At 42.0% G+C, this 230686-nt stretch carries 231 protein-coding genes, 6 tRNA genes, 2 pseudogenes and 1 riboswitch (2 of these 240 running past the window's edge); of the genes and pseudogenes, 146 read left to right on the forward strand and 93 right to left on the reverse strand.

Annotation, left to right across the window (positions count from 1 at the left end; genetic code table 11):
* Nucleotides 1-263 carry the 3' portion of an MAPEG family protein gene (locus AC4CU0_RS01055; protein WP_078189470.1) on the forward strand. 136 nt of this gene lie to the left of the window's left edge, so only the last 263 of its 399 coding nucleotides appear in the window; its start codon lies beyond the left edge, outside the window; its stop codon occupies nucleotides 261-263.
* 115 nt (nucleotides 264-378) lie between these two features.
* A complete protein-coding gene (gene ppa, locus AC4CU0_RS01060; RefSeq protein ID WP_078189469.1) occupies nucleotides 379-915 on the forward strand; it encodes an inorganic diphosphatase in 537 nt (178 codons plus the stop codon).
* A gap of 102 nt (nucleotides 916-1017) precedes the next feature.
* Here ppa and AC4CU0_RS01065 read toward each other — a convergent pair whose 3' ends face one another.
* A complete protein-coding gene (locus AC4CU0_RS01065) occupies nucleotides 1018-2337 on the reverse strand; it encodes an OprD family outer membrane porin (RefSeq protein ID WP_180026517.1) in 1320 nt (439 codons plus the stop codon).
* Between the two features lie 716 nt (nucleotides 2338-3053).
* On the opposite strand from AC4CU0_RS01065, the gene AC4CU0_RS01070 reads away from it, so the two are divergent.
* Together AC4CU0_RS01070 and AC4CU0_RS01075 are read left to right on the forward strand one after the other, a co-directional pair.
* Entirely contained in the window at nucleotides 3054-3830 is a 777-nt protein-coding gene (locus AC4CU0_RS01070; protein ID WP_180039913.1) for a TorF family putative porin, read from the forward strand.
* Between the two features lie 396 nt (nucleotides 3831-4226).
* Nucleotides 4227-4964 (forward strand): TorF family putative porin, encoded by a 738-nt coding sequence (locus AC4CU0_RS01075; protein ID WP_180008086.1) that lies wholly within the window; start codon nucleotides 4227-4229, stop codon nucleotides 4962-4964.
* 43 nt (nucleotides 4965-5007) lie between these two features.
* On the opposite strand, the gene AC4CU0_RS01080 is transcribed toward AC4CU0_RS01075, so the two are convergent.
* Together AC4CU0_RS01080 and AC4CU0_RS01085 are read right to left on the reverse strand one after the other, a co-directional pair.
* Entirely contained in the window at nucleotides 5008-6498 is a 1491-nt protein-coding gene (locus AC4CU0_RS01080; RefSeq protein WP_490742261.1) for a YifB family Mg chelatase-like AAA ATPase, read from the reverse strand.
* 66 nt (nucleotides 6499-6564) lie between these two features.
* Nucleotides 6565-6792, reverse strand: a complete 228-nt coding sequence (locus AC4CU0_RS01085; RefSeq protein ID WP_078189551.1) for an accessory factor UbiK family protein — start codon at nucleotides 6790-6792, stop codon at nucleotides 6565-6567.
* Between the two features lie 278 nt (nucleotides 6793-7070).
* Between AC4CU0_RS01085 and glnK the strand changes: the two genes are divergently transcribed.
* From glnK to AC4CU0_RS01120, 7 genes are all read left to right on the forward strand, one after another.
* Entirely contained in the window at nucleotides 7071-7409 is a 339-nt protein-coding gene (glnK, locus tag AC4CU0_RS01090) for a P-II family nitrogen regulator (RefSeq protein WP_067763174.1), read from the forward strand.
* 61 nt (nucleotides 7410-7470) lie between these two features.
* Entirely contained in the window at nucleotides 7471-8877 is a 1407-nt protein-coding gene (locus AC4CU0_RS01095; protein ID WP_180008071.1) for an ammonium transporter, read from the forward strand.
* 138 nt (nucleotides 8878-9015) lie between these two features.
* Entirely contained in the window at nucleotides 9016-9474 is a 459-nt protein-coding gene (nrdR, locus tag AC4CU0_RS01100) for a transcriptional regulator NrdR (RefSeq protein ID WP_067763170.1), read from the forward strand.
* A 36-nt stretch (nucleotides 9475-9510) separates the two neighbouring features.
* On the forward strand, nucleotides 9511-10614 hold the full coding sequence (gene ribD, locus AC4CU0_RS01105; RefSeq protein ID WP_490742262.1) for a bifunctional diaminohydroxyphosphoribosylaminopyrimidine deaminase/5-amino-6-(5-phosphoribosylamino)uracil reductase RibD: 1104 nt from the start codon (nucleotides 9511-9513) through the stop codon (nucleotides 10612-10614).
* Nucleotides 10611-11903 (forward strand): DNA adenine methylase, encoded by a 1293-nt coding sequence (locus AC4CU0_RS01110; protein ID WP_078189462.1) that lies wholly within the window; start codon nucleotides 10611-10613, stop codon nucleotides 11901-11903. The genes ribD and AC4CU0_RS01110 overlap by 4 nt, the downstream gene beginning before the upstream one ends.
* A gap of 33 nt (nucleotides 11904-11936) precedes the next feature.
* Entirely contained in the window at nucleotides 11937-12596 is a 660-nt protein-coding gene (locus tag AC4CU0_RS01115) for a riboflavin synthase (RefSeq protein ID WP_078192598.1), read from the forward strand.
* A 112-nt stretch (nucleotides 12597-12708) separates the two neighbouring features.
* The gene (locus tag AC4CU0_RS01120; RefSeq protein ID WP_078189460.1) at nucleotides 12709-13254 is read left to right on the forward strand and encodes a VTT domain-containing protein; all 546 of its coding nucleotides are present in this window, start codon (nucleotides 12709-12711) and stop codon (nucleotides 13252-13254) included.
* 62 nt (nucleotides 13255-13316) lie between these two features.
* Here AC4CU0_RS01120 and AC4CU0_RS01125 read toward each other — a convergent pair whose 3' ends face one another.
* The 4 genes from AC4CU0_RS01125 to AC4CU0_RS01140 all read right to left on the reverse strand — a co-directional run bounded on the left by AC4CU0_RS01125 (nucleotide 13317) and on the right by AC4CU0_RS01140 (nucleotide 16204).
* Nucleotides 13317-13535 (reverse strand): hypothetical protein, encoded by a 219-nt coding sequence (locus AC4CU0_RS01125; protein ID WP_180035948.1) that lies wholly within the window; start codon nucleotides 13533-13535, stop codon nucleotides 13317-13319.
* Nucleotides 13536-13677: 142 nt separating this feature from the next.
* On the reverse strand, nucleotides 13678-14316 hold the full coding sequence (gene blhA, locus AC4CU0_RS01130; RefSeq protein WP_078189458.1) for a cell division protein BlhA: 639 nt from the start codon (nucleotides 14314-14316) through the stop codon (nucleotides 13678-13680).
* 39 nt (nucleotides 14317-14355) lie between these two features.
* The gene (locus AC4CU0_RS01135) at nucleotides 14356-14763 is read right to left on the reverse strand and encodes a DNA polymerase III subunit chi (protein WP_078189457.1); all 408 of its coding nucleotides are present in this window, start codon (nucleotides 14761-14763) and stop codon (nucleotides 14356-14358) included.
* Nucleotides 14756-16204 (reverse strand): leucyl aminopeptidase, encoded by a 1449-nt coding sequence (locus AC4CU0_RS01140; protein WP_490742263.1) that lies wholly within the window; start codon nucleotides 16202-16204, stop codon nucleotides 14756-14758. Before AC4CU0_RS01140 ends, AC4CU0_RS01135 begins: the two co-directional genes overlap by 8 nt.
* A gap of 159 nt (nucleotides 16205-16363) precedes the next feature.
* On the opposite strand from AC4CU0_RS01140, the gene lptF reads away from it, so the two are divergent.
* The 4 genes from lptF (at nucleotide 16364) to AC4CU0_RS01160 (ending at nucleotide 21417) form a co-directional block, all read left to right on the forward strand.
* Nucleotides 16364-17464, forward strand: a complete 1101-nt coding sequence (lptF, locus tag AC4CU0_RS01145) for an LPS export ABC transporter permease LptF (RefSeq protein WP_490742264.1) — start codon at nucleotides 16364-16366, stop codon at nucleotides 17462-17464.
* A gap of 1 nt (nucleotide 17465) precedes the next feature.
* Nucleotides 17466-18536 (forward strand): LPS export ABC transporter permease LptG, encoded by a 1071-nt coding sequence (lptG, locus tag AC4CU0_RS01150; RefSeq protein WP_490742265.1) that lies wholly within the window; start codon nucleotides 17466-17468, stop codon nucleotides 18534-18536.
* Nucleotides 18537-18681: 145 nt separating this feature from the next.
* Complete coding sequence (gene gpmI / locus AC4CU0_RS01155) at nucleotides 18682-20229, forward strand: 2,3-bisphosphoglycerate-independent phosphoglycerate mutase (protein ID WP_490742267.1); 1548 nt, start codon at nucleotides 18682-18684, stop codon at nucleotides 20227-20229.
* An 18-nt stretch (nucleotides 20230-20247) separates the two neighbouring features.
* Nucleotides 20248-21417, forward strand: a complete 1170-nt coding sequence (locus tag AC4CU0_RS01160) for a S41 family peptidase (protein ID WP_490742268.1) — start codon at nucleotides 20248-20250, stop codon at nucleotides 21415-21417.
* 49 nt (nucleotides 21418-21466) lie between these two features.
* Here AC4CU0_RS01160 and AC4CU0_RS01165 read toward each other — a convergent pair whose 3' ends face one another.
* From AC4CU0_RS01165 to gacA, 3 genes are read right to left on the reverse strand one after another with little or no spacing between them, the layout of a single operon-like run.
* Entirely contained in the window at nucleotides 21467-22891 is a 1425-nt protein-coding gene (locus AC4CU0_RS01165; protein WP_490742269.1) for a sigma-54-dependent transcriptional regulator, read from the reverse strand.
* Between the two features lie 19 nt (nucleotides 22892-22910).
* Nucleotides 22911-24476, reverse strand: a complete 1566-nt coding sequence (locus AC4CU0_RS01170; protein ID WP_490742270.1) for a sensor histidine kinase — start codon at nucleotides 24474-24476, stop codon at nucleotides 22911-22913.
* 22 nt (nucleotides 24477-24498) lie between these two features.
* The gene (gacA, locus tag AC4CU0_RS01175; protein WP_490742271.1) at nucleotides 24499-25134 is read right to left on the reverse strand and encodes a response regulator transcription factor GacA; all 636 of its coding nucleotides are present in this window, start codon (nucleotides 25132-25134) and stop codon (nucleotides 24499-24501) included.
* A gap of 212 nt (nucleotides 25135-25346) precedes the next feature.
* Here gacA and AC4CU0_RS01180 point away from each other — a divergent pair, with 212 nt between their 5' ends.
* Nucleotides 25347-26396: a serine hydrolase family protein gene (locus tag AC4CU0_RS01180; RefSeq protein ID WP_180004717.1), complete on the forward strand. Its 1050-nt coding sequence runs from the start codon at nucleotides 25347-25349 to the stop codon at nucleotides 26394-26396.
* 125 nt (nucleotides 26397-26521) lie between these two features.
* Here AC4CU0_RS01180 and thrC read toward each other — a convergent pair whose 3' ends face one another.
* The 4 genes from thrC to xerD form a co-directional block, all read right to left on the reverse strand.
* Entirely contained in the window at nucleotides 26522-27661 is a 1140-nt protein-coding gene (gene thrC / locus AC4CU0_RS01185) for a threonine synthase (RefSeq protein ID WP_078192584.1), read from the reverse strand.
* A gap of 62 nt (nucleotides 27662-27723) precedes the next feature.
* Entirely contained in the window at nucleotides 27724-29028 is a 1305-nt protein-coding gene (locus tag AC4CU0_RS01190) for a homoserine dehydrogenase (protein ID WP_078192857.1), read from the reverse strand.
* A 130-nt stretch (nucleotides 29029-29158) separates the two neighbouring features.
* Nucleotides 29159-29971, reverse strand: coding sequence for a DsbC family protein (locus tag AC4CU0_RS01195; protein WP_078189446.1), 813 nt, complete (start codon nucleotides 29969-29971; stop codon nucleotides 29159-29161).
* Nucleotides 29972-30067: 96 nt separating this feature from the next.
* Complete coding sequence (gene xerD, locus AC4CU0_RS01200; RefSeq protein ID WP_490742272.1) at nucleotides 30068-30985, reverse strand: site-specific tyrosine recombinase XerD; 918 nt, start codon at nucleotides 30983-30985, stop codon at nucleotides 30068-30070.
* Between the two features lie 172 nt (nucleotides 30986-31157).
* Between xerD and AC4CU0_RS01205 the strand changes: the two genes are divergently transcribed.
* The 5 genes from AC4CU0_RS01205 (at nucleotide 31158) to ftsW (ending at nucleotide 36295) form a co-directional block, all read left to right on the forward strand.
* Nucleotides 31158-31421 (forward strand): FeoA family protein, encoded by a 264-nt coding sequence (locus AC4CU0_RS01205; protein ID WP_078189444.1) that lies wholly within the window; start codon nucleotides 31158-31160, stop codon nucleotides 31419-31421.
* On the forward strand, nucleotides 31418-33280 hold the full coding sequence (gene feoB / locus AC4CU0_RS01210; RefSeq protein WP_490742273.1) for a ferrous iron transport protein B: 1863 nt from the start codon (nucleotides 31418-31420) through the stop codon (nucleotides 33278-33280). The genes AC4CU0_RS01205 and feoB overlap by 4 nt, the downstream gene beginning before the upstream one ends.
* A gap of 39 nt (nucleotides 33281-33319) precedes the next feature.
* Complete coding sequence (locus AC4CU0_RS01215) at nucleotides 33320-33571, forward strand: DUF6587 family protein (RefSeq protein WP_180039944.1); 252 nt, start codon at nucleotides 33320-33322, stop codon at nucleotides 33569-33571.
* Between the two features lie 159 nt (nucleotides 33572-33730).
* Complete coding sequence (gene murD / locus AC4CU0_RS01220; RefSeq protein ID WP_490742274.1) at nucleotides 33731-35077, forward strand: UDP-N-acetylmuramoyl-L-alanine--D-glutamate ligase; 1347 nt, start codon at nucleotides 33731-33733, stop codon at nucleotides 35075-35077.
* A gap of 21 nt (nucleotides 35078-35098) precedes the next feature.
* Nucleotides 35099-36295, forward strand: coding sequence for a putative lipid II flippase FtsW (ftsW, locus tag AC4CU0_RS01225; RefSeq protein ID WP_180004691.1), 1197 nt, complete (start codon nucleotides 35099-35101; stop codon nucleotides 36293-36295).
* On the opposite strand, the gene AC4CU0_RS01230 is transcribed toward ftsW, so the two are convergent.
* From AC4CU0_RS01230 to AC4CU0_RS01260, 7 genes are all read right to left on the reverse strand, one after another.
* A complete protein-coding gene (locus AC4CU0_RS01230) occupies nucleotides 36284-36544 on the reverse strand; it encodes a zinc-ribbon domain-containing protein (protein ID WP_490742275.1) in 261 nt (86 codons plus the stop codon). The two genes, ftsW and AC4CU0_RS01230, sit on opposite strands and share 12 nt — an antisense overlap.
* An 85-nt stretch (nucleotides 36545-36629) precedes the next feature.
* Nucleotides 36630-37547, reverse strand: a complete 918-nt coding sequence (gene gluQRS / locus AC4CU0_RS01235; protein ID WP_490742276.1) for a tRNA glutamyl-Q(34) synthetase GluQRS — start codon at nucleotides 37545-37547, stop codon at nucleotides 36630-36632.
* A gap of 4 nt (nucleotides 37548-37551) precedes the next feature.
* Nucleotides 37552-38079, reverse strand: a complete 528-nt coding sequence (dksA, locus tag AC4CU0_RS01240; protein ID WP_078189438.1) for an RNA polymerase-binding protein DksA — start codon at nucleotides 38077-38079, stop codon at nucleotides 37552-37554.
* 209 nt (nucleotides 38080-38288) lie between these two features.
* The gene (gene cpdA / locus AC4CU0_RS01245; RefSeq protein ID WP_180164333.1) at nucleotides 38289-39092 is read right to left on the reverse strand and encodes a 3',5'-cyclic-AMP phosphodiesterase; all 804 of its coding nucleotides are present in this window, start codon (nucleotides 39090-39092) and stop codon (nucleotides 38289-38291) included.
* Between the two features lie 10 nt (nucleotides 39093-39102).
* Nucleotides 39103-39723, reverse strand: a complete 621-nt coding sequence (locus tag AC4CU0_RS01250; protein WP_111884865.1) for an NUDIX domain-containing protein — start codon at nucleotides 39721-39723, stop codon at nucleotides 39103-39105.
* 76 nt (nucleotides 39724-39799) lie between these two features.
* Nucleotides 39800-41695, reverse strand: coding sequence for a phosphomethylpyrimidine synthase ThiC (gene thiC, locus AC4CU0_RS01255; protein WP_490742277.1), 1896 nt, complete (start codon nucleotides 41693-41695; stop codon nucleotides 39800-39802).
* 116 nt (nucleotides 41696-41811) lie between these two features.
* Nucleotides 41812-41938: riboswitch (TPP riboswitch) on the reverse strand.
* 102 nt (nucleotides 41939-42040) lie between these two features.
* Entirely contained in the window at nucleotides 42041-43009 is a 969-nt protein-coding gene (locus AC4CU0_RS01260) for a hypothetical protein (protein WP_490742278.1), read from the reverse strand.
* Nucleotides 43010-43341: 332 nt separating this feature from the next.
* On the opposite strand from AC4CU0_RS01260, the gene abuO reads away from it, so the two are divergent.
* Both abuO and phoU read left to right on the forward strand, forming a co-directional pair.
* Nucleotides 43342-44697: a multidrug efflux outer membrane protein AbuO gene (gene abuO, locus AC4CU0_RS01265; RefSeq protein WP_168378215.1), complete on the forward strand. Its 1356-nt coding sequence runs from the start codon at nucleotides 43342-43344 to the stop codon at nucleotides 44695-44697.
* A gap of 83 nt (nucleotides 44698-44780) precedes the next feature.
* Nucleotides 44781-45497 (forward strand): phosphate signaling complex protein PhoU, encoded by a 717-nt coding sequence (phoU, locus tag AC4CU0_RS01270; protein WP_078189433.1) that lies wholly within the window; start codon nucleotides 44781-44783, stop codon nucleotides 45495-45497.
* A 58-nt stretch (nucleotides 45498-45555) separates the two neighbouring features.
* Here phoU and AC4CU0_RS01275 read toward each other — a convergent pair whose 3' ends face one another.
* Nucleotides 45556-47352, reverse strand: coding sequence for an ABC transporter ATP-binding protein (locus tag AC4CU0_RS01275; RefSeq protein WP_078189432.1), 1797 nt, complete (start codon nucleotides 47350-47352; stop codon nucleotides 45556-45558).
* A 171-nt stretch (nucleotides 47353-47523) separates the two neighbouring features.
* Here AC4CU0_RS01275 and AC4CU0_RS01280 point away from each other — a divergent pair, with 171 nt between their 5' ends.
* Nucleotides 47524-48150, forward strand: a complete 627-nt coding sequence (locus AC4CU0_RS01280; protein WP_180110456.1) for an alpha-ketoglutarate-dependent dioxygenase AlkB family protein — start codon at nucleotides 47524-47526, stop codon at nucleotides 48148-48150.
* Between the two features lie 230 nt (nucleotides 48151-48380).
* Here the strand turns inward: AC4CU0_RS01280 and AC4CU0_RS01285 are convergent, their stop codons facing one another.
* Nucleotides 48381-49157 carry an IclR family transcriptional regulator gene (locus AC4CU0_RS01285; protein ID WP_168378212.1) on the reverse strand — a complete coding sequence of 259 codons (777 nt, stop codon included), beginning with the start codon at nucleotides 49155-49157 and terminating at the stop codon, nucleotides 48381-48383.
* A 464-nt stretch (nucleotides 49158-49621) separates the two neighbouring features.
* On the opposite strand from AC4CU0_RS01285, the gene AC4CU0_RS01290 reads away from it, so the two are divergent.
* From AC4CU0_RS01290 to AC4CU0_RS01300, 3 genes are read left to right on the forward strand one after another with little or no spacing between them, the layout of a single operon-like run.
* Nucleotides 49622-51721, forward strand: coding sequence for an FUSC family protein (locus AC4CU0_RS01290; protein WP_490742279.1), 2100 nt, complete (start codon nucleotides 49622-49624; stop codon nucleotides 51719-51721).
* Entirely contained in the window at nucleotides 51714-51920 is a 207-nt protein-coding gene (locus AC4CU0_RS01295; protein ID WP_180004682.1) for a DUF1656 domain-containing protein, read from the forward strand. Before AC4CU0_RS01290 ends, AC4CU0_RS01295 begins: the two co-directional genes overlap by 8 nt.
* Before the next feature lie 33 nt (nucleotides 51921-51953).
* Nucleotides 51954-52958 (forward strand): HlyD family secretion protein, encoded by a 1005-nt coding sequence (locus tag AC4CU0_RS01300; RefSeq protein ID WP_490742280.1) that lies wholly within the window; start codon nucleotides 51954-51956, stop codon nucleotides 52956-52958.
* 105 nt (nucleotides 52959-53063) lie between these two features.
* On the opposite strand, the gene ruvX is transcribed toward AC4CU0_RS01300, so the two are convergent.
* Nucleotides 53064-53507 carry a Holliday junction resolvase RuvX gene (gene ruvX / locus AC4CU0_RS01305; protein ID WP_180074133.1) on the reverse strand — a complete coding sequence of 148 codons (444 nt, stop codon included), beginning with the start codon at nucleotides 53505-53507 and terminating at the stop codon, nucleotides 53064-53066.
* Nucleotides 53500-54054, reverse strand: a complete 555-nt coding sequence (locus AC4CU0_RS01310) for a YqgE/AlgH family protein (RefSeq protein ID WP_490742281.1) — start codon at nucleotides 54052-54054, stop codon at nucleotides 53500-53502. The genes ruvX and AC4CU0_RS01310 overlap by 8 nt, the downstream gene beginning before the upstream one ends.
* A gap of 308 nt (nucleotides 54055-54362) precedes the next feature.
* Here AC4CU0_RS01310 and AC4CU0_RS01315 point away from each other — a divergent pair, with 308 nt between their 5' ends.
* Complete coding sequence (locus AC4CU0_RS01315) at nucleotides 54363-55088, forward strand: hypothetical protein (protein WP_490742282.1); 726 nt, start codon at nucleotides 54363-54365, stop codon at nucleotides 55086-55088.
* A 94-nt stretch (nucleotides 55089-55182) separates the two neighbouring features.
* Here the strand turns inward: AC4CU0_RS01315 and recN are convergent, their stop codons facing one another.
* Nucleotides 55183-56844: a DNA repair protein RecN gene (recN, locus tag AC4CU0_RS01320; RefSeq protein ID WP_490742283.1), complete on the reverse strand. Its 1662-nt coding sequence runs from the start codon at nucleotides 56842-56844 to the stop codon at nucleotides 55183-55185.
* A gap of 601 nt (nucleotides 56845-57445) precedes the next feature.
* Here recN and ppnP point away from each other — a divergent pair.
* The 3 genes from ppnP (at nucleotide 57446) to AC4CU0_RS01335 (ending at nucleotide 59634) form a co-directional block, all read left to right on the forward strand.
* A complete protein-coding gene (ppnP, locus tag AC4CU0_RS01325) occupies nucleotides 57446-57769 on the forward strand; it encodes a pyrimidine/purine nucleoside phosphorylase (RefSeq protein ID WP_067763086.1) in 324 nt (107 codons plus the stop codon).
* Between the two features lie 177 nt (nucleotides 57770-57946).
* Entirely contained in the window at nucleotides 57947-58705 is a 759-nt protein-coding gene (gene rlmB, locus AC4CU0_RS01330) for a 23S rRNA (guanosine(2251)-2'-O)-methyltransferase RlmB (protein WP_168378207.1), read from the forward strand.
* Between the two features lie 8 nt (nucleotides 58706-58713).
* A complete protein-coding gene (locus AC4CU0_RS01335; protein ID WP_168378261.1) occupies nucleotides 58714-59634 on the forward strand; it encodes a DMT family transporter in 921 nt (306 codons plus the stop codon).
* Nucleotides 59635-59648: 14 nt separating this feature from the next.
* On the opposite strand, the gene coaE is transcribed toward AC4CU0_RS01335, so the two are convergent.
* From coaE to pilB, 4 genes are read right to left on the reverse strand one after another with little or no spacing between them, the layout of a single operon-like run.
* On the reverse strand, nucleotides 59649-60251 hold the full coding sequence (gene coaE / locus AC4CU0_RS01340) for a dephospho-CoA kinase (RefSeq protein ID WP_168378206.1): 603 nt from the start codon (nucleotides 60249-60251) through the stop codon (nucleotides 59649-59651).
* A 9-nt stretch (nucleotides 60252-60260) separates the two neighbouring features.
* The gene (locus tag AC4CU0_RS01345; protein ID WP_180039972.1) at nucleotides 60261-61121 is read right to left on the reverse strand and encodes a prepilin peptidase; all 861 of its coding nucleotides are present in this window, start codon (nucleotides 61119-61121) and stop codon (nucleotides 60261-60263) included.
* The gene (locus AC4CU0_RS01350; protein WP_168378204.1) at nucleotides 61121-62347 is read right to left on the reverse strand and encodes a type II secretion system F family protein; all 1227 of its coding nucleotides are present in this window, start codon (nucleotides 62345-62347) and stop codon (nucleotides 61121-61123) included. The genes AC4CU0_RS01345 and AC4CU0_RS01350 overlap by 1 nt, the downstream gene beginning before the upstream one ends.
* A gap of 32 nt (nucleotides 62348-62379) precedes the next feature.
* Nucleotides 62380-64089, reverse strand: coding sequence for a type IV-A pilus assembly ATPase PilB (gene pilB / locus AC4CU0_RS01355; RefSeq protein ID WP_490742284.1), 1710 nt, complete (start codon nucleotides 64087-64089; stop codon nucleotides 62380-62382).
* A 275-nt stretch (nucleotides 64090-64364) separates the two neighbouring features.
* Here pilB and tpiA point away from each other — a divergent pair, with 275 nt between their 5' ends.
* The 13 genes from tpiA (at nucleotide 64365) to AC4CU0_RS01420 (ending at nucleotide 72466) form a co-directional block, all read left to right on the forward strand.
* Complete coding sequence (gene tpiA / locus AC4CU0_RS01360) at nucleotides 64365-65156, forward strand: triose-phosphate isomerase (protein WP_180145503.1); 792 nt, start codon at nucleotides 64365-64367, stop codon at nucleotides 65154-65156.
* Between the two features lie 13 nt (nucleotides 65157-65169).
* Nucleotides 65170-65499, forward strand: coding sequence for a preprotein translocase subunit SecG (secG, locus tag AC4CU0_RS01365; protein ID WP_078192560.1), 330 nt, complete (start codon nucleotides 65170-65172; stop codon nucleotides 65497-65499).
* Nucleotides 65500-65551: 52 nt separating this feature from the next.
* Nucleotides 65552-65636, forward strand: a tRNA-Leu gene (locus tag AC4CU0_RS01370).
* A 48-nt stretch (nucleotides 65637-65684) separates the two neighbouring features.
* Nucleotides 65685-65761, forward strand: a tRNA-Met gene (locus tag AC4CU0_RS01375).
* 73 nt (nucleotides 65762-65834) lie between these two features.
* Nucleotides 65835-65911 (forward strand) — tRNA-Met (locus tag AC4CU0_RS01380).
* 58 nt (nucleotides 65912-65969) lie between these two features.
* Nucleotides 65970-66046: transfer RNA gene (locus tag AC4CU0_RS01385), tRNA-Met, on the forward strand.
* Between the two features lie 90 nt (nucleotides 66047-66136).
* Nucleotides 66137-66213: transfer RNA gene (locus tag AC4CU0_RS01390), tRNA-Met, on the forward strand.
* Nucleotides 66214-66429: 216 nt separating this feature from the next.
* Entirely contained in the window at nucleotides 66430-66954 is a 525-nt protein-coding gene (gene rimP, locus AC4CU0_RS01395; protein WP_490742285.1) for a ribosome maturation factor RimP, read from the forward strand.
* 35 nt (nucleotides 66955-66989) lie between these two features.
* On the forward strand, nucleotides 66990-68474 hold the full coding sequence (nusA, locus tag AC4CU0_RS01400; RefSeq protein WP_078192558.1) for a transcription termination factor NusA: 1485 nt from the start codon (nucleotides 66990-66992) through the stop codon (nucleotides 68472-68474).
* 10 nt (nucleotides 68475-68484) lie between these two features.
* Nucleotides 68485-71178 (forward strand): translation initiation factor IF-2, encoded by a 2694-nt coding sequence (gene infB / locus AC4CU0_RS01405; protein ID WP_490742286.1) that lies wholly within the window; start codon nucleotides 68485-68487, stop codon nucleotides 71176-71178.
* Nucleotides 71178-71585, forward strand: coding sequence for a ribosome-binding factor A (locus tag AC4CU0_RS01410; protein ID WP_078189413.1), 408 nt, complete (start codon nucleotides 71178-71180; stop codon nucleotides 71583-71585). Before infB ends, AC4CU0_RS01410 begins: the two co-directional genes overlap by 1 nt.
* A 168-nt stretch (nucleotides 71586-71753) precedes the next feature.
* Nucleotides 71754-72179 (forward strand): tetratricopeptide repeat protein, encoded by a 426-nt coding sequence (locus AC4CU0_RS01415; RefSeq protein WP_490742288.1) that lies wholly within the window; start codon nucleotides 71754-71756, stop codon nucleotides 72177-72179.
* Entirely contained in the window at nucleotides 72176-72466 is a 291-nt protein-coding gene (locus tag AC4CU0_RS01420; protein ID WP_490742290.1) for a hypothetical protein, read from the forward strand. The genes AC4CU0_RS01415 and AC4CU0_RS01420 overlap by 4 nt, the downstream gene beginning before the upstream one ends.
* 141 nt (nucleotides 72467-72607) lie before the next feature.
* Here the strand turns inward: AC4CU0_RS01420 and AC4CU0_RS01425 are convergent, their stop codons facing one another.
* The 12 genes from AC4CU0_RS01425 to AC4CU0_RS01480 form a co-directional block, all read right to left on the reverse strand.
* A complete protein-coding gene (locus AC4CU0_RS01425; RefSeq protein ID WP_180024269.1) occupies nucleotides 72608-73009 on the reverse strand; it encodes a Na+/H+ antiporter subunit G in 402 nt (133 codons plus the stop codon).
* A gap of 12 nt (nucleotides 73010-73021) precedes the next feature.
* On the reverse strand, nucleotides 73022-73297 hold the full coding sequence (locus AC4CU0_RS01430) for a monovalent cation/H+ antiporter subunit F (RefSeq protein ID WP_078189410.1): 276 nt from the start codon (nucleotides 73295-73297) through the stop codon (nucleotides 73022-73024).
* A complete protein-coding gene (locus AC4CU0_RS01435; RefSeq protein WP_180012108.1) occupies nucleotides 73294-73815 on the reverse strand; it encodes a Na+/H+ antiporter subunit E in 522 nt (173 codons plus the stop codon). Before AC4CU0_RS01435 ends, AC4CU0_RS01430 begins: the two co-directional genes overlap by 4 nt.
* Nucleotide 73816: 1 nt before the next feature.
* Nucleotides 73817-75625: a monovalent cation/H+ antiporter subunit D gene (locus AC4CU0_RS01440; protein ID WP_490742293.1), complete on the reverse strand. Its 1809-nt coding sequence runs from the start codon at nucleotides 75623-75625 to the stop codon at nucleotides 73817-73819.
* On the reverse strand, nucleotides 75625-75990 hold the full coding sequence (locus tag AC4CU0_RS01445) for a Na+/H+ antiporter subunit C (RefSeq protein WP_078189407.1): 366 nt from the start codon (nucleotides 75988-75990) through the stop codon (nucleotides 75625-75627). The genes AC4CU0_RS01440 and AC4CU0_RS01445 overlap by 1 nt, the downstream gene beginning before the upstream one ends.
* Before the next feature lies 1 nt (nucleotide 75991).
* Nucleotides 75992-78832: a monovalent cation/H+ antiporter subunit A gene (locus AC4CU0_RS01450; protein WP_180175663.1), complete on the reverse strand. Its 2841-nt coding sequence runs from the start codon at nucleotides 78830-78832 to the stop codon at nucleotides 75992-75994.
* A 344-nt stretch (nucleotides 78833-79176) separates the two neighbouring features.
* A complete protein-coding gene (locus AC4CU0_RS01455) occupies nucleotides 79177-80580 on the reverse strand; it encodes an ATP-binding protein (RefSeq protein ID WP_490742295.1) in 1404 nt (467 codons plus the stop codon).
* 46 nt (nucleotides 80581-80626) lie between these two features.
* Entirely contained in the window at nucleotides 80627-82129 is a 1503-nt protein-coding gene (locus AC4CU0_RS01460; RefSeq protein ID WP_111884125.1) for a UvrD-helicase domain-containing protein, read from the reverse strand.
* Between the two features lie 9 nt (nucleotides 82130-82138).
* Entirely contained in the window at nucleotides 82139-82921 is a 783-nt protein-coding gene (gene hisIE, locus AC4CU0_RS01465; protein ID WP_180026546.1) for a bifunctional phosphoribosyl-AMP cyclohydrolase/phosphoribosyl-ATP diphosphatase HisIE, read from the reverse strand.
* Nucleotides 82922-83017: 96 nt separating this feature from the next.
* Nucleotides 83018-84319, reverse strand: a complete 1302-nt coding sequence (locus AC4CU0_RS01470; RefSeq protein ID WP_490742297.1) for an FAD-dependent oxidoreductase — start codon at nucleotides 84317-84319, stop codon at nucleotides 83018-83020.
* A 103-nt stretch (nucleotides 84320-84422) separates the two neighbouring features.
* Nucleotides 84423-85310: an SDR family NAD(P)-dependent oxidoreductase gene (locus AC4CU0_RS01475; RefSeq protein ID WP_490742299.1), complete on the reverse strand. Its 888-nt coding sequence runs from the start codon at nucleotides 85308-85310 to the stop codon at nucleotides 84423-84425.
* A 401-nt stretch (nucleotides 85311-85711) separates the two neighbouring features.
* On the reverse strand, nucleotides 85712-86989 hold the full coding sequence (locus AC4CU0_RS01480) for an O-acetylhomoserine aminocarboxypropyltransferase/cysteine synthase family protein (protein ID WP_490742300.1): 1278 nt from the start codon (nucleotides 86987-86989) through the stop codon (nucleotides 85712-85714).
* A gap of 318 nt (nucleotides 86990-87307) precedes the next feature.
* Here AC4CU0_RS01480 and ettA point away from each other — a divergent pair, with 318 nt between their 5' ends.
* Nucleotides 87308-88969: an energy-dependent translational throttle protein EttA gene (gene ettA / locus AC4CU0_RS01485; protein ID WP_180042172.1), complete on the forward strand. Its 1662-nt coding sequence runs from the start codon at nucleotides 87308-87310 to the stop codon at nucleotides 88967-88969.
* Between the two features lie 63 nt (nucleotides 88970-89032).
* Here ettA and AC4CU0_RS01490 read toward each other — a convergent pair whose 3' ends face one another.
* A complete protein-coding gene (locus AC4CU0_RS01490) occupies nucleotides 89033-89443 on the reverse strand; it encodes an SEL1-like repeat protein (RefSeq protein WP_180024277.1) in 411 nt (136 codons plus the stop codon).
* Between the two features lie 353 nt (nucleotides 89444-89796).
* Between AC4CU0_RS01490 and AC4CU0_RS01495 the strand changes: the two genes are divergently transcribed.
* Nucleotides 89797-90768: a cation diffusion facilitator family transporter gene (locus AC4CU0_RS01495; protein WP_490742302.1), complete on the forward strand. Its 972-nt coding sequence runs from the start codon at nucleotides 89797-89799 to the stop codon at nucleotides 90766-90768.
* Between the two features lie 25 nt (nucleotides 90769-90793).
* Here the strand turns inward: AC4CU0_RS01495 and AC4CU0_RS01500 are convergent, their stop codons facing one another.
* From AC4CU0_RS01500 to AC4CU0_RS01515, 4 genes are all read right to left on the reverse strand, one after another.
* Complete coding sequence (locus tag AC4CU0_RS01500) at nucleotides 90794-91135, reverse strand: zinc-ribbon domain-containing protein (protein WP_078189395.1); 342 nt, start codon at nucleotides 91133-91135, stop codon at nucleotides 90794-90796.
* A gap of 154 nt (nucleotides 91136-91289) precedes the next feature.
* A tRNA-Glu gene (locus AC4CU0_RS01505) sits at nucleotides 91290-91365 on the reverse strand.
* Nucleotides 91366-91456: 91 nt separating this feature from the next.
* Entirely contained in the window at nucleotides 91457-92965 is a 1509-nt protein-coding gene (gene gltX, locus AC4CU0_RS01510) for a glutamate--tRNA ligase (RefSeq protein WP_168378189.1), read from the reverse strand.
* Between the two features lie 169 nt (nucleotides 92966-93134).
* A complete protein-coding gene (locus tag AC4CU0_RS01515) occupies nucleotides 93135-93428 on the reverse strand; it encodes a hypothetical protein (protein ID WP_180021495.1) in 294 nt (97 codons plus the stop codon).
* A 381-nt stretch (nucleotides 93429-93809) separates the two neighbouring features.
* Here AC4CU0_RS01515 and AC4CU0_RS01520 point away from each other — a divergent pair, with 381 nt between their 5' ends.
* The 9 genes from AC4CU0_RS01520 to AC4CU0_RS01560 all read left to right on the forward strand — a co-directional run bounded on the left by AC4CU0_RS01520 (nucleotide 93810) and on the right by AC4CU0_RS01560 (nucleotide 104284).
* Nucleotides 93810-94817, forward strand: a complete 1008-nt coding sequence (locus AC4CU0_RS01520; RefSeq protein ID WP_490742303.1) for a sulfate ABC transporter substrate-binding protein — start codon at nucleotides 93810-93812, stop codon at nucleotides 94815-94817.
* Between the two features lie 247 nt (nucleotides 94818-95064).
* Entirely contained in the window at nucleotides 95065-96081 is a 1017-nt protein-coding gene (locus tag AC4CU0_RS01525; RefSeq protein WP_490742304.1) for a sulfate ABC transporter substrate-binding protein, read from the forward strand.
* Nucleotides 96082-96266: 185 nt separating this feature from the next.
* A complete protein-coding gene (gene rsmH / locus AC4CU0_RS01530; protein WP_180008673.1) occupies nucleotides 96267-97178 on the forward strand; it encodes a 16S rRNA (cytosine(1402)-N(4))-methyltransferase RsmH in 912 nt (303 codons plus the stop codon).
* A 10-nt stretch (nucleotides 97179-97188) separates the two neighbouring features.
* A complete protein-coding gene (ftsL, locus tag AC4CU0_RS01535) occupies nucleotides 97189-97521 on the forward strand; it encodes a cell division protein FtsL (protein ID WP_078189390.1) in 333 nt (110 codons plus the stop codon).
* Between the two features lie 12 nt (nucleotides 97522-97533).
* Entirely contained in the window at nucleotides 97534-99360 is a 1827-nt protein-coding gene (ftsI, locus tag AC4CU0_RS01540; protein WP_490742305.1) for a penicillin-binding protein PBP3, read from the forward strand.
* 10 nt (nucleotides 99361-99370) lie between these two features.
* Nucleotides 99371-100867, forward strand: coding sequence for a UDP-N-acetylmuramoyl-L-alanyl-D-glutamate--2,6-diaminopimelate ligase (locus AC4CU0_RS01545; protein WP_490742306.1), 1497 nt, complete (start codon nucleotides 99371-99373; stop codon nucleotides 100865-100867).
* Between the two features lie 9 nt (nucleotides 100868-100876).
* Nucleotides 100877-102286, forward strand: a complete 1410-nt coding sequence (locus AC4CU0_RS01550; protein WP_490742307.1) for a UDP-N-acetylmuramoyl-tripeptide--D-alanyl-D-alanine ligase — start codon at nucleotides 100877-100879, stop codon at nucleotides 102284-102286.
* Complete coding sequence (gene mraY, locus AC4CU0_RS01555; RefSeq protein WP_490747052.1) at nucleotides 102286-103404, forward strand: phospho-N-acetylmuramoyl-pentapeptide-transferase; 1119 nt, start codon at nucleotides 102286-102288, stop codon at nucleotides 103402-103404. The genes AC4CU0_RS01550 and mraY overlap by 1 nt, the downstream gene beginning before the upstream one ends.
* Before the next feature lie 76 nt (nucleotides 103405-103480).
* Nucleotides 103481-104284, forward strand: coding sequence for a putative RNA methyltransferase (locus AC4CU0_RS01560; RefSeq protein ID WP_490747053.1), 804 nt, complete (start codon nucleotides 103481-103483; stop codon nucleotides 104282-104284).
* 40 nt (nucleotides 104285-104324) lie between these two features.
* On the opposite strand, the gene ponA is transcribed toward AC4CU0_RS01560, so the two are convergent.
* On the reverse strand, nucleotides 104325-106868 hold the full coding sequence (gene ponA / locus AC4CU0_RS01565; RefSeq protein WP_490747054.1) for a penicillin-binding protein PBP1a: 2544 nt from the start codon (nucleotides 106866-106868) through the stop codon (nucleotides 104325-104327).
* A 165-nt stretch (nucleotides 106869-107033) separates the two neighbouring features.
* Between ponA and AC4CU0_RS01570 the strand changes: the two genes are divergently transcribed.
* The 18 genes from AC4CU0_RS01570 to tfpZ all read left to right on the forward strand — a co-directional run bounded on the left by AC4CU0_RS01570 (nucleotide 107034) and on the right by tfpZ (nucleotide 128015).
* Entirely contained in the window at nucleotides 107034-108092 is a 1059-nt protein-coding gene (locus AC4CU0_RS01570) for a pilus assembly protein PilM (RefSeq protein WP_078189383.1), read from the forward strand.
* Nucleotides 108092-108778, forward strand: coding sequence for a PilN domain-containing protein (locus AC4CU0_RS01575; protein ID WP_180117247.1), 687 nt, complete (start codon nucleotides 108092-108094; stop codon nucleotides 108776-108778). Before AC4CU0_RS01570 ends, AC4CU0_RS01575 begins: the two co-directional genes overlap by 1 nt.
* Nucleotides 108775-109497, forward strand: coding sequence for a type IV pilus inner membrane component PilO (locus tag AC4CU0_RS01580; protein ID WP_490742309.1), 723 nt, complete (start codon nucleotides 108775-108777; stop codon nucleotides 109495-109497). The genes AC4CU0_RS01575 and AC4CU0_RS01580 overlap by 4 nt, the downstream gene beginning before the upstream one ends.
* A complete protein-coding gene (locus AC4CU0_RS01585; protein ID WP_180056232.1) occupies nucleotides 109494-110021 on the forward strand; it encodes a pilus assembly protein PilP in 528 nt (175 codons plus the stop codon). Before AC4CU0_RS01580 ends, AC4CU0_RS01585 begins: the two co-directional genes overlap by 4 nt.
* A 61-nt stretch (nucleotides 110022-110082) precedes the next feature.
* Nucleotides 110083-112224, forward strand: coding sequence for a type IV pilus secretin PilQ (locus AC4CU0_RS01590; protein ID WP_490742310.1), 2142 nt, complete (start codon nucleotides 110083-110085; stop codon nucleotides 112222-112224).
* A gap of 36 nt (nucleotides 112225-112260) precedes the next feature.
* Nucleotides 112261-112803, forward strand: a complete 543-nt coding sequence (gene aroK / locus AC4CU0_RS01595; protein ID WP_067763002.1) for a shikimate kinase AroK — start codon at nucleotides 112261-112263, stop codon at nucleotides 112801-112803.
* Between the two features lie 18 nt (nucleotides 112804-112821).
* Complete coding sequence (gene aroB, locus AC4CU0_RS01600) at nucleotides 112822-113901, forward strand: 3-dehydroquinate synthase (protein WP_490742311.1); 1080 nt, start codon at nucleotides 112822-112824, stop codon at nucleotides 113899-113901.
* An 11-nt stretch (nucleotides 113902-113912) separates the two neighbouring features.
* Entirely contained in the window at nucleotides 113913-114758 is an 846-nt protein-coding gene (locus tag AC4CU0_RS01605) for a hypothetical protein (protein WP_490742312.1), read from the forward strand.
* 469 nt (nucleotides 114759-115227) lie between these two features.
* Entirely contained in the window at nucleotides 115228-119703 is a 4476-nt protein-coding gene (gene gltB, locus AC4CU0_RS01610; protein ID WP_490742313.1) for a glutamate synthase large subunit, read from the forward strand.
* Between the two features lie 73 nt (nucleotides 119704-119776).
* A complete protein-coding gene (locus AC4CU0_RS01615; protein WP_490742314.1) occupies nucleotides 119777-121198 on the forward strand; it encodes an FAD-dependent oxidoreductase in 1422 nt (473 codons plus the stop codon).
* 228 nt (nucleotides 121199-121426) lie between these two features.
* Nucleotides 121427-122311 (forward strand): metal-dependent hydrolase, encoded by an 885-nt coding sequence (locus tag AC4CU0_RS01620; protein WP_490747055.1) that lies wholly within the window; start codon nucleotides 121427-121429, stop codon nucleotides 122309-122311.
* 147 nt (nucleotides 122312-122458) lie between these two features.
* Nucleotides 122459-123049 (forward strand): LemA family protein, encoded by a 591-nt coding sequence (locus tag AC4CU0_RS01625; RefSeq protein WP_067762997.1) that lies wholly within the window; start codon nucleotides 122459-122461, stop codon nucleotides 123047-123049.
* Nucleotides 123050-123078: 29 nt separating this feature from the next.
* Nucleotides 123079-124146 carry a TPM domain-containing protein gene (locus tag AC4CU0_RS01630; RefSeq protein ID WP_490747056.1) on the forward strand — a complete coding sequence of 356 codons (1068 nt, stop codon included), beginning with the start codon at nucleotides 123079-123081 and terminating at the stop codon, nucleotides 124144-124146.
* Nucleotides 124140-124700: a TPM domain-containing protein gene (locus AC4CU0_RS01635; protein ID WP_490747057.1), complete on the forward strand. Its 561-nt coding sequence runs from the start codon at nucleotides 124140-124142 to the stop codon at nucleotides 124698-124700. The genes AC4CU0_RS01630 and AC4CU0_RS01635 overlap by 7 nt, the downstream gene beginning before the upstream one ends.
* Before the next feature lie 204 nt (nucleotides 124701-124904).
* Nucleotides 124905-125390 (forward strand): pilin, encoded by a 486-nt coding sequence (locus tag AC4CU0_RS01640; protein WP_490747058.1) that lies wholly within the window; start codon nucleotides 124905-124907, stop codon nucleotides 125388-125390.
* Between the two features lie 60 nt (nucleotides 125391-125450).
* Entirely contained in the window at nucleotides 125451-126647 is a 1197-nt protein-coding gene (locus AC4CU0_RS01645) for a serine hydrolase domain-containing protein (RefSeq protein ID WP_490747059.1), read from the forward strand.
* A gap of 191 nt (nucleotides 126648-126838) precedes the next feature.
* Nucleotides 126839-127237, forward strand: coding sequence for a pilin (locus AC4CU0_RS01650; RefSeq protein WP_490747060.1), 399 nt, complete (start codon nucleotides 126839-126841; stop codon nucleotides 127235-127237).
* A 43-nt stretch (nucleotides 127238-127280) separates the two neighbouring features.
* Complete coding sequence (gene tfpZ, locus AC4CU0_RS01655; protein WP_490747061.1) at nucleotides 127281-128015, forward strand: TfpX/TfpZ family type IV pilin accessory protein; 735 nt, start codon at nucleotides 127281-127283, stop codon at nucleotides 128013-128015.
* Nucleotides 128016-128063: 48 nt separating this feature from the next.
* Here the strand turns inward: tfpZ and bfr are convergent, their stop codons facing one another.
* The 6 genes from bfr to gmk all read right to left on the reverse strand — a co-directional run bounded on the left by bfr (nucleotide 128064) and on the right by gmk (nucleotide 132943).
* Nucleotides 128064-128528 (reverse strand): heteropolymeric bacterioferritin subunit Bfr, encoded by a 465-nt coding sequence (bfr, locus tag AC4CU0_RS01660; protein ID WP_490747062.1) that lies wholly within the window; start codon nucleotides 128526-128528, stop codon nucleotides 128064-128066.
* A 260-nt stretch (nucleotides 128529-128788) separates the two neighbouring features.
* Nucleotides 128789-128983 carry a bacterioferritin-associated ferredoxin gene (locus tag AC4CU0_RS01665; protein WP_078192519.1) on the reverse strand — a complete coding sequence of 65 codons (195 nt, stop codon included), beginning with the start codon at nucleotides 128981-128983 and terminating at the stop codon, nucleotides 128789-128791.
* A 216-nt stretch (nucleotides 128984-129199) separates the two neighbouring features.
* A complete protein-coding gene (locus AC4CU0_RS01670) occupies nucleotides 129200-129583 on the reverse strand; it encodes a RidA family protein (protein ID WP_078189365.1) in 384 nt (127 codons plus the stop codon).
* A gap of 54 nt (nucleotides 129584-129637) precedes the next feature.
* Nucleotides 129638-131743, reverse strand: coding sequence for a RelA/SpoT family protein (locus AC4CU0_RS01675; protein WP_490742320.1), 2106 nt, complete (start codon nucleotides 131741-131743; stop codon nucleotides 129638-129640).
* A 218-nt stretch (nucleotides 131744-131961) separates the two neighbouring features.
* Nucleotides 131962-132243, reverse strand: coding sequence for a DNA-directed RNA polymerase subunit omega (gene rpoZ, locus AC4CU0_RS01680; protein WP_067762989.1), 282 nt, complete (start codon nucleotides 132241-132243; stop codon nucleotides 131962-131964).
* Between the two features lie 76 nt (nucleotides 132244-132319).
* Nucleotides 132320-132943 (reverse strand): guanylate kinase, encoded by a 624-nt coding sequence (gene gmk / locus AC4CU0_RS01685; RefSeq protein ID WP_313042617.1) that lies wholly within the window; start codon nucleotides 132941-132943, stop codon nucleotides 132320-132322.
* Nucleotides 132944-133077: 134 nt separating this feature from the next.
* On the opposite strand from gmk, the gene ispH reads away from it, so the two are divergent.
* The 12 genes from ispH to rplS all read left to right on the forward strand — a co-directional run bounded on the left by ispH (nucleotide 133078) and on the right by rplS (nucleotide 143476).
* Nucleotides 133078-134028, forward strand: a complete 951-nt coding sequence (gene ispH, locus AC4CU0_RS01690; RefSeq protein WP_490742321.1) for a 4-hydroxy-3-methylbut-2-enyl diphosphate reductase — start codon at nucleotides 133078-133080, stop codon at nucleotides 134026-134028.
* Nucleotides 134029-134192: 164 nt separating this feature from the next.
* Entirely contained in the window at nucleotides 134193-134624 is a 432-nt protein-coding gene (locus AC4CU0_RS01695; protein WP_490742322.1) for a pilus assembly FimT family protein, read from the forward strand.
* A gap of 4 nt (nucleotides 134625-134628) precedes the next feature.
* Nucleotides 134629-135072 (forward strand): prepilin-type N-terminal cleavage/methylation domain-containing protein, encoded by a 444-nt coding sequence (locus AC4CU0_RS01700; protein ID WP_099338140.1) that lies wholly within the window; start codon nucleotides 134629-134631, stop codon nucleotides 135070-135072.
* Nucleotides 135069-135914, forward strand: a complete 846-nt coding sequence (locus AC4CU0_RS01705) for a PilW family protein (protein ID WP_490742323.1) — start codon at nucleotides 135069-135071, stop codon at nucleotides 135912-135914. The genes AC4CU0_RS01700 and AC4CU0_RS01705 overlap by 4 nt, the downstream gene beginning before the upstream one ends.
* Nucleotides 135911-136702 carry a hypothetical protein gene (locus tag AC4CU0_RS01710; protein ID WP_490742324.1) on the forward strand — a complete coding sequence of 264 codons (792 nt, stop codon included), beginning with the start codon at nucleotides 135911-135913 and terminating at the stop codon, nucleotides 136700-136702. Before AC4CU0_RS01705 ends, AC4CU0_RS01710 begins: the two co-directional genes overlap by 4 nt.
* Nucleotides 136703-136712: 10 nt before the next feature.
* On the forward strand, nucleotides 136713-140315 hold the full coding sequence (locus AC4CU0_RS01715; protein WP_490742325.1) for a pilus assembly protein: 3603 nt from the start codon (nucleotides 136713-136715) through the stop codon (nucleotides 140313-140315).
* Nucleotides 140316-140317: 2 nt separating this feature from the next.
* Entirely contained in the window at nucleotides 140318-140722 is a 405-nt protein-coding gene (locus tag AC4CU0_RS01720; protein ID WP_490742326.1) for a type IV pilin protein, read from the forward strand.
* An 11-nt stretch (nucleotides 140723-140733) separates the two neighbouring features.
* The gene (locus tag AC4CU0_RS01725) at nucleotides 140734-141150 is read left to right on the forward strand and encodes a type IV pilin protein (protein WP_490742327.1); all 417 of its coding nucleotides are present in this window, start codon (nucleotides 140734-140736) and stop codon (nucleotides 141148-141150) included.
* A gap of 139 nt (nucleotides 141151-141289) precedes the next feature.
* Nucleotides 141290-141547 carry a 30S ribosomal protein S16 gene (rpsP, locus tag AC4CU0_RS01730; protein WP_005013161.1) on the forward strand — a complete coding sequence of 86 codons (258 nt, stop codon included), beginning with the start codon at nucleotides 141290-141292 and terminating at the stop codon, nucleotides 141545-141547.
* A gap of 18 nt (nucleotides 141548-141565) precedes the next feature.
* A complete protein-coding gene (gene rimM / locus AC4CU0_RS01735; protein WP_067762981.1) occupies nucleotides 141566-142114 on the forward strand; it encodes a ribosome maturation factor RimM in 549 nt (182 codons plus the stop codon).
* Nucleotides 142115-142156: 42 nt separating this feature from the next.
* Nucleotides 142157-142903, forward strand: a complete 747-nt coding sequence (trmD, locus tag AC4CU0_RS01740) for a tRNA (guanosine(37)-N1)-methyltransferase TrmD (RefSeq protein ID WP_490742328.1) — start codon at nucleotides 142157-142159, stop codon at nucleotides 142901-142903.
* Nucleotides 142904-143101: 198 nt separating this feature from the next.
* Nucleotides 143102-143476: a 50S ribosomal protein L19 gene (gene rplS, locus AC4CU0_RS01745; protein ID WP_067762979.1), complete on the forward strand. Its 375-nt coding sequence runs from the start codon at nucleotides 143102-143104 to the stop codon at nucleotides 143474-143476.
* A 64-nt stretch (nucleotides 143477-143540) separates the two neighbouring features.
* Here rplS and AC4CU0_RS01750 read toward each other — a convergent pair whose 3' ends face one another.
* The 5 genes from AC4CU0_RS01750 to AC4CU0_RS01770 form a co-directional block, all read right to left on the reverse strand.
* On the reverse strand, nucleotides 143541-144500 hold the full coding sequence (locus AC4CU0_RS01750; protein WP_490742329.1) for an esterase/lipase family protein: 960 nt from the start codon (nucleotides 144498-144500) through the stop codon (nucleotides 143541-143543).
* A gap of 224 nt (nucleotides 144501-144724) precedes the next feature.
* Nucleotides 144725-145690 (reverse strand): esterase/lipase family protein, encoded by a 966-nt coding sequence (locus AC4CU0_RS01755; RefSeq protein ID WP_490742330.1) that lies wholly within the window; start codon nucleotides 145688-145690, stop codon nucleotides 144725-144727.
* A gap of 202 nt (nucleotides 145691-145892) precedes the next feature.
* A complete protein-coding gene (locus tag AC4CU0_RS01760; RefSeq protein WP_180024310.1) occupies nucleotides 145893-146903 on the reverse strand; it encodes a lipase family alpha/beta hydrolase in 1011 nt (336 codons plus the stop codon).
* 366 nt (nucleotides 146904-147269) lie between these two features.
* Nucleotides 147270-148250, reverse strand: coding sequence for a lipase family alpha/beta hydrolase (locus tag AC4CU0_RS01765; RefSeq protein ID WP_373686027.1), 981 nt, complete (start codon nucleotides 148248-148250; stop codon nucleotides 147270-147272).
* Nucleotides 148251-148292: 42 nt separating this feature from the next.
* Entirely contained in the window at nucleotides 148293-149321 is a 1029-nt protein-coding gene (locus tag AC4CU0_RS01770) for a lipase secretion chaperone (RefSeq protein WP_490742331.1), read from the reverse strand.
* Between the two features lie 153 nt (nucleotides 149322-149474).
* Between AC4CU0_RS01770 and truB the strand changes: the two genes are divergently transcribed.
* The 3 genes from truB (at nucleotide 149475) to AC4CU0_RS01785 (ending at nucleotide 151778) form a co-directional block, all read left to right on the forward strand.
* Nucleotides 149475-150383, forward strand: coding sequence for a tRNA pseudouridine(55) synthase TruB (truB, locus tag AC4CU0_RS01775; RefSeq protein ID WP_490743445.1), 909 nt, complete (start codon nucleotides 149475-149477; stop codon nucleotides 150381-150383).
* Between the two features lie 24 nt (nucleotides 150384-150407).
* Entirely contained in the window at nucleotides 150408-151181 is a 774-nt protein-coding gene (locus tag AC4CU0_RS01780) for a sulfite exporter TauE/SafE family protein (protein ID WP_180059151.1), read from the forward strand.
* Between the two features lie 135 nt (nucleotides 151182-151316).
* Nucleotides 151317-151778: a hemerythrin domain-containing protein gene (locus tag AC4CU0_RS01785; protein WP_078192502.1), complete on the forward strand. Its 462-nt coding sequence runs from the start codon at nucleotides 151317-151319 to the stop codon at nucleotides 151776-151778.
* Between the two features lie 82 nt (nucleotides 151779-151860).
* On the opposite strand, the gene AC4CU0_RS01790 is transcribed toward AC4CU0_RS01785, so the two are convergent.
* The 3 genes from AC4CU0_RS01790 to serA form a co-directional block, all read right to left on the reverse strand.
* Nucleotides 151861-152739, reverse strand: coding sequence for an EamA family transporter (locus AC4CU0_RS01790; protein WP_180021550.1), 879 nt, complete (start codon nucleotides 152737-152739; stop codon nucleotides 151861-151863).
* A 117-nt stretch (nucleotides 152740-152856) separates the two neighbouring features.
* The gene (locus AC4CU0_RS01795; protein ID WP_490742332.1) at nucleotides 152857-153726 is read right to left on the reverse strand and encodes an EamA family transporter; all 870 of its coding nucleotides are present in this window, start codon (nucleotides 153724-153726) and stop codon (nucleotides 152857-152859) included.
* 116 nt (nucleotides 153727-153842) lie between these two features.
* The gene (gene serA, locus AC4CU0_RS01800) at nucleotides 153843-155075 is read right to left on the reverse strand and encodes a phosphoglycerate dehydrogenase (RefSeq protein WP_078192852.1); all 1233 of its coding nucleotides are present in this window, start codon (nucleotides 155073-155075) and stop codon (nucleotides 153843-153845) included.
* A 374-nt stretch (nucleotides 155076-155449) separates the two neighbouring features.
* On the opposite strand from serA, the gene AC4CU0_RS01805 reads away from it, so the two are divergent.
* The 4 genes from AC4CU0_RS01805 (at nucleotide 155450) to craA (ending at nucleotide 160129) form a co-directional block, all read left to right on the forward strand.
* Nucleotides 155450-156859: an FAD-binding oxidoreductase gene (locus tag AC4CU0_RS01805; RefSeq protein WP_078189543.1), complete on the forward strand. Its 1410-nt coding sequence runs from the start codon at nucleotides 155450-155452 to the stop codon at nucleotides 156857-156859.
* Between the two features lie 192 nt (nucleotides 156860-157051).
* Nucleotides 157052-157423 (forward strand): hypothetical protein, encoded by a 372-nt coding sequence (locus AC4CU0_RS01810; protein ID WP_180004761.1) that lies wholly within the window; start codon nucleotides 157052-157054, stop codon nucleotides 157421-157423.
* A gap of 344 nt (nucleotides 157424-157767) precedes the next feature.
* Nucleotides 157768-158649, forward strand: a complete 882-nt coding sequence (locus AC4CU0_RS01815; protein WP_490743446.1) for a pirin family protein — start codon at nucleotides 157768-157770, stop codon at nucleotides 158647-158649.
* 250 nt (nucleotides 158650-158899) lie between these two features.
* Nucleotides 158900-160129, forward strand: a complete 1230-nt coding sequence (gene craA, locus AC4CU0_RS01820) for a chloramphenicol efflux MFS transporter CraA (protein ID WP_490742333.1) — start codon at nucleotides 158900-158902, stop codon at nucleotides 160127-160129.
* An 85-nt stretch (nucleotides 160130-160214) separates the two neighbouring features.
* Here the strand turns inward: craA and AC4CU0_RS01825 are convergent, their stop codons facing one another.
* The 6 genes from AC4CU0_RS01825 to AC4CU0_RS01850 all read right to left on the reverse strand — a co-directional run bounded on the left by AC4CU0_RS01825 (nucleotide 160215) and on the right by AC4CU0_RS01850 (nucleotide 166092).
* Nucleotides 160215-160508, reverse strand: a complete 294-nt coding sequence (locus AC4CU0_RS01825; RefSeq protein WP_490742334.1) for a DUF3817 domain-containing protein — start codon at nucleotides 160506-160508, stop codon at nucleotides 160215-160217.
* Between the two features lie 142 nt (nucleotides 160509-160650).
* A complete protein-coding gene (locus AC4CU0_RS01830) occupies nucleotides 160651-161220 on the reverse strand; it encodes a hypothetical protein (protein ID WP_490742335.1) in 570 nt (189 codons plus the stop codon).
* Between the two features lie 15 nt (nucleotides 161221-161235).
* Nucleotides 161236-163386 carry a YccS family putative transporter gene (yccS, locus tag AC4CU0_RS01835; RefSeq protein ID WP_490742336.1) on the reverse strand — a complete coding sequence of 717 codons (2151 nt, stop codon included), beginning with the start codon at nucleotides 163384-163386 and terminating at the stop codon, nucleotides 161236-161238.
* A 124-nt stretch (nucleotides 163387-163510) separates the two neighbouring features.
* Complete coding sequence (gene sodC / locus AC4CU0_RS01840; protein WP_490742337.1) at nucleotides 163511-164059, reverse strand: superoxide dismutase [Cu-Zn] SodC; 549 nt, start codon at nucleotides 164057-164059, stop codon at nucleotides 163511-163513.
* A 116-nt stretch (nucleotides 164060-164175) separates the two neighbouring features.
* On the reverse strand, nucleotides 164176-165297 hold the full coding sequence (locus AC4CU0_RS01845; RefSeq protein WP_490743447.1) for an AI-2E family transporter: 1122 nt from the start codon (nucleotides 165295-165297) through the stop codon (nucleotides 164176-164178).
* A 150-nt stretch (nucleotides 165298-165447) separates the two neighbouring features.
* Nucleotides 165448-166092, reverse strand: a complete 645-nt coding sequence (locus AC4CU0_RS01850; protein WP_490742338.1) for a ParA family protein — start codon at nucleotides 166090-166092, stop codon at nucleotides 165448-165450.
* A 132-nt stretch (nucleotides 166093-166224) separates the two neighbouring features.
* Here AC4CU0_RS01850 and AC4CU0_RS01855 point away from each other — a divergent pair, with 132 nt between their 5' ends.
* Both AC4CU0_RS01855 and AC4CU0_RS01860 read left to right on the forward strand, forming a co-directional pair.
* Nucleotides 166225-166695, forward strand: a complete 471-nt coding sequence (locus AC4CU0_RS01855) for a Holliday junction resolvase-like protein (protein WP_078192492.1) — start codon at nucleotides 166225-166227, stop codon at nucleotides 166693-166695.
* A gap of 55 nt (nucleotides 166696-166750) precedes the next feature.
* Nucleotides 166751-167344 carry a hypothetical protein gene (locus AC4CU0_RS01860; RefSeq protein WP_490742339.1) on the forward strand — a complete coding sequence of 198 codons (594 nt, stop codon included), beginning with the start codon at nucleotides 166751-166753 and terminating at the stop codon, nucleotides 167342-167344.
* Between the two features lie 47 nt (nucleotides 167345-167391).
* Here AC4CU0_RS01860 and AC4CU0_RS01865 read toward each other — a convergent pair whose 3' ends face one another.
* Nucleotides 167392-168018: a class I SAM-dependent methyltransferase gene (locus tag AC4CU0_RS01865; protein ID WP_168378146.1), complete on the reverse strand. Its 627-nt coding sequence runs from the start codon at nucleotides 168016-168018 to the stop codon at nucleotides 167392-167394.
* A 304-nt stretch (nucleotides 168019-168322) separates the two neighbouring features.
* Here AC4CU0_RS01865 and AC4CU0_RS01870 point away from each other — a divergent pair, with 304 nt between their 5' ends.
* Together AC4CU0_RS01870 and AC4CU0_RS01875 are read left to right on the forward strand one after the other, a co-directional pair.
* Entirely contained in the window at nucleotides 168323-168883 is a 561-nt protein-coding gene (locus AC4CU0_RS01870; protein WP_078189325.1) for a hypothetical protein, read from the forward strand.
* Between the two features lie 72 nt (nucleotides 168884-168955).
* On the forward strand, nucleotides 168956-169387 hold the full coding sequence (locus AC4CU0_RS01875) for a protease inhibitor I42 family protein (protein ID WP_490742340.1): 432 nt from the start codon (nucleotides 168956-168958) through the stop codon (nucleotides 169385-169387).
* Between the two features lie 87 nt (nucleotides 169388-169474).
* Here AC4CU0_RS01875 and AC4CU0_RS01880 read toward each other — a convergent pair whose 3' ends face one another.
* Entirely contained in the window at nucleotides 169475-169807 is a 333-nt protein-coding gene (locus AC4CU0_RS01880) for a HopJ type III effector protein (protein WP_078192490.1), read from the reverse strand.
* Between the two features lie 168 nt (nucleotides 169808-169975).
* Here AC4CU0_RS01880 and crcB point away from each other — a divergent pair, with 168 nt between their 5' ends.
* Complete coding sequence (gene crcB / locus AC4CU0_RS01885; RefSeq protein ID WP_078189322.1) at nucleotides 169976-170359, forward strand: fluoride efflux transporter CrcB; 384 nt, start codon at nucleotides 169976-169978, stop codon at nucleotides 170357-170359.
* Nucleotides 170360-170479: 120 nt separating this feature from the next.
* On the opposite strand, the gene AC4CU0_RS01890 is transcribed toward crcB, so the two are convergent.
* Together AC4CU0_RS01890 and AC4CU0_RS01895 are read right to left on the reverse strand one after the other, a co-directional pair.
* Nucleotides 170480-170734, reverse strand: a complete 255-nt coding sequence (locus AC4CU0_RS01890; protein WP_078189321.1) for a type B 50S ribosomal protein L31 — start codon at nucleotides 170732-170734, stop codon at nucleotides 170480-170482.
* 104 nt (nucleotides 170735-170838) lie between these two features.
* Nucleotides 170839-172137 (reverse strand): ABC1 kinase family protein, encoded by a 1299-nt coding sequence (locus AC4CU0_RS01895; RefSeq protein ID WP_490742341.1) that lies wholly within the window; start codon nucleotides 172135-172137, stop codon nucleotides 170839-170841.
* A gap of 201 nt (nucleotides 172138-172338) precedes the next feature.
* On the opposite strand from AC4CU0_RS01895, the gene AC4CU0_RS01900 reads away from it, so the two are divergent.
* Nucleotides 172339-172551 carry a DUF1737 domain-containing protein gene (locus AC4CU0_RS01900; RefSeq protein ID WP_078189319.1) on the forward strand — a complete coding sequence of 71 codons (213 nt, stop codon included), beginning with the start codon at nucleotides 172339-172341 and terminating at the stop codon, nucleotides 172549-172551.
* Nucleotides 172552-172912: 361 nt separating this feature from the next.
* Here AC4CU0_RS01900 and AC4CU0_RS01905 read toward each other — a convergent pair whose 3' ends face one another.
* The 3 genes from AC4CU0_RS01905 to AC4CU0_RS01915 all read right to left on the reverse strand — a co-directional run bounded on the left by AC4CU0_RS01905 (nucleotide 172913) and on the right by AC4CU0_RS01915 (nucleotide 175321).
* On the reverse strand, nucleotides 172913-173338 hold the full coding sequence (locus tag AC4CU0_RS01905) for a hypothetical protein (protein WP_490742342.1): 426 nt from the start codon (nucleotides 173336-173338) through the stop codon (nucleotides 172913-172915).
* A gap of 124 nt (nucleotides 173339-173462) precedes the next feature.
* Nucleotides 173463-174821: an MATE family efflux transporter gene (locus AC4CU0_RS01910; protein WP_490742343.1), complete on the reverse strand. Its 1359-nt coding sequence runs from the start codon at nucleotides 174819-174821 to the stop codon at nucleotides 173463-173465.
* A 41-nt stretch (nucleotides 174822-174862) separates the two neighbouring features.
* Nucleotides 174863-175321 carry a DMT family transporter gene (locus AC4CU0_RS01915; RefSeq protein WP_180093033.1) on the reverse strand — a complete coding sequence of 153 codons (459 nt, stop codon included), beginning with the start codon at nucleotides 175319-175321 and terminating at the stop codon, nucleotides 174863-174865.
* A gap of 125 nt (nucleotides 175322-175446) precedes the next feature.
* On the opposite strand from AC4CU0_RS01915, the gene hemW reads away from it, so the two are divergent.
* Together hemW and AC4CU0_RS01925 are read left to right on the forward strand one after the other, a co-directional pair.
* On the forward strand, nucleotides 175447-176601 hold the full coding sequence (gene hemW / locus AC4CU0_RS01920; RefSeq protein WP_490742344.1) for a radical SAM family heme chaperone HemW: 1155 nt from the start codon (nucleotides 175447-175449) through the stop codon (nucleotides 176599-176601).
* Nucleotides 176602-176734: 133 nt separating this feature from the next.
* Nucleotides 176735-177142: a hypothetical protein gene (locus AC4CU0_RS01925; protein WP_111884191.1), complete on the forward strand. Its 408-nt coding sequence runs from the start codon at nucleotides 176735-176737 to the stop codon at nucleotides 177140-177142.
* 42 nt (nucleotides 177143-177184) lie between these two features.
* On the opposite strand, the gene AC4CU0_RS01930 is transcribed toward AC4CU0_RS01925, so the two are convergent.
* Complete coding sequence (locus tag AC4CU0_RS01930; protein ID WP_490742345.1) at nucleotides 177185-177487, reverse strand: hypothetical protein; 303 nt, start codon at nucleotides 177485-177487, stop codon at nucleotides 177185-177187.
* Nucleotides 177488-177804: 317 nt separating this feature from the next.
* Nucleotides 177805-179628, reverse strand: coding sequence for an acyl-CoA dehydrogenase C-terminal domain-containing protein (locus AC4CU0_RS01935; protein ID WP_078192481.1), 1824 nt, complete (start codon nucleotides 179626-179628; stop codon nucleotides 177805-177807).
* Between the two features lie 230 nt (nucleotides 179629-179858).
* Here AC4CU0_RS01935 and AC4CU0_RS01940 point away from each other — a divergent pair, with 230 nt between their 5' ends.
* Complete coding sequence (locus AC4CU0_RS01940; protein WP_490742346.1) at nucleotides 179859-182369, forward strand: hypothetical protein; 2511 nt, start codon at nucleotides 179859-179861, stop codon at nucleotides 182367-182369.
* Nucleotides 182370-182455: 86 nt separating this feature from the next.
* Here AC4CU0_RS01940 and aroE read toward each other — a convergent pair whose 3' ends face one another.
* From aroE to hemF, 3 genes are all read right to left on the reverse strand, one after another.
* Nucleotides 182456-183244, reverse strand: a complete 789-nt coding sequence (gene aroE, locus AC4CU0_RS01945; RefSeq protein WP_490742347.1) for a shikimate dehydrogenase — start codon at nucleotides 183242-183244, stop codon at nucleotides 182456-182458.
* Nucleotides 183245-183346: 102 nt separating this feature from the next.
* On the reverse strand, nucleotides 183347-183568 hold the full coding sequence (locus tag AC4CU0_RS01950; protein ID WP_078189308.1) for a hypothetical protein: 222 nt from the start codon (nucleotides 183566-183568) through the stop codon (nucleotides 183347-183349).
* Between the two features lie 229 nt (nucleotides 183569-183797).
* Nucleotides 183798-184739 (reverse strand): oxygen-dependent coproporphyrinogen oxidase, encoded by a 942-nt coding sequence (gene hemF, locus AC4CU0_RS01955; RefSeq protein ID WP_490742348.1) that lies wholly within the window; start codon nucleotides 184737-184739, stop codon nucleotides 183798-183800.
* A 277-nt stretch (nucleotides 184740-185016) separates the two neighbouring features.
* Between hemF and hemN the strand changes: the two genes are divergently transcribed.
* A complete protein-coding gene (gene hemN / locus AC4CU0_RS01960) occupies nucleotides 185017-186390 on the forward strand; it encodes an oxygen-independent coproporphyrinogen III oxidase (RefSeq protein ID WP_180126859.1) in 1374 nt (457 codons plus the stop codon).
* A 94-nt stretch (nucleotides 186391-186484) separates the two neighbouring features.
* Here hemN and ribA read toward each other — a convergent pair whose 3' ends face one another.
* On the reverse strand, nucleotides 186485-187087 hold the full coding sequence (ribA, locus tag AC4CU0_RS01965; protein ID WP_168379100.1) for a GTP cyclohydrolase II: 603 nt from the start codon (nucleotides 187085-187087) through the stop codon (nucleotides 186485-186487).
* Nucleotides 187088-187398: 311 nt separating this feature from the next.
* On the opposite strand from ribA, the gene dxs reads away from it, so the two are divergent.
* From dxs to AC4CU0_RS02005, 8 genes are all read left to right on the forward strand, one after another.
* Nucleotides 187399-189309 carry a 1-deoxy-D-xylulose-5-phosphate synthase gene (gene dxs / locus AC4CU0_RS01970; protein WP_490742349.1) on the forward strand — a complete coding sequence of 637 codons (1911 nt, stop codon included), beginning with the start codon at nucleotides 187399-187401 and terminating at the stop codon, nucleotides 189307-189309.
* Between the two features lie 112 nt (nucleotides 189310-189421).
* A complete protein-coding gene (locus AC4CU0_RS01975; RefSeq protein WP_078189303.1) occupies nucleotides 189422-190252 on the forward strand; it encodes an inositol monophosphatase family protein in 831 nt (276 codons plus the stop codon).
* A gap of 457 nt (nucleotides 190253-190709) precedes the next feature.
* Nucleotides 190710-192521 carry a DEAD/DEAH box helicase gene (locus AC4CU0_RS01980; RefSeq protein ID WP_078189302.1) on the forward strand — a complete coding sequence of 604 codons (1812 nt, stop codon included), beginning with the start codon at nucleotides 190710-190712 and terminating at the stop codon, nucleotides 192519-192521.
* Between the two features lie 407 nt (nucleotides 192522-192928).
* On the forward strand, nucleotides 192929-193747 hold the full coding sequence (locus tag AC4CU0_RS01985) for an ABC transporter ATP-binding protein (protein WP_490742350.1): 819 nt from the start codon (nucleotides 192929-192931) through the stop codon (nucleotides 193745-193747).
* Nucleotides 193744-194523 carry a lipid asymmetry maintenance ABC transporter permease subunit MlaE gene (gene mlaE / locus AC4CU0_RS01990; RefSeq protein ID WP_078189301.1) on the forward strand — a complete coding sequence of 260 codons (780 nt, stop codon included), beginning with the start codon at nucleotides 193744-193746 and terminating at the stop codon, nucleotides 194521-194523. Before AC4CU0_RS01985 ends, mlaE begins: the two co-directional genes overlap by 4 nt.
* Nucleotides 194523-195203 (forward strand): outer membrane lipid asymmetry maintenance protein MlaD, encoded by a 681-nt coding sequence (gene mlaD, locus AC4CU0_RS01995; RefSeq protein WP_168379104.1) that lies wholly within the window; start codon nucleotides 194523-194525, stop codon nucleotides 195201-195203. Before mlaE ends, mlaD begins: the two co-directional genes overlap by 1 nt.
* Nucleotides 195204-195220: 17 nt before the next feature.
* A complete protein-coding gene (locus AC4CU0_RS02000; RefSeq protein WP_180003433.1) occupies nucleotides 195221-195856 on the forward strand; it encodes an MlaC/ttg2D family ABC transporter substrate-binding protein in 636 nt (211 codons plus the stop codon).
* Between the two features lie 12 nt (nucleotides 195857-195868).
* The gene (locus AC4CU0_RS02005) at nucleotides 195869-196156 is read left to right on the forward strand and encodes an STAS domain-containing protein (RefSeq protein ID WP_180003434.1); all 288 of its coding nucleotides are present in this window, start codon (nucleotides 195869-195871) and stop codon (nucleotides 196154-196156) included.
* A gap of 78 nt (nucleotides 196157-196234) precedes the next feature.
* Here the strand turns inward: AC4CU0_RS02005 and AC4CU0_RS02010 are convergent, their stop codons facing one another.
* The gene (locus AC4CU0_RS02010) at nucleotides 196235-197248 is read right to left on the reverse strand and encodes a CorA family divalent cation transporter (protein WP_490742351.1); all 1014 of its coding nucleotides are present in this window, start codon (nucleotides 197246-197248) and stop codon (nucleotides 196235-196237) included.
* 155 nt (nucleotides 197249-197403) lie between these two features.
* Between AC4CU0_RS02010 and AC4CU0_RS02015 the strand changes: the two genes are divergently transcribed.
* Both AC4CU0_RS02015 and AC4CU0_RS02020 read left to right on the forward strand, forming a co-directional pair.
* Nucleotides 197404-198009, forward strand: a complete 606-nt coding sequence (locus AC4CU0_RS02015; protein WP_180112982.1) for an LOG family protein — start codon at nucleotides 197404-197406, stop codon at nucleotides 198007-198009.
* Nucleotides 198009-198416 carry an NUDIX hydrolase gene (locus AC4CU0_RS02020; protein WP_490742352.1) on the forward strand — a complete coding sequence of 136 codons (408 nt, stop codon included), beginning with the start codon at nucleotides 198009-198011 and terminating at the stop codon, nucleotides 198414-198416. Before AC4CU0_RS02015 ends, AC4CU0_RS02020 begins: the two co-directional genes overlap by 1 nt.
* A 46-nt stretch (nucleotides 198417-198462) precedes the next feature.
* On the opposite strand, the gene AC4CU0_RS02025 is transcribed toward AC4CU0_RS02020, so the two are convergent.
* Together AC4CU0_RS02025 and recG are read right to left on the reverse strand one after the other, a co-directional pair.
* Complete coding sequence (locus tag AC4CU0_RS02025) at nucleotides 198463-199095, reverse strand: ComF family protein (protein ID WP_490742353.1); 633 nt, start codon at nucleotides 199093-199095, stop codon at nucleotides 198463-198465.
* Nucleotides 199096-199241: 146 nt separating this feature from the next.
* A complete protein-coding gene (gene recG / locus AC4CU0_RS02030) occupies nucleotides 199242-201287 on the reverse strand; it encodes an ATP-dependent DNA helicase RecG (RefSeq protein WP_249734081.1) in 2046 nt (681 codons plus the stop codon).
* Nucleotides 201288-201346: 59 nt separating this feature from the next.
* On the opposite strand from recG, the gene AC4CU0_RS02035 reads away from it, so the two are divergent.
* Together AC4CU0_RS02035 and AC4CU0_RS02040 are read left to right on the forward strand one after the other, a co-directional pair.
* Nucleotides 201347-202126: an NAD-dependent epimerase/dehydratase family protein gene (locus AC4CU0_RS02035; protein ID WP_490742354.1), complete on the forward strand. Its 780-nt coding sequence runs from the start codon at nucleotides 201347-201349 to the stop codon at nucleotides 202124-202126.
* Nucleotides 202127-202277: 151 nt separating this feature from the next.
* Nucleotides 202278-202874, forward strand: coding sequence for a methyltransferase domain-containing protein (locus tag AC4CU0_RS02040; RefSeq protein WP_490742355.1), 597 nt, complete (start codon nucleotides 202278-202280; stop codon nucleotides 202872-202874).
* Nucleotides 202875-202960: 86 nt separating this feature from the next.
* Here the strand turns inward: AC4CU0_RS02040 and plsB are convergent, their stop codons facing one another.
* Nucleotides 202961-205534 (reverse strand): glycerol-3-phosphate 1-O-acyltransferase PlsB, encoded by a 2574-nt coding sequence (plsB, locus tag AC4CU0_RS02045; protein WP_490742356.1) that lies wholly within the window; start codon nucleotides 205532-205534, stop codon nucleotides 202961-202963.
* Nucleotides 205535-205821: 287 nt separating this feature from the next.
* Here plsB and AC4CU0_RS02050 point away from each other — a divergent pair, with 287 nt between their 5' ends.
* Nucleotides 205822-206694: an acyl-CoA thioesterase gene (locus AC4CU0_RS02050; RefSeq protein ID WP_180026061.1), complete on the forward strand. Its 873-nt coding sequence runs from the start codon at nucleotides 205822-205824 to the stop codon at nucleotides 206692-206694.
* 246 nt (nucleotides 206695-206940) lie between these two features.
* Nucleotides 206941-208200 carry a dicarboxylate/amino acid:cation symporter gene (locus AC4CU0_RS02055; protein WP_490742357.1) on the forward strand — a complete coding sequence of 420 codons (1260 nt, stop codon included), beginning with the start codon at nucleotides 206941-206943 and terminating at the stop codon, nucleotides 208198-208200.
* Here the strand turns inward: AC4CU0_RS02055 and AC4CU0_RS02060 are convergent.
* The 8 genes and pseudogenes from AC4CU0_RS02060 to AC4CU0_RS02095 all read right to left on the reverse strand — a co-directional run bounded on the left by AC4CU0_RS02060 (nucleotide 208197) and on the right by AC4CU0_RS02095 (nucleotide 215550).
* On the reverse strand, nucleotides 208197-208622 hold the full coding sequence (locus AC4CU0_RS02060; protein WP_490743448.1) for a VOC family protein: 426 nt from the start codon (nucleotides 208620-208622) through the stop codon (nucleotides 208197-208199). The two genes, AC4CU0_RS02055 and AC4CU0_RS02060, sit on opposite strands and share 4 nt — an antisense overlap.
* Before the next feature lie 223 nt (nucleotides 208623-208845).
* Complete coding sequence (locus tag AC4CU0_RS02065) at nucleotides 208846-209790, reverse strand: metal-dependent hydrolase (RefSeq protein ID WP_490742358.1); 945 nt, start codon at nucleotides 209788-209790, stop codon at nucleotides 208846-208848.
* Nucleotides 209791-209947: 157 nt separating this feature from the next.
* Nucleotides 209948-210808 (reverse strand): ribosome biogenesis GTP-binding protein YihA/YsxC, encoded by an 861-nt coding sequence (gene yihA, locus AC4CU0_RS02070; RefSeq protein WP_180010522.1) that lies wholly within the window; start codon nucleotides 210806-210808, stop codon nucleotides 209948-209950.
* An 85-nt stretch (nucleotides 210809-210893) separates the two neighbouring features.
* Nucleotides 210894-211337, reverse strand: a complete 444-nt coding sequence (locus AC4CU0_RS02075; RefSeq protein ID WP_490742359.1) for an RrF2 family transcriptional regulator — start codon at nucleotides 211335-211337, stop codon at nucleotides 210894-210896.
* A gap of 86 nt (nucleotides 211338-211423) precedes the next feature.
* Nucleotides 211424-212632 carry an NO-inducible flavohemoprotein gene (gene hmpA, locus AC4CU0_RS02080; protein WP_078192460.1) on the reverse strand — a complete coding sequence of 403 codons (1209 nt, stop codon included), beginning with the start codon at nucleotides 212630-212632 and terminating at the stop codon, nucleotides 211424-211426.
* A 23-nt stretch (nucleotides 212633-212655) separates the two neighbouring features.
* A pseudogene (locus AC4CU0_RS02085) lies at nucleotides 212656-212742 on the reverse strand (hypothetical protein); the annotation flags it as partial.
* A 40-nt stretch (nucleotides 212743-212782) separates the two neighbouring features.
* Entirely contained in the window at nucleotides 212783-214333 is a 1551-nt protein-coding gene (locus tag AC4CU0_RS02090) for a helicase HerA-like domain-containing protein (RefSeq protein WP_490742360.1), read from the reverse strand.
* A 14-nt stretch (nucleotides 214334-214347) separates the two neighbouring features.
* The gene (locus AC4CU0_RS02095; RefSeq protein ID WP_490742361.1) at nucleotides 214348-215550 is read right to left on the reverse strand and encodes a PLP-dependent transferase; all 1203 of its coding nucleotides are present in this window, start codon (nucleotides 215548-215550) and stop codon (nucleotides 214348-214350) included.
* Between the two features lie 158 nt (nucleotides 215551-215708).
* Between AC4CU0_RS02095 and AC4CU0_RS02100 the strand changes: the two genes are divergently transcribed.
* From AC4CU0_RS02100 to AC4CU0_RS02245, 30 genes and pseudogenes are all read left to right on the forward strand, one after another.
* Nucleotides 215709-216446: a type 1 glutamine amidotransferase gene (locus AC4CU0_RS02100; protein WP_078189281.1), complete on the forward strand. Its 738-nt coding sequence runs from the start codon at nucleotides 215709-215711 to the stop codon at nucleotides 216444-216446.
* Nucleotides 216447-216714: 268 nt separating this feature from the next.
* On the forward strand, nucleotides 216715-217026 hold the full coding sequence (gene rpsJ / locus AC4CU0_RS02105) for a 30S ribosomal protein S10 (RefSeq protein ID WP_000070912.1): 312 nt from the start codon (nucleotides 216715-216717) through the stop codon (nucleotides 217024-217026).
* 59 nt (nucleotides 217027-217085) lie between these two features.
* On the forward strand, nucleotides 217086-217724 hold the full coding sequence (gene rplC / locus AC4CU0_RS02110) for a 50S ribosomal protein L3 (protein WP_078189280.1): 639 nt from the start codon (nucleotides 217086-217088) through the stop codon (nucleotides 217722-217724).
* An 11-nt stretch (nucleotides 217725-217735) separates the two neighbouring features.
* Nucleotides 217736-218338, forward strand: a complete 603-nt coding sequence (gene rplD / locus AC4CU0_RS02115; protein WP_078189279.1) for a 50S ribosomal protein L4 — start codon at nucleotides 217736-217738, stop codon at nucleotides 218336-218338.
* The gene (rplW, locus tag AC4CU0_RS02120) at nucleotides 218335-218655 is read left to right on the forward strand and encodes a 50S ribosomal protein L23 (protein ID WP_005012992.1); all 321 of its coding nucleotides are present in this window, start codon (nucleotides 218335-218337) and stop codon (nucleotides 218653-218655) included. Before rplD ends, rplW begins: the two co-directional genes overlap by 4 nt.
* 11 nt (nucleotides 218656-218666) lie before the next feature.
* Nucleotides 218667-219491 carry a 50S ribosomal protein L2 gene (rplB, locus tag AC4CU0_RS02125; protein WP_078189278.1) on the forward strand — a complete coding sequence of 275 codons (825 nt, stop codon included), beginning with the start codon at nucleotides 218667-218669 and terminating at the stop codon, nucleotides 219489-219491.
* A 19-nt stretch (nucleotides 219492-219510) separates the two neighbouring features.
* Nucleotides 219511-219786, forward strand: coding sequence for a 30S ribosomal protein S19 (gene rpsS, locus AC4CU0_RS02130; RefSeq protein WP_004281508.1), 276 nt, complete (start codon nucleotides 219511-219513; stop codon nucleotides 219784-219786).
* 11 nt (nucleotides 219787-219797) lie between these two features.
* The gene (gene rplV, locus AC4CU0_RS02135) at nucleotides 219798-220127 is read left to right on the forward strand and encodes a 50S ribosomal protein L22 (RefSeq protein WP_035265103.1); all 330 of its coding nucleotides are present in this window, start codon (nucleotides 219798-219800) and stop codon (nucleotides 220125-220127) included.
* Between the two features lies 1 nt (nucleotide 220128).
* Nucleotides 220129-220945 (forward strand): annotated as a pseudogene (gene rpsC / locus AC4CU0_RS02140) (30S ribosomal protein S3).
* Nucleotides 220885-221298 carry a 50S ribosomal protein L16 gene (gene rplP, locus AC4CU0_RS02145; protein ID WP_068909575.1) on the forward strand — a complete coding sequence of 138 codons (414 nt, stop codon included), beginning with the start codon at nucleotides 220885-220887 and terminating at the stop codon, nucleotides 221296-221298. The pseudogene rpsC and the gene rplP overlap by 61 nt, the downstream one beginning before the upstream one ends.
* Complete coding sequence (rpmC, locus tag AC4CU0_RS02150) at nucleotides 221298-221495, forward strand: 50S ribosomal protein L29 (RefSeq protein WP_005012982.1); 198 nt, start codon at nucleotides 221298-221300, stop codon at nucleotides 221493-221495. Before rplP ends, rpmC begins: the two co-directional genes overlap by 1 nt.
* A complete protein-coding gene (rpsQ, locus tag AC4CU0_RS02155) occupies nucleotides 221492-221749 on the forward strand; it encodes a 30S ribosomal protein S17 (protein WP_078189275.1) in 258 nt (85 codons plus the stop codon). The genes rpmC and rpsQ overlap by 4 nt, the downstream gene beginning before the upstream one ends.
* 89 nt (nucleotides 221750-221838) lie before the next feature.
* A complete protein-coding gene (gene rplN / locus AC4CU0_RS02160; RefSeq protein WP_005012978.1) occupies nucleotides 221839-222207 on the forward strand; it encodes a 50S ribosomal protein L14 in 369 nt (122 codons plus the stop codon).
* Nucleotides 222208-222216: 9 nt separating this feature from the next.
* Entirely contained in the window at nucleotides 222217-222534 is a 318-nt protein-coding gene (rplX, locus tag AC4CU0_RS02165; protein WP_490742362.1) for a 50S ribosomal protein L24, read from the forward strand.
* Between the two features lie 15 nt (nucleotides 222535-222549).
* Nucleotides 222550-223086, forward strand: coding sequence for a 50S ribosomal protein L5 (gene rplE / locus AC4CU0_RS02170; RefSeq protein WP_067762907.1), 537 nt, complete (start codon nucleotides 222550-222552; stop codon nucleotides 223084-223086).
* A 9-nt stretch (nucleotides 223087-223095) separates the two neighbouring features.
* Nucleotides 223096-223401 (forward strand): 30S ribosomal protein S14, encoded by a 306-nt coding sequence (gene rpsN, locus AC4CU0_RS02175; RefSeq protein WP_067762906.1) that lies wholly within the window; start codon nucleotides 223096-223098, stop codon nucleotides 223399-223401.
* Between the two features lie 12 nt (nucleotides 223402-223413).
* Nucleotides 223414-223809 carry a 30S ribosomal protein S8 gene (rpsH, locus tag AC4CU0_RS02180; RefSeq protein WP_078189273.1) on the forward strand — a complete coding sequence of 132 codons (396 nt, stop codon included), beginning with the start codon at nucleotides 223414-223416 and terminating at the stop codon, nucleotides 223807-223809.
* Nucleotides 223810-223822: 13 nt separating this feature from the next.
* Nucleotides 223823-224356 carry a 50S ribosomal protein L6 gene (gene rplF, locus AC4CU0_RS02185; protein ID WP_078189272.1) on the forward strand — a complete coding sequence of 178 codons (534 nt, stop codon included), beginning with the start codon at nucleotides 223823-223825 and terminating at the stop codon, nucleotides 224354-224356.
* Between the two features lie 14 nt (nucleotides 224357-224370).
* A complete protein-coding gene (gene rplR / locus AC4CU0_RS02190) occupies nucleotides 224371-224721 on the forward strand; it encodes a 50S ribosomal protein L18 (RefSeq protein ID WP_067762903.1) in 351 nt (116 codons plus the stop codon).
* Nucleotides 224722-224723: 2 nt separating this feature from the next.
* Nucleotides 224724-225221, forward strand: a complete 498-nt coding sequence (gene rpsE / locus AC4CU0_RS02195; protein ID WP_067762902.1) for a 30S ribosomal protein S5 — start codon at nucleotides 224724-224726, stop codon at nucleotides 225219-225221.
* A 6-nt stretch (nucleotides 225222-225227) separates the two neighbouring features.
* Nucleotides 225228-225404 carry a 50S ribosomal protein L30 gene (rpmD, locus tag AC4CU0_RS02200; RefSeq protein ID WP_005012961.1) on the forward strand — a complete coding sequence of 59 codons (177 nt, stop codon included), beginning with the start codon at nucleotides 225228-225230 and terminating at the stop codon, nucleotides 225402-225404.
* Between the two features lie 3 nt (nucleotides 225405-225407).
* Nucleotides 225408-225848: a 50S ribosomal protein L15 gene (gene rplO, locus AC4CU0_RS02205; RefSeq protein WP_078189271.1), complete on the forward strand. Its 441-nt coding sequence runs from the start codon at nucleotides 225408-225410 to the stop codon at nucleotides 225846-225848.
* Nucleotides 225849-225893: 45 nt separating this feature from the next.
* Nucleotides 225894-227213, forward strand: a complete 1320-nt coding sequence (gene secY, locus AC4CU0_RS02210; protein ID WP_171263746.1) for a preprotein translocase subunit SecY — start codon at nucleotides 225894-225896, stop codon at nucleotides 227211-227213.
* Between the two features lie 20 nt (nucleotides 227214-227233).
* Entirely contained in the window at nucleotides 227234-227350 is a 117-nt protein-coding gene (rpmJ, locus tag AC4CU0_RS02215; RefSeq protein WP_000867907.1) for a 50S ribosomal protein L36, read from the forward strand.
* A 107-nt stretch (nucleotides 227351-227457) separates the two neighbouring features.
* A complete protein-coding gene (rpsM, locus tag AC4CU0_RS02220; RefSeq protein ID WP_078189269.1) occupies nucleotides 227458-227814 on the forward strand; it encodes a 30S ribosomal protein S13 in 357 nt (118 codons plus the stop codon).
* Nucleotides 227815-227833: 19 nt separating this feature from the next.
* Nucleotides 227834-228220: a 30S ribosomal protein S11 gene (gene rpsK, locus AC4CU0_RS02225; RefSeq protein WP_001040166.1), complete on the forward strand. Its 387-nt coding sequence runs from the start codon at nucleotides 227834-227836 to the stop codon at nucleotides 228218-228220.
* A 12-nt stretch (nucleotides 228221-228232) separates the two neighbouring features.
* Nucleotides 228233-228859 carry a 30S ribosomal protein S4 gene (gene rpsD / locus AC4CU0_RS02230; RefSeq protein ID WP_078192454.1) on the forward strand — a complete coding sequence of 209 codons (627 nt, stop codon included), beginning with the start codon at nucleotides 228233-228235 and terminating at the stop codon, nucleotides 228857-228859.
* A 17-nt stretch (nucleotides 228860-228876) separates the two neighbouring features.
* Entirely contained in the window at nucleotides 228877-229884 is a 1008-nt protein-coding gene (locus tag AC4CU0_RS02235) for a DNA-directed RNA polymerase subunit alpha (RefSeq protein ID WP_004650465.1), read from the forward strand.
* Nucleotides 229885-229902: 18 nt separating this feature from the next.
* Nucleotides 229903-230268: a 50S ribosomal protein L17 gene (gene rplQ / locus AC4CU0_RS02240; RefSeq protein ID WP_005012953.1), complete on the forward strand. Its 366-nt coding sequence runs from the start codon at nucleotides 229903-229905 to the stop codon at nucleotides 230266-230268.
* A gap of 216 nt (nucleotides 230269-230484) precedes the next feature.
* Nucleotides 230485-230686, forward strand: partial view of a flavin-containing monooxygenase gene (locus AC4CU0_RS02245; protein ID WP_180182987.1) — the 5' end (the start) only. The gene runs 1289 nt beyond the window's last position; the window shows 202 of its 1491 coding nt (coding positions 1-202); it begins with the start codon at nucleotides 230485-230487; its stop codon lies off the right edge, out of view.

Here is a 230686-nt window from a genome sequence, read left to right on the forward strand (position 1 = left end):
CAACAGGGTTGGCGAGCCGCGCACATGCAGTGCAGCAAAATAGTTTTGAAAGTTTACCTTTATTTATTGCGGCTATTCTAATGGCCGAATACATGGTGATTCATCAGCAATACATCATGACCTTTGGGATTGCCTATCTCGTTTTACGCGTTATTTATGGGCTATGTTATTTAGCCAATTGGGCAACTTTACGTTCAATTATTTGGACCTTGTCGATGTTATGCCCAATTTGTCTGATGTTATTGGTCATTAAATTAAGCTAAATGTTCTGCTTGATGATTAAATTATCAGCATGATCGCTAAAATCACAAAAAAAGCGATAAAACCGTTATAATTGTGCCGGATTAAAAGATTTAACTTTGTTTAAAGAGTGATGCTATGAGCTACAGCAATATCCCAGCGGGTAAAGATGCACCAAACGACATCTATGTCATTATTGAAATTCCTGCAAATGCAGCACCAATCAAATACGAAATCGATAAAGATTCTGATGCGTTATTTGTAGACCGTTTCATGGGTACTGCAATGTTCTACCCAGCGAACTATGGTTATGTTCCAAATACATTATCTTTGGATGGTGACCCACTAGACGTACTTGTGGTAACTCCACATCCAGTAGAACCAGGTTCTGTAATTCGTTGCCGTCCTGTTGGTAAATTGAACATGGAAGATGACGGTGGTGTTGACGCAAAACTCGTTGCGGTTCCACACGACAAATTGACTCCGCTTTATAAAGATGTTCAAGAATATACAGATCTTCCTGCGTTATTGATCAATCAAATTGAACATTTCTTCCAACACTACAAAGACTTAGAGCCTGGTAAATGGGTTAAGTTAAGTGGTTGGGAAGGTGCTGATGTTGCGAAACAAGAAGTACTTAGCTCAATTGAAGCTTACAAAGCTGCGAACAAATAATATTGTTTTAAGTTGAGCATCGTTTTTAGATGAAATCGATGCTCATAAAAAAACCTGCACAGTGTGCAGGTTTTTTTTCGCTATCTTAGAGTCGCTGCGAAATTAAAATAATTTCACAGGGATGTCTAACCAAATACGCCATTCATTGGTATCACCAATATAGTTGTTTTGGTAGTTATTACTAGCGCGGTAGTAAGAATGACGAAGGCGTAAGCTTGCATCTTTGGCAAAACCAGATTGAACGGTATATTTCACTTGGTTAAAGAATTCGCGTTCTTCTTCATTGTCGCTAATCATTGTGCCAGCATTATTAGTGGCTTTAATATCCCAACCGTAAACAAATGCTGAAGTCCAAGATAGGCCTGGAACATTTAATGCGCCAAAGTCATAGGTATATTGAAGTTGTACAGACTTTTCATCATTACCAATAAAGTCAGATAGATACGAGTTTGGCATGTAAATAGATTGTTTACCATCACCAACGTTTGTACCTAAGCCATAGTCGTAACCGGTATTACCAAAGTTTTGTTGGTAAGCAACCATGACATTGTGTGGACCACGATTATATGTTGTAGAAAGGGCAGCGATTGAGTTATCGAATGAGTCGTTGCTTTCACCAATTTGAGAATATAAGTATTGATTAGCATCTTTATCCCATTTTGTGTGATAAGCGCTTAAATCATAAGTCAATGAGCTTTTATCAGCTAAACCTTGAGTAAAATTGGCATTGATATAATGACGATCTAAACGATCTTTAATATCTGTACCATAGTAAGCAAGATTTAATTGATCATTTGCTTTATATTTTGCACCCCAAACAATTGCGCGGTCTAACTTAGCACCATCAGAATTAATTTGATTTGATAATTGATTTTCAGTGAATTTACCAGCGATCAGGTTAAGATTATTAATCTCATTACTTTCAACCAAAACACCTGTGTAGTATTCAGGTACTAGTCGTGCAGTATTACTTGCTAAAACAGGGATGTCGAGAAGTTGTGTACCGTAAGTTGCAGTCGTATTTGAAATACGTGCTTTTACATATGCACCGCCACGCGCCCAGTGATCATAAGCATCAACTTTACCATTCGCATCTTTGCTACCATGCGTTGGAATCATATCGTTACCGGTATGAGCATTTTCACCAAGTTTGATTGATGCATCGCCTATGATACCCGCTGCAAAACCAACAGTGCCTTTGGTAAAACCTGAATCAAGATTTACGATAGCAGTTTGCGCAAAAGAGCTAGTATCATCTACGCCATTTTTTTTATCACGATGTAAATAACCTGTACGGAACAATACAGAGCCTTCGGCATCTTCCACAAAGCCTTTAGATTCGCTTTGTTCGCTAGCAAAAGCAGTAGAAATAAGAGCAGCGTTTACTAATACTGCAAGTGTTAGTTGTTGAGCTTTAAGCATTGGGAGAGAGCCTCATGCAAATTTGGTTAATATGTAGTGCGATTGTATATTTTTTCTTAAAAAAATCACTATTTTTAATGCGCTTATTACACTAAAGTTAGAAAACATTCAGATCATCGGTCAATCTGTAATAAGCAAATGTTTCGTATGTTATTGTTGTTTAACAAATAGTTTATTTAAATTGAATATATATTAAGCTAAAGAGAAGTTTCTTCATTGCTTATCATAAAAAAATATAAAAAACGGTAAAAACTTTCATTTAACTTGCTGATTTATCATTACTCTTCGCGACAATTTGTGCTGAATTTAAATTGGTATTTTGATCAAAAAGTATAAAAACTGCTGAGGTGCATGGCATCAATGTTCAGGCTAAGTAAGTACTGTTGGCGTGTTTTTTTGTAAATAGAGAATGACTTTTAGCGAAGTCGTCAGAAATGTTTTCCTTAAAATCTAGCTCAATAAAAGATGATAATAATCGTGATAAATACATATAAATTAAAACATTAAATCATTGTTAAAGACTGGAACACGATAAAAGATATTTTATGAATCAAAAGCTTATTTTTTACTATTTTATATAATCTTACCTTTGTTTTTAAATGATTTAATTGATCAAAATAAGAAAAAAGGGGCTATACAGTGCGGTAAAATCGATTAAAATCGGCGCTAAATTTTACTCAACCCAATCCACGATCGATCCGATGTGGGGACTAAACATGATTCAATTTTATAAAAAAGCAATTTTAAGTATTTTAGTGACCCTAGGTACAGTCCCTGCATTTGCAGAACAAACTGAACAAGCCACAACTGCACAAGGGAATTGGTCTGGAAGTTTGGGCGTGGTAAACAAATATGTGTACCGTGCGAGTGAAGAAAATGATCAAGCTGCATTACAAGCCGGACTTGAATATGCACACAACAGTGGGCTGTTCGCGGGCTATTGGGGTTCTACACTCAACTATGACCCTACGGACGACAGTCAGTCACATGGTTTTGAACATGATTTCTATGTTGGATATGGACGTGAACTGAATGAAGATTGGAGCTATAAGTCACAAGTGATGGCCTATGTCTATCAAGGTGGCGGTTCAGTTTATAACGACGACCGATCTGAAAAGCGTCGCACAACGGGCGTCGAATTTATTCAGGACATAAGTTATAAAGATTTAACTGCAAGCATGGCTGTATTGTTGTCTGATGTTAATTATGGCAACGCAGGTGATGTATATCTGAATGCTACTTATAGCTATGCATTACCTTATGATGTTTCATTAAATTCATCGCTTGGTGTTTCTGTTTTTAATGACAGTCGTGATGACAGCCTATTAACAACCACAGAAGATGTGGTGTTCACTGAAGCACGTTTAGGCTTGAGTAAACCGATTGTAGATACTGGGTTTGAAATTGCTGCTGACTATGTATGGGGCGGTAAAGATCGTGAAGGTGAGCAATTAGACGATAACGTTGTGGTTGGATTAACCTATTCTTTCTAACATTAACGAGTTGATCGTATTCGGTCATATTCTTGAAAGTGCATAATGGTGATTGTGCACTTTTTTTATGCATTTTTGAGATCGGTGTTGAAAAAATATACTCAAAAAAGCGCATTTTTAAAATCCTGTTACATCTATCAACCCGAAGATTTAAATAATCTAAATAGATGAAAATCTGCATTCTAAAATAAATTAAAGAGAAAAAAGGCCAAATAGGATAATTAAAAAATAATAAATAAAAACAGTATCTTGTATGTTTTATTAAAGCCAAAATCGTGACCTTTATAAAAAAAATATGTGTATATTTTTAAACATGGCACAGCGCTTGCTAATACATCATTGAGTTCAACGAAATAACCAAAAAATACGTCGTCGCACGATGTGGGGGAACAAACCATGAAATTTGCACTTAAAGCTTTATCAATCGCTGTACTAGGAGCAGCATCGACGTTTACTTTTGCTGAAGCACCTGCTTCAGAGCATTCTGTATCTGGAAATATCGGCGTACTGTCTAGCTATAATTTACGTGGTATTACCAATGTGCCTGAAAATAAAGATGCGACAATCCAAGGTGGTTTGGATTATAGCCATGCATCAGGCTTCTATGCAGGTTGGTGGGGTTCAACATTAAACTATGGTGATGACCTACCGAATGGTTTTGAAAATGATTTTTATGCGGGCTATAACGGTTCAATTAATGATGATCTTGGTTACACAGCAGGCCTAACTTACTACTATTACTATGATATTGATACAAGTGATGCAAACGGTTTAGAAACAATGCTTGGGCTAAGCTATAAAGATTTTGGCTTAACAGCGCAAACTTTGCTTGAAGATGTTTCATGGGGTAATGCAGGTGATACTTATATCAAAGCATCATATAGCTATGCACTTCCTAAAGACTTCAGTCTAGATACCGCGCTTGGTTTATATGCATATCAAGATTCAGGTGATTTTGAAGATAATTTAGGAACAACAGAAAGCTTTGGTTTCCGTCACTTTGATATTGGTCTAAGCAAGCCTTTAGCAGATACAGGTGTTACCGCAAGCATGAATTACACAGTTGGTGGTTATGACCGTGCAGATGAAAAACAAAAGAATAAAGTCGTATTTGGTTTGAAATACGAATTCTAATTTTAAAGAGCATTAAAAATGGCGACCTTAGGTCGCCATTTTTTTAAGCATTGAGTTGGCTTCGATAGGACAGTGCTTCAGAAACGTGTTGAGCTTGAATGTGTTCACTTTGAGCCAAGTCGGCAATGGTTCTGGCAACACGTAACACCCGATGATAGGCACGCGCAGATAAATTCATTCTCTGCTGGGCTAACTGTAAAATATTCTGTGCAGTAGCATCCAAAACTGCTTGTTGTTCCAATTGCGTCGGCGTCAGTGCCATATTGGATTTTTGCTGGCGATCTATTTGTAATTCATAGGCACGAATGACACGTTGCCTAACCGTACTTGAGCTTTCAACCTCTTGCGAACTTTGTAATTCATGTGCTGCTAGTGGCGGGACATCTATATGTAAATCAATACGATCTAATAATGGACCTGAAATACGGTTTTGATAGCGTTTAATACTTTCAGCACTACATTGACAGCGGCTGTCTTGATTAAAGGCATAGCCACATGGGCAAGGATTCATTGCCGCGATCAATTGAAAATTTGCGGGGAAGGTGATTTGACGAGAAGCCCGTGAAATCACAATTTCTTTGGATTCGAGTGGTTGCCGTAATACCTCCAATACCTTTCGATCAAATTCAGGAAGTTCATCTAAAAATAAAACCCCTAAATGTGCCAAGGTGATTTCACCCGGTTTAGGATTTGATCCTCCACCGACGAGGGCGATCGCAGACGCAGTATGGTGCGGCGCACGAAATGGACGCTGCCCAAAATGATGATTTGCACCTGCAATGGAATAAATACTCGCGACTTGCAAATTTTCTTGCATATCTAAGGGCGGAAGAATGCTGGCCAAACGCGAGGCGAGTAGAGTTTTACCTGTGCCTGGAGGGCCACGAAATAGCAGGGAATGACCGCCAGCCGCCGCAATTTCTAAAGCACGACGTGGTCTCAGTTGACCTTTCACATCAGATAAATCAAAAGGGTAACTGTGTTGATTGGCTGACGATGTCGAGGGATGGCTACTGATTAAGGCTGAACGACTTAAATGTTCACATACATCCTTAAGATGCTGTGCAGGAAAGACTTGGAACTCCGGCAGTTGCGCCGCTTCATCGGCATTGAGTGCCGGTAGAATCAGATGATGCCCGATATGCTGACAGGCAATGGCGATACTTAAGATGCCACTGACAGGTCGTAAATAACCATCAAGTGCCAATTCTCCAATAAATTCAAAACCATCTGCTGCATTTTCAGGAAGTTGTCCCGACGCGATCAGAATCCCTAAAGCAATGGCGAGATCTAAACGTGAACCATCTTTGGGTAAATCTGCGGGTGCTAGATTAATGGTCAGACGTTTGGTCGGAAACTGAAAGCCGCTATTAATAATCGCAGAGCGGACACGGTCTTTACTTTCACGGACGGCGGCCTCAGGTAGGCCCACAATGGTCAATGACGGTAGGCCTTGGCTGACATGAACTTCAACTTCAATTTGGGGTGCATTTAAGCCGAGCAAACCCCGAGTATAGATTTTGGCAAAAGACATATTATTGTTCCGTTATGGTGCATTATTTTTAATCGTTATGCGTCTTTTGTTGCACTAAAAAGGTGCTTATTTTTTGTTCTGAATTTTTTGTTCGAGTTCTTCGACGTGTTTCAACAATTCATTTAAACGTAAATTGGCATTATTCAGTGCAGTACGTTGGCGTTCGATTTCTTCTTTAGATACGAGATCCATTTTGCTCACAGCTTCATTGAGTAAGCTGCGAAGATTATGTTCGACGTCTTTTTTCGGCTGATCGATTTGTTCTAATATCGCTTGTAATAAGGTTTCAATCATTGTTTTGACCATCCTCAGTGAATTGGTGGCAGCAGTTTAACATCGCCACATTCATGACCATAGTGCTTTTATTTAAATATGCGTTTAATCGATCAGTAAAATCGTAATTCTTCTAGTAAAAACGTCTATTTTTATAAGCATACGCAAGATTATCCGTATAAAATAGGTTATAAAGAAATCTCATGCTGGGCTGACTATTTTCCCCCGACTGTAGTCATATTGGCATGAAAATTGAACATAAAACCTTACAGGTGAAATAAGCCGAAGGAAAACAAAACATGAAGCTCGTAACTGCAATTGTAAAACCTTTTAAATTAGATGACGTGCGTGAAGCACTCTCTGAAAATGGTGTTCAAGGGATCACTGTCACTGAAGTTAAAGGCTTCGGTCGCCAGAAAGGTCACACTGAACTTTATCGTGGTGCTGAATATGTGGTTGATTTCTTACCAAAGGTAAAAATCGAAATCGCAATCAGTGATGAAATGGTCGATACCGTAATTGAATCAATTACTCGTGTTGCAAGCACAGGAAAAATTGGCGACGGTAAAATTTTTGTAAGCAATCTGGAACAAGTCATCCGTATCCGTACTGGTGAAACAGGTGCAGATGCCGTTTAAAAAATTGGCATGAAGTTTGCTGAGTAGCTAATAACTCAGAAAATCAGGTCGGGGGATACGAATGAAAAAGATGCTAATTGCACTCGGCTTGTCCAGTGCACTTTTAGGTGGTTCTGTTGCGTGGGCTGAAGAAAGCGCAACAGCACCTACAGAAGAAGTCACAGTAGTTGATACTGCAAATACAACAACGCTAAATACAACAGAAGCTGCAGTTCCAGTTGAAGCAGCGCCAGCACCTGCAGAACCAGCACCTACAGAAGAAGAACCTAAGCTCGATACAGGTGATACAGCATGGATTTTAGTATCCACTGCACTTGTTCTACTTATGACAATTCCCGGTTTAGCATTGTTTTACGGCGGTATGGTCCGTAAGAAAAATGTACTCAGCACCATGGCACACAGTTTTGTTGCTGCGGGTGTCGTGAGTTTAACGTGGGTGATTGTGGGTTATACCTTAGCATTTGGTGAAGGTAATGCCTTTATTGGTAGCTTAGACAAATTTATGTTGTCGGGTATCACTACAGAAGCGTTGACGGGTACGATTCCAGAGATTCTTTTTGTTATTTTCCAAATGACATTTGCCATTATTACCGTTGCCATTATTAGTGGTTCGATTGCAGAACGTATGAAATTCGGTGCTTTTGTTGCGTTCATCGCAATTTGGAGTGTCGTGGTTTATGCACCAATTACTCACTGGGTATGGGGCGGTGGTTGGTTAGGTAACGACGGTGCGCTTGATTTTGCGGGTGGTACAGTAGTTCACATCAACTCGGGTGTTGCGGGTCTCGTTGCAGCGTACATGCTTGGTAAACGTATGGGGCTTGGCCGTGAATCTATGGCACCACATAACCTAACGCTAACTGTCATCGGTGCAAGCCTTGTATGGGTAGGTTGGTTCGGTTTCAACGGTGGTTCTGCACTGGGTGCAAATGGTTCCGCTGGTTATGCATTGGTGGTAACACAAGTTGCAGCAGCGGCAGCAGCAGTGGCATGGTTAATTACTGAAAAAGTAGTTCGTGGTAAAGCGTCTGTCTTGGGTGGTGCTTCTGGTGCGGTAGCAGGTCTTGTGGTGATTACACCTGCGGCTGGTTTTGTAACAGTTGGCGGCGCTCTAGCGATGGGTCTGATTGGTGGTGTCGTTTGCTTCTGGGGTATTACTGCACTGAAACGTGCGTTGAAAGCGGATGACTCTTTGGATGCGTTTGGTCTACATGGTGTCGGTGGTATCGTGGGTGCGATCCTTACAGCATTCTTTGCTAGCGAATTCATCATGGGTGACAATGCACCGAGTAACTTAATGCATCAATTATGGGTTCAAGTCGAAGGTGTACTAGCGACCATCGCTTACTCAGCTGTGATGACATTCATTATCTTGAAAGTGATTGATCTGGTGATTGGCATCCGTGTTGAAGCTGATGACGAACGTATGGGTCTAGACTTAAGTCAACATGGTGAACGTGTAGAATAATAAGATCACAGTAAATCAATATATTGTGTAAAACAGCCCGAAAGGGCTGTTTTTTTTCCATATCTAGCGTAAAGCTCTACAAATTTCAAAATTTTTGCTACACTCTAAATCCATTCGGATTTGTTCAATTTAACCGCTATGCATTGTCCATTTTGCAACGCTGAAGACAGTAAAGTGATTGACTCACGTCTTGCTGCTGAAGGCTGTCAGATACGCCGCCGCCGTGAATGTATTAGTTGCGGTGAACGTTTTACAACTTTTGAAAGCTATGAAGTGGTGATGCCGCGTGTCATCAAGTCGGATTCAAAGAGCGAACCTTTTGATGAGGCCAAGCTCCGCCGCTCGCTGATGCATGCCTTGCAAAAGCGTCCAGTAACGCAAGAGCAAATTGAAACGGTACTCAGTGATATTCAATTGCAAATTCGCCGTTTGGGTGAACGTGACGTGAAATCACGCACCATTGGTGAAATTGTTATGCAGTCTTTGTTTGCTTTAGATCATGTGGCTTATGTACGTTTTGCTTCTGTGTATCAAGACTTTCAAGATGTAGAAGCTTTTCGTCGTCAAATTGAGCAAATGCAGCAGCGTGAGCACTAATGCACATCTGCTTCCATTTTTATCATGAGTGATTACATGTCTGAGTTAGATCAAGTGACTTTGCAGCAGCATCAACAGTGGATGCGGCGTGCAATTGCATTGGCACAGCAGGGGCAATACAGCACTCGTCCCAATCCCAATGTGGGCTGTGTGATTGTCAAAGACGGTCAATTGGTTGGTGAAGGCTTTCATCCCAAAGCGGGGCAGCCGCATGCAGAAGTCTTTGCAATGCGTGATGCAGGTGAGTCCGCACGTGGCGCAACCGCTTATGTGACTTTGGAGCCTTGCGCGCACTATGGACGTACGCCACCTTGTGCCAAAGGTTTGGTAGAAGCAGGTGTTGCTCAAGTCGTTGTGGCCTGTCCCGATCCCAATCCATTGGTTGCGGGTAAAGGTGTACAAATCCTACATGATGCTGGCATTGAAGTGATTACGGGTATTTGTCAAGCAGAAGCGCATCAATTGAACTCGGGCTTTTTAAAAGCCATGGCGACGGGCATGCCTTATGTTCGGCTCAAAGTCGCATCGAGCCTAGATGGGCGTACTGCCATGGCCTCGGGTGAATCTAAATGGATTACGGGTGCAATAGCGCGACAAGATGTACAGCATTGGCGTGCAATCTCCGGTGCCGTAATCACTGGGATTGAAACGGTATTAGCCGACGATTGCTTACTCAATGTACGTCAGCTCGATGACGCTGTTGACATGCGTAACGTGGTTCAGCCGAAACGTATCGTGCTAGATCGTCAAGGCCGCTTGCCATTAAGCGCAAAAATATTGCAGCAACCTGAAACCGTGATGGTCATGGGGCCATATCGTCAGGAACTTGCTGACTTGGGCGTGGTACAATTTGAAATTCAGCCTTTGGCCGATCTGTTAGCAGCATGCGTTCAACAGTTCCAAATTTATGATGTACTTGTGGAAGCCGGTGCGACACTTTCGACCGCTTTCTTACAAGAACATTTGATCGATGAAATGATCAGTTATGTTGCACCGACCTTGTTGGGTCAGTCAGCACGTGCGATGTTTAATGCGGAATTTGACCGCATGGCAGAGCAGCTTCGATTTAAGCTGAAAGATGTCACTCAATTGGGTGATGACATCCGCTTAAGGTTAATCCCTTCTCAAGAGACGCTATGAATTCAGAGTCTACGGTTTATCACAAACGTCGTCATGCGGCTCGTACCACAGACGAATATCTTTTCCATCAGTTGGTTCCTTATTTGGGAAACAAACGCCGTCTATTACATCTGATTTTAGAAGCACTTGAGCAAACGGGAACCTTAAAACGCGAAGATGGTCGTGCGCCGATATTTGCTGACTTTTTTGCAGGTTCGGGTGTAGTGTCACGGTTGGCACGTCAAAACGGCTATCGTGTTATTGCCAATGACTGGGAACCCTACAGCCATGCCTTGAACAGCGCGATTCTCTCTTGTGTTGAAGCACCAGCGTTTAAAGAGTTGGGTGGCTATCAAAAAGCCATCGATTATCTGAACCGTTTGCCAGAAGTTAAAGGTTGGGTGACCCATAACTTGTGTCCACGTAATGATGAAATCTACGATCCTGCACGTGACCGTTTATTCTTTAAACGCCGTAACGGTATGCGTATCGATGCGATTCGTCAGCAAATTGCAACTTGGCAGGCTCAAGGCGCGATTGATGATGTGGAAATGAGTGCTTTGTTGGCACCGTTATTGTATTCAGCAAGTTTTGTCAGCAATACCAGCGGTGTATTTAAAAGTTTCCATCATGGTTGGGGCGGTAAAACCCAAGCGGCCTTGGATCGTATCGGTTCTTTGTTATGGCTGACCCCAAGTCGTTTTTGTGAAATTGGTGATCCGAAAAAACCCGCCGCTGAAATGTGGTGTGTCGACGCACAGCATTTGGCTAATCAAATGAGTGGCTTTGAAGTGGATGTGGCTTATCTCGATCCACCATATAACCAGCACGCTTACAGCAGTAACTACCATGTGTTGAATGCCTTAACGTTATGGGATCAGGTGGATTTACCAACACCAGACACCAAAGGCTTTAAGAGCGGAATCGACCGTGCATGGCGTAAAGAACGTCCAAGTCCGTATAATTCTTCGAAGCATGCGAAAGAAGCTTATGAAAAATTATTAGAAACCATCAATGCACGTTACATCCTGACGAGCTATTCAACCGATGGTAATATCAGCGCCACAGATTTGTTACAAGCCAATTTAAAACGTGGCAGAGTAAGCTTATTGACGCAAGATGTACCACGTTACCGCGTGAGTAAGCAGCGTCAGTCTGAACGTGCACGCGTACTAGAGTTTATTGTCATCACGGATACGCATGCCAAATCAGGTCCACCAATCCGTCAGTTGTTGAGTCAATTGCACCATTTTGCAGAATTAGGTGGTGTCGATACCTCTGGCGTGAGCACGCAACTTGATTTGTGGTAAAAATCATCGCCCCATATTTTTCAGGGATTGAACATGTTTACAGGCATTATTGAAAGTCTAGGTAAAGTTGAAAGCATTCAAAACGTGGGTGGCGATGTCCGCTTGCGTATCCAGACAGATTTAGACATGTCGGATGTGCATTTGGGAGATTCTATTGCCACCAATGGCATTTGCTTAACCGTGATCGACTTTGGCAGTAATTGGTATGCAGCCGATGTTTCACGTGAAAGTTTAAATCGGACCACTTTGGAACACTGGAAAGCAGGGCAGGCGGTGAATGTGGAAAAAGCCATGTTGCCGACCACGCGTTTTGGTGGACATATTGTCAGTGGTCATGTCGATGCAGTAGGTGAAATCACTCAAGTTCGTTCAGATGCGCGTTCTATTTATTTTGAAGTGACCGCACCGAAAGAAATTGCACGCTATTTAGCGGAAAAAGGCTCTGTGACCGTGGATGGTATTAGCCTGACAATTAACCATTTACGTGGCAACGTGCTGAGCTTAAATTTAATTCCGCACACGGCTGAACGAACCAATATCGGTACGTGGAAAGCTGGGGCTAAAGTGAACTTAGAAGTGGATGTTTTAGCACGTTATATTGAGCGTTTATTGCTTGGTGATAAAGCCGCTGAGACCACAGCGCAATCTAAAATTAGCTTAGATTTTCTCGCTGAAAATGGCTTCTTGAAATAAGTTGATACCGAAGAAAACCAAACAGTCTGATTGAAAAATTAGACTGTTTTTTTATTTTTGGTGATAATGCGTCGCGGAATGACATATATGATGAATAATCAGACAGGTGATAATGATTGATTTCTTACTGAATCTGGAACAGTGGTTACCCATGTTATTGGAAAATTATGGTGTGTGGATTTATGCCATTTTATTTCTGGTGATATTTTCAGAAACGGGTTCAGTATTTATGTTCTTCCTGCCGGGAGACAGCCTATTGCTTGCCATCGGCGCATTATGCTCAACGACGGAAGTGGTGCATTTACACACCATGGGGCTGATGTTATTTGTCGCATCGGTCTTGGGCTACTGCGTCAATTACTACACGGGCAGCGTGCTAGGCATTAAGTACTTTAATAAGCACACACGTTACTTTAAGCCCGAATATATGGTCAAAACCAATAAATATTTTATGAAGCATGGTGGTAAAACGATTTTAGTCGCACGCTTTGTACCTTTTGTACGTTCTTTTGCGCCTTTTGCTGCTGGATCTGCACGCATGAGCCTCGGTACATTTATGTTCTATAACGTGCTAGGTGGTTTCATCTGGATTGGATTATTACTTGGTATTGGTTATTTCCTAGGACATACCGTTTCTGCAGTTGCAGATTTGGTCTAAGCCAAACTTAGACTGAGAAAAAGCCCACTGTTGTGGGCTTTTTTTATGGAGTCGATGACCACTTAGTGTTTTGTAACGGTCACCACATCAAGGGTTTGAAAAATCGAGCTGCGGGGCAGTTGCTGAATGCTAAAACCACCTTTTTCTGATTCACGGCTGAGATACACCGAAATACTGTGAAAGTCTGAATGACTCAGCCAAAGATCTTTGGCACGAATGTCCCATTGTTCTCCAGCAGATAGAGAGGATATTTTCTGGGTAATCTGGTGAATGATGTCCATATTGAATTTCCATCTGGATGCATGATTATATCTTTAGGATGCCTGAAGCATTGTGTTTTGAGGGACAATGCTTCAGCCAGATGAACATCATGTTGCAAATACATGTCAGTTTAATGACAGTGACCAGATTTCGATGGACGGCTTAAGATGCTTGGGACGATGTAGATTCTGTCGAAAAATTGGAGTTTTCTAAGATATAGTCAATTTCTTCTTGTGCGGCAGCTTTCAATTTTGCACGAAAATCACTGACTGCCATTTCGATTTGCGTTTCTGCCTCAAGTTCCAAACGCACGCGTACACTTTCAAGTTCTGACAACATTTGTCCTTCGCTCACCGATAAGCTTTGGCTTAATCCCGCTAAACCCGTTTCAGGGTTTTTATGATAGCGAGCAGCATAATGTTGTACTTCACGATCAAGATTATGCTGCATCATGGTGAGCGCTTGCGTTTGTGCAGCAAAGCGTAACTCTTCGTCACGTTTCAGTTGTTCTGCATAGGCCTGTTCAGCTTCACGTTTTTCTTCTAAGGCTTTTTCTAAAGCCAACTGTTTGCGAATACGAGCATCTTCTATCAGCTGTGCTTTCAAATCTGCATAGGCAGACTCAATTTTGTCAAAAGACACTTGCTGCTGCTGTTGGTCATTGACCAGCCATTGTTGAATGTCTGTACTGGGATTGAGGACATCGCAAACGCGACCAAGGTCATCAATAAAGGTCTGACGAATAGCTTCAGGTACTTTTAACCAGCGCTGTTTAAAGTCTGGACCGACATTCAATGCCATGGTGCATCTCCTTGCAAATAGGGTAAAACCAATATCACGTTAAAGTTTATGGGTCTGTGGTTGAACGCCCAAACGTCGATATTGTTTATATTTTTCACGCCCGATAATTTTAGCGGGTTCGTTATTTTCAATAATTTCGATAATGTGACTAAAACTTGCGAACTGTTCAAGTGCTTGATCGTTAAAATTAAACACAATCCAGTCGGCTTGCTCAGGCAATTGGGCAGAAATACAGACCGTTGCCTCGGCTTGATCGATACCATGGGGAATGAAACCTGTGTGATCGAAACTCCACAGGCGTTCATCAAGTTGTTGCTGTAAGTCTGGGTCAGCACAATGTAGCCAAATACGTACAGGCTGACGCAGGATCTTACGGCATAAACGACAAGTGCTTTCGACTTGTCGTTCAGGACTTTTTTCAAATAAATAAAAGCTAACTTTAGCCATTCGCTTGAGCACGATTCGCTAAGAATTGCATTAATAATGGCACAGGACGACCTGTTGCGCCTTTATTTGCACCAGAGTTCCATGCAGTCCCAGCAATGTCTAAATGCGCCCAACGGTATTCACGCGTAAAGCGTTGAAGGAAGCATGCAGCGGTCACAGAGCCTGCTTTTGGACCACCAATGTTGGCAATATCTGCAAATGGAGAATCAAGTTGTTCTTGATAATCTTCAATCACGGGCATACGCCATACGCGGTCAAAGCTGTGTTGACCCGCAGCAGTCAATTCAGCCGCAAGTTCATCATCCGGAGTGAACATACCGGTGAGGACTGAACCCAGTGCTACGACACATGCACCAGTGAGGGTTGCAATATCAATCACCAGTGCAGGGTTAAATCGTTTTACATAGGTCAAGGTATCGCACAGCACCAAACGACCTTCGGCATCGGTATTTAAAATTTCAACGGTTTGACCGCTCATGGTTGTCACGATGTCACCCGGGCGAGTGGCATGACCAGACGGCATGTTTTCTGCAGCAGCAATTGCGCCGACTACATGAATCGGTAATTTCGCTTCACACAGCGCACGGATTGTACCCAAAACTGATGCAGAACCGCACATGTCGAATTTCATTTCGTCCATGCCAGCACCCGGTTTAAGTGAGATACCACCAGTATCAAAAGTCACGCCTTTACCAACAAGCACCACAGGTGCTTCTTCACGGTTTGAAAGGTATTCGATGGTAATAATACGGCCTGGACGGTCAGAACCTTTGCTCACAGCAAGGAAAGCACCCATACCGAGATCAGCCATTTGCTGTTCATCGAGTACAGTCACTTTGAGTTGATCTGGGAATTCAGCTGCAAGTGCTTGAGCTTGTTCGGCTAAATATTCAGGAAAACAGATATTGCCCGGACGGTTACCTAAGTCACGAGTAAAACTTTGACCTGATTGCACTGCAGAAATTAATTCAAGCTGTGCAGTGGTTAATGGGCTTTCAGTAGCGATTAAATGGATCTGCTCCAAAACAAATTCATTTTTCTTAGACTTGTATTCATCAAATGCATAAGCCGCTTGCGTCAGGCTAAGTGCAAATAAATAATGTTGTTCTTGTGGTAGGGCAGAGATATCGACACTGATCTGTTTGAATTTTTTTTGTGACGCTTTAATAATGGTTTGTGCAATTTTTGCAAATTTATTGACCTGTAATTCAGCAACTTTGCCGAGGCCTAAAAGAGCGCTATTGCGACAAGCGGCAATGTTCGCCACCAAAGGCAGGCTTTCATTGAGTGCTGCTTTAAATTGAGTCGCTTCAATTAAATTATCTAAATCATTGATTTGATATGAAGTAGCTGCATTTTTAACGTGCTCAGAATCTACTAATATCAACAAATATTGGCTGGACGCATTCGCTTGGAATGACGTATTAATAGAAAGTTTCATGTGCGGTATTTATGCCTTTTTAAATTTATAAACCATTAAACCATTGAAACATTTATATGAATAGAGTTTCAATGAGCAACAAGGGTATAGGTTTTATATTTTCTACATTCGGGTAAACTAACGCTAGTTTTTATTGGCCCTATTTTTGGAAGAATTAATTTGATTATTCGGCGTTATCTGGTCAAGCAAGTGGTGTCGACATCACTGGTTGTGATTGCCTTATTGACCTTGATCATGATGGGTGGTCGTTTGATCAAGTACTTTGGTGTGGCGGCGCAGGGTCGTTTAGATGCAAGTATTTTATTTAGCATCATTGGCTACCGTTTGCCTGAGTTTTTAACTTTAATTCTTCCGCTCGGTTTCTTTATTGGTCTGATGTTGGTCTTTGGTCGTCTGTATGTCGATCATGAAATGGCTGTGCTCAATGGTAGTGGTGTCAGTCGCAATCAATTGTCACGTTTATTGGTGCCGATGACCGTGGTTTTTATGGCTGTTCAAGCATTTTTGATGCTGTGGGCGTCGCCTTGGGGCATCCTTCAGTTTGAAGCATTAACGACTTCACAAGCTGTACGAACAGGCTTTGACTTGGTTCGACCGAAAGAGTTTATTTCCTCTGGGCCCTATACTATTTATGCAGGCGACTTGTCAGAAGACCGTAAAAACTTAAAAGATATTTTCTTCTATCAACGTGCAGAAAAAGAGGGTAAACCCGATGTCATTATTTTGGCGAAAGAAGCCACGCGTGTTGAAGTGCCCGATGACAATGCCAATGTGGTTGACCTAGTTGAAGGTCGCCGTTACGAAATTTATCCGGGGCAACCGCGTTATTCTCAAGCAGAATTCCAAAGTTATCGTTTACGTTTAGAAAATGATAAAGAAGCAAAATTTGAAAGTACTGAAGTAGAAGCTTTACCAACCTCGAAGTTATGGGATAACCGTCATGATCCTGTGGTTGCCAGTGAACTTGGTTGGCGAATCTTTGTGCCGTTCGCTATTTTGGTGGCGTTATTGCTTGCCACCGCTTTGTCTGAGGTCAGTCCTCGTCAGGGGCGTTATTTAAAACTGTTTCCTGCCTTGTTAATTTTCGCCAGTTTGATTGTGGCGCTCATGGCGGTTAAAACCCGTATCAGCAAACAAGAAATGGGCATGATTGCTTATCCGTTGGTGTTGTTGGCTTATGCGATTGCGGCAGCCTTGTTCTCACGTAAACAAAAACTAGCACCTAAAATTAAGCAGCAAATTCAGCGAGTGAGGTCTTAAGATGTTGGCACGTCGTATAGTTGCAAAACACGTCACCAAGACCACAGCACTGGCGATGTTTGGTGCAACGGCAATTTTGTCTGGTTTGCAGGTGTTGTTTACCTATTTAGGCGAATTGGGTTCACTCAATGAAAACTATAGTGCATGGCAGGCATTGCTGTATGTATTGTGGGGTGCGCCAAATTATCTCTATGAAATTTTGCCGATTTCTGCCCTGATTGGTGCAGTGTTAGGCTTGGGTACGTTGGCATCCAACAGCGAATTGATTGTGATGCGTTCTGCAGGGATTAGCCTGTGGCGTATTGTGGGGTGGGTGATTCGTTCCGCTATGGTATTGGTACTGCTGTCTTTTGTGCTCAGTGAATGGGTGATTCCATACACCAATGAACAAGCCAAAAGTGTTAAAAGTCACCGTAGCGTCGCTGAGCTGGGTGAAGTTCGTGGCTATTGGTCGCGCGAAGGCAATCGTTTTATTTATATTGACTACGCCAATGCCCAAGGGCAGCTCAAAAATGTACAAGTGGTCGATTTTGATGATAATTATCGCTTGCGTGGTACATTGTCTGCAGATCAGGGACAGTTTGTTAAAGATGGCAGTTGGTTGCTCAATCAAACTGAACAGATGGATATTTTGCAGGCGGGTAACGCTACTTTAGCCAAAAATAGCCAGCAAGCACTAGCTTTAGCATTGCAACCGAAATATGTGCACATGGTCACCATCGACCCTGAAGATTTATCCCCAAGTCAATTGGTCAGTTTCATGAGTTATATGCATGAATACAGCCAAGTACCCAAAACCTACCAACTGGCGTTCTGGCAAAAACTTGGTGCACCCTTTGCGCTGATTGCTTTGGTGGTGATTGCTTGCTCCTTTATTTTTGGGCCGTTACGTCAGCAATCTATGGGTTTCCGTTTGGTGATTGCTTTATTTGTCGGCTTAACCTTCTTTTATTTACAGGATTTCTTGGGCTATGCCAGCTTGGTCTATGCACCATCGCCTGCGTGGTTCGTATTTATTCCTATTATTCTGATGTTTGTCATCGGCGGTTACTTACTGCATCGTGCGCGTTAAGTGCGGGCCGATGCTGCTGCTTTTTCCGTATGATTGGGTAAACCTATCTGAATCAGTGGCGGAAACCATCTTCTGAACATAGAGTCTTGACGCAAAATTCGTTAAGATAGCATGATTAATTTGTAGACGAAAAAGAGTATTGATTATGGCGGATGCAACTGCTGGCAAAATCCCTCACGTATTGGTGATTATGGATGGTGTGGGTCATCGCGAAGCGGTCGAAGACAACGCGTTTTTAGCAGCGAAACGACCAAATTTGACTGCTATGCAGGAAAAGCATCCGCATGGTTTGATCTCTGGTTCAGGTGAAGATGTGGGCTTGCCAGATGGTCAAATGGGTAACTCTGAAGTTGGTCACATGAACTTGGGTGCAGGACGTGTGTTGTACCAAGACTTTACCCGTATTACCAAAGACATTCGTACAGGCGCTTTCTTTGAACATGAAGTGTTGGTCGATGCGGTAGAAAAAGCCAAAACAGCAAATCGTGCTGTACATATCATGGGCTTGTTGTCTGAAGGTGGTGTGCATTCACATGAAGATCACATTGCGGCGATGGCTGAATTGGCATTAAAACGCGGTGCAAAAGTTTATCTACATGCCTTTTTAGATGGCCGTGATACGCCACCAAAAAGCGCGCAGCCTTCTTTGGAAAAACTGGACGCATTATTTGCACAATATCCAAATCAAGGTCGTATTGCCACCATGATTGGTCGCTACTTTGCAATGGATCGTGACAACCGTTGGGATCGAGTTGAGCAAGCCTATCGTCTACTTACCGAAGGTGAGGCAGTACGCACTGCGGCAACTGCGGTTGAAGGCTTGGCAGCGGCTTATGCGGCAGATGAAAGCGACGAGTTTGTTAAAGCCACCCGTATTGGTGAAATTGCCAAAATTCAAGATGGCGACAGCGTGGTGTTTATGAACTTCCGTGCTGACCGTGCACGTGAATTGACCAAAGCCTTTGTGGAACAGGATTTTGCTGGTTTTGAACGTAAAGTTGTGCCGCAATTGTCTAAATTTGTGATGCTGACCCGTTATCAAGCCAGCATTGCTGCGCCAGTGGCGTACATGCCAGAAGATTTGAAAAACTCGATTGGTGAATATTTATCAGACTTGGGCAAAACACAATTGCGTATTGCTGAAACTGAAAAATACGCACACGTGACGTTCTTCTTTAGTGGTGGTCGTGAAGATGAATATCCGGGTGAAAAACGTATCCTGATTCCATCGCCAAACGTAGCAACCTACGACTTAAAACCTGAAATGAGCGCTTATGAAGTGACTGATGAACTGGTTGCAGCCATTAATTCAGGTGAATATGATTTGTTGGTGGTGAACTATGCCAATGGCGATATGGTCGGTCATACTGGTGTGTTTGATGCAGCTGTCAAAGCAGTGGAAGCAGTAGATACCTGTTTGGGTCGTGTCTATGAAGCGGTGATGGCGAAACAGGGTCACATGATTATTACTGCTGACCATGGTAATGTTGAACAAATGCAAGACTATGACAGTGGTCAGGTACACACGCAACATACGACTGAATTGGTGCCATTCATTTATGTAGGCCCAACACAGGCGACTATTGCAGAAGGTGGTGTGTTGGCAGACGTTGCGCCAACTCTACTGAATTTGATGCAATTGCCTGTCCCTGCAGACATGCAAGGTCGTAACTTAATTTGCCTACAGGCATAACCCCAGACTGGTGATGGAATGACGGCTCACAAAATTTATGCATTGGCATTGACGACATTGCTGTTGTGGGTTGGTCATTCCCAGACTTGGGCTGCACCTGATGAGTTAGAGCTGGATGGGCCAACACAGGCACAGGATTATGTAGATGTGCCTGTCGAGTCGATTCAGGAGTTTGTACAAATTTATGGCATTGTCAAAGACAACTACGTGACTGAAAAAAGTGACGATGCCTTGTTTCAGCAAGCCATTCGTGGCTTGGTGAGCGGTTTAGACCGTTATTCACGCTATTTAACTGCTGAAGAATATAAACAACTTTTACAATATACCGAAGGCGACTTGGCCTCGGTTGATTTTACTTTGCGCTATGACGCTGCCCAGCAACATTGGGTCATTCAAAATTTAAGTGCCAATGCCGACTCGGCTAAACAAGGGCTGAAGAATGGCGACAGCCTATTTAAAATTGATAACCAAGAACTGAAAAAGCTGAGTGCAGATCAGGTCAATAACCTGCTCACAGGCTCAGTGGGATCGACTGTAAGCGTACAACGTGCAGCCAATCAGCCTGAAATTATGTTGGTACGCAACAAAAAAGTAGAAACCGATATTCAGGCGCAGATGCTTTCTAATCAGGTCTTGTTGTTAAAAGTACGTGTGTTTCAGCAAGACACCGCCAATGAAATTAAACGCTTAATTGAAGAACATAGCACGCCACGCTTAAAAGCCGTATTGATTGATCTGCGTAATAACCCAGGAGGCTTACTGTCTGCTGCGGTGGAATCTGCCGATTTATTTTTAAATCAGGGTGTGATTGTATCGACCAAAAGTCGTTCTGAAGGCGATCAACAATTTCAGGCGTTACCTAGCTTTGAATTTCAAAATTTAAAAGTCGGAGTACTGATTAATCATCGCTCTGCATCTGCGGCAGAAGTCTTTACCGGTGCTTTAAAAGACCATTCACGCGCTTGGGTGATGGGCGAAAAAAGTTATGGCAAGGGGGTGGTGCAAAAGCTGTTCCCACTTAGCGATGGTGCTGCCTTACAAATGACGGTTTCGCATTATTACACCCCACGCGAGCAAATGATTGAAGGGGTTGGGATTCAGCCGAATCAGCAATATATTCAAAGTCCTGAAATGAAAGAAGAGGCTTATCTTGAGCATGTGGCAGATTTACTGCTGAGCCGCCGTTAAGTCTCATCTGAGTAACACGTATTTTTAGACAGTCTTCATTGTTTAGCGTTTACTCATCTTCAGTATCTAATCCAAACTTTTTCAGACGATAGCGCAAAGAACGGAAAGACATGCCCAATTTTTTTGCTGCCAACGTACGGTTCCAGTGGGTGATGTTCAATGCATTCATGAGCACTTCTTTTTCGATATTTTCTAAAAAGAGCTCTAAGCCTTCTTCAGGTAGTTTGCGAGGGACCACACTCTGTTCGTTGCTGTTTGCACCTAGCTGAGCGGATTCATTCGTTGTTGGAGCGGAATTGAACTGAGCACTTGGTTGTCTTAATGGCGCACTTTGCAGATGTTGAAGATCAATCTGATCATCATCGCAGAGGGTCATAGCGCGTTCGATAATATTGCGGAGTTCACGCACATTACCTGGATAATATTGGCTGAGCAGGAAACTCTTCGCACGTTCAGTTAGAGGCTTAGTGGCAATTTCCCATTCATGGCTAATTTTTTGAATAAAATGTTGAGCCAATAAGAGGATATCGTCGCCACGTTCACGTAAGGCAGGCAACACTAAATCCATCACATGGATGCGGAAGAATAAATCTTGGCGGAAGCGACCTTGTTGGACGAGTGCTTCTAAGTCCTGATGGCTGGCGCTGATCACACGGAAATCAACGTCAATTTCACAGTCTGAACCTACAGGACGAATACGTTTTTCCTGTACTGCGCGTAGCAATTTAACTTGCATGGCTAAAGGTAGTTCGGCAATTTCGTCCAGAAATAAGCTACCGCCATGTGCAGATTGAATCAAACCTTGTTTGTCTTGGGTGGCACCACTAAAGCTGCCTTTTTTATGGCCAAAAAGTTCACTTTCCATTAACTCTGTGGGAATTGCCCCACAGTTAATAGCAATAAAGGGCCCTTCATTACGGTTGCTTAAACGGTGAACCAGATTGGCTACGACCTCTTTACCCGTACCAGATTCACCCGTAATAAAAACAGGTGCTTGTGAACGTGCAATTTTCTTTAGAGTTCGACGCAATTGCTGGATTGGAAGCGATTCACCAATCAACATTTTATGTTCTAAAGCATCTTGCGAAGTAATGTCTTCGGCCAATGGCTTATTCAGGGCTTTTTGTAGCAGTTGTTCAAGATGTTTGGGATTGATCGGTTTGCTGACAAAGTCGAAAGCTCCCGCCTTTAATGCGGCAATGGCAATGTCCATGTTGCCATAGGCTGTTAGCACAGCAACTGGAAGGGCAGGACAGTGTTCATTCATCCAATCTAAGAGCTGTAGACCATTACCATCGGGTAAGTTGAGATCGGTTAGGCAGGCATCGTAGCTATAGGTAGACAAGGCTTTTTTAGCTTCGTCGAGGCGATGTGCAACATGCGTTTTAACCCCCATCCTTGATAAAGACATCTGCATCAGCATACATAAGTCTTCTTCGTCATCAACTAACAATACCAGTGGTTGTGAATCCACAGTTTTCCCCTAAAAACAATTAAATAACAGCTTGTAAGCACTCAATCCTAAAGCAAGCTCCCTGTTTTTTTTCTACATAGGAAAGCTGTGCTTGATTCGCTTCACAGAAGCTATGAGCAAGATATAATCCTAAACCAGTTCCAGTAATTTCGGTACTAAAAAATGGTTGAAATAACTGTGCGCGGTTTTGTAAAGCAACCCCATGACCGAAATCTCGGACATCGATCTGGACTTTTTTCTGATCCGTACGCGCCACCACTTCGATATACGACATGTCCGGATTGTTATGGCGAATCGCATTACGAATTAGGTTGATTAAAATTTGTCTGAACTGTGCCTCATCAAAATCGATTAAAGTCTTGGCTTGTACATTGAGCCGAATGTTCTGTTGAATGTCTGCCAGATCTTCTTGCAGGAACAATGGTAAAAATTGCTCTAGATTCAGACGAGTCGGATGGGTTTCCTTATTGCGCACCATATTTAGGGTGTCTTGAATAATTCGGTCAATCCGCACCGCTTGACGTGAAATCATATGATTCAACATGTGCTGTTGTTCGGTATCACTTTGCGGATATAAATCATTGGCATGCACAATTGCGGCTAATGGATTGCGAATTTCATGTGCAATACTGGCGGAGAGTTGCCCTAAAGCGGCTAATTTTAGTTGTTGCACTTGCTGATTGAGTTTTTGTGCATCTTGTAAAATCAGCAAGGTCAGCATTTGATGCGGCACAACGAGTTTTTGTACGAGTACCTGAATGTGGTATTGGCTTTGTTGGGATTCAAATTGGAATTTTTCACCGCTTTTTAAATCTTCAAATTTGAGTAATTCAAATAAATCGGGCTGCGTGGTATACAGTGGATATTGATCATGATGATAAAAATTTGGCATGCCGAGTAAATGGCAAGCAGCAGGATTACTCAGCACCACATGACAGTTTTCATCCAACACCAAATAGCCCGTATCAATCTGCTCCAAGATATAGCGGTTAATGTTTTGTAGTCGATGTAGCTCTAAGGATTGCGAAAAATTCAGATTTTCTAGTAACTGGAAACGTTTCACGGCAATTTGCGCACTGCCATACACCACACAAAATAAAAAAGCCAAAATCGCACTGTTGGTTAAATTTTTGAGTGAGGTAAATTCAAGAATTGAACCTAAAAACAGTTGATATACCACACAGATCACAGCGATGAGGGTGATGACCAAGGCTTTTTGGGCATCTAATAACAGGGATGCTGCAAAAATCGTAATCACAAACAGTAAACTCAAATGTAAATTAGGTCCATCGATGGCTAAGGTCAGTAAGCTCAGCGAAATGACATCTACAATGAATAACAGTAGTAACTGGTTTGGGATCCGGACTTTGAAACGTCCAAGTGACATGAATTGAATGCTGGTAAACAGCAAATAAATCGTCAATACATATAGGTATAAACGTGGGTATTCATAATCTGAAGTGAATTGAGTGTAGGTCAGTAAAAAGACCAGTAACAGACAGGCACTGATGATAAAGCGATAAGCACTGTACCAAAGGCCTAAATGATACTGGTTCAATTCACTATGAATTGAACGCTGTGTCATAAGTAACTGGATGTACGTTGTGTTAAGGTTTGATTAACCCGTAGCGAATCGCCAAGTGAGTTAGTTTGACATCACTATCAATATTCAGTTTTTCAAAAATGCGGTAACGGTAGGTATTCACTGTTTTAACACTAACGAATAATTTATCGGAAATTTCTTGTGCATTAATACAATTGACCACCATCATGGCAACTTGCATTTCACGCTCAGACAGAGCGTCAAAAGGTGATTGTTGTGTATCAGACAAATATGAGCTAGCCAGTTGTTCCGCAATGTCTGCACTGAAATATTTGCCACCTTGCATCACTTTATTAATCGCACGGACCATTTCAGTAACTGGTGCACCTTTGGTGATATAGCCTTTGGCACCTGCTTTTAACAATAAAGACGGGTAGGGTTCTTCAGCAAGTCCACTGACTGCGAGGACTTTTGTATCTGGCGCTGTTTGAAGTAGGCGACGTGTGGTTTCTACACCTCCGATCCCCGGCATATTGACATCTAATAGAACGACATTTGGATGGTGTTGGCGAACAAGTGTAATCGCATCTTCACCCGATTCGGCTTGTCCAATGACTTGGACATCTGCATGGTCTTCGAGCATACGGCAAATACCAGTACGGACTAATTCATGGTCATCTACCACCAAAACTGTGATCACCTACACTCTCCCTCAAATCAAAATCTGTTTTTTTTGTTACATAAAGCAAAATAAGCTTGCAATGAAACGACAAAATTAGCAATCCTATTCTTATATGAAATGAAAAACTTCATACACAATGTGTGAGCAAAAAATGTTCGTAGTTGTGACCAATGTACGGCATATTGCTGGTCTTGCGCAAATGTTTAGTATCCTGAGTTGAGTGAGCAATGGTGAAAAAATTAAATAAATCCTTCATGCACGTTTTGGGCATGTCAATTTTATTCAGTATGAGCAGTTTCAGTTCTGCTGAAATTGTGATGAATAGTGCTGCAAATCAGCAGTCAAATATTAGCTGGTCATCTGAAGATGCAAACCAGTTGCTCAACGGTGACGTGTCTTATAGCGCTGAAGAGCCATCTCCTCAAGGGTCAACGAAAGTGACTACTTCTGTACGTAGTACAGGCGGTGTGGTACAGACAGCACCATCGAAAACGGTCCGTATTATTGATACCAATCAATACGCAGGACAGCCCTCTGTAAATGCGCGTGCAGCACTGGTTATGGATGGTCAAACTGGTGAAGTGCTATATAGCAAAAATAGCAATACCGCTTTACCGATTGCATCAATTACCAAACTCATGACAGCAGTAGTGATTTCAGATGCCCGATTAAACATGTCTGAAAAGATTACCTTACAACAGTCTGATTTCTCATGTTCAGGCTGTAAAAGCTCAAGTTCAACGCTGCGTGCTGGCGACAGTATGAACCGCGCAGAAGCTTTGCTATTTGCTTTGATGAAATCTGAAAACCCAGCGGCTTCGGCATTAGCACGTACTTATCCAGGTGGTCGTTCTGCATTTATTTCAGCGATGAATGCGAAAGCACGCTCATTAGGGATGAACTCGACTCATTATATGGAATCGACTGGCTTGCACCCAGGCAATGTCGCTTCGGCACGTGACTTGGGGATTTTGGTGAATACCGCTTCGCAGTATGGTTTGATTCGTCAATTTTCAACCACACCAAGTTATGACTTTAATTTGGGCTACCGCGTGTTGAAATCAAACAATACTAATGCTTTAGTGCGTAATGGTGGTTGGAATATTAATATTTCAAAAACAGGATTTATTAATGAAGCAGGGCGCTGTGTTGTGATGCATACCACACTGAATAACCGTCCAGCGGTGGTGGTGTTATTGGGTGCGGATTCTTCAGTGGCACGAACCAATGATGCGACTCGTTTAATGAACTGGGCGAGCCAGTTACCAAAACGTATTTAACAAGATTTCAGATTTTTCATTCTTTCAGTATTTAGATTTACTCAACGTTTAAATGCTGAAGTGAATGCAAGATATAAAAAAGCCCTGCAAGAGCAGGGCTTTTTTTTATTCAGTCAGCATATAAATTACATATTTGACAGAATTGAATCACGAACTTGATCCATAGTTGCATCAATCGACAACATTACGGCATCTTGGCATTGCTTGATGGCAGTGTCAGGATCTTTTAAACCGTTACCTGTTACAGTACATACGATTACAGAACCTTCAGCAATTTTACCTGCTTTAATGTCACGAATCGCACCACCGATAGACGCTGCAGAAGCAGGTTCTACGAATACACCTTCGTACATAGACAGTAGACGCTGTGCTTCTAAGATTTCAGCATCTTGCAGTTCGTCAAACCAGCCTTCTGAATCACGGACTACTGCTTTAGCATGGTTCCAGCTTTGTGGGTTACCGATACGGATTGCAGTTGCTACTGTTTCAGGGTTTTCTACAGGTGCGCCGCGTAGGAATGGTGCCGCGCCAGCAGCTTGGTAACCCACCATTGTTGGTAGACCCGCAGGTTTTGGACCTGTGAATTGATCAGTTTCAGGATCATAAACCACTTGTACAAATTCTTCTTTAGGCTGATTCGCCACAGCTTCGGTATAACCCATCCAGTGTGCTGTGATGTTACCCGCATTACCTACAGGTAAGCAGTGGTAATCTGGCGCACGACCTAATTCGTCAACGATTTCGTAAGCAATGGTTTTTTGACCTTGCAGACGATATGGGTTGATTGAATTTACAATCGTAACTGGTGCTTGATCTGCAACTTCTTTTACAAGACGCATACCATCATCGAAGTTACCGTGGATTTGCATTGTTACTGCGCCATACATCATCGCTTGTGCCATTTTACCCATGGCAATTTTGCCTTCTGGGATGAGCACAAATGCTTTAATGCCTGCACGTGCAGCATAAGCAGCCGCTGCAGCAGATGTATTACCTGTAGATGCACAGATAATTGCTTTAGAGCCTTCTTCAACTGCTTTTGTTACAGCCATGGTCATACCACGGTCTTTAAATGAACCAGTCGGGTTTAAGCCCTCGTACTTCACATAAATTTCAACATTTTTGCCAATAATGCGTGGAATGTTCTCAAGCTTAATCAGTGGCGTATTACCTTCGCCCAAAGAAATTGCGCGAGTAGTTGCAGATACGGGTAAACGGTCGCGATAGCGGTCAACTAAACCAGTATAACGATTGGCATTAGACATGATGATGTTCCAATTGTGTGTAGAGCTTGGCGAGAGGAACTGAAATATTCCCCTCGACCCGATTAATTATCAAGCGATTCTAAACGAATTCGTACAATTTCGCCATGAATGACAGGCAATGCTTGAATTTGTTGAAGGGCTTCATCCATTTTAGATTCTTTAACTGGATCAGTCAGAATCACGATAGGAATAAGGTCTTTTAAGCGCGGCTGTTGCATGATCGCATCGATGCTGATTCCTGCACGGCTTAAAATCGTAGTGACATCAGCAAGAACGCCAGTTTGATCTTCGGCATTAATACGGATGTAGTATCCAGTGGTCATTTCTTCACGTGGAAGAATTGGTAAATCAGTTAGGGCTTCAAACGCAAGCTGTGGAATTGTGCCAGCACCATCTTCGGTATATGAGATGTCACGGACAATATCGACAACATCAGCAACCACCGCTGATGCGGTCGGGCCTGCACCTGCGCCTGCGCCATAGTAAAGCGTTGGACCAACGGCATTGGCTTGAACCAACACAGCATTTTTAACGCCATTTACATTGGCGATCAGTTGGTCTTCAGGGATCAGCGTTGGATGCACACGAAGTTCAATACCCGTTGCAGCACGACGTGCAATACCTAAATGTTTAATACGGAAACCGAGGTCTTCTGCATATTTGACATCTTGCGCAGTAACTTTGCTGATGCCTTCAGTGAAGACTTTGTCAAATTGGAGTGGGATACCAAAAGCAATAGAAGCCAGCAATGTTAACTTGTGCGCCGCATCGATTCCTTCGACGTCGAAGGTTGGATCTGCTTCGGCATAACCGAGTTCTTGCGCTTCTTTGAGAACGTCTGCAAAGGCACGACCTTTTTCACGCATTTCAGTCAGGATAAAGTTACCAGTACCGTTAATGATACCTGCAAGCCAGTCAATTTTATTCGCCGCCAAACCTTCACGGAGGACTTTAATAATTGGGATACCACCTGCGACAGCTGCTTCATAAGCAATCTGAACGTGATGATCATCGGCCAATTTAAATAATTCATTGCCGTGTTCAGCTAATAACGCCTTGTTGGCTGTAACCACTTGTTTGCCATGAACGATTGCTTCACGAATCACTTCATAGGCAGGGTGAATGCCGCCCATAACTTCAACCACAACGTCTACATCGGGTTGACGGACGATATCCAATAAATCAGCACTTTGCTTCACTGAAGCAGGCAGTTCTAAATCAGGACGAGGGCGACGCGTGCCCACATGGGTAATTTCAATTTCACGACCGGTGCGACGTTTAATCTCAGCAGCATTTTCTTTTAGTAGTTTAAGGGCACCACCACCCACAGTACCAAGACCGAGGATTGCCAGACGAACTGGTTTCACGTCACACTCCATTTATTTCATCATTGCTTTAAGTGAGTTTAGATCATAGCTAAAAAAACGTTCGGACTCTAGGGTAGAAATCACTTTATTCCTACCCATAAAAAACATTCATTTAGCCTATAAAAATTAGTTATTTAAGCGCACTTTCAAGTTCGGAAGCCGACATGTAAGCACCGATGTGTTTGCCTTCTGCGTTATAGATCGCTGGCGTACCATTCACACCAATATTTAGACCCATTTCATACATGCTGCGCACTGGGTTTTTACATGATGCTGGCTCGATTTGCTCACCGGCAATGGCTTTATCAAATGCGGCACGACGGTCTTTGCTACACCAGATAGTTTCCATCATTGGCATGTGTTGTTCACCACGTGGCCAAGCGATATAACGGACTTCAATGCCACGGGCATTAATATCATCCATTTGTTCATGTAATTTATGGCAATAAGGACAGCTAACATCGGTAAACACATAAACCACGTGTTTGGTTTTACCTTTGGCTTTATAGATCAGTAGGTCTTCAGTTTTTAATTGATCAAATAATTTTTTGTTGGCCTCTGCTTGTAGGGTATCGCCTACATTAAAGAGTTGTTTTTCACCTAAACGAACCACGTCGCCTTGGAAAATGTATTTACCATCAGCTGTAGCATAGACCGCAGGCATGCCTTCAAAGCTTACCCAAAACAAATTAGGAACTTCAGTCGCTTTCACCCCAGTGACTTTGGCATTGATATTGGCTTTTTGCAGATTGGATTGCAAAGTATCAATTAAACGCTGCTGAGCATTACGTTCAGATAAATTCGAAGCTTCACCAGTTGCAGGCGTACTTGCCGTTAATGTCGCATCTTTCTTTTCGTCATTATTTGAATTAGAACAAGCCACTAACGCCATACTGGCAACAAGTGTCGATGCGAGAAAAATTTTTGAACGGGTAAATAACATAAACAACCCTTTTCTTTTAGCTTTATCAAACAGGTGAGTAAGCATAGCAAAAAATATCGGGCACAATAGAACTTCTTGGTCTGATATTTCCTGCCGTTAAGCTCTCGGATGATAGTCTGCATGTAATTTTTGCATACGAACCTGCGCGACATGGGTATAAATTTGCGTGGTAGACAAGTCACTGTGGCCGAGCAGCATCTGCACGACACGTAAGTCGGCACCGTGGTTGAGCAAATGCGTGGCAAAGGCGTGGCGTAAGGTATGTGGTGATAATTCGGCTTGAATGCCTGCAATGAGCGCATAGCGTTTAATCGCGTACCAAAAGTTTTGGCGACTCATCATTCCACCGAGTTGAGTGAGAAATAAAGCATCGGTTGCGCTTTTGTATAAGACGGGGCGTGATTCGGCTAAATATTTCTCGATCCATTCCACCGCCACTTGTCCTAAAGGGACTAAGCGTTCTTTATTGCCTTTACCAGTAATCCGTAAATAGCCTTGTTTCAGATTGATCAGTTCTAATCTTAAATTTAATAACTCAGAGACACGTAAACCACAGGCATACAGCACTTCGAGCATGGCACGATCACGTAGACCCAAAGCGGTGCTGAGGTCTGGGGCATTAATCAGGGCTTCGACATCTGCTTCAGATAAATCCTTTGGTAGGGCACGACCCAATTTGGGTGTTTTGTGGATTGCAACTGGATTGTCGCTGCGTATTTTTTGTTCGCGTAAGAACTTGAAAAATGAACGCAGTGCAGAAAGTGAGCGGGCGATCGAGCGTGGACTTTTTCCTTGTTTCGTCAGGCTGAGCAAGACATCTGAAATGTCGTCACTGCTCCAATCAGTCATGACATGCGTATGACATTCACTGCATTGAATTAAATCAGATAAATATGCATTTCGAGTATGTGGACTGACCGTTTGAGCAATTAAATCATCACGATATCCGTGTAAAAAACTGAGTGTTTCTGGAATTTGGACTGGGGTCGGGATTCGTGGTTTTTTATTTAACATGTGCCGCTCATTTTTGAAATTAAACCAAGAAATCACAATGGTTTAATGCAATGTAATTTAAAAAAATAGTCGTGTCGATGCTAGATTGCTAAATGAGAATTGAAATCGAATCCGATTTGTTAATTATTCTCATTTGTTTGTATAATGTTCAAAATTTTTTAGGGTTAGTTGCGTGCGATTATCTGATTTGAAAGTGAAACAAAGCGCAGTCATTCATAAGGTACATCGTAACCAGAATGGCAACAATGCTCCGGCTGATTTAGTCGCTAGCCGTTTAGAGACTTTGGGTTTTGTTCCCGGAACAAAAGTACAGGTGATTACCAAAGGTATTTTTGGTGGTGACCCGATTTTAATTCAAGTTGGGTTTACTCGTTTTGCACTGCGAAAAGTAGAAGCTGAAAAAGTGGAAATAGCAATGGAAGGGGCATCAGCATGAGTGATGCGTTACGTATTGCCCTCGTTGGTAATCCAAACTGTGGTAAAACTTCATTATTCAATCATTTAACGGGCACACGTCAGAAAGTTGCAAACTATGCTGGGGTAACGGTTGAGCGTAAAGTTGGTCAATTTACGTTGCCATCGGGTAAATCTGTTCGAGTTTTGGATTTGCCGGGAACATATAGCTTAGAAGCGACGAGTCCTGATGAAGCGATTACGCGTGATGTCGTGCAAGGTAAAATTGCAGAAGAAGGGCATCAAGATGTCTTTTTATGTGTAGTTGATGCGACAAACTTAAAATTGCACCTCGGTTTGGTCATGGAAATGGTCGATTTGGGTCGTCCAATTTTACTTGTCCTCAACATGATGGATGAAGCACGTCGTCGTGGCATGCAAATCAATACCCAAAAGCTGTCTCAGCGTTTGGGTGTGCCTGTCGTAGAAACCGTTGCTGTACGTAATGCGGGTATTGAAAACTTAATGGGTGCTTTGGATACTGAAGGTTTCAGAAAACCAGATGCGTCATTAAGTGATACCAATCTTTCTGGGACTAACCACGGAAAAATTGAACAAATTTTAAAAGACGTGGTGGTGTTTGTTGATCATGAAGATAAACGCTCAGACTTCCTCGATAAAATTTTTCTACATCCAGTCTTTGGTTTAATTACCTTAGCGGTGATGATGTTTATTATCTTCCAAGCGGTGTTTGCATGGGCTGCGCCGTTTATGGACGGTATTGAAACCTTCTTCGGTTGGTTCGGTGAATTGGTTGGTGAACACATTTCACATCCACTACTGAACAGCTTGGTGGTTGATGGGATCATTGCGGGTGCAGGTGGTGTGGTGGTGTTCTTGCCGCAGATTTTAATTTTATTCTTCTTTATTTTGGTTTTAGAAGAATCAGGTTATTTACCACGTGCAGCGTTCTTACTAGATAAGCTGATGTTTAAAGCGGGTCTGAGTGGTCGTGCTTTTATTCCTCTGTTATCGAGCTTTGCCTGTGCTGTACCGGGCATTATGGCAACTCGGAGTATTCAAGATCCTCGAGATCGTCTAGTAACGATTTTAGTTGCGCCGTTGATGACCTGTTCGGCACGTTTACCGGTTTATGCTTTGTTGATCTCGGCATTTATTCCAGAGCAAATAGTCTGGGGCGTCTTTAACTTACAAGGCTTGGTACTATTTGCATTATATGCAGCAGGGATTGTGAGTGCCTTAATTGTGGCAACAGTCCTGAAATTCTTCCAAAAAGATAAATCACAGCATGCCTTATTGATGGAACTTCCAAGCTACCGTTTCCCAGATATTAAGAGTGTTTGGATTGGTTTACTGGACCGTGCCAAGATTTTCTTGAAACGTGTCGGTGGCATCATTTTCGCTTTATCGATTTTGTTATGGTTCTTGTGTACTTTCCCGCAACCGCCAGAAGGCGCAACCTTGCCGGATATTGATTATTCATTGGCAGGTATGCTTGGGCATGTATTACAACCGATTTTTGCACCATTAGGGTTTAACTGGCAGATCTGTATTGCCTTAATTCCAGCGATGGCGGCACGTGAAGTCGTTGTGGCGGCATTGGGTACGGTGTATGCCTTGTCTGCAACAGATGAAGATGCCATGTCTCAAGGTCTGGCAAATTTAATTAGTAGTGATGGGTCATTGGGTTGGTCATTGGCAACCGGTTTATCATTATTGGTGTGGTTTATTTATGCGCCACATTGCTTGGCGACACTGGCGACAGTTAAACGTGAAACTGGCTCCTTGAAGACGGTGAGTTTCATGACCATCTATTTATTTGGTTTGGCTTATTTAATGGCATTCATCACGTATCAAATTGCAACACGTTATTTTGGATAGTGAATCTTGAATGGCAAAAGCTGAACAAAGGAGAGAGACATGCTTGAATCAATAATTATTGCGGTATTGGTGATTTGGAGTGCTGTCGTGGTGTTTAAGAAGGTATTTCCAAAAACATCAAACTCAGTCTTCACAACTTTATCTGAGCACTGTGCAAACCGTGGTTGGAACAGTTTAGCCAAATGGTTAAAGCCCAAAATGGTCGCAGGCTGTGCAGGCGGTTGTGGATGTTCAGCTTCGGATAATCCATCTGCAAAAAAAGCTGAAGTACAAGCGGTGAAATGGAAATAAGCTCACCGTCAATTGCTTGAAGAAACCGCCCAAGATGGGCGGTTTTTTTACGAGCGGACACAAAAAAACTGCGAGAAAGTGAAAACATAAAAAGCATTCAAAACAGCAAAGTGCTAACATTTTGTCAGATTTAAAAACCGACCAAAAAATGGGGCGAAAATGTTAATACAGCGTGGTGGATTGAAGGTTGTTGCCGGATTAGGGATTTCTGGTGTTTCCGCAGTGAATTTCTTACATAGCCATGGCTACCGCGTTGCAGTCACCGATTCACGAGCAGTCCCACCGGGTCATGATCAAATTCCAAGTGATGTACAAACCAGTTTTGGTCAGTTGGACCAAGATTTATTACTTCAAGCAGAAGAAATTATTATCAGCCCGGGGCTAGATCCAAAATTACCGCAAATTCAGGCGGCCATTGCAGCCAACATTCCTGTGGTTTCAGAAATTCAAATTTTACGTCGTGCGACAGATAAGCCGATTGTCGCGATTACAGGTTCGAATGCGAAAAGTACCGTAACAACTTTATTTGGTCTTATGGCAGCAGATGCAGGCAAAAAAGTGGCAGTGGGTGGTAACTTGGGTCGTCCAGCTTTGGATCTCACCAAAGATGATCCTGAACTTTATGTTTTAGAGCTTTCAAGTTTTCAATTAGAAACCACGTCGAACTTGGCAGCAGAAGTGGCTGTTGTGTTGAACATGAGTGAAGACCATTTGGACCGTCATGGCGATATGATGGGCTATCACACTGCGAAGCATCGTATTTTCCAAGCGGTGAAAAAAGTGGTGTATAACCGTGATGACTCATTAACACGTCCATTGGTTCCAGATGCTACTCCAATGCAAAGCTTTGGCCTAAATGCTCCAGATATGAATCAGTTTGGTATTTTACGCGATACTGATGGCACAATTTGGTTGGCACGTGGTCGTGAGCGTTTACTGAAAAGTGCAGATATGTATATCCAAGGGACACATAATGTGGCAAACGCCTTGGCATGTTTGGCTTTGGGTGAAGCGATTGGTTTGCCATTAGCAGGCATGTTGGAAACCTTGAAAACCTTTAAAGGCTTAGAACACCGCTGTGAATTTGTCAAAGAAGTGCATGGTGTTCGTTATTATAACGACTCTAAAGGTACCAATATTGGTGCGACTTTGGCTGCGATTGATGGCCTAGGTGCTGCGATTGAAGCCAAAGGCGGTAAAGTGGCGATTATTTTAGGTGGTCAAGGCAAAGGGCAGGACTTTACTGCACTGCGTGATTCACTTTCAAAATATGCCAAAGTTGCAGTGTTGATTGGTGAAGATCGTCCAATTATTGAAAAAGCGATTGAAAGGACAACCACGCTGATTCATGCTGAAAGTTTGAAACAAGCGGTTGAGCTGTGCCAACAAAATGCGGTAGCCAATGATGTGGTGTTATTGTCTCCAGCGTGCGCAAGTTTTGATATGTTTAAAGGCTACAGTGAGCGTGGACACCAATTTGTTGATTGTGTGAATGCACTCGTTTAAAAGAACGATAAGGAAAGTTGTATGGCTGGGTTGGCTCAGACGACCATAAATAGAATAAATGAAGTTGTAGAGCGTTGGATTCCTCGGTTACCTGCCGAGGTCAACGTGCGCAATGTTCTGGTGTTCTGTGTTTTGGCATTGTTGTGTATTGGTTCGATCATGGTGGCATCTGCATCGATGCCTTATGCAGAACGCATGCATGAAAATGCCTTTCATTACATTTCACGACACGGTATTTCGATTGCCGCTGCCGCCGCCGCCGCCTATATCGCCTATAAAGTGCCGTTAAATGTCTGGTTTAACAACACCTTCTTTTTATGGATTATCACGATTATCTTACTGGCTGCTGTATTGGCTGTCGGGACAGAGGTCAATGGTTCTAAACGTTGGATTCGGATCGCTGGTTTCACCTTACAGGCTTCGGAAGTTGCCAAAGTCATGATGGCGATATTTACCGCGGACTATGTGGTACGGCGTGCCGAAGAAGTCCGTAATAATATTAAGGGCTTGGTGCGTTTGGCAGTGATTATGGCTGCAACTGTCGGTTTGGTCATGGCAGAGCCCGATTTAGGGGCGACGGTGGTGATTGCCTTAACCATGCTAGGGGTATTCTTCCTCGCAGGTGCACCGTTGATTCAGTTCGCAATTGCCTTTGGTGCGATCATCATGGCCTTTGTGTTCTTGATTTTATTTGAACCTTATCGTTTAGAACGTTTGATGTCCTTCTCAAATCCATGGAATGATCCATTAGGCGCAGGCTACCAATTGTCGAATGCATTAATGGCTTTTGGTCGCGGTGAATGGTTTGGTGTCGGCTTGGGTCATAGTATTCAAAAAATGTCGTATTTACCTGAGGCTCATACTGACTTCATGTTGGCGGTTTTGGGCGAAGAATTTGGCTTCTTTGGGATTTTGACCGTATTGACGCTGTCATTTGTGATGTTGGTCTGCTGTATTCGCATTGGTCATCGTGCTTTACGTCATCAATACTTGCGTGCAGGCTACTTGGCTTATGGCATCAGTATTATCTTCTTGCTGCAAATTTTGGTGAATGCCGGCATGAACATGGGCATGCTTCCAACCAAGGGTTTGACCTTACCGTTTATTAGTTATGGGGGGTCTTCTCTGATTATCTGTGCGGTTATGGTGAGTCTGATCTTAAAGATCGATGCGACGACCAAAGAAGTGAACCCAAGTAAAGAAGAATCAAGCTTCTAAATTCGTATCTCGTTGCGGATCGGGAGATGCATGGTGGAGTACACTGGCCGGCATCTCCGTTCCACAATGAAGACATTTGACAAAGCTCGCCTTGGCTTTAGAAAGGGAAATCAATGGGATAAAAAATAAAGAAAAATAATTACGTTGCTGTTTTAACTCATACTGAGTTCTGCTTCGGCAGACAGGGCAAGTAAATTGGCTCTTTTCAATGACTTTGGTTTTCGGACCAAATCCAAAAATAAAAAACATTAGGCTCTACAATGGTCGATTGATCACTTTATTAAAGCATAATTCAATTGAAAATCGAGTGATTGGCTTAGATCAATATTTGGGTTTATTGATAGATTTGAGGCAATGCTGTGCCATGGGGAATATGTTGAATATCCCACTGCGCAATCGCCTGTTGCAGCATAATACGCGGCGTGTCTAAGTCGACTGGCGGTTGGTGTAGGGCCTGCAATGCTTGTTGCAATAAAGATGCTGCTTTTTTTAAATCAAGAGCTTGAGCCATATTCTGTTTTGAAAGTTTTTGTCCCTGATCATTCATTGCCAATGGCAAGTGCATGTATTCAAGGCGCGGATAACCCAAAACCTGTCCGAGCCAAATTTGACGTTCGGTATTGTCCAAAAGATCAGCCCCACGTACAACATGGGTCATCCCTTGTAGGTAGTCATCAACCACGACAGCAAGTTGATAATTGATAATGCCATCACGGCGTTTTAAGACAAAGTCACCCAAATCCTGTTGCAGATTGGAGCAATGCATCCCTTGTAAGCGGTCGGTAAAACAAATGTTCTGTGCATCGACTTTAATTCGAATGGCCTGATCCTGAAGAGGAAGGCCAAGATTACGACATGTACCTTGATAGATATGATTCGAACCGAGCATTTTTCGGGTGCATTGACAAGCATAGACCAAGCCTTGTGCATGCAAATGCGCAATGACTTGCTCATAGATTTCGAGGCGGTCTTTTTGGAAAATGATCTCGGCATCTGGTTCGAATTGAAATGCATCAATACAACGTAAGATGTGTTCTTCGCTGCCGGGAAATATACGTGGAATGTCGGTATCTTCGATACGAACCACCCATTGCCCCTGATGGGCACGGGCATCGCAGTAGCTTGCGACTGCTGTAATTAAAGAGCCAAAATGCAAAGGGCCGGTTGGCGATGGCGCAAACCGACCCACGTAATGCTCTGCAGCTTTCCCTCCCTTATCTAAAGGGAGGGCTAGAGAGGAATTACTCAACACAGAATTAACCGTTATTTTGCTTCTCTTTGATCTCTGCAAGTGTTTTGCAGTCGATACATAAAGTTGCTGTTGGACGTGCTTCTAGGCGACGTAAGCCAATTTCGATACCACACGTTTCACAGAAGCCGTAGTCATCATTTTTGATCGCTTCAATTGATTGTTCAATTTTACGGATCAGTTTACGTTCACGGTCACGTGTACGAAGTTCAATCGCAAATTCTTCTTCTTGCGTTGCACGGTCGTTCACATCTGGAAGTGCAGTATTTTCGTCTTGCATAGTATTCAAAGTACGGTCTACTTCAGACATTAACTCAGCTTTCCACGCCAATAAGATGTGACGGAAATGCTCAAGTTGCCCTTCAGACATGTATTCTTCATTCTTTTTAGGCTGATAAGGTTCAATACCAAATAAGCTTGCAGTAGAACCACCTTCAGTCGCCTTTGGCTTTGATTTGCGCACGCGTTTGGTAGACTTTTCGTCTACTACATCAGTTTGTTCGTCTAAGACTTGATTTTGGTTGTCATTCGCCATGTAGGGCATTCCTCATCATATGCATATATCTATACGCAAAAAATATGGTGATATGCAAGTTTTTTATCCACCCAACACAGAGTTTCCTTCTGTGGGGGTCGTCATCATATAGACTTTTTCTGCTTATTGATAGTCTTTGATGTTTGGATTCTAACTATCACTTTTCCTTTAGAAGGCATAAAGTAAAGCAAAAAAATCAAATTGAAAAGTTAATAACCTGAAATTTCAACATTAATTTGAGGTTGTTTCAATTTGACCCGAACAACTTCCGTTTTAAATTCACCATTATCATTCAGATAGAGTGCACGATACCCTGGTAACGCTTCATCTAAGGCAAAATTTTCACTATGTGGTTTGAACTGAACACTGGTCGAAGGTGTCGATAAAAACTGAATATTGTGCCATTGATTAGATGAGTCTTGATGCACGTGTCCGCACAGTACAATTTTGACATTGTCGTGGCGCGAAAGCACATCCATCAGATGTTCAGCATTCTTTAGTTTATGCTGATCTATCCAATGCGATTGCATGGCAAAAGGGTGGTGGTGGCATGCCACAATGATGTGTTGCTGTGGGTGTGCTGTGAGCAACTGATCTAATTGTTCGAGCTGCTGTTGTGATACCCAACCATCGACTTTTCCCTTGACCGCACTGTTCAGTAAAATCAGACACCAATTGCCTAATGCGATGCAGTGTGCCCGATCTTCCTGTTGATGAAATGGGAAGCAAGACGCTTCGTCATGGTTCCCCGGAATCTGATAAAACGGAAACGGCTGCTGTTGCATATATTCGCGATAACGCGCATAGGTGCGCTCTACCGGCACTTGTGCAAGATCGCCAGTATGGACAAGCGTATCGATGTGATGATGGTTCAACTGAATTTGTTGAATCACATCGTGAAAACTCTGCTCTGGATTCATGCGGACAAACTCAAGATCTTCCTGATCCATTAAATGTGTGTCCGAGATCTGGATCAGTGTCCAGTCGTATTGTGGTGTATCCCTTAAAGTCATGTCCTTCCCCTTAGACATTCCTTGTAGTATGTATTTGTTGTTGTAACCATTGCAAGGCCATAATGACAGGTGCGTTTTTTAGCCGACCATTGGTTAATAATTCAGGAATATCAGCATAGTTTAAGATATGCAATTGAATATTTTCTCCTTCATCAGGCATGCCAAAGACTCCACCATGTTCAGGCAGTTCAGCTTCAGCACTATAAAGGTGGAATAATTCCGCGCAGGCACCCGCAGAAGGATAAAAACTAAATAAATGCTGTAGCGCATCTAATTCACAGCCTGATTCTTCCAAACTTTCCCGGCGGATACAGCTTTCAGCGGATTCATCACCATCGAGCACGCCGGCAATAATCTCTAGTTGCCAAGGCGAAGTTTCATCATCAATCGCCCCAATGCGGAATTGTTCAATTAAGGCAAATTTTTGTTGTTGATGGCTATAAATCAGTACACCTGCTGCTTCAGGACGATGAATCAATTCACGCTGAATGGTTGGAATCATGCTGTCTTGATGGAATAAGCGGTGTCGAAGCTGAACTTTTTCAACTTGAATAAAGCCTTTATAAAGATGTTCACGCCCTTCAATGCTGTAATCTTTTTTGTTATATGTGGCCTGTTTAATAATATTCATAAGCGCTAATTAGGATGAAATCTTCCATTTCATCCTAACCGAGATTTTGTTGAATACAAAAGATTTTTTTTAAGCTTTACACTTTGTGGTACAACTTTTGACCATGTTCATGATAGGCCGCTTTCATGCTCTGTAAACCTGTTTCAATTTCAGGATTAGATTCTGAAGAAAGCTGCATATCTTGCTGATTTTTTGCATAATCTCTCACATTTTGTGTGATTTTCATCGAGCAAAATTTAGGTCCACACATCGAACAAAAATGGGCCGATTTATGTGCTTCTTTCGGCATAGTTTCATCATGCATGCTGCGTGCTGTGTCAGGGTCTAAGCTCAGATTAAATTGGTCTTCCCAGCGGAATTCAAAGCGTGCTTTCGACAATGCATTATCACGGGCCTGCGCACCAGGATGACCTTTGGCAAGGTCCGCGGCATGGGCTGCAATTTTGTAGGTGATAATGCCATCTTTGACGTCTTTTTTATCTGGTAGACCAAGATGCTCTTTCGGGGTCACATAACACAGCATGGCGGTGCCATACCAACCAATCATTGCCGCACCAATGGCAGAGGTAATGTGGTCATAGCCCGGGGCAATATCGGTGGTGAGTGGTCCAAGGGTATAGAAAGGTGCTTCTTTGCAAACCGCGAGTTGCAGATCCATATTTTCTTTGATCATGTGCATTGGTACATGGCCTGGGCCTTCAATCATGACTTGTACATCATGCTCCCATGCACGGTGAGTCAATTCACCTAAGGTGCGTAATTCACTAAATTGGGCTTCATCGTTGGCATCTTGAATACATCCCGGACGTAAACCATCACCTAAACTGAATGACACATCATAGGCTTTCATGATTTCGCAGATTTCATCAAAATGCGTATACAGGAAGTTTTCTTCATGATGCGCTAAGCACCACTGCGCCATGATGGATCCGCCACGTGACACAATACCTGTTAAACGGTTGGCGGTGAGTGGAACATAACGAAGCAGTACGCCTGCGTGAATCGTAAAATAATCGACACCTTGCTCGGCTTGTTCAATCAGTGTGTCTTTGAAAATTTCCCAGGTTAAGTCCTCTGCGACACCATCAACTTTTTCTAAAGCTTGGTAAATCGGCACGGTGCCAATCGGTACAGGGGAGTTGCGAATAATCCATTCGCGGGTCTCATGGATATTTTTACCTGTCGATAAATCCATGATGGTGTCAGCACCCCAACGAGTTGCCCAAGTCATTTTTGCCACTTCTTCATCGATGCTTGAACCAAGTGCTGAGTTACCAATGTTGGCATTGATTTTCACCAAGAAGTTACGACCAATAATCATCGGTTCACATTCAGGGTGGTTAATGTTGGCAGGGATAATGGCACGACCTTCAGCCACTTCTTGACGTACAAATTCTGGGTTGATTTCAGTTAAATTGCGTGCGCCAAAATTTTGACCGGCATGTTGGCGCATATCAACACCTTCACGCTGGCGCTGATTTTCACGAATCGCAATGTATTCCATTTCAGGGGTGATGATGCCTTGTTTGGCATAGTGCATTTGAGAGACATTGTGTCCACGACGAGCGCGACGGGGTTTTGAAATATGCGCAAAACGAATCTCTGCAGTACGAATATCTCGAAGACGCTCTTGTCCAAATTTTGAAGTTAAGGTATCGAGTATTTCCGTATCATTTCGTGACTCAATCCAAGATTCACGGACATTGGGTAGACCTTGATTTAGGTCAATTTGAATATTGGGGTCGGTATAAGCACCAGAGGTGTCATAAACCATGATCGGCAGATTTTTTTCTCCACCCAGACCTGTAGGCGTATCTGTAAGACTGATCTCACGCATTGGTACGCGAATATCTGGACGTGAGCCTTGGATATAGACTTTCTTTGACGCAGGGAGAATACGAGTGAGATCTTTAGCATCTTGTTCATGTTGAGCAGCGCGATCTGAAGCGGTGAGATTCGTTAATTGGTTCATTGCAATGATCCTTATGAATGACATCAACGAATCAAGCACGACCAAAAACGTGGCAGTTTATCTGATGGATTCACCTGAAAATAAAGGCGTAAAACCAAGAGATAAGAAGGGCTTAAGTTTTTAGATGGCTTGATTCCTACGCAGGTATTAACCTGATCAGGTTCAACGGTACTCATCCTTAAATTTAGCGAACTAAATTTAGATGATCTCAGCAGGAAATTACCTGCGCTCCGTCAAGCTTTGTGCGGATATTAGCATGAAGGCTGTTTTAAAACAGTGTTATTTTTCATCGATTTTGCAGTGCAGAATTTTGGCTAGGCCCATGTGCAATTGAACTTGCATTGGCTAAGTAGAGGACTGATTTACACAGATGGCGTCACTAAAACAGTCTTTCTTATAATGCGGATCAGGATTGCGGACACCAATTAAATTCAACAGCTGCGCTTCTGATCGCTGATTAGATGCAGCAGTATTTTGATCTAATAATTTTAAAAATAAACGCGCCTGATCTGCCAATTTGGAGTTTTTTAGTTGAGCCAAGCGTTCAATTTCTTCTAAAGAACTGGCTTGAATACTGAGGCGGTCTGAAAAATCATTAGAAACGGGACTATGTGCCGAACCAATAAATAACAATTTGCTATATTGATATAGCAATTGTTGTGCATCTTTTTTGTAGGGGCTATCTGGATATTGTTTGAGATAGTCTTCCCAAAAAATAGCACGTGTCGCAATCTCTTGCGGCTCAATGGCTAAACTTTGTTGCAGCAAGGCAGGTTGTGCGTTTTGTTCAGCCAGTTTTTCAATGAAGACCTGCTCAGATTCTTGCATATAAGGCGCAAAAATTTTGGCTAAATATTCAGGACTGCGGCGATAGCGTAATTGTCCTTCACCGGCATCGAACAATTCCACATAGGCTTGGCCTTTATGTTTCAGTAAATACTGATCTCGGGCGGTGAGCTGTTCATAATGATTTTGTTGAATGGTGGGATGCTGAGCCATATCAAAGGCAAATTGTTCGAACGCCATTTGCTGTTGAGCCGTACGTTCAACATGTAAGAAGTTACGATACATTTGATTGGACAAGCGCAGTAATTTTTTTTGTTCGTCCGCTTTTAATAGCGGTAAGCAGACTTTGAGATCTTGGTTGATTTGTTCTAAAGCGAAAGTTGTGCGTTGATCATCAATTTCCAGCATGTTTTTTTCCAGTTTTTTGCACAGCAAAGACAAATCGACTGCTTCTTTTTGAACAGTCTTATTGTTGGGAAACTCTGGTGCAGGTTGTGGTTCAGGCTGTTGTTGGCATCCACTCAACATGCTGAAACATAAAAATATTGCACTAAACTTTGCAGGCAGCTGAAAAAATTTTGACACAGGAACTCGATGCGCTATAGAAGTGGTATTGTCCGATGGAATGTCGACTATTTTATAGATGAAACACGTGCAATATGTGTACTATTGTACAGTTCTTTGTTATAGCGTTGTGAGTAGTGTCCGAAAACGACTGAAATTATCCGGTTTTGTCGCATTTGATATAAAAAATTAATAAAAATCATACGGAAATTTGCAAGGATATGATTAGTATCTGCTTAGTTTTAGGCTTGAATATTCAATCTCGGGTATTTGAATATTAGGAATTTACAAAAAAAATGAACAAAAAAGTTGTGGTGGGTCTTTGTTTGCTTTTCACGAGTCAATGGGCGTGTGCGCTAGATCTTGTGCAAGCTTATGAACGTGCAAAACAAGAAGACCCCAATTGGCAAGCCAATAAACTACAATATGAAGCGGATAAATTGAATTTGGGGATTGCCAATGGGAACTTACTCCCGACGGTAACAATCTCCGGAAATGTGACCCGAAAAAATCAAAATTCCAACCAAAGTGGCGCTCAAGCCGGGCTGATCATGCCAGACAGCACCACAACAAGACAAATTGCGCTCACTGCCCGTCAGCCCATTTTTCGTTGGGATGCATGGGAAGGGCTGAAGCAAGTCAAGACCTCGATTAATTTAAGTGAAATCAATCTGCGGATTCAAAAACAAGATCATATTTTAAATGTCTCTGAAGCTTATTTTAATGTCCTACGTCAGCAAGCATTGACGGTTGCCAACTTACAAGAAGAACAGGCGCTATCTGAACAGCTACGCATGATGAATGCTAAATTAAAAGAAGGCTTGGTGGCAAAAAGTGATGTCAGCGAAGCCAATGCACAATATCAAAATGCACGGGCAAACCGCATGGCAACCAATGTTCAATTGGTTTTGGCGCAGGAACAATTACAACAGTTGATTGGACCATATCGAGAAAATCTGGCGGTGTTACGTGAAGATTTTCAGTTTGAAAAACCGATTCCAAATAATGTGCAAGCGTGGGAAGAACTGGCTCAGGGGCAGAACCTAGGCATTTTACAAGCGCGTATGCAACAACGTTATGCGGAAGATGGTAAACGCGTCGAAAAGGCCGCCTTATATCCTCAGATTGAAGCGGTAGGGACCTATGGGTATAACAAGCAAAGTCCACAATCCATCATGTCGCAAGATGGTCAATTTGATCAGGTGGGGATTGAAATGAACTGGAATGTGTTTAATGGTGGACGGACACAGAAATCCATTAAGCAAGCAGCGATCAATGTTGAAAAAAGCCAAGCACAGGTGGATGCAGCAATTCGAAAAGCACAAACCGATGTAAAAAAATCTTATATGCAAGTCGAAACGGATCAAAGTAAATTACAGGCACGTAAAGCCGCGATGGATTCTTCCGCGCAAGTGTCTTTGGCCTCACAAGCCCAGTACCAAGAAGGTCTGAAAACTATGGTTGATGTGCTGCTGGCACAGCGTAATGCCTTTTCAGCCCGTCAAGATTATTTAAATTCCAAGTACGATTATTTAATACATGTATTGCAACTCAAAGCCTCTGTTGGGAAATTAACGGAAGCTGATTTAGTGGAAATGAATGCGTGGTTGGTCGATCAGAAAAATCAGCCATCGATCCTACTAAAGAAATAATCCATGGTCATAAAAGTTTCACAATCAATATGCTTTAATATGGCACTAAAATCTGCCGATTCACGTTGTAGTGGAGACTCGCTTTGCCTAATAATCCTGTTTTAAACCATCATATTTCTTCGCAATTCAATGAAGAGTTGCAGGATGTGCATACCAAATTTATGACCATGGGTGGTTTAGTGGAGCAGCAGGTTGCAAATGCCATTCATGCCTTATTGGATACGGATGCAACAATGGCGATTGATGTTCAATTTCAAGACAATACGGTGAACCGTATGGAAACTGAAATTGATGAAGCGCTTACCCTAATTTTGGCGCGTCGTCATCCTGCTGCAATTGATCTACGCATGGTGATTGCGATGTCGAAAGCCAACACCGATTTAGAACGGATTGGTGATGAAGCGGCAAAAATTGCCCGTATTGCACAAAGCTTGTGTGAAGAGGGGGGGTCACCGCGTGGCTATATGGAAACACGTCATATTGGCAACCAAGTCCGCGTGATGATTCATGATGCGCTCGATGCCTTTGCACGTTTGGATGTAGATCAGGCTTTACGTGTCCTTTTGGCCGATGCTGATATTGACCGCGAGTATCAATCGGCAACCCGTACCCTCATGACGTATATGATAGAAGATCCACGCCATATTACTCGGGTGATGAATGTACTTTGGGTGCTGCGTTCACTTGAACGTATTGGTGACCATGCTCGAAATATCTCTGAACAGGTGATTTATATGGTGAAAGGTCTAGATGTCCGTCACACCAGTGTTGAAGAAATTGAGCAAAAAGTTCAGCGTTAATTGAATAAAACAAATATGAACGAAGCCCATCAAACGATGGGCTTTTTTCGGTCTAAAATTAACTATGTGTTTCTTCGTCTTCCTCAAAAGTCCGGGCAATTTTGTCAATATTTAAACTTTTCGCCATCGCATCGAAGATTTGCTTATAGGCACCTTCTTGATGGTACAAATCATGATGCTCCCCGTGTTCTACGATTTGTCCGTCTTTCATCACATAGGTGTAATCGGCATCGATAATTTGCGACAAACTATGTGAAATCATGATGACGGTACGCCCTTGTTTAATTTGATCCAGACTATTTTTAATTTGTTCAGCAGCGATCGCGTCTAAACTAGCCGTCGGTTCGTCCAAGAAAATAATCGGTGGATTTTTCAGGAACATGCGTGCTAAGGCAATGCGCTGTTGTTGTCCACCCGAAAGCAGTAGGGCATCGGCTTCATAGGCATGTGGAAGTTTTAAGATCTGATCATGGATCGAGGCTTTTCGTGCTGCATCAAAGACTTCTTGCTCTGTGGCTGTACTTTTGCCATAGCGAATATTTTCAAAAATTGAACCTGGGAAAATATGATTTTTTTGTAAAACCAAACCAATATTTTCACGTAAATACTGCGTATCAATTTGTTCTAGGTCGATGCCATCGAGTTTGATATTGCCCGCTTGAGGATGATAAAACTTATCTAATAAGCTAATTAATGTCGATTTACCAGCGCCAGATAAACCAACCAATGCGGTGATTTTATTCGGTTGGATGGTCATGTTGATGCGGTGCAATGCCTGAAAACCATTGGGATAGCTAAAGTCGACATTGCTTAATTCAAACTGACCTTGAATCGGAGGTTGAGCAGTGCCACTGGTTTCAATTTCATGATCCGCTTCTAAGATGTTAAAGAAGCTTTCCGAATAAATCATCGCAGAGTTAATTTCATCATAGATACGATGTAGCGAGCGAATCGGGGCAGAGACGTTATTAAATAACAACACGTGATACATAATCATCCCGATACTCATTTGCCCATCCAAAACAAAATAGGCTGTCAGAATGATGATCAGTACCACACCGACCTGTTCAATAAAGGTTTTGAGTCCGTCAAAGATATAACTGGTTTGCCGTGTCTGCATCTGGTTTTCAGTCAGTGACTTTTGCAGATTTAATTGCTTTTTCGATTCGACGGCTTCTTTGTTAAAAGATTTAATGACCGTTATCGAATTGATAATACTCAGAATACCCTGATTTTTCTTTTCAAAATTATCGCGTAGGGCACGGCGTTTGCCTGCCAGTTTTTGTGATTGTTTGAAAGTTAGCCAAAAATAAATCGGCACGATAATTGTGGCCACCACGCCAACCCAAACATTGGCATAATACATTAAGCCCAGTGCAATAATAGCACTGGTAAATAGCGGTAAAATATCAATAAAAAAGATTTGAACCAGTCGTGTGAGCGAGCTGACCCCCCGATCAATTCGAGTTTGGAGTTTGCCTGCTTGGTTGTCTTGTTGATCGAAGAATGCCAATCGATAGGTGATAAATTTTTCAATAATGCCTTGGGACAAATCCTGAGAAATTAAAATACGTAATTTTTCACCAAACGATTTTTGTCCAAATTGCACGATGGCATTGATGACTTCTTTTCCCAGTAAGACTACGGTGATGGTGATTAATATATGCCAACCATTCGCTAGACCGAGGCCTTGTTGTAAAAGCTGATTGATGCTGTCTACAGCATATTTGAGTGTCAGGGCATTCACCTGTGCCGTGAGTGAGCCAATTAAGGTCAAGATCAGCGTCACGACCACCAGCCAGCGGTATGGCTGTACGAATGGGCGTAATTTTTGGAAAAGTTGCCACAGGTTCATAAGCAATTATTTTTATTGTGAATATGAGCTTTAGTCTAAGACTGAAAATTCTATGCGACAAGTAATGACAATGTTTTGATTTGTGACGAGAGTTTTTCGGCTAAGATATTTTTTAATGTGCTCACGACATCAGCATCACGCTGCTGTGCCAAACAGTGTTGAGTTGAACCGATGAATTTTGAATTATTTACGCCTGAACCGCATGCAAATCTGTTGCCCTATGATGGTGAAGTTGAAGATTATGGATTGATCTTCAACGCCGAAGAGAGTGAAAAATATTTACGCTATTTCCTCACGCAGTTGGCTTGGCAGCATGATGAAGTCATTTTGCATGGACAGTATTTTCAAACGGAACGAAAAGTGGTTTGGTATGGAGATGCTCATTATGAGTATCACTATTCAGGCATGCAAAAGCAGGCATTGATCTGGAATCCAGCTTTACTGCGCTTAAAGCAACATATTGAGCAACGGGTGGGTCAGACGTTTAATTCCTGTTTGGCCAATTTATACGAAAATGGTACGCAAGCGGTGGGGTGGCATAGTGATGATGAGCCATCTTTGCTTTCACCCACACAGCAGGTGGTGATCGCATCTTTGAGTTTTGGCGCAAGCCGAAAGTTTTGCTTTAAACATAAAAGCACTCAAGAGAAAGTACAGCTTTTACTGCAAAGTGGACAGTTGATTGTGATGCGTGGGAAAACCCAACGGTATTGGAAACATGCCCTAATGAAGTCGATGAAAGTGACCGAGCCGAGGGTGAATTTAACCTTTCGTTATTTCTATGATCAACAGCCGTAAAAAAAGCCCATATCTAGATGAGCTTTTTTCTTTCTCTGAGGAAGAGTATAGCGACAATCAACTGAAATCATGGAACACATGATTGAGATGACTGCTAAAGAACAATAATCATATTATGATAATATATCTGGAATTTATAATTAATAAATTCAATTAACAATATAAATTTATCAGATTAATTAAATAGCATCTTTACAATATTGCATCAGTTATGCGCAAACAGATCAGGCTTAAATGGCGTCCGATTCTTCCATCATACTGCTGTATTTTTTCTCAATACGCGCTGTACAGTCTTGCAGCATTTCTACAACTTTCTGAAAATTCATAAAATCAAAACGATTTTTAGACGCCAATAGGGTCAAAGCAAGTGGGGGTTCTTTACTGGAGAATTTAATCGGAATCGATAGGCTCGACATATTCGGGTCAACTTCACCATTGGAAAAATAATAACCCTGCTTTTTAATCTTTTTCATTTGCAGCATAAATTCTTCTTCATTATGCGCAAAACCAACTTGAGATAATTCATCTGCAAAACGGTGGTAATAATCTAAAATCCGTTGCTTGGGTAACTGGGACAAAATCACTTTAGATGATGAGCCTTTATACATCGGACGCGGGCTACCTCGACCATAAGCCAAGGCAGTATAGTCTTTGTAAAGTTCATGATGCACATCAATACAAGAGTCGATATTCAGATGCGTCAATAAGCAACAAGACTCTGTGCGTTCCACAATTTCTTTCATGAAGGGAATGCTAATTTGCACCAATGGATCGGTGGTGCGAGAAATAAAATCAAGCACAGCAATCTTGGAACCCAGTGTGTAATCGCCAGAAGTCCCACTGAGGCGCTGCAATAATTCAGCAGAAACCAGTTCTTTTAAATAGCGATAGCTCGTTGGTTTAGATAAGCCTAATTCTTCACTAATAATGTCGACATTGATGATGGGACGAGCAACTGAAAATAAGTCGAGTACGGTGAGAATTTTACCAAAACTGGAAAGCGCCATAAGAACCTGCTTGGTCACAATAAAAAATGAATCGTTAAGTTACTTTATAACAAATTGCTCGGCCTGATGTTGCGATTTTCTACACTGGAAATGAAACAAATCTGAAATATCACAGGGTTTCTTGGGTCATCCTGATAAAAGCATAGTAGAAACCTGAAATAATCATTTAAAATATAGTTGAATTATCAAAATAAGATATTTTTATTGACTTCGGTTTGTTTTTTTAGCAAAATTGCTATGAAAATATCCTATATTGAATAAATATTGCCCATCTGTTCGATGCGCAGGCAATGTTGCACATTACTTTTTGTATTCAAATGGTTTGAAATACGATTTGAATCGCTTCTTTACTTATTGAAATTTCTAGTCATTCCTGTGCCGTGATACAGGTTGTGCTGTCGAATGTTTAAGCATTCGATACGAGGTCGTTTTCACTAAAAAGAAGCAAACCACCGAGATCCATCATGCTGCTGACGAAACAAATACTCGCTTTTCGGCCCAATAAAATGGACTGGATTTTTGCGACCAAAACGTTCATCGCGGGCATGTTGGCATTGTATGTGGCCTTTGTACTGAATTTAGCTTATCCGATTTGGGCGATTGGCACCGTTTTCGTGATCGCGAATCCATATTCAGGGATGACGTCTTCAAAAAGTTTGTATCGTGTATTAGGGACGTTCTTAGGGGCGGCCGTGTCGGTGGTGGCACTGCCACATCTCATCCATATGCCAGTACTGTTTACAGTGTTTTTAGCGGTTTGGGTTGGGTTTTGCCTGTATTTGTCACTGCTAGACCGTACGCCTCGTAGTTATGTTTCCATGTTGGCGGGTTATACCACGGTCATTATCTGTTTTAACGTCGTGTATTTTATTGATACCGCTTCGATCTTCGATATGGCCTTGGGGCGTTTTCTCGAAATTACGGTGGGTGTGGTCTGTAGTGCCATCGTGACCACGACATTATTTCCAATGCATATTGGCCCTGCAGTCGAAACACGGGTGAGTAAAACCTTTGCTGATACCAAAGAAATTTTTGATCAGATTTTATTAGAGCCTGCCGAGCTAAAAAATTATTCTAAAAATCTCGGCAATATTGCACGAGATATCGCCGATATACATGTCATGGCGGTGCATTTGTCTTATGAAAAATCCACCTTAAAAGGCATGACACGTCCGTTGCAGGAAATCTTGCATCAGTTGAGTTTGTTGGTCAGCAACTTGGTGGCCATGTCTGAACGGATGAAACAATTAGATGGTCTAGACACACATTATCGGACGGCACTCAAGCAAGCCCATGAACATATTGCCGCGTTTTTATTAGATCAACATCAGATTGAGGAAAGTGAACTTAATCAATTGCCTGAACAGTTTGAGCAAGATTTTCAACAGATTCAGGCACAGGCATTGCCATCACAGCAGGTGATTTTGGGCAGTCTAAAAATGGATATTCGTCATTTTATTCAGAATATCCGTGCGATTCGCTTGCTTTGGCAGCGGGTACAGCAAGGCGACTCCACTTTACCAGCTACACTGACCGCCTTGTGCAATAGTCATTATCCGACTTTGCATCGAGATGCAGGTGTTGCCATTCGTGGCGGGGTGTCCGCATGTTTGATTATTTTAATTTCTACGGGTTTTTGGATCGTTAGTGGTTGGAAAGCTGGATTTATGATGGCCGAAATGGCTGCAATCAGTGCTTGTATTTTAACTGCAATGGATAACCCTGTTCCTGCATTGAAAATGTTTATTCGCGCCAATATGTATGCGGCTTTCATGGTGTTCATCTACGCCAATGGCATTTTCCCGCATGTGACCGCTTTTTGGCAGTTGATCGTGGTGTTAGCACCGTTTGTGATGTTCTGTCTGATGCTATTTTTACATCCGCCTTTGGTCGGGATCAGCTTGCCGCTTTTGATGGGCACCATCATGGGGCTGAATTTTCAAAACCGCTTTAGCCTTGATCAGGTGTTTTTCTTCGATGCATCGATTGGGACGGTTTTGGGACCCATTATTTCGGTGTTTATTATTCATTTAGTGCGTGCAATGTCACCGGATATGACGGCCCAACGCATACTTTCACAGCATTACAAAGCACTGCGTCAGGCATTATATCTGCCGTATGGCTTACCGTTTCGGGTGCATTTACGCAGTATGTTGGACCGAATCGGCATCCTAAACAGCAAAATGGTGCAATCAGGGAATTTAAAACAACAGATCGAGTGGGCTTTGGTGGAAGCCAGTGCTGTGATTGATTTGACCCGCTTGCAAGAACTCATGAATAAACTCGATCCGAATGAAGCACTGGTCAGCGAACTCGAAGAGTTACAACAAGATTTAGATGACTATTTTCGGGCCATGGAACAAGGGCAAAAGAATGTGTATATGAGCTTGAAACAGCAAATTGTAGAGCGAATTCAACGATTGAATCAGGCTGTTCAGGGTGTGGAAAACGATGATGTTATGTATCGAATTCAGTATTCGCTGAACAATATTCAAAGCAGTTTGTGTCATGTCCTAACACAGCAAACACCAGATAATTTACAGGTCGAGGCACAACATGGGTGAGCTAAATGTATATGGCGTCTATGTGCCCATTCTATTGATTCAAGCGGTATTGGCCTATCTGTTATTGCGGGTCATCATGCGTTTGCTTGACCGATGGATGGCGCCAGATTGGGTGCCGATGCTCAATATTTTTTATTTGGGTGTATTTGTGATGTTGCTTTGGCTGGTGCATGAAATCTTTATTTTCTGCCAGTTCTAAGCCCCTAAAAAATGAAATGATTGAGGTAATCGTATGACCAATTTGAATGTCCGAAAATATGTTCGGCCTGTATTGTTGATAATCGTGCTATGTGGCGCATTACTTGCGCTGAAACATATTTGGGACTATTACAATTCGGAACCATGGACGCGTGATGGACGGGTACGTGGTGACGTGATTCAAGTGTCATCGGATGTTTCAGGTTTGGTCACAGACGTTTTAGTTCAAGACAACCAACAAGTGAAAAAAGGCCAAGTGCTGTTTCGTATAGATGTGGCACGTCAAGCTTTGGATGTTGAGCAAGCCAAATCTGACTTGGCGAAAGCCAAAGCAGGACTGGCAGGGGCTGAAGCGCAGCTTGCTGAAGCTAAAGCCAATCTAGTGAAGTCACAAGCCAATATTAATCTTGCAGATAAAAATGCAAATCGTTATGCAAGTTTGATGGACGGTGCGATTTCAAAACAAGAACAAGATCAAATGTTTGCAGTACGTGATCAATCACATGCAGAGCATGAACAAACTCAGGCCGCGATTGAGCAAGCCAAAGCCAGTGTGGTGCAGCAAAAAGCCCTAATTGAAGCGGCGAATAGCAGTTTGCATTTGGCTGAGTTGAATTTAAAACGTTCGGAAGTGGTTGCACCGACTGATGGAACATTGTCTAACTTTGAACTCAAAGCAGGGAATTACGTCAAAGTCGGCCAAGCCGTAGCAGCCTTAATTGACCGTCAACAATTGTATGTTGTGGGATATTTTGAAGAAACCAAACTGGATAAAATTTATGTTGGCGCACCTGCAACAATCCAACTGATGGGAAGTTCTGAAGTTTATAAAGGCCATGTACAAGGCGTTGCCACAGGGATTGAAGACCGTGAACGTACTTCGACTGATGGCTTACTGGCCAATGTTAATCCAACCTTTAGTTGGGTCCGTTTGGCACAGCGTGTACCAGTGAAAATTGTACTGGATGAAGTACCGCATGATCAGTTGGCTTTTATCGCGGGTCGAACCACCACGATTCATATTGTGGATAAAAACTAAGTTATCCCCAATCATTTCATTCGCGCAGCATTGAGTGATCAATCTTGCGCATAAAAAAGCATCCTCTTTTGGATGCTTTTTTATTTGCCTATTTGTTGAAAGCGCTTAAGGTTTTAGTCCAACTGGATTTCGATACCAACTTTCAATAAACAATGCTGCAGCAAGGCTGTCGGCAGAAAGATTCTTCGCACGGCCTTGGGCTTGATAATGATCTAATTCATCACGCGCTTCACGTGTCGTTAAGCGTTCATCGACCATCAAGGTTTCAATATTGGTTTGGTGGCGAAGGCGTCGTGCAAATTTACGCGCACGTGTGGAGAGTTCAGATTCGCTATCATCCATATTGAGCGGTAGACCCACGATGAACAAATCCGGCTGATACTGTTTCACAATCTTGAGTAGATTATCCCAATTGGGAATGCCATCTTTCATGGGAAAGAGTGGCAGGGGATTTGCACTTTCAATCAGGGCTTGTCCCACAGCCATTCCTGTTTTTTGTGTGCCAAAGTCAAAGGCCATAATCATTTGATATTGTTGTAAATCAGGCATGTCCAATCTCAGATGATAACCACATGCGGTCTACGCCCATTTTTTTATAGGCAGCGTCCCAGCGGTCGTCATAAGGTAAGTTAAATATTAAATCCATGTCTGAGTCACAAATGAGCCAATCACCCCGAGCAATTTCTTCTTCTAATTGGCTTTTACCCCAACTGGCATAGCCTAGAGCCACCTGATAACGACCCACACCTTCATTGTGCGCAATCGCATCTAAAATATCTTTAGACGTGGTAATACAGACATTTTCACCTACAGCAATAGACGAATGCCATGTTGGTTGACCGGTATGAAGAACAAAACCTGCCTCTGGGCGCAAAGGTCCACCTTGCAACACTTCATGAGGATGCACATTATCTGCCTCAATTTCCAAATCATTCAAGAGTTCTTTGATCTGTAAACCTGATGGACGATTAATAATGAGGCCTTGAGCGCCATCTTCATCATGTCGCGCCAAATAAATCACCGTATTGGCAAAGAATTCATCGTTCATTTCGGGTGGAGCAATCAGGCAGCGGTGTGTGAGGTATTGTTTAGTCACCTAATGGCTTCTCCTTATTGGGGTAAGTTTCATTCTTGGGGTGAATTGCATTCGAATAACGTTGTATTTATCAACATACTAGACTCACAAGTTTTCAACAATGAGTTTTTCTGCAAATTCAATATTTGTCATGCTCGACCGGTGAGGGACATGATCAAAATCTTCATCGTAAAGGCAGGTCTACAATGCGGTGAATCGTGAAGCGATGATTGGTGATTTGAACAACAGCAGTACAAAAGCGAGGAGAAGATATACGTGATTGATGACTGAGATTGCTTAAAATAGCAGGATAAACTGAGGGTAAAACAATGACACATTTTTCAAAAATAATAGGGATGGCACTCTGTGCAAGCCTACCTATTTCAGGCTTTGCAGGAAGCGCTGACTTACAAAAACATGAATCTCAGGTGATTAAAAAATATAAAAACTTAAATTTTTATGAGGTCAATGAAGCGATAGAACGTGAAATTGTGGATGTCATTGCGGCAGATCCGAGCAGTTTTCACTACGGATTTACGCAACTCGAAAAGCAAGGTTTTGTTCATGTGCAATATTCACCAGATAAAAAACTTAAATTTTATAGTTTTGATGTGTCTGGCGGAGGCACCATGGGGGAGTGGAGCAGCTATGTGCAATATGCAACGGGAAAAACGCAACATTTAGATCAATTTGACTCAGGCTATATCAATCAAATTTTGCCGGTCAACATCCAAAATAAAACCGTATATTTGGTGAAGAGTTATTATAAAGGTGATAATTGCAGTGGATTACATCATCTAAGAGCTGTTGAAGTTGGACCAAAACAGTTACTTAAATCTTATGTATTTCAAACGAAGCAAAAGAAACTAGATCAAATCTCGGTAGATTATGACTGCCATTATGAAACCGATCGTCGTAGCGGTAATGAATATCTCAAAATCAGTCCGAAACACGTGGATGTTATGTTACTCAATCAACAACATCAGCCGCAGTATAAATATTTACGCTATAGCTTAGGCTCAAAAGGCTTTGTCTATCAAGGAATTATTAAATAGAAGTCGTAATTAAATAGAGGTTGTATCACAAGTGATAAAAAAAGCCTTAGTCAAAGTGAACTAAGGCTTTTTTATTTAAGACATTTACGGTGATTTAGCTGTGCTGAAACTTTAATTGGCGTAAATGTTTGGCATGTTGTAATGTGGTATCGCTAATTTCAACACCACCCGTCATGCGAGCAAGCTCTTGAATTCGATCATCTTCTTCGAGCTCGATAATCGTGCTGCTTGCAGGATCCGTTTGACGTTTTTTCACCAGGAGATGTTGGTCAGATTGAGCAGCGACTTGGGCTTGGTGAGTAATACATAAAATTTGAACATGCTGCGCCAAATCAGCCAACAAACGTCCGACAATTTCTGCTGTTCCGCCACTGATCCCGACATCAATTTCATCAAAGACTAACACTTCGGATTCGGTTTTTTCAGCATTCATCACTTGCATGACTAATGCAATACGTGACAATTCACCCCCCGATGCCACGCGTGCTAGAGGCTGAGCAGGAATCCCTTTGTTTGCGGTGAACAGAAGTTGAATAAAGCTTAAACCTTCACTTGAAGCTTGTTCTAGAGGCTCAAATTTAAATTCAAAATGAGCCTCTGGGAGCGCGAGCTGCTTGACTTGTTCAGTCAACTGCTTCGCCAATGGGGTAGACGCTTCACGACGAATATCATCCAAATGCTGTGCTTTGGCTAAAAAGTCTTGATGAGACACTTCCACTTGTTCAGCTAAGGTTTCAGGATCTTCAAGTTGATGTAATTGCTCAAGCTCAAGTTGCCACGCATCATAATCATTTTTTAAGTCTTCGGGCTGAGTACGATATTTGCGAGCTAGGCGATGAAAAACTTCGAGTTTAGTGTTTAATTCGTCCATACGTTCAGGATCGAAACTTTGACGATCAATAAACTGACGTAAATTTGCTGTCGCGTCTTCAATTTCACTTTGAGCGTTCAGCAGCGACGTATAAATTTCAGAAAGTTGTTCACTACGTCCTGCATGCGATTCAATCCGACGAATGATCGCGCCCATTTCTTGATTGATATTTTGCTCTGCGTCATCGAGGGCATTTAGACCATAGCTACAATCTTGCATGATATGTTCATGATGACTGAGACGGTCAAATTCTTGCTCGATTTCTTTGTAGTCCGTTTGCACAACGTCTTCAAGTTCTTCCAATTGAAGTTCAAGCGTTTCTATCCGTTGCTTACGTGTTGCTTGGGCGTCGAGTGCTGCTTGGTGCTGACGAATGTCCTTTTGCCATTTGCTATAGGCATCACGCACGGCTTGAGCAGGCTGATAAAAATTGTAATAGCGATCTAGCCAATGTTTTGGATAGGGCGGTTCTAAGAGTTGTTGTTGGCTGTGTTGGCTATAGAGTTGAACCAATAAGCGGCCAAGTTCTTTTAACTCGGATAAGCTGCTCGGACGTCCATTAATCCATGCTTTGCTGCGACCTGTTGCAAAAATTACGCGACGTAAATGGATTTCGCCAGACTCATCATCCAATTCGTGTTCTTTGAGCCAAAGCGCTTCAGGACTGTGCTCTTGGTAGCTAAAGGTCGCTGTTACATCGGCTTTGTCTGATCCATAGCGCACATAGTTGGTGTCTGTTCGTTCACCTAAACATGCTGATAATGCGTCTAGAAGTAAAGATTTACCCGCACCCGTTTCACCCGTCAGGACATTAAAGCCTTGTTCAATGTCGATGGCTAAATGGTCGGCTAATGCAAAATTGATCAGAGTTAAATGTGTCAGCATAAACGCATCCGAGCTGCGAAAAGTTCTAGTTAAAGATAATTAAGTTTTGTTTTGGTCACAAGACAAGTTTTATTTTAAGATGACGAAAAACCTCATAATTCTATCTTAAATTTCAGTTTAACAAGAAATAAGTTTCTTATCCGCTGTATCCATGCAGTGTTGTGATGCAAAGAGTAAATGATCTTGCATAACGTGAGCTTAAACCATCCAACATTTTGCTAAGTTCTCACAAAACACGTTTGTATATGTATTCTTGTATTTAATCTAACGTGTTATTGCCTTAAAACGTCATGATTTGGTCTCTTAAATCCGTCCATATAATTCATTATCCATGTATATATCTGTGAAATGATTTTGCAGCGTTTCAATAGACCCTAACTAGGACTTTAGTGGATGAAATAAAAAAAGTATTTTGTACAAAAGTACAGTTTGTTTTAGATTCTCAATGTCAAGATAGTGGGATGGTATTGGGACACATCCACTTCTCAGATTTTTGTAATTATCTATCTCAAAGTTTTCAACACTGATTGATTAGTTTTTGCAGCACAATTAAACTACTTCAATCAAAATATTATAAATATGCTTTATCTGGAGAAAACGCATGTCAGCACAGTTTGATCATGTATCAGTCATCAAAAAATCAAATGTTTATTTTGGCGGTCTATGCATCAGCCATACTGTGCAATTTGAAGATGGAACAAAGAAAACACTGGGTGTGTTGCTTCCAACTGAACAAGCGCTGACTTTTGAAACTCATGTACCTGAACGTATGGAAATTATTTCAGGAGAATGTCGTGTTCAAATTGCAGATAGCGAAGAAAGCGAATTATTCCGTGCGGGTCAATCATTCTACGTGCCAGGTAATAGCCGATTTAAAATTGAAACAGACGAAGTGTTGGATTATGTGTGCCACTTAGAAGGCTAATGATTCAATCAATTTAGGCAAAGTTTTTTAACCTCAAATCGGTTAAACTATGTGTCATAGCATAAATCCTGTAAAGCTTGCTTTGCAGGATTTTTCTTTTTGGCAGCCTATGCTGTGCTCTAGGGATATCATACCCTGTTCAAAAGTTTATCGAAGTTTGCAATTTAGAGGTCGTTCATGGCGAAACCGGAATATTATTATGGCGTTCATTCAGTGGAGTCATTACTGGAACTTGAGCCAGAACGCGTTTTAACTTTATTTGCGTTAAAAGGTCGTGATGATCAGCGTTTAAAACGTATTTTTGAGTTGGCAGAACCGTTTGGTGTCAGCATTCAAAAAGCTAGCCGTGATAGTTTGGAAAAACTTGCGGGACAACCGTTCCATCAAGGTGTAGTCGCGGCTGTACGTCCACATCCAGTCTTAAACGAAAAAGATTTAGAGGCTTTATTGCAAGCCAATCCAAATGCGTTGCTATTGGCTTTAGATCATATTACAGACCCACATAACCTTGGTGCATGTATTCGTACAGCAGCAGCTATGGGCGTTGAAGCTGTGATTGCACCGCGTGATCGTTCAGCGACACTTACCCCAACAGCCCGTAAAGTGGCTGCAGGTGGTGCTGAAAAAGTGAAGTTTATTCAGGTGACGAACTTGGCACGTACATTGGCTCAAATCAAAGAAGACTTTAATGTACGTGTGGTTGGCACTATGCTAGATGAAAAAGCATTGCCGATTCAAAACTTTGACTTCACAGGTACGGGTGTATGTGTGGTGATGGGCGCTGAAGATACAGGTTTACGTCCTATTACGCAGGCGCAATGTGATCAAACTGTTTATATTCCAATGGCTGGAAACTTGCAAAGCTTAAATGTCAGTGTCGCAACAGGTATGGCATTGTATGAAGCATGTCGTCAACGTAATAATGAATTGAAATAGCAGTGATGATGTCTCCCCAAAAGCAAGGTTATTTATATGTTTTCATTACCATGTGTATTTGGGGGGGATTCACCTTAACGGCGCGTTTAAGCGCCAATTGGGGAATCAGTGCTTGGGATATCACGGCGCTCAGGTTTGCTTTGGCATTTTGCATCTTAATGCCAATTTTGATTTATAAAAAAGATACGGCTTTTTTATGGAAGAAAGAGCCTTTTATCCTCGCTATGCTCGGTGGGGTGACCTATTGCTTAACGGCCTATAGCGCATTTCATTATGCTCCTGCGGCCCATGCTGCAATCTTCCTCAATGGTTGTATTCCCTTATGTACGGCCATAGCCGCATTCCTGATCTTCAAACAGCCACTCGATAAGCATACCTGGATCAGTGTGGTGATTATGGTCTCTGCCATTAGCTTAATGAGTTATTTGATGTATGTGGAAACCGGTGTAGCGTTTGGTTTAGGTGATTTGCTGTTTTTTATCAGTGCCATTTGGTGGGGAATATTTACGGTATTGCTTAAGCAATGGAAACTCTCTGCTTGGCATGCCATGGCAGGGGTTGCGATTTGGTCTGCCGTGGTATTTGTGCCAATTTATCTACTATTTTTCCCTAAACATTGGTCCGATCCTGAGCCGCTGCAGCTCATTGGGCAAGTCATCTTTCACGGTATTTTTGTGGTGATTATTGCGACTTTAACGTATGTAGAGGCGATCAAGCGCTTAGGTGCATTTAAAGCCGGAAGTATCGTAACTTTGGCACCTTTTATTGCTGCGATTTTAGCGGTGCCGCTGCTAAATGAACCCTTAAGTTTTGCAATTGTGTGCGGATTGGTCGGGATGGGGATTGGAGCGATTCAACCGTGGAAATGGTTGGGACGAAAGGATAGTCTAGAGCAGCAACTCGAACAACAAAAAAAGCAGTCTGAGTAAGACTGCTTTTTTCTTTAGCTTTTTTCAGCGTGCGCTAAGTACTTGAGATGTAAGGGTCGAAGCTGCGCATAAAGATGATCTAAATGACCATCATTCAGCACGATATCATCTGCAATTTTTTGCTTTTCCTGACGTGACATTTGAACTTGAATAATTTTTTGGATTTGCTCGATATTTTGACCATCACGCTGTGATGCACGCTGAATTTGCAATTGTTCTGTGGCATCAATCAGCAAGGTGTGATTGGCCAATTCATGTTGATTGGTTTCAAATAATAACGGCGAAACCAAGATGACATAGGGGCTAGTGGCTTCGTTTAATTGTTGGATAATGGACTGGCGTATTGCTGGATGGGTAATGGCTTCAAGTGCTTGACGTGCTGTAGGATCTTTAAAGATATGCTCGCGTAATGCACGCCGATTTAACTCACCATTTGCAAGTAAAACCCAATCACCAAATTGTTGCTGAATTTGATTCAGTGCGGGTTGCCCCGGTTCGACAACTTCCCGTGCAACGATATCAGCATCGACGACTTGAATGCCTTGGAGTTCAAACCAATTGCTTGCAGCAGATTTACCGCTACCAATACCACCTGTTAAACCCAAGACAAATGTCATACAACGACCTTACTGACCCAAATAAATTTTCATAATTTGATCACCCCATAAAAAGGCGATCCATCCGGCGATGGCAATATAGGGACCAAATGCAAAAGGTTGGTTTTCTTTACGAACCTTGAGCAAAATAATGCCAATGATTGCACCTACCAGTGAAGAGAGTAATACAATCAGTGGAAGCAGGAAAGGGCCCATCCATGCACCCAAGGCAGCTAAAAGCTTAAAGTCGCCATAGCCCATGCCTTCTTTACCAGTGATGATTTTAAATAAATAGTAAACAATCCATAGGCATAAGAAGCCGATGATATATCCCCAAATGGCTGAGGTTGCAGAGGTATAAATGGCATAGCTATTCACGCCAAGCCCGAGTGCAGCCAAAGGAAGGGTATAACGGTCAGGTAAAAGTTGGGTGTCAAAGTCAATAAATGTTAAGGCAATCAAGACATAAGTCAGCACCAGACCAAACAGCATTTGGATGGTTGGGCCAAAAACTGCAACAACAATCAGCGCACAGATCATGGTGAGTAATTCGATCAGTGGATAACGGCTACTGATCGGGTTTTGGCAACTTCCACATTTTCCGCGTAAAACAATCCAACTGATGACTGGAATGTTTTGATACCAACGTATAGGTGTTTTGCATTTTGGACACGTTGAAGCAGGTGTACTCAGGGTGATCTTTGTTTCATCAATAATCGGTTGGTCTGGATGTAAAAACAGTTGGCAATCCGTGCGCCATTCTTGTTCCATCATCTTTGGCGTACGGTAAATCACCACATTTAAAAAACTACCGATGCAAAGACTAAAAATCCCAACTGCGATATACATCGCAATTGGGGTATTGATTAAATATGTTATTAATTCTTGCATTAAACCACAGAACCCATTTGGAAGATTGGAAGATACATTGCAATCACAAGACCACCAACGAGGACACCCAGTACCGCCATAATTAAGGGTTCCATCATCGAGGTTAAACCATCTACGGCATTATCAACTTCGTTTTCATAATGCGTTGCCACTTTATCTAGCATGGCATCTAAAGCACCTGATTCTTCACCAATAGCCACCATTTGAACCGCCATAGAGGGAAATTTATCGGTGACACGCATGGCGAATTGCAATTGCTGGCCGGTCGCCACATCTTCACGAATTTTTAACACAGCTGTTTCATATACCACGTTGTTGGTTGCACCTGCAGTTGATTCAAGCGCATCAATTAAGGGTACACCGGCTGCAAATGTGGTTGCCAAGGTACGGCTGTAGCGGGCAATAATTGCTTTATAAACCAAATCACCAAAAATCGGTGCTTTCAGTGCAGCTTTGTCCAAGAAGTCACGGAAAGCCTTGCTACGTTTTTTCGCTTCCATGAAACCAGCAATCACAGCTCCAATTCCAATGATGAGGAAGAACCAATATTTTTGCATCCATTCCGACATGTTGACCACCATTTTGGTAAAGGCAGGTAAGTCTGCACCAAATGATGAAAACAAGTCTTGGAATACGGGAACCACTTTTACCATCAAAATAATCGTCACAATAACAGCGACAACGATGACCGCTGCTGGGTATTTCATGGCTTTTTTGATTTTTTGCTTAAGCAATTCACTTTTTTCTTTGTAAATGGCAACACGGTCTAGCATGGTTTCAAGTGCACCCGACTGTTCACCTGATTCAACCAAGGAGCAAAATAGGTTATCGAAATACTGCGGATATTTGCGCAGCGCACCAGCAAAGGTATTACCGCCTTCAACTTCACCTTTGATCCCCAAGACCACTTCACGCATGGCTGGGTTTTCTAGGCCTTCCGCCACGATTTCAAAACCCTGAACGAGCGGTACACCGGCTTTCATCATGGTTGCAAGTTGGCGCGTGAATACCGTGATATCCAAAGTGGATACTTTCTTTTTCATCAAGCCTTCGAGAATATTTTTGCGTTTTTCTCGAATGGTTTTAATGGTGATGCCTTGCTTACGTAAAGTGACTTTGGCTAAAGCCATATTACGCGAAGGCATTTCCCCTTTGATTTTCGCCCCTTTGCGATCCACGCCTTCATAACTGAAGGTTGGCATCATCTGCGCTTTTTTTACAGCCATGAATTTATCCTTATTTTTAAATACTAATTCACTTACTCACTGGTCACACGATTGACTTCTTGAAGTGAAGTCACCCCCTGCATGACCTTAATTAAGCCTGAACGGCGTAAATTGTTAAAACCTGCTTGATTTGAAGCTTCGGCAATTTGTAAAGCATTGCCATCTTCCATAATAATTCTTGAAATTTCAGGCGTCACTTTCATGACTTCGTAAATACCGACACGGCCTTTATAGCCCTCACGGCATTCGGCACAACCCACAGGTTGGTAAATTTGAAATTCTGGTGTATTTAAATCATCTTCGGTAAAACCAAGTTCCAGTAGACTTTGTTTTGGTACCTCTACTGTTTCTTTACATTGTGAACATAGGCGACGTGCAAGTCGCTGCGCAATGACAAGGTTCACGGATGTCGCGATGTTAAATGAAGGTACGCCCATATTACGTAAGCGTGTCAGTGTTTCAGGTGCACTGTTGGTATGTAGTGTAGACATGACCATGTGACCCGTTTGAGCCGCTTTAATTGCAATTTCAGCCGTTTCTAAATCTCGAATCTCACCGACCATCACAATATCAGGGTCTTGACGTAAGAATGATTTTAAGGCTGCAGAGAAGGTGAGGCCGACTTTATTATTTACGTTGACCTGATTGATCCCTTCTAAGTTAATTTCCACAGGATCCTCGGCCGTTGAAATGTTGGTATCTTCACGGTTGAGAATATTTAGACCTGTATATAGAGATACGGTTTTACCGGAACCCGTTGGACCAGTGATGAGCAGCATGCCTTGTGGTTTTTCTAAAGCTTGCATGAACAGTTCTTTTTGATCAGGTTCATAACCCAACGCATCAATCCCTAGCATCGCACTAGATGGATCAAGGATACGTAGAACAAGTTTTTCACCAAACAATGTTGGTAAAGAGTTCACACGGAAGTCGATAGCTTTGTTCTTTGACAGCTTTAACTTGATACGACCGTCTTGAGGTATACGCTTTTCCGAGATGTCCATTTGTGACATGACTTTTAAACGCGAAGCAAGTCGAGTAGCGAGCTGCAAGGGCGGATTTGTAATTGTTCTTAACACGCCATCGACACGGTAGCGGACGCGATAGGTTTTTTCGTAGGGTTCGAAGTGTAAGTCAGATGCACCCATACGAATTGCGTCGACTAGCAGCTTATTGATGTATTTAACAATCGGAGCTTCATCCCCCGTTGCCTCATCTTCATCTTCTTTCGCTGGATCAGGTGTTTCACTATCTAGATCAAGATCAAAGTCATCATCAAAATCGAAAGTACTTTCTTCAGCGAAGTTTTGTTCAATTAACTTTTCAAGTTTGTCATGTTCAACAATAATTGTTTCAGTATTCAGCTTACTACCAAATCGAATGGCATCCACTGCTTCAATATTGGTGGGATTACTGATCGCAACGAATAATAAATTGCCATGTTTAAAAATAGGCAAAATACGATGCTTGGTAATGAGTTTATCTTCAAATTCATCACGTATAATTAAAGACGTATCATAAGTTGAAATATCAAAAACCGGTTCACCGAACTCTATCGAGATGGTTTCTGCGATCAGGCGTGCTGAAAGGTGATATTCCTGAATCAAATGCGGCACGATATCTTGATGAGCCTTTTTTGAATTTTGCAGCGCTGCTTGCATTTTTTCGGCAGACAGATGCCCTTCGTCAACTAAGCGACGAATAAACCCCGTAAATCTTGAAGAACCTTGAACTGCTGTCATGCTTTTACTTGCCTATGCTTCAGTCTGTTTATAATTGGTATAGCAAAATTATACTTTTGTTGCACAAAAATACCATATCTTAAAGTGTTGTCACTAGCTAAGAATTGGTAAAAAGCATGAACCAGTCCTTAAATCTGCTTAATTTTTTTACAGAAAAGTGAAGATCTTGGAATGACTGGTGTGGTTCGAAGATGCAAATGTGTTGAAATTTATCTTCAAAATTATGAATTACGTGTAGAATGTGCCCGATTTCATCTTTGTCATGTGGGATAAATATGTCGGGTTCGACGATTACGCCTTGGGTAGTGGGTAACTGGAAAATGAACCCATTGCAAGCCGATGCTGGCGCACTTCTTAAGAATTTTAAGCAATTATTAAATGAACAAAATATTGCTGAAGCGGCATGCCATATTGGGGTTGCACCAACAGCTATTGCTCTGACCTCGGTGCAAAATGAATTAGCACAAGCAAGCCGTTACATCATGACTGTTGCACAAGACGTTTCTCGCGTCGCAGGTACAGGTGCATACACGGGTGAGCTTAGTGCTGAGCTATTAAAAGATTATGGTATTGAATTTGTACTGATTGGTCATTCAGAACGCCGTGAAATTTTTGCTGATCAACCGCATATCATTAATGAAAAAGTAAAAAATGCATTAAACGCAGGTTTGACTGTGATTTATTGCGTGGGTGAAAGCTTAGAACAACGTGAAAGCGGCCAAGCAGAACAGGTTGTGTTACAACAAATATGTGATATTGCTGCTGTCGTACAAGCAGAGCAGTGGAAACAAATTGTGGTGGCTTATGAGCCAATTTGGGCCATTGGCACAGGTAAAACAGCGTCACCTGAAGATGCGCAAGCGATGCATGCTAAAATTCGTGAAGGTTTAAGCCAAATCACCCCGATGGGACTTCATACTGCAATTCTTTATGGTGGTAGTGTAAAACCAGAAAATGCAGTAGAGTTGGCAGCCTGTCCAGATATCAATGGTGCGCTGGTCGGTGGTGCATCATTAAATGCAGAGTCGTTTTATAAAATTGCTCGAGCATTTGCAAATACAAAATAATTAGGAGTTCAGCATGCATACGTTTGTGCTGGTGGTACATATTATCTTAGCGATTTTAATGATCGTGTTGATTTTAGTTCAGCATGGTAAAGGCGCAGATGCGGGTGCATCTTTTGGTGGCGGCGGTGCTGCAACTGTATTTGGTGCATCTGGTTCGGGTAACTTTATGACCCGTTTGACTGCGATTTTAACGGCTTTGTTCTTTGTTACGAGCTTGACACTTGCTGTGTTTGCAAAGAAACAAACGACAGATGCTTATAGTCTGAATGCGATTTCTTCAGTACCGACTGCGCCAGCAAAATCGGCTGAAACTTCGCCAACTGCACCAAAAAGCGCTGAATAATTTATTTAGCGCTTTCTTTTTTGACGTGTTGCGACTAGAATGCGTCACAGCTGCGGTGGTGGTGGAATTGGTAGACACGCTACCTTGAGGTGGTAGTGCTTTCGGGCGTGGGGGTTCAAGTCCCCCCTTCCGCACCAACTTATAATCCAGAACATAAGTTGGTGTATGCAGCAAAACTCTGTTGATGCGGGATGGAGCAGTCTGGTAGCTCGTCGGGCTCATAACCCGAAGGTCGTTGGTTCAAATCCAGCTCCCGCTACCAATCAATTCTATTTTTAAGATGCAAACTTTTAAATGGACAGCTTTTAAAGCTGAGAGAACTATTTGCATATTGATGCGGGGTGGAGCAGTCTGGTAGCTCGTCGGGCTCATAACCCGAAGGTCGTTGGTTCAAATCCAGCCCCCGCTACCAATCTTATATAGTGCACAAGCTATATAAGCAGTTTATCTGAAAGTCATTGTGATGTTGATGCGGGATGGAGCAGTCTGGTAGCTCGTCGGGCTCATAACCCGAAGGTCGTTGGTTCAAATCCAGCTCCCGCTACCAATCCTCTGAGATGCAACTCAGTAGGGCAATTCTTCAGGTTGTTTTAGATTGAAAATGACCAAGAAATTGTATATAATTTTTGCATGTTGATGCGGGATGGAGCAGTCTGGTAGCTCGTCGGGCTCATAACCCGAAGGTCGTTGGTTCAAATCCAGCTCCCGCTACCAAGTTTCTAAAAGAGGCTCACAACTAGGTGGGCCTTTTTGCACAGTGGACTATGGTTTTCTGTGTAATAATGGGGCGATTTACGCCCTTTTTTATTGGCTATCGTGTAGTGTCGACAGTATTTTGGTCAAACCGTCATGTTTCACTACTACTATAGTTTCGTATTGGTCTGTAGTGGTCATTTCGACCATCGAATCGCACAAATTTGACGAGAGTAAATGAAGCTATCAAATAAAACTCAAGCACTTCAGGACTTAATTGCCCCAGCGGTGCAAGCATGTGATGTAGAACTTTGGGGGATTGATTTCCAACCTCAGGGTAAGCGTTCACTGTTACGTATTTATATCGACCGTGAAGTTGATGAAAATGCAGAACCTGTCATCAATGAAGATGGCGAAGTTGAGCAAGGCCGTGGTATCGGCGTGCAGGACTGTGTTCGTGTCACTCAGCAAGTGGGTGCGATGTTGGATGTACATGATCCAATTTCAGGCGAATATGCATTGGAAGTGTCATCTCCAGGTTGGGATCGTCAGTTCTTTAAATTGGAACAAATGACGGCATACATTGGTCAGCAAGTCGCTTTGCGTTTGATCAGTGCTGTGGATAATCGTCGTAAATTCCAAGCCAAACTTGTAAGCGTACACCTTGAAAGCGAAATGATTCAGGTTGAAGTTGAAAAGCAACAAGTGTTGGATATTGACAGCCACAATATTGATAAAGCAAATCTGGTTTTCCAAGATTAATTTAATAAATAAGAATCTGAACGAATAGGTGACTTATGGCTCGTGAAATTCTTACCGTAGTAGAAACGGTTAGTAACGAAAAAGGTGTAAGTCGTGATGCAATTTTTGAAGCGCTTGAACAAGCTTTAGTTGCAGCGACTAAGAAGAAATTCTACGAGGGAACTCACTCGGAAGAAGCTCGTCTACGTGTAGAAATCGACCGTCGTACTGGTGATTACCGTACTTTCCGTCAATGGGAAGTGGTTGCCGACGAAGATCACGAAATGCCAGCATGCCAAGATGCGATCTCTGATGTAGATCCTGCAAAATGGGCAATTGGGGATATCCGTGAACTTGAAGTTGAATCGATTGATTTCGGTCGTATTGCGGCACAAATTGCGAAACAAGTAATTGTTCAAAAAATTCGTGAAGCAGAGCGAGCGCTAATTGCAGATGCTTACGAATCTAAAGTTGGTGAACTCATCTACGGTGAAGTGAAAAAACAAACCAAAGATGGCTTTATCATTGATTTAGGTGACAATGCAGAAGCATATCTTGCGCGTGAAGAAATGATCGCTAAAGAAATTCTACGTCCTAAACAACGTGTAAACGCGATTTTGTTTAACGTAAACCGTGAAGGCCGTGGTGCTCAGTTATTACTTTCTCGTTCTAAACCAGAAATGCTCATTGCATTGATGAAGAAAGAAATTCCTGAAATTGCTGAAGAAATCATTGAGATTAAGGCTGCTGCACGCCAACCTGGCGTTCGTGCTAAAATCGCTGTGAAAACAAACGATCACCGTATTGATCCTGTAGGTGCATGTATTGGTATGCGTGGTACACGTATCCAAGCAGTTCAATCAGAGTTAAATGGTGAGCGTATTGATGTAGTCGTTTGGTCTGATGACGCGGCACAGTACATTGCAAGTGCTCTAGAGCCTGCTGATGTATCAGGTATCGTGATTGATGAAGAAGAACGTACTGCAGATATTATTTTTGCAACGAGTGATCAGTTAGCACGTGCAATTGGCTCTCAAGGTCAAAACGTACGCTTAGCATCTGAATTGACTGGTTACAAGCTCAATATGATGCTTGAAGAAGAATATCACGCACGCCAACAAAACGAAGCGCAACAATATTTAGATATGTTTGTTACACGTCTAGATATTGATGAAGACTTAGCGATGGCGTTAGTTGAAATGGGTTTCACATCATTAGAAGAAATCGCGTATGTTCCTGCGGAAACATTCGATGAGATCGAACTTGATGCTGAAACTGTTGAAATGCTACAAGGTCGTGCAAAAGAAATTGCATTGGCTGATGCATTGAAGCAACAAGAAAACATCCAAGAGCCAAGCGAAGAGCTTGCTGCAATGGAAGGCGTGACTAAAGAAATCGCATATGCGCTTGCCGCTCGCGGTGTGGTAACTGTAGATGATCTTGCAGATCAAGCCACTGACGATATCTCTGATATCGAAGGTTTAGGTGCTGAAAAAGCAGGTCAACTTATTATGAAAGCGCGCGAATCATGGTTTAACTAGGAGGTAATATATGACGGACAAGTCGATTAAGGAGTTAGCTCTCAGCGTGGGTCGTCCAGTTGAGAAGCTGCTGGAACAGGTTCGTGATGCGGGTTTACCACAAACTAAACCTGACGATATTATCTCCACTGAACAACAAAATGCCCTCGTTAACCATTTGAAAAAAGTTCATGGTCAGGATGCGGGCAATGCAGGACAAATCACGTTGAAACGTAAAACTACCAGTACTGCTAAAGTGGCGAGTACATCGGGCAAGGCAAAAACGATTAATGTAGAAGTTCGTAAGAAACATACATTTGTTAAACCGGATCCTGAGCAAATTAAAGCTGAAGCATTAGCGAAAGCACAAGCTGACCAACAAGCACGTAAACAGGAACCTAAGGTTGAAGCGAAAGCTGAAGAACCGAAGCAACAACCAGTATCTAAAGCGAAACAAGCTTTAGAAGCAATGCGCGCTGCTGCGAAGCAAGAACATGCGAAGCAAGAAACACCGAAAGCTGCGGTTGTTGTAAAACGTAAGTCAAACAACAAGCCAATTACAAAACCTGTTGAAACTCTAGAACAGAAAAAAGCACGTGAAGCTCAAGCAGCACAATTGAAAGCTGTAGAAGAAGCGGCGCGTCGTAAAGCCGCTGAAGAAGCGCAACAACGTACGCTTGAGCAAATGCGTCAAATGGCGTCTAAGTATTCTAACGAAGACACTACTGCGACCATTCGTGTTGTAGATGATTCTCCGCTTGCTGCCGGCCTTGTAGGTCAGGCATATGAAGATTCATTTGCGAAAGAAGACCGTGAAATTAAACGTGGTACCAATACCAACAATTCACGTTCACCTAAAAAAGGTGGTCGTCGTGGCGAAGAGCAATCTTTCCGTGATAACTCACATAAACGTGGTTTAAAAACAAGTCAAGCGAACAAGCATGGCTTTGAAAAACCAGTTAAAAAACAAGTTTATGATGTTGAAATTGGTGAAACAATTGTTGTTGCTGACTTGGCTGCGAAAATGGCGGTTAAAGTTCGCGAAGTTATCAAATCACTCATGAAAATGGGCGAATTGGTTACTCAAAACCAAGCGATTGATCAAGAAATTGCAGCACTTGTTGTTGAAGAAATGGGTCACAATCCAGTACTTGTTTCGGATACACAAGCAGAAGACAACTTACTTGAAGCAGCTGAAGAAGCGCGTGGTGTCCAAACCACTCGTCCGCCAGTTGTGACAATTATGGGTCACGTTGACCATGGTAAAACATCACTTCTTGACCGTATTCGTCGCTCTAAAGTGGCTGCAGGTGAAGCAGGTGGTATCACACAGCATATTGGTGCTTACCATGTGAAAACTGAAAAAGGTATTATTACTTTCTTAGATACACCGGGACACGCAGCATTTACTGCAATGCGTTCACGTGGTGCGAAATCTACAGATATCGTAGTGTTGGTTGTTGCAGCAGATGATGGTGTTATGCCACAAACTGCGGAAGCGATTGACCATGCACGTGCAGCAGGTACGCCAATTATTGTTGCTATCAACAAAATGGATAAAGAGTCTGCTGATCCAGATCGCGTGTTAAATGAATTGACGACTAAAGAAATCGTTCCTGAACAATGGGGCGGTGATGTACCAGTGGCAATGGTTTCAGCACACTCAGGTGCAGGTATCGACGAACTTCTTGACTTGATCTCAATTCAAGCCGAACTTCTAGAGCTGAAAGCGTCTGAAGAAGGTGCAGCACAAGGTGTGGTCATTGAAGCGCGTGTAGACAAAGGTCGCGGTGCAGTAACTTCGATTCTTGTTCAAAACGGTACATTGAAAGTAGGTGATCTTGTTCTTGCAGGTGCATCTTACGGTCGTGTACGTGCAATGACAGATGAAAACGGTCAACGTATCAAGTCAGCAGGTCCTTCGATTCCAGTAGAAATCTTAGGTCTTCCAGAAGCGCCAATGGCAGGTGATGAAGTTCTTGTTGTAAATGACGAGAAAAAAGCACGTGAAGTTGCTGATGCGCGTATGGATCGTGAACGTCAAAAACGTCTTGAGCGTCAATCTGCGATGCGTCTTGAAAATATCATGGCGTCTATGGGTAAGAAAGATGTGCCTATTGTCAACGTGGTATTGAAAACAGACGTACGTGGTACTTTGGAAGCATTACACGTTGCACTTGCTGAACTTGCAACTGATGAAGTGAAAGTACGTATTATTGGTTCAGGTGTTGGTGCGATCACTGAGTCTGACGTAACACTTGCTGAATCATCAGAAGCGGTTCTTCTCGGCTTTAACGTACGTGCTGATAATACTGCACGTCAAAAAGCTGATGCTGATGGTATCGACATTCGTTACTACTCGATCATCTATCAATTAATTGATGATGTGAAAGATGCGATGAGCGGTAAATTAGCGCCTGAACACCGTGAAACAATTCTTGGTGTTGCTGAAGTACGTGAAGTGTTCCACTCAAGTAAATTCGGTGCTGCTGCAGGTTGTATGGTACTTGAAGGTACATTACACCGTAATAAACCGATTCGCGTATTACGTGATGACGTGGTGGTATTCCAAGGTGAGCTTGAATCTCTTCGTCGCTACAAAGATGTGGTTGAAGAAGTTCGTGCCGGTATGGAATGTGGTCTTGCGGTGAAAGGCTATAAAGACATCAAAGCACAAGATAAGATTGAAGTGTACGATGTTCAATTAATTAAACGGAGTCTTTAATGGCGGGTAGTCAACGTCTGAAGCGTATGGCGGATACAGTACAACGTGAGTTGTCAGAACTAATCCGTCAGGAGCTGAAAGATCCACGCTTAGGTGGTCTTGTGACCATCTCTGCCGTGAAGGTGAGCCCAGACTTAGGATATGCCGAAGTTTATGTGACTGTAATGGGGCGTGAGCTAGGCGATGAGCAAAGTGAAGCCGCAAATAAAGAAACTTTAGATGTCTTGAATAAAGCATCTGGTTTCTTGCGTCATGAACTGAGCCGTCGTATCAAAACACGTATTACGCCACGTTTGCGTTTCCATTACGACAAAACAAATGCTTATGGCAACTATATGTTTGGTCTAATTGCGGAAGCGGTCAAGGACTTACCTCCTACTGACGAAGCAAAAAAAGATGATGAATAATTCAGTTCGCTGAATGAAAAAAGCCACCTTCGGGTGGCTTTTTTATGTTTGAATGGTCATTATTTAAAAATACCCAATAACACACAGAATTATAACTAGATGATAAAACTAAGCTTGAAAATGACATTGGATAGTCCAGTCTATACACACAATATAATAAAAAAAATCATGCTATTGAGCAGCATATTACTCATCACTATGCCAAGTTGGGCATGTTTAAATACCTATGTAGAAGATTTTTATACATCTGATTCAGAAAAAGAAAATCAACACGAAGAACATCATGGCGAAAAATTGAAGAACTTTGTCTCAAGGCATCCTAGCCCAATAGACTATCAGGCAGAAAATGATTATGCCGTACATCAGATCTACGCAGGTCGTCACGATTTAGCCATTAAGGTTTTAAGTGAAATTGAAAAAGAGCATCCAGGTTTACCGAAGATGGCAGTGAATTTAGGCACAGCTTATGAGTTGATCGGCAATATTAAACTAGCCAAAAATTGGATTGCAGAAGGTATGAAGCATGATCCATCGATACATCTTAGCAGTGAATGGATTCATCTGAATATTTTAACAGCCAAAGAAAAAGTGTGACAGCAAAATATTTTCATGAATATCTATTGTTGAATGTATATTATGGAACAGGTTATGTACCCGATGCACACTGGAAGAATCAGCGAAAACTCACAACAGCAGAATATGATGCTATACGAGAGCAGGCTAGTTTACAGATTAATGAGCAGAAAAATTTTGTTTCAAGACAGGATGCCGTGATGGTACAGCTGTTTTATGAATTGGCGAATCTTGAGATGAGTCAATATCAGCCTAAATGGTCTGATCATTTTCAAAGTCGTTATGAAACAAATATGCTGATTGATTGAGCTGAAAAATATGGTTTAAAAACGACGCCATATAACCAAAAGCGTTTGCAATATATGGCTCAAAGTAGCGTATTTGAAAAAATGTGGATGCGAATCAAAGATTTTTTTAGCTCGAAGACATAATCAAAACTGGATCTAGATTTAATCCAGATCCTCCGGTTTTGAATGGAGTTTAGAGTGAAATGCACGGCGCCGAGTTCGCTGCCAAGGAAGAGGGCGATTCAGAGCCTCTGGTGCATCACCACTCATCGAGCGCAGTCGTAAATGTAATGCCGCTTGTGCCATGAGGTTTGCAGAAACCGGTGCAGTGATAAAAGCAAAAAGCGTGATTAGGATTTCTGCAAAACCAAAACGGCCTTGAAATGCCGCATAAATAATTGCAGCAATTAGAAAACTTCCTAAGCCTAAAGTGCTCGATTTGGTCGGTGCGTGTAGACGCATAAATAAGTCAGGTAGGCGAACCATGCCAATACCGCCGACCAACATGAAAAAAGCGCCAATAACCAAAAAAATCGAGACCAAAATTTCCATGACTAATTGCATATTAATGGACTCCTAGTCGATCACGTGGCCAGTGGTGAAATAGCGTGCTAAAGCGGCTGTAGACACAAACCCAAGCATGGCAACCAATAATGCCCCCTCAAACATCGATGTACTTGCCCAATAAATACCTAAAATGACAATTAAACAAGTGGCATTTAAAAATAAGGTATCTAAAGCAAGTAGTCGGTCTACGATTGAGGGTCCCATCACTAAGCGGATGAGGCACAGTAACATCGAGATCGTCACCGCAACTAAACAGATGCCAAGCGCATACGGTAAAATTGTCATGTGGATTCTCCTGTATCAGCGCCAAAAATGAGGATGAGAGGGCGTTCATAGCGCTCTTTAATGGTTTGAATTTCCGCTTCAGGGTCATCCGTGCTCAGCGCATGGACCAAAATATCACCACGGTCTTGGTCAATCCCAGCAGACACTGTACCGGGTGTGGTGGTGATGATCATCGCAAGTAAAGAATTGACTTCCTCATGCTGTGTATCGAGAGGAACACGGAACCATTTCGGGTGCAGTTTATGTGTTGGCCCAAGGACTAATTTTGCAACATGGATATTACTGACAATAATATCCCACAGCACCACAAAGAATAATTTACATGCTGCCAGCCAGTTGATATTCGGCGTTCGGTCAATAAAAGGGCGAACCAATCGTGGAATAACAATGGCTAAAACCAAGGCCATGCAGAGTGTGGCCGCATCTAGACTGTGCGCTAACATCACCCAGCTCAGACCAACCATGACTGATACCAATGGATGCGGAAACCAGCGATTTAATACAGATGTTTTCGCCATGTTAAGGTGCCTCCATCGGTTTTAGTTGGGTCTCTTCAGGTAGTTTTTCTTCTTGTTGCTGTCCTTGAATTTGGCGTTGCTTATACTCAGAAATATGCTCGCCATGTAGAGTTTCAGGTGCAATCAATGCAGGAATGAGGTGTGCATTTGGATCGGCTGATTCACCACCATATTTAGTTTCAGGTAAATTTTCAGGATCATAAGGTTGAACACTGATGATTTGACCTTTTTCATCCTTTTTTAGCAGCAATGATTCATATAATGGATTGTCTTGAATTTGCTGCGCAGTTTTGTAGGTATAGTCATAGATCGGTGCAGCAAAAACCATATATCCCACAAGCGCTGTTAACAGCAGATAAATGGTTTTGTCATTACGAAGCGGTGCCTTATTCGGCAAAGCCTGATAACGCTGATATTCTTCAGTATCAATATCATCTTCTGGGCGAGATGAACGCCAGAAAAGCACAAAACCAACTCGAGTGAATGCAATAATACTGAGTAAACTCACCAACAATACGATCAAAATAATCATGATTTGGTAAGGTGAATTGGCCGTTGCTTGTAAGAGAAATACTTTACCCAAAAATCCGCTAAAGGGCGGTAGACCAGCCATCATCAACGCAATGATGAAATAGCAGACAGCAACGGTATTATGCTGTTTCATACGGGGCGCAATTTTAAAATGATCTTTAAATTCGCCACGTTGTGAGGTAATCCAACCCGAGAGAATATAAAAAGCTGCACCAATGATGGTACTGTGAATCAGGTAGTAAAGCCCCGCAGCCCATGCATCCGTATTAAAGAGTGAAATCGCAACCAATATTGTCCCGATAGAAGACAAAATCATAAAACCGACAAAACGACGTAAACGATCGGTTCCGATAGCACCATAAGCACCATAGAGCGAGGTTACTAAGCCGATCGGTAACAACCACTGTTGTAAGATTTCACGGCTAATCCCATCGTCAAACACAGTACCATTGACACGGAGAATGGCATAGATGCCGACCTTAGTCATGATAGTGAATAAGGCTGCGACAGGCGTGGTTGCCACAGCATAGGTCTTCGGTAACCAGAACCCTACAGGCAGCATTGCTGCCTTGATGCCAAAGACGGTAAACAGTAACAATGCACCAGCTACAGCAATACGATGCTGATCCGCTTCAAGCAAAGGCATAAGTCGTGCAACATCAGCCATATTTAAGCTACCTACACTGCCGTAAATCATCCCGAGTCCAATCAGGAAGAGGGCAGAGGCAAATAGGTTAATGGTGACGTAATGAATACCAAGCTGAAAACGTGCTTTGCCTTGACCATGTAAGAGCAAAACATATGATGCCATCAACAGGATTTCAAAGAACACAAACAGGTTAAATAAATCGCCTGTCAGGAACGCACCACACAAACCCATCAGTAAGAAATGGCACATGGCATGGAAATAACGACCACGTTCGTCCCATTCTTTGCTAGCAAACCACATCACTGGCACAGCAAGTCCATAGGTTAGCACCAACATGAAAGCAGAGAGTCGATCTAAGACTAAAACGATGCCGAATGGTGCGGCCCATTCACTCAAGTTATAAACCAAAACTTGACCAGAGCTGGCAATCATCAAATAACTGATAGATGTGATCAGCCCAAGGATGCCAGAAACATAGCTGATTCCACGACGCCAAGGTTGTCGCCAGTCATGTGCCAGCGAGCCAGAGCCGGGGTTGCCCAACAGGACTAAAATAAATGAAGTAATTGCAGGAATTAAAATACTGAAAATCGGGCTATGCGTAGTCCAAAATTGGATGAAATCATGCATTATGGCTCATCCTCCCGCGGGTCAATTTGCGGTATTTCTTCTTTGGAGTCCACATGATCTGTTCCAGTTTCATAGCGGCTACGCAGAGCCAATTGTACGATAAAGGCAGTGGTCGCAAAGCCAATCACAATGGCTGTCAGGACCAAGGCTTGTGGTAAAGGATCGGTCGCTTTGGTGGTTTCAGTTAACACGGCAGGTGCGTTGACATGAATACGCCCCATGACAAATAAAAATAAGTTCACGGCATAGCCAATCATGGCTAAACCCAGTACGACAGGAAAGGTACGTGCCCGCAAAATCAGGTAGACCCCTGTTGCAGTCAGTAAGCCAATGGCTGAAGCGAGTAAAAATTCTAAACTAATCATCTTATTCGCCTCTTGGAACTGGACCAGACATACTCGAGTGACGCGAGTCGCCTAAGACGGAAATCATTAACATCGTCGCGCCCACAACGGTGATGTAGACACCTGTGTCGAAGAGGGCAGCGGAGGCAAGGTGCATTTCACCTAAAATGGGTGGCGATACATAGATATGAGCACTGGTCAGGAATGGACGCCCCCATAGCCAAGCCGCGATACCTGTCAGCCCCGCAATGGTTAAACCAATACCAATCCAAACTTCATATAAGCGACCTGATTTTGCACCAATCAGTTGTTCAGCACGGTCTTGGCCGAGCGCAATATATTGAATCACTAAGGCTAAAGAGGTAATTAAGCCTGCAATAAAGCCACCGCCTGGTAAATTATGACCCCGTAGGAAAATATATAAGCTGATGACGAGTGCTAAAGGCAAAATCCATGATGATGTAATACGGAACATCAGTGGTGACGGATTAAAACGATAGGTCAGACCTTGCGTAATGGTGGTACCATGAGCACGCATACCATCCATCATGCACAGCGTACCAATTGCGGCAATTCCCAGTACGGTAATTTCACCAAAGGTATCGAAGCCACGGAAGTCGACCAAGATCACGTTGACCACATTGGTACCACCACCAAGTGGGATGGATTGCTGCATAAAGAACCATGAGATGGAATTATGATCGCGGGTCATGATCAGCCATGAAATCCATGCGATCCCTAAACCTGCAATAATCGCAATTATTGCATCTCGCCAACGACGAGACACACTCGACTCATAAGGTGTGAGCTGTGGTAATAATGATAAGCTCATGAGTAAGAGCACGGTGGTCACCACGTCAACAGTAATCTGCGTGAGCGCCAAATCTGGAGCGGAGAAACAGATAAACACCATAGTCACAACCAGACCGACTGCACCACTGATGAGGACGGCTTTAATCCGTTCATGGTGGAACCAAAGCATCATCCAACATGCAGAGAATAATAATAGCCACAGAACGATTGCGATGATTGGTGCATGTATCAGTTCACGGCTGCCTGTGCCGATACCTTGCAGCCAAAATGGAACAATGACGATGGCTACACTAAAGATTAAAATCCACAATAAATAGCTTTGTAATTTGCCATTTTCAGTAAAGCGACGGAACTTTCTTGAGCTGAGTAAAAGATGCTTTAAAAATAAGTCGAACAGGATTTTGCCTTGCAAACGGCCCAAAAGAGGATCCAAATCGATACGGCGTAATTTGCCGCCCTTTGCCAATGCGAAATAGAAAACTAAACCACCTAAAAGTGCAATCACACTCATCAAAAGGGGTGCATTTAAACCATGCCAAATCGCTAAATGTGTACCTTCAAACGCAGTATTTTGAATACTCGCACGCGCGGTACTATTGACAATATGCTCAACCAATAACGCAGGGAAGAGTCCAACTAAAATACATAAAGCAGCCAGTAAGGTTGCTGGTGCGCGCATGCCAAACGGTGGTTCATGCGCTTCTTTATTGGGAACATCTTTCCCTAGTGGACCATCAAAAAATACCCCATGAACCAAACGTACCGAATACGCGACAGCAAAGATACCGGCAAAGGTGGCAATGATGGCTGACACGATCATCACTGGCCCAGTCAGGTTGGCCAAAAGTTCAGTAAAGAACATCTCTTTAGAAAGGAAACCATTGGTTAATGGTACACCTGCCATAGAGGCCGCAGTGATCATGGTCAGCGTTGCTGTAAACGGAAGTAATTGCCATAAACCAGAGAGTTTTCGTAAATCACGTGTACCTGATTCGTGGTCAATAATCCCCGCGATCATAAATAGGGCTGCTTTGAAGGTTGCATGGTTAATGATATGGAAAATAGCAGCGGCAACTGCGAGGGGAGAACCGATCCCGAGTAAACAAACGATCAGACCTAAATGGCTGATGGTGGAATAGGCCAACAGCCCTTTTAAATCTTCTTTGAAAATGGCAAAGAAGGCCGCCATACATAAGGTAAACAAACCAATAAAGGTGACCAAGTTGTGATACAACGCCGCGCCTGCAAAGATTGGCAATAAGCGTGCAAGCAAGAAAATTCCGGCTTTCACCATCGTGGCAGAGTGTAGATAAGCCGAGACGGGGGTCGGTGCCGCCATGGCATTTGGCAACCAAAAATGGAAAGGGAACTGTGCACTTTTGGTAAAGGCCCCCATTAAAATCAATAAGAGTGTGGGCACAAAAAGCGAATGCTGCTGAATTTGGCTACTCATCGTCAGGATTTGGTCAATCTGATAGGTGCCTGTGATTTGCGCCAGCAGAACAAAACCACCCAACATACATAGACCACCCATGCCTGTAATGGTCAAAGCCATTCGAGAGCCACGCTGAGCTGCGTCGTAATTGCTCCAATAACCGACCAAAAGGAAAGATGAAATACTGGTGAGTTCCCAAAAAATAAGTAATAAAATTAAATTATTAGACAATGAAATGCCGAGCATGGCAGCCATGAATAGCATCAATAAAACATACAGTTTACTGAGCGAATTCTTTGGACTTAAATAATAGTAGGCATAGATATAAATTAAGGTGCCGATCCCCGTAATGAGCAGGGAAAACAACAAGCCCAGTGCATCGAGACGGAAACTGAAATCAATGCCAACTTGAGTGAGCCACGGCCAAGTTTGAATGATGGTTTTGCCATTAAAGACATCTGGGGCCTGACTCAATAATAAAACTAAACTGCTGAGGCTGACGCCAATCGCCCCTAAAGCTGTTACCCCGCGAGAGAATTGCTTCAACCACGAGACAAGTGTTGTGCCTAGTATTAACGGTAACAATATAATAATCGGTAGCACACTCGTATCCATTGTCATGATTAGGCGGTGAAACCTAGGTGTATTTCATCTTTCAAGGATTACAGGACAGCAAAGAGCAGTCCAAAAATTCAATCTTGAAAGCCATGTGTGTCAAAAAAAAATTAAAAACAAGCTGTGTTGCGCAACTCGTGAAGCGATAGCAATTTCCGATGTTACTATGAAAATTGCAAATAAAACCGATCATATTACATGCGTAAAACAACATCAATCTTTTTTATGAACCACTTACACATTATACGCCTGACGAAACTGTCTAGACATCTATTGCGGCCTTGTTGCTGAATATTTAAACATCGAGTCGGTGTATTATACTCAGCCAATCAGCCTTAGTATTTTTAACTCAGTGGTTGGATTGTAACGTCCTGATCACCTCGCTGTGATAAAGCCCTAACCAATTCTTGTTGCTGTTGCTCGGTCAGTTGTGTCTGAATTAATTGCAACATGTGCTGGATGATATCCGGATTGTTTAGCGGCTCATTTAATTCAGTCTCTTCAGTTTTAGGTGGAAGCGATGGTTTAGATCCGAGTTGCAACTGCTGATAAATTTGATCATAGGTTTCTTGTAGTTTTTCAGGCTGAATTTCACTGAGCTTTTTATTCTGTAATTGTAAGCACTGAAAGCGAGAAGCCTGTTCCATCAGTTCAGGACGGTTGCCGCTGGCAATGATTTGGAGTCGTGGAAACGCTTGATTTAAACGGGTCAAAATCACTTGAGTCATGTTTTGATCGAGTTGGTGGTCTATGGCATCGATCAATAAAATACCGTCACCTTCTTGGCAAGGATATAAGCTATGAGGATTGAGTAGACAGAGGCGACGTACAATATCACCAATTAAGGCCACAAGGTTGCGCACACTATTCGACAGCTGTTGAAATAACATGTCTTTGCCTTGATAGCAGACCATTAACTGTAATTTGGGGTGATATTGCAGATAAATATTGCTCACATCGGGCAACACGGTCTCTAAGGCTTGTTTTAATGATCTGAGTGATGGCGCGTGTAGATCGGCCTGAGCTTGCGCTAGTTTTTGTCCGAAAAGTGGCGTGTCAGATGTGTTGGATGAGTCAGTTGGGTTTTTTGGATGTAATAAATTTTGAATTAATTCGGCACTTTGTGCATTTTCTATATCGGATATTTCTCGAAACCACTCAAAAAAACGAATAAACGTGGTAAAGGGAATGGCCGAGATTTCATAGGCATGTGAAGGCTGAAAAATAGCAGGATTATTTTTATTGAGAATATTCACATCGTTGACGAAACGTTCAGCAGGGTAATAGGCAATGAGTGGCAACCCTTGTAACGGATCAGCTTTGAGGGCTTTTTGATACAGCGCAACCATCGATTCTAATTGCTGTGTTTCGGCCTTACTGAGACCGACGCCTTGACTGTTTAAGGTTTTATACAATTGCCATGAACAGCGCTGAGGGTCTTGGTCTTGCTGATCACTTGAAAGCTGAAATGCACCAATGTCTTCGGGAAAACTGACCTGAATATCAAGTTTCGACTGTAAGCGATTTAACATGATGTCTTGATCAAGCATCACCACACCTGCGGTACGTAAATCTTTATAGCGTGCAGCAAACCAAGTGAGGGCCTGATAACTAAAGCGCAGTAGGGAGGTTTTTCCGGAGCTTTGATCACCCAAGATTAAGGTAATCGGCAGATCGTGATAATTAAAATTGAGGGTGATATCAGTAAAATGAAGAGTGTGCTTGAGTTGAATCGATTGTATTTTCATGGTGCACCTTTTACTGATTTATTGTTTATTCACCTTTGTCATCATACTAGCTGACCGCCTGTGCCAAAGATTTGGGCATTTGACGCTTTAAATGCTGCATCAAGTCATAAATATGATGGATATTTAAACTTACTTTAGCACGTGTGCAAGCCACGTAAAGTAACCGTAACTCTTCGTCACTAATTTTATAATCTTTATCGTTGAGCTTAAATTGGTAGTCATCTTCAATATGTACCCGATCCCATTCTAAACCTTTGGCTTTATGGGCGGTCGAGATGATGTAGTCGGCTTGATCAATTGGGGTGATTTTCGCCAGCGCCTTTTTCAGTGGGTCAGTACCGTGGTCATCGACCAACTTCACTAGCGGTTTAATATCGCTGCCGTCATTGGTTTCACAATATTCATGCACATCATGCCATGAGTTAAACCATGCAAGCTCTGGGACATCGACTACGCGTTTGCCTTGCTTGAGCATGGCTGCAGCATCGACAAAACGATTGAGTCGCGCATGATCTGCTTGCAGGCTAACTTTTTCGCCCTTAACCAAACCCGCCAATAACAGTTCCATCGCACGTGCATTGGTACGACATAAAATGGCATCGCGCATCTTGGTATGTGGTTTATTGACCACTTTAGAGTTGAGCTGCGGATTACCCAATAAAGGCACGGTTTCGTTCAATGCGCCCAGTAGAGCATTGGCGTTCAAGGCAATTTCTTCACCAAAACGGAACGACGTGGTTAAACGGGATTCGGGTAAAGGGAGTTGCTGCATGGCATTGACTGCGCCACGCCATGCATAAATTTGTTGATGCGCATCGCCAACATAGATGACTTGAGTATTCCGCTGTTTCAGTAAAATCCCTAGCATTAGCGGGTCAGCATCTTGAGCTTCATCGAACAGCACATAATCCGCAGGAATATTCGGTTCAGACAAAGCCCAAAGTTTTAAATAAATATCGTGTCCAATCCCTGCTGCATGGTTCGGATCAATCGACTCTAACCAACGACGTTCAATGGCAGGATACAAATGCTTTTGTAAGCTTTCGATATCGTCCGGATGCAGCCAACTCGGTGCTTGTAGATGTCGTGGGGCAGGGTATTGCGAACTGGTCGAACAGAAATAACTGACAGCGTTTGCCACCAGACTTGCCAAACGCGAAGGCATGAGTACATATTTTTCATAACGACCGCCCATCATACGACGTAAGGTGATCGGTTCTAGTCGATATTCTTTGGCAATAAAGCTCGGACTTAAACGTGGTAGACGCAGTTTGTCAGTCACTCCACGTGGAACACTACGATAGGCCAATGAGTGGAAGGTTCGACAGTCGACATTTTGATGAAAACGATTCTGTGCTTCGGTGGCAATGGCTTTGTTAAAGGCCAAGTACATGCCACGCCGCTGAGGCATGGCATCACTGATCATTTGGAGTGTGGTTGTTTTACCTGTGCCAGCATAGGCAATCACTTTAAATGATTTACCAAGACGTGCGTTATCTATGGCGGTGGCCTGCTCATAGGTCGCGGTCGGTTTTTTAAGATCTGGCACGGTTGCGTCTTAGTGCTGACGGTTGGCTTTTTCAACCAAACCGGAAAGGCCTTGACGACGAGCGAGTTCGTTAAGTACCAATTGAGGATCAATATCGAAATAACCCAACATCACAATGGTATGGAACCAAAGGTCTGCTACTTCGTAAATCAAATCGTTTTTGTTGTCTTCATTGGCTTCGATTTTGAAATCTTTAGCGGCAATGATGGTTTCAACACTTTCTTCACCGATTTTTTCTAAAATTTTGTTGAGGCCTTTATGGTAAAGCTTTGCCACATAAGAGGACTCAGGATCAGCTTGTTTGCGTTCAGCCATCATTTTACCTAAGTAGTCGAGTACTTCGACTTGCTCAGATTGCGCATTGGATGCATTCATCGCAAGGGTATGCGGATTTGCTGATTTTACACCATAAATTGCAGCAGGATCTTTCAATTGCGCATCGACAATTTCCCAGCCATTAGCAGTAAGCTTGCGGTAGAAGCATGACTCACGGCCGGTATGGCAGGCAATGCCGCCATGCTGTTCAATTTGTAGCACAATCACGTCAGCATCACAGTCCAAACGGATTTCATGTACGGTTTGGAAATGGCCAGATTCTTCACCTTTGTGCCATAGCTTATTGCGTGAACGTGAAAAGTACACCGCCTGATTTTTTTCTGCAGTTTGCGCCAAGGCTTCACGGTTCATCCATGCCACCATCAATACGCGCCCGCTTTGATGATGCTGTGCAATAGCAGGCACTAAGCCTTGTTCGTTAAATTTTACTTCATCGAGCCATTGCAGGTTGTTCATGAGGATTTCACCAATTCAAAAATCAAAAAATAAATGCCGCAGCATTTGAGCAGCACTATAGTGTAAGCCATCAAGAGAATGATGGGGAGTTAATTCTTAATCAAATTTTAAATTGCGCAGTTCAGCCGCAGAATCATCTGCAGGCTTTCGGGCAATGTCAGCATAATTCATTTGCCCAAATGCACCCGTTTTTAAGCCGGAAATCGTAATCGCCATTTCTTTGCGGAAAAACGGCAGCTGATACATAGCACGAAATGAAAAATCACGGAGCGGTGCTGTCCAGCGATGATGTGATTGATAAAAAGGAGTCAGCAAGCGACTAAAAAATTGGTAAAATCGCACGGAGGACAACCGTAGCTGATGATACTCCTGCCAGAGGTTTTGCAGTGAGGAGTCCTGTTGATATTGAAGCAGAGCTTGACTGATGGCCCATGCATCGAGCAAAGCCATATTGGCGCCTTGTCCAAGCTGTGGACTCATGGCATGAGCAGCATCGCCTAATATGCCGATACGACCTTCACCAAGTTTGCTCAGCACCACATCACGATAATTGGCAGATAGCCATTGCTGCGGATCATCTGGATGTGGAATCACATGCGCTAACCATTCTGCAACACTCGGCCAGCGTTTTGAAACTTCAAGCAACCATTGCTGCTGTGCGTTCTTGGTTTTTAAGAATCCCTCTAAATCTTCTGTAGGCAGACTCCAGAAAATGCTCGAAAGGCGCTGTTCAGGCTGCGTTGGAATTGCTCCCGTTGGCATCACACCCATCATGATATTGGAACGGTCATAGAACTGATGCAAGATCTGCGGATTGAGTACTTCGCATTCAGGCACGATGATCCACTTCGCCCCCCAAGGATAAGCTTGGTTGAGCTTTTCCCACGCTTTAGGACGTAAATGGCTGCGTGCACCATTGGCAATCAGCACGAGATCAAACAGACGTTGAAAGGATTGATCTGCGGTCTGCCCAATTACGTTTATACCCTCACTGGATTCTTGAAGTTCATGCACTTCATGCACCATGCACCATTCAACGTGTTGAGGATATTCACGGACTTTGGATGCGAGGACATGACAGAGTGTGGCACGGTGAATGCCGAGCCCATATGAACGGTCATCGGCTTGACGATAATGACTGTTTATCAGCAAGTCGCCGCCAGCCAGTTGACCTTCAAGACCAGTTACCACAGCGCCAAGGCTTAAGGCATGTTCCAAAATGCCTAAATGTTCGAAAACTGCCAGTCCGGCAGGTTGTAATAATAATCCCGCACCCACAGGTTCAAGTTGTGAGACTTTTTCATATAAGCAGATTTGATGGCCTTGATTAGCAAGCATTGCTGCAGCAGCCAATCCTGCCGTACCTGCACCGATGATGGCAATATTTTGAGTTTTCATTGTTATAAAAGTTGATTTTATCTCAGCCCAATGTAGCAAAGTTGCCGCATAAAACCCAATAAAAAAAGCCCTCAAAAGGGCTTTTTAAAGGGTGAGTCAGGTCTTACCAATGTTCACCAGGGAATAGGCGAGCATATGCTTTTTGTACCCAATTGAGTTTTTCTTGCTTACCAATAGACGCTGAAGAGCTTGGGAACAGGTTATAACCAATCGACATGAGTTTGTTATTAATGTCAGGAGCGATGGAATAGGTGATTGAAGCCAGACGGCCCAAATTGGTCGCCACTTTCTTCGGACGTTTCACGATGGCAAACGCAATCAGGTCTGTCGCTTGTTCTGGAGAAAGGGTTGGAACGTATTTATATATTTTGGTTGGGGCGATCATTGGTGTGCGCACCAATGGCATATATACCGACGTGATGGCAATATTATGCGAGTGAACTTCAGCACTCAGGCAACGGCTAAAAGCATCTAATGCGGCTTTAGACGCAACATATGCAGAGAAGCGTGTTGCATTGGCCAATACACCAATCGAACTGATGTTGATGATATGACCTTCACGACGAATCATCATTTTAGGCAACAGGTTCATCACCAAACGTACCGCGCCAAAATAGTTCAACTGCATAGTACGTTCAAAATCATGGAAACGATCGGTTGATTCATGCACGGCACGACGAATAGAACGGCCAGCGTTATTAATTAAGATATCAATATGATCGACGGAAGCGAGGATTTGTTGTGCCACAGCATCAATGGATTCCATATCATTGAGGTCACATGGGAAAACATCGGCTTTACCGCCAGTGGCTTCAATTTCAGCTTTTACGGCATCAAGAGTTTCTTTGGTACGTGCAACCAGTAGAACATGTGCGCCTGCATTGGCAAGGCGATGCGCTGTGGTTAAGCCAATACCACTCGATGCACCGGTGATTAAAATAGTCTTACCGTTGACACGGTCAACGAAACGTTTCTCAAGTCTTGAATTCACGATGAGGTTCCCTGTTAAATCAGTTTTATTGTATTCATTTATCGGCCCGACAACGCTATGTGCAGGGCTGTTTTAAGTCAGCGGTATGATAGCGTTTTATTTCAAAAAAGCCATATGATAAGTAATTGATAATAAAATAATATTTAGAGTTTTTACTCTAAATTAAAATCCCTATTTACTCAATTTTTAACACATAAATATGTGAAAGAGAAGTGCTTTTATCCACATCGTTGCAACGTAAAAAAGTCGATTTTCAAGATAAATAAAATTGTAAATAAATATAGAAGCAGGGCCATAGATGCCCAAAATTGGAAGGCGGATTATGTGGGGGTGGTTATTTAAATGAAATGGAAATAAAAACAGGCCTTAAAAATAAGACCTGTGGATTGTGCACTTGTGGTTTAAACAGCAGCTAAGGCTTGATCTAAGTCGGCAATCAAGTCATCTGCATGCTCGATCCCAATCGATAAACGAACCATATCAATGCTGACACCGGCTGCTTTGAGTTCATCTTCATTGAGCTGACGATGTGTCGTGGTCGCAGGATGGCAAGCTAAACTTTTGGCATCACCAATATTCACAAGGCGAGTAAATAACTGCAACGAATCGATGAAACGCGTGCCGCCTGCAAGGCCATCTTGAACCCCAAAGGAAAGAATCGCAGATGGTTTGCCTTTGACATATTTTTGCGCCAAAGCATGCTGAGGATGGTCTTTTAGGCCAGCGTAGTTGACCCATTTTACTTTTGGATGCGCTTGTAAATATTCCGCCACTTTTTGCGCATTTTCAGTATGACGCTCCATGCGCAGGCTTAAGGTTTCCAAACCTTGTAAGATCAAAAACACATTGTGCGGGCTGATCGCAGCGCCAGTATTACGTAATGGCACTACACGCGCACGGGCAATGTAGGCTGCTTCACCTAAGGCTTCGACATAATTGACCCCGTGGTAGCTTGGATCAGGGGTGTTGAGTGATTTAAAACGTTCAGGGTATTTGCCCCAAGGGAACTTGCCGCTATCGACAATAATGCCGCCGATCGAATTACCATGACCACCAATATATTTGGTGAGAGAGTGCACCACGATGTCGGCACCAAATTCAAATGATTTTTGCAGGACGGGAGTAGCTACGGTATTGTCCACTACTACAGGTATGCCAAATTCATGCGCAATTTTCGAAATTGCTTCGAGGTCAATAATATTGCCTAATGGGTTACCAATCGATTCGACAAAGACCAGCTTGGTTTTGTCATCGATGAGGCTGCGTAGTGCTTCAGGGTTTTGATAATCAAAGAAGCGAACTTCAATGCCTTGTTTCGGCAAGGTATGGGCAAACAGATTATATGTGCCGCCATATAGGGTTGAAACAGAAGCGATATTGTCGCCCGCTTCAGCAATGGTTTGAATCGCATATGTAATGGCTGCCATGCCTGATGCCAACGCCAGTGCACCTATACCACCTTCGAGCGCTGCAACACGCTGTTCAAGTACCGCCGTGGTTGGATTCATAATGCGGGTATAAATATTACCCTGAACTTTTAAGTCAAATAAATCAGCACCATGCTGCGTGTTATCAAAGGAATATGAGGTGGTTTGATAAATCGGCACCGCAACCGCTTTGGTGGTTGGCTCCGGTGTATACCCCGCGTGAATTGCTAAAGTTTCGTCTTTATAGGTCATGATTACTTCATCTAAGAGAGCTAGTTTTTAAACAGTCTATCAGTTATATATATGAATAAAAGTGCTTTATTTATAAAATTAATATCATAATTATTCATATTATTGAAATATTTTCAGCTAAAGATGAGCGAAATTATGCTTAAAAACGCATGTTTAAATTTTGTTCGCCATTAAACTTGTAACAATGCATTGAAGGCGTGTGCGAAACCTTATTTTTTCACGACTTTATGCGTATAATAGCCGATTATTTTTTCGCTCAATTGAGCAGGGGCAACTTTGTGTTGTTCCGTATATGTTTTGACTATTGAGGAGTCCTAAGTGGCCCAATATATTTACACGATGAACCGTGTGTCGAAGATGGTTCCGCCTAAGCGCGAAATCCTGAAAGACATCTCTTTATCATTTTTCCCAGGCGCAAAAATTGGTGTGCTTGGTCTAAACGGTGCAGGTAAATCTACCTTGCTTCGTATTATGGCGGGCGTAGATAAAGATTTCTCAGGTGAAGCACGTGCTCAACCGGGTATCAAAATTGGTTACCTTGAACAAGAGCCGCCATTGGATGAAAGCAAAGACGTTCGTGGTAACGTTGAAGACGGTTTACGTGAGCCGTTAGATGCTTTGGCGCGTCTTGATGAAGTGTTTGCAGAATATGCAGCAGAAGATGCTGACTTTGATGCACTTGCAAAAGAACAAGAGAAGTTAGAAGCCATTATCCATTCATGGGATGCACATAACATTGTGAACCAAATGGATCAGGCTGCTGCAGCGTTGAACCTTCCAGCTTGGGATGCAGATGTATCTAAGTTGTCTGGTGGTGAGCGCCGTCGTGTTGCACTTTGCCGTTTGTTATTGTCTAAACCAGACATGTTGCTTCTAGATGAACCTACGAACCATTTGGATGCTTCATCAGTATCATGGTTGGAACGTTTCTTGAAAGACTTCCCAGGTACGATCGTTGCGATTACCCATGACCGTTACTTCTTGGATAACGTGGCAGAGTGGATTCTTGAGCTTGACCGCGGCATGGGTATTCCATACCAAGGCAACTACTCTTCTTGGTTAGAGCAGAAAAATGCCCGTTTAGAGCAAGAACAGAAGCAAGAAGAATCTTTTGCTAAAGCATTGAAAAAAGAACTTGAATGGGTTCGTTCAAATGCTAAAGGTCAGCAAAAGAAAAACAAAGCGCGTATGGAGCGTTTTGAAGAGCTTAACTCACGCGAATTCCAACAGCGTAATGAAACGTCTGAAATCTATATTCCACCTGGTCCACGTCTAGGTAATAAAGTTGTAGAAGTTGAAGGTATTAGTAAATCCTTTGGTGACCGTACACTTTATAAAGATTTATCGTTCGTTGTACCACCTGCTGCAATTGTAGGTATCGTGGGCGAAAACGGTGCGGGTAAAACCACATTATTCCGTATGATGACAGGCGAACAACAACCAGATACAGGTACAGTTACACTGGGTGAGTCTGTTAAAGTGGCTTATGTTGGTCAGATTCGTGACACCTTAGATGACAACAAAACTGTTTGGGAAGAAGTTTCTGGCGGTTTAGATATCTTGAAAATTGGTGAATACGAAATCGCATCTCGTGCGTATATCGGTCGCTTTAACTTCAAAGGTCAAGATCAGCAAAAACGTGTAGGTCAATTGTCAGGTGGTGAACGAAACCGTTTACAACTTGCGAAAATCCTGCAAATGGGTGCAAACGTCATCTTACTCGATGAACCGTCAAACGACTTGGATATTGAAACTTTACGTGCGCTTGAAGATGCTATTCTGGTATTCCCAGGTACTGTCATGGTGATCTCGCATGACCGTTGGTTCCTCGACCGTATTGCAACGCACATCTTGTCATTTGAAGGTGAAACCCCTGAATTCTTCACGGGTAACTACCATGAATTTGAAGAATACCGTCGTAAACGTGATGGTGATGACCTTGTTGCAAAGCGTCAAAAATACCGCAAAATTGGTAACTAAGTTCCAGTTTTAAAATAAAAAACCAGCCTGCGGGCTGGTTTTTTATTGCTTAAGATTCAATGACTACACAACAATGTCTTCATAGGCATGATGTAAGACGTAGTCTGCTTGTTCATGGCCTTGTGCAGCCGCTTTACTGAGCCAAAGCTCTGCAAGTTCATAATTGCGGTCTAAGCCGAGTTCTCCACGTAAATAACCGAGACCTAAGCGATATTGGGCATCTTTATGACCTTTTAATGCGGCACTTAAAAAATTCCACATGGCATTGCGATAGTCAGTAGGGGATTGGTCTGCTGAATCCATAGTATGGTGACTGAGAAAGTCTTGATGGTGTTGAGCCGCAAGAATTTCAAAATAAGTCCCTTGGGCGTAATCACCCTCGGCTTCTGGAATCGAAAGGTGCATTCCTTGCAACTTTGGATTCATCTGTTGTGACAACAGTGCATAGATTTTTTTCAGAGCTTGTATCATCATTGTTAAACTCCTTGTTGCTAAATATAACCACTTGATTAATAAAAATATTAATTGCAGTCATTCGTGCGCTGCGATGAATGATTTAATTGTTTTAAACAGATCACACTTAAGATGAAAATTAGCATGCTTGTCATGATATGTGAATAGGTATTGAAAAATATTTATAAGTAATTTCAGTCATCTAGATCGCGAAAAATTAATTTGAATAAATTGAAAGAGGATGCTGAAAAAGCAGTTTTTAAGCTTGAAAGTAAAACGTAATACTGAAGGTTGAATGATGTAATTTTATTACGTTTGCTGCACCTGTTAAGCTCATGACTGAAGAATATATAATTTATAAAGGTCAGAAAATAATGAGCGAGCATCATGGGCATGACCACAGCCATGCCGTTGTCACAGAAGGGAATGTCAAAAAATTAAGTTTTGCCTTAGCACTGACCACGACATTTTTGATTGTTGAAGTCATTGCTGGATTTATGACGCAAAGTTTGGCGCTATTGTCAGATGCGGCACATATGTTCACCGATGCTGCAGCCCTTGCCATAGCATTGGTCGCGATCAAAATTGGCAAGCTTCCCGCTGATAACAAACGTACATTTGGCTATCAGCGTTTTGAAATTTTGGCAGCCTTGTTTAATGCCTTGATGCTATTTGTGGTTGCGATTTATATTTTGTATGAGGCCTATCAGCGCTTTTCAACGCCGCCGGAAATTCAAAGTATGGGCATGATGATTGTGGCCGTCATCGGTCTAATCATTAACTTAATCTCGATGCGTATTTTATTTTCCAGTTCACAAGAAAGCTTGAATGTGAAAGGGGCGTATCTAGAGGTGTTAAGTGATGCCTTAGGTTCGGTCGGTGTGATTATTGGCGCAGCGATTATTTATTTTACCGGCTGGATGTGGGTCGATACGCTTATTGCGGTGCTCATTGGCTTTTGGGTCTTACCAAGGACTTGGATTTTACTCAAACAAAGTATCAATATTTTATTGGAAGGTGTGCCTGAAGAAATTGACATTGAAAAATTACGCAATGATTTATTGGCACTCAAAGGGGTGGAGAGTATTCACCAGTTAAAGGTCTGGGCAATAACATCAAAGAATGTGCATTTGACAGTTCATCTCTTTGCACCTGAAGCCGATCGTAATGCCTTGTATTTTGAGGCGATTGAAATGTTGCAACATGAACATGGAATCACGGAGATGACATTACAAATCGAAGAAGATGAATGTGTGGTACATCAACATACCCAAAAGTCTGATCATGCACATGGGTATCATCAAGATGATCACGCGCATTCTCATGATGAATCACATCAGCACTAATGCTGATGTAATTTAAATGGCCGGCTTAGATTTCCCACTCATGATTACATTCGCGGCATTTCCATTTTTTCTGTGATTGCATAAAACCTTGCATTGAAATTTTGAAATCTGGCAGGTCGCGATAGAACATGAAGCCAGCAATCAAGCAAGCAATAAATACAACAACAGTCGCAGTTTGTAATGTAGTACCTGCACCGTCACCAAAAATCCACATTGCGATGCTGATAATCACCAACAGTAAAAGAATAAATACCGCAGGGATGAGGATAATCAGGCTTTTAGGCACGACAGGACGAGCAACAGGCTGACCTGCTTGCGCAAGGGGCATAATTTTAGGGCTTTGACATTTTGGGCAACGGTATTGCATTGCAACTCCATAATTTTAATCTATGGTTTATTTTAATCAGAATGACGCAGAAAGCAAAAATACCGTAAATTTAAATCAGATAAAATTTAGGCAATAAAAAACCCAAGTCATAATGCTTGGGTTTTTTATAAGATGATTTGCATCACCTTGAATATGGCGTCCCTACGGGGATTCGAACCCCGGTTACCGCCGTGAAAGGGCGATGTCCTAGGCCTCTAGACGATAGGGACAATTTGAGGCAACTTAGAGTTGGTTGACACCATCTCTCGGTATGGGCGCTATATTAGGGGGATAACGCCCATCCGTCAACTAAAAAATCAATTAAGCTTCATCAACTGCATCATTTTTCGGCAGTTTTAGGCTTTCATTGAGTTTTTCCCATGCTTTTGTTTCTTTTTTACTCGGACCGCCCACAATTTCAAGCGCATGACGTAAGCGAGCAAAGGTTAAATCAGGACCAATGGTTACCATCGATTGCATAACCGGTGTCGAAGATGTCGAACCAGCAATAGCAATAAAGAAGGTTGGCATGAAGTCACGAAGTTTAATGTCCATTTGGTTCGCCAAATCCATCAAAGTTTGGCTGACAGTATCATTGTTCCAAGTGAACATGCTTTCTAGACGCCAAATGGCAAATTGAAGGCTTTGACGAACTTGTTCTTCAGTCAATTTTTTGCTTTCAAACTGTTCTTTGCTGAGTGTTGGGAATTGGTTGAAATAAAAACCTGCCCAATTCACTGCTTCAGACAATAAATTAATACGCGGTTGAATCGCAGCAGCAATTTCTTCCAAGGTATTACGATCAGATTTCCAAGCCAGTAGGGTATCGAGCAATTGACCCGGTGTTAAACCTTTAATCCATTGACCATTTAACCAGTTCAACTTTTCAACATCAAAGATTGGACCGCCTAGTGATACACGTTGAATGTCAAAGTGTTCAATCATTTCAGCCAAAGTGAATTTTTCACTTTCATCTGGCATTGACCAACCCATACGGCCTAAGTAGTTCAATAATGCTTCAGGTAAAACGCCGATGTCTTTGTAGTAGTTAATTGAGGTTGGGTTTTTGCGTTTAGACAGTTTTGATTTATCTGGGTTACGTAACAGCGGCATGTGGCAAAGTACAGGCATGTCCCAACCAAAATATTTGTACAATAATTGGTGTTTAGGCGCAGATGGAATCCATTCTTCACCACGAATTACGTGAGTGATTTCCATTAAATGGTCATCAACCACGTTTGCTAAGTGATACGTCGGTAAACCATCGGTTTTCAGTAGAATTTGCATGTCAACTTGCGCCCAAGGAATTTCGACTTCACCACGCAGTAAGTCATTAAATTTACAAATCCCTTCTTCAGGTACTTTCATACGAATGACATGCGGTTCACCAGCAGCCAAACGCTGTGCCACTTCTTCTGCAGTGTGTTTTAAGCCACGACCGTCATAACGCGGTGATTCACCACGCGCTTGTTGTTCCGCACGCATTTGATCGAGTTCTTCTGCTGTTGCGAAGCAGTAGAATGCATGGCCTTTTTCAACCAGTTCCAAAGCATATTGTTTATAAATGTCCATACGTTCAGATTGACGGTATGGCGCATGAGGGCCACCCACATCTGGACCTTCTGACCAGTTCAAACCTAACCAACGCAATGAATCTAAAATCATTTTCTCAGATTCTGGGGTAGAGCGCAGTTGGTCTGTATCTTCAATACGAAGAATAAATTCACCGCCATGTTGCTTCGCAAAACATAAGTTAAACAATGCAATATAAGCAGTCCCAACATGCGGGAAACCAGTAGGAGAAGGTGCGATACGAGTACGAACAGTCATAATCAGCTTTTAATCAGAATGTAAATTGGGATCTATTATAACGAAAAAGCCTGATCACTTAATGCTTAATTCAACATTGAATGATCAGGCATTTTTAAGTATTTTTTAGACGACAGTAGGGGAACTCGTCTAAAACAATAGCTTGGATGACATGAGTATGCTGATGTCGTTATGAGTTGCTACCAGAAAAAATGGCTTGAACAAGACGAGAAAAACTTTGGTTTTGTGATGCAAAGAAACTTTGAGTCGGTGCTGCTTTAATAGACGTAAGTACTTTTAAATTATCGTCTGTACGGCCTTTACCTTCAGATTTTTGCTGATTAATCGCTTTTTCGATCAATGAGGTACGTTCAGCAGGCATCGTAAGTTTATTATTCGATGCGGTGCTGGTTGCAGCACACAAAGCAGTCTGTGCAGTCACACTTAAACTTAAGCCTAGGCATAGTGCGTATGAAAATTTCATGTCCAAATCTCCCCCTAGTTTTGGTGATGGAACTTTTTATTTGCAAAATAGTTTTAATATTTAGACTACGATTTAACCATCTTTCGTAATTAAAAAGTAGAACTACGTCACAATTTTTACAAAAAAACTAAAAAAGTCTGTACTAGGATTACCTAAATAGACTGTTTTCTCCAGATTTTCGGATGTTTTAGCAAACAACTATGAAGATAGCATGGAGATCGCTTCTGATTGTTGCTGTATTAGCAGAATTAAAGCTTTAAATACGTTATTTTTAGATATCTTTAAAAAAGAAATAGATTTGAATTTATATTATAGATAGCTGATTGTTAAAGTTATTTTTGATTTATATAGTGCTCTCAAGATCAATTTGAGTTTGAGCAGATGAAAAAAATAATAGCATCGGGTATTTTCGCTTTATTGGGTGGGGTAGCAGTACAGGTATATGCCGCAAAAGATTTCTTAAATGTCTCATATGATCCAACACGTGAGTTTTATCAGGAATATAACCAAGAATTTGGACAATATTGGAAAAAACGTACAGGACAAGAGATTAATTTTAAACAATCTTACGGTGGTTCTGGCAAACAAGCTCGTGCAGTGGCAACAGGTTTACAAGCAGACGTTGTCACTTTGGCATTGGCCAATGATATTGATGAAATTGTGGCGACTGGACAAATCAATAAAAATTGGCAAAAACAATTTCCACATAATTCTGCACCGTATACCTCAACTATCGTATTTTTGGTGCGTAAGGGCAACCCGAAAAAAATTAAAGATTGGAATGACCTGACCAAACCGGGTGTTGAAATTATTACGCCAAATCCAAAAACAGGTGGGGCACCGCGTTGGATCTATTTATCAGCTTGGGGATATGCCTTAAAACAACCGGGTGGAAATGATGCCAAAGCCAAAGAATTGGTGAAAAAACTTTATAGCAATGTCAAAGTTTTGGATTCTGGCGCGCGTGGTTCACTCACGACCTTTGCTGAGCGTGGCATTGGAGATGTCTTGCTGTCTTGGGAAAATGAGGCACTGTTAGCGACTCAGGGCTTAGGCAAAGATAAATATGACATTGTTTATCCGTCTATTTCGATTTTAGCTGAACCTTCAGTAGCTGTAGTGGATAAAACTGTCGACAAAAATGGTAATCGAAATTTGGCGAAAGGTTATTTGAACTATCTATATTCACCTAAAGGCCAAGAGCTGGCAGGTAAATATTTCTTCCGCCCTCGCGATGCAAAAGCCACTGCAAAGTACGCTGCTCAATTCCCGAAAGTTCAAACTTTTACCATTGATAAAGTGTTTGGCGGTTGGGCTAAAGCGCAAAAAACACATTTTGTGAATGGTGCGATTTTCGATCAAATCTATAGTGAAAAGAATAAAGAGTAAGTCTGTAAATAAAGTTGAGTGGTGTAAAACGGATAATTTAGATTATCCGTTTTTTGCATATATAATGCATAAAAATCTATATATATGGAATAAGTAGATTGTTTTTGTGTATTTTAATATGAAAAACAAACAATTAAATTCGCTACGTTAGCTGTATCAAGCAAAGGGTCTAAACTTGCTGCAATTGCGATTTATGACTTTATTTCATATATTTAGCAGTATTGAATATAACTTTATGCTGGCTGTTATGAAAACTCAATTTAAGGCGTGGTTCAGTGCTGCGTTGCTCGCCACTGGTGTTGCTTTCTCAGCGTCTGCTCAGGCCGCTGATCGTGAATTTTTAAACGTTTCTTATGATGCAACGCGTGAATTTTATGACGAATTTAATAAGTCATTTGGCGCATATTGGAAAGAGCGTACGGGTAAAACGGTCGCATTTAAACAATCACATGGTGGTTCCGGCAAACAAGCCCGTTCCGTGGTTGATGGCTTAAAAGGTGATGTCGTGACTTTGGCGTTGGCCAATGACATCGAAGAAATTGTGAAGTCTGGACAGATTCAGCCGGGTTGGCAAAAAGAGTTTCCACATAACTCAGCGCCATATACGTCAACGATTGTCTTCATGGTGCGTAAGGGCAACCCGAAACATATTAAAGATTGGTCTGATTTAACCAAACCGGGTGTACAAATTATTACCCCGAACCCGAAAACTGGCGGTCTCCCACGTTGGGTTTACTTGTCAGCTTGGGGTTATGCTTTGAAACAACCGGGTGGTAATGAAGCGAAAGCCAAAGATTTCGTGGGTAAAATGTACCATAACGTAAAAGTGATGGACTCTGCGGCACGTGCATCGATGACTACTTTTGCTGAACGAGGCATCGGTGATGTACTGTTAACTTGGGAAAACGAAGCTTTAGTTACTCAAAAAACTTTGGGTAAAAACAAATTTGATATCGTGTATCCATCGATGTCGATTTTGACTGAGCCTTCAGTGGCAATCGTGGACAAAACTGTCGATAAGAATGGTAATAAATGGTTAGCTCAAGGCTATATCAATTATCTTTATTCTCCATTAGGTCAAGAGATGGCAGCTCGTCATTTCTACCGCCCACGTAATGCAGCAGTTTTAGCAAAATATAAATCACAGTTCCCGCCATTAAAAACCTTTACCATTGATGAAGTGTTTGGTGGTTGGGCAAAAGCTCAACAAACACATTTTGTGAATGGTGGGATCTTCGATCAGATCTACAATAACAAGCGCTAATACATCGAAATCTATGATTTGAGATGTTCAAAGACCTCCTTCGGGAGGTTTTTTAATGGATACCAAAAAATAAAAACGGTTTTCTCTATGGAAAGTAATATTTCTGTACAAAAAGACGTTTGGAGCTTTGCTAAAACAAGGTAATAATGTGCAGTTACATTTTTAGCTGTGTTGAACGAACCCTTATGTCGCATATTTCTGTATTACTTCATGAAACTGTTGATGCTTTACTGGCAGATCGCAATACAGGAATTTTCGTAGATGGCACATTTGGGCGTGGCGGTCATACACGTTTATTACTGTCTAAATTAGATGAAAATGCACGTGTTTATGCCTTTGATAAAGACCCGCAAGCATTGGCCGTTGCAGCAGAATTAGAACAAGAAGATGCGCGTTTCAAAATTATTCACGCCAGTTTTGCAGACTTAAAAGAAGAACTGCGTAGTCGTGGTATCGATTTGGTCGACGGTATTATGGCGGATTTGGGTGTGTCATCTCCACAGTTAGACCAAGCAGAGCGTGGCTTTAGCTTTATGAAAGATGGTCCACTTGATATGCGTATGGACAACTCACAAGGCCCAACAGCCGCAGAGTGGTTGGTTGATATTGAAGAAGAAGATTTGGCCAATATTATTTTTAAATATGGTGAAGAACGTTATAGCCGCCGTATTGCCAAAGCAATTAAAGCGGCAGGGTATATTGAAACCACAGCTCAATTGGCTGAAATCGTGAAAGTTGCCCACCCGAAATGGGAAAAAAATAAACATGCAGCGACACGAACTTTCCAAGCAATTCGTATTGCTATTAACAAGGAACTCGACGATATTGATATCTTCTTACCTCAAGCGGTGGATATGCTGAAACCTGAGGGCACTCTTGCAGTGATCAGTTTCCACTCTTTAGAGGATCGTTTAATTAAACAATTTATTCAAAAAGAATCTACACTTGCAGAAGACACCGGCTGGGGTTTACCACAAAAACGCGAAGATACCCGCCGCTTAAAAAAAGTGTCACGAATTAAAGCAAGTGAAGAAGAAGTTAAAGCCAATCCACGATCTCGTAGTGCTTGGCTTCGTGTGGCAGAGCGTTTAGCTTAAAAGGCAAAGAATGAAAACCGAAGCAATCGAAAAAAACTCTGATCAATCGCAGTCGAAGAAAATCATTACATACGGCATTTTATTGCTCTTGGTTTTTGTGAGTGCGATTATGGTGGTCTTTCAAGTCTTTGAATATCGCCAAGATTATCGTCAATTGAGTACCTATATGCGTGAAAGGGATGACCTCAACGCAGAATGGGGACGTTTGCTGATCGAACAACAAACTTTCGGTGCAACAGCCCAAATTGGGACACGTGCAGTTACCCAATTACGCATGTATTCGCCTCCTATTGCACAAACCGTTGTTATTTCATTGCCACAAACTCCAGAACAGAAAAAATAGGCTGCCGGTCACATGGTTGAAAAGAGAAACAAACAAACTCCGCGTAAAAAACAGCAGTCTGTTACTGGTCGTACAGCCATTTCGGTGGAGATGTGGCGCTATCACTTGATGTGGGCGGTGGTTTTACTATGCTTCATTGCATTGGTGGGGCGGGCTTTTTATGTACAAATCATCAATAAAGACTTTTTACAAAATAAAGCCAATGCCAAAATTTTAAGAACTGAAACCTTAAAAGCCATGCGCGGTGTCATCTATGACCGTCACGGTGTGCCTTTAGCGATTAGTACCCCGATCATGAAAATCGTGATCGATCCACGTGATTATTTTGACAATAAAAAACTCTTTGAAGAAACCACGGCTGAATTGGCTAAAGATCCAAACAATCGTAAATTAAAACGTCAATTACCCGATAAAAATCTAAGCTTAGATGAACTTGCTGATGCTGTCGGGATGGATCGTGCTGAACTGAAACGCAAAATGAATGAGCGTCCACGTTCACGTTATTTGGTTTTAAAGAAAGAAGTACCGCCGCAACAAGCTGAATTGATCATGAAACGTGACTTTCAGGGCGTATATACTGAGAAAAACTATAAGCGCTACTATCCACAGCCTCAGCCAAACTCACAAATTATTGGCTTAACCAATAGTGAGGGCATGGGTATTGAAGGCTTGGAAATGCAGCTGAATGAACGTCTTGCAGGCGTAGATGGTGCGCAGCAAATTGTCCGAGATAAAAAAGGCAACCGCGTTAAAGACCCTGAGATCGTGAAAGAGGTTGAGTCGGGTGAAAATATCACGCTGAGTATTGATTCACGTTTGCAATACATTATGTATCGTGAGTTGACTGCAGCCGGCGTAGCCAATAACGCACGTTCTGCAACCGCGATTGCCGTGGATGTCAAAACAGGTGAAATTTTAGCGATGACGTCTTGGCCGTCGTACAACCCGAATGATAAAAAAGGTGTCTTAAATAAAGATGCTATGCGTAACCGTGGTGCGATTGACTCCTTTGAGCCAGGTTCAACCATGAAGCCAATGACCGTGGCAATGGCGTTGGAAAGCGGTAAATACACGGCAAATACGGTGGTAAATACTACACCGGGTTCTATGCGCGTTGGCAATCATACTATTCGAGACACGCATAACTATGGTCCTCTGACTTTGGGCGGCATTATTCAAAAATCGTCTAACGTCGGTGTGGCAAAAATCGCTTTATCTCTCCCTTATGAAACATTACCGACCTTCTATCAACGTCTTGGCTTTGGTCAACGTTCAGCCGTGAAATTCCCCGGCGAAAGTGCTGGTCTGATTTTGCCGAAGAGCAAATGGAATGTGTCTGAAGTAGCAACCATGGCTTATGGTTATGGTTTGAACGCTACAGTGCTCCAACTGGCTGATGCTTATGCCATGATTGCCAACAAAGGCGTCAAAATGCCACTGAGCTTGTACAAGCTTGAGGAAAAGCCGAAAGGTGAGCAGATGATTGACCCTAAAATTGCTGATCAAGTGCTTTTAATGATGGAAGCGGTGACCTTACCGGGTGGTACGGCACGTCAAGCCAATATTCCGGGTTATCGCGTGGCAGGTAAAACTGGTACAGCACATAAATTACGTGCAGACCGTAAAGGTTATTCGACTTCAGAATATCGTGCACTCTTTGCTGGTGTCGCACCAGTGAGTGATCCACGTTTGGCCATGATTGTTGTGGTGGAAAACCCAACAGGTCAGTATTACGGTGGCCTGGTGGCTGCACCCGTTTTTGCTCGTGTAATGCAAGAATCTTTACGTTTAATGAACGTACCTTTAGATAAACCTTTAGACACTCCTAAGATCCAGTAATAGGTGATGAATGAAAATTACGTTTCAAGATCTATACACCGTTGAACAGCCCGCTGAATGGATGTCGCAATCCTTTCAGGGCTTCAATCTGGATAGTCGCAAAATTACAGCAGGGCAAATATTTATTGCCCTGACTTCGTTTTCGCAACCTGAAAAAACAGCACAATTTGCACGTGCAGCGTTAGAGAATGGCGCGTTGGCGGTCATTTCAGAAACTGATTTGGGCTTGGATCAAAGTGTCGTGATCGCGGATGTGCGTCAATTGATGGGGCAGTGGCAAAAGCAATATTTACAGGCGATTCAACCAGCTCAAGCTGCACGAATTTTGGCAGTGACGGGTACCAATGGTAAAACCACGATCTCTCGTTTAATCGCTGAATTACTCATGCTGCAAGGCAAAAAATGTGCAGTGATGGGAACCACTGGTAACGGAATTTTACCGAATTTAGAAGCCTCTTCTCACACCACTTTAGATGCGTTACATATGCAAAATGCGTTGCATACCTATGCACTTGAAGGTGCAGAGTTTGCTGCCATTGAGGCAAGTTCGCATGGCTTAGAACAAGGTCGATTAAATGGCTGTGCAATTGAAATTGCCGCTTATAGCAATTTAAGTCGTGACCATTTGGATTATCATAAAACCCTTGAAGCCTATGCTGAAGCGAAATCACGTTTGTTTCAGTTTCCATCGCTCAAAGTTGCAGTCATCAATCTCGATGATGAACATGCAGAAGTGATGCTGAATGCCACACGCCAAAACCCGGCTCAGCCTAAAATTTTGACTTATTCAACGCGACAGGCTGCGGATTATCAAGTGACGGATATTCAATACAGCTTAACAGGCGCGCAATTTAAATTGCGTACCGCTCAGGCTGAATTTGTGGTGCAAAGTCCATTATTGGGACACTTCAATATTGAAAACATCGTGGCAAGCTTAATTTCAGCGGAACAAGCAGGTTTTGACTTATCTGCCTTGATCGCAACTGCACCCGAGTTAAAAGGTGCGCCGGGTCGTATGCAAGTGATCCGTGATGATGAGCGCCTGTTTGTGGTGGATTATGCACATACACCAGATGCCTTGATTCAAGTGTTACAGACCTTAAAACGTCATGTATCGCAACAGTTATGGGCGGTGTTTGGCTGTGGTGGTGATCGTGACCGTGGTAAGCGTCCATTGATGACACAAGCGGCATTAAACCATGCAGATGTTGCGTTGATTACCTCGGATAATCCACGTACTGAAAACCCAGAACAAATTTTTGCAGATATGACGGCTGGTATTGATTTTACTGGAAAAACTGTCCATGAAATTCATGACCGCCGTGAAGCGATTAAATTCGCAGTCAACCATGCGCAAGCGGGTGATATTGTGGTGATTGCTGGTAAAGGCCATGAAAACTATCAAGAAATTGATGGTGTTCGACATTGGTTTGATGATGTGGTGGAAGTGAAATCAGCAATTGATTCACAGCATCACAACACTGACTCTGCTTATCCAGCGCAATAGGAAACAGATATGCATACTTCAACGACCAGTACGGTTCCGTTAGAACCTTGGACTGCCGAACAGTTGGTTCAAGCGACACAAGGGTACTGGCATAACAATCAAGCGCCGACAGGTCCTGTGAAACGAATTTTGACCGACTCACGTCATGCAGAGCAAGGCGATGCTTTTCTTGCCCTGAAAGGTGAACGCTTTGATGCGCATGACTTCCTTGCTCAAGTGGCTGAAAAGCGTTGTGAAATTGCCATTGTGAGTCATCCGGTCGATGTGGATATTTGTCAGTTGGTGGTTGCAGATACACGTTTGGCGCTTGGACATTTGGGTGCATTTCGTCGTGCCCAAAACCCAGCTTTAAAAGTCATTGCCTTGACAGGAAGCAGTGGTAAAACCACAACCAAAGAGATGCTCGGGAGTATCCTTTCTCGTCTTGCACCAACATTAATTACGCGCGGTAATTTAAATAATGACCTTGGCGTACCGATGATGTTACTTGAGTTGCGTCCAGAACATCAGTATGCCGTGATGGAGCTTGGTGCCAGTCATAAGGGTGAAATTGATTACACCTCAAATTTGGTACAGCCTCAGGTTGCCGGTATTTTAAATATTGGCACTGCTCATATGGGTGAATTTGGTGGGCGTGATGGCATTTGTCGTGCCAAGTCTGAAATTTATGCACATATAGCGAAAACAGGAACTTCGATTGTTCCTGCGGCAGATGATTTTACAGATGCCATTCGTCAAGCGGTGCAAACTGAGCAAGTAATGAGTTTTGGTCAGGGCGGGGATGTCTTTGCGACTGAGACGGAGCTTCAGGCTCAATCTTCACGTTTTATCTTAAATACGCCACAAGGTGCACGTCCTGTTCAACTGCCATTTGCTGGTGAACATAATGTGCAAAATGCCACTGCAGCCGCAGCTTTCGCGTTGTCGATTGGCGTGAGTTTAGATGACATCGTTGTGGGTCTTGAACATGCAACTGGTGCCAAAGGTCGTCTAAACTTTATTCAACACAAAGATTACTTGTTTATTGATGATACTTACAATGCAAATCCAACCTCAATGCGTGCTGCTGCTGATGTACTTGCGCAGCAAGATGGCATCAAAGTCATGGTCATTGGGGATATTGGTGAGTTAGGTTCATCTGCTGCACAGCAGCACTACATGTTGGGACGTGATCTTGTCTCACACTCTGGTCTTCAATTTGTCGTTGCTGTCGGTGAGTTTTCACCTGCTGTGCAAGAAGGCGCGCGCAGTACACAATATGGTAAAAAATTACAGGCCTTTCTTACTCAAGAACAGGCTTTACCGTTATTAATTAGTCTAGTCAAAACACATCAGCCTCAGTCCATGAGTTTCCTGTTTAAAGGTTCTCGTTATACCCACATGGAAACTTTGATGGCTGAATTGATGGAGAAACTTTAATGCTGTTATGGTTATTTGAGCAGCTTGCGGGTTATCACAGCTCGTTTCAGGTTGTTCGTTATTTAACGCTTCGTTCGCTACTCAGTGTCTTAACGGCATTGGCCATTGGTCTGCTGCTTGGACCGGTGATGATTCGCAAATTGCAAGCTCTCAAATATGGTCAAGCAGTCAGTTCATTTGCACCAGAAAACCATGCGAAAAAAATGGGTACGCCGACCATGGGTGGCGTACTGATCCTGCTCTCCATTGGTATTTCAACTTTACTTTGGGCCGATTTATCTAACCCATACGTATGGATTGTACTCGGTGTGATGGTGATCTTCGGTGCTGTCGGCTGGGCAGATGACTGGATTAAAATCCGTTATAAAGACAACGCAGGGCTACCCGCGAAGAAGAAATTCTTCTGGACTTCAGTGGCATCTTTAGGTGCAGGTATTGCTTTGTATGTCATTGCAACGCAACAAGCGAATCCTGTGCATACTGCCAACATGCTGGATTTGTTGATTCCATTCTTTAAAGATATCAGCATTCCACTTTCAATCATTCCTTTGGGTATTGGCTTTATTGTCTTTACTTATTTAGTGATTAACGGTGCGTCTAATGCGGTGAACTTAACCGATGGTTTAGATGGTCTGGCGATTATGCCGATCGTTTTGGTTGCCGCAGGTTTAGGTGTATTTGCTTATCTGGCTGGTGATGTTCGTTTTGCCGATTATTTACATATCCCTTATGTGAAATACGCATCTGAACTTGTCGTGATCTGTGCGGCAATGATCGGTGCTGGTTTGGCATTCTTATGGTTTAACGCGCATCCAGCGCAAGTGTTTATGGGTGATGTCGGTGCCTTATCTCTAGGTGCGATGCTCGGTACGATCGCAGTCATGGTTCGTCAAGAAATCGTTTTTGCCATTATGGGCGGTGTCTTTGTGGTTGAAGCTATTTCTGTTTTCTTGCAAATTGGTTCGCTGCGTATGCGGAACAAGCGTGTATTCTTAATGGCACCGCTGCACCATCACTATGAGAAAAAGGGATGGCGTGAAACTCAGGTGGTGATTCGTTTTTGGATTATCACAATTATGCTGGTAGTTTTGGGTCTAATGACTTTAAAATTACGTTAAGCAAATAAATAAACGAAACCGGCATTTGCTCCCACAGATGCCGGTTTTTTTATTTCAAAATACAGTGGAGTAAATGATGAACCTGTTGATGTGTCCTGTATGCCGTGAAGCATTGAAACTCACAGAGCGGACATGGCGCTGTGAAAATAATCATAGCTATGATGTTGCAAAACAAGGCTATGTCAATTTACATGTGGTTCAACATAAACACAGTAAAAACCCGGGCGATACGCCTGAATCTGTACAGGCGCGTCGTGCGTTTTTGAGTGCAGGTCACTATGCACCTTTGCAACAGGCAGTGGTGGCTTTGATTCAAAAATTACGGGTTGAAAACTTGTTGGATATTGGCTGTGGTGAAGGCTATTACACCGATGCGATGCAAGCTGAAGTACTACAATGTATGGGTGTTGATATTGCTAAAAATGCAGTACAAGTTGCTGCTAAATTGAATAAAGACGTGACTTGGGTGGTGGGTACCGGAGCAACGTTACCGGTGCTCGATCACTCGATTGATTTGTGCACCAGTCTGTTTAGCCCCATTCCAAAAGATGAAATATTACGTGTGTTAAAGCCCGAAGGGTATTTGATAGTGGTAACCCCTGCACCAGAACACTTATATGCGATGCGTGAAGCGTTATTTGAAGAAGTGAAGCCTCATGAACCAAACAAATTTGTGGAGCAACTTGCAGCAGCATTTGATTTGATTCATGAACAAGTTGTAAAAGCTGAGATGGTTTTGCCACAGCAAGATCTGAAAAATTTGATTGCTATGACACCTTATGCGTATAAAGTCAAAGCTGAACGCCGTGAAGCATTGGAGCAGAAAGACCAATTTGCTTTAACTGCACAGTATCAAATTTATTTATTTAAAAAGAAGTAAAAATAGATATGAAAAAGCCCTCGCACGAGGGCTTTTTCATTTATTGAACTTGATCAATCAGGTGGTCAAGTGCATCTGCTTTATGTTCATTATTTTGCGGTTTCGTAGGTTGCATTTGTGGTGGAGCCGAATGCACGGGATTTAAATTGGTTTCCGCCGTGCTTGGTAAATCCTCAAAATCATTTTTAGTGGCTGGTGCTTTAGGTGCAACAGGCGCTGGGCGATATAAAGGTTGTGCCAGAGGCGGTGAAGATGCGCCATCACGCTCAGGTTGAGCTTGATCTACTTTAGCTGCATTACGATTGATCGGATTTTTGGCATGTGTATCAAGGTGTACCCAAGATTCAGGTGTGCCTTTTAACGATTTTGCCATGAAGTCAGACCAAATAGGGAGTGCTGCAACGCCACCATATTCACGGCGCCCAAGTGTTGAAGGTTGATCGAAGCCCACCCACGCAACGGTCACTAATTTCCCGTTAAAACCTGCGAACCATGCATCTTTGGCGTCATTGGTCGTACCTGTTTTACCGCCTAAGTCACCACGGCCAATTTTCAATGCTGCACGGCCTGTACCATGTTGGATCACGTCACGCAAGATGTTCGCCATATCAAAGGCCGAACTCGACTTCAAAATCCGCTGAGCTTGTTTATAGTTTGCTGCTTCAGTATCGGAAATTTTTGTTTCAGAGGGCTTGTTATCCTGATTGGTGACTTCAATCACTTCATCATCAGGCGTGGTCGGATCCGCAGATTCAACTTCGTCCTTTTGATTGATGCATTGAATACATGCATATTCAGGATTGGCTTGATAAATCACTTTGCCATAAGCATCTTCAATACGGCTAATAAAGTGCGGTTGAATGCGATATCCACCATTGGCAAAAGTCGCATAACCTGTCGCCATTTGAATCGGTAACACTTGTGGGGTACCTAAAGCAATGGTGTAGTTACGTGGAATTTGGTTTTCTTGTAAGCCAAAATCCATAAATAATTGACGAGTACGTTCAATCCCGACAACTTGTAATAAACGAACAGAGACCGTGTTACGTGATAAATAGAGGGCGCGGCGTAGAGGAATCATCCCCAAATAGCGACCGTCAGAGTTTTTAGGCGTCCACTTGCCAATGGTAATTGGATTATCATTGACCATGGAGTACGGTGTCATACCACGTTCAAGTGCTAAAGCATAAACAAAAGGTTTAATAGTTGAACCCGGTTGACGCCAACCTTGTAGAGCACGGTTAAATTTAGATTGATAAAAATTATAACCACCGACAATGGCTTCAATACCACCATTGTTAGGATTAAGTGCAATCAATTGACCTTGTGCTTTTGGAATTTGCACTAAAGCCCATGAGCTTTTATCCGCATTCGGACGTAGGCGAATAATATCTTTAACTTTTACAATTTGTGAGGCTTTGCTTGGCGCATTGCCTACACTATTGGCATTGCGATAGGGGCGTGCCCAAGACAGACCTGACCATGGAACTGTCACACTACTGCCGTCTTGCATCAACACTTCGATACTAGTGTTGTTGACTTTAGTCACTTCGGCAGGATAGGTGTTGGCATATGGAATAAAGTTTTTTAACGGCTCATCATGTGCTTCTGCACCACGCCAACCATGTCGTCTATCGTAAGCTTCGAGACCATCTTGTACAGCCTGCTCAGCATAGGCTTGGCGTTGGCTGTTGATGGTGGTGTAGACTTTATAGCCTGAATCAGTCGCCTGTTCACCAAACTTTTCGACTAATTCTGAGCGAACCATTTCGCCTACATAGGGAAATTTATTGCTGACCCCACGGTCAGGCATATCGAGATTAATTGGTTCAGCAATTGCTTCTTGATATTCCGATTGATTGATATAACCCAATTGTAACATACGTCCTAAAATCCAATTACGACGCTCTAAAGCACGTTTTGGATTGGCTACAGGATTATATTTTGATGGTGCTTTGGGTAGGCCTGAAATCATTGCCATTTGAGCCAAGCTCAAATCTTGCAAGCTCTTGTTATAATAAATTTTTGCAGCTGCTGCGATCCCGTATGCATTTTTGCCCAAAAAGATTTTGTTAACATACAGCGTTAAAATTTCTTCCTTACTTAGATTTTGTTCAATTTTTCGAGCAAGGAAAACTTCGGTTAGTTTACGTTTTAAAGTACGCTCTGGAGTCAGATAATAGTTTTTTGCAACCTGCATGGTAATGGTTGAACCACCCGTTTGCACATCTGAGCCTGTAATACTTTCACTGACGGCACGCCCCAATCCTTTGAAACTAATGCCGCTGTGTTCAAAAAACGAAGAATCTTCCGCAGCTAAAAAGCCATGAATGAAATGAGACGGGATTTGGTCGTACTCTACAGGGACCGAAAGTTTGCCACCATATTCTGCAATCAGCTCATTATCAGCACTATAAACCTGTAATGGTTTTAATAATGGAGCCTTTTTTAAGATGGACATTTCAGGCAAAGACGGGGCAATATAGAGATACATGCCATAGAAACCCATTGGAATTGCGACCAAAATAATAATAATGGCCAAAAAAAATGGATGAACAAGGCCTGAACAAGATAGCTTTTTCATAACAAGTAAGTTTTAATAAGAGCTAATGGCAAACTAATTGGTGGTCAGTATATCCTTTCGATATACGGATTGTTAGATGAGTTATTGTATCTGTATAAAATTATAGACCAATGCTAATTAGTGGGTTAATTTTTTTGGGGATAAAAAAATAATAGGAATTATATTGTGCTCAGGTTATATCGTAAGCCAAATAAGGGGTTAATAGGAGTAGATATTAGTTCGACTTCTGTTAAGGTTTTGGAACTTTCTGTAAAGAGTGGGCGGTATTGGGTAGAAAGCTATGCTTTGGTACCATTACCAGAAGGAAGTGTTGTTGAAAAGAACATATTGAATCCGGAAGCTGTCGGTGACTGTTTAGAGCGCGCAATTAATTTGGCCAATACGCAGACCACTAATGCAGCTTTGGCGGTTCCAACGTCGATGGTGATTACAAAAATCATCGAAATGGACGCAGATATGAACGATGATGAACGTGAAATTCAGATTCGTGATGATGCTGAGCAATATATTCCGTTCCCACTTGATGAAGCGAGCCTTGATTTTGAGGTCTTGCCAGATCGTCTGTCCAACCCAAATCGTGTCAATGTTTTGCTTGTCGCTACGCGTATTGAAAATGTTGAAGCGCGTGCGGAAGTCATTCAGCTTGCTGGTCTTACACCAAAAATTGGTGATGTAGAAAGCTTTGCAATTGAAAATGCATTTAAAGTTTTCTCAGATACTTTGCCAATGGGTGTGAATACCGTGGGTATTTTAGATATTGGTCATAGTATGACGACCTTATCTGTCATGCAGAATAACAAAGTGATTTATACCCGTGAGCAAGTGTTTGGTGGCAAACAGTTGACACAGGAAATTCAAAATCGCTATGCATTGTCTTTCGAAGAAGCAGGTCGTGCGAAAAAAACACGTGCTTTGCCAGATGATTATGATGTTGAAGTCTTAGAACCTTTCTTAGAAGCTGTCGTGCAACAAGCAGCGCGTTCTTTACAGTTCTTCTTCTCATCTTCACAGTTCAACGAAATTGACCATATTTTATTGGCAGGGGGGAATGCCAATATTCCGGGGCTTGCAAAACTACTTCAACAAAAATTGGGTTACCGCGTGACCATTGCCAATCCATTCTTACAAATGGGTTTTTCACCTCAAATTGATATTAAAAAAATTGAAAATGATGCCTCATCACTCATGGTGGCATGCGGTCTAGCATTGAGGAGTTTTGATTAATGGCAAAAATTAACTTGCTCCCTTGGCGTGATGAGCTAAGAGAGAAACGAAAAAAAGAATTTATTGCACTTTGTATTGGGGCTTTCTTAATTGGGGTAATTGGGGTTGGTTTGACATGGTTGTATTTTGATCACAAATTAAAAGATCAAGAACAAGCGAACCAATTGATTATCAGTCATAACCAAAATTTAGATGTTCAATTAAAGTCTTTGGATGGTTTACAAGAACAGCGTAATGCCATTATTGAACGCATGAAGTTGATTCAAGGCTTACAAGGTCAACGTCCAATCGCTGTACATCTTGTAGATGAATTGGTTCGTGTGACACCTGCCAATATGTACATCACAAAATTTGAGCGTAATGGCGACAAATTTATGATCGAAGGGCGTGCGGAAAGTCCAAATACTGTTGCAGATTTACTGCGTAATTTGGAAGCGTCACCTTGGTATCGTAATGCCTTCATGAGCTCATTCCTTGTGGCTGAAGAGAAAAAAGACAAAGCGCCGACGTCAGTGGTTCCTCGCGTAGAAGAATCTTATGGTGCATTTACTGTGACTGCTGATTTGGAGCAAATTGCGCAGCCGACCATTAATGATCCAGCAGCAAATGCAGGACAGTCAGCTTCATCGGCGCAAACATCTAACGCACAAACTGCAGCAACACCAACTCCGGAGGCTGCAAAATGAGTCGTGATGAATTTGAACAATTGAATCAAGATGCGGTTGTCATTCCGAAAAAGAAAATGACTTTTGATAAGTTTGTACAGCAGTTCAATACGCTAGATCCAAACAATTATGGTAGTTGGCCAATTTCAGTCAAAATTACCTGCTGGATTTTTATCATTATCCTTGTGGCAATTTTGGGCTATTTCTTGGCGATTAAAGGCAAAATTGAAGCCATTTCAAGTGCCAATGCACAAGAACAAAATTTGTTGAATGAGTTCCGTGAAAAAGATTCAAAATTGCGTAACTTACAACAGTATCAAATCCAATTGCAGGATATGGAAGCGCGTTTTAATCAGCAACTTGAACAATTGCCGAAGGAAACTGAAATTCCTGGTTTGGTTGAAGATATTAACTTAACTGGTGTGAATTCAGGTTTGAAATTTAAGCAAATTAAACTTGAGCCTGAAGTAAAACAAGAGTTCTTTATTGAGCAGCCAATTAGCATTGATGCAACCGGTGATTACCATGCCTTTGGTTCATTTGTTAGTGGTATTGCAGGTCTATCTCGAATTGTGACTTTGCATAATTTCACAATTACAGCGACTGAAAATAAAGAGAAAAATTCTGATATTCCAAAAGTTGATTATCAGTTGAGTGCAAAAACCTATCGCTATGTTGGGAATACGGAAACGACTGCTCAAGCAACTGACACTGCAAATAATCAGGAGGCTCCAAAATGAAAATGAATAAATTGGTTCTTTCTGCATTTGTTGGTTTGCTTTTAGCCGGATGTGAATCACGTATAGATGTTGTCAATCAAGAAATGGCAAATATTCGAAATCAAGAGCCATTACCGATTGAGCCTGCACCTGATTTTGTGCCTGTTGAAACTTTTAATTATGCTGCACATTCATTAAAGAGTCCTTTTTTACCAAGCTCTTTAGCAGCAGAGCTAAAAATTATGGCAGGCAAACGTGTTTATCCAAACTTAAACCGTCAGCCACAGCCTTTAGAAAGTTATGCGCTTGAAACCTTGAATATGAAAGGCAGTATGCGTAATCAATCTGGTCAAACATTGGCATTGATTCAAACACCTGATGGTGAAGTTGAACGCATTCAGCGTGGTAGTTATATGGGGCTCAATCATGGTCGTGTTGTGAATATCACACCAACACAAATTGATTTGATTGAGATTATTCCAGATGGGCGAGAAGGATATGTGGAGCGTCCTAGAAGTCTTATTTTAATTGGACCAGCACCTTAAGCTTAAAGGAATAAAAATGAAGAATAGTGTACAAGATTTTATTTTTGGGGATGGCAATACAATGAATCGTATGTTTCGTCAGTTTTCGATGGGTGCTGTGGCAATGGCGATTATGCAAGTGGCCAATGCACAGGTAAGTGTAACGAATATTGTGCCAATGCAAATTCCTGGGCAAGGCACTGAAATTCGTGTGATGTTTAATGGGTTACCACCGCAGCCTCAGGCGTATCAATTAGATCAGCCTTCACGTTTGGTCTTGGACTTTGATAAAGCACAACAAAATTTAAAGCAAAGTTCAATTCCTGTAGCAACAAATGAAGCTACTTCAGTTGATGTTACTTCAGACGCTCAGCGTGCTCGTTTAACAGTCAATTTAGCAAATGCCGGTGCATTTACGACACGTGTTGAAGGTAATACCTTTATCCTAAAAATTAATTCAGCACAGTTAGCAACTTTGTCTCAACCAGTCGTTCAGCGCCAACAGCAAGGTATTTCAAATATTGGATTCCAACGTGGATCGAATGGTGAAGGTCAAGTTGTTGTGGATTTATTGGGGGGTAACACACCTGTTGATGTGCAACAGCAAGGTAGCAAAATTGTGATTCGTACTTTAGGAAATAAAGTACCTGCACACTTAACGCGTCGTTTAAATGTAAATGATTTTGCAACACCTGTGGCTTCGGTAGATGCACATAATGATGGTGGAAACGGGATCATCACGATTCAATCAACAGGCAGCTATGAATATATGGCATATCAGTCAGACAATAAATTGACTGTTAGTTTAAAACGCCCTGAAGATAAAAATCCTTTACGCCCTAAAGCAGCTAACCATTACACAGGTAAGAAAATTTCTTTAGATTTCCAAGATATTGAAGTGCGTCGAGTACTGCAGTTATTGGCGGATTTCACTGAAATCAATATGGTGGCTGCTGATACCGTACAAGGTAATATTACACTACGCTTAAAAGATGTACCTTGGGATCAAGCATTGGATATCGTGCTTAAGACGAAGAATTTAGATAAACGTCGTAATGGTAATGTGATTTGGATTGCTCCTGTTACAGAGCTGATAAAAGCTGAAGAAGAAGAGGCGAAAGCAATTGCACAAAGTATTAAGCTTGCCCCTCTACAAACTGAATACATTCAACTTAGTTATGCAAAAGCAACAGATGTTGAAAAGCTAATTACTGAAGGACGTAATTCTAAAAACTCAAACTCAAACTCAAACTCAAACTCAAACTCAAATTCGAATAATGTAGATCCATTAGGAGACAGTATTGGTTCATTATTAAGTCCCCGTGGCACGGTATCTGTTGACCCACGTACCAATACTTTAATTCTTAATGATACATCTCAAAAAATAGATCAAATTCGTAAAATGATTGATTTACTTGATGTTTCAGTTAAGCAAGTAATGGTTGAAGCTCGGATTGTTAAAGCGTCTACGGACTTTACCAAAGAAATGGGGGTGAAATGGGGAATTTTATCCCAAGGTATTAATCAGAATGATCATTTATTGGTAGGCGGTAGTGATACAACGCTTTGGGATCTTAAAACACCTGATGATGATGGTAAATATACTATTCAACGTCCAAGTAATTTAAACGTGGACCTTGGTGTAACGACAGCAGGAGCAAGCCGTATTGCCTTCGGCTTAATTAGTTTGTCTGACTTTATGTTGGATCTGGAATTATCAGCATTACAAGCCGATGGTTATGGTGAGGTGATTTCTACGCCAAAAGTACTGACTGCAGATAAGCAGCAAGCAAAAGTGGCTTCTGGACAAGAAATTCCTTATCAAACTACGACGGGTACAGGCTCAAATGCCACGTCTTCTACAGAATTTAAGGAAGCTTTACTCAGTCTAGATGTAACACCAAGTATCACGCCAGACGGCAAGGTGCAGATGAAGCTTAATATTAAGAGTGATTCACCTGCGGGTTATGCACAAAATGGTGAGATCATTTTGAATAAAAATGAGATCGATACTGATGTCCTAGTAAATAATGGTGAAACAGTTGTCTTAGGTGGGATATTTGAACAACAAAATACATTAAGCCAAACGAAAGTGCCATTTTTAGGTGATTTACCTTATGTTGGTCGTTTATTCCGAAAAGATACGAAATCGGACAAAAAGACAGAACTTCTAATTTTTGTTACACCACGAATTGTTAATGACAGTGTTACTAGAAATCATTAATATATTTTCAATTTAACAAAAGAAATAGGTGACTCCTTGCCAAGCAAAGAGTTTGAAACCCTACCAAATATTTATTTGGTAGGGCCAATGGGGGCAGGAAAAACAACCGTAGGGCGACATTTAGCTGAATTGTTAGGTCGAGAATTTCTTGATAGTGATCATGAAATTGAGCGAAAAACAGGGGCAACCATTCCTTGGATATTTGAAAAGGAAGGGGAGTTAGGTTTTAGAAGTCGTGAGACGAATGTTATTGATGAGTTGACGGCTAGATCGCAGTTGGTTTTAGCAACAGGTGGTGGCGCCGTTACTCAGTCCCCAAACCGTGAATTTTTAAAACATCGCGGCATTGTAGTTTATCTTTATACTCCTGTTGAAATTCAGCTTCAACGAACGTATCGCGACAAAAATCGTCCTCTTCTGCAAGTTGAAAATCCAGAGCAAAAGCTCCGTGATTTACTCGCTGCACGTGATCCACTATATCGTGAAGTGGCGCATCATATTATTGAAACCAATCAAGGTGCTGCACGAGATCTCGCACAAAAAATACTTCATCTGATTGTTTCTTCAAATACACCCTAGTCAATAATGGTTAATGTCATGCAAACCCTACATGTTGAACTTGGCGATCGTCGCTATCCTATTTTTATCGGCAGTGAGTTAGATCCACAAGCACTGCTAGAGCCTTATATTCATGGCAAACAAGTCATGGTGGTTTCGAATACCACAGTTGCACCGCTGTATTTGCAGCATTATATAAATGCAATCGAGGCTTTAGGAAAAAAAGTTGCAACCTGTATTTTGCCTGATGGTGAAAAATATAAAGATATTCAACATCTCAATTTGATTTTTGATGCATTACTTGAAGCGGGCTTTAACCGTGATTGTACGGTGTTGGCTTTAGGTGGAGGTGTAATTGGGGATATGACTGGTTTTGCATCTGCTTGTTTCCAGCGCGGTGTTTATTTTATTCAGGTACCAACCACATTATTGTCGCAAGTTGATTCAAGTGTCGGTGGTAAGACAGGCATTAACCATACACTGGGTAAAAATATGATTGGTGCCTTCCAGCAGCCACAAGTGGTGTTGGCGGACATGGCACAATTAAAAACTTTACCGCCACGTGAGCTTTCTGCTGGATTGGCGGAAGTCATTAAATATGCGCTATTAGGCGATGTTGAGTTTTTAACTTGGCTTGAACAGCATATGGAAGTACTGGTTGCTGGGGATGCTACATTGTTGGCAGAAGCAGTATATCGCTCTTGTGCACATAAGGCACGGATTGTAGCGAATGATGAAAAAGAACAAGGTGAGCGTGCACTACTAAATCTTGGTCATACTTTTGGTCATGCGATCGAATCATATTTGGGCTATGGTGAATGGCTACATGGTGAAGCCGTTGCGACAGGTATGGTTATGGCTGCTGATTTATCCCATCGCATGGGATGGATTTCGACCGAAGATTTAGAGCGTACAAAAAAAATCATTTTACGTGCACAATTACCCATTGTTTGCCCTAAAATTCCGCTTGAGGAATTCCTTGCGTATATGTCTCACGATAAGAAAGTGTTAAATGGACAATTACGACTGGTTCTTATGAAATCATTAGGTCAGGCCATTATTACGAAAGAGTTTGATGTGGAACTGATGAAACAAGCAATTTTGGCCAATCAGGCATAAGTAGGTACAACATGGCAGCACGTCAGTCACAGTGGCAAAAGATACATCACTATATTTGGTTGGTGGCTGGTGCTGTATGTCTGTTTGCTGCCTTGGTGTTTTGGGCAATTACCGATACCAAAGAATTGGTAGAGGTTGAAAAAGTTGCAGAAACTGAAGTTGAATTGCAGATTCAACCTGAAAAAGTTGCTGCAATGTCCCATCTTGGTGCATTAAATGAAGAAGTTCGCCCACTAGATATGACCACACGTGTTGTTGCTACAGCACAACATGAACCTGAATTTCGTGGGACAAAATTTATTAGTGACACTTCAAAACAATATGCGATTGAATTATTTCGTGTTTCTAATGAAGATATTTTAAAGAGCTTTCTACGCAAACAAGTTGAACGACATAAATTTGTATATTTACGTCTTTCAGGTGAAGACCATCCTGAGCAATACGTCATTCTTCTTGGCCCATATTCATCACAAAATGATGCGAAAAGTAATTTAGCTGAACTAAATATTGCCTTACCAGCATCTGTAAAGCCTGCTGTTGTTGAGTTGAAGCAGTATCAACCTTATGTCAATGATTTGGGGTCGGATGAAACATCGTCAAATCAAAAGCTATATGCTGTTAAGTTAAAGCCAGCAGCATTACCTAAGATTGATGAAGCGCAATTGGCTGCTCGTAAAGCTTTGGCCGCTGTATCAAATGCGATCTCTCCTCAAGCTAATGCGACCACAAGTACGACCGTAACGCGACGTGATGCTTCAGGTAATGTGGTGGATGTGCAAAAATCTCAGAGTTCTGTAGAGACACCGCGAGCAAAACCAGCACCTGCTGAACAAGAAGTCACAGATCCGTTTAACTAAATCCTTGTCTATTAATATTTGAGTTCTAAAATGGCGCAATGGAATGCGCTAAAGAGATGAAATGCACGATTAGAGTGCAATAAAATCTGAAAAGATAGCTAGAAATAATCTATACATATTAAAAATGCTTGTGAATAGGCAGCTTATAAAAAAATGCATCAAGTTGGCATATTAATTGCTTAATTGGTGCGTAAATTGAACTTTTCTCCCTATTTTGGCGCGAAAATGATTCGATAAAAGTGCGAAGTCATTAATCCAGTCCGAATTCCTGATCTGAACTGCAAAAGCTGAAAATTTGACTTTTATCCATGCATTAAAGATGAAATCAGTTTATCTTAAGGGTGTGAATAAGAAATAATTTTGCTCAACAGAACAATTCATGTGAGAAAGTTAAGACGAATCGCAACAAGAAATTAAGTTTGTTCAGTGCTCGAAAGAGCTGTAAAGAAAAGAAGGGTACGCTATGCACATGCCATCGCCTAATACTGTAGCTCCCGCTCAAGGTTTATACCAACCGGATGAGTTTAAAGATAACTGTGGTTTCGGTTTAATCGCCCATATGCAGGGTGATGCAAGCCATGATCTCGTCAAAACCGCAATGCATAGTTTAAGTTGTATGACCCACCGTGGTGGTATTGCCGCAGATGGCAAAACTGGTGACGGTTGTGGTTTGCTACTGGCTATGCCTAAAGAATTCTTCCGTGAAGAAGCAAAAAAGCTAAGTGACATTACACTGAGTGAAATTTTTGCTGTGGGTACGGTTTTCTTAAACCTTGATCCTGCAATTGCTGCACATGCAAAGCAAGTCTTAACCAAAGAAATTGAAGAAGAAGGCTGTGTTGTATTGGCTTGGCGTGTGGTGCCAACCAATAATGACGCATTGGGTTCGATTGCAATGCAATCTTTACCTGCCTTTGAGCAAATTATTGTGAACTGCCCGATGGGCGTAACCGAAGTTGAGTTCAACCGTAAATTGGTTATGGCACGTCGTCGTGCAGAACAAAAACTTGTCGGTGATTCATCATTTTATGTAACGACTTTATGCTCAACTGTGATTAGCTATAAAGGTTTAATGATGCCAGCAGCAATTGCTGATTTCTATACCGATCTAGCTGATGAGCGTTTAAAGTCACACATTGTTGTATTTCATCAACGTTTCTCGACCAACACTTTACCACGTTGGCCTTTGGCACAGCCGTTCCGTTACTTAGCACATAATGGTGAGATCAATACCATTACTGCCAACCGTAACTGGGCAATGGCACGTACACCTAAATTTGAAACACCATTTCTACCAGGCTTAACTGAACTCAATCCTATCGTTAACCGTACAGGTTCAGACTCTTCAAGCCTTGATAATATGCTTGAAGTGCTTGTAGGTGGTGGTATGGACTTGTTCCGTGCGCTACGTATGTTGGTTCCACCAGCGTGGCAAAACGTTGAAACCATAGATGCTGACTTACGTGCATTCTATGAATTCAACTCGAAACACATGGAAGCTTGGGATGGACCAGCAGGTTTGGTAATTCAAGACGGTCGTCATGCCATCTGTATGCTTGACCGTAATGGTTTACGTCCAGCACGTTGGGTGATTACTAAAAATGGCTACATTACTTTGGCATCTGAAATTGGTGTTTGGGGTTATGAGCCTGAAGATGTTGTGTCTAAAGGCCGTGTAGGTCCTGGTCAAATCTTAGTGATTGATACCTTTACCGGTAAAATGCTAGATACCAATGATATTAGTAACCATTTGAAACGTATGCGTCCATATCGTGAATGGTTACGTGAAAATTCAGTACGTGTTCAAGGTAGTCCTGAGCTTGAAGAATATTTATGTGATCAAGGCTTAAAAGGTGATGACCTAAAAGCTTCACAAAAAATGTTCATGGTGACATTTGAAGAACGTGATCAATTGTTACGTCCAATTGCTGAAAGTGGTCAAGAAGCCGTGGGTTCAATGGGTGATGATACGCCGATGGCGGTATTGTCGCGTCAAGTACGCCACGTATCTGACTTCTTCCGTCAACAGTTTGCACAGGTGACTAACCCACCAATCGATCCTCTACGTGAGTCGATTGTGATGTCTTTAGAAACCTGTTTGGGTCGTGAGCAAAATGTTTTTGAGCAAAGTCCAGAGCATGCAGATCGTTTGATCATTTCAAGCCCTGTACTTTCAAATTCGAAAATGCATCAAATCCGTACGCTTGGCCGTAAAGGATATGAAATTGCAGATATCGATTTGAATTATGCAGAAAATGAAGGCTTAGAAGCTGCGATTACACGTATCTGTGAAGAGTCTGCTCAAGCGATTCGTGATGGCAAAACGCTATTAGTATTGTCAGATAAGAAAATTCGTCAAGGTTTCTTACCTGCGAATGCCTTAATGGCAACGGGTGCAGTGCATCACTATTTAATCAATGCGGGTCTTCGTACAGATGCCAACATTATTGTTGAAACTGGTTTAGCACGTGATGCGCATCAATTTGCAGTAATTCTTGGTTTTGGTGCGACAGCGATCTATCCATACCTTGCGTATGACGTGATCAATGACTTGATTGCAAAAGGTGAGCTATTGGGCGACCCAATCCATGCACAAGCGAACTTCCGTAAAGGGATTGAGAAAGGCCTGTTAAAAGTACTTTCTAAAATGGGTATTTCAACCGTTGCATCATACCGTGGCGGTCAGCTATTCGAAGCTGTTGGTCTATCGGATGAAGTGGTTGCGAAATGCTTCACAGGTGTGCCAAGTCGTATTAAAGGCGCAACTTTTGCTGACCTTGAAAATGACTTGAAAAAATTGGCAGATTTGGCGTGGAAATCACGTAAACCAATTGATCAAGGCGGTATGCTGAAATTCGTGTTCGGTAAGGAATACCATGCATTTAACCCAGACGTGATTAATGCCCTGCATAAATCAGTACGCTCTGGTAATTATGCAGACTTTAAAGAATATGCAGAGCTTGTCAATAATCGTCCAATCGCAACGATTCGTGACTTATTTAAGCTTAAAACTGACAATTCAATTGCGCTAGATCAAGTTGAATCGGTTGAAGAAATTCTGCCACGCTTTGACTCAGCTGGTATGTCTTTGGGTGCACTTTCACCTGAAGCACATGAAGCGATTGCGATTGCGATGAACACAATTGGTGGTCGTTCGAACTCTGGTGAGGGCGGTGAAGACCCAGCGCGTTACGGTACGATTCGTAACTCGAAAATCAAACAAATTGCATCAGGCCGTTTTGGTGTTACTCCTGCATATCTTACATCTGCAGAAGTCCTTCAAATTAAAGTGGCTCAAGGTGCAAAACCAGGTGAAGGTGGTCAGTTGCCGGGCGGTAAAGTGAATGGCTTGATTGCACGTTTACGTTACTCTGTGCCAGGTGTGACTTTAATTTCTCCACCTCCGCATCACGACATCTACTCAATTGAAGATTTATCACAGTTAATCTTCGATTTAAAACAGGTTAACCCACAGGCGATGGTGTCAGTTAAGCTGGTTTCTGAGCCCGGTGTTGGTACGATTGCGGCAGGTGTGGCAAAAGCATACGCAGACTTCATTACCATTTCTGGTTATGACGGTGGTACAGCGGCTTCTCCACTTTCTTCAATTCACCATGCAGGTTCGCCATGGGAGTTAGGGTTAAGTGAGGCACATCAAGCGCTTCGTGTGAATGATCTACGTGGCAAAGTGCGTGTACAAACTGATGGTGGCTTAAAAACAGGTCTAGATGTTGTAAAAGCAGCAATTCTAGGGGCTGAAAGTTTCGGTTTCGGTTCTACACCAATGATTGCATTGGGTTGTAAATACCTGCGTATTTGCCACTTAAACAACTGTGCGACCGGTGTCGCGACTCAGCAAGATCATTTACGTCAGGAACACTATATTGGTGAGCCTGAAATGCTGATCAACTTCTTCCACTTTATTGCAGAAGAAACCCGTGAATGGTTGGCAGCACTTGGTGTTGCAAGCCTGAAAGATTTGATTGGCCGTACAGATTTGTTGGAAATGCTTCCGGGTGAAACAGAGAAGCATGCGCATCTTGACCTGAGTGCATTACTAGAATCTCACCCAGCAGCCAATGGCAAAGCACAGTACTGCGAAGTACAAGGCAATGCACCATTCGATAAAGGCTTATTGGCTGAGAAAATGGTAGCTGAAATGCTGCCAGCGATTGAAGCAGGCACAGGCGGTGAATATAGCTTCACTATTGGTAACTGTGACCGTTCAATTGGCGCGCGTATTTCGGGTGAGATTGCAAAACGTTATGGCAACCTCAGCATGGAAGCGCATCCTGTTAAAGTTAAATTAACAGGGACTGCAGGTCAGTCATTGGGTGTTTGGAACGCAGGTGGTTTACACATCAGCCTAGAAGGCGATGCGAATGATTACGTCGGTAAAGGCATGGCAGGTGGTCGTATCTCGATCTTCCCACCGAAAGGTTCACCGTTCCAAACGCAAAACACTGCGATCATTGGTAACACCTGTTTATATGGTGCAACAGGCGGTAAATTGTTTGCTGCAGGTACAGCAGGTGAGCGTTTTGCAGTACGTAACTCAGGTGCGTTTGCTGTGATTGAAGGTGCAGGCGACCACTGCTGTGAATACATGACGGGTGGTATCGTGACTGTATTGGGTAAAGTGGGTCATAACTTTGGTGCGGGTATGACAGGCGGTTTCGCTTATGTGCTCGACCTCGACAATGACTTTGTAGACCATTACAACCACGAACTGATTGAATTGAACCGTATCTCAACTGAATCGATGGAAGAACACAAAGAGTTCTTGTGCCGTATCTTAGATGAACATATTAAAGAAACAGGTAGTGCTTGGGCGTATAAGATCCGCAACGAGTTTGACTTCTATAGCCGCAAATTCTGGCTTGTAAAACCAAAAGCTGCTAATTTGCAGACTTTGTTGAAAACAACTCAAGCTGATCCACAATAATTCCACTACTGCAGATTTGATAGGCAGGTGTAGCGGATAAATAAACCGACTACACCTACCCACGGAGAGAGACATGGCAGAGCGCCTAAATAATGACTTTCAGTTCCTGGATGTAGCACGCCAAGATCCAGAGAAAAAAGATCTAGTTGTCCGCAAAGCAGAATTTGTGGAAATCTATAAACCGTTTACAGCTGAAGTTGCAAAAAACCAAACTCACCGCTGCCTTGGCTGTGGTAACCCGTATTGTGAATGGAAATGTCCAGTACATAACTACATTCCAAACTGGTTGAAACTGATTGCTGAAGGCCGTATTTTCCAAGCGGCTGAACTGTGCCATCAGACCAATACATTGCCTGAAGTGTGTGGTCGTGTGTGTCCACAAGACCGTTTATGTGAAGGTGCTTGTACCTTAAATGATGGTTTTGGTGCAGTGACCATTGGTAATGCAGAAAAATATATCAACGATACCGCCTTTGCTTTGGGCTGGCGTCCAGATATGTCACACGTGAAATGGACCGATAAAAAAGTTGCCATTATTGGTGCTGGTCCTGCTGGTCTTGGCTGTGCGGATATTTTGGTTCGTAACGGTGTAAAACCCGTTGTATTCGATAAGCGTCCTGAAATTGGTGGTTTGCTGACATTTGGTATTCCAGAATTCAAGATGGAAAAAGACGTAATGAAGCGTCGCCGTGAGATTTTTTCCGGCATGGGTGTCGAGTTCCGTTTAAATACTGAAATTGGTACAGATGTCACCATCGATCAATTGCTTGCAGACTATGATGCTGTGTTCATGGGTATGGGAACCTATACTTATATGAAAGGTGGATTCGCAGGTGAAGATCTCGATGGTGTGGTTGATGCGCTCGATTTCTTAATTGCCAATGTCAACCGTACCCAAGGTTGGGAAAAGGATCCAGCTGAATACATCAGTATGGAAGGCAAAAAAGTGATCGTGCTCGGTGGTGGTGATACAGCAATGGACTGTAACCGTACTTCGATCCGTCAAGGTGCTGAGTCAGTAGTATGTGCATACCGCCGCGATGAAGAGAACATGCCGGGTTCACGTCGTGAAGTAAAAAATGCGCGAGAAGAAGGGGTGGAATTCCAGTTCAACCGTCAGCCAATTGAAGTTGTGGGTGAAAATGGTAAAGTGACAGGCGTTAAATTTGTGACCACTCAGTTGGGTGCGCCAGATAGCCGCGGTCGCCGTAGCCCTGAGCCTGTGCCGGGTTCTGAAGAGGTTTTACCCGCAGATGCTGTACTACTTGCATTCGGTTTCCGTACCAGTCCTGCAGAATGGTTTTCATCGACAAATATTAATGTAGATGGTTCAGGTCGTGTAATTGCAGCCGAGCAACAAGAATTTAAATTCCAGACATCAAATCCAAAAATTTTCGCTGGCGGTGATATGGTTCGTGGTTCTGACTTGGTTGTAACTGCAATTTGGGAAGGTCGTCAAGCGGCTGAAGGCATTTTGGATTATTTAGATATCTAATCTTGTTTTGATACGCCTATATAAAAACCTGCTTCGGCAGGTTTTTTTTTGATCATTCAAATTTCCCTTAATGATATGTGAAAGGGTTCATCTGATAAATTTGAAATAAATGTGTTTAACACAGGCTAAAATTGAGTGAATTTGCAAATCAACTAAGCCATTTTGCCATGTGTAAAATGTGTGCTAAGTCACATACTGCCAGCATGATCATATTTAATGGATATTATAATGACTCAAGTGACGGCACAAAAATCATATCTCAATCGTCCGAAAGCCATTGGTATTACAGTACGTCGCCCACAATTTAATCCAAAGGCGATCAAGCGACATTATTTTGCCAATTCACCGGTCATGTCGCATTTACTGACAGCATTATCATCGACTTTTCCCATCGGTGAACAATTTTTTGTACACAGTGTTCGAAACGTTCGCGATAAAGTGACTGATGAAAAACTGCTAGCGGAAATTGCTGCATTTATTGGACAGGAGGCGATGCACTCAAAAGCACATGCAGAGTTTAATGACGCTTGGCGAAGTGATGGTTATAATTTGGATCGCTTTCAAGCATGGTTGGCTCGAAAAGATCGTTATGTAAAAAATCTACATCCCAAAATACAACTCGCCATTACCTGTGCTTTTGAACATTTTACTGCGCTGTTAGGGGGGTATATTTTAAGACATCCTGAAGTGCTCAGTACTTTGGATGATGATGCAGTGAAACTTTGGGTTTGGCATGCAATTGAAGAAATTGAACACCGTGCAGTAGCCTTTGATGTCTATCAACATGTCTATGGTGATGACAAAATCCGTCGCATGATTATGCGCAGTGTTACCACAGGTTTTGCCAGCTTAACCTTTTATTCTGCCACGAGATTGTTTTTGCAAGATAAGAAAAAAAGCTTACCTAAAGTGGGAGGGAATGTATTCGGTATATATTTATTGGGCAAAATGTTTGTTCAGTTGGTGCCAGAATACTTATCTTATTACAAAGCAGGATTTCATCCCGCTGAAATTGATTACAGTAAAATTGTCGGCTACTGGAAAACTAGACTTGCTGACGACTACCAATTTGAAGGTTTTCAAGATCATCAAACACAGATTTTATATAGTTAAGATTGCAGCCCTCGAAAGAGGGCTTTTCGTTGAATAAAGAGAATAGATGAAAAATGGATCACAAAGAAAATACATAAAAAAGGTAAAAATTCAGGTTAGAATGAATTTATTTAAACAATTACAAATAAATACTTGAGGTTAAGGGATATGAATTTAATGAAAAAAAGCATGCTCACTGTAGCCCTTGTGAGCACACTAACATTAAGCGGTTGTGGCTATAACACTTTACAAGTCAAAGATGAGGCCGTTACAGCAGCATGGTCTGAAGTACAAAACCAATATCAACGTCGTGCAGACTTGGTGCCTAATTTGGTGAATGTCGTAAAAGGCTATGCAAAACATGAAGAGCAAGTGCTAACGGAAGTAACGCAGGCACGTGCCAATGTAGCGGGTCTAAAAGTGGATAAAGAAGTATTGGAAGATCCAGCATTGTTCCAAAAATACCAAGAAGCACAGGCACAAATGACTAGCGCACTTTCACGTTTAATTGCAGTCTCCGAAAATTATCCAGACTTAAAAGCCAATGAGCAATTCCGTGATTTACAAGTTCAGTTAGAAGGCACTGAAAACCGCATCGCTGTCGCACGTAATCGCTACATTACTACGGTACAAGACTTTAACGGCTATGCACGCCAGTTCCCGCAAGTGATGACTGCTAAAGTCATTGGTATGGATACAAAGCCTAACTTTAGCGCAGAGCAAAGTGCACAAACTGCACCGAAAGTTGATTTTAATTAATTGGCGTCACTGGATTGTGAGGTGGGCTGATGGTGGATTTTGAGCTAAAACATACAGGTTTGTTGTGGTTGCAGCGCATGGTTTTAGCATGTCTATTGTGTATGGTGGGTTTCACACATGCAGAAACTGCCACTGCTACAGATGTAGAAGCTGAAACTGTCGTAGTTGGAAAAATTTTAAAAGAGCAGCAGTCAGCTACGCAAAAAGAGACAATAGCACAGCCTGAAATCAAAATTCAGCAACCACAAATTGCTAATGATATGGCAGATGGCGAGTCCATACGTGGACTGCCAACACTGAATGAGCCGGTGGTTGATCAGGCAAATTTACTTTCTGCGGCAGAGAAGCAAGCAATTAGTCAAAAAATTTTACAATTGCATGAGCAAGGCAAAGCTCAAATTGGCGTGGTCATTGTACCGACAACCGGTCAAGAAGATATTTTTGACTATGCCATGCGTGTTGCTGAGAAGTGGCAATTGGGCTCTGCTAAGCGAGACAACGGCATTTTAATGGCGATTGCTGTGAATGATCGTCGTATACAAATATTAACGGGTTATGGGTTAGAAGGAATCATGCCCGATATCATCGTTAGTCGCATTATTCGAAATCAAATTACACCTCTTTTTAAGGAAGCCCAATATGCTCAAGGCATTGATGCTGGCTTAACGGAAATAACCCAAATTTTAAATCAAGACCCTGAAGTTGCAGCTCAAGCAGCCCAAGAGTTAAAAGAACGTCAGGAACAAGCCTTACACGAACAGCAAGCCAAAGAGAAAACTTTTACGACAGTACTTATCATTTTGGTGATTGGTATTTTTGCATCCTTTATTGTGGGTAAGCGCTTAAGTGCGTCAACTGCTGCTGTTGCAGGCACCGTTGCGGGTTTGGTCAATGGTGCAGGTCTACTCACCAGTCTGTTGATGGGTGGAGCAATTTTCTTTTTACTGATTACGGCTATTGCTCAAACCATTTTTCAAATGTTTCTTGCGGGTGGTGGGGGCGGTGGAGGCCGTAGCGGAGGTGGTGGTTTTGGTGGCGGTGGCTATAGCGGAGGCGGTGGTGGCTTCGGCGGCGGGGGAGCATCAGGTTCATGGTAACGAAAACAGAAACAACTGAAATTGTCACTTGTCCTAAAACACAGGAAACACAACAACCAAGTTTTAAACGCTGGTTAAAGCACTTCTTTTATATGCCTGCAGCAAACCGCTTTTTTAATAAGCAAGATCAGCATGCGATTGCACAAGCGGTGACAGATGCGGAACATGGCCATGTGGGTGAAATACAAGTGGTGATCGAAGGGCATATCCCTTCGAACCAAGCCTATTATCAAAATACCCGTGCACGTGCTGAACAGCTCTTTGCTGAACTGGGTGTGTGGGATACAGAATTTAATAGTGGTGTTTTGCTTTATTTAAACTTATGTGAACGTCAGGTTGAAATTGTCATTGATCGTGGGATGAGACAGGCAACCAATGCCCAAGTGTGGCAGGCTATTTGCGCGCGAATTATCCAAAACATGCAAAATAAACAATACCGAACAGCTTTGACAGTAGGTGTAAAAGAGATTGGTGAAGTGATGGATCACTTTTATGCAGGGAAGTCAGTAGATAGAACGAATGAAATCGCAAATGCGCCCATTATTTTGCGCTAAAAAACGGTGATAAAGTGACACAAATCGTCACTTTTAAACACAAAAAGAGACGTAATGATTACAAAAAATAAAAATATTTTTTTAAAGTGCTGTTTTTTCTGTCATTTTCACTATAATAATTCTTGGCACGCTCTGTGCTATTTATAAAACAAGCTACATAGCTTTATTAAATAATTAAATTAAAAAACATTTGTGGAGAATGTTATGAAATCAGTTCAAAAGGGTTTTACTCTTATCGAATTAATGATCGTTGTTGCAATTATCGGTATTCTTGCTGCGATTGCGATTCCTCAATACCAAAACTACATCGCTAAGTCTCAAGTAAGTCGTGTAATGTCTGAAACAGGTTCTTTAAAGACTGTTTTGGAAACATGTATTCTTGATGGTAAAGCGGCGGCAGATTGTAACTTAGGCTGGACAAAAAGTAATTTGCTAACAGGTGGTGCTGATACAGAGACTGAATCGACTGCTGCGTCAACTGGTCAACAAGGTCTTACTATTAGTTATCCTGAAAATGGAACAGCTACTACTACTATTACAGCTGCTTTTGGTGCTAATGCTGCTAAAACTTTAACTGGCTCTAACCTAGTTTGGACACGCACAGCAGCAGGCGCATGGTCATGCGGAACAACAGTTGCAGAAAAATTTGCTCCAGCAGGTTGCCCAGTTACTGAATCTAAAAAAGATTAATATTTTAAAGAAAATTATTCATAAAAGGTGGCTTTGGCCACCTTTTTTATTAATTGATATATGGTAGATTTTGAGAAAATGATTTTTAAAGATCTAAATAAAAAAGATATATATATAGTTTTTGTAATTATACTTCTTGTGACTGGTTTAGCTTATTTAATCACTAACCAGCACCAAAAAATACAACGATGGTTCTATTATATTCAATTTCCGTTTGCTTTAAAATCGATCAAATGCAATGAAGGTGCACCTAATTTTATGTTTGATTTAATGAGTGAAACGATTAAACAGCAAAAATCATTGAATAATCAGTTGGCATATTTTGATGGCAATAAATTGTATCATTGTGAGAGCGGGTGGGAAAATGGATTTTTGGGTAGCCGAGAGATAACAGAGAACTCACGATTTATATATGCTAGCGTTTCTAAGGTGGTTACTTCTGCTTTAGTTCTAGATCTTATTAATGAAAAAAAATTAAGTTTAAATGACAAATTAGTTAATATCCTTGATGTAAAAAAAACTATTGATCATAGGGTTGGCGATATTACAGTGGAAATGCTACTACAGCATAGTGCAGGATTTGATAGATATAAAACAATGGCACCAATGCTAACCATGGGCGAAAAGCCATGGTGCCCAACTCATATCGATAACTTGGAAAATGTAAAACTAGATTTTACTCCCAATACTCAATTTCAATATTCTAATTTGGGGTATTGTCTTTTGGGGGTAATTGTTGAGAGAAAAAGTGGATTAAATTTTAGAAATGCGGCAGAACAAAAGTATAAATTACAGGCGCGTGGTATCAAATTTATTAATAGTGATTATCTTGCTGATGAAGTTAATTATGATTATCGCTATGAAGATTTTTATGAAAAATTTTGGCGCAGTAAATTTGATTTTAAAGATTCATTGTCTGCAGTGGGTGGCTTATCAGGTTCTGCGAAAGCAATGACATTACTAGCTAAGGATATGCTGAGTGCAAAACCGCTCAATATTTTAAGTCGTAATTCTGTACCGTGTTCTATAAACTTAATTTATGGCTGTTATGGATATGCGCTGGATTTTTATCAACCACAGGGTGGATATTATAAAGGTTATAATAAAGCTGGGCATTTTCCTGGTGTTGAAACGGATATTTTTATGACAGAAGATAATAGAATATTAACAATTTTTAGAGGGGCTTCAACGGTTGATCGTTCAAGTTTAGCTGAATACCGGAAAAGCATTTATAGTATGATTTTAAAAGATAAATAATGTTTCTAAAGTGACACTTTTTTTTCATATCAGAAAAAAATGTCACTTATTGCTTATATAATTTTTTTTAAAAATAATAAAAAAATAAGTAATTGATTTTAATGATAAACTTTTGGCATGGATTTTGAAAGAATCTTCTTTTATTGAGTGAGTAATACTCATGCAAAAAAGGTTTTACTCTCATTGAGTTGATGATCGTGGTTGCAATTATTGGTGTACTTGCCGCTATTGCTATTCCGATATATCAAAATTATGTTGCAAAATCGCAAATTACTGCAACAATTGCAGAATTAAACGGAGCAAAGCCACAATATGAATTAATTCTAAATAATGGCTCTGCTTCGGGAGATAGTGGATTTAGCGTACCTAATATGTTTTTTTCAGGTACTCGGTCAAATATTTGTATCTATGCGGTAAATGCACCAAATTTAGCTGGAGAGGCATCTCAGGCATTAGTTTGTCAGTTGCAAAATTCCGCTACAGCAATTAATGGTGAATTTGTATATTTAAATCGTGATTCAAACGGTACATGGCGTTGCAGCACATCGATAGGGATTGAAAATAAATTTAAACCTGTTGACTGTATTTAAAATAGAAGTAAATTACTTATGCAAAAATAAACGAGTTTAATCTGTGTCTAAAAAATTGAATTTTTTTTGTGGTCATTTCTTAATATCACTGATCGTTGCATTATTAATTATCGGCCTTGTTTTCTTTGTTTGGTATCCAGCCCCATTAGCTACGGCTACGGGTGTCACAAATATTTTTTTACTTATGTTAATTATTGATGTAACTTTGGGCCCGCTACTGGGTTTATTAATATATAAGGAGGGTAAAAAAACTTTAAAAATGGATTTAAGTGTAGTGATTTTAATCCAAGTCGCTGCATTATGTTATGGAGTATATACTATTGCTAAAGCACGCCCTGTATGGATTGCATTTAATAGTGATAAGTTTGAACTGGTGCGTAGTAATGAAATTAAAACTAATAAGACTAAGCAAATACAACCACAATATCAAACACCCATATGGCTGCGTGCTAAGTTCGTTGGTGTAGAACAAGCGGATAATCCTGAACAACAGCAAATAGAGCAAATGGGTGCAATGTTGAATGGTATTTCTTTAGCACAATACCCCGAGCGCTATATTCCATTAGAGCAAGTTAAAGCGCAGATTAAAATTAAGGCACATAATTTATCCGAACTTGATCAATGGAATTCACATAAAGATGTTCAACATACACTTAAGTTTTATCCAGAGGCAACAGCATGGTTAGCTTTAGAGACTTATGGTGTACCAATGGTTGTTTTAGTTAATAAAGAAACTGGTGCGGTTATAAAAATCGTTAACCTTCGCCCTTGGAAATAAATTAATGCAATAAAAAACCCGCATTCGCGGGTTTTTTATTGCAAGATTTTAAATCTGGCTCTGAATGTAATTCTCTACACCAATAGATTCAACTAAATCAAGCTGAGTGGTTGTCCAATCTAACCATTCTTCTTCTTTCTCTAAAATTTCCTGAACTAAATCTCGAGTGACATAATCTAACTGTTCTTCTGCTAGCTTAACTGCTACTTGAATGGCTTCGATGTTCTCTTTGACTTTACGCACATCACAATTTAAAACTTCAACGGTATGCTGACCGATATAGAGCTTACCTAGGTGCTGTAAATTTGGTAAACCTTCTAAAAATAGAATACGCTCAATAATTTTATCGGCATGCTTCATTTGACGGATTGATTCTTTATATTCAGCAGAACCAAGTTGCTCAATGCCCCAGTCATTGAACATACGCGAATGTAAAAAATATTGGTTAATTGCAGTTAAATGATGATAAAGCACCTGATTTAACTGATTAATTACATCACGATTGCCTTTCATGTCAGACTCCTTAACTGCAATGCTTAAAGTGAAAACTTTAAATTTAATACTTACTTAGAAATATCTTAAACAACAATAAGCTATTTAGCGAGTTTTTTATAGAACAGCAAATGAAAATCACAATCAAAACAAAGAGTACATGCGTACGAATTGAAAAATAAAAACCCGCCTAGAGTCATAAGCGGGGGAGGAGTAATGATCCAAGGATCATTGATTTTATAATTATGGTTGTTAGAATTTTTAAAACGATCTCAAGTTGATTACGCAGCTATAGCAATACGTGCAGCAATTTGTGCAACTTCATCACTAATAATCATACGTGCTTCAGGTGCACAGCGACCACAACAGGTGCCTAAATCAAGCATATCGCGAACTTCACGATAGCTTTCCGCACCATTGGCAATTGCATCTTTAATGTCTTGATCAGTAATACCACGGCACAAACAAACGTACATGAAATCAAACCAAGTGAATAAATGGGATAAGTAATATTATTGATAATTATTATCGTTTGTCAATAAAAATCATTTGAAAAAACTTTTATGATGATTGATTTTTTAAATAAAAAAATGTATTTAAGCGGAAATCCGAGTGATGCTCAGATTTCCTTATGAGGCTTCTGTTCTTTTAGTATGAGATATTTCGTGAAAGGCTTAAGCGATGTTACTAACTTATTGATTAATAATCACCACACCATCCATTTCAACTAGCGCACCTTTTGGTAGGCTGGCTACACCGAGTGCTGCGCGTGCTGGGTAGGGTTGAGCAAAGTATTCGCCCATAATTTGGTTGACCAATTGGAAGTTAGAAAGGTCAGTGAGGAAAATATTCAGCTTAGCGATATCGGCTAGCGTACCACCTGCAGCTTCACATACTGCTTTTAAGTTGTCGAATACACGGCGAATTTGAGCTTCAATGCCTTCTACCAGCTCCATGCTATATGGATCTAAGCCAATTTGACCTGATAAATACAAAGTGTCGCCCACTAAAATGGCTTGTGAGTAAGTACCAATTGCAGCGGGTGCATTTTCAGTATGGATTACCTGGCGGGACATCTATTTCTCCTATTATCATCACAGACACAGCACATATATATATGCGGTGTCAGGTTAGCTGGCAACTTTCGCAGGCTCAGCAATGGCAACAGGTTGTGCCAAACGACTGATGCGTGGGAAGCCAAAATGCATTCTTAAATTACGGATAATTTCGGCAATTTGTTTACGGTTATGTACAACAATATTCACATAAGTTTTTTCTTCATGTGAGCGGACAGTTTCTACACCCACTTTTTCTTTACGGCATAGATAGATCAGTTCTGAAATTTGCTCATCGTTTAACAGCATGTTTAAGCATAAATAGGCTGTAAAACTAATGTCTTCACTGTCTTCTGTGGTCCAGTGTAACGGCATGATATTTTCAGGATGTAAATGCTGTTCATGCAATAAGTTGTGACAACGTGAACGGTGCACAATCAAACCACGACGTGATAAATGACCTTGAATTGGATCACCTAAAACGGGGTTACAACAATGCGCATATTTGACGTCGACACCATCAGTGCCCAAGATCAAGCGTGCAGAGTTTGAAGTCTGAATGGTATCTTGAGCATATAAATGATTGGCAACCAATTGCGGTAATAAGTCACCCACGGCAATGTGTTCAAATAATTGTTCTTTATCATTTAAATGACGCCAATTCAGCACATTTTCCCAATCCGCTAATGTCAAATCACTTACAGAACGGTTAAAGAGTTTTAATGCGCGATTTAAAGCTTGCTGACCAACTAAACGTTGTTCATCTTGGTCTTGGTCGCGGAGGATATTTTGTAATGCACGACGGGCTTTTTGGGTGTTAATAAAGCTCAGCCAGTCAGGGTTTGGTGTTGCAAGAACATCGGTGATAATTTCAACCACTTGACCACTCAATAATGGTGTTGAAAGGGGTTTAGTTTCACCATTAATTTTCGCACCAACGGCATGGTTACCCAAAAATAAACTTGCTGAATAAGCAAAATCAACCGCTGTGGCACCCTGAGGGAGTTCATGCAAATGACCGTGTGGGGTATAAACCCAAATTTTTTCTTGATGTAGATAATCCAGTAATTCACTAAATGTGGTCTTTGCACATGCGCCATCGACTAACACATTTAAATTTTGCATGGAGGCTTGGATCGCTGAACGACAAGCTTGCGGTGCATTTTCACCGAGGACCACACCAAAGCGCGCCGCTTTACGCATCAGCTCTGTTTGGATGGTCAGAGATAAAATAGTCTTTTCACCTTTTAAGCGCATCATCAGTGACTGGTTGCCACCTGGGAGTGGGCGACGGATATGATCGGCGTAATTAAGGACTTTAAAGCTTTCTTTGAGGATGTCTGCAAGTCGGTCACAGTCTGCGATGCTTTGTAAAATAATTTCAAAGGCATGACTATGGGTGAGCTCTTGCAGATCGATATCGTTTTTTACAAAGTGGCGAAGTAACTCAATATTGTTATTTTTCTTTTTAATTCGACCAGAAATATGGTGCTGTTCTAGTAAGGTGGTGAGGTTGTTTTCCCACTTGGTCTGGTATTCGCAGCGTTTCGGTTTGGTTTGTAATAGAGCTTCTTGCACATTGTTATACATATCTAAATCTAGATTTTGATAACATAAATGTTCAAGGTTGTCGGCCATTTCATTCATACCGACAAGGCGTGCCATAGGCACAAAAATTTCAAAGGTCTCTTGGGCAATACGAGCGCGTTTGTCGGGGCGTAAAGCACCCAGTGTGGTCATATTGTGATATCGATCCGCCAGTTTAATAATAATGACACGTGGGTCTTGTAGGGTGGCTTGCAGAATTTTACGGAAGGAAGCGGCTTTATTATATTCTTTATCACTAGAATGGCTGAGTTTGGTGACGCCGTCGACCAGTTCAGCAACGGTCAGACCAAATTTTTCAGTAATATCTTGTTTAGTAAATTCAGTATCTTCGATGACATCATGCAGTAAAGCTGCCATTAAAGTTTCCGCATCAAGGCGCATATGCGCCAAAATACAGCTCACCGCAATCGGGTGAAGGATGTAGGGTTCGCCACTTTTACGTGTAATGCCATCATGGGCAATATCCGCATAGTCGCAAGCTTCAAGCACGCGTTCGACATCACTTACTGAAAGGTAAGCGTCGATAATCACATTTAACTGTTGCTTGGCTTGGCTGACCATTGGGCCTGGCATAGAACACCCTTTTACTACTGATTTACAAATGAAACGATTAATACTTTAATGAAATGCATATTGCATGACTTGTCAATTTTTTAGTTTAAAAAAATGAAAATCTTTTTTGCTTGCTTTGCACTTCTTAAGCTTATGTTATAACTGTTCTGAGTAAAATATTAAAGAGAATCCATAAAAAAAGCCTAGTTAAAAACTAGGCTTTTAAGGTCAGGTTTATCTTATTGGAAAGAAAAACCGTCTAAGTTTAGGTTATTTGCAGAAAGTGCAAGGTCTAAACTTGAAGTTTGGTAGTCTTGTTCACGTTGTTTCAAAATGTCTTTAGAAACGTGACCCGCTGCGATTTCACGAAGAGCAACAACGGTTGGTTTGTCATTGTCCCACTCAACAGTGGGTTCGATACCTTGACGTGCCAATTGACGCGCGCGTTTGCTTGCCACTAGTACAAGCTCAAAGCGGTTGTCTACATGGTCTAAACAATCTTCAACGGTTACGCGTGCCATAAGAATTCTCGTTTGAATATAAATTTTTAACAGACTATGCAGTATAAGGTGCTTTGTCTATAGACTCAAGTTTTAATCACTGCTCAGTCGGCGTGATTAATTTTTCAATTAACTGCTGATGACGTGTCGCTTGCTGCTTTAAAACCAAACGATTAGCAATAATCACAGACTCTAAATCATGTAAGGCTTTATTAAAATCATCATTAATAATGACATAATCAAAATTTACATATTGCTGCATATCTTCTACGGCACAGCTGAGGCGATGTTCAATCACTTCAACAGAGTCTGTACCACGATTGGATAAGCGTTGGCGTAAGTCAAACTGACTTGGTGGGAGAATAAAAATTTGTCTAGATTCAGGAAAAAGCTTACGAACCTGTTCTGCGCCTTGCCAGTCAATTTCAAGTAAAACGTCATGGCCTTTCGCCAATTGTTCTTTAACTGTACGTTGTGCTGTGCCGTAATAATTACCAAAAACTTCTGCATATTCAATAAAGCCGCCTTCATTTACCAAAGATAGAAAATCTTCTTTTTTTGCAAAATGGTAATGTACGCCGTCTAATTCGCCAGGACGCTGACCACGAGTGGTATGAGAAACAGAGACATGTAAATTGTTTACACGTTCAAGCAGGGCTTTAACGAGGGATGTTTTGCCCGTTCCCGATGCAGCAGAAACGACAAACAAGAGACCCGACATGATATTTTTCCTGATATGATAAAATATCTTCTCTATTTTAGAGTAGACGCGCGCCAAACTAAATAGTCAGACGTCTATTGTTTACATTTATTTCAAGTGATACCCGTAAAAAATGAGTGGGCATTGAGGATTCTATGGAAATTGTTTTAGCTAATCCACGCGGTTTCTGTGCAGGGGTAGATCGTGCTATCGCGATTGTGAACCGTGCGCTTGAATGCTTTAACCCGCCAATTTATGTGCGTCATGAGGTGGTACATAACAAATTTGTAGTAGATGATTTACGTCAACGCGGAGCTATTTTTGTAGATGAGCTTGATGAAGTGCCTGATGACAATATTGTGATTTTTAGTGCACATGGTGTTTCTAAAGCTGTACAACAAGAAGCGGAACATCGCGGTTTAAAAGTATTTGATGCGACATGTCCATTGGTGACTAAAGTGCATATCGAAGTGACTAAGTATGCGCGAGAGGGGGTTGAAGCGATTTTGATTGGTCATGAAGGTCATCCTGAGGTTGAAGGGACGATGGGTCAATATGACAATAAAAATGGCGGCTCAATTTACTTGGTTGAAGATGAGCAAGATGTTGCTGAACTTGTAGTGCGCAATCCACAAAAAGTGGCTTTTGTTACGCAAACCACGCTTTCTATTGACGATACTGCAAAAGTGATTGATGCGTTGCGTCAAAAATTCCCTGAAATTCAAGGGCCACGTAAAGATGATATTTGTTACGCGACGCAAAACCGTCAGGATGCAGTACGGGATTTATCTGAACAATGCGATGTTGTTCTAGTGGTTGGTTCTCCAAACTCATCAAACTCTAACCGCTTGCGTGAATTGGCTGAACGTATGGGTAAACATGCGTATTTAGTCGATAATGCCGATCAGTTGCAGCAAGACTGGTTTAATGAGCACACAAAAATTGGTGTAACTGCAGGAGCATCGGCACCTGAAATTTTAATTAAACAGGTAATTCAGCGCTTACAAGATTGGGGGGCAAAAGCGCCGCAAGAGCTGGATGGTCGCGAAGAAAATATTACATTTAGTTTGCCAAAAGAGTTACGTATTCCTGTAACTCAGGCATAAAGTGTTAATGACTTAACATTCTGAATTTTTTTAAGAATTGACAGATAATTGCTTTTTGGCAATTATCTGTTTTTTTATGCCTTTTATCCTTATTTGTGTTTGTTTTGTAATTTAATTAGATATTATTTTTAATAGGGTAAAGTTTGGCGCGCCTTGGGGGGAGTATGCAGAAAAATAATGGATTCACATTAATTGAATTGATGGTGACGATTGTTGTATTGGCGATTATTGCTTCTATTGCCGCTCCTTCAATGAATGATTTTAGAAAAAATCAACAGATAAAAGAGCAGGAAAATAAGCTGAGATTGGCGCTGACCGAGGCACGTACAGAGGCTCGTCTGCAAAATAAACCGATGACAGTTAAGTTTAGCTCTGCGACATCAGGGACTTCTAATACAATTTTTGTTGATATTGATGATTCTAAATTTAATTTTAATATGAAAAATAAAAAAATTGTCTTTTACAGTAATGGTTTGGCTGATATTTCAGATGGAGCATGCTTGAGTATTTCTGATCTTGATGGTGAGCGTACTAAAGCATTAACAATAGATAAATTGGGAATGCTTTCAAATACTAGCAGTTGTTCTGGAGGGTGAGTGATTGATAAATAATCAAAAAGGTGTGGGCTTAATTGAGATTATTGCTTCATTAGTCATTCTTGCAGTCGCCGTTATGGGATTTATTGCTTTGCAATATAGGACTTTGGAGGCTGCTTCCGAGTCGTTAAACCGGGTTGAAGCAGTCAATATTGCCAGAAATCTTGCAGAACGTATGTATGTGAGTCGAGCTTCCTATAAGGACTGTCTAAAATCCTCATGTTCTGGAACTACATTTGCTGGTAAGGATTGGAGTGAGGTGAATGCTTTGGCGAGTCAAAGAGGGATGAATGTCGGTGTGTTTACCTGTCCTGATACGCAGAATGGTCGTCAATGTATTTATGTTGCATGGGGAGAAACGGATGCTAATCCAGGTTCCTGCACCGAAACTAATAAGTTTTCATATAAATCTGACGCTAAGTGTGTAGTTGTGGAGGCTTACCAATGAATAAGCAACATGGTTTTACACTGATTGAACTTATGGTTTCTCTTGTACTTGGTCTCATTATAGTGGGTGCTGCATTTCAAATGCTGATTTCTGGGCAGCGAAGTTTGGCATTTCAAGAGTCGCTTCAAGGATTACAAGATAATGCCAACATAGGGATTAACTATGTTGTAGATGATATTAAGCTTACAAATCTTAATTTGCCATTTTCTGAAATTAAACCGGCTCAGGTATCGGGATTAATTGTAAATACTAGCAATTATATAAGTGGAGCTGGGAGCACAACTGTTTCGGGAGAAGGGAGTGGATCTGGCTTTATAACTGCTAAAAGTGATGTCTTAGTTATTCAATATAAGCCTGATCAAACTAAAGAATATGATTGTGAAGGTAATAGTATTGGTGCTGATGATGTCATTGTTCAACGTTACTTTATAAGAAAAGATGATAATGGTAGTGCCAATGATTATGTGTTGGCATGTGATGCAGGGAAATATAAAGAAGGTACTGCACTAACGGGTTTAAATGGAACCGGACAGATTATTATGAAAGGCGTTGACTTGTTCAAAGTTCGGGTCGGGGTAAGAGATAGTGCGAATAATATGTCATATAAAACATTGGCTGAATTTAAAGCACTTTCTAACACATCTAAAGCTGTTTCTTTACAGATTGGGATATTATTCCGCTCCTTAGATAGTATTAGTGGCAATTCAGAAGAAAAGTTAAAGCACAATATATTAGGTAAACCTTACACAATCACTAAGCCAAGTACAGTAAAAACAAAATATGTTTGGATTCCAGTTGAACGTACGATTGCGCTTCGTAATGGACTGGGGGAAGAGTTATGAACAAAGTCAATCAGCAAGGTTCAACAATTATTGTGGTTATGGTGGTTGTTATTTTACTAACGATCATTGGTGCTATGGCTATGCGTGGCGGTATGTTTGGGTTAAGAATTGCGACCAATAGCCAAGCGAATAATATTATGGACCAAAATAATGATGCCTCTTTTTATTATATTGAGAATTTAGATTTTATTAAAAGTCAGTTGGTTGGAACGGGGTTGTTCGGCTTTCCAAAGATGGAAAGTAATCGGAATAAAGAATTAGTTATTTGTTATCGAGGAAAGTCACCAAAGTTCTATCAAATAGGAAATGCGAGTTTAATTTACTCTGATATTTCGATGAATGATGATGATATACCTGAAGATAAAGTACATATTCAACATATAGGTGGTTCAACCAAGATGGGTTTTTGTCAAACCAGCGACTCTAAAACTGACTTTGTTAGTGGTCGCGGTGCAGCTATGACTCAAATTGCTGTGCGTATATCAGGTTATCCAGAGGATGAACCTTTTGGACACTATCAAATTGGGACGGATGTTGAAACCGCAAAGTTAGAAGATACCTTGCGTGTAGTGATTACCTCTACGACGGTCATGCCTACCCTAAGTTCGGCTACTGACACAGTTATTAATAATTGTATGCAAAACTTAAGTTATATCGATGATACAAGCTCAGACCTACCCACTGTGTCTAAATGTTTGAGTGGTGCAAGTGTGCCTTATAAAACTCAAGTTGCAGAATACAATTTAGGTCAGTTTATTAAGAAATATGTTGCTCCAGCAAGCTCATAGGAGAGCCGTTATGAAAATTAGCACACAGGTGAAAACAAAATGGATGCAATTTAAAGTATCGGCTTTATCTGCATCAATGACAGCATTAATTGTAAGTAGCATTCCTCATCAGGTTTCAGCTTCCGATATCGATATTTATCAGGCAGGGGGAACGGGTGCGATTAATATTTATTTTATGCTTGATGCTTCTAGTAGTATGTGGAGTAGTACTATAGCTTCGGATTATAAGGCTACTTCTAATAAGAAAATTAATTTCCAAACTTATACGCAAGATGATTCAGCTAAGAATTGGCTGAAAATTACTGAGGTTGGGTATGGGCTAGGGAGCTATGTAAAAGATGGTTCCAAGTATAAAGAATCTCCTGGTGGAAATTACTCTATAGAAGTATTTACTTCAGAACAAAAAGGAATGGGTAAGAAAGATAGATTTAAAGTTTCATCCTCTAAAACAAACTACTCTGTTTGTTCAACTTATGTAGGATTAAGTCATGATAGAAAAATCAATCATGTAGTCAATAATCCTAAAGACGATGATGATGGAAAGGCATTTGAATTTATATATGCTAAAACAGGTCACCCACATTGTGTAGTGAATATTTCGGATTCATATTGGAATTTAAGTAATTCAAATGATAAGAATTATATAAATAAAGTAAAAGAAATTTGTGAACGAGATGAAACAAATAGCAATATTTATTATTGCTTATCACGTTTATCCAATTTAAAAAAAGGTGTGATGCAAGTTGTTTTAGATGAAGCTATAAATGAAGAACACAATTTTGCAGTCGGTCAGTATCCTAAACAATCAAATACAAAAGGTGCTGAAACTAAAATTGGCTTTACTAATCTTGGGACGTTTGCCAGTAAGGCCTTATTTATTGATGCTGTTGAATCAATTGAGAATAAGTCATCAACACCGATTAGTTATGGCTATACAGAGGCAGTATCAAAACTTCAATCTTATACTTCGAGCTCGACTAATACAAAAGCAAGTTGTAGTGGTAATGGGGTCTACTTATTAACAGATGGTGAACCTAATGATACTGGTAGTATTTCCAGCGCTATTAATGGTAAGACAGAAGTAGCCACAACTTATTGGGCGGATCAGTCAAAATCATACTGGAAAAAAATGGCTCAATACGCAATCGATTTACGAGAGGATAAGAAACTAAGAATTAAGACTGCTACAGTAGGATTAGGCGGTGGTTTTTACACTACGGATGACTATGCTCGAAATGGGGTATATGACTGTAGCAAAATTTCAGGTTCAGGTAATTTGGGTCATGACAAGCATCATCAAAATCTCTGTTATGTTGGAACAAAGCAAAAAAATAATGGTATGGGAGGGTTTTATAATGCTCAATCTGCTAAGGACATCGTAGATAGTATCGACCAATTTGTAAATGATGTAACAGAAGATATTGAAGGCACAACTATGGGAACGAGTACTATTCCTGTGGATGCATTAAACCCTACACAACTACAAAATTATTCCTATTTCCCGATGTTCCAACCAATTGTTGGGGGAGATGAACAGTTGTGGGCTGGAAATCTAAAGAAATTTTCGGTTAAAACCAGTAGCGGTACAATCGTAGATCAATTAGATAAGCCTGTATTTAAAGATGGTAAAATTCAAGAAAAATTAAGTGATTACTGGTATGAAAGTGCTGGTAGTCCAGAAGATGACGTTTATATGGCATGGGGTGGTTTGTTAAGCAAGCTGAAAGTACATCATAAACCGCTTCTTGCTAGTTCAGGTTCTTTAGATTTCCAACGCAATGTATATGTAGATGATGGTAGTGACCTAAAGCATGCAGTAACTGGTGTTCTCAATAGCAATTTAAGTTTAAATAATAAACACTATTTATGGGGACTGTTGGGATATTCAAAACTTACTCAAGCGGATTTTAATGCACTAGCAGGAAAATCATTTACTGAGCAAGTAAACTATCTTAAAACTCGAAGCACTGTTCAAGATTTTCAAATGGGTTCCGTCATTCACTCAACACCAATTATGCTGACTCAAAAAGGGGTATTTGAAGAAGCTGATGGTGAATATGGTGTTACTGGTCGAGAAGACTATATTTTAGCTGGAACAACCCAAGGTCTGGTGCAAGTCGTAGATGCAGATACAGGTAAAGAGGTCTTTAGTTTCTTACCAAGCGAGTTTTTAACCCGTACAACAAACAGCCAAGAGAAAGGTTTTGCTGAATCACTGGCAATGGATCGGTTTGCAATTGAAGATAAAGATCAGTTTTTCTATGGTGTTGATGGACCATGGGTAGCCCATACTGAATATGAATATGCCTTGGAAGGAGATAAAGAAATTATGACTGCCAAAAAGCAATATGCTTATGGTGGCCTTCGTATGGGTGGCAGAAGTTATTATGCATTGGATTTAACAGATTTAGGCAAAACCTCTAGCAAACCAAAACTCCTCTTTGCTATTAAACCAGATAATCATATTTCTGGAGCTTTATCTTATATGGGAGAAAGTTGGTCAAAACCAGTCGTCACTTATATTCCTTGGAAAGGCCAGAAGAAGTTAGCCATGATTGTAGGTGGGGGATATGACCGTAAGTATGAGAGTCAAGATGTAACCGGAACCGTTAAAGGAAATGGGATCTATATCTTTGCTGCTGAAGACTATGATACTAATACAAAAGCAGGTTCTTTGTTGTGGTGGGGAAGTAGTAATGCTACCAATAGTACTTCTTCAACGAAGATTGATACTATGACACATAGTATTCCATCACGTGTTAAAGCAGTTGACCGAAACGGTGATGGGATTACAGACCACTTATATGTCGGTGATTTGGGAGGACAGGTCTTCCGTGTTGATTTTAATTCTAAATTAGGTGTAAGCGCTGTTAATACACCATTAGTTCAGCAGGCAGTAAAAATTGCTGATTTAAATAGCAGTGGAAAATATCCACGACGTTTTTATGAAGCTCCTACATTTACAATTCATAAAGATAATAATGGTAAACGGTTTGCAATGGTGACATTGGCTTCGGGGGATCGTAGTAGCCCGTTAAGTACAGAGACTAATTATCCAACAGATTATATTGTCGCAATTAAGGATGATACAGTTACTCAAACAACGGTCACTGCTCCGATAGTAATTACTCTAAATTCTATGCTCGATATAAGTAGTACCTCTACTTTTAATAAAGGAACTCATAAAGGCTGGTTCTATCCGCTGCCTAAGTCAAGTAGTAAACAAGTGCGCGGTATAGAGGAAGGAATAGCAATTGATAATGATCTGTATTATTCAGTGTTTAATCCAGATGCGAGTACAGCGAAAGAAGAGGGTGGAGCAGATGATTGTACGGGTGGTGTAACAGGAAAAAGTATCGCATATAAATTCTGTCTGCCATACGGTGATAAAACTTGTTTCGGAACCACTACATCAAGTAATCCTGAAAAAATTGCTGAATTGGGGGCAGGTATTATTGGTTTGACATTTGGTGCAGGTCGAACACAGGCGAATCATAGAACTCTTATTTTCAATAAAGATGTTAGTCCAGCACCTCCTGAATACGCAGTGTCAGATAAATTGGTGCCTAAGCGTTGGTTTGAATATTTACCATTTAATTCTGGTGGTGAATAGTTATGAAAATCAACAAAGGCTTTACTCTAATAGAGTTAATGATTGTAGTTATTGTCTTGGCGATCTTGGCCGCCATCGCGTTACCAAGCTATCAGGCACAGGTTCGTAAAGGTAATGAAAAGCTTGCTTTGCAACAAATCGCTGATTTGAGCATGGAGCTTGAAAAAGAAAAGACCCGTAATTTTAGTTATGAGGGGCTTGATGGAAAAAATGTCTCAGTCAAATCAGGAAGTAAAGTTTTATATGATGCTACCGTTTCGGCAGGGCTAAGAGAGTGGTCTATCAAAGCATGTGTAGATCAAACTTTGGAGGATGCTAGCTTATACAAGAATTTTGCTTCTAATAGTAAGGGTGCAACATGCGAATGGTTTGATAACTCTTGTACAGTGCCTGCTCAATGTCAATAAGGTGTAGAGACATGAAATTAAAAATAACAAAGGGTTTTACACTGATTGAGCTTATGATTGTCGTGGTAATCCTAGGTATCTTGGCTGCGATTGCTTATCCAGGTTATACGGGGTACCAAGAACGAGGTAAAAGATTAGAAGCGCAGACAGAGTTGTTAGATATAGCACAGCAATTGTCTGCCTATAAGGTTGCTCATGGTAATTATGATAATGCTGCATCAGCTCCATTTATGGTAGCTAAGATTCCAAATAGTGGAACAGAAAATTATGGTTTACAGTTAACGGTGTCAGCGGATAAACATTCTTGGACTTTAGAGGCCATCCCTGCAAATTCCATGGTAAACACAGGCGCCCTTACATTAGATAGTTCTGGCCAGCAATGTTGGGAAAAAACATCAGGTGCTTGTGATCCCTGGGATGGAAAATAAATTCAAAATTGTAGCCAACCCACTTTTTAATCTTTCATTCAGGGCAAATTTCACGTAAAATATTGCCCTCTATGAAAGGGGTTTGAGTTGTATCGATGGTCGGTACAAGGATAATCCGTAAAAACTATAAGGTTCTATCATGGTTGTTATTCGTCTTGCACGCGGTGGTGCTAAAAAACGTCCGTTCTATCAAATCATTGTGACTGATAGCCGTAATGCACGTGACGGTCGTTTCATCGAACGTATCGGTTTCTTCAACCCTACAGCTCAAGGTAAAGCAGAAAAACTTCGTTTAGATGCTGACCGTTTTGCTCATTGGGTTTCTCAAGGTGCTCAACCTTCTGATCGCGTTGCTTCTTTAGCTGCTCAAGCTAAAAAAGCTGCAGCTGCTGTTTAATACGGTAGTAGATTGCCCATGACACCAACACAGAATGTTCCCGAAGATCGTATTCAGATTGGACAGCTACGTTCAGCATATGGATTAAATGGGTGGCTCTGGGTCTATTCCAATACAGAACCTATGAGCAATATATTTGACTACCTGCCTTGGTACATTGAGACCAAAGCAGGTTGGCAAATTGTAGATGTAAAACGCTGGAAACCGCATGGTAAAGGCTTAGTCGTTTCGCTAAAAGGCGTGAGTGATCGCACAGCAGCAGATGGTTTGGTCGGCACCAATGTTTGGATTTCAAAAACTCAGTTGCCTCAAGCAGGTGTAGACGAATTCTATTGGTCAGATTTGAAAGGTCTAACTGTGTTAGGTCTAGATAACGAAGATCAAGAAGTCAATCTCGGTCAAATCCATGAAATGTTTGAGACAGGTGCTAACGATGTGATGGTGGTACGTGCCACTGCCGAAAGTGTCGATAGCGAAGAGCGTATGATTCCATGGCATAAAGATGTGGTACAGCGTGTTGATCTCGAAGCTGGTCGTATCTACGTGAATTGGGGCGTAGATTACTAATCCTTTAAGGATTGACGCAGCAGGAAAATAGAGGAATCTGCGATGTTTTTTGCAGTCATTACGCTTTTTCCTGAAATGTTTGAAGCGATTACAGCGTACGGAATTAGCGGGCGCGCAGCAAAACGTGATCTTGTGCAAGTCCATTGCATCAACCCACGAGAATTTGCTGAAGGGAACTACAAACGAGTGGATGAACGTCCATTTGGTGGTGGTCCAGGTATGGTGATGATGGCTGAGCCTTTAGCAAAGTCAATTCAACGTGCCAAAGAGCTTGCAGCGCAAGCAGGTGCAGTTCATGTTCCTGTGGTGTATATGTCACCGCAGGGCAAAACTCTAAATGAACCGGCAGTACAGCAGTTTGTCGATTACGATGGATTGATTGTGTTATGTGGTCGTTATGAGGGCGTCGATGAGCGCTTAATCCAAAAATATGTTGATCAGGAATGGTCAATTGGGGATTACGTACTCTCAGGCGGTGAACTTCCTGCGATGGTTTTATTAGACAGTATTATTCGACGTTTGCCGAATGCAATGTCTGATGAACAATCACACGTTCAAGACTCTTTTGTGGATGGTCTTTTAGACTGCCCACAATATACTAAGCCAGATCATTTTGAAGGTTTGGATGTGCCTGAGGTTCTTAAATCTGGGCATCATGCAAATATTAAAAAATGGCGGTTTTTGCAGCGTTATCAGCGTACACTTGAGCGCCGACCTGAATTGGTTGAGCAAGTTGAGTTGAGCAAGCAGCAAAAAAAATGGCTCAAAGATTCGCAAATTCAAAAGTAGACTCTATTTCTGAATTTGCAAAATCAGAAGCTTTGCTTCGAACAGATACTTAGAGATGACTTTAAGTATTTTAATTAGGCTCTTAATACATTGAAGTGGTCAAGTATTGAGAGAAAGTTAAACGGGTAACATGCGCTTTAGCCTCTATACCCTGCGATGATCAGACCTCTTCTGACTCGCGTAATCGGAGATACCCCCATGAGCGGTAAACATCCTTTAGTACAAGCTGTTGAAAATGCACAGTTGAAACAAGACATCCCTGCTTTTGCTCCTGGTGACACAGTAGTTGTTCAAGTAAAAGTAAAAGAAGGTGATCGTGAACGTCTTCAGGCATTTGAAGGTGTTGTAATTGCTAAGAAAAACCGTGGTTTGAACTCTGCGTTCACAGTACGTAAAATTTCTAGCGGTTTCGGTGTTGAGCGTGTATTCCAAACTCACTCACCAATCGTTGCTGGTATCGAAGTGAAACGTCGTGGTGACGTTCGTCGTGCTAAACTTTACTACCTACGTGAATTGTCTGGTAAAGCTGCACGTATTCGTGAAAAGTTACCTGCTCGTAAAGTTAAAGCTTAATTTTAAGTTTTAATGAGTGAAAAAAATGCGCCTTTTGGCGCATTTTTTATGCAAGAAAGAAAAGTTATAAACCTTGAAGTTTCAAACGATTGGCATGTTGACGGTAGACTGAAACAGGGTCTGGTGCAAATAAGCCTTTCAAGCCTAATACTTGATTGACTTCATCGAAATGGTTCCACTTATAATTATCACGGATGGTTTTACCCAATTTACTGCTGCATTGGCTCACTAAGCCATCGTTCGGTTGTCCGCTAAATGCAATTGGCCCCATTGCGGTAAAGATCGTGTCTGGATCAAGTAAGTTGGTGGTGTTGGAAATACCTGTCCATGAATAGAAGCTAATGCCATTGGCAACACTTGGGCCATCAGCACATTTAGTTGCAGGCATACCGAGTGGAAATTTTGCATTAAAGGCTTTCACACCCGGTTGAGACATACTGTAGATCGAAGCTTTAAAATTTGAAGGCAGATTGGACTGCTGGGCGAAGTTAATCACTGGGGTCATTAATGCATCCATAACAGTCGCTAATACGCCATTTAAAATCGGCACACTCTGTACTAAATCCGCCACAGGTGAACCGTCATTGGTGCCTGCAACTGTACTGACAGAGGCAACCAAATCAGGTCGTACACCAGCAATATATCGAGTCGTAGGACCACCATGTGAATGACCAATTAAATTCACTTTGTGTTTGCCTGTAATTGCAACCACTTGTTCAACTTGGTCTAACAGTTGTTCACCGCGAACTTCAATGGATTCCAATGGGGAGATTTGAGTAGCAAAGGCCGTTGCCTTATGGCTTGCCAAATCGGGGAGAACTTGATACCAATAATCTAGACCAAAAACGGCAGCGCCTAAGCGGTTAAAACCAAACATCCCGTGTACAAACACTAGGGGGTATTGGGTTTCAGCATAATTGTCGATGACTTTTTTAGTGGTCGCTTGCTGTATACCCAATGCAGCATGCGTTTGGGTCACTGCCATACTTGCAAGGAGCGTGGCGCAGAGCAATTTTCCTTTCATTTTTCATTCCTTTCTTTTTGTTTTGGTATTCAAACTGTGATTTAGTTCAGTTTGGAAATAGACAAACTCGTCTATTTGACAATTTTTATTGTCATTAAGGATTATAAAAAAAGGAAAGTAGAATGTGCGAACTAATCGATGGAATGAGGATGATTTTGTAAATTGATTTATGAAAATATCATTAAACCCTGAATTTACAGGGTTTAATGTATAGCTTTACTAAATTATAAACCTTGAAGTTTTAAACGATTGGCATGTTGACGATAAACATCGACAGGATCTGGTGCGAACAACGCTTTGAGACCAAGCACTTGGTTGACTTCATCTAAATGGTTCCAGTTGTAGTTATCACGAATGGTTTTACCAAATTTGGCACTACAGCGTGATACGAGGCCATCATTGTCTTTTCCGCCATCGATCAGTAATGCGGTCACTTTTAGTGCTGAGTCTAAATCTAAAATATTGGTGATTTGGCCAATGCCTGTAAATGAATAGTTGTAAATGCCTTTTTCCACGCTATTGCCATCAGCACAATTGGATTTAGGCAAGCCCAGAGGGAATGCGGCATTGTACTTTGCAGAACCCGCTAGCGTTAAACTTGAACCACCTGCCAATGCGTCATGAGGATAAGTCGTTGGATCTAGACCTTGCGCCCAAACAATGGCTTTAGAGACAAAATTCACAGCTCCGACTAAGGGTGCTTCGACAGCGGTGCCTTCAGCTTTTAAAATTAAGTCTGCTACAGGGGAGCCTTGATGAGGTCCTGCAACACTGGTTAATGAAGCAACTACATCTGGGCGAACACCGGCAATATAACGAATCGTTGGTCCACCATGACTATGTCCAATCAAATTCACCTTATCTGCACCGGTGAGTGCTCGGATTTCAAGGACCTGTTGTAAAAGTTGTTCGCCACGTACTTCGGTGGAGTTAAACGGCGATACGCGCGTTGCCCAGACATTTGCACCATTTCGGGCAAGATCAGGAAGGATTTGATACCAATAGTCGAGTCCAAATGAGTCCGTACCAACGGTAATAAAACCACCCATACCATGGTTAAATACGATTGGATATTTGGTCTTTGCATAGCTAGAACTGGCTTTGGCGGTGACTTGGGTTGCTTGCGAGGCAGATACATTACCGATGCACGTAGCTGCAATTAAACCTGCTAAAAATGGTCCGTATTTCATGAGCGATCCTCAATGTATTATTGTTTTGTGACAATATTTATTGTCATTTCTAATAAAGCAATAAAGATCACCTGTTGCAAATTGAAAAAGATTAACTGTGACGCTAAATGTAACAAAATGAAAGAGCATGATTTATCAGATCGATTAAAGTAAATAAGAGGGCCGAAGCCCCCTTATTGCATTTAAATTTCAACGATAAGAATTAAAGTCCTTGCAGTTTTAAACGGTTTGCATGTTGACGGTACAGCGCCACAGGATCTTGTGCAAATAGCCCTGTTAAGCCAAACATCATATTGGCTAAATCGGTATGGTTAAGTTTGTAGCTATCGTTAATGACTTTACCGATATAAGCACTACAACGTGCAACCATACCGTCATTGTCTTTATTGCCATAAGACAATGGCCCGAGTTGCATTAGGATCGTGTCGATATCAAGTAAATTCGTGGTTTGCGCAACACCGGTCCATGAATAGTATTGAATGCCTTTGCTGTCGACTTGCTTTAAGTTCTTACTGCAATTTTCTGAAGATGCCAAAACACCGTCAGCTACAGCAGATTTTGCAACCGTACTGTTAAATGCAGCAGAACCTGTTTGTGATAATGATTTCATAGAAGCATCGAAATCAATTTCAAGCTCTGGTTTTGCCTGACCTAAAGCAATCAGTGGGCCGACAATATAATCACCTAAAATATTGAAGGCAGTACGAGAAAGTGAGTTGCCTTGAATATCATCCGCTACTTTAGAGCCGTGATAGGTACCTGCAACACCTGTAATAGACGCAATGTACTGTGGTTTTGTTTGAGCAACATACAATACAGTTGGACCACCATGAGAGTGACCAATTAAGTTAAGTTTTGGTTTCCCTGTAATAGCCAAAACATCTTCAACTTGTGCAATTAACTGCTCGCCACGATGTGCTGTGGTATTTGCAGGAGATAATTGCGCTGCGAATACGGTTGAGCCATTTCGTGCCATATCTGGCAAGATTTGGTACCAATAATCCAGTCCAATGGTGTCGGTACCGATACGTGACCAACCGAGCCAACCATGCACCATTAAAATTGGATATTTGGTTTTTGCGTAGTCAGATTTTGCCGTTTCCTTCACCTGGAGGGCGCTAGGCGCAGCTTGAGTGCTTGCCGATATACTCATCGCTAAGCCTGCAACTGCAGCTACAGAGGCCATCTTGGCCGTGTTTACTAAAGATCGCATAAATGTTCCTTGATCTGATGTTGTTTTTATTACTTTTTAATAATGAAAATACTCTCTGTTTTTAAGCAACATCTTTGTGATTGGCTAGGCCATATCTTTGATTTTAGAGAGTTTGAATAGACAAAGATGCCTTGTCATTTTTTCATGCTCGGTTTGAAATTCCATGTCATTTTAGGACATGGACGGCGTTGAGGTGACAAGTATATTTATATACATTCGTTTTTTATTTTTATCGTTTATTTTAGTTGTTATCATTTAAGAACTTATTGAATTAAATTGTTTAATGCGTACAAATAAAAAAATTGTAAACAAAAAAGGACGTCCAAAGACGTCCTGTTCAGTGCTGAAAGGGAACTAACTTTTGAGTTAAAGTCCCTGTAATTTTAAACGATTGGCATGTTGGCGGTAGAGCGCAACTGGGTCAGGTGAAAATAGGCTGCGTAGACCAAAGACCATATTCACTTCATCTAAGTGGTTGTGATTGTAGTCGTCACGGATCACTTGTCCGATGTGAGTACTACAGCGTCCAACCAAACCGTCATTGTCACGATTTCCATAGGCCAAAGGGGCAAGCTGACTAATGACCGTATCTAATACATCTAATACATTCGTGGTTTGCGCTGTGCCAGTCCATGAGTAGTAATACACGCCATTGTCGACTTTGGCACCCGATTGATTACAGTTCGCTGCTAGTGCTGCGGTTGGAAATTTTGCATTAAATTCAGCCGAACCTTTTTCACTGATCGCGGTAAGTGATGCATCAACACTGTTAGGTAGACTAGAGTTGCCCTCAGCCCAAGTAATAATCGGTGCTAAGAGTTGATCGCCAAGGACCCCAAAGACTGAGTTAATAGTTTTATTCGCTTGGATTTTATCTGCGACTAGAGAGCCACGATAAGTGCCTGCAACCCCAGTCACCGAAGCCACATATTCAGGTTTGATCGCTGCAATGTAGCGAGTTGTCGGTCCACCATGTGAATGACCAATGAGGTTCACTTTAGGTTGGCCAGTCAGGGCAAGGACTTCTTCGACTTGAGAGAGCAATTGCTCACCCCGAACTTCTGTCGACTCTAGCGGAGAAACTTGGGCAGCAAAGGTATTGGCACCGTTGCGAGCTAAATCTGGCAAAATTTGATAAAAATAATCCATGCCAAAGCTGTCAAAACCAATGCGAGTAAACCCGAACATACCATGGGTAAACACAATCGGATATTTGGTCTTGGCATAGTTTGCCGAGCTGTTGGCGGTGACATGTTGGAGTCCTGCCGCCGCTTGGGATTGTGTGCTGGCAATCACTGCTGATGCAGCGATGATTGCGCATAAAAGAGCTTGTGGTTTTTTCATCATTTCATCCTGAAATTGAAGTTGTTTTTAAATTGTTGTTTGCAGTTATTCTGCGAAAGGTAATTTTCCACCTTGATCATGTACAGATTCAAAGGTACTGACGCGGAGCTGATCTTCCTTCGATTTAAAATGTTGATTACGGAGTTGCTGCACCGCTTGTTGTTTAGCACTGTCACTCATATTGCTTTTCACAATGCTGTCACGCTCTGTGAGGTATTGATTTACGCTAGATTTCCAAGAGCTGCGCTGGCTGTCTAGATTTTCAAGGCGCTGAGTGGCTTCTGGACCAACTAAATTTAACCGCATTTGATGGATTTCTTCGCTTGAACCACCACGGGCTTTAATGTCCGCTGTGAGTTTGCGTAAATCTTCAAGTTTATTGATTTGTTCCAGATTTTCTTTCCAGTCTTCTGGGAGTTCATCAAACAGGGCTTTTAGTTTTTTGGCTTTTTCAGACTCAGACAGTTTTTTGTCATTCACCACTTCCATGCGTTTCAGCGTGTATTCGTGATAGGTATTTTCCTTGCCAAATAAACCTTCAATTTCATAATCAGAAAAGAACTGTTTTCTTAAATTTTGTGTGCTGCTGTAGATCGAGCGATAATATTGTGGAGATTCTTTGTCGTCACTTGGTGGCTGTAAATTACCTAATTGTTCACGATATTTCATATAGCGATCCCACAAATCATAAATTTGGGACAGCGCCGGTTCTTTATGACCTTGTGCAATGTAGGCTTTAAAATCCTTTTTGATTTGATCTATCGACTTTTCACCATATTGAGTGATGAAATATTCAAAACAATTCCGTGTTTGTTCGTTCACGATCAGACGGTTTGAACCATCCATACTGATTTGACAGTTAACTTCCGTGTCTTGTTGACTTGGACTGAGCAGTGAAGAACCGCTTGTGGCTTGTGCTGTAGCATTTTCGCCCTGAGCTAAAGGCGTATTTTGTTGTTGAATCGATTGATCTGAAGGATCATTTTGTGATGTTTTTGGCGCAAGCCAATACATGAATGCGGCTGCCGCAATAACCACAATGGCTAAAATCAGCCAGAGTTTATTTTTTTGCATATCCCAATGCACCTTTATTCCGTTTTAATTGTTTTATGAGTTCTAAATGTGAACTCAATATGACATAAAAGAATGATAAAAACATAGAAAAGTTGTAAACGCTTAGCATGGATTGATACCATGGCGCAGTTCTCTTTTTGCCCTATTTTAGTCATGAAAAAAGCTTCTCCTAAGATTCAGCGTCGTCCAGTACATGGTGTATTTTTATTAAATAAGCCTTTGGGCATTAGCTCGAATGCTGCATTACAAAAAGTGCGTTGGTTGTATCGAGCACAAAAAGCAGGACATACAGGTGCGCTAGATCCATTAGCCTCAGGTTTATTACCGATTTGTTTGGGTGAAGCGACTAAGTTTTCACATTTCTTGCTCGACTCGACCAAGCGTTATCAAACCACGGTCTTTTTAGGACACAGCACCACGACGGGTGATGTGGAGGGTGAGGTACTGATGGAACAAGCCGTACCTGTTTTGACGGAAGCCACGATTCAGCAGGTGTTGGCACAGTTCGTGGGAGATATTCAACAAACTCCACCGATGTATTCTGCGCTGAAAAAAGAAGGTCGCCCGCTGTACGAGTTGGCGCGTAAAGGCATAGAAATTGAGCGTGAAGCACGTCCAATTTCGATTTATGCCATCGAGTTATTATCATTTAGTGAGAATAGTATTACACTCGACATCACCTGTTCCAAAGGCACATATATTCGTGTTTTAGGCGAAGATATTGCCAAAGCATTGGGTACTTTTGGACATTTGACCTATCTACACCGTACGCAAACAGGGCATTTTGATCTCAATCCAACTTACACTATTGAATATTTAGAGAGTCTGACCGAAGCTGAGCGTGAAGCATTATTGCTGCCGGTGTATTCACCTGTCGATCATTTCTGCAAAGTGCAAGCGCCGGAAGGTCGAGCTGAATATTTTAGTCGTGGAATGGAAAGTAATATTGAGCATGCTGCGGAAGCGCAGGTTTTGGTATTTGATGGTGAGCGTTGTTTAGGGCTGGCTGAAATTACAGACCGTAAACGTTTGGTGCCTAAGCGTGTGTTAAATCTAGAGTAGCTGATACAGCATTGAAGACTTCTTATGGACTTTGAAATTATTTTAAGCCTCTTATTTTTTGCATTTTTTGCCGGTGCAATTGATGCAGCAGTGGGGGGCGGAGGATTAATTCAAATTCCAGCCATTATGAATGCCATGCCGCACTTATCTCCAGCGACTGTATTTGGCACCAATAAGTTGTCTTCGATTTTTGGTACAGCGTCAGCTTCCTATTCTTTTTTACGCCAAGTCAAACTCCGTTGGAAATTACTTGCGGTCATTGCAAGCTGTGCATTTGTTGCCTCCTTTGTGGGAGCAGCCTGTGTATCAATGATTCCAAAAGAAGTCTTACGTCCTTTCGTTTTGGTTATGTTGATCGTGATTGCGATTTATACCTTTGCCAAAAAACAATTTGGTCAGGTGCATGTACGCCAAGAACTGACTCCTAAAATCCTCGGTTTTGCCGCTATTGGTAGTCTGGTGATTGGCTTTTATGACGGCATCTTTGGACCGGGTACGGGCAGTTTCTTTATTTTCTTTTTTATTCGTTATCTACAAGCAGACTTTTTACATGCCTCTGCTTTGTCAAAAGTCGCCAACTTAACCACCAACCTTGCAGCACTGAGTTTTTTTGCGCCCACTGGCCATGTGTTATTTGCGATAGGCTTAATGATGGCTGTAGCAAATATTTTAGGCTCGATCGTTGGTGTACGTGCGGCAATTAAATACGGTAGTGGCTTTATTCGAATTCTATTTTTGATTTTGGTGAGTATTTTGATTGTACGGTTGGGTTATCAAACCTTTACGGGACAAGCTTAAAACAAATCTTAACAGAGCGTTGCTGAATTCTGTCGCTGAAATGATTAGTATGAAAATAAGCGACTCGTTTGAGTTGTGGATAATAATTAAATTTCATAATACACAATTAGCTAAGCATCAGAGGTCATCACTACAATGAATATATTTGAAGCTTTACGCCAAAGTCATGAAAAGCAACGTGAACTTGCTGAAAAACTCATTCAAACATCAGGGGATACACCTGAGCGTCGAGATTTATTTGAGCTGCTCAAAAATGAGTTATTTGCTCATGCTGTTGGCGAAGATCGTTATTTTTACATCCCGTTAATGATGACTGATTCAGGCTTAAACATCACCCGTCATGCATTGGCGGAACATCATGAGATGGATGAATTATTAGAGCAACTGACGGAAACTGAATTTAGTAATCCAGGTTGGTTGGCGATTGCGAAAAAATTATCTGAAACGGTACATCATCATTTGCAGGAAGAAGAACATGGCTTTTTTCAGCAAGCAGGTAAAATCTTAGATGAAAAACAAAAGGAAAGTTTAGCCAAACAATATTTGGCAGAATATAAAAAATACAAGAAGGCGGATAAAGACAGTTTGACGGGATAAATATTAGTGAGTTTTGAGGACAAATTCCAAATTAAAAAAGACGGCAGAGGCCGTCTTTTTATTTCAGCGATAAAGATGAAAATTAGTTTGATCCGCTAGTCGTTGTAGTGCGAGAGGAGCGCATTGTCACCCCGACCGAGGCAAGCATAATACACACCAAAGCAAGCCATTGCCCTATATTAATGCGTTCCCCCAATACCACCATACCCGTAATGGCTGCCAAAGCAGGTGAGATACTCGACAATGTACCATAACTCAGCTTGCTTAGAATCTTCAACGCTTTGAGGTCAAGGGCATAAGGTATGGCTGTAGCTAAAATCGCAATCAACAAGGCTTTAGGCCAATATTGCGTATCCAATAAAGCTGATGCGTTGTTATAGAGGCCGATGGGTAATAAGGTCAATGCCGATAAACTAATGGCGATGGTCAGTGCATGCATACCAATATTTTGGTGTACCACTTTTTGTCCAAAGTAAATATAGAATGCCCAACATAGCCCCGCAGTTAAGGCACAAGCTGCTCCAAATATTGAGAAATTACCACTTTGAGCTTGTCCCCAAGGTACCATCAGCGCAATCCCTAAGATCGCCAAAAACACCCAAATATAGTCACTACGATTTTTAATAGATAATAATGCCAGACCCAAAGGGCCAATAAACTCGAGTCCTACGGCAATGCCTTGAGGGAGTTTGCCCAGTGACATATAGAACAAGACATTCATGAGGCACAGTGCTGCGCTATAGCAGAGCAGATCACGCCATTTTAAAAACGACAGTCGTTTTAAAATGTGCCATGAACGAAACATTAAACAAATAATAATTGAAGCAAAACAGAGTCGTAAAATGGTCACGCTCAGTGGGTCTAGTACCAAAAACAGTTGTTTGGCAAAGGAAGCACTGATCTGATAGGAGATCATGGAGAGCACCATGAAAACAACAGCGAGAAGTTGTGAATTTGGCATGCGGCACACAGTTGTTGGGCGGTGTTGAGCCCTATTTTTGAGTCAGTACAGTATAGCGGTTAATGCTGACAGTTGAGTGAATTTTAACATTTGATCAAATCATGATGGATTTTGAATTTAAATGACTTTGGCTTTTTGCGTGGTATAGGTACACCCAATCGATGCACAGATGATGACAGCAAGGGCTAACCACTGGGTCCACAGCAATTGTTCATTTAAGAAAACAAAACCAGAGAGTGCTGCAATTGCAGGTTCTAGGCTCATGAGTGTACCGAAACTCAGCGCAGTCATGTTACGTAGCGCAATCATTTCTAAAGTAAAAGGTAAAGCACTGGCTAAGGTCGCAAGTGCAATAAAATACAGCAGACTACTTGGCTCAAACGCCTGTGCCGGCATACCTGCAAAGATTGCGATGGGCATCAAAACACACATGCCGACGAACATGCCTAAGCAAACGGTATGATTGCCTGAGACCCCTGATGGTTTTTGACCTGCCACGATATAGAGTGCCCAACACGCACCTGCACCGAGGGCAAGTAAGATCCCAATTGGGTCAAGACGTTGTGCAGCTTGGTCAAAAGGAAAAAGTAGGATAAGGCCTAAAATAGCCAGTCCGACCCAAATAAAATCAAATTTTCGGCGTGCAGCAAATAGTGCGACACTGAGCGGACCAATAAATTCAAAAGAGACGGCAATGCCGAGAGGTAGGCGATCAATGGACAAGTAAAATAGCATATTCATGCCTGCAAGAGCACAGCCATAACTGATAATCGCAGACCATTTGACTTGTTTAAAATTGATCTGCCAAACTTTAAAAATGATCGCCAAGATTAATGCACCGAGCAGTAAACGCATCGCGGACACGGTCAGGATGGGAAACTGACCAAACAGGTATTTGGCAAAGGAACCGCTGCTTTGCATGCTGATCATGGCAATAAGCAAGATCAGCGGTGCTTGGACAGCCGGTGCAACTTTAAAATTTGGCATAAACTAAATTTTTTCGATGACTCGAAGAGCGGGAGAGTGGCACTAGCCAGATTTTAAAATTTTATAACAATAAAAAAACCACAGCCCGAAGGCTGTGGCTTCAGAGTCTAATGCGATTAGAACAATACGCGAACTCGGATTGTACCTTCAACTTCGTGAAGTGTATCCAATGCTTCTTTAGAAGCAGTTGCATCAACGTCCATCACAAGATAGCCCACATCGCCTTTTGTCATTAATGACTGACCAGAGATGTTGATACCGTGTTCAGCAAACAAGTTGTTGATTTTTGAAAGAACGCCTGGCACGTTTTTGTGGATATGAAGTAAACGGTGTTTGCCTTCAGTCAACGGTAACGCGATTTCTGGGAAGTTCACTGCAGATAAAGTCATACCTTTATCAGAGTAAGCAACGAATTTTTCAGCCACTTCTAGACCGATGTTCGCTTGCGCTTCCATTGTTGAACCACCCACGTGAGGAGTCAAAATCACATTGTCTAAGCCACGAAGTGGAGAAACGAATTCTTCACCGTTTGCTTTCGGTTCTTTAGGGAATACGTCTACAGCAGCACCAGCAATATGACCAGATTTGATTGCATCAGCAAGATCTTCAATGATGACACATGTACCACGTGCAGCATTGAGGAAGATTGCGCCTTCTTTCATTTGAGCAAATTGGTCTTTGCCGAAGAAGTTGCGAGTTGATGGAACGTCTGGAACGTGTAGAGATACGACGTCTGCATTGGCAAGAAGTTCACCCATAGAACCGACTTGACGTGCATTACCCATTGGAAGTTTAGTTACAGCATCGTAATAAATTACGTGCATACCTAAACTTTCAGCAAGTACAGAAAGTTGCGAGCCAATCGAACCGTAACCAACAATACCTAAAGTTTTACCACGAGTTTCAAATGAACCAACTGCAGACTTGTTCCAACCACCACGGTGAGTTGAAGCAGATTTTGCAGGAACACCACGAAGTAATAGAATCGCTTCAGCAAGTACTAGTTCAGCAACTGAACGCGTATTTGAGTATGGTGCGTTAAATACTGGAATACCGCGAATCATTGCAGCATTTAAGTTCACTTGGTTTGTACCGATACAGAAACAACCCACAGCAATCAGTTTGTTCGCCGCTTCAAATACTTCTTCAGTTAATTGAGTACGTGAACGAATACCAATGAAGTGAGCATCTTTAACCGCTTCTTTCAACGCTTCACCCTCAAGCGCAGTTTTACGGTAGTCAATGTTGGTGTATCCAGCAGCATTTAGAGTGTCGATTGCGTTTTGGTGAACGCCTTCTAACAACAAGAAACGAATTTTATCTTTAGGTAAAGAAAGATGTTGGCTCATTACGGCTCCGCTACAAAGGCCAAATTTAGTGCGCATATAATAGCATAGGAAGTCGCCCGATATACATTTCCTTTATGACCGACGTCATGGCTATTTTGGCGAATGATGAGTCAATATTTTTTAGATTTGATCTAAATTAACTTGGTCATATTCCTCGTGACATTTTGAAATCACGTTTTTCTTTGGGTTTTGTCAAAAAAAGCTCAGTTATAGCTTATAATGGTGCCGCTCAAAATCATCATGACCAATTCCCTGACATTTTGATGCGCTCTGTTTCAGGCTTTTTCCCTTGAAATATGCGTTACCGCAGTTTTGACTGAATGAAGTCTGGACCTTTAAAAAAACTTGTTTACTTCTTGCAAGGTCTGAAAACGATGAATGCTCCAGTCGCTTTAACCCCAGAGTTATTGACCCAATTGACCGCTATTGTTGGCGAAAGCCGTATTAAAACAGATGCGGATAGTCTCCAAAATTGGGGTCGTGACCATACTAAGCACTTCGATCCAAACCCGTCGGTCGTCGTTTTCCCTTCAAGCACAGAACAAGTTCAACAGATTGTAAAACTTGCGAACCAATTTAATGTAGCGATTACCCCAAGTGGCGGTCGTACAGGTTTGTCTGCGGGTGCTGTGGCTGCTAACGGTGAAATCGTGGTAAGCATGGACAAGATGAACCAAATCTTGGAATTCTTTCCAGCTGACCGTATGGTTCGCGTACAAGCAGGTGTAGTGACTGAACAACTTCAGAACTATGCTGAAGAACAAGGCATGTATTACCCAGTCGATTTTGCATCTTCAGGTTCATCTCAAATTGGCGGCAACATTGGTACCAATGCAGGTGGTATTAAAGTGATTAAATACGGCATGACTCGTAACTGGGTATTGGGCATGACTGTGGTTACAGGTAAAGGTGACATCCTGCGCTTGAACAAAGGCATGATCAAAAACGCGACTGGTTATGCACTTCAACACTTATTTATTGGTGGTGAAGGTACGCTAGGTTTAGTGACTGAAGCTGAAATCAAACTTGAACGTCAACCCCATGACTTACAAGTGTTGGTTCTCGGTGTGCCTGATTTTGATGCGATTATGCCTGTTCTACATGCCTTCCAAAAGAAAATCGACCTGACTGCATTTGAGTTCTTTGGTGAGCTTGCAATGCAAAAAGTATTGGACAATGGTCATGTACAACGTCCATTTGAAACACCATGTCCGTTCTATGTTTTACTTGAGTTTGAAGCACCATTTGAACCGATCATGGATGCGGCAATGGAAATCTTTGAACATTGCATGGAACAAGGTTGGGTACTGGATGGCGTGATGAGCCAAAGCTTAGACCAAGTACATAGCTTATGGCGTTTACGTGAAGACATTTCAGAGTCAATCGCACCATTTACACCATACAAAAATGACATCTCAGTTTTGATTACACATGTTCCTGCATTTATTAAAGAAATTGATGCAATTGTGGAAGCGAACTACCCAGACTTTGAAATTTGCTGGTTCGGTCATATTGGTGATGGTAACTTGCACTTAAATATTTTGAAACCTGCGGATTTAAGTAAAGATGAATTCTTTGCAAAATGCCAAGTGGTAAACAAATACGTATTTGAAACTGTGAAAAAATATGACGGTTCAATTTCAGCAGAACATGGCGTGGGTATGACTAAAAAGCCTTACCTCGATTACACACGTTCAGCAGAAGAAATTGAATATATGAAAGCATTGAAAAAAGTATTCGATCCAAATGCGATTATGAACCCAGGTAAATTGTTCGATCTTTAATTTTTTTAAGACGTACTAGAACGCATCTTCGGGTGCGTTTTTTTATGGCTATAGCAAGCCTTTTTAGCCGCACATGGATGAGAGATAGCCCGTTGATTTTGTGGAGTGAGGTACTTCTTTTACATTGCTTAAATAGTGTTTTGGACAAATGTTCGGCATGATAGGGCTGAATAATAAATTTGAGTTGCTTCTATGTATCGTTTAATTGCTGTGTCTGCATTGTGTGTGGGGATGTTGGCGGGTTGTGCGACAACGCAGAAAATTGTGTCTAAAGTCGGTTCTTCTGCTACACCACTCGATCAGGTATTAAAAGAACGTCCTGATTTGCGTAAAGAGCTGTCGACTGTGGAAATTCGTCAGTACTTTAACCGTGTCGAGTCGCCAAATGCGGGGCAAGTGAAAGTGACTGAAACGGGTTTAATGGATGATTCGGTGAAATCGGTTCGTACCATTTATAGTTTTAGATTGGTGGATGGTGACTGGCAGCGTGTAAATACGCAAAAGGAATATCAGTGCCAACGTGGTAAAAATACCAAGACTTTCCAATCGGCGAAGTGTCCTTAAATTATAAAAAGTTAAGGTCTAAATTTCTTACTAAATATTCAGCATGACGGGGTCCTTTCATTTTAAATTCGATGATTGGAGCTCGTATCTACTTTTGTTTCGGCAAAAGTAGCAAAACCATCTTTCATCCGCAAAACTCGTCAAATACCATCTTCAATTGTGTAGGTCGCAGAAACTTTACATATTGAATGTGTCCTGACTCGGACAGTTGCGGATGAGTTTCCGCGTATCTTAATTTTCATCCTAAACATAGAATATTCAATCCTAAAAATATTCTCGTGAGTTCGTATAGTTTTTAATAATATTGAATCGAATTCAAATCATGATCAGATTTCAAATTTATGATGAAAACCCTCGCTTTTATTCACGTCAATGACTCAGGCTCACCTGTCGGTGACTTTGCACCAGTGACTTCAGTATTTTCCCATTATGAACTGGGAAATACCGTTTCGCCATTTTTATTGCTCGACCATTTAGGGCCTGGGGTGCTGAAACCAACCAAACTGAAAAAAGGCGTATTGGAACATCCACATCGAGGATTTGAAACCGTCACATTAGTGTTTAAAGGCGAACTCGAACATCATGATACGACTGGCGGCGGTGGCGTCATTGGTGAGGGCGATGTGCAGTGGATGACTGCTGCTTCAGGCATTCAACACGAAGAAGTCTTTAGCCAAGCCTTTGCACAGCAGGGCGGAGCATTTGAAATCTTGCAACTTTGGGTCAACTTGCCTGCCAAAGATAAAATGAATCCTGCACGCTATCAGAGCTTAGCCAAAACCAGTATTCCTGTAGTGGATTTAGTAGATAATGCAGGTTATGTACGGATCATTGCCGGGCAATATTTAACAGCACACGGCCCTGCAGAGACACATACACCTATGCAAGTATTTGATGCCTTTGTCAGAGCCAATCAAAGTATCACACTACCTGCACAGGAAGGGGATACCACGCTGGTGTATTTACGCTCAGGCAAACTAAAATTTACTGAAACAGATGAACCGTTAAATGCACAGCATATGGCAGTCATGTCGAGCCAAGGAGAAAATGTCGAATTGACGGCAGTCGAAGATAGCCACATATTGTATTTATCGGCGCAGCCTTTAAATGAACCCATCTATGGGCGAGGCTATTTTGTGATGAATCATTTTGCAGAAGTCATGCAAGCCTATGAGGACCTAAAACAAGGTCGCTTTATCCAAAAAGCAGACAATGAAAAACCATAAAAGCGGTAGTTTAAAAAGACCAATACAACGCCAGCAAACACTGTTAAAATAGTCGGACTCAAACCGACAGATCGGTTCGTTGAAGTTCATTTTATCTCTATCTAGCGTCTTGTGAATACGACGCACATATGGCGGATACGCCGCAAATTCATTTTTAAAATTAATATTACAGTGCTCGTCATTGGGCAGAAGTGTCTCTCCCTATTCGTCATTTCAAGCTCGACAGCACATATTTGATATGTAGATAACAATGCAAAACGTACAAACCACAAAATTAAGTCGTGCCACCTTAATGTTTCCCTTGGCACTGGTTTTATTTGAATTTTCTGTCTATATCGGAAACGACTTAGTCCAACCCGCCATGCTTGCGATTACCCAAGAGTTTGGCGTGAGTAGTGCATGGGCACCCTCGTCGATGTCATTTTACTTATTGGGAGGTGCTTGTGTCGCTGCAATATTAGGGCCATTGTCAGACCGATTAGGCCGTAAAAAAGTCCTATTGGGTGGTGTAGCGTTCTTTAGCTTATGCTGTTTAGCGATATTGCTCACGCATAATGTCGAAAGCTTTTTAACTTTGCGTTTTTTACAAGGTTTTGGTTTATCGGTTATTTCTGCTGTGGGCTATGCTGCTGTACAGGAAACTTTTGAAGAGCGAGATGCCATCAAAGTCATGGCGATCATGGCGAATATTTCACTACTGGCGCCACTGATCGGACCCGTCCTCGGTGCCTTTATGATTGATCACGTGTCATGGCATTGGGGCTTTATAGGAATTGCATTTCTATCTTTTTTGAGTTGGTTTGGTTTAAAAGCCAAGATGCCGACACAGCACATCAGCATTCCAAAGCAACCGGTGGGCTATATCATTGATGACTTTAAACAGGTGCTAAAAAACAAACGCTTTTTGGCGTTGACATTGGGCCTACCGATGGTAGCTATGCCACTGATGCTATGGATTGCGCTATCTCCGGTCATATTGGTGGAGCAGCTAGGACTGAGTAGCATGCAATACGGCATGGCACAGTTTCCTGTTTTGGGCGGTCTGATCCTCGGTAATATTGTCCTGATTAAAATCATCGACAAACTGCCTCTAGGTCAGTCTGTGATGATCGGGCTACCGCTGATGTTACTCGGAACGAGCCTCGTGGTGATTGGGACGATGACTGAAAGTTATTTTCTGACATTGCTCATTCTTGGTATGAGTTTGGTCAGTTTTGGTGAAGGGATTAGCTTTTCTGTGCTCTATCGATTTGCCTTAATGTCGTCTGAAATGTCGAAGGGCACAGTGGCTGCGGCAGTGTCTGTGATCATGATGCTGACGTTCTTTGCCGTGATCGAAATCGTGCGCGTGCTGTATGAAAACTTTGGCCTTTGGGCCTATAGTTTGGCAGGATTTACCCTCATTATCTTGTGGTTCAGCCTACCACGCTTGGTGGTGCGAGATATTATGCGACAGCGTAAATTGATGGGTGAATTTTAAATTCGAGTTCATGCCATCATAGAAAAAGCCCAATGCTGTGTAGAACAACATTGGGCTTTTTTATTTGCTCTATACCGTCTTAATTTTATGTTGCAGGTTGTTCTGCATTTTTTAATTTGCGATCGAAAATAAACGGGCCAAAAGGCAAAATCGATGCAATTAAGCCCATTAGAAATACGCTAAGCGACCATTTTTTCTTTTCACAGACCACAAATAGCACCACCAAGAAGGCAATAAACAAGACGCCATGTCCCATACCGACGTATTTGACCAATATTGGATTATCCATCAGGTACTTCATTGGCATAGCAATGAACAACAATAATAAAAAGGAGATGCCTTCGAGTAGGCCCACAAAGCGTAAGGTCTTGATATTCATGCGAAGTCTAAATTCAAAGTGATTTCAGCCTTGAGTCTACCTGAAAGCACTGCAGGAACGAAGCATTCCCGTTGAAATAATTGATCCGCATATTGAATCTAAGTTGATGTTTTTAAGGTTAATTCTGAGTCGTCTGCTCGGATTAATTTTCTAGATCCGCTAAGGCATCCTCAATTGAACCCTGATCAAATTCATAGTTACAGCCGAATAAAATCATCGGGCTTTTTCCGGTCATTTCAGACAGGCTTAGTTTGTGATTGATCGCATGCAGATCATCCGTTTCAGCTTCCGTACGTAGGATTTTTTCACCACGGAAAAACGGCATATTGGCAAACATTGGATGCTGCTCAATGCCATACTTTTGGGCAAGTTTTTTCACATCGGCTTGGCGATAGATTGCGAATACTGCATTGGAAGACAGGCCAATTTCTTGGGTCGGCATGCCAAAAAACTCTACAGCCTGCTTATTTTTATAGATATAAATAAACGGTTGATGTGGGTCATCATGGCGTTTCCAACCCAATTGCCCTAGAACCTTTTCATAATCGAGCAAAGTGTCATGATAAGTGTCGTAATCGGCCTGACATTCCAAAATACGCTTCAAATCTTGTGCTGTCGGTGCTGCAAATACAGAAGATGCAGCTAAACATGAGGTCGCCACAATCGTGGGTAATATGAGGCGCCTAAAACCTAAACTAAGCATTTTCATCATGAGTCTCGAATGATTTTATTTAATTTCCGCCTGAATCAGCTGTGTTCGAAGCTGAATCAGTTCGGCTAATGTTTCTAATAATAAACTGATCTGCTTGAGCACCAGTTGCAGGTGATTAGACCGCATTTCTTCAGTGCTGAGTGTTTGAATTTCGGAAAGTTTTTGCTGAATTTTCTCAGAGTTAAGCGGTTTTTGCTGAATTAAGACGTCGTCCAATGTGCTTTGACACCATTGCAGCAGTTCAAGGACTTGTTGGTCTTGTACCTGTTCACGGTGGCTCCCCAGTGCAGAAATATAACTGAGCTGACTATGGCTATAAACCAAATAGCGAAAAGCATGTTGAATCAAAGTTTGGTTGGGTTCAGGCTCGGTACTTAAACTTGAAATCATGCTCGACAGTTCAGTCTGAGCATTATGGGCTGAACGACGGGCACGCCGATAAGCAATGCTATTGGTTTTCCCATGGAGATATTGCTCAACCACGGCATCAAAATAATGCAGGGTCGCAGCAGAGCTTTTTTGAATGGTCTTGGAAATATTGCGAAAGTCCCAATCTGGCCAGATGACATTGACTGCGAACCATGCAATAAAACAGCCGAGTAGGGTATCAACGATACGCGGTAAAATGACCGCATAACCTGCGCCTTTCAAATTAAAAATCAGCAAGACCATTAAGGTTGCCATGAGGGTCGCCATGGCATATTTTTTGGCACTCAGATAGAAAAAGCACACGCCAAAAATAATCGTCAGTAGCAATTGACCTTCGACACTCGGCACAAAATACAAAATAGGAATGCCAAGTAAGACCCCTAATATGGTTCCCAATGTCCGCATTTTTAAACGACTTTTGGTCGCAAAATAACGCATCTGACAGACAAATAAACTGGTCAATAAAATCCAGTAGCCATTTTTGGCAAACGGCAAGAGGGAAATGGCATAGCCCATAGCAAAGACAAAGGCGATGCGAACGGCATGGCGAAATAAGGCAGACTCAGGACTCAAATGCTGTTTCAGTTTGAGCCATAAATCATGCCAGCCGTGAATGTCGTCGTCGAGTAAATTGAGGTTGTCGATATGCTGCTGATAGGCCTGTTGCTGTAAATTATCTAAATCCTGCACATGCGAAAAACGTTCTTGCACACTGTCCAAATTACTCAAGATCAGCTGTAGATTTTTCACTTCTATATTTTGCGGATTATTGGCCATCCACTCCTGCAAAGAGGCATGCAAATGTGCCAGTGCTTGCGCAGTAATGGGATCAGGCTGATAGGGCTGCCGATGCAAAATACAGTAGGCCAACTGTTGGCAAGCCTGCGCCTGTAATCGAATATTTTTTTGAAAACGAAAAATTAAATCGGTACGGCTAAAATTTTGATGAATTTGTTCGTAGTGTAAATAATTCGCACTGGCCTGTTCGTGAATATCTTGTGCCAAGAAATATAAATTCAGCCAGTAGATGGTGTTTTTATTTGCTCTTGAGGCTTTTAAACGGGTGAGTAAAGAAGCTTTGGTCGTGTTTAAACTTGGGATGACATCACTGTTTTTGAGTGATAATTCATACAGTAAATGTTCCACATTGTTGACATTATCTGGGTCAAATAAGCGTGCTTTTGCATTCAGTACTTCGGCGATTTGTAAAAAACAACGCGAAAGATTGTCCTGTACAGGTAGGGTAGGTTTAATCAGGTAAAAGAGAATCGAGGTCAGGCCATACCATAAGGTCCCTAGAACAAAGCAGCTAGGTTGAAAATACCAGGTGTCATATTCACCCAAGCCAAACATGGTATAAATCGACAGTAAAATCGTGCCAAAAGATATCGTGGCATAGCGTTGGCCCAAAGCCCCCAATAAAATAAATCCTGCACTGGACAGTGAAAGATACAAGATAAACAGCAGCTTATAGGGATAGAGAAAATCTAAAATACTACTGACACTAAAGAAGAGTACGCAGACATAGAGCAAATTACGCAGTCGGATGCTGAGTCGGTCATCAAAGTCGGTGAGTGCAGTGGCAATCGCACCTAAGGTGACGGGCACAATAAAACTATGAAAACCGAGAAAATATAATCCGAGCGTGGTGCCACTCAAAACAATACAAATTTGCAGGCAATACATAATGATTGCACTGGATTGAAACTGTTGAAACCAAGAGAGTCGCGTGTTCACAGAGTTATGAAGTATTCGAATGATTTTGTAAATTAGACTGAGCTTTTTTCTGTGAACTGTCAATTTTTATTCAATAGAAAAGCGGACTTAAAGTCCGCTTATTCAAATCTATGTGTAAGGTTGATTATTGAATCACACCACAGGCAATACGGTCACCGCCACCGCCTAGAGGTTTAGGGTCGTCAGAGTAATTATCACCACCAGCATGGACCATGATGGCTAAGCCTTGTACATCCGCCAATTTCAAGCGTGGTGCAATTAAATTCACTTTTGCTGTACCATCCGTTTGAACTTGAAGGATCGGTAAGTCACCCAAGTGACCTGTTAGCGGCGTACCGTGGTTAGGTGCAGCTTTAGGGTTAAAGTGACCACCTGCAGCAAGAGCAGCACCCGCTTTTCCATCTTTTTCAGCTGGGGCACAAGAGCCTTTTTCATGAATATGAAAACCGTGTGGACCCGGAGGAAGCTGGGTTAAATTGGTATGAATAACCAAGCCAGCAGGGCTATCAACCAAGTTAATTTGACCGATGCTTTGACCAATACCTTGAGCAGTCACGGCATTGACCGTCACGGTTTTTGCATTCAGACCTGTTGAAGTCGAGGTACTCGCACAGCCTGTAAACATCAGGGCACTGACCGCAGCAAGCGCACCGAATTTAAATAGTGAAGACATGTTTGGCATCCTGTCTGTTTTTATGGAATTTCAACCATTGAAACAGATGCGGATACAGGATGACAGATAATTTAAGTATTTGATTGTAATATTTGTTTAATGAATTCAAGCCTGAATTAAGGTTGTTCAGGCTTATCATCCATATTGTCTAAGTCATGTGCCAATGTTGCTTTGGGCATCATGACGGCTTCAATTTGGGTTTCATGCAACCATTCACGCCAAATGGCTAACAATACAGCTAAGATCACTGGCCCGATAAATAAACCAACAAGACCGAAACTGGCGATCCCACCCAAAACACCAAACATGATTAATAAGAATGGAATCTGGGTTGCCCCTGAAATCACTAAAGGACGAATCACGTTATCGGCTGTACTCACCACACAAACACCCCAAGCCATGACGCCAATAGCTTCAATGGTTTGACCTTGTGAAAATAACCACAACGACACAGCAGTATATGAAATCGGTGGGCCAAACGGAATCAGTGCCAACATGAAGGTAATGATGGTTAATAACATCGGGTTAGGCACATCGGCGACAAAATAGCTGAGACCGGCAAGTAAAGCTTGGGCAATGGCGGTAAGACCGATGCCATACACGACGGCACGTGTGGTATCCGAAATAGTGGCAAGATAATGATGAATACGTGGCCCGATCACCATTTCGAGGGCTTTACTGACCTGACTTAAAATAGTTTGACCATCACGATAGAAGAAAAATAAAGACATCACGGCAAAACATAGCTTAAAGATATTTTTACTGACTTCGCCGACCAAAACTTTACCGTAGTTCAAATGCCCCTGAATCCAAATTTGTACTGATTGAATAATACTGTTTGGGTCATTGTTCAGCTCATGTAGGGTACGACTGACTTCTTTACCAATAAACGGCAGTTGGCGAATAAAATCAGGCACATTGACATGACCAGAGAAAACTTGCTTTTGTAATTCAAAATACAAGTTACGGCCTTCATGTTGTAGCAAGAAGATCGCAAAAATCACCGGCAGACCCACCACGAGCACCACCAGTAAGATCATCAGCGCCGCACTTAGATTTGCACGATTGCCACAAAAACGATGCACCGATTGATACAGTGGCCAAGTCATATAAGCAATAATCGCTGCCCAAACAACGGGCACAATAAAGTATTTGAGTACGCTAAAGCTCAAAAAAATCAGGATAAAAAATAATCCGAACAATAAGACTTTTTGTAATGTAGGTGCGAACGTTGGCAATGCGTGCTCTGATTTTTTCATCATGTTGTGTTCAATCTTAACCGAAAAAAAAGCTCCCGAAAACGAGAGCTTGTTAACTTATGGTGAATATCTTTCAGGCTAGATCCTTGCAAGATTGGCCTTTATATCAGCAAAATGTGGAATGATGGGTTAAAACCACTCGGCTTCGTCTTCAATAATGGCATTGAGCACAGGTTGCCATTGTTGTTGCATACCGATGTACAATTTTTGCGTTTTATCAAAAACCGAAAGACCTTGCATGGCAAGTTGACCATAAGCGGTACGTTCAGAAATCCAAGCAACGGGCTGTTGTTCAACTTTATTGAAAAAATCTTGAATTTCTTTGGAATGAGCAGAATTGGGTTTGACACGATTGGCTAGCAATAGGATTTGGACTTTACCTTTACGAATCCGTTTAATTTCTTGCAAATGCTTTAAAAAACGACGGGTCGAGTCGATGTCGAAGAAAGACGGTTGTAGCGGGGTAATGATGGCATGAGCTTCACTGACCAACTGATCTGCATGTTCACCCGATAACGCACCCGGTGCATCGATAATCAGATATTCAATCCCTTTTGGCACATCACCAATCGACTTTTCATGACGCCAATCTAGGCTCTGAATTGGGGCGGCAGTCTCTGGGCGCTGTTTGAGCCATTGACGTGCAGACTTTTGATTGTCAGCATCTGCCAAGGCCACTTTATAACCTTTTTGCGCAAGTGCAGAGGCTAAACTGATTGCTGTGATGGTTTTGCCACAACCACCTTTTTGATTGGCAATTAATATCGTTTTCATCGACCTAAATAGATTTTATTCTGCTCATCCCTAGCATATCATTGTTTAATGCGGGGAATATGACAAAGAACCAAAGTCTAAGTTTTTTCTATAGGTTTCGCTGTAATATATTAAAAAGATTAGGAATTTTAAATGTCTGTCTGGATGGCCATGCTCATTGGCGCGTGTATTGGGATTGTACTGACCACCTTAATTTTAAGTGGCAGTCGCAATGGAAGGATAAAGGCAGAATACGAGCAATATATTGCAGAACTAGAATTGGAACATCAGCAGGCCTTGGCCCATGCACAAAAACGCAGTGTAAATACCAGTCGTGCTGTTTTAAAAGGCAAAATGGCCGAACAAATGGCGCCGATCATGCCTGAATTTCAGTATTTACCTAGCGATGCAAAGTTTCTCGGTGACCCGATCGATTATGTGGTTTTTGATGGCTATACCGACTTTCGTGATGGTGATGGACTCGCTGAAGACATCGAAGTGGTGCTGATTGATATTAAAAGTGGTGGCGCACGTTTGACCAAAGGGCAACAAGCGATTGCTCAAGCCATTGCCGAAGGGCGAGTACGTTTTGAAACCATCCGAATTGATTTTGAGCATATTTAAGCTCGCGTGACTCAGCCTCAGAACCGTCGAAAAGTAATAAGGACAGAATATCCACATGGAAAAACTCTTAGCGACTGCAGCCGTTTTTGCGCTCATGCTGTGGATATGGTCTGAATATTTTCGTGCCATTCCACATTTAGAGCAGACTGGTGTGCTGAAAAATTTTCAGGTCACAGCGACTCAGGCATTTTCCGGTGAATATTTGCTGTTGGATAAACGCTACTACAGTGCCAGTAGTCGTACATTACATCCGGCCGCACCGACCGTGGTGGGTGGCTTTCAAGACTTGGTGTATGTCAGCAATATTGATTTGCTACTGGGTTCAGGCGCAAATGATTTCCAGTCTTTAAAATATCATCTTGAATGGTCGCAGCAGAACCGCTGTTTTAACGTACAAGCGAAAAATGTACCCTCGACACAAGTTGAACAGCTCAAGTCTGAATTGCAAAATGTCAGTGTGATTGCTCAATCCGAAGACGTTGCAAATCGTATTCGTCGTTTAAAATCAGGGGATCGTGTGGAGATTTTGGGTGCATGGGTGGATGTACATTCCATCAAAACAGGGAAGTCGTATAACACCTATAATGTGTTGAATAAAAAGCCCTGTCATATCCTAAAAATTAATGCCATTCGATTAATCAAAGACTAGGTACTTTTATCTAGATTTGATTTTGCTTAAACATGGCCTTGGACGCTTTAACTCAACTTCCGTGCGCGGGCGAGCAACATGCGCTGACCAATTTTTGGAATGCCTTCTGCATCAAAATACTGCGTTTCAAAACATTCAAACTGGGCATCTTCAAGCAACTTTTGCATATGACGATCCAGATGACAGCCATCCGCGACTTTCTTTTGAATGGGCGTGAGTAGATGCTGTAATTGCTTAATTTTCCGATTTTCATTGTGTTGTACATGTTCCACTAAATGAAATGTCCCTGTTGGTTTAAGGACACGGTAGATTTCTTCAAGCGCAGTTTCAATATCGGCAATGCTGCATAAGGTCCATGTACTCACGACATGATCTAGACTTTCATCTGCAAAGGGTAATTTTTCAGCACCGGCTAAAATATGCTGTACCTCAAACGGCGCCGCATGTACACGTTCAGCAGCTAAATGAAAAATATCAGGATTGGGCTCAAGGGCAAAAACCGTATCGACATTTTGATAAAAGGCTAAATTCAAACCTGTACCAAAGCCAATTTCGAGTACTTCACCAGACACGGCTAACAGGAGTTCGCGTCGTTTATCCATCAGGCTCGGTACTTGCATGACTTGATTTAAAAGATGCGGAAAAATGTGTTGTTGATAAAATTTATAAATCATAGCGGGTATTGTTGTTGGCTTTTTTTAAAGTGTAAATCATGTCTTTTTAATTTTAAATCATGTGGTAGGGCGTGGATATGGGCCAATTGACTGAATAACAGCATTTTGTTACCAAGTTCATAAGGTTTATGCAGACTGTGTGCGTAATATAGAGTTACAACTAGTGAAAACGACATTCATCAGGCTCAACCTACGCGATTTTAAGCTCATGTTCAGGTTGGGGCATTATGAATAGATGAAGTCGGCTCAATTGCAGAATTAAAATTGAGTAATGTGAAGTATTACAGGGTAAGAGGATAACGCGATGATCAAGCGAATTGCATTAAGTACTGTGCTTGCAGGCTTTTTATTGAATGTCGGTGTCCAAGCGTCTTCAGATTATAATATTGCCAAAGGCTTAGCACCTGCTGCCAAAGGCCAGTCGATTTCTACCTTGAAAGAATTTAAAGGTGATTTCCGAATTTTAGGTTCTAAAACCTATCAAACAGATGAACAAGCAAAATTTTCTCCGATCGATTATGCAGTCAGTTGGGGCTTATTTGCAGAGCCAGAAATTGCTCGGACGATTTCAGTCAATCAATATGACCGTTTCTTAAATTGGAAAATGGATCGTGTTCCTGTACCGCAAAAGCAAGCCATGATGATGGTGTCGAATATGCACATCATTCCTGCAAACCCGCAAATTGCTAAACAAATTACTCAAGTAAAACGTGGCGATCTTGTGCGTTTAAAAGGGGATTTGGTTGAGGTGAAAGACAAAGATTTGGTTTGGACTTCATCTTTGACCCCAACAGATACGGGTGATGGGGCTTGTGAAGTTTTTCGTGTAAGTTCGATTCAGTGGATTGAAAAAGTCAAAGGCTAAACTTCGATTACATCGAGATCGTATTGAAATCGGTGTGCATTAGATTCAAGGTAAAATAATTTGATGATGAAAATGACGATAAAGAAACAGCTTATTTTGAGTCTAATGTTGGCGAGTGGTTTGGCGCTTGGTGGATGTACCAGTATGAGTTCAACTGTAGATGGGAAAACCCATGTATTTACTGAACAGCAAAGTTGTCCGACCTTGCTTGAGATGGATCGTGGACAAACTTTAGAAGTACTGTTAAACGAAAATCCAAGTACTGGTTATGTATGGTCTTTGGCTGAGCAACCGAAACTTTTTAAAGTTGAAGAAGTGTTTCAATCAGCTCAACAACAACAAGCTGCTGCTGCAGATGCGACACCAGTGCTTGGTGCCGGTGGTCAAAAAACTTATCGTTTTACCGCAACGACTGCGGGTGAAGAATTACTACATTTGAAGCATGCACGAGCTTGGGAAAAAACCGCGATGGCTGAATGGACTTGTAGAGTACGAGTGTCTTGATTTGAACTGATGATCAACAATAAAAAAGCCAGTATTTTACTGGCTTTTTTATTGCAGACGAACTGATTTAGAACTTCTGCCTAGGCATTATTTCGCGCTGAGCGCTTGACCGTCAAATTGAATACCTTCCCAACCATTTTGCATAAATTGGCGAATGTTTTGGTGGTCAGTTGCGTCTGGTGTCGCCAAAACAGCAGCATAATGTTCAGCAAAAAGACTTAAGGTTTCAGCTTGGTTTAGACCATTCAATTGGGCAAAAGAAAATACTTTGGCACTGCCTTGGTTTTCAGTCGCTGCATTGGCTTGTTTGCCATTGGTAAAAGCAGTTGGTGTGTGGTTATAACGCGCTTCAATAAATGCAATCACATCTGAAAATTTCGCAGTCCCTGCTTGAAGTTGATCTAATAATTCCTGAGCCATAATGTCCTCTTTCAATAAAAAATACCGCAAAGTGTTGCAGACTATAGCAAGCTTTGGCCCAAACATTTAACACTATTTGCGTAAATTAAATGCGTGTATATTGAAGGGCGACCTTAGGCAGTCTGTTGCCTAAATTGTAGATACCAATGATGTTGAAGTAGGATAACTATGAACTGGCTTTTGGTCGCATGTGGCGGCGCAATTGGAGCAACACTTCGCTATGCAGCAGGACTGTTATTGGCCAAGCCAACAGTACTCTTTCCATGGGCTACATGGTGGGTGAATATTTTAGGTTGCTTTTGTGCAGGTGTGTTCTTTGCATTTAGCCAAAAATATCCCGTTCTACAAAATGAAGCACGCTTATTGCTTATGGTCGGGATCTTAGGTGGCTTTACCACCTTTTCCAGTTTCGGCTTAGAAACCTTTCAACTGCTCAGACAAGGGCAAAGTGGGCTGGCATTCAGTTATGCCATTTCTAGTGTGGTAATTGGTGTCATCGTATTGGGGCTGGGATATTACTTATTTCAGTCGATTTTAAAAATAGATGTTTAAAACAACGCTTGAAAACCACAAAATTTCAGACATAAAAAAAGAAGCTCAGGCTGGAGGAGGGGAACCCTGAACTTCTTCAATGCTTTAATTTTAAAAGCAAAAACTTAATCGAAACTGAACTTATTGTGAGCGTTTGAAACGCGCAAAGCGTTTATTAAAGTTCGCAATACGTCCTTCGTTATTCACTTGACGTTGTTCACCTGTATAAAAAGGATGTGATGCACTTGAAATATCGAGTGTCACATAGGGATAAGTTTTGCCTTCAAACTCTTTGGTTTGATTGGTGCTTAAGGTACTACCAATCACAAAAAAGGCATTGGCATTGGTGTCATGAAAGAGCACTTCACGGTATTCGGGATGGATGTTGGCACGCATTCTTCTGTTCCTTAAATTTATTGATTAAAGAAATGTTATAACATAACAATATAAAATGCAAATATTGCCCGAAATTCATCAGGCAATCAGCGCGTCATGTTCAATTAAGCGCTAGGTGGGACCAATTCATCAAAGAGATCATTGAGAGTGTCATTCACTTTCAAATGAATCAAATTCCAATAATGCCCTGAAACAGTCCGGTTCACCATCAGGGTGTCTGGCGACGGTTTAAACACATCCCAGTATTTAAGAGATGGCTTAATTAATTCTACCCCGTCATGGTGCGCTGAATTTTCAGCAAAGTCGTATTGTGTGGTCAGCGGACGCATCAGTACTTCAAGCCATTGCTCATACAACTCTGTAGGGAATTTACCGAGTTCATTGAGGGAATGTAGGGCATCGAGTTGCTGTTCCATCAGTGGAATATCGTGCTTGCGTGCAGCATTGATCAATTGCTTAAAGTGCGACACGATTTCAGGAGATAGGGTTTTCACACCGCCGTAGTCATATACGATGACTGAACCATCTTCACGAAAGGCGAAGTTGCCCGGATGCGGGTCACAGTGGAAACGTTTAAGGAAGAAAATTTCACGGCCTATAGCACGGAATAAGCGTCTTCCCAAGGCATTTCGGGTTTCTTGTGACCACGTACTGGCAGTTTCTATACTGTCGCCAAGCTCTAGACTTAGAGTCAAAATATGACGTGAAGAATAATCTTTATAGACCTGTGGAATAATGATTTTGTCATCCAGCGCACTATGAAAAGCACGGGCCACATCTAAGTTTTGCGCTTCAATTTCATAGTTCAGTTCGTTGTCCAAACTGTCCTGAATTTCACGAAATAGCTTGTCTTGTAACTTCCGATCAATTTTTAATACGCCCATCAGACGAAGTGCAAGGCGAACTTGTTTTAAGTCACTTTCACAGGCTTCTTCGACACCCGGATATTGCACTTTCACCACCACCTGCTGACCATTAGGTAACACGGCTTTATGCACCTGCCCAATGGATGCAGCGGCAAAAGGTTGTTCTTCAAAACTTTTAAAAATTTGCGCGAGGGGTTTGCCGAGTTCTTGTTCTACTTGAGCCTTAATTTCAGCAAAGGGCATGGCTGGCGCTTGGCGTTGTAATTTACTGATGGCCTTTGCGACTTCAGGTGGAAAAATGTCTTTGTACTGCGAGGCAATTTGTCCGACTTTCATCACCGCACCTTTCATTTCACCCAAAGTGTCTGCAATTTGCAGACCGATGTCCTGAAAAAGTTTACTGCGAGATGCATTTTTCTGTTCTTCATCGGCAGTGATATTGCGGATGGAATTGGAAACGGTTTTAGTAGCAATGCTTGCCGTCATACTGGCAAGTTTCATAAAGCGACGACCCGGTGTGCTAGCCGTTTTTGCCATGTGATGTTCCTCAAGATCATCATTTATTATCTAATACCGATCATAGGCGACAAAACACAAACTGCCTACTTTAAATTGTTAAGACTTTATTTCTATTGATAAAATGATGGGCAAAAATGTAAATACTGAAAATAATTCAGGCAAATTTAAGCCACGTGCTGAATGGTTTAAAATATCGCGTCGCTAGAAGAGAACTGAACGATGAAAGTGTATCGCTATTTAACCGGTAAAGATGATGTCAATTTCTGTGCCCGTGTGACCAAAGCTTTAAATGAAGGCTATGAATTGTATGGATCACCGACCATGAGTTTTAATGGGACAGATGTGATTGTCGGGCAGGCGATCGTGAAAGACGTAGAGGACGACAGCCAAGTGCCACAAGGTTTAAAAAATGCCATCGAGGCGCTTAATTAGTTGGTTTTGGTGCTTTGCTTGCTTCACTGATGTTATGCCTGTAAAAGTATTTACGCATTTAAAAAAAGATTTTCAATTCTATTCGGTAGAGTCTTTCATCCAGGGATTGAATAAAGGGATTAGCCTTCAGCTGGAGGTACTCTTACGAAACGTTGTTTCTCATTCGGCAAAATGAGAAGCGTGCTTAGCAAGGAAACCATCTTGCGGTGCAATGCACCTCACCGACAAAACTCGTTCGCTAGCGTCTAAATATTTAAAGTATCGCAAAAACACTTTTGATTAGAACTAGTCCTGTCTCAAACAATTGCAGATGACATTTTCGTGTATCGTTCTTTTTTGAATCAAACTGAAGCAACTGATGTTACTCCGTAACATCAGTTGCTTCAGTTTTTTCCAGTTCTAAATGTGGACTGAGATATTTGCTGCATTGATTATGGTGTAAATTTTCATTCAAGGTGATAAGGTTTTGCGTCACGATAAAATCCTGATCATCCGCAGAGGCAAACTTTTGATTGGCCTTGATGAAGTCCTGATAGGTATACGCCATACCAGATTGCTGACAACTTAATTTTAAACGTGCGGTATATGAGTCTGCTTGTTGTTCATGATAAAAGCGAAAGGCTGTCCAAAGTGCTTGATTGATGTAATCAAATTCAGGTTGTGATTGAACTTTGATGGGTGCGTAATATAAAGGAAATTCATGTCGGTTGATCGTTTGTTCAGCTTGTAGTGACATGGAAAAGCCTAAGCTCAGACAGAGACTCATCGAGCGAAATACATGGGACATGTTTATTTTCCTCTTCTTCGTGCTTTTTATTTATGGCGTTGCTATGCAGCGTGTTAATTTGCATTAATCTGCTGCATAGCCTAGCCGTCTTTTTTAAGTAACTTTTTAGATGATTTTTTAGGGCTTATCCCGCATGTGCTAAACGTTTATTCATCATAAATAAACGTGTAAGTAGCAGTATACATGCGACAGTCAGACCCACAATCAGGCCAATCCAAACGCCTGCAGCACCAGTCGTAGTGAAGCGTGCAAGATAGATCCCGACAGGGAAGGCAATGATCCAATACGCGATCATAGTGATCCACATCGGTCCTTTGGTGTCTTGCATACCGCGTAAGCACCCTGCGGCACTGACTTGCCATGCATCCATTAATTGATAGGCAATAGCGAACAAGACCAAATATACTGCAAGCTGAGTCACATCATAGTCATTGGTATACAGTGACACAATTTCATTACGTAAAAGCCAAAGCAGCAACATGGTAATCAGGGCAAATACCGTCCCTGTCAACATACCGACTTTTTGGACTTTTCGCATCGCTAGCCAGTTCTTCTCCCCATAATAGGTACCGACCCGAATGGTCAGCGCAATCGCTAGTGACATGGGAATCATAAACAATTGCGAGGTAATCGAAATGGCGACTTGATGCGCGGCAATGGTGACTTCGCCTAAAGGACTCAAAACAATAGCGGCTGTACTAAAAATACTGACTTCAAAGAAAATGGCTAAGCCAATAGGAAAGCCGAGTTTTAAAATACGTTTGATCCATTCACTGTTCATTTTTTCAAAAGCAGCGAAAGGTTGGGTTTTTTGATATGCCGATCCTTTGAAAACGTATATCGCCAAAGCAAAGAACATTAACCATTGCAAAATCGCGGTGGCAAATCCACATCCAGCAGAACCCAGTTCAGGGACTGGGCCTAAACCATACATAAAAATAAAGTTCAGTGGAATTAACACCAATAAGGCCAGCAGACTCAGCACAGTGACTGGACGTGGATGCCCCAATGCTTCTGAGTAACCACGTAAAGCTGCGTACATGGTGACAGCAGGCATACCTAAACTAATGGCGTGTAAGAATAAGCTCGCCTTCGGAAGTAATACTTCAGGGACACCCAATAACGGTAAAAGCAGCGGCATAGCTTGTAAGACTAATGCAGCAATGATCCCTAAAAATAATGCGACCCATAAGGACTGACGGGCAATGGTGGCAATTTTCTCAGGTGTGCGTGCACCATTGGCTTCGGCCACCAATGGGGTGGTGGCAATCATAATGCCGCTGAACAGCAGCATGACTGGTATCCATAAGCCGACCCCGACCGCAATGGCTGCAAGGTCATTGGCGGACATGTGTCCAGCCATGATGGTATCAATGAGACCAAATCCCGCTTGCGCAAACTGCGTGATCAATATCGGGATCATTAAATGAAACAGTTGTTTTAATTCATACTTGCTGCTTGTTACAGCCGTGACAGTAGACACAGAATGTACTCATTTCTTGTGAGGTGCTTAGGAATGAGGTCTTAGCGTTGGAAAGTGAGAAGCACACCAATAAAAATCACCACGCCACCCAATAAGCGTTGCCAGTTAATCGGGGTTTTTTCAGTGCCGAGCAAGCCAAAATGGTCAAATACCATCGACATTAAGATCTGTCCAAAAATAATCAGACCGGAGAGGGATAAAAAACCCAGTTTCGGTGCGGTATAAATACTGATACTGATGGCATAAACACCCAAACATCCCCCCAGCCATAAATACCAAGGGATTTGAGCAAAACTTGCAAAGTCCGGTTTTTCGACCGATTGAAAAAACACCATAAAGGCGAGGACTATTGTACCAACCAAAAAAGAAAAAAGGGCAGCTTGCAGCGGTGAATATAAATATTCACGCAATTGGCTGTTGATCGCTGTCTGAATGGTCATGGCGATACCAACACCCATCGCGAGCGGCAGTAAGTACAATAAATGGCTGCTTATTTTCATCTTCTAATCATCTAATTCTTCTTTAATTTTATTAGTCTACTGTATTGTGGATGAGTTTTCATAAGCGCTCTGATGCAGTCATGTTAAAATGCGCTTACTTCTTTTGTTCCTTTTGAGCATTTTCCTTGGCTGAATTAAATCCTGCAGTTGTTCCGTTATCTTTATACATTCACATGCCGTGGTGTGTGCGCAAATGTCCATACTGTGACTTTAATTCGCATGCGGTGCCGAATGGTGAATTGTCTTTAGACTTAGAACAAGAATATTTACAGGCGTTGGTTGAAGACTTTAAAACGCAAGTCGATTTTGCTCAGGGTCGCTTGATTCATAGTGTATTTATTGGTGGGGGTACACCATCGCTCATTTCATCCAAAGGCTATCAATGGTTATTTGCTCAACTCAAAGCGTTAGTGCCATTTGAAGCGGACTGTGAAATTACCTTAGAAGCCAATCCGGGCACGGTTGAGCACGATCCTTTTGCGGGTTATTTAGACGCAGGCATTAACCGACTTTCAATTGGTGTACAAAGTTTTAATCCAGAGCATTTACAAAAACTGGGTCGTATTCATTCCAATGATGATGCGATTCAAGCCATTCAGCATGCGCGAGAAGCAGGCTTTGAGCGAGTGAATGTTGATTTAATGCATGGCCTGCCTGAACAAACCATTGAGCAAGCGCTTTGGGATTTGAAATTGGCTGTTGAAAATGGCGCAACGCATGTGTCGTGGTATCAGTTGACCATTGAACCCAATACGGTTTTCTTCCGCACAAAACCAATTTTACCTGTCGATGATGTGCTTGAAGATATTCAAGAACAGGGCGAAGCCTATTTAACAGCGCAAGGCTTTATCAATTATGAAGTATCGGCATGGCGTAAAGAACAGCCGTCGGCACATAATTTAAATTATTGGCAGTTTGGCGATTATTTGGCGATTGGCGCAGGCGCACATGGTAAAGTGACCATGCCAGACGGGGTGTATCGTTTCCAAAAAACCCGATTGCCGAAAGACTATTTAGCCAAAGTACCTGCTGAACATCTTCAGTTTAAACGCATCGAAGCAGCCGACATGCCTTTTGAATTTATGATGAATGCACTTCGTTTAAATCATGGGGTGGAAGCCAAGCTATATAGCGAGCGTACAGGGGAAAGTTTAGAGCCGATTGCCGAGTTATTGAACTCATTACGTGAACGTAAATTGATGGTCAGTGATCCAACACGTTTGTCTTGTACCGAGCAGGGACATATCTTTTTAAATTCAGTATTGGAAGAATTCCTGTAATGAAAGCTATGTCAAACTTGTTTTAAAATTTGAGCCACAAGTAATTTTTCATATTTCGAATGTAATTTGCAGAATGTGTATGAAATTATTCAGTTGATAATTGAATTTACATGGCATAAAGGAACTTCAGAAAATGAAATATATTTTAACTGCGACGTTATTAACTATAGCTTTGGTGGGTTGCACCGATAAAAAAGCACCATCAGAACAAAATGTTGCAACAGAGGCAACGGCCACAACTGCACAAACAAACGATGTTGCAGTAGCTCAAGATGAGCAAGTGATTCACTTTACAGGGCCACAAGATCTAAGCCTTGAGTTAAAAACCAAAGATAATTTTGAAACCGCACAATTGACTGATAATTCTGATCGTGTGTATGAATTGAAACGAGGAGTTTCAGGAAGTGGTGTACGACTTGCCAACGACCAAGGTGTTTCAATTCACTTTAAGAACTTTAATGGTGTGAATGAAGGCACAGTTGAGTTGGTAAAAGATAAACCCATAGAGATTAAAGAATTTATTGCTGATAAAGCAAAGTAAATATTAAAAAAGACCGCATGAGCGGTCTTTTTTTAATTTAGCTTAACGATGTTTCGGTGGCATAGGCGGTAACTTATGCTGCGGAACAGGTTTGTGTTGATTGCCTTTAAAAGCTACTGCCTTATGATTTTGTTTGGCAAATTTTGCATGAGCTTGTTGATGCTCTTTTTTCACTATTTGCGGCCCAGCAGGTTTGTGATGTGTTGCTTTAGGCGGTACAGGTTTTTTATCGAAGTGTGCAGCAGGTGGCGGATTTTTATGATCGAATGCAGGCGCTGCCATTGCAGACATTGTCGCAGTTATTGCAATTAGACCAATCATTAATGAAGACATCAATTTTTTCATGGTTACGCTCTTTATGAATCAATGAAGTCATCATAGGGGGAGGCTATGTAGAAGATATGAAGTTGTATGAGATACAAATGTAAAGCTAAAATCATCGAGTGAAATTTACTTTAAGTATTTAATATTTATTAAATAAAATTATTATTTTGAAAAATACAACAATATTTCTCCATATAAAGTTCATCTTTATACATTGTTATTACCTCATGAAGAAATTAAGAATGCTGCTCATTATCGCTATAGATGAAAATTAAAAGAGAAGACAAAAAGACCGCCGAAGCGGTCTTTTTATAGAGTCATTTAACTCGGTTTAAAGCTTAGTAGTCAAAGCTAAAGTGTTCAGGAGCCAAAGAAGTCATGGTCTTCGATGGGTTAACCATTGCTTCAGCGTGACCTTGTGAGCGTGGTAATAGACGTTCAAAGTAGAAGTCAGCCACTTTGATTTTTGCTTTATAGAACTCAGGAACTTCTGCACCATTGCCTTCTGCTAATTTTTCAGAAGCTACGGCAGCTTGTTGTGCCCAGAAATAAGCCATCATCACGTAGCCAGAGAACATTAAGAAATCGACAGAAGCAGAAGATACGATGTCACGGTCTTTACGTGCTGCAAGCATGATACGAACCGTTAATGCATTCCACTGTGCGCAAAGCTTCGTTAAGTCCCACGCGAAACGACGCATGTATTTGTTACGTGCATGTTGACCACAGAACTTCAAGATTTCAGCTGTGTAGTCACGAATCACTTTACCTTTAGAGGTCAACAGAACTTTACGACCAATCAAGTCTAGTGCTTGAACACCGGTTGTGCCTTCGTAGAGAGTAGAGATACGTGAGTCACGAACAATTTGTTCCATGCCCCATTCTTTAATATAACCATGACCGCCGTATACTTGCATACCATGGTTTGCAGCTTCATAACCCATTTCGGTTAAGAAACCTTTGAGAATCGGGGTGTAGAAGCCTAAGTGGTCATCATGTGCTTCAAACGCTGCTGTATCACCGCGGGTTAAAGCATCAGTCATTTTGTCCGCAATTTGAGCTGCATAGTAAATCATTGAACGGCCGCCTTCAGCGATCGCTTTTTGAGTTAAAAGCATACGACGTACGTCTGCATGGTGAATAATCGCATCGGCTACTTTTTCAGGATCTTTTTTACCTGAAAGTGCACGCATAGACATACGTTCTTTCGCGTATGGAAGTGCGCCTTGGAATGCCAATTCAGCATGTGCAATACCTTGAATTGCTGTACCAATACGTGCAGTGTTCATGAAGGTGAACATTGCATGTAGGCCTTTGTGTTTTTCACCGATCAAGTAACCAATGGCATTGTCAAAGTTCAGCACAGCTGTTGCCGAAGCACGGATCCCCATTTTGTGTTCAATCGAACCACAAGTCACTGGGTTGCGTTCGCCCACTGAACCGTCTGCTTTCACAAGGAATTTTGGAACGATGAACAATGAAATCCCTTTAGTACCTGCAGGAGCATTTGGAAGACGAGCAAGTACGATATGCACGATGTTATCTGTTAAATCATGCTCACCCGCAGAGATGAAGATTTTTGTACCAGAAATTGCATAGCTACCGTCAGCTTGAGGTTCCGCTTTGGTTTTTACCTGACCTAAGTCGGTACCGCATTGAGGTTCAGTTAAGCACATGGTGCCTGACCAAGTTCCAGCAACAAGGTTCGGTAAATATTGGTTTTTCTGTTCTTCTGAACCAAATTGTAGAATGGTATTGATACAACCTACGCTTAGACCCGGATACATTTGGAATGACCAGTTTGCTGTACCCATCATTTCAGATTTGATGAGATTCAACGACTGTGGCAAGTTTTGACCGCCAAATTCTTCAGGGAAAGACAGACCTTGCCAGCCACCCTGTACAAATTGGTCATAGGCTTCTTTAAACCCTTTTGGTGTTTTCACATCACCATTTTCAAAATGACAGCCTTCTTCATCACCCGTTTGGTTTAAAGGTGAAAGGATGTTTTCACAAAAATCCGCTGCACCTTCTAAAATCATGTCGACAGTATCTGCATCAGCAGCTTCACCATTAGACAAAGTTTTGTAGTGTGCTGGGTAATCGAGCACTTCATTCATTAAGAAACGAATATCGTGTAAAGGCGCTTTATATGCAGGCATAGTCTTAATCCTAATATCTAAATTTTTTTGGATTATCTGTATTGATGATTTGATTATTCATAATTTCATCCAAAAAACATTGATGAATACGCCCTTAAAAAATGTCAGAAAGGCGAATTGTAATATTTAACCAACATGTGAAAAGTAAACTTCTGATAAACTGGATGTTGATCTTTTGATCATTTTTTTCTTTTAATAAATCATAAAGAACTTAGGTCTTTCGTACAATTATGCGATTAAAATATATAACACTTTGTTTACTGGGTTTGAGTATTACTGGGTGTGCTCAACATGTCATAAAAACCAATTCAACGGATCAGTCTCTCGGGCAACAAGCCACTCAAGGCTTAAACGCAATGTTTGAAAATGCCAGTTATGACATGAAAGGGCAATTTTCAATTCAGACCGATATTCAGTTCGATGAAAAAAAGCCTGAAACCAAGTCAAAACCTGCGATAAGCACACAGCCAGAGCTGGATCCTAAACTTAAAAAACAACTGGATCAGTTGATTAAAACCCAAAATATTCCGTTTAGCCAAAAAGAAAAGAAACAGCTCTATCAAGCCATTGCCAATGAATCGATCCCACCATCAGCGCGTTATAGCGATGAAGAGGATGGCGTTTCTCCGCAATCTAAAATTGCACAATCACTGCTGAATGTGTTGAATGATTTACAGTTTAGCTATAGCGGTTCAGTACATTTTAGAGAAAAACTTGCCGCCTTAACCTTACAACTGAGTTATCAAAAACCGACTTTGCAGGTCAATGCACAGTTGCCGATGATCATTGATTTTAATCAACATAAATTTTATACCAACTACTTTGCGTTCATGCCGTTTATGGTAAATCGTGAAAGCCAAAGCAGCTTGGCTTATGTGGATTTTTCAAAACATAAAGAGACGATTGCTCAGTACGATTTGAAAAAATTTGCTGACTATTTAAAACAAATGAATGCTTTGCCTTATGTCTTGGCAGAGCCGAATCAAGTGCAAAATATTGCTTTAACACGTGATGAAAAAAATGCAGGGCTGACTAAAAAAATCCGCTATGTGGGTGATCTCGATGCGCTATACACCCAGCTTGAACTTTTTGATTTTGTGAACGCCAACTATTACACCACGCAAATCAAAGGTCAGCGCAATAGTGACGCTGAGCAAGATGAATCTGTGGACGCTGCTGTGCATCTTAGTGCTTCCGAAGAGGCGATAGCTGCGGCTGAAGCGGCGGGAGGGACTGCAGTAGCGGCAGCAGTTGAGGATGAAGACGATGATGCGGCTTATGCATCTGTAGAACGTGTGAATGAGCTGCTCAATGCGAAAATGCATGGCCTGATGTATCACCAACATGAAACGGAAGAAGAACAAACGTCTTCTGCAGCTGAATCTGCTGAGTACGCGATCGATACTGCAAGTGCATATGCGGAGGCGACCGCGGGTGATGACGAAGAAACCTATAGTTCGGATACTGAAGTAACCGAAGCTTATGCGGCTTCCGAAGAAGATGACGAAACAGCGAATTTATCTGAGGAAGTCTGTCAGGCCTTGATGAACACCAAACAGGTGCCGATTGGTAAAGTCACACTGTGTCAGGATTATCAAGATGTTCGGGTGATACCGCTGCAAGCAGATTCTGTACCATCGGCTTCTGATGCGGACACATCCAATACAGATTCAGAGATTTCGGACGCTGTTGAGCAGTTAAAGCCGGTATTCCAGCAATATCAAAGTGAACAACTTATCGATGTAAAACAATTTCAGCAATTATGGCAAAAGCATCAAGCTGAAATTGCGCAGGTGCTGAATACACAGGATAAATCATCTTCGAATGTCGTGATGGATGTAGGCTTAGATCACAAAGGCCGCGTCCAAGTAATGGACTATCAATTGGCCTTTAATGAGCCACGTTTAGGTCAATTAAAGCTGAAAAGTAGCAACCAAATTTTGAATTATGGCAATGCGACTCCAATTGATCGTCAAGCCATGAAACAGGCAAAATCCATTGAGGAAGTCAGTAAAGATTCACTCTTTGAAAATATGTTGAAAGGCTTACTTGCGCCAATCACGGGTAATGATCCTCTGCTTGCTGAAGCAGAAACTGCATCGGTCGATGATGTCCGTGCTGCAAATGAAGAAATCGAACTTCCTGAATATCTCAGTACAGTGGCTTTGCAAAGTTATAAACGCCATCACTCTGAAGTGAAAGCCTATCAAGCGGCATTTGTCGTGGCATTTGCTAACTATCGCGCTCAGTATGTGCGTTATTACTCAGCCAATGATTTGAATGAAATTGCAGAAGTTTATGCATATCGATTTGTTGATGGCTTAAAAGAACCAACAGGCAATGCGCTGAAGCGTTTAAATCAATTACGTGATAAGCATGCTTTGCATCGCTATCAAGACTTTGATGACTTAGGTTCTTCGGTCAACCATTATGTACAGTCAGGAATTGGCGAGTACAAAGCTCAGGTTGAATGGAAGCAGTTGCAAAAAACCTATAAGACTGATCAGGCGATATTTGCACATTTATATCAACAAAACTTTTTAGCCAGTTATGAACTGGAAGGAACTGAAAAAGCGCATTTGGTGAAAGCATCAAAAATCTATGCGCAAGCCTTTGCTGATGATATCAAAGGAAAATTATCAGAAGCGTCATTGCAAGGCCTAGCAGCAGAACACGAAGAGTTGTTCAGCCAATCGGCTTATTATGAGACCTATAAAGCGATACAAAAACACAAGAACTAAGTTGGATCAAAAAAAGAACCTCAATTGAGGTTCTTTTTTTAGGTGTTTAGCCTGCTCAGAAAGTGAATTGAGCAAATCATTTTGAATTATAGAAAGTCTTTTAGATCAGGTTTAATGCCATTCCAAATGGAAAAAGATTCAATCGCTTGACCAACCAACATGCCAAAACCTTCTGAGGTCGGAACATGGCGTGCTTTGGCTTGATCCAAAAACGTCGACGGTTTGCCATAGGCCATTTCATAGGCGTGCGTGAATTGTAAAGCTTCAGGCAAAATTAGCGGATCACCCGTTAAGCTGGCCGATGTGGCATTAATCACCAGATCAAATTGACCTGCTAAGTCGGTGAGGGCAATGGCTGCAAGTTCTGCATTGGGGACAGCAGTTTTTAAGTCAGCGACCAATTGTTCAGCACGCGCTAAAGTCCGGTTGGCAATCACGATTTTTTTGGCCCCAGCTTGTACCAGCGGATAAATCACGCCACGTGTTGCACCCCCTGCACCAATGATCAATATATCGCTCTGTTCTAAATTCCAATCTAAGGCACGGATGGCATCAACTAGGCCTTGTCCATCGGTATTATCGCCATGGAGTGTGCCATCTTGCATCCAAAGTGTATTGACCGCACCTGCAATTTTGGCACGTTCAGTAAGCACGGCACATTGTGCATAGGCTTGTTCTTTAAATGGAACAGTGACATTCATACCGATGCCACCTTCGGCAAAGAAGGATTCGACACTGTGCTGAAAACCATCGAGTGGCGCAAGTCGTTTGCTGTACTGAATGTCGAGGCCTGTTTTTTCAGCGAAGGCATGATGAAGTTCAGGTGAGCGTGATTGTTCAATCGGGTTGCCAATCACGGCAAATTGTTTGCTCATTGCACAGCGTCCATGTAGATGTGAAAGAGCAGACAATATACGCCAAAACCGAAGATGGCTAAAGTTCGGGCAGTCTTAAAATCGTGAAATAAAGGCGGAAAATTAAGGATTACAAATATCTAAGACGCTTTGAATCAAGATGCTCGCAGCACTGATGACTAGACCAATGAGGGCAACGACCATGAAGCCAATGGCCAAATTATCATTCAAAGACGTTTCGGAAAAAATATTAGTACTGATAGCGCTGATCAGCACAACAGCAAAGCTCCAAAACACCAAGGCAGTAAGACTGACTGCTTTTTTATTGAGTGTTTGATGTGTCATGTGCGTTGTACTCCGTACAAGAAAGTTACAGCCATGAGTTTATTGACACATTGTGCAATGACATAGCATAAAGCTGTTTAAAAGATGTGTCATTGTTGAGCAATCTGATTACAAAGTAAATGCTTAAAAAATTTATTTATGCATCAAGATATTACATACAAATGAATACTCTAATCCTCAGGCAATAAAAAGCCCCTGACGGACAGGGGCAAATACATGTTTATCGGTTTTATTTCAGCGTATTCAGCCAATCATGCGGTTTTAAATAAAAGTCGGTGAGCCTTTTCTCGGCAGAATGTTCTTCCCATTCAGGACGATACGACCAGCCTGCCAAGGGTGGCATACTCACTAAAATCGACTCAATACGTCCACCAGTTTGTAAGCCAAATAAGGTACCACGGTCATAGACCAGGTTATATTCAACGTAACGACCACGACGGTATAGTTGGAAGTCTCGTTGTGCTTCGGTATAGGCTTTGTCTTGGTTTCTTTGGAAGATCGGTAAAATCGCCTCTAAATAACCATTACCCACGGCCTGCATATATTTGAAACAGGTTTCAAAGTCCCATTGGTTGAGATCATCAAAGAATAAACCACCCACACCACGTTGTTCATCACGGTGTTTTAGATAGAAATAGTCATCACACCATTTCTTATGTTCATCATAGAGTGTATCGCTAAATGGGGCACAAAGATCATGGGCAGTTTGATGCCAAGACAAGACATCTTCATCATTTGGATAAAATGGAGTGAGGTCAAAACCACCGCCAAACCACCAAATCGGATCTTGTCCTTCTTTTTCGGCGACAAATAAACGCACATTGGCATGTGAGGTTGGGACGTTGGGGTTTTTCGGGTGAATTACCAACGACACGCCCATGGCTTGCGCTTTTGCACCTGCAATAGCGGGATGGCGTTCAGTCGCAGAGGCGGGTAATTTTGAAATATTGATGTGCGAGAACATCACGCCGCCTTTTTCAATCACAGTTCCATTTTGAAGAACACGTGAGCGACCACCACCACCTTCAGGGCGTTCCCAGTCATCGATCGCAAATTCGGCACTTCCGCCACCAGCACGTTCTTGCTGTTCCAATGCGGCACAAATCCGTGCCTGTAAATCGCGAAGGAATTCATCTACACGTTGAATATCGGCTGAAGTTGGATTCTGCATGGTGACCTTTATTAAAATAATTTAAAGATAAGTGTCATCAAAACATAAATTACGTGAAAACTTAAGGCATTTTTCCCGATACTCAGCATCGGATCTTTGCTTTAAATCTAGATATCTAGTGATTAAACCAAAAGATCATGCAAAGTTAGCAGCAATTGCTCCGGCTGAAATTGGGCCTATTCCGACAAATTTGCTAGGTTGAATTCACATCTGAAGCTCAGCACAATAATCATAAGGTAGATTTAAATTGAATCTCATTGATTGAAATGGTGCATCGATGTCTCAGCAGGCGAGTTCTTTAATTCAAAAATACAATGTACCAGGTCCACGCTATACCAGTTATCCAACCGTGCCGTATTGGGAGGAAGCTGAATTTTCATTGCAACAGTGGAAACAGGGATTGAAGCGTTCATTTGATGAGACCAATCACAGCGAAGGCATCAGTCTGTACATCCATCTACCATTTTGTGAAAGCTTATGTACGTTCTGTGGCTGCCATAAAAAAGTCACGAAAAAACATGAGATGGAGCTGCCTTATATTCAGGCGGTGCTGAAAGAATGGGACTTATATTGTCAGCTCTTGGTTGATCGGCCAATAATTAAAGAAATTCATTTGGGCGGGGGAACGCCTACTTTCTTTTCTCCGGAGCATCTCACCCAGTTGATTCAAGGCATTCTAGTGCATGCTGATATTGCCGATACACATGAGTTTAGCTTTGAAGGGCATCCGAACAATACCACACGTGAGCATTTACAAGCTTTGTATGATGTTGGTTTTCGACGCGTAAGTTATGGAGTGCAGGATTATAATGAGAAGGTGCAAAAAGCCATCCACCGTATTCAGCCCTTTGCACATGTTGAACAAGTGACACAGTGGGCACGTGATATTGGCTATACCTCTATTTCGCATGACTTGGTTTTTGGTTTGCCATTTCAGGATCTAAACGACGTGTTGCATACCATTGAACAGACCAATCGTTTGATGCCAGATCGTCTAGCCTTTTATAGCTATGCACATGTACCGTGGATTAAGGGCAATGGTCAGCGTGGTTTTAAAGATGCCGATGTCCCGAAAGATGATTTAAAGCGTCAATGCTATGAAGAAGGTAAAAAACAGCTACTGGCGCAGGGCTATCATGAAATTGGGATGGATCATTTTGCATTAACCCAAGATCCGATGTATCAAGCTTTTCAGCAGGGCAGTTTGCACCGTAATTTTATGGGCTATACCGCATCGAAAACCCAAGTGATGATTGGTCTCGGCTTATCTTCGATCAGTGATAGTTGGTACAGCTTTGCACAAAATGAAAAGAAAATTGAAGACTATTATGCACGTTTAGAAGCGAATGAAATTCCAGTCTATCGGGGGCATGTGCTGACAGATGAGGACTTAATCATTCGTAAACATATTCTCAATTTGATGTGTACCTTCCAAACTTCTTGGGCAGGTCCAGAAATGCAATTTCCTGAGCTTGATGAAGTATTAGCGCAATTGGCTGAAATGCAAGAAGATGGCTTGCTCGAGATTTTTGATCAGCACATTCAGGTGAGTGATGCAGGCAAGCCTTTTGTCCGTAATATCTGCATGGCTTTTGATTTACGATTAAAACGTCGTGTTCCTGAAAATCGTATTTTTTCGATGACGATTTGAATCTCCCCTAACCCCTCTTTAATAAAGAGGGGGAAGCCTCCCTTTTGTAAAGGGAGGTTTGGAGGGATTAATTTATGGAGAATTTAAAGGATTTTTAAAAATCGTCCTTTTGATACATATGCGACATACGATCATGTTTGGTTTTTAAATATTGTTCGTTAAAGGGATTTAAACCCACAGTCAGCGGAACACGATCAACGACATTCACGCCTTGCTCTTGGAGCGCTTCAATTTTTAATGGGTTATTGGTAATGAGACGCACAGCCGTAATGTTGAGATGATTCAACATGATAGGGCACATATCATAACGACGTGCATCGGCAGGAAGATCCAATAATAAATTGGCATCCACTGTGTCATGGCCTTGGTCTTGTAGGGCATAAGCACGGATTTTATTGGTCAAGCCAATACCACGACCTTCTTGGCGTAAATATAAAATCACCCCTTGACCTGCTTCATTAATTAATTTTTGGGTGGCTTGAAGCTGTGGGCCGCAGTCACATTTGAGTGAAGCGAAGGCATCACCGGTGAGGCATTCGGAGTGGATACGAACTAAAACAGGTTCAGTGGGAGCTTGTTCTAGTCCTTTAGAGAGTGCGACGTGTTCTTCACCGGTTTCAGGATCCTGAAAAACCGTAATATTGAATTCACCAAAAGCGGTCGGTAATCTTGACGTTGCGACAAATTCTATAGGCACTGCTTAACCCGTTTATTCGATTATAAATTGGCTAAAGTATAGCGTAATGCTTGGACATTGGTAGAATTGCAACGACGAATTTATGCAGAACATTTTCTTTTTTGTATAAAGCGAACGATAATAGTTGATAAATAGGAAGATTATTCAGGATAATCTGACTCATTCAAAATCTCCCCAACGAGATCATTGCTAAAAATTACATCGCTACAAGTTTGGCTGATTGTAAGGTGATACAATTCGACGATATGATCGAGTTACCCATTTAGACCGAGCTTAGGAATTTGCCAGGCTTTAGAAGGCTTTGCCACATTATGCTGTATAAAGAAATACCATTTCAACGCCCTGTAACACCGTTGCTGGATACGATTAACCATCCTCAACAACTTCGTTTACTCGAGCGCAGCCAATTAGAGCAAGTGGCGGATGAGTTACGTCAATTTATTTTGTATGCGGCCGGACAAAGTGGTGGGCATTTTGGTGCCAATCTTGGGGTGATCGAATTAACCGTGGCATTACATTATTGTTTTGAAACGCCACGTGATCGTCTGATTTGGGATGTGGGTCATCAAGCCTATCCGCATAAAGCCTTAACTGGTCGTCGTGAACAATTAGTGACGATTCGTGCTAAAGATGGTTTGGCAGCGTTTCCTGCCCGTGAAGAATCTGAATTTGACACCTTTGGTGTAGGCCATTCATCAACTGCGATTTCTGCTGGTCTTGGGATGTCATTGGCACGTCGCTTCAAGCAAGATCCCTGTCATGTGGTTGCAATCGTGGGTGATGGCGCGATGACAGCAGGTATGGCTTTTGAAGCCATGAACGATGCGGTGGCACACAATGCTGACCTTATGGTGGTATTGAACGACAATGATATGTCGATTTCATGCAGTACTGGTGGTTTTGCCAAGCATTTGGCAGCGATTTGGGAAAGTGGTCAATCGGTTAATATTTCTGAAAATGGCGAAGCCTATATTCAACCGCATCCTGAATGGGCGTATAACTCACGCCTACATTGTGCTGCGACCGATGCTGCAGATAACTTATTTAAAGCCATTGGCTTTGACTACTTTGGTCCTTTTGATGGGCACGATGTTGAACAATTAACAAATGTGTTTGAAGCCTTAAAAAAACGCACAGGCCCACGTTTAGTGCATGTCTATACCAAAAAAGGTAAAGGCTTTGCACCTGCCGAAGCAGATCAAATCAAATACCATGCCATCAGTAAAGTGAATACACCCGTTGCAGTGGCAACTGCACCGAAATATTCAGATGTTTTTGGTCAGTGGTTATGTGATGAAGCTGCACAGGATGATCGTTTATTGGCGATTACCCCAGCGATGTGTGAAGGTTCAGGCATGGTGCAATTTGCCAAGCAGTTTCCTGAGCGTTTCTTTGATGTTGCCATTGCAGAACAACATGCGGTGACTTTGGCTGCGGGGATGGCCTGTGAAGGGGTAAAACCTGTTGTTGCAATCTATTCAACCTTCTTACAACGTGGTTATGATCAACTGATTCATGACGTCGCTTTGCAAAATCTCGATGTGACATTTGGTATCGACCGTGCAGGTTTGGTTGGTGAAGATGGCCCAACGCATGCCGGTGCATATGATTATGCCTTTATGCGTACCGTGCCAAACATGGTGATCATGGCGCCGAAAGACGAAAATGAATGTCGTCAAATGTTGCATACGGCTTATTTGTATAAAGGCCCAGCGGCGGTACGTTACCCACGTGGTAATGGACTGGGTGTTGAGATTCAGCAAGAGATGATTGAGCTTGAAATTGGCCGTGGTGAAATTGTTGCAAACTTCAATGATCAGCAAGATGACACCATTTCTATATTGGCTTTTGGTAGTCGTGTTCAAGCGGCACTAGAGGCAGGGCAGGCTTTAGCGACAAAGCTAGATGTGGCTGTACGTGTGATTAATATGCGCTTCGTGAAGCCATTAGATACACAGTTGATCGATCAAATCGCAGCAAGTACGCAACTATTTGTGACAGTTGAAGAGCATGCAGTCATGGCGGGTGCGGGCAGTGCAGTAAATGAATATTTAGCCCAAGCAGGCGTGGTTAAGCCTGTGCTGAATTTAGGTTTGGCTGACGAGTTCATGCATCAAGCAACACATGCTCAAATGTTGCATCAGGCTGGACTGGATGCTGAAGGCATTGGCGCTTCAGTGACACAGAGCTGGCTAAAACATAAGCAAACAGTGGTTTGTTGAATTTCTAATTTTTAGAAACATTTTTTCCCTAAAAGCCCTTATATTTGATAAGATATAAGGGCTTTTATGCATTATTCTTTATCAGTATCTTCAAATTTGTAGTGGGTGTTCAATGGAACCTATGGTGGTTATGGCTGCGCGTGCGGCTCAATTAGTTGGTCAAGAGCTTTTAAAAGCGCATCAAAATCGTCATAAACTCGATCTACAAGTCGAAGAAAAAGGAATTGATGGTCCAGTAACGCGTGTAGACCGTTATTTGGAACAATTGACTATCGATACCCTACGTAAAAGCTATAAAAATCACAGTTTCCTAGGCGAAGAGTTTGGTCTTCAAGAAGGCAAAGGTCACGACGCTGATTGGTGTTGGATCATCGACCCACTTGATGGCACATTAAACTTTGTCAATGGTGTTCCACATTTCTGTATCTCTATTGCAGTTCAACATAAAGGTGTAACTCAACACGGTGTTATTTATGACCCTGTGAAAGATGAGTTGTTCTCTGCAAGCCGTGGTCGCGGTGCGATGATGAATCAACGCCGTATTCGTGTAAATGTAAAAGACAGCTTAGAAAACACTTTCCTTTCAGTGGGTCATGCGTATCGTAAAATTCGTAATGGCGAAGTGGTTTCTTATGCGAAAAACCATTTCAACTCATTGTTAAATGTGACTGAAGCCGGTGCTCAATACCGTCGTTCAGGTTCTGCTGCTCTTGATCTAGCATATGTTGCTGCCGGTCGTTTCGATGGTTATTTCGAACTTGGTTTGAAACCATGGGACATCGCTGCGGGTGAACTTATTGTGAAAGAAGCGGGTGGTACTGTGGTTGATGCTCGTGGTGGTAACGACTCAATGGACAATGGTCAAGTACTTGCATGTTCTATGAAAATGCTTAAACCACTTATGCAAGCTGTTGTTCCAGCTTGGGGTGAAGCTGCTAAATAATAGAACACTTAGTTCGAGTTTATTGACAGAATAATGAAATAAAGCCCTCTTTATGAGGGCTTTATTTTTGTCTAATCGGTCAAAAATAAAGGCTTAAACACCTATAATTTAAAGCTTCTTACAAAAAATATTCTGAAGTTGACTAAAACAGGTGACATTTAAAAACTTTCTGCTATAATCCCCGCACGCACTAAATTTCGTTCATTACCTGAACATTCTCTTCTATCATTGTGTATGCGCGTTCCGGTCCAAAGAGAGGACGATATTTCGCGCCCCACCCAATCGCTAAGCGATTCCTTCAGGTTGCGGCTGTAATCATGTGTGCGTTATACACATCGTCGTTCTCGGATCGCCGCTGATTCTATATTTTCAGCGTTTTTTGCTGTGCCGCTTTTTGCCGATGTCCATCTGAATTCATATTTTTAATGGAGCACCCATTTTTGGGGTGAAATACTCTATGAGCAAAACTTTTGCTGATTTTCCTTTACATGAGTCGTTACAACTAGCATTACAAGGTCTAGGTTTTACTACTCCGACTCCAGTGCAAGAACAATCAATTCCAGCTGCATTAGAAGGTAAAGACCTTCTTGTATCAAGCCAAACTGGTTCTGGTAAAACTGCTGCATTCTTACTCCCAACTGTGAATGCTTTGGCTGGTCAAGACACTTTGATGTCTTTCAAAGAGCGCATGAAAGCGGTAACTGCACCGTCTATTCTTGTACTTTGCCCTACACGTGAATTGGCTCAACAGGTTAGCCAAGACGCAATTGCTTTAGTACGTCATATGAAAGGTGTTCGTATTGCTGCAATTATGGGTGGTATGCCTTTCGGTAAACAAATTCAACAGCTTAAAGGTGCACAAGTTGTCGTAGCGACTCCAGGTCGTTTACTTGACTTGGTTAACCGTCGTCAAATTAAACTAGACAACGTTGATGCATTAATCGTTGACGAAGCTGACCGTATGCTTGACTTAGGTTTCTCTGAAGACCTAGAAGCGATCAGCGACTTGGCTGCTAACCGTAAACAAACATTAATGTTCTCTGCAACATTTGCGCCGCGTATCATTACACTTGCAGAACGCATGATGAATGATCCACAGCGTATTGCGATTGAAACTGGTCACTCTACAAATACTGACATTACTCAGACTCTTCATTGGACTGACGGTTTCGAACACAAGAAAAAACTTTTGACTCACTGGTTATCTGATGAGTCTGTAGATCAAGCAGTTGTATTCGCATCTACTCAAGAAGATACAGATATGTTGGCTGAAGAACTTGCAGAAGCAGGTCACTCAGTTGTCGCTCTTCACGGTGCAATGCCACAAACTGTACGTAACCGTCGTTTACGCAGCATTCGTGAAGGTCGTGCAAAAATCTTAGTTGCGACTGACGTTGCTGCACGTGGTCTAGACGTACCAACTATTTCTCACGTAATTAACTTCGGTCTTCCAATGAAGAACGAAGACTATGTACACCGTATCGGTCGTACAGGTCGTGCGGGACGTACTGGTAACGCGATTACTTTAGCGACTTACCGTGAACGCGGTAAAATTCGTGCTTTAGAAGACTTCTTAGACGCACGTTTAAATGTATCTGAAATTGAAGGTCTTGAGCCATCTCCACCTCCTGCACGCGGTAGCCGTGATGGCGGTCGTGGTCGTCGTGATGGCGGTCGCGGTGGTCGTGGTGGTTTCGGTGGCGGTCGTCGTTTTGAAGGTGAATCAAACTTCAAACGTCGTGAAGGCAACCGTGATGGCGAACGTCGTTCATTCGGTGGCGAAGATCGTCCACGTCGCGAATATAACAACGATCGTCCACGTCGTGAAGGTGGTTTCGAAGATCGTCCACGTCGCGAATTTAACAACGATCGTCCACGTCGTGAAGGCGGTTTCGAAGATCGTCCACGTCGTGAATTTAACAACGATCGTCCACGTCGTGAGGGCGGTTTTGAAGATCGTCCACGTCGCGAATTTAACAGCGATCGTCCACGTCGTGAAGGTGGTTTTGACCGTCGTTCTAACGATGACAACCGTGGTAACCGTGTAGATTACAAACCAGCTCGTGAAGGTTATGGCGATCGTCCAAAACGTTCATTTGGTGAAGATCGTCCACGTCGTGAATTCAACGGTGACCGTCCTCAACGTTCATTTGGTGAAGATCGTCCAAAACGTTTCGGCGATGACCGTCCAAAACGTTTCGGTGATGATAAACCACGTGGTGAACGCACTTTCGGCGAAGACCGACCACGTCGTAAATTCAATGACTAATTGAATTTCGAAAGAAATATCGAAAAAACCGGTGGAAACACCGGTTTTTTTTATGGATTTAAATTAGCTTTTTAATCAGAAAAATGTATACTTGATCAAACTTTATGTGTTTAATGATAATTAATATGAACGGAAACGCGTTGGCAAATATGCGTACAGTGATGATCGAGGTACTTATGCCTTATATCGGTTTGACACTCTTATTGTGTAATATCGTTTACTATATATACAATTATTTTAACTAAATTCTTCTATTGGGTTGAAGACAGCCTCTATAAAATCGCATTAATAATAAAAAACAATTTACCTGATGGAATGCAGGGATATGCGCTCATGCAATGGTAACATTTTAAACTTCAATCCTTTATAGTATGCATGCTGAAAAAAATGCAGGAAAATCCTCAGCTATGAATAATCAAACGTCTTCTCAGACTCAGGCACTGATCGAAGTGAAAAACCTGAGTTTTAAGCGAGGAGAGCGCGTCATTTATGACAATGTCAGTTTAAAAATTCGTCGTGGTCAGATCACTGCAATTATGGGTCCATCTGGTACAGGTAAAACGACTTTACTCCGTTTAATCGGTGGTCAATTGACTCCCGATAATGGAGAAGTGTTGCTTGATGGGCAGGACATTGCACAGATGTCACGTCAGGAGCTTTTCGCTGCGCGTGCGCGTATGGGGATGTTGTTTCAGAGCGGTGCATTATTTACCGATATGTCGGTATATGAAAACGTAGCCTTTCCAATTCGTGCGCATACCAAGTTGCCAGAGCATTTGATCGCTGAAATTGTTGCGTTGAAATTAGAGTCGGTTGGTTTACGTGGTGCAGAACAAATGATGCCCTCTGAACTATCGGGTGGTATGAATCGTCGTGTGGCTTTGGCCCGTGCAATTGCACTCGATCCTGAGCTGATCATGTATGACGAACCCTTTGCAGGGCAAGACCCGATTGTGATGGGGGTTTTAACTCGCTTGATTCGTTCGCTACGTGAAGCTTTAGATTTAACCACGATTATTGTCTCGCATGATGTGGCTGAAACATTATCAATTGCAGATTACATCTATGTGGTGGCTGAAGGGAAAGTGCAGGGCGAGGGAACACCTGAGCAGTTAAAAGCACATGCCTCGCCGTTTGTGAAGCAGTTCTTGACGGGTTCGGTAGAAGGTCCAGTCGATTATCAATTCAGTCATCAGGCCTATTTAAATCATGAGGTTCGTTCATGAATGCTATTGCCGCATTAGGTAGACGCGTCATTGAACGTGTTCGAGGAATCGGCGTAGCAACCATTATGTTGCTGCAGATTCTTTTTTCCATGCCGACTTTACTTGGCGTGAAATTGTTTATTTATCAGATGTACCGTGTTGGTGTGCTTTCATTACTGATTATTGTGGTATCTGGCTTATTTATTGGCTCGGTACTGGGTTTGCAGATGTATAGCATTCTGTCGACCTTTGGTAGTGAAGCGATGCTCGGCACCGCCGTTGCACTGACGTTACTGCGTGAACTTGCACCTGTGGTTGCGGCTTTACTCTTTGCAGGTCGTGCAGGTTCTGCTTTGACGGCTGAAATTGGTTTGATGAAAGCCACTGAGCAGTTGTCGAGTATGGAAATGATCGGGGTCGATCCCTTAAAACGAGTGATCTCGCCTCGACTTTGGGCCGGTATTTTTAGCTTGCCAATGTTGTCGGTGATTTTCGCTGCGGTCGGCATCATGGGTGGTAAATTGGTGGGTGTTGATTTTCTGGGTGCAGATGAAGGCTCTTATTGGAGTGGCATCGAGAACAGTGTGCAATTCTTTAAAGACGTCTTTAATGGCACCATCATCAAAAGTTTTGTTTTTGCATTAATTTGTACTTGGATTGCGGTCTATCAGGGTTATGCCTGTGTCCCAACTTCAGAAGGTATTGCAACGTCGACCACACGTACTGTCGTGTATTCTTCGTTGTGTGTTTTAGGATCAGATTTCGTGTTGACTGCGGTCATGTTCGGAGGTATTTAATGAAATCACGTACGAGTGAACTGGCCGTCGGTTTTTTTGTCATTCTTTTTGCTATCGCTATTTTCTTCTTGGCGATGCGTGTGAGTGGTTTGGTCGGCAATAACATCGAAGACAGTTATGAATTGACCGCGACATTTGAAAATGTAAACGGGATTAAACCCCGTGCCAAAGTCACCTTAAGCGGTGTCAAAGTCGGTCAAGTGGAGTCGTTGAAACTCGATCCTGTGACGCGCTTAGTGACAGCACATCTGATTATGGATGGCTCATTAACCTCTTATAACGCAGAACAATTAAAAGAAGTGCAAAAGAATGCACTCGAAGAACTGCGTTACACATCAGACTATGAAGCAGCAACACCTGCGAAACAAAAAGAAATGGAACAGCAACTGATTGCTAACATGAAATCCATCACCAATATCGATGAAGATGCTTACATTATGGTGGCAACCAATGGTTTATTGGGTGAGAAATATTTGAAAATTGTACCGGGTGGTGGTGTCAACTTCTTAAAACGTGGTGACCAAATTGGTAATACCCAAGGTACGATGGAAATCGAAGATTTGGTGTCTAAATTTGTGACCGGTGGTGCAGGGAACAAATCTGACAGCACAGCAGATACTGAACAAAAAACAGAAGCTGCTGACACAACAACGGCAGAAGAACCTGCATTTGTTGAATAATTTTTAGGAGAAATTAAGTGAACACATTGTTAAAACATACGCTTACAGCAAGTATCTTATCAACTATGATGGCAGGTACAGCTTTTGCTGCTCCAAGCGAAGCACCACCTGCATTTGTAAAAAAAGTGGCTGATGGCCTCATTACACGTTTAAAAGCAGACCACGCAAAACTACAAAATAACCCTGCGGCTGTGAAAGCGATTGTTCGTCAAAACTTAGACCCGTACATCGATTCACAAGCGTTCACACGTATCGTGATGGGTACGTATGCAACGAATCAATACAGCTCAGCGGCTCAACGTGCACAGTTTGAACGTAACTTCCGTGCAACACTGATCGAAAACTATGGTTCAGCTTTTGCCAAGTTTAGTAACCAAACGTATAGCATGCGTCCATATAAGGCGTCGAACAGTAAGAACCCTGTTGTAACGATTGATTTCCATAACAACGGTGAAAAAATTCCAGTCTCTTTCCAGTTGGCGGATAAAGGTTCACAATGGAAAATCCGTAATATCAACGTTTCGGGTATCGACCTAGGCTTACAATTCCGTAATCAGTTTGCGGCAACTGTAAAACGTAATGGCGGTAACATTGATAAAGCAATTGCGAACTTCAAACCTGATGCTGATGCAGCATTAGACAAGAAAAAATAAGATAGGTGATGTGTGATTAAACTTCATCAACAAGAATTGATAGTTTCAGGCAAAATCGATTACAACAATGCCGAATTGTATTATCAAGACGGCTTGAAATTGATTCAACAACAGCAAGCTTTTCCCTTAGTGGTCAATCTTGCTGAGCTTGAACATGGCAGTACTTTGGCTTTAGCTGTTTTGGTCCGTTGGTTGCGTCAAACGCCAAAAGCGCAAGGTTTGCAGTTTAAAGCAGTCCCTGAAAAAATGATGAAGATTATTCAAGCCTGTCATCTTGAGCATGACTTGCAGTTGATCTAAATAAAAAAAGCACCGTAAGGTGCTTTTTTTATTGCAGTGCGATAAGAAGTTCTCGCAAGTCTACGCAATAGGAAAGGATTAAATCCATTTCTTCCAGCGGAAGTACATCAATGGGCCAATAAAGAATGCCACGATGATTAAGCTGACCACGATAAAACTGGTTGTACCATGTGCGAAGGGCAATACATCGGTGTTCATCCCATAGACGCTAGCCACTAACATCGGTGGTGCAAGCATACTTGGTAAAATCGAGAATCGACGAATCGTATCGTTCTGTTCGGTATTAATGAACCCAGAAGTGGTATCCAGTAAGAATCGAACCTTTTGGAACAAGAAGGCATCATGCTCAACAAGAGAGCGTACGTCTTCGCTGAGTTCTCGGATGTCGGCATCATAAATATGACTGCCCAAGGCGCGAGGACGTGACAGGAAGGTGAGAACACGACGTAAATCGATCAGACACAGCTGTGCTTTCCCGAGCATATCTTCTAAATGTGCAAGTCGGGTAATCATGTCATCTAAGTCTAAAATCATCTCACGATGACGGTTATTCAGCACTTCTGTGGAATATTTTTCTAAGTCCTTGTGGATATCTTCCAAGATATCCGCAAGCTCATCGAGTTTGGCTTCTAAAAGACCCAATAAAATCCAAGTTGGATCTTTATAGTCAATTTCATAGTCATTACGACGCGCACGGGCACGAAAGGCACGGAAAGCCACCAGCTTTTCACCCCGTAAAGTGAATAAGCGCTCTTTATGCAAAATAAAGGCAACTGTCTGCACGGTAGCTAAGGTGTTGGCATTTTCTTCGGGTTCGCCATCGACCTGAAAATTTTTATTTTTCGTTAAAAAATAGGTGCTGATGTGCAAAATACCATCGTCATCACGGTAGAATCGTGCACTCGACGAAATATCTTCTAATGATTTTAATGTAGGTAAATTTTGATCATAGGCATCCATAATCCATTGCTGCTCTTCCTGAGACGGGGCAATGAGATCGAGCCAGACTAAATCCTGATGTAAATCGAAGTCACCATTGATGGTGACATCTTCCAGGCTACCGCGCTCTGTGGCGTAAAAGGCTTCAAGCATGTTGTCTTTTCCCCTTGCGCAGTAAGTTAAAAATGAATGGGTGTATTTTAGACAAGGATTTGCTGAAAAACACTGTTCTAATGCTTATTTTATGAAAAAATCTGTTTAAAGTTGATTTTTCCAGCATAGCGTTCCTGATCTGATGGTGATTATAAATGAAATCTATCGCAATTTTCTGTGGTTCCGCCCTTGGTAACAATCCTGCCTATTTACAGGTGGCTGAAAAAGTCGGTCGTCATTTGGCGGCACAAGGCATCACACTGGTCTATGGTGGTGGTCGTTCAGGTTTGATGGGTGTCGTGGCAGATAGTGCTTTGCGTGCAGGTGGGCAAGTCATTGGGGTGATTCCAAAAGTCTTGGTCGATAAAGAATTGGCACATCCAGATTTAACCGAATTGCATGTGGTAGAAAATATGCAACAACGGAAAACCAAAATGTCTGAACTCTCGGATGGTTTTGTGGCGATTCCAGGTGGAGCAGGGACTTTAGAGGAAATTTTTGAGCAGTGGACGTGGGCTCAATTGGGCATTCATTTAAAGCCATGTGCCTTTCTCAATGTAGATGGTTTTTATGACGATTTATTGAATTTTCTGAAAACAACTGCAGAAAAAGGCTTTACCCATCCACGTTTTATCGAAGGCTTAATTGCAGAAGATAATATTGAAACGATTGTTGAGAAGTTTCAACATTTCACTGCGCCAGAGCCGAAATGGGGCATGGTTGAACGTACAGCCTTTATCGCGGATTTGGAACAAGATTGATGAAAACTATTACTGTTGCTGCAGCCATTATTCTAAATGAACAGCATGAACTTTTAGTGGTTCGTAAAAAACACACGGCATTCTTTATGCAAGTGGGTGGCAAGTTGGAACCCAATGAAGCCCCTGAAATCACCATGCTGCGTGAAATTCAGGAAGAAATAGGCTGCGCTGCGCAGATTGAACAATTTATTGGTCGTTTTGAAACGGCCGCTGCGAACGAAGCCGGTCATCTACTGGTGAGTTATGTCTATCTTGTTCAGTTGCAAGGTGAACCGAAAATTGATGCGGAAATTGCAGCAATTCAATGGGTTAGCTTGGATGATAGACAAACAAAACTCGCACCTTTAACACGTGAGGTGGTGATTCCTTGGGTGAAGCAGCAGGCGCGATCTCTTGTTGAAAGCTAAACCGCTTCGCTTGCTCAGTTTCTTTATTAGTGGTTGATGTTAGAAACTAAGGCTGTGCTGCAGCAATGCATGCGGCATATACCTGCGTGCAATGTAGCCGATGTAACAGCGTACTTAATGCATGGATTGAACTCCCCGTGGTCACCACATCATCGATGATGAGGACTTTACGGAAACGGCGTTTTTCGGTTGGGTTGATAATAAATTGTTGTTCGATATTTTCTAGGCGTTCTAGTCGACTTAAACCTTTTTGAGCGTGCTGTGCTTGACGAATCACTGGTTGCCAAACAGGGATCCGCAATTGCTTTGCCATCATGTGTGCAACGAGTAGCATTTGGTTGTACCCACGGTCTTTGAGTCGTTCTACTGAAATAGGCATGGGCACGATGGCTTGAACCCTAGCTAAGCGCAAGCTTAAAAGGCTCTGTGCCAGTAAATTTTGATAGTGCAATTGTTGCTCATACTTATAGCTTTGGATGATGCGATCTATTGGGAAATCATAGAGAAAGGCACAAGAGATGCTGTGTTCATGGCGGTTAACCATTTGTTTAAACCAAGGCAATTGTGCCCAGCAGTCGGTACAAAGCGAATGATGTTGTTGTCGATCGATACCACAGAGCAGGCAAGGGGAAACGCTCTGCATTCCTTTTCGGATGAAATGTTGGATGGATTGGAGCATGTTTTTATTCTAATCATTCTTTTTTGAGTATTTTGCACAGATTGCTGTGAAGTGCAATCACGACACCACAGCAACCTGTTCGACAAGCTTACTGGTTAAAGCCAATCTGTATAATTAGGATGATCGATCTGTCATCCTAATAATTATTATACATAGGCGTATCGAGGAGCTTCCGGCAGCCATCGTTTTAAAAGGGCTTGAGCCTGTGCAGGATAGTCGTTCAGGACTTGTTGAGCCACATAGTGTGCCTGATTGAGTAAATGGTCATCGCGCTCTAATTTTGCTACACGAAAGCCCATATCGCCTGTTTGTTTAGTGCCGAGGAGCTCACCGGGGCCGCGAATTTCCAAATCTTTTTCAGCAATAATAAAGCCGTCATTGGTCTCGCGCATGATGCGTAAACGCTCTTGCCCATTTTGCGATAAGGGATTTTTATACAGCAAGGCACAGAAACTGGCTTTTGCACCACGTCCTACACGACCACGTAGCTGATGCAATTGTGAAAGCCCTAAACGCTCTGCATTTTCAATCACCATGATTGAGGCATTCGGGACGTCAACACCGACTTCAATCACTGTGGTTGCAATCAGTAATTGCAATTCATTATTTTTAAATTGCTGCATCACTGCTTGTTTTTCATCGGCCTTCATTTTGCCGTGAACCAGACCAATATTGAGGTCTGGAAAGCGTTCTTTAATTTCATTAAAAGTCGCTTCAGCGGCCTGAGCATCTAAAGTTTCTGATTGTTCCACTAAGGTACAGACCCAATAGGCTTGTTTACCTTCAGCACAATTGCTGGCAATCCGCTGTAGCACTTCTTCACGACGGTCAAGTGGAATAGTGACTGTTTGAATCGGTGTACGACCGGGTGGCAGTTCATCAATGACGGAGGTATCTAAATCGCCATAAGCCGACATCGCCAAGGTACGAGGAATAGGGGTTGCTGTCATCACCAGTTGATGCGGTGTCATGCCATTGAGACCTTTGTTTCGTAGCGCCAAACGCTGATCGACACCAAAACGGTGTTGTTCATCAATAATCACTAAACCCAATTTGGCAAATTGAACATTGTCCTGAAATAAAGCATGCGTGCCGACCACTAAATTGGCTGAACCATCTTGAATACTTTGTTCTGCCGCAGCTCGAGCCTTACCTTTTTGTTTACCGGAAAGCCAAGACACGGTCAGTCCCATAGGCTCAAACCATTTTTTGAAATTTAGATAATGTTGTTCGGCCAAAATTTCTGTCGGCGCCATCATGGCCACTTGCCAACCTTCCTCAAGCGCATGACAGGCAGCCACGCCTGCGACCAAGGTTTTACCTGCACCTACATCGCCTTGTACGAGTCGCAGCATAGGTTTGTTCTTTTTCAGATCGACCGCAATTTCTTTGGACACACGTTTTTGTGCGCCGGTCATTTCAAATGGCAGCGTACTTAAAAGTTGTTTGGTGAAGTTCTTACTTGCAGAGAAAGACGGTGCTTCGATTTGTTGAATATAAGCACGGCGGCTAAGCAAACTGACCTGATGGGCAACCAATTCTTCGAAAATTAAACGTTGCTGTGCAGGATGAGAACCTTGGCTCAGTTGCAACATATTGGCATTGACAGGGGGGTGATGAATATAGTCCAGCGCCTGTTTTAGGGCATAGCCATTGGTGAATTTTTCTGGCAGTAATTCAGGTAAGTCATCACTATATAACTGTAGTGCTTGTTTGACATATTCACGCAGTTTGGACTGCGTTAAGCCTTCGGTTGCGGGGTAAATCGCAGTGAGTTGGGTTTGTGGTAAAGGTGTGTGTTCAGTAATCACCTGTAGTTCAGGATGATACATTTCTAAGCCACGAGCACCAACACGGACTTCACCAAAAATCCGTAAACGATTCCCCGGTTTCACCCGATCAGTAATGCCTTTGTAGATATGGTAAAAACGTAAAGTAACTTTGCCACAATCGTCATCCAGTAGGGCGGCCATCGATTTGCGCTTACCGGGAGGAAAGTCGATACTTTTGACTGTGCCTTCCAGTAAATAACTGCGACCCACGGTCAATTGGTTCATGGGGATGATCGTGCTACGATCTTCATAGTCGCGTGGCAGATGAAACAAAAGATCATCTGTCGTGAAAATATTTAGTTTTTCAAGTAAAGCAGCGGCGGCATTGCCAACCCCTTGCAATTGATGGACGGCAGCCATGTCCCCTCAACTTCGGTTTATATGATCTAAATGGATCAGTTCTGAGAATAGGTCGTTTGATGCATATTCTATTTATCGGTTATGGTAAAACATCGCAACGTGTTGCTAAACAATTATTTCAGCAAGGTCACCAAATTACCACAGTGAGTCGTAGTGCGAAAGAGGATGATTTTGCAGAACATTTAATCCAAGATATTCACCAACTGGATTTGTCGCAGGTTCAACCGATTGATGCTGTCTATGTTCTTTTGGCTCCTGCACGCCATGCTCAATTCAATGCTGTGGATGTTTACCGACAAACTTATGTCGATTCTGTACAGCCGATTGTTCAAGCATTAGCAAGTCATCCAATACAACGTTTAATCGTGGTGTCGTCCACTCGTGTCTATGGTGAGCATGCGGGGGAGCACATTGATGATGACACTGTGCCACAACCGATCGATGAGCAGGGGATGTTGTTACGCGAAATGGAGCATCGCTACTCACAAGCATTTCCTACCGAATGCGTGATTGTACGTCCCTCTGGGATTTATGGCACATCGACAACACGAATGCAGAAACTGGCCGAAACGACTCGTTGCTATCCCAATATCCATTGGTCAAATCGAATACATATCGATGATTTGGCAAAATTTCTGTGTCATCTACTTCACGTGGAACATCATGAAAAATCATATATTTGTACTAATAATCAACCTCAACCCTTGCATGAGCGAATCTTGGAATTGCAAAGAGCTATGCATTTACCCGAATTGGTTTTAGAGAGCGAAGCAGAAACAGGGAAAAAGCTTTATGCAACGCGGATGATGGAGAGTGGTTTTAAGTTGGCGCACGATTGATTGTGATGTGTAGTGTAAAATTGGTGTGACGTATAAATTTCAGTGCAGCTTTGTGAGTATTAAAAAAAAATCTATAAATGAATAAGATAGGTCTTTTACAACATGGATTGTTCAAATTTTCGAATGGATCTCAAAGGATAAAATTTAAATAATGACAAAATCATTTGCTGAACTTACTCAGAATCTACCCCATAGACCGATTTTGGAAAAAGCTTTAAGTTATTTTGAGAATTTACCAAAGATCGCGATTGATTGTGGTTGTGGTGCAGGAAATGAATCATCATTTCTACTCCGTCATCATTTTAAAGTATATGCATTTGATCCGTCTGTTGATGCTAAAAATATCTGTCTAAGTAAATTTAAAGACAATAAGAATTTTTTATTTTCTAATCAGGCCTTTGAAGACTATAGCTTTCCTAAAGCTAGTTTAATTATTGCTTTATTCAGTTTATTTTTTTGTTCTACGGATTCGCTTGAAAGTGTTTTAAAGAAAATGCAGGAATCCTTAAGTGAGCAAGGCATCTTACTCATACAACTGTTAGGGAAAGATGATGATTGGGTAAATAATTTTTCTGAAAAATTTATAGGTTTTGAACAGGAAGAACTTAAACAATTGTTTGATGCGGACTTTGATATTATTTATATCAATGAATTTAAAGGCAATAAACCGCTAGCCAATGGAACTCCAAAATTTTGGAATGTACATACCTTAATTTTAAAAAAGAAAATATTAAATACTTTTGTATAGTCCAAAAAAAAGAGACAAGCTTTTTACAACTTGTCCCTGATTTTGCTCATCTTCTTCCGCTTTTATGGCGAAAAAATCAGAACTGTTTATTTTTTCTTACGTTTCAAACGTTTTTTAGCTTGTTCCGCAGCAACTTTATCAAGTGCTTCTTTTAACTCTTCATCACTAAAGGTTGTAATGTGCTGCAACATTTGCAGGGTCACATCATCCAAAACGAGGTTGGCATATTGCGCAACATTTTGGAAATTTTCATCAAACACAATGGCGTTGTTTTCATTGGTGCTGATATAACCTTGTTGGGTTAAGACTTTAATAAAGCTTTGGAATAAGGCCTTATCAAAGAACTCTGGCGAGTTAAATTCATATAACACAGACAGACGTTGACCAACCAAGTGACTGAGTTCTTCAACCTGACGCGTCGAGATATTGCCCGAACCACGTTGTGTAATTAAAGCCAAAGTCATGTAGTAACGCTCTAGACTTTGCATCACGGGTGCAGCCAAGACTACTAACTGATTGTGCTGCTCTGAGTTAGGCGCAGGGGAGATCAGGTTGCCTTCTGTATCTTCAGAAATCAGTTTAGCTTTGATCAGTACTTCTGCATACGCACAGATCTGATCTTTAAGCTCTTCATTATTCCATTTGAGGAATAACTCAGCTTTTAAGAACGGATACAGTGTACGAATGACATTAATCAAATCACCACGGCGAATAGAACCATTATGTTCAACCAAAGCGGCAATGAGTGATGGCAAAATAAATGCGTGCAGGATGTTGTTACGGAAGTAGGTTAACAACACCGCTTGATTATCAGCAATGGCAATAATATCGCCAAGGACATGATTAACACGTTTAATCAGCTTGAGTTTTAAACCATAAGCAATGATTTCTTTACCTGACAGCGGTGTCACTTGCATGCGCTCATCGTAAGGTAAGGCAGTTAAAAGATCGCGATAGGTATCTAACTGCTTAATGCAAATCTCTTCATCTAAAGTATGTTTAGATGTTGCCAATAAAATCAGTGAAAGCAATGAAACTGGGTTCACCACTGCTGCACGGTTAATATTTTCTAAAATCACGTGTGCAGAACTGTTAATGGCATCCGAAACTTCTGGCGGAATTGGATCGTCATTCTTCTCGATTTTGATGTTGCTTGCATTGTGCTGTTTCAGCATATCATCAAGGAAAACTGGCTCACCAAAGTTCAAATGAACTTTACCAAAAATACGTTCGATCTTACGCAGAGTTTTCATAATCCCAATGATCGATTCTCCCTCTTTGGGCTTACCATTCATTTCGCCAACGTAGGTCGCACCTTCCATTAAACGCTCATAACCAATATAGGTCGGTAAGAACACGATCGGTTTGGCTGGATTACGTAAATGACCATGGACAGTCATTGCGAGCATGCCAGTCTTCGGTGGTAATAAGCGACCAGTACGTGAACGACCCCCTTCGATGAAGTATTCAAGTGGTGTATTACGCGCCAAAATACTATAGAGGTATTCTTTAAATACGGTGGTATAGAGACCATTGCCACGGAATGAACGACGAATAAAGAACGCACCGCCGCCACGTAAAATTTGCCCGACAAATGGCATGTTCAAGTTATCGCCCGCAGCAATGTACGGCACCATCAAGCCACGTTTATAGATCACATATGACAATAATAAATAGTCAATATGACTACGATGACATGGGGTGTAAATGATCTCGTAGTCTTTGGCCAGTTCACGAACGGTACTGAAGTTATGTACTTCTACGCCATCATAAAGCTGTGTCCACAGACGAGTCAGGGCTAAGTCAGCAAAACGTACTGTTGATGCAGAATAGTCAGAAACGATTTCATTTAAATAACCAATCGCACGACGTTCAGCTTCAACCATACTGATTTTACTGCGAATGCTTTCACGACGAATCGCATCTTGCACATCCGTAGATTTGATCAGTCCGTGCATCACATTACGACGGTCAGATAAATCCGGACCCAAAACCACTTCACGCTGCGCATCTAAATAATCATTCAGTGTGCTGACAATATAAGTCGCAGGTGACAAGTTTGGATGTGTAGTTTTGGCATATTCAACCAAACGACGCAAAGACTGTGGCTCATGGAATTCGAGGTACGATTGACGACCGTGCAAACCAATATTGACCAACTGCTTCACTTTGCTTGGTGTAGACCATGTATCGGTAAATAATAATTTAAACCAAGAATCTTCTTTATCGGGTTCACGACCCCACAGCACGGTTACAGGAACGAGCTCAACATCCGCATCAGGATTTTTTTCCAAAACCTCAATTAAACGCAATAAACGAGGTGGAAAGGCATGTGGCGGTGGATTGAGTAAGTTGTCTTCATCATGATGTTGTAAAAACACCACAGAGGCTTTTTCTGTTTGCGTACCCACAGTCATTGGGTCGAGTGCAGGGTGTAGCTTTAAACGACGGGTTTCACCATCGACAATTAAAGCATTACTCCGTGAATGATTTTGCAGAACGTAGCAGGTAATTTTCGTTGTCTGTACGCCGGTATCTGTATCGGTTTCAGTCACTACAGGTTCTACAGGGACTTCACCTAAAACATGCGGTGTTACCACAAGGTCAAGCAGTTTACTCGAAAGCTTTCGATACATCTGACCAAAGCCGCTCTTGGACATACAAACTCCTACTTTTCATGACCAAACCACAGAGATTCTGAGGGGAATCTATTCTGCGTAATTGTACTTAAAAACTGTATGTCATTTTCTGACAAATTGCATAGATATTGTAAGATTTTATCGTTAAAAAACGTATTTTTAGCAGTTATATTGCATCAGCAAGGTGACAGATCAGTCAGCGAATCTTTAGGGTTTTAGTCTGGATTTATGGCAAAATGGAAAATATATTTAAACATCTGTTGATGTTGCCTGCGTTAGCTTAATCCCGAATGATAGATAGGTTTGTTATGAATGCCTTAACACAAGAGTTGGTTGATTTACTCAGTCTTGAAAAATTAGAAGAAAATATTTTTCGTGGGCAAAGCCGAAATTTGGTCGGGAAACGTGTCTTTGGTGGACAGGTTTTAGGTCAGGCGCTCCGTGCGGCATCTTATACGACAGATCGACCAGCTCATTCCTTACATGCCTATTTCTTATTCGGCGGTGATATCAATGCACCGATCATTTATGAAGTGGATCGTATTCGCGATGGACGCAGTTTTGTGAGTCGTCAGGTGCGTGCGATTCAACATGGTAAAACGATTTTTATGTGTATGGTGTCATTTGCAGAGCAAGAAGAAGGGTTGAACTACCAAGTTGCAGAGCCAGAATATCCAGCCGTCGAAGATTTAAAATCTGAAGCAGAGCTGAAACGAATGATGGTGGAGTTTGTCCCTGAAAACGTCCGTGCGTCTTTTATGCGCGACCGTCACGTAGAAATTCGCCCGATTGATCCACAAAACCCGTACCAACCGCAGCCTGCTGCGCCATCGTATGCACACTATATTCGTACCCATGACACTATTGCTGCCGATGTTGATGACATCTCTTTACATCAGGCCATTGCGGCATTCTATTCAGACTTTACGCTGATGACGACTGCACTACGTCCACATGGTTTAAGTTATTTATCACCAAGTTTGCAGTGTGCGAGTATTGACCATGCCATGTATTTCCATAAGCCATTCCGTGTGGATGAGTGGATGCTTTATGACATGGATGCCACCGTCAGTGCCAGTTCACGTGGTCTAAATTTTGGTCGCATGTGGCAAAACGGTGAGTTGGTCTGTAGTACGACACAAGAAGGCTTGATTCGTTTACGTGAAATTGAAACCCAATAAGCTTTGAGCAATATGTGTTAATAGTAAAAGTTGAATACTGAAAAAACCGAATCTTCTGATTCGGTTTTTTTTGTCCGTCAATTTTGGGTATGAAGCTACTCGCGGATTCGAGTTATCTAATTGGGGTGCAGTACAAATTGAATTGGGTTGAATACATGCTTTGCAGAATTGCAGCAGTACATGTGACAAAAAATTCCTCGATTCCCGGTGGGTCGCATGGCATAGTGCCTGAATAAAGGATGATAAATGCAAGGCACAATGAGCTTAAATACGCAGATTTTAATTGCCGCAATATTGGGTGTGGCATTTGGGTTTTTATTAATTCAGTTTCCAGAGACGCAGTTTTTATCCGCCAGCCTGTATGGCTTGGGGATTGCCAGTAGTATTTTTATTGGTTTGCTGAAAATGATCTTGGTTCCGCTGATCTTTAGTTCGATCGTGGTGGGGGTATCGAATTTACAAGCGGGTGGTCAGCTGAGTCGAACGTGGAAAATTACCTTAGCTTGCTGTGTCACCACCACGACTTTGGCATTGATCTTAGGTCTAGGATGTGCACATATTTTTAAAGTTGGGCAGGGTGTGGACATCATCATGTTCCAAGATGCAATGCAACAACATCAGAGCCCTGACACCCTCACAGCAGGTTCATTCTTTACCAATTTTATTCAAAATACACTCATCAATCCGTTTAAAGCTTTTAGTGATGGCAACGTACTCGCAGTCGTGGTGTTTTCACTATTTCTAGGTGTGGCCTTGGTCAAAGGTGGTGAAAAGTTCCGAAGTGTGAGAAAGCTCAGTCAGCAATTTTTTGACATCATGATGATGATCATCGGCTGGGTGATGAAGCTTGCACCGATTGGTATTTTTGCATTATTGGCTAAATTGATTGCTACAGAAGATATTTCGGTGTTGAGTCGCCTCGCGGAGTTTGCTGCCGTAGTCACAGGGACGACGATTTTCCATGGGGCAGTGGTGTTACCTCTGTTGCTTTGGATTTTTGGGAAAATGAGTCCATTCACATTTTTTAGAGGAACACGAGCTGCCTTAATCACTGCTTTTGCAACCAGTTCAAGTTCAGCAACGATGCCACTGTCGATGAAATGTGCGCAGGAAAATTTAGGTGTACGTCCTCAAACAGCAGGTTTTGTGATTCCATTGGGCACACAGTTAAATATGGATGGTACAGCGCTATATGAAGCTGCTGCTGCCTTGTTTATTGCCAACTTGATGGGCTTAGATTTAACCTTGGGACAGCAGTTAATTGTCTGTGCAACCGCCATGATTGCGTCACTCGGCGCACCGGGCATTCCAAGCGCTGGAATGGTGACAATGATTATGGTTTTACAATCAGTCGGACTCCCTGCAGAAGCGATTGCGATTTTACTGCCGATAGATCGACTCTTAGATACGGTACGGACTGTGGTGAACGTACAGGGCGATATGATGATTAGTGTAGTGGTTGATCGTCATACGCGAGATGTCGATGAACCAACGTTGTCGAATTAAGCAGATAAAGAGCTAAAATGTGGGTTGTAGACGATCTCCCACAGATGCCCATCTAAGTCTTGAAAATAGCCTGCATAACCACCGTAAAACGTGGGCTGTGCGGGCTTAATTGTTTTAGCACCAGCGCGTTGGGCTTGTTGCATGATTTGATCGACGGCTGCGGGACTGTTAACGTTATGTCCGAGAGACATTTGAGTTGGACAAAACGCTGATGCGCTAATTCTGGTGTCATGACTCAGGCTATCTTGTGACCAGAGTGCGAGCTTTAAACCGTGTTGTAAATCAAAAAATGCCACAGCGCCATGTTCAAATTCAGTCCCAATAATCCCTGCGCTATTAAGACCTAAACCCTCCTGATAAAACGCGAATGCAGCGTGTAAATCTTTCATGGCCAGTGTGATGACGGAGATGTGAGCGTGCAGGGAGATGCTCCTGAATGGCTTATTTTTATTTTAGGATGAGGCTGAGTATAAATGCATTTTAAAGAGAAGAGGGAGTTCGGAAGAACTATACTTTAAACCTCGAACTTATGACGACCCTATTCATCTTAAGTTTGTTGATTGCTCAATAAAAAAATAGAGCGTAATGGAAGTGAGCACAAAAAAAGCAGGGCGAACCCTGCTTAATACAGATTTTAAATGGTGTTTATGCAACTTTCAGTGCGGCACGTTTTGCAGCAGGAGAGTTGTCGAGGTAAGCAATCGCATCTTCAGTTTTTGCTTCATGTACAGGATCGTACCAAGGCATTAAATACCCCAATTGCTGTGACACTAGCCAAAGCGGATGTGGCAATAAGCGATTGTCTTTTTGCGCGATACGCGCCCATTCACGCCAAATCCACGGTTTATATACGGCAGGTTTAATCGATGCATAGCGCGCGTCTTGCTGCATGATATGTGCTGCACCATCGACCCATAGACCAAGTACGGCTGCAATCACGATCACACTTTGATAATAGCGAGAAATATAGCCCCCACCGAGATGACGATACAAATCAAAAGCCACGGTACGATGTTCTATTTCCTCTGCACCATGCCATTTTACTAGATCGAGCATATTCGGATCAGCGCCGAGTCGTTCCCACTCTTTGTTATATAAAGCATATTTACCTAGTACACAGGTCATGTGCTCAACTGTTGCAATCACCCCTAAACGAAAGAGATCCCATTGATGATCCAAGGCTTTGGGTACGTTGAGCCCTAAAGGTTGGTCCGCAAGCAGTTTGCCAAAGAGAAAGTCCATGATTTCGAGGTTGCGTTGAATACTGATATTGCGCTGAGACAGATATTCTTTATTGGCAGAGTTATGCGCCTGAGCATGCATGGCTTCTTGGCGGATAAATGCTTTAACGTCCTCTGCTAATTTTTCATCTCTAATTTGTGGCAATACTTTGTTATACAGACGGCAAAACCAAAACTCACCTGCCGGTAAGATCATATTAATTTCATTAATAAAATAGCTGACAAAAGGTTGGTTGGGCACCCAGTCAACTTGGGTATCTTGCCACTCAAATTTCACTTTACGTGGCTTAATTTTATATTCGATTGATGATCCAAGTTTTGTGTTTCTCAAGCGGGAGAGTAATTTCATGACCTATCCTTGTTTTTATGTGATCGAGTGCACATCTGATATATTCAGTATCCAAAAAAAATCCTGCATTGTGATTAGCAATACAGGACATTTCATTATCTTCAGAAGATACTTTTTGTCAGACAATCATCCTTGCGCTGACTTTAAAAATACTGGATTAGTGGTCTGAATTTTTGCCTTCAGCTTGGGGTAAATCTTCAGATGTAGTGTCGACGTCGTCGAATGCTTCCGCATCTGCATCGATTTCAATATCATCTTCCGATGCTTCAGGAATGCTATCAAGATCAAACTCTGTCGATTGTTCTAGAGTGAAGTTAAGACGACCCGCCATGACACTCGCTAACTCTTCTAAACCTTGTTTATTCAATGATGAGAACAATTGGATAGAGAAGTTCAGCTTCATTTTTTTCAATGCTGCTTTCACTTCTTGTAGTGCTTTAGAGGCTGGGCCACGGTTTAGTTTATCTGATTTGGTGAGCAGTACATGCACGAACAATTTACGTGAATGTGCCCATTCCAACATCATGACGTCAAAGTGTTGTAGTGGATGACGGATATCCATCAACAGCACAAGACCTTGTAAACTTTCACGGTGTATCAGATAGTTTTCTAACTCTTTTTGCCACACGATTTTCATCGCTTCAGGTACAGCGGCATAGCCATAACCCGGTAAGTCGACCAAACGCTGATCAGGATTTCCTAAACTGAAAAAGTTGATCATTTGGGTACGACCCGGTTTTTTCGACGCACGAGCCAATTGCTTTTGGTTGGTGAGCGCATTAATGGCACTCGACTTCCCTGCATTTGAGCGGCCAGCAAAGGCAATTTCATAGCCGGTATCTTCAACGCAGAGGTTGAGTTTAGGCGCACTCATTAAGAACTCAGCTTTGCGTAGCCAGTTGAGCGAGCGCACAGCATATTCAGTAATCGCAGAGTCTACTTTTTTCTCATAAGTAATCTTTTGCTTCGGCGCATTGGCCGCTTTACTGTTTCGTGATTTTCCTCTGTGCTGATGCATAACCCAACTTCAATAACTGATTTAACAACACGCATTATAAAGGAAGTCGGGCAGGCAAGCGAATTTTGTCGCAGGCAAAGTGAAATTAGAGATTGATCATTCGAATTGGAGATTGTGTTGTAAATTTAGATGCGCTGCTTGGTTGCAAGACGTCAGCAAGTTTGTACTGATCGAGACTTTGATAAAACTGTTCTAAAGCTTGGTCTAAGAGGCTTTTTAAACCACACTGACTACGCAGTACACAGGGTGGGTCGTTGCATTCTACTATCTGGTGATGACCTTGCAGAATTCGTACGATTTGACCGAGCTGAGCCTCAAGTGCTTCAGGGTTTAGGCGAATGCCGCCACCTTTGCCGCGGCTGGTGATTAACCAGTTTTGCTTTGCCATAAAATGCACAATTTTCACCAAGTGATTACGCGAAACGTGCAGGTCTTCCGCAATTTCAGCAATGTTATAAGGCACATCACGAGGGCGTGCGATATAGAGCAAAATGCGTAATGCATAATCGGTGAATTTATTGAGTTGCATGATAATACTGTGAGTCTGAGAGAAATAAATAAGGGCTAGTCTAGCATAACTAAACTAACCCTTTGTATTTCAGGTGAATAGCTTAGTTAGTGTTTTACACCACCAGTGCCGAAAGCTTCGCTGTGAATATTGCTAGCAGGAATACCACGAGCAATTAAAGCTTTCTGTTGTTCAGCCATAAATGGCATTGGACCGCAAAGGTAATAATCCGCATTGATCGGTAACAGTGCAGTATCCATGCTGCCTAAGTCTAGACGACCAGCAGCATCATAATCTTCACCTAACTTATCATTAGCATGAGGGAACTCATACGCTGTAAAGGTGCTAAGACGTGGGTATTTTGCTTCCAAATCCTGAATGTGTTTATGCATTGCATGCACTTGTTTGCTACGGCAGGCATGGATAAATGTTACAGGTTGTGGCATGTCTAAAGTCACCAACTGATTTAGCATCGCAATCATTGGTGTTAGACCTACACCACCACTGATAAAGACATTGCGTTTTTGTGAATCAATCAGGAAGAAATTACCTGTTGGTGCAGACACTTCGATTTCTGAACCGATCTCCAAGCCATGCAGTGTATTCGATACCCAACCTGGAACCAAGTCACCTTTCTGATCTTCACGTTTTACAGAGATACGTAAGTAGTTGTCTTGCGGGCTGGTCGACAGTGTATATTGACGTGGCTGTTTTAGACCCAGCTCATCGACCAATACACGTACAGAGATGTACTGACCTGCTTCATATTTTGGTAAATCACCACCATCAGAAGGCTCAAGGTAGAATGAGGTGATTTCATCACTTTCAGCCACTTTTTTCGCGATTTTGAAATTACGCCAACCTAACCAACTGCCTTTAGTTTGCTGATGTTGCTCATAAATCGCTTTTTCAGTGCTGATAAACAAGTCTGCCAATTGTCCATATGCTGCTGCCCAAGCTGCAATCAGTGGATCTTCCATTGAAATGCTTAATACTTCACTGATCGAGTGCAGCAAATTTTCGCCGACAATATTATAGTCTGGCGCTTGAATGTTAAGACTCACATGTTTATGCGCAATTAATTCTACAACTGGTAAAAGTACAGATGGGTCCTCAATATTTTCAGCATAAGCCAATACAGCACCCGCCAAGGCTTGTGCCTGAGCACCGCTGCGTTGATGTCCCATGTTAAAGGTTTCTTTGAGGTCAGGGTTATTGCCCAACATACGATTATAGAAGTAACCAGTCAGCGCGACACCATTTTCACGTAGAACAGGAACAGTAGCTTTTACTAGGTCAATTTGCTGCGGAGTCATAGCTGATCTCTCATGGCTGTTATTTATAAGATGTATTTAAAATACATTTTTAAATACATCCGCGCAATACATGTTTTAGTAAAAACCATAAAAAAATTATGGGATATAAAAAGATTCCATAAATTTGTACTTTTTAATTGGGTTTTTAGATTATTTCTTGCCGAAGATAGAACCTAAGAGGCCACGGATAATTTTCTGACCTGTCGACCCGCCCAAGCTGCGTGCAGCACTTTTTGCAAAAGTTCCTACCGTGTCTTGAATCAGTTTTTCACGTTGTTTGGCTGAACGCTCTGCTTCTTTTTGTTGTTCGCGCGCAAGGCGTTCTTGTTCACGTGCTTGCTGTTTGGCCAACGCTTCTTGTTCTTTGGCTTCTATTTTATCTTGTTCCGCTTGGACGGCTTGTTGTTGGCGCTCCGCCACTTTATTTTGCAAAAGTTCATAGGCACTTTCACGGTCTGCTTCGGTGTCATACACACCTGCAACAACGCTATTTGCCATGAGTGCTTTGCGTTCTTCTACAGCAATTGGACTAAATGAAGAATAGGGTGGCATCACCCAAGCACGCTCAACGATTTGGGGTGTGCCTTGTTCATCTAGACAACTAATCAGTGCTTCACCGACAGCCAGTTCCGTAATCACTTGATCGACTTTAAACGCAGGATTGGCTCGAAAAGTATCTGCTGCCGTCTTAACCGCTTTCTGATCTTTCGGGGTAAATGCACGTAGCGCATGCTGAACGCGGTTACCCAGTTGTCCTAAAACACTCTCGGGTAGGTCAAGTGGGTTTTGCGTTACAAAGTAAATGCCGACCCCTTTAGAGCGAATTAGACGAACCACTTGTTCAATTTTTTCTTGTAAAGCAGGGCTGGCGTTATCAAACAATAAATGTGCTTCATCAAAGAAGAACACCAGTTTGGGTTTATCCATATCTCCAACTTCGGGCAATTGTTCAAACAGTTCTGACAGCATCCAAAGTAAGAAAGTCGCATAGAGCTTAGGGGTATTCATTAACTTGTCGGCTGCGAGCAGGTTGATGTTGCCACGACCTTGCGCATCCGTTTGAATGAAATCCATGATATTGAGCGCAGGCTCACCAAAGAACTTGTCACCGCCTTGATCGGCCAAGGCAAGCAAATTACGTTGAATTGCACCTAAGCTTGCAGGTGATAAATTGCCATATTCATTTTTAAATTCTGCGGCATGTTCACTGACGTAGCTGATCATGGCTTTTAAGTCTTTAAAGTCGATGAGCAATAAGCCCTGATCATCAGCAATACGAAAGACCGCAGATAACACACCTTCTTGCGTGTCATTTAAGTTGAGGATTCGGGCAAGGAGCAGTGGGCCAATTTCAGAAATGGTAGTGCGAATGGGATGACCTTGTTCACCGAACAAATCCCAAAAGACCACAGGCGAGGCAGCAAAAGGAATGCTCTCGATATTTAAACTTTTAATTCGTTCGTCAAACTTAGGATTGCTTTCACCTGCTTTGGCAAGGCTAGAAACATCCCCTTTGGCATCGGCTAAAAATACGGGTACACCCAGCCGAGAAAAACTTTCTGCCAACACCTTCAACGTCACCGTTTTACCAGTACCTGTGGCCCCAGCAATCAAACCATGGCGGTTTGCAAATTGTGAATGAAGCACCACATCTTGTGTGGTGTCTTGTGTTTTTTTGCCAATAATAATTGGTGTACCCATAGATGTTCCTGTATTTATTCGAGTTGCTGTTTATTTAAATGTTGTAGTGCGTTTTCTATATCTTGTATTAAATCTGCAGGATGTTCTAGTCCTATACAAAAGCGAACCAGTAAGCCGGTTTGAATATGTGAATGTTCGAGTACACGCATATCTTTTAAGTTATATAGCATGACTAAACTGACTGGGCCACCCCAGCTAAAACCGAGCTTAAAGAGTTTCAGTGCATCACAAAAGCGGCGTACATCTTGCAGGCTATATTTTTCATTAAATATCACGCTGACCAAGCCAGCACTGTGTTGTTCTGTACAAATTTCTTTCCAATACTGATGTCCTGCGGAAGCTTCATCGGCAGGATGTAAAACCTGTACAAAGGTTGGCTGCTGTTTTAGCCAATTCAATACAGTTAAAGCACTTTGTGACTGGTGTTCATAGCGCAGGCGCATTGAAGCCAAACTGCGTTGTACTTGCGCGGCGTCATCACCAGAGATACTAATGCCTTGAATGGCATGCGCACGAAACAGTTTGTGATGAAGCTTTATATCTCGTGTAATTACCGAGCCCATTAAAATATCACCACCGCCACTTGGGTATTTGGTCAAGGCATGCACACTGATATCGACACCCAGATGCTCAGCACTAAAATCAAAAGCATTAAAGGCAAGTCCTGCGCCCCATGTATTGTCCAGTGCAGTGAGAATGTTATGTGCTTGGGCTTTTTTGACCAAGCCGACTAAATCTGGAAACTCTAAAGTGACAGAACCCGCCGCTTCTAACCAGATAAGCTTGGCTTGCGCTGAAGGTGTGAATGAGTTCACATCAATCGGGTTGTAAACCTTGACCACGATGCCATAGCGGGTTTCTAAATTGCGCAGATGTTCCATATTTGGGCCATAGATATTATCTGCGACCCAAACCTCATCCCCCTGACTTAAAAAACATGAATTGACCAAATTAATCGCAGACAAACCACTTGGTGCGAGTAAGTGATACAAGCCACCTTCAATCTGAGCAATCTGATCGCCTAGGGTAAATGTAGTGGGTGTACCATGTGTGCCATAGCTATAGTCATAATCATCGGTCCAATGGCGATTAAATAGCGCATCAGTATTTTCGAAAATTATAGTGGATGCACGAAACAGGGGAGGTTGAACACTATTGATGTATTGCGGTGCCTTTCTTGGTGCATGAATGAGTTCAGTTTGAGGATTCTTTTTCACGTGGCGCTCTGAAATGATCAAAATAATAATGAATGATCAAAAGAATACGACTAAAACGCATGGATTTACGATGCTTTTGTATAGAAAATTAAGTGAAAAGCAAAGTTGGCTTCATTCTTGCAAAACCGATATCAGAGCAACAACAATAGGTTTAGCGCATGAAGTCGCATTTAAAAGTACATTATTTTCAGCATATTGCTGGCGAAGGGTTCGGCAGTTGTTATGAATTTTTAAAACAGCATCAGGCCAAAATTACGGCCACAGAATTCTTTGCATTACCTGTCGATCAAGCCTTAGATCTCGAGGCTTTGCCGCATGTCGAAGATGTCGATTTGCTCATCATCATGGGTGGGACCATGAGCGTAAATGATGAGGCAAACTTCCCATGGTTAAAAATAGAAAAACGATGGCTGCGACGCTATTTGGCACTCGGTAAACCCGCAATCGGGCTTTGTTTAGGCGGGCAATTGATTGCCAATGCTTTGGGTGGGGCGGTGAGTCGAAATGCACAACAAGAACTGGGTTGGACGACCATCCGTAAAGTCGCTAACGTACCGCATGACTGTTTTAAACTACCTGAAGAGTTTAAAGTCATGCAGTGGCACAGTGAAACATTTGAAATTCCCAAAGGAGCGGTATTACTGGCGGAAAATGATGCATGTCGTAATCAAATGTATCAAATCGGGCAAAATGTTTTGGGCTTCCAATTTCATCCTGAAATTACCCCAGAAGTACTCGATTTATTTTTGGAAAATGATGAAGAAGTGGCATTTTTTTCAGGAACACATGTGCAGCCAGTACATGATCTACGGAAAAGCGCAAAAAACAAATTTATTGAGGGAAATCAAATACTAAACCAAGCAATAGAGTATGTATTAAGAAAAAACGCCTACTGATTAAAAGTTAAGCAATTGATCTTGCATAAAAAATGAAAAATATAAGAAAAACAGCAAAAGAGATTTGCTTATGCATTAAACAATAGCTATAATGGGCGACCCTTTGATGAAGGGGGTTAGCTACGAATAAAGTAGTTAACATCGTGACAGTCGCGGCATCGATCGTGACCTTAGTGATATTTCACTGCTCTTGACACTTGCCTCTTTTAAAGTGGGGTGAGATGCGTCAAGGGTGATTCTTTATATATTTGGCTTGGAGTTAACTGGTATGTCTAACCAGAGAATTCGTATCCGTCTTAAGTCTTTTGATCACCGTCTAATTGATCAATCAGCTCAAGAAATCGTAGAAACAGCAAAACGTACTGGCGCACAAGTTTGTGGTCCAATCCCGATGCCTACACGTATCGAACGTTTTAACGTTTTAACATCACCACACGTTAACAAAGATGCGCGTGACCAATACGAGATCCGCACTTACAAACGTTTGATCGACATCGTTCAACCTACAGATAAAACTGTTGATGCATTGATGAAGTTGGATCTTGCAGCTGGTGTTGATGTTCAGATCGCTTTGGGTTAAGGCTTTTGGTTAATTAACGCTCTAAGTTAATTAGGCCGCTTTTTTAGAGGTTTATGCACATGGCTATTGGTTTAGTCGGTCGCAAGTGCGGTATGACACGTATCTTTACAGATGCTGGTGTTTCTGTACCTGTAACAGTGATTGAGGTTGATCCTAACCGCATCACACAAATCAAAACGCTTGAAACTGATGGTTATCAAGCGATTCAAATCACTACTGGTGAACGTCGCGAATCTCGCGTAACTAACGCTCAGAAAGGTCACTTTGCGAAAGCTGGTGTTGCTGCTGGTCGTCTAGTTCAAGAATTCCGCGCTACAGAAGCTGATCTTGAAGGTCGTGAAGTTGGCGGAACTATCGGTGTAGATGTGTTCACAGTGGGTCAAATTGTTGACGTTACTGGTACATCTAAAGGTAAAGGTTTCCAAGGTGGTGTTAAGCGTTGGAACTTCCGTACTCAAGACGCTACACATGGTAACTCTGTATCTCACCGTGTTATCGGTTCTACAGGTCAAAACCAGACTCCTGGTCGCGTGTTCAAAGGCAAAAAAATGCCTGGTCACTTAGGTGCTGAACGTGTAACTACACAGGGTCTTGAAATCGTTGCTATCGACGCAGAACGTTCAGTTCTAGTTGTTAAAGGCGCGGTTCCTGGTGCTACTGGTGGCGACGTTACTGTTCGTCCTACTATCAAGGCCTGAGGGGAAATAACGTGAATTTAAATACTGTTTCCGGCTCTGCTGTTGAGTTATCTGAAGTTGCGTTTGGTCGTGATTTTAACGAAGCTCTTGTACACCAAGTTGTTACAGCTTACTTAGCTGGTGGTCGTCAAGGTTCAAAAGCGCAAAAATCACGTGCTGACGTTTCTGGCGGTGGTAAAAAACCTTTCCGTCAAAAAGGTACTGGCCGCGCTCGTGCTGGTTCTATTCGTAGCCCAATCTGGGTTGGCGGTGGTAAAACTTTTGCTGCTCGTCCACAAGACTGGTCTCAAAAAGTAAACCGTAAAATGTATCGCGGTGCTATGCAATGCATCCTGGCTGAGCTTGTTCGTCAAGATCGCCTTGTTTTAGTTGAAGAGATTGCTGTTGCAGCTCCAAAAACTAAAGAATTGCTTGCAAAACTTAACGACTTGAATGCACCTCGTGCATTAATCGTTACAGATGCTGTTGATGAGAACTTGTATCTTGCTGCTCGCAACATTCCACACGTTGATGTGGTTGATGCTGCTGCAATCGATCCTGTTAGCTTGATCGCGTTCGATAAAGTTGTTATGTCTGTTGCTGCTGCTAAGAAAATTGAGGTAGAACTCGGATGAACAACGAACGTATCTATCAAGTCCTACAAGGACCTGTATTCTCAGAAAAAGCACAAGTTTTAGGCGAAACTGCTGGTGTTCAAGTGTTCAAGGTTGCACTAGATGCAAACAAACTTGAGATCAAAAAAGCTGTTGAGCAACTATTTGGTGTTCAAGTTGTTAAAGTTAACACAACGATCACTAAAGGTAAGACTAAACGCTTTGGTAAAACATTAGGACGTCGTTCTGATGTTAAAAAAGCATACGTCACCCTGAAAGCTGGCCAAGATGTTGAAATGGCTGACTTGGGCGATACCGCTGAAAACGCAGCGGAATAAGGACGAAAATTATGCCGATTCAAAAATGTAAGCCAACGTCTCCAGGACGTCGCTTTGTAGAGAAAGTGGTTCATAACCACCTTCACAAAGGCGCGCCATATGCTCCGTTGGTTGAAGCTAAAAAACGTACTGGCGGTCGTAATAACAACGGTCACATTACAACTCGTCACGTTGGTGGTGGTCATAAACAGCACTACCGTATCGTAGACTTCAAACGTAACAAAGACAGCATCCCTGCTGTAGTTGAGCGTATTGAATACGATCCAAACCGTACAGCTCATATTGCTTTATTGAAATATGCTGACGGTGAACGTCGCTATATTATTGCACCTAAAGGCCTTCGCGCTGGTGATCAAGTTCAATCTGGTAACGATGCTCCAATCCGTCCAGGTAACTGCTTACCACTTCGCAACATGCCTATCGGTTCTACTCTTCACAACATCGAGCTTAAAATCGGTAAAGGCGCACAATTAGTACGTTCTGCTGGTACATCTGCTCAATTGTTGGGTCGTGACGGTTCTTACGCTATCATTCGTCTTCGTTCAGGCGAAATGCGTAAAGTACACGTTGAATGCCGTGCTGTGTTAGGTGAAGTTTCTAACTCAGAAAGCAACCTTCGTTCACTTGGTAAAGCAGGTGCATCACGCTGGCGTGGCGTTCGTCCTACCGTACGTGGTATGGCGATGAACCCAGTAGACCATCCACATGGTGGTGGTGAAGGACGTAATAAAGGTATTCAACCTGTAAGTCCATGGGGTCAAAAAGCTAAAGGGTACAAAACACGTACCAACAAGCGTACGACTAAGATGATCATTCGCGACCGTCGCGTTAAGTAACAAGTAAAGGAATCTGACAATGCCTCGTTCTCTGAAAAAAGGCCCATTCGTCGATGCGCACTTGTTCGCTAAGGTTGAAGCGGCTATCGCGGCTAATAACCGTAAGCCGATCAAAACTTGGTCGCGTCGTTCGATGATCTTACCGGATTTTGTTGGTCTAACAATTTCTGTACACAATGGCCGTAACCATGTTCCAGTGATCGTATCTGAGCATATGGTTGGTCATAAATTAGGTGAATTCGCGCCAACTCGTACCTATCGTGGTCACGGTGTTGACAAGAAGTCTAAACGTTAATAGGTGCTATGATGGAAGTAACTGCTAAATTACGCGGTGCCGCTATCTCGGCACAAAAAGCACGTTTGGTTGCAGACCTAATTCGCGGCAAATCTGTTGCGCATGCTTTAAATATCTTAAACTTCAGCAACAAAAAAGCTGCAGTTTTAGTTAAAAAAGCATTGGAATCTGCGATTGCAAACGCTGAACACAATAACAGTTTAGATGTAGACGACCTTAAAGTTTCTACGATCTACGTTGATGAAGGCATGAGCCTGAAACGTATTTTGCCACGTGCTAAAGGCCGTGCAGATCGTATTACTAAGCGTACTTGTCACATTACCGTTAAGGTAGGGGTTTGATATGGGTCAGAAGGTTCATCCAATCGGTATCCGCCTAGGTGTTGTGAAACGTCATAACGCTAACTGGTATGCGAATCCGAAACAATATGCTGAATATTTGCTAAAAGATCTTCAAGTTCGTGAGTTTTTAACTAAAAAACTTAAGAATGCGATGGTAAGCAATATTCTTATCGAACGCCCTACAGGCGCAGCTAAAGTAACTATTAGCACTGCACGTCCTGGTATCGTGATCGGTAAAAAAGGCGAAGACATTGAGAAATTACAACGCGAATTAACAGCCATTATGGGTGTTCCTGCGCAAGTAAGTATCAACGAAATCGATCGCCCAGATTTAGACGCTCGTTTAGTTGCTGAAGCAATCGCTTCTCAATTAGAAAAACGTGTAATGTTCCGTCGTGCTATGAAGCGTGCGGTTCAAAACTCTATGCGTGCTGGTGCTAAAGGTATCAAAGTAGAAGTTTCAGGCCGTCTAGGTGGTGCTGAGATTGCTCGTACTGAATGGTATCGTGAAGGTCGTGTACCTCTTCATACTCTTCGTGCTGACATCGACTATGCTACTATGCGTGCTGAGACTACTTACGGTACGATCGGCGTTAAAGTATGGATCTTCCGTGGTGAGATCTTGGGCGGCATGAAACAAGTCATGAACCCAGCTCCAGCTGAAGAACGTCCAGCTAAACGTGGCCGTGGTCGTGGTGAAGGTCAAGAGCGTCGTGGTCGTCGCAATGATCGTTCTGCTGAAAAAGGAGAATAATCCATGTTACAACCTAAACGTACTAAATTCCGTAAAGTGCAAAAAGGCCGTAACACTGGTCTAGCACATCGCGGTAGCTCAGTATCTTTTGGTACTATTGCACTTAAATCAGTTGAACGTGGTCAAATGACCGCACGTCAAATTGAAGCAGCGCGTCGTACAATCAGCCGTCGTATTAAACGTGGTGGTAAGATCTTTATCCGTGTTTTCCCAGACAAACCAATTACTGAAAAACCATTAGAAGTTCGTATGGGTAAAGGTAAAGGTTCTGTGGAATACTGGGTTTGCCAAATCAAACCAGGTAAAGTCTTGTACGAAATTGATGGTGTTAACGAAGAACTTGCTCGCGAAGCGTTTACGCTTGCTGCTGCAAAACTTCCGTTTAAAACCACTATCGTGACTCGGACGGTAATGTAATGAAAACTAATGATCTACGTGAAAAGTCGGTAGAAGAGTTGACAGCTTTGCTTGATGAGCAACAGCTTAACCAATTCCGTCTTCGTATGGCGAAAGCAACTGGTCAATTGGGTAAATCGCACGAAGTTGCGCTTACTCGTAAGACAATTGCTCGTATTAAGACCCTCCTTACCGAAAAACAGGGGAACGGACAATGAGTGAACAAACAGTTCGCACGTTAACCGGTAAAGTAGTTAGCGACAAGATGGACAAGTCTATCGTTGTTCTTATCGAACGCCGCGTTCAACACCCGTTGTATGGCAAATCAATCCGCCGTTCAACTAAATTACACGCTCATGATGAAAACAATGTTGCTAAAGTTGGCGACGTAGTAAGCATCAAAGAAAGCCGCCCAATTTCTAAAACTAAGTCTTGGACTTTAGTTGAAGTTGTTGAAGCTGCTGCTGAGTAATTAAACGTTCTTGCATCATCGGTCAATTTCGAGTACTCTTTGAGCCTTTCGAAATTGCGACCGGTGATGCTCGGTTTTGGAGTAGGGCAATGATTCAAACCGAAAGTATGCTCGACGTAGCAGACAACAGTGGTGCTCGCCGCGTACAATGTATTAAAGTACTTGGTGGTTCACATCGTCGTTATGCTTCTGTTGGCGACATTATTAAAGTTACTGTAAAAGAAGCTATTCCACGTGCACGTGTTAAAAAAGGTGACGTGATGAATGCTGTAGTTGTACGTACAAAATTCGGCATCCGTCGTGCAGATGGTTCAGTTATTCGTTTCGACGATAACGCAGCTGTTATTTTGAACAACAACAAAGCGCCGATTGCAACTCGTATTTTCGGACCAGTGACTCGTGAACTTCGTACTGAACAGTTCATGAAAATTATTTCATTGGCTCCTGAAGTTCTATAAGAGGCACTCATGGCTAAGATTAAAAAGGGCGATCAAGTAATTGTGATCGCAGGTAAAGAAAAAGGCAAACAAGGTACTGTTTTGTCTGTTTCACATGACCGTGTTAAGGTTGAAGGCCTTAACTTGGTAACGAAGCATCAAAAGCCTAACCGAGTTACTGGCGCTGAAGGCGGCATCGTAACTCAAGAAGCTGAGCTTCATATCTCTAACGTGGCAATTTTTAATGCTACAACCCAAAAGGCTGACCGTGTTGGTTACCAAGTGATTGAAGGCGTGAAAACTCGCGTATTCAAGTCTAATGGTGAATCAGTGGCGGTAGCGAAGTAATAGGTTGACTAGGCAATGGCCAGACTTAAAACGCGTTACAACGACGAACTTAAGGCTCAATTAAAAGAAACATTGGGTGTTAAGAATGTGATGGATATCCCTCGCATTACAAAAATCACCATCAACATGGGTGTTGGTGCTGCATCAGCTGACAAGAAATTGTTAGATGGCGCTCTTTCTGATATGCAAGCAATTGCTGGTCAAAAACCAGTACTTACTTTAGCTCGTAAATCTATCGCTGGTTTCAAAATCCGTGATGGTTGGCCGATCGGCTGTAAAGTTACTTTACGTGGCGAACGTATGTACGAATTCTTAGACCGTTTGATCTCTATCGCGATCCCTCGTATCCGTGACTTCCGTGGTTTCTCTGCGAAATCATTTGATGGTCGTGGTAACTACTCAATGGGTCTTAAGGAACAAATCATGTTCCCTGAAATCGATTTTGATAAGATTGATCGTATTCGTGGTATGGACATTACCATCACTACGACTGCTCGCACCGATGACGAAGGCCGTGCGCTTATGCGTGCATTCGGCTTCCCGTTCAAATAAGAGGTCGATATGGCTAAGAAAGGTATGATTAATCGCGAATTGAAACGCGAAGCTACTGTTGCTAAATACGCTGCGAAACGTGCTGAATTAAAAGCAATTATCGCAAACGTAAATGCATCAGACGAAGAACGTTTCGAAGCGATGATGAAATTTCAAGCATTACCACGTAATGCATCTCCAGTACGTCTACGTAACCGTTGTGGTTTAACTGGTCGTCCTCATGGTTACTTCCGTAAGTTCGGTTTAAGCCGTAACAAATTACGTGAAACAGTAATGCAAGGTGATGTACCGGGCGTTGTTAAGGCAAGCTGGTAAGGAGCACTATAAATGAGTATGCAAGATACCGTTGCCGACATGCTAACACGTGTTCGTAACGCACAAATGGCAAAGAAACAAACTGTTTCTATGCCAAACTCAAAGTTGAAAGTTGCGATTGCTAACGTACTTCAACAAGAAGGTTATATCGCTGATGTAGCTGTTGCTGATAATGAAGGCAAAGCGACTTTAACGATTACTTTAAAATATTTCGAAGGCAAACCAGTTATCGATACTGTGAAACGCGTAAGCCGTCCAGGTCTACGTCAATATCGCGGTAAAGATGCACTTCCTAGCGTTAAGCAAGGTTTAGGTATTGCAATTGTTTCTACAAGCAAAGGCATCATGACTGATCGCGCTGCACGTGCTGCAGGTATCGGTGGTGAAGTTATTGCTTTTGTTTCTTAATAGGTGATTCCTCATGTCTCGTGTGGCTAAAGCCCCAGTAACTGTACCTAACGGTGTTACAGTTACTCAGAACGGCCGGCAGGTCGAAGTGAAAGGCAGCAAAGGTACATTGTCTTTCAACCTGCATGCGCTGGTCGAGCTAAAACAGGAAGACGGTACTCTAGTTATTGCTCCTAAAGCTGAATCTAAAGATGCTTGGATGCAGGCTGGTACTGCTCGCGCTGTGCTTAACAACCTTGTAAAAGGTGTTAACGAAGGTTTCGAACGTAAGTTACAACTGATTGGTGTTGGTTATAAAGCTGCGGTTAAAGGTAACATTGTTAACCTTAACCTTGGTTTCTCTCACCCGATCGACTACAACCTTCCTGAAGGTGTAACTGCAGAAACTCCTACTGCAACTGAAATTGTACTTAAATCAGCTGATAAAGCTAAATTAGGTCAAGTTGCTGCAGAAATCCGTGGTTACCGTCCGCCAGAGCCTTATAAAGGTAAAGGTGTTCGTTATTCTGACGAAGTTGTACTTCGTAAAGAAGCTAAGAAGAAATAAGGCGCGAGGTTCTTATGAACGAAAAGAAACAATCCCGTTTGCGTCGTGCGAAAAGCACACGCTTGCACATCCGTGCATTGGGTGCGACTCGTTTGTGTGTAAACCGCACTCCGCGTCACATCTATGCTCAAGTTATCTCTGCAGATGGTGGCAAAGTATTAGCGCAAGCTTCTACTTTAGACGCTACTCTACGTGCTGGTACTACTGGTAACGTTGAATCGGCTCAGAAAGTTGGTGCTTTAATTGCAGAACGTGCTAAAGCGGCTGGTGTAACTAAAGTTGCATTTGACCGTTCTGGTTTCAAATATCATGGTCGTATCAAAGCCTTGGCTGATGCTGCTCGTGAAAACGGCTTGGAGTTCTAATCATGGCTAAAGTTGAACAAAACGAAGGTCTTGTTGAAAAGCTGGTTGCCGTTGATCGTGTAGCCAAAGTTGTTAAGGGTGGTCGTATCTTCTCTTTCACAGCATTAACTGTTGTGGGTGATGGTAATGGTCGCGTAGGTTTTGGTCGTGGTAAAGCACGTGAAGTTCCAGCTGCTATTTCTAAAGCACTTGAAGCTGCTCGTCGCAACATGATTACTGTTGACCTTGTTGACGGTACTGTTCAGCACCCTATCAATGCTCGTCACGGTGCAAGCCGCGTTTACATGCAACCTGCTTCTGAAGGTACTGGTGTAATTGCTGGTGGCGCTATGCGTGCAGTTTTAGAAGCTGTAGGTGTACGTAACGTATTAACTAAGTGTTATGGTTCTACTAACGCTGCTAACGTAGTAAACGCAACTTTTAACGGTTTGCGTGATATGACTTCTCCTGAGAAAGTTGCTGCGAAACGTGGTTTATCAGTAGCACAAATTCAAGGGTAATCAATCATGAAAACGATTAAAGTTACCCAGACTAAATCTTCATCGCATCGCTTGAAAAATCACAAGCTTAGCCTTAAAGGTTTAGGTCTGCGTCGTATTGGTCATACAGTTGAAGTGCAAGATACGCCTTCTAACCGTGGTATGATCAACCAAGTTTACTATATGGTTAGTGTAGAGGAATAAGCCATGACTCTGCGTTTAAATACAATTGCACCTGCAGAAGGTGCTAAGCGTGACAACCTTCGTTTAGGCCGTGGTATCGGTTCTGGCGTTGGTAAGACTGGTGGCCGTGGTGTCAAAGGTCAAAACTCACGTAAGAGCGGTGGTACACGTCCTGGTTTCGAAGGTGGTCAAACTGCGTTATATCGTCGTTTACCTAAATTCGGTTTCACTAGCCAAATGGCTTTGAAAACTGCTGAAGTACGTTTATCAGAACTTGCTAAAGTTGAAGGCGACATCGTGTCTCTTGAAACTTTAAAAGCTGCTAACGTTGTACGTAAAGATATGTTGCGTGCACGTATCGTACTTTCTGGTGAAATTACTCGTGCATTCACTGTTCAAGGTGTTGCATTGACTAAAGGCGCTAAAGCTGCTGTTGAAGCTGCTGGCGGTAAAGTCGAGGAGTAATCCCCAGTGTCTATGACTCCTAGTTCGACAGGTCATGTTAACATGATGAAAGGCCAACCTTTTCATGTGAAATATCGTGAAATTATTCGCCGTATGATGTTCCTCATCGGGGCGTTGTTGGTTTTTCGACTGGGAGCACATATTCCAGTACCGGGCATTAACAATGCCGCACTAGAGAATCTGTTTAATGCAAACCAAGGTACGATCCTTGGTTTGTTTAACATGTTCTCAGGTGGTGCATTAGAGCGTATGTCAATTCTTGCTCTTGGGATTATGCCGTATATCTCTGCATCGATTATCGTGCAGTTAATGTCTACGGTTGTTCCTTCGCTGGAAGCTTTAAAGAAAGAAGGCGAACAAGGTAAGCGTAAGATTAATCAATATACGCGACAAGGCACATTGTTTCTTGCACTTGTGCAAGCCGTTGGGATGTGTGCAGGTCTGATTAGTCAAAATATTACTTTGACTAGTGGACTTGCTTTTTACGTTCCTGCTGTAACTTCTTTGGTTGCAGGTACAATGTTCCTGATGTGGTTAGGTGAGCAAATTACTGAGCGTGGAGTAGGGAATGGTATTTCCATGATCATCTTCGCTGGTATCGTTGCTGGTTTGCCGAACTTGGTTCTGCAATCTTTAACCTCAGTAGATAATGGGCAATCAAGTTTAATTGGTCTTGCAATCTTTGCATTGCTATCTGTTGCAGTGTTAGCAGCAATTGTGTTTATTGAGAAGGCGCAGCGTCGCATTCCAGTAAACTATGCTCAAAAACAACAAGGTCGTCGTGTATTTACTGCTCAGCAAACACATTTGCCATTAAAAATTAATATGGCGGGTGTGATTCCTGCAATTTTTGCGAGTTCATTGCTATTGTTCCCAGCGAGCTTAGGGCAATGGGTTGGCAGTGCAGACCCAAATGCTGGTGTGATTAAACGTGGCCTACAAGATTTGGCACTCGTATTGTCGCCGGGTCAACCGATGTATTTGGTGCTATTTGGTGCATTAATTATCTTCTTCTGTTACTTCTATACTGCGCTAGTATTTAGCCCGAAAGAAGTGTCAGAGAATTTAAAACGTAGTGGTGCTTATGTACCGGGTATTCGTCCTGGTGAGCAAACTGCACGCTATTTAGATCATATTTTGAATCGTTTGACTTTTATTGGCGCGGTTTATATCACAATCATCTGTTTAATGCCGATGATTCTACAAAGCTCATTTGGTATTCCATTTAGCTTAGGTGGTACGTCTTTACTGATCGTAGTGGTGGTGGTGATGGACTTTATGGCTCAGCTCCAAGCTCATCTCACATCGCATCAATATGACAATCAATCGTTAATGCGTAAAACGACTGCTCATCCGAAAGGATAAGCGCACTTAGAGGTTTCATTATGAAAGTTCAAGCTTCTGTAAAGAAAATTTGTGGTAGCTGTAAAGTTATCCGTCGTAATGGGGTTATTCGCGTAATTTGCAGCGCAGAACCTCGTCATAAGCAGCGTCAAGGTTAATCTGATCAAGACCTGTTGATTTCAGTAGGCTAATTAGGTTATTATCCGCCCCTCAAAGATTTTGTCGGGCGGTTGATTATCTTAACTGCCTTTTTGGAGAAAATTGAATGGCTCGTATTGCCGGTGTAAACATTCCGGATAACAAGCATGCTGTTATCTCTCTAACGTACATTTTTGGTATTGGTCGCCACACTGCAAAAGCTATCTTAGCTGCTGCTGGTATTGCACCAACAACTAAAATTCGTGAATTAGATGACGCTCAGCTTGATGCGATTCGTGCAGAAGTTACTAAGGTTCCTACCGAAGGTGATTTACGTCGCGAAATTTCCATGAACATTAAACGTTTAATGGATTTAGGCTGCTACCGCGGTCTTCGTCATCGTCGCAGCTTGCCTGTCCGTGGTCAACGCACCAAAACTAACGCACGTACCCGTAAAGGTCCGCGCAAACCTATTAAGAAATAAGATTTCTGGAAGCTAAAAGATGGCTAAAGATACTCGCACACGCAAGAAGGTCACTCGTACCGTCTCTGAAGGTGTTGCACACATTCACGCTTCTTTTAATAACACCATTGTGACTATTACCGATCGTCAAGGTAATGCACTGGCTTGGGCTACCTCTGGTGGACAAGGCTTCCGTGGATCACGTAAATCAACTCCGTTTGCTGCTCAGGTAGCTGCTGAAGTTGCTGGTAAAGCTGCTTTAGATTACGGTTTGAAAAACTTGGACGTCCTTGTAAAAGGTCCTGGTCCAGGTCGTGAATCTGCGGTTCGTGCTTTAGGTGCAGTGGGTTATAAAATTAACAGCATTACCGATGTGACGCCAATCCCGCACAACGGTTGCCGTCCACCTAAAAAACGTCGCGTGTAAGGAGAAACATTCATGGCTCGTTATATTGGTCCAAAATGCAAACTCTCTCGCCGCGAAGGGACAGACCTGCAATTAAAATCTGGCGTTAAACCATTTGACGTCAAAACAAAAAAAGCTGCTAAAGCACCTGGCCAACATGGTGGCGCTCGTGGCGGCAAACAATCTGAGTACTCACTACAATTACGTGAAAAACAAAAAGTACGTCGTATGTACGGTGTTTTAGAGCGTCAATTTAGTAACTACTACAAAGAAGCTGCTCGTGTTAAAGGCGCAACAGGTGAAAACTTGTTGAAACTTCTTGAAAGCCGTCTAGATAACGTTGTTTATCGCATGGGTTTTGGTTCTACACGTGCAGAAGCTCGTCAGCTTGTATCTCACCGTTCAATCACTTTAAATGGTCGTCGTGTTAATATCGCGTCTATCCAAGTTAAAGCTGGTGACGTTGTTGCAGTTCACGAAGGTGCTAAACAACAATTGCGTATCAAAAACGCAGTTGAGTTAGCGACTCAACGTGGCATTCCATCTTGGATTGAAATTGATCATTCTAAATTGGAAGGTACGTTCAAAGCTGCACCAGATCGTTCTGATTTACCTGCTGAAATCAACGAAAGCTTGATTGTAGAATTGTATTCTAAATAATCCTTGAGGTAGCAATAATGACGCGTACTGCAAATGAGTTTCTAACTCCGCAAGCGATCAAGGTCGAAGCGGCAAGCGGGACCTCGGCAAAAGTTATTCTAGAACCATTAGAGCGTGGCTTTGGTCATACTCTTGGTAATGCTTTACGTCGTATCCTTTTGTCTTCTTTACCTGGCGCAGCCGTGGTTGAAGTAGAGATTGAAGGTGTCGAGCACGAGTACAGTACTTTGGAAGGCTTGCAGCAGGACATCGTCGAGCTCTTGCTGAACCTAAAAGGATTGTCTATTAAGCTGTTCGATCAAAATGAAGCTTATCTGACATTGGAAAAACAAGGTCCTGGCGACGTTACAGCCGCTGACCTTCGTTTACCACACAATGTTGAAGTGGTTAACCCTGAACATTTGATCGGTACTTTAAGTGCTTCTGGCTCATTAAAAATGCGCCTGAAAGTTTCTCAAGGTCGTGGTTATGAGACTTCTGATTCACGCTTCCCTGAGGGCGAAACTCGCCCAGTGGGTCGTTTGCAATTAGATGCTTCTTACAGCCCAATCAAACGTGTGTCTTACACAGTGGAAAACGCTCGTGTAGAACAACGTACTGACCTTGATAAATTGATCATTGATCTTGAAACCAACGGTACTGTTGATCCTGAAGAAGCTATCCGCAAAGCGGCAACAATCTTGCAACAACAAATTGCAATTTTTGTTGATCTTCAGAAAGATCAAGCACCAGTTGCTCAAGAGCCTCGTGAAGAAGTTGATCCGATTTTGCTTCGTCCAGTAGATGATCTAGAGCTTACTGTTCGTTCTGCTAACTGTTTGAAAGCAGAAAATATTTACTACATTGGCGATCTTGTTCAACGTACTGAAGTTGAGTTGCTTAAAACTCCTAACTTAGGTAAAAAATCGTTGACTGAGATTAAAGATGTTCTGGCATCGAAAGGCTTGCAATTGGGCATGCGTTTAGAGAACTGGCCACCGGCTAGCCTCCGCATGGACGATCGCTTTGCTTATCGTAGCCGTTAATTAAGTAGGACTATCACCATGCGTCATCGTAATAGTGGTGTGAAATTAGGCCGTACAAGCAGTCATCGTAAAGCGATGTTCCAAAACATGGCTAATTCTTTGTTCGAACACGAGTTAATTAAAACTACTGTTCCTAAAGCAAAAGAATTACGTCGTGTTGCTGAGCCTTTAATCACTTTAGCTAAAGTCGATTCTGTAGCAAACCGTCGTTTAGCGTTTGCTCGTACTCGTTCAGCTGCAACTGTTGGTAAATTATTTACCGTTCTTGGCCCTCGTTACAAAGAACGTAACGGCGGTTATCTACGTGTTCTTAAAGCGGGCTTCCGTGCAGGTGATGCTGCACCGATGGCTTACGTTGAGCTAGTAGATCGCGAAGTTAACTAATTTCGTGAAGAGCAGCGTACGTTGTTCTAAAAAAGGTCGGTTTTTAACCGACCTTTTTTAATGCCTGCAGTTTTGTATTGGCTGTATATTGTTAGACAATAATTCAATTTGTCCTTAAAAGATAAAAATAAATCGCCTTTTGCTTAAACTTGACATTGTGCATTGTCAAAAATGTGATTTAATAAATATAAATCTAAGATAGGTTAAAAGAACAACATGGAAAAACAAGTTGATATTCTCATTGTAGGTGCAGGGATCTCTGGTGTAGGTTTGGCTGCTCATCTTTCAAAAAATTGTCCAAATCGTTCATTTGAAATTATTGAACGTCGTGAAAGTTTCGGTGGTACATGGGATCTTTTTAAATATCCGGGTATTCGTTCTGATTCGGACATGTCAACTTTTGGCTTTAATTTTAAGC

It is taken from the genome of Acinetobacter sp. LipI_15 (assembly GCF_058242865.1).

What these genes read in the sequence shown, in the direction of transcription:
- hemF (WP_490742348.1), bottom strand. Translation starts at nt 184,739, where the DNA reads ATGCAGAATCCAACTTCAGCCGATATTCAACGTGTAGATGAATTCCTT.
- ribD (WP_490742262.1), top strand. Translation starts at nt 9,511, where the DNA reads ATGTCTGAGTTAGATCAAGTGACTTTGCAGCAGCATCAACAGTGGATG.
- AC4CU0_RS01065 (WP_180026517.1), bottom strand. Translation starts at nt 2,337, where the DNA reads ATGCTTAAAGCTCAACAACTAACACTTGCAGTATTAGTAAACGCTGCT.
- AC4CU0_RS02035 (WP_490742354.1), top strand. Translation starts at nt 201,347, where the DNA reads ATGCATATTCTATTTATCGGTTATGGTAAAACATCGCAACGTGTTGCT.
- craA (WP_490742333.1), top strand. Translation starts at nt 158,900, where the DNA reads ATGCAAAACGTACAAACCACAAAATTAAGTCGTGCCACCTTAATGTTT.
- AC4CU0_RS01230 (WP_490742275.1), bottom strand. Translation starts at nt 36,544, where the DNA reads ATGTTTTTTATTTTTGGATTTGGTCCGAAAACCAAAGTCATTGAAAAG.
- sodC (WP_490742337.1), bottom strand. Translation starts at nt 164,059, where the DNA reads ATGTCTTCACTATTTAAATTCGGTGCGCTTGCTGCGGTCAGTGCCCTG.
- rplE (WP_067762907.1), top strand. Translation starts at nt 222,550, where the DNA reads ATGGCCAGACTTAAAACGCGTTACAACGACGAACTTAAGGCTCAATTA.
- AC4CU0_RS02055 (WP_490742357.1), top strand. Translation starts at nt 206,941, where the DNA reads ATGCAAGGCACAATGAGCTTAAATACGCAGATTTTAATTGCCGCAATA.
- AC4CU0_RS01450 (WP_180175663.1), bottom strand. Translation starts at nt 78,832, where the DNA reads ATGGATACGAGTGTGCTACCGATTATTATATTGTTACCGTTAATACTA.
- AC4CU0_RS01070 (WP_180039913.1), top strand. Translation starts at nt 3,054, where the DNA reads ATGATTCAATTTTATAAAAAAGCAATTTTAAGTATTTTAGTGACCCTA.
- mlaD (WP_168379104.1), top strand. Translation starts at nt 194,523, where the DNA reads ATGAAATCACGTACGAGTGAACTGGCCGTCGGTTTTTTTGTCATTCTT.
- rplN (WP_005012978.1), top strand. Translation starts at nt 221,839, where the DNA reads ATGATTCAAACCGAAAGTATGCTCGACGTAGCAGACAACAGTGGTGCT.
- AC4CU0_RS01435 (WP_180012108.1), bottom strand. Translation starts at nt 73,815, where the DNA reads ATGGCGAAAACATCTGTATTAAATCGCTGGTTTCCGCATCCATTGGTA.
- rplR (WP_067762903.1), top strand. Translation starts at nt 224,371, where the DNA reads ATGAACGAAAAGAAACAATCCCGTTTGCGTCGTGCGAAAAGCACACGC.
- bfr (WP_490747062.1), bottom strand. Translation starts at nt 128,528, where the DNA reads ATGAAAGGCAATCGTGATGTAATTAATCAGTTAAATCAGGTGCTTTAT.
- recN (WP_490742283.1), bottom strand. Translation starts at nt 56,844, where the DNA reads ATGCTGACACATTTAACTCTGATCAATTTTGCATTAGCCGACCATTTA.
- AC4CU0_RS01295 (WP_180004682.1), top strand. Translation starts at nt 51,714, where the DNA reads ATGGGTGAGCTAAATGTATATGGCGTCTATGTGCCCATTCTATTGATT.
- yihA (WP_180010522.1), bottom strand. Translation starts at nt 210,808, where the DNA reads ATGCATCAGCACAGAGGAAAATCACGAAACAGTAAAGCGGCCAATGCG.
- AC4CU0_RS02090 (WP_490742360.1), bottom strand. Translation starts at nt 214,333, where the DNA reads ATGGGTACACCAATTATTATTGGCAAAAAAACACAAGACACCACACAA.
- AC4CU0_RS01095 (WP_180008071.1), top strand. Translation starts at nt 7,471, where the DNA reads ATGAAAAAGATGCTAATTGCACTCGGCTTGTCCAGTGCACTTTTAGGT.
- AC4CU0_RS01830 (WP_490742335.1), bottom strand. Translation starts at nt 161,220, where the DNA reads ATGATGAAAATGCTTAGTTTAGGTTTTAGGCGCCTCATATTACCCACG.
- AC4CU0_RS01810 (WP_180004761.1), top strand. Translation starts at nt 157,052, where the DNA reads ATGTATCGTTTAATTGCTGTGTCTGCATTGTGTGTGGGGATGTTGGCG.
- ppnP (WP_067763086.1), top strand. Translation starts at nt 57,446, where the DNA reads ATGTCAGCACAGTTTGATCATGTATCAGTCATCAAAAAATCAAATGTT.
- AC4CU0_RS01285 (WP_168378212.1), bottom strand. Translation starts at nt 49,157, where the DNA reads ATGGCGCTTTCCAGTTTTGGTAAAATTCTCACCGTACTCGACTTATTT.
- ftsL (WP_078189390.1), top strand. Translation starts at nt 97,189, where the DNA reads ATGAAAACCGAAGCAATCGAAAAAAACTCTGATCAATCGCAGTCGAAG.
- trmD (WP_490742328.1), top strand. Translation starts at nt 142,157, where the DNA reads ATGTTTTTTGCAGTCATTACGCTTTTTCCTGAAATGTTTGAAGCGATT.
- AC4CU0_RS01620 (WP_490747055.1), top strand. Translation starts at nt 121,427, where the DNA reads ATGACTCAAGTGACGGCACAAAAATCATATCTCAATCGTCCGAAAGCC.
- murD (WP_490742274.1), top strand. Translation starts at nt 33,731, where the DNA reads ATGTTAATACAGCGTGGTGGATTGAAGGTTGTTGCCGGATTAGGGATT.
- AC4CU0_RS01345 (WP_180039972.1), bottom strand. Translation starts at nt 61,121, where the DNA reads ATGCAAGAATTAATAACATATTTAATCAATACCCCAATTGCGATGTAT.
- AC4CU0_RS01935 (WP_078192481.1), bottom strand. Translation starts at nt 179,628, where the DNA reads ATGCCTGCATATAAAGCGCCTTTACACGATATTCGTTTCTTAATGAAT.
- AC4CU0_RS01985 (WP_490742350.1), top strand. Translation starts at nt 192,929, where the DNA reads ATGAATAATCAAACGTCTTCTCAGACTCAGGCACTGATCGAAGTGAAA.
- serA (WP_078192852.1), bottom strand. Translation starts at nt 155,075, where the DNA reads ATGAGCCAACATCTTTCTTTACCTAAAGATAAAATTCGTTTCTTGTTG.
- rplP (WP_068909575.1), top strand. Translation starts at nt 220,885, where the DNA reads ATGTTACAACCTAAACGTACTAAATTCCGTAAAGTGCAAAAAGGCCGT.
- AC4CU0_RS01650 (WP_490747060.1), top strand. Translation starts at nt 126,839, where the DNA reads ATGATCGTGGTTGCAATTATTGGTGTACTTGCCGCTATTGCTATTCCG.
- AC4CU0_RS01250 (WP_111884865.1), bottom strand. Translation starts at nt 39,723, where the DNA reads ATGAATATTATTAAACAGGCCACATATAACAAAAAAGATTACAGCATT.
- rplC (WP_078189280.1), top strand. Translation starts at nt 217,086, where the DNA reads ATGGCTATTGGTTTAGTCGGTCGCAAGTGCGGTATGACACGTATCTTT.
- AC4CU0_RS01140 (WP_490742263.1), bottom strand. Translation starts at nt 16,204, where the DNA reads ATGAAACTTTCTATTAATACGTCATTCCAAGCGAATGCGTCCAGCCAA.
- AC4CU0_RS01075 (WP_180008086.1), top strand. Translation starts at nt 4,227, where the DNA reads ATGAAATTTGCACTTAAAGCTTTATCAATCGCTGTACTAGGAGCAGCA.
- ispH (WP_490742321.1), top strand. Translation starts at nt 133,078, where the DNA reads ATGGAAATTGTTTTAGCTAATCCACGCGGTTTCTGTGCAGGGGTAGAT.
- AC4CU0_RS01755 (WP_490742330.1), bottom strand. Translation starts at nt 145,690, where the DNA reads ATGAAATACGGACCATTTTTAGCAGGTTTAATTGCAGCTACGTGCATC.
- AC4CU0_RS01080 (WP_490742261.1), bottom strand. Translation starts at nt 6,498, where the DNA reads ATGTCTTTTGCCAAAATCTATACTCGGGGTTTGCTCGGCTTAAATGCA.
- ftsW (WP_180004691.1), top strand. Translation starts at nt 35,099, where the DNA reads ATGGCTGGGTTGGCTCAGACGACCATAAATAGAATAAATGAAGTTGTA.
- recG (WP_249734081.1), bottom strand. Translation starts at nt 201,287, where the DNA reads ATGGCTGCCGTCCATCAATTGCAAGGGGTTGGCAATGCCGCCGCTGCT.
- AC4CU0_RS01260 (WP_490742278.1), bottom strand. Translation starts at nt 43,009, where the DNA reads ATGTTGAGTGGATGCCAACAACAGCCTGAACCACAACCTGCACCAGAG.
- rplS (WP_067762979.1), top strand. Translation starts at nt 143,102, where the DNA reads ATGAGCGGTAAACATCCTTTAGTACAAGCTGTTGAAAATGCACAGTTG.
- rsmH (WP_180008673.1), top strand. Translation starts at nt 96,267, where the DNA reads ATGTCGCATATTTCTGTATTACTTCATGAAACTGTTGATGCTTTACTG.
- rpsQ (WP_078189275.1), top strand. Translation starts at nt 221,492, where the DNA reads ATGAGTGAACAAACAGTTCGCACGTTAACCGGTAAAGTAGTTAGCGAC.
- rpsK (WP_001040166.1), top strand. Translation starts at nt 227,834, where the DNA reads ATGGCTAAAGATACTCGCACACGCAAGAAGGTCACTCGTACCGTCTCT.
- AC4CU0_RS01865 (WP_168378146.1), bottom strand. Translation starts at nt 168,018, where the DNA reads ATGATTTATAAATTTTATCAACAACACATTTTTCCGCATCTTTTAAAT.
- rpmC (WP_005012982.1), top strand. Translation starts at nt 221,298, where the DNA reads ATGAAAACTAATGATCTACGTGAAAAGTCGGTAGAAGAGTTGACAGCT.
- cpdA (WP_180164333.1), bottom strand. Translation starts at nt 39,092, where the DNA reads ATGACTTTAAGGGATACACCACAATACGACTGGACACTGATCCAGATC.
- AC4CU0_RS01780 (WP_180059151.1), top strand. Translation starts at nt 150,408, where the DNA reads ATGGACTTTGAAATTATTTTAAGCCTCTTATTTTTTGCATTTTTTGCC.
- rplB (WP_078189278.1), top strand. Translation starts at nt 218,667, where the DNA reads ATGCCGATTCAAAAATGTAAGCCAACGTCTCCAGGACGTCGCTTTGTA.
- AC4CU0_RS01110 (WP_078189462.1), top strand. Translation starts at nt 10,611, where the DNA reads ATGAATTCAGAGTCTACGGTTTATCACAAACGTCGTCATGCGGCTCGT.
- AC4CU0_RS01300 (WP_490742280.1), top strand. Translation starts at nt 51,954, where the DNA reads ATGACCAATTTGAATGTCCGAAAATATGTTCGGCCTGTATTGTTGATA.
- hmpA (WP_078192460.1), bottom strand. Translation starts at nt 212,632, where the DNA reads ATGACTCCGCAGCAAATTGACCTAGTAAAAGCTACTGTTCCTGTTCTA.
- AC4CU0_RS01135 (WP_078189457.1), bottom strand. Translation starts at nt 14,763, where the DNA reads ATGGCTAAAGTTAGCTTTTATTTATTTGAAAAAAGTCCTGAACGACAA.
- nusA (WP_078192558.1), top strand. Translation starts at nt 66,990, where the DNA reads ATGGCTCGTGAAATTCTTACCGTAGTAGAAACGGTTAGTAACGAAAAA.
- AC4CU0_RS01085 (WP_078189551.1), bottom strand. Translation starts at nt 6,792, where the DNA reads ATGATTGAAACCTTATTACAAGCGATATTAGAACAAATCGATCAGCCG.
- AC4CU0_RS01720 (WP_490742326.1), top strand. Translation starts at nt 140,318, where the DNA reads ATGAAAATCAACAAAGGCTTTACTCTAATAGAGTTAATGATTGTAGTT.
- rimM (WP_067762981.1), top strand. Translation starts at nt 141,566, where the DNA reads ATGACACCAACACAGAATGTTCCCGAAGATCGTATTCAGATTGGACAG.
- rpoZ (WP_067762989.1), bottom strand. Translation starts at nt 132,243, where the DNA reads ATGGCACGCGTAACCGTTGAAGATTGTTTAGACCATGTAGACAACCGC.
- AC4CU0_RS02235 (WP_004650465.1), top strand. Translation starts at nt 228,877, where the DNA reads ATGACGCGTACTGCAAATGAGTTTCTAACTCCGCAAGCGATCAAGGTC.
- AC4CU0_RS01615 (WP_490742314.1), top strand. Translation starts at nt 119,777, where the DNA reads ATGGCAGAGCGCCTAAATAATGACTTTCAGTTCCTGGATGTAGCACGC.
- AC4CU0_RS01645 (WP_490747059.1), top strand. Translation starts at nt 125,451, where the DNA reads ATGGTAGATTTTGAGAAAATGATTTTTAAAGATCTAAATAAAAAAGAT.
- AC4CU0_RS01480 (WP_490742300.1), bottom strand. Translation starts at nt 86,989, where the DNA reads ATGACCTATAAAGACGAAACTTTAGCAATTCACGCGGGGTATACACCG.
- AC4CU0_RS01515 (WP_180021495.1), bottom strand. Translation starts at nt 93,428, where the DNA reads ATGAAATTTTCATACGCACTATGCCTAGGCTTAAGTTTAAGTGTGACT.
- AC4CU0_RS01350 (WP_168378204.1), bottom strand. Translation starts at nt 62,347, where the DNA reads ATGGCTGTAAAAAAAGCGCAGATGATGCCAACCTTCAGTTATGAAGGC.
- AC4CU0_RS01160 (WP_490742268.1), top strand. Translation starts at nt 20,248, where the DNA reads ATGACGGCTCACAAAATTTATGCATTGGCATTGACGACATTGCTGTTG.
- tpiA (WP_180145503.1), top strand. Translation starts at nt 64,365, where the DNA reads ATGTCGGGTTCGACGATTACGCCTTGGGTAGTGGGTAACTGGAAAATG.
- feoB (WP_490742273.1), top strand. Translation starts at nt 31,418, where the DNA reads ATGAGTGATGCGTTACGTATTGCCCTCGTTGGTAATCCAAACTGTGGT.
- AC4CU0_RS01315 (WP_490742282.1), top strand. Translation starts at nt 54,363, where the DNA reads ATGACACATTTTTCAAAAATAATAGGGATGGCACTCTGTGCAAGCCTA.
- AC4CU0_RS02065 (WP_490742358.1), bottom strand. Translation starts at nt 209,790, where the DNA reads ATGAAATTACTCTCCCGCTTGAGAAACACAAAACTTGGATCATCAATC.
- AC4CU0_RS01640 (WP_490747058.1), top strand. Translation starts at nt 124,905, where the DNA reads ATGAAATCAGTTCAAAAGGGTTTTACTCTTATCGAATTAATGATCGTT.
- infB (WP_490742286.1), top strand. Translation starts at nt 68,485, where the DNA reads ATGACGGACAAGTCGATTAAGGAGTTAGCTCTCAGCGTGGGTCGTCCA.
- AC4CU0_RS01500 (WP_078189395.1), bottom strand. Translation starts at nt 91,135, where the DNA reads ATGCAATACCGTTGCCCAAAATGTCAAAGCCCTAAAATTATGCCCCTT.
- AC4CU0_RS01760 (WP_180024310.1), bottom strand. Translation starts at nt 146,903, where the DNA reads ATGCGATCTTTAGTAAACACGGCCAAGATGGCCTCTGTAGCTGCAGTT.
- AC4CU0_RS01670 (WP_078189365.1), bottom strand. Translation starts at nt 129,583, where the DNA reads ATGTCCCGCCAGGTAATCCATACTGAAAATGCACCCGCTGCAATTGGT.
- AC4CU0_RS01415 (WP_490742288.1), top strand. Translation starts at nt 71,754, where the DNA reads ATGCTATTGAGCAGCATATTACTCATCACTATGCCAAGTTGGGCATGT.
- AC4CU0_RS01490 (WP_180024277.1), bottom strand. Translation starts at nt 89,443, where the DNA reads ATGATGATACAAGCTCTGAAAAAAATCTATGCACTGTTGTCACAACAG.
- rplX (WP_490742362.1), top strand. Translation starts at nt 222,217, where the DNA reads ATGGCTAAGATTAAAAAGGGCGATCAAGTAATTGTGATCGCAGGTAAA.
- AC4CU0_RS01590 (WP_490742310.1), top strand. Translation starts at nt 110,083, where the DNA reads ATGAATCGTATGTTTCGTCAGTTTTCGATGGGTGCTGTGGCAATGGCG.
- AC4CU0_RS01455 (WP_490742295.1), bottom strand. Translation starts at nt 80,580, where the DNA reads ATGAAAATACAATCGATTCAACTCAAGCACACTCTTCATTTTACTGAT.
- AC4CU0_RS01855 (WP_078192492.1), top strand. Translation starts at nt 166,225, where the DNA reads ATGTCTGTCTGGATGGCCATGCTCATTGGCGCGTGTATTGGGATTGTA.
- lptG (WP_490742265.1), top strand. Translation starts at nt 17,466, where the DNA reads ATGTTGGCACGTCGTATAGTTGCAAAACACGTCACCAAGACCACAGCA.
- AC4CU0_RS02025 (WP_490742353.1), bottom strand. Translation starts at nt 199,095, where the DNA reads ATGCTCCAATCCATCCAACATTTCATCCGAAAAGGAATGCAGAGCGTT.
- rpsJ (WP_000070912.1), top strand. Translation starts at nt 216,715, where the DNA reads ATGTCTAACCAGAGAATTCGTATCCGTCTTAAGTCTTTTGATCACCGT.
- AC4CU0_RS01815 (WP_490743446.1), top strand. Translation starts at nt 157,768, where the DNA reads ATGAAAACCCTCGCTTTTATTCACGTCAATGACTCAGGCTCACCTGTC.
- mraY (WP_490747052.1), top strand. Translation starts at nt 102,286, where the DNA reads ATGCTGTTATGGTTATTTGAGCAGCTTGCGGGTTATCACAGCTCGTTT.
- gmk (WP_313042617.1), bottom strand. Translation starts at nt 132,943, where the DNA reads ATGTCGGGTCTCTTGTTTGTCGTTTCTGCTGCATCGGGAACGGGCAAA.
- aroB (WP_490742311.1), top strand. Translation starts at nt 112,822, where the DNA reads ATGCAAACCCTACATGTTGAACTTGGCGATCGTCGCTATCCTATTTTT.
- AC4CU0_RS01750 (WP_490742329.1), bottom strand. Translation starts at nt 144,500, where the DNA reads ATGAAAGGAAAATTGCTCTGCGCCACGCTCCTTGCAAGTATGGCAGTG.
- rpmD (WP_005012961.1), top strand. Translation starts at nt 225,228, where the DNA reads ATGAAAACGATTAAAGTTACCCAGACTAAATCTTCATCGCATCGCTTG.
- AC4CU0_RS01550 (WP_490742307.1), top strand. Translation starts at nt 100,877, where the DNA reads ATGCATACTTCAACGACCAGTACGGTTCCGTTAGAACCTTGGACTGCC.
- AC4CU0_RS02015 (WP_180112982.1), top strand. Translation starts at nt 197,404, where the DNA reads ATGAAATCTATCGCAATTTTCTGTGGTTCCGCCCTTGGTAACAATCCT.
- AC4CU0_RS01275 (WP_078189432.1), bottom strand. Translation starts at nt 47,352, where the DNA reads ATGAACCTGTGGCAACTTTTCCAAAAATTACGCCCATTCGTACAGCCA.
- AC4CU0_RS01635 (WP_490747057.1), top strand. Translation starts at nt 124,140, where the DNA reads ATGGTAACGAAAACAGAAACAACTGAAATTGTCACTTGTCCTAAAACA.
- AC4CU0_RS01950 (WP_078189308.1), bottom strand. Translation starts at nt 183,568, where the DNA reads ATGACACATCAAACACTCAATAAAAAAGCAGTCAGTCTTACTGCCTTG.
- AC4CU0_RS01915 (WP_180093033.1), bottom strand. Translation starts at nt 175,321, where the DNA reads ATGAAAATAAGCAGCCATTTATTGTACTTACTGCCGCTCGCGATGGGT.
- rpsE (WP_067762902.1), top strand. Translation starts at nt 224,724, where the DNA reads ATGGCTAAAGTTGAACAAAACGAAGGTCTTGTTGAAAAGCTGGTTGCC.
- ppa (WP_078189469.1), top strand. Translation starts at nt 379, where the DNA reads ATGAGCTACAGCAATATCCCAGCGGGTAAAGATGCACCAAACGACATC.
- AC4CU0_RS01605 (WP_490742312.1), top strand. Translation starts at nt 113,913, where the DNA reads ATGGCAGCACGTCAGTCACAGTGGCAAAAGATACATCACTATATTTGG.
- AC4CU0_RS01790 (WP_180021550.1), bottom strand. Translation starts at nt 152,739, where the DNA reads ATGCCAAATTCACAACTTCTCGCTGTTGTTTTCATGGTGCTCTCCATG.
- pilB (WP_490742284.1), bottom strand. Translation starts at nt 64,089, where the DNA reads ATGACAGCAGTTCAAGGTTCTTCAAGATTTACGGGGTTTATTCGTCGC.
- rplQ (WP_005012953.1), top strand. Translation starts at nt 229,903, where the DNA reads ATGCGTCATCGTAATAGTGGTGTGAAATTAGGCCGTACAAGCAGTCAT.
- AC4CU0_RS01125 (WP_180035948.1), bottom strand. Translation starts at nt 13,535, where the DNA reads ATGGACATCATTCACCAGATTACCCAGAAAATATCCTCTCTATCTGCT.
- AC4CU0_RS01895 (WP_490742341.1), bottom strand. Translation starts at nt 172,137, where the DNA reads ATGGCAAAAACGGCTAGCACACCGGGTCGTCGCTTTATGAAACTTGCC.
- AC4CU0_RS01765 (WP_373686027.1), bottom strand. Translation starts at nt 148,250, where the DNA reads ATGATGAAAAAACCACAAGCTCTTTTATGCGCAATCATCGCTGCATCA.
- blhA (WP_078189458.1), bottom strand. Translation starts at nt 14,316, where the DNA reads ATGGCATTGAATGTCGGTCCAGACTTTAAACAGCGCTGGTTAAAAGTA.
- AC4CU0_RS02040 (WP_490742355.1), top strand. Translation starts at nt 202,278, where the DNA reads ATGACAAAATCATTTGCTGAACTTACTCAGAATCTACCCCATAGACCG.
- AC4CU0_RS01860 (WP_490742339.1), top strand. Translation starts at nt 166,751, where the DNA reads ATGGAAAAACTCTTAGCGACTGCAGCCGTTTTTGCGCTCATGCTGTGG.
- rplV (WP_035265103.1), top strand. Translation starts at nt 219,798, where the DNA reads ATGGAAGTAACTGCTAAATTACGCGGTGCCGCTATCTCGGCACAAAAA.
- AC4CU0_RS02050 (WP_180026061.1), top strand. Translation starts at nt 205,822, where the DNA reads ATGAATGCCTTAACACAAGAGTTGGTTGATTTACTCAGTCTTGAAAAA.
- truB (WP_490743445.1), top strand. Translation starts at nt 149,475, where the DNA reads ATGAAAAAAGCTTCTCCTAAGATTCAGCGTCGTCCAGTACATGGTGTA.
- rlmB (WP_168378207.1), top strand. Translation starts at nt 57,947, where the DNA reads ATGGCGAAACCGGAATATTATTATGGCGTTCATTCAGTGGAGTCATTA.
- xerD (WP_490742272.1), bottom strand. Translation starts at nt 30,985, where the DNA reads ATGTTAAATAAAAAACCACGAATCCCGACCCCAGTCCAAATTCCAGAA.
- aroE (WP_490742347.1), bottom strand. Translation starts at nt 183,244, where the DNA reads ATGAGCAAACAATTTGCCGTGATTGGCAACCCGATTGAACAATCACGC.
- rpsP (WP_005013161.1), top strand. Translation starts at nt 141,290, where the DNA reads ATGGTTGTTATTCGTCTTGCACGCGGTGGTGCTAAAAAACGTCCGTTC.
- AC4CU0_RS01560 (WP_490747053.1), top strand. Translation starts at nt 103,481, where the DNA reads ATGAACCTGTTGATGTGTCCTGTATGCCGTGAAGCATTGAAACTCACA.
- AC4CU0_RS01575 (WP_180117247.1), top strand. Translation starts at nt 108,092, where the DNA reads ATGGCAAAAATTAACTTGCTCCCTTGGCGTGATGAGCTAAGAGAGAAA.
- AC4CU0_RS01495 (WP_490742302.1), top strand. Translation starts at nt 89,797, where the DNA reads ATGAGCGAGCATCATGGGCATGACCACAGCCATGCCGTTGTCACAGAA.
- abuO (WP_168378215.1), top strand. Translation starts at nt 43,342, where the DNA reads ATGAACAAAAAAGTTGTGGTGGGTCTTTGTTTGCTTTTCACGAGTCAA.
- AC4CU0_RS01715 (WP_490742325.1), top strand. Translation starts at nt 136,713, where the DNA reads ATGAAAATTAGCACACAGGTGAAAACAAAATGGATGCAATTTAAAGTA.
- ponA (WP_490747054.1), bottom strand. Translation starts at nt 106,868, where the DNA reads ATGAAAAAGCTATCTTGTTCAGGCCTTGTTCATCCATTTTTTTTGGCC.
- AC4CU0_RS01215 (WP_180039944.1), top strand. Translation starts at nt 33,320, where the DNA reads ATGCTTGAATCAATAATTATTGCGGTATTGGTGATTTGGAGTGCTGTC.
- AC4CU0_RS01770 (WP_490742331.1), bottom strand. Translation starts at nt 149,321, where the DNA reads ATGCAAAAAAATAAACTCTGGCTGATTTTAGCCATTGTGGTTATTGCG.
- rpsD (WP_078192454.1), top strand. Translation starts at nt 228,233, where the DNA reads ATGGCTCGTTATATTGGTCCAAAATGCAAACTCTCTCGCCGCGAAGGG.
- hisIE (WP_180026546.1), bottom strand. Translation starts at nt 82,921, where the DNA reads ATGAACAACCTGCAATGGCTCGATGAAGTAAAATTTAACGAACAAGGC.
- AC4CU0_RS01195 (WP_078189446.1), bottom strand. Translation starts at nt 29,971, where the DNA reads ATGTTATTTACCCGTTCAAAAATTTTTCTCGCATCGACACTTGTTGCC.
- rpmJ (WP_000867907.1), top strand. Translation starts at nt 227,234, where the DNA reads ATGAAAGTTCAAGCTTCTGTAAAGAAAATTTGTGGTAGCTGTAAAGTT.
- thrC (WP_078192584.1), bottom strand. Translation starts at nt 27,661, where the DNA reads ATGTCTAATGCCAATCGTTATACTGGTTTAGTTGACCGCTATCGCGAC.
- AC4CU0_RS01120 (WP_078189460.1), top strand. Translation starts at nt 12,709, where the DNA reads ATGATTGATTTCTTACTGAATCTGGAACAGTGGTTACCCATGTTATTG.
- AC4CU0_RS01580 (WP_490742309.1), top strand. Translation starts at nt 108,775, where the DNA reads ATGAGTCGTGATGAATTTGAACAATTGAATCAAGATGCGGTTGTCATT.
- AC4CU0_RS01900 (WP_078189319.1), top strand. Translation starts at nt 172,339, where the DNA reads ATGAAAGTGTATCGCTATTTAACCGGTAAAGATGATGTCAATTTCTGT.
- rpsN (WP_067762906.1), top strand. Translation starts at nt 223,096, where the DNA reads ATGGCTAAGAAAGGTATGATTAATCGCGAATTGAAACGCGAAGCTACT.
- AC4CU0_RS01870 (WP_078189325.1), top strand. Translation starts at nt 168,323, where the DNA reads ATGATCAAGCGAATTGCATTAAGTACTGTGCTTGCAGGCTTTTTATTG.
- AC4CU0_RS01170 (WP_490742270.1), bottom strand. Translation starts at nt 24,476, where the DNA reads ATGACACAGCGTTCAATTCATAGTGAATTGAACCAGTATCATTTAGGC.
- AC4CU0_RS01705 (WP_490742323.1), top strand. Translation starts at nt 135,069, where the DNA reads ATGAATAAGCAACATGGTTTTACACTGATTGAACTTATGGTTTCTCTT.
- glnK (WP_067763174.1), top strand. Translation starts at nt 7,071, where the DNA reads ATGAAGCTCGTAACTGCAATTGTAAAACCTTTTAAATTAGATGACGTG.
- rpsH (WP_078189273.1), top strand. Translation starts at nt 223,414, where the DNA reads ATGAGTATGCAAGATACCGTTGCCGACATGCTAACACGTGTTCGTAAC.
- dxs (WP_490742349.1), top strand. Translation starts at nt 187,399, where the DNA reads ATGCTGTATAAAGAAATACCATTTCAACGCCCTGTAACACCGTTGCTG.
- crcB (WP_078189322.1), top strand. Translation starts at nt 169,976, where the DNA reads ATGAACTGGCTTTTGGTCGCATGTGGCGGCGCAATTGGAGCAACACTT.
- AC4CU0_RS01825 (WP_490742334.1), bottom strand. Translation starts at nt 160,508, where the DNA reads ATGAATATCAAGACCTTACGCTTTGTGGGCCTACTCGAAGGCATCTCC.
- rpsS (WP_004281508.1), top strand. Translation starts at nt 219,511, where the DNA reads ATGCCTCGTTCTCTGAAAAAAGGCCCATTCGTCGATGCGCACTTGTTC.
- rplO (WP_078189271.1), top strand. Translation starts at nt 225,408, where the DNA reads ATGACTCTGCGTTTAAATACAATTGCACCTGCAGAAGGTGCTAAGCGT.
- plsB (WP_490742356.1), bottom strand. Translation starts at nt 205,534, where the DNA reads ATGTCCAAGAGCGGCTTTGGTCAGATGTATCGAAAGCTTTCGAGTAAA.
- secG (WP_078192560.1), top strand. Translation starts at nt 65,170, where the DNA reads ATGCATACGTTTGTGCTGGTGGTACATATTATCTTAGCGATTTTAATG.
- AC4CU0_RS01525 (WP_490742304.1), top strand. Translation starts at nt 95,065, where the DNA reads ATGAAAACTCAATTTAAGGCGTGGTTCAGTGCTGCGTTGCTCGCCACT.
- AC4CU0_RS01675 (WP_490742320.1), bottom strand. Translation starts at nt 131,743, where the DNA reads ATGCCAGGCCCAATGGTCAGCCAAGCCAAGCAACAGTTAAATGTGATT.
- rpsM (WP_078189269.1), top strand. Translation starts at nt 227,458, where the DNA reads ATGGCTCGTATTGCCGGTGTAAACATTCCGGATAACAAGCATGCTGTT.
- gltB (WP_490742313.1), top strand. Translation starts at nt 115,228, where the DNA reads ATGCCATCGCCTAATACTGTAGCTCCCGCTCAAGGTTTATACCAACCG.
- AC4CU0_RS01410 (WP_078189413.1), top strand. Translation starts at nt 71,178, where the DNA reads ATGGCGGGTAGTCAACGTCTGAAGCGTATGGCGGATACAGTACAACGT.
- AC4CU0_RS01335 (WP_168378261.1), top strand. Translation starts at nt 58,714, where the DNA reads ATGTCTCCCCAAAAGCAAGGTTATTTATATGTTTTCATTACCATGTGT.
- AC4CU0_RS01890 (WP_078189321.1), bottom strand. Translation starts at nt 170,734, where the DNA reads ATGCGTGCCAACATCCATCCCGAATACCGTGAAGTGCTCTTTCATGAC.
- gltX (WP_168378189.1), bottom strand. Translation starts at nt 92,965, where the DNA reads ATGACTGTTCGTACTCGTATCGCACCTTCTCCTACTGGTTTCCCGCAT.
- AC4CU0_RS01430 (WP_078189410.1), bottom strand. Translation starts at nt 73,297, where the DNA reads ATGACAATTTTACCGTATGCGCTTGGCATCTGTTTAGTTGCGGTGACG.
- AC4CU0_RS02010 (WP_490742351.1), bottom strand. Translation starts at nt 197,248, where the DNA reads ATGCTTGAAGCCTTTTACGCCACAGAGCGCGGTAGCCTGGAAGATGTC.
- AC4CU0_RS01440 (WP_490742293.1), bottom strand. Translation starts at nt 75,625, where the DNA reads ATGCATGATTTCATCCAATTTTGGACTACGCATAGCCCGATTTTCAGT.
- AC4CU0_RS01445 (WP_078189407.1), bottom strand. Translation starts at nt 75,990, where the DNA reads ATGATTAGTTTAGAATTTTTACTCGCTTCAGCCATTGGCTTACTGACT.
- AC4CU0_RS01725 (WP_490742327.1), top strand. Translation starts at nt 140,734, where the DNA reads ATGAAATTAAAAATAACAAAGGGTTTTACACTGATTGAGCTTATGATT.
- AC4CU0_RS01290 (WP_490742279.1), top strand. Translation starts at nt 49,622, where the DNA reads ATGCTGCTGACGAAACAAATACTCGCTTTTCGGCCCAATAAAATGGAC.
- AC4CU0_RS01795 (WP_490742332.1), bottom strand. Translation starts at nt 153,726, where the DNA reads ATGCCAAATTTTAAAGTTGCACCGGCTGTCCAAGCACCGCTGATCTTG.
- AC4CU0_RS01280 (WP_180110456.1), top strand. Translation starts at nt 47,524, where the DNA reads ATGAATTTTGAATTATTTACGCCTGAACCGCATGCAAATCTGTTGCCC.
- AC4CU0_RS01585 (WP_180056232.1), top strand. Translation starts at nt 109,494, where the DNA reads ATGAAAATGAATAAATTGGTTCTTTCTGCATTTGTTGGTTTGCTTTTA.
- mlaE (WP_078189301.1), top strand. Translation starts at nt 193,744, where the DNA reads ATGAATGCTATTGCCGCATTAGGTAGACGCGTCATTGAACGTGTTCGA.
- AC4CU0_RS01875 (WP_490742340.1), top strand. Translation starts at nt 168,956, where the DNA reads ATGACGATAAAGAAACAGCTTATTTTGAGTCTAATGTTGGCGAGTGGT.
- AC4CU0_RS01630 (WP_490747056.1), top strand. Translation starts at nt 123,079, where the DNA reads ATGGTGGATTTTGAGCTAAAACATACAGGTTTGTTGTGGTTGCAGCGC.
- hemN (WP_180126859.1), top strand. Translation starts at nt 185,017, where the DNA reads ATGTCTCAGCAGGCGAGTTCTTTAATTCAAAAATACAATGTACCAGGT.
- nrdR (WP_067763170.1), top strand. Translation starts at nt 9,016, where the DNA reads ATGCATTGTCCATTTTGCAACGCTGAAGACAGTAAAGTGATTGACTCA.
- AC4CU0_RS01785 (WP_078192502.1), top strand. Translation starts at nt 151,317, where the DNA reads ATGAATATATTTGAAGCTTTACGCCAAAGTCATGAAAAGCAACGTGAA.
- AC4CU0_RS01930 (WP_490742345.1), bottom strand. Translation starts at nt 177,487, where the DNA reads ATGAAAAAATTGATGTCTTCATTAATGATTGGTCTAATTGCAATAACT.
- AC4CU0_RS01980 (WP_078189302.1), top strand. Translation starts at nt 190,710, where the DNA reads ATGAGCAAAACTTTTGCTGATTTTCCTTTACATGAGTCGTTACAACTA.
- AC4CU0_RS01850 (WP_490742338.1), bottom strand. Translation starts at nt 166,092, where the DNA reads ATGAAAACGATATTAATTGCCAATCAAAAAGGTGGTTGTGGCAAAACC.
- secY (WP_171263746.1), top strand. Translation starts at nt 225,894, where the DNA reads ATGAAAGGCCAACCTTTTCATGTGAAATATCGTGAAATTATTCGCCGT.
- rplW (WP_005012992.1), top strand. Translation starts at nt 218,335, where the DNA reads ATGAACAACGAACGTATCTATCAAGTCCTACAAGGACCTGTATTCTCA.
- AC4CU0_RS01805 (WP_078189543.1), top strand. Translation starts at nt 155,450, where the DNA reads ATGAATGCTCCAGTCGCTTTAACCCCAGAGTTATTGACCCAATTGACC.
- AC4CU0_RS01665 (WP_078192519.1), bottom strand. Translation starts at nt 128,983, where the DNA reads ATGTACGTTTGTTTGTGCCGTGGTATTACTGATCAAGACATTAAAGAT.
- AC4CU0_RS01880 (WP_078192490.1), bottom strand. Translation starts at nt 169,807, where the DNA reads ATGGCTCAGGAATTATTAGATCAACTTCAAGCAGGGACTGCGAAATTT.
- AC4CU0_RS02100 (WP_078189281.1), top strand. Translation starts at nt 215,709, where the DNA reads ATGAAGTCGCATTTAAAAGTACATTATTTTCAGCATATTGCTGGCGAA.
- AC4CU0_RS01425 (WP_180024269.1), bottom strand. Translation starts at nt 73,009, where the DNA reads ATGCAATTAGTCATGGAAATTTTGGTCTCGATTTTTTTGGTTATTGGC.
- AC4CU0_RS01975 (WP_078189303.1), top strand. Translation starts at nt 189,422, where the DNA reads ATGGAACCTATGGTGGTTATGGCTGCGCGTGCGGCTCAATTAGTTGGT.
- AC4CU0_RS01940 (WP_490742346.1), top strand. Translation starts at nt 179,859, where the DNA reads ATGCGATTAAAATATATAACACTTTGTTTACTGGGTTTGAGTATTACT.
- AC4CU0_RS01905 (WP_490742342.1), bottom strand. Translation starts at nt 173,338, where the DNA reads ATGTCCCATGTATTTCGCTCGATGAGTCTCTGTCTGAGCTTAGGCTTT.
- dksA (WP_078189438.1), bottom strand. Translation starts at nt 38,079, where the DNA reads ATGGCGAATGACAACCAAAATCAAGTCTTAGACGAACAAACTGATGTA.
- AC4CU0_RS01710 (WP_490742324.1), top strand. Translation starts at nt 135,911, where the DNA reads ATGAACAAAGTCAATCAGCAAGGTTCAACAATTATTGTGGTTATGGTG.
- AC4CU0_RS01695 (WP_490742322.1), top strand. Translation starts at nt 134,193, where the DNA reads ATGCAGAAAAATAATGGATTCACATTAATTGAATTGATGGTGACGATT.
- AC4CU0_RS01925 (WP_111884191.1), top strand. Translation starts at nt 176,735, where the DNA reads ATGAAATATATTTTAACTGCGACGTTATTAACTATAGCTTTGGTGGGT.
- ftsI (WP_490742305.1), top strand. Translation starts at nt 97,534, where the DNA reads ATGGTTGAAAAGAGAAACAAACAAACTCCGCGTAAAAAACAGCAGTCT.
- AC4CU0_RS01115 (WP_078192598.1), top strand. Translation starts at nt 11,937, where the DNA reads ATGTTTACAGGCATTATTGAAAGTCTAGGTAAAGTTGAAAGCATTCAA.
- coaE (WP_168378206.1), bottom strand. Translation starts at nt 60,251, where the DNA reads ATGACATTTGTCTTGGGTTTAACAGGTGGTATTGGTAGCGGTAAATCT.
- ruvX (WP_180074133.1), bottom strand. Translation starts at nt 53,507, where the DNA reads ATGCCTGATTTACAACAATATCAAATGATTATGGCCTTTGACTTTGGC.
- rimP (WP_490742285.1), top strand. Translation starts at nt 66,430, where the DNA reads ATGAAGCTATCAAATAAAACTCAAGCACTTCAGGACTTAATTGCCCCA.
- thiC (WP_490742277.1), bottom strand. Translation starts at nt 41,695, where the DNA reads ATGAACCAATTAACGAATCTCACCGCTTCAGATCGCGCTGCTCAACAT.
- gpmI (WP_490742267.1), top strand. Translation starts at nt 18,682, where the DNA reads ATGGCGGATGCAACTGCTGGCAAAATCCCTCACGTATTGGTGATTATG.
- AC4CU0_RS01545 (WP_490742306.1), top strand. Translation starts at nt 99,371, where the DNA reads ATGAAAATTACGTTTCAAGATCTATACACCGTTGAACAGCCCGCTGAA.
- AC4CU0_RS01520 (WP_490742303.1), top strand. Translation starts at nt 93,810, where the DNA reads ATGAAAAAAATAATAGCATCGGGTATTTTCGCTTTATTGGGTGGGGTA.
- AC4CU0_RS01625 (WP_067762997.1), top strand. Translation starts at nt 122,459, where the DNA reads ATGAATTTAATGAAAAAAAGCATGCTCACTGTAGCCCTTGTGAGCACA.
- AC4CU0_RS01470 (WP_490742297.1), bottom strand. Translation starts at nt 84,319, where the DNA reads ATGAAAACTCAAAATATTGCCATCATCGGTGCAGGTACGGCAGGATTG.
- AC4CU0_RS02075 (WP_490742359.1), bottom strand. Translation starts at nt 211,337, where the DNA reads ATGCAACTCAATAAATTCACCGATTATGCATTACGCATTTTGCTCTAT.
- AC4CU0_RS02020 (WP_490742352.1), top strand. Translation starts at nt 198,009, where the DNA reads ATGAAAACTATTACTGTTGCTGCAGCCATTATTCTAAATGAACAGCAT.
- rplF (WP_078189272.1), top strand. Translation starts at nt 223,823, where the DNA reads ATGTCTCGTGTGGCTAAAGCCCCAGTAACTGTACCTAACGGTGTTACA.